General features: G+C 62.0%; 197 protein-coding genes, 7 tRNA genes and 2 pseudogenes (2 of these 206 cut by a window edge). 137 read left to right on the forward strand and 69 right to left on the reverse strand.

All coding sequences use genetic code 11. The features are described 5' to 3' along the window. On the reverse strand, positions 1-453 hold the 5' portion of the coding sequence (locus tag ACN9MU_RS13505) for a transglycosylase SLT domain-containing protein (protein WP_426344724.1). The gene continues 861 nt to the left of window position 1, outside the view; 453 of the gene's 1,314 nt are visible here — the first part of the coding sequence; it begins with the start codon at positions 451-453; its stop codon lies beyond the left edge, outside the window. 172 nt (positions 454-625) lie between these two features. On the opposite strand from ACN9MU_RS13505, the gene ACN9MU_RS13510 reads away from it, so the two are divergent. Beyond that, on the forward strand, positions 626-1,186 hold the full coding sequence (locus tag ACN9MU_RS13510) for a DUF1415 domain-containing protein (protein ID WP_426322950.1): 561 nt from the start codon (positions 626-628) through the stop codon (positions 1,184-1,186). Then, complete coding sequence (locus ACN9MU_RS13515; protein ID WP_426171300.1) at positions 1,186-1,380, forward strand: DUF1289 domain-containing protein; 195 nt, start codon at positions 1,186-1,188, stop codon at positions 1,378-1,380. Before ACN9MU_RS13510 ends, ACN9MU_RS13515 begins: the two co-directional genes overlap by 1 nt. Before the next feature lie 172 nt (positions 1,381-1,552). On the opposite strand, the gene ACN9MU_RS13520 is transcribed toward ACN9MU_RS13515, so the two are convergent. After that, entirely contained in the window at positions 1,553-2,068 is a 516-nt protein-coding gene (locus ACN9MU_RS13520; protein ID WP_426322952.1) for a DUF1993 domain-containing protein, read from the reverse strand. Between the two features lie 87 nt (positions 2,069-2,155). On the opposite strand from ACN9MU_RS13520, the gene ACN9MU_RS13525 reads away from it, so the two are divergent. After that, on the forward strand, positions 2,156-5,272 hold the full coding sequence (locus ACN9MU_RS13525; RefSeq protein WP_426171302.1) for an EAL domain-containing protein: 3,117 nt from the start codon (positions 2,156-2,158) through the stop codon (positions 5,270-5,272). A 10-nt stretch (positions 5,273-5,282) separates the two neighbouring features. After that, positions 5,283-7,550 carry a molybdopterin cofactor-binding domain-containing protein gene (locus tag ACN9MU_RS13530; protein WP_426344725.1) on the forward strand — a complete coding sequence of 756 codons (2,268 nt, stop codon included), beginning with the start codon at positions 5,283-5,285 and terminating at the stop codon, positions 7,548-7,550. Here ACN9MU_RS13530 and ACN9MU_RS13535 read toward each other — a convergent pair. Then, positions 7,536-7,958 (reverse strand): thioredoxin family protein, encoded by a 423-nt coding sequence (locus ACN9MU_RS13535; protein ID WP_426344726.1) that lies wholly within the window; start codon positions 7,956-7,958, stop codon positions 7,536-7,538. The two genes, ACN9MU_RS13530 and ACN9MU_RS13535, sit on opposite strands and share 15 nt — an antisense overlap. A gap of 40 nt (positions 7,959-7,998) precedes the next feature. Between ACN9MU_RS13535 and tsaB the strand changes: the two genes are divergently transcribed. From tsaB to ACN9MU_RS13555, 4 genes are read left to right on the forward strand one after another with little or no spacing between them, the layout of a single operon-like run. Further along, on the forward strand, positions 7,999-8,697 hold the full coding sequence (gene tsaB / locus ACN9MU_RS13540; RefSeq protein WP_426344727.1) for a tRNA (adenosine(37)-N6)-threonylcarbamoyltransferase complex dimerization subunit type 1 TsaB: 699 nt from the start codon (positions 7,999-8,001) through the stop codon (positions 8,695-8,697). Then, positions 8,697-9,167 carry a ribosomal protein S18-alanine N-acetyltransferase gene (rimI, locus tag ACN9MU_RS13545; protein WP_426323748.1) on the forward strand — a complete coding sequence of 157 codons (471 nt, stop codon included), beginning with the start codon at positions 8,697-8,699 and terminating at the stop codon, positions 9,165-9,167. Before tsaB ends, rimI begins: the two co-directional genes overlap by 1 nt. After that, positions 9,164-10,426, forward strand: a complete 1,263-nt coding sequence (locus ACN9MU_RS13550; RefSeq protein WP_426344728.1) for a uracil-DNA glycosylase — start codon at positions 9,164-9,166, stop codon at positions 10,424-10,426. Before rimI ends, ACN9MU_RS13550 begins: the two co-directional genes overlap by 4 nt. Continuing rightward, entirely contained in the window at positions 10,410-11,387 is a 978-nt protein-coding gene (locus ACN9MU_RS13555; RefSeq protein WP_426344729.1) for a DUF1853 family protein, read from the forward strand. Before ACN9MU_RS13550 ends, ACN9MU_RS13555 begins: the two co-directional genes overlap by 17 nt. On the opposite strand, the gene lplT (ACN9MU_RS13560) is transcribed toward ACN9MU_RS13555, so the two are convergent. Beyond that, entirely contained in the window at positions 11,384-12,643 is a 1,260-nt protein-coding gene (gene lplT / locus ACN9MU_RS13560; RefSeq protein WP_426171313.1) for a lysophospholipid transporter LplT, read from the reverse strand. The genes ACN9MU_RS13555 and lplT (ACN9MU_RS13560) overlap by 4 nt on opposite strands. A 4-nt stretch (positions 12,644-12,647) precedes the next feature. Continuing rightward, positions 12,648-13,910, reverse strand: a complete 1,263-nt coding sequence (gene lplT / locus ACN9MU_RS13565; RefSeq protein WP_426322963.1) for a lysophospholipid transporter LplT — start codon at positions 13,908-13,910, stop codon at positions 12,648-12,650. 126 nt (positions 13,911-14,036) lie between these two features. Between lplT (ACN9MU_RS13565) and alr the strand changes: the two genes are divergently transcribed. The 4 genes from alr (at position 14,037) to fliD (ending at position 18,213) form a co-directional block, all read left to right on the forward strand. After that, entirely contained in the window at positions 14,037-15,125 is a 1,089-nt protein-coding gene (gene alr / locus ACN9MU_RS13570; protein WP_426171316.1) for an alanine racemase, read from the forward strand. A gap of 4 nt (positions 15,126-15,129) precedes the next feature. Further along, positions 15,130-16,506: a DNA repair protein RadA gene (gene radA, locus ACN9MU_RS13575; RefSeq protein WP_130313671.1), complete on the forward strand. Its 1,377-nt coding sequence runs from the start codon at positions 15,130-15,132 to the stop codon at positions 16,504-16,506. Positions 16,507-16,572: 66 nt separating this feature from the next. Then, a complete protein-coding gene (locus ACN9MU_RS13580) occupies positions 16,573-16,893 on the forward strand; it encodes a PilZ domain-containing protein (protein ID WP_426171317.1) in 321 nt (106 codons plus the stop codon). Between the two features lie 27 nt (positions 16,894-16,920). Continuing rightward, a complete protein-coding gene (fliD, locus tag ACN9MU_RS13585; protein WP_426322966.1) occupies positions 16,921-18,213 on the forward strand; it encodes a flagellar filament capping protein FliD in 1,293 nt (430 codons plus the stop codon). Positions 18,214-18,503: 290 nt separating this feature from the next. On the opposite strand, the gene sixA is transcribed toward fliD, so the two are convergent. Then, positions 18,504-18,971: a phosphohistidine phosphatase SixA gene (gene sixA / locus ACN9MU_RS13590; RefSeq protein ID WP_426171320.1), complete on the reverse strand. Its 468-nt coding sequence runs from the start codon at positions 18,969-18,971 to the stop codon at positions 18,504-18,506. Positions 18,972-18,992: 21 nt separating this feature from the next. Continuing rightward, positions 18,993-21,059: a polyphosphate kinase 1 gene (ppk1, locus tag ACN9MU_RS13595; RefSeq protein WP_426322968.1), complete on the reverse strand. Its 2,067-nt coding sequence runs from the start codon at positions 21,057-21,059 to the stop codon at positions 18,993-18,995. Positions 21,060-21,194: 135 nt separating this feature from the next. On the opposite strand from ppk1, the gene pstS reads away from it, so the two are divergent. The 15 genes from pstS to ACN9MU_RS13670 all read left to right on the forward strand — a co-directional run bounded on the left by pstS (position 21,195) and on the right by ACN9MU_RS13670 (position 36,226). Further along, on the forward strand, positions 21,195-22,238 hold the full coding sequence (gene pstS, locus ACN9MU_RS13600; RefSeq protein ID WP_426171324.1) for a phosphate ABC transporter substrate-binding protein PstS: 1,044 nt from the start codon (positions 21,195-21,197) through the stop codon (positions 22,236-22,238). A 248-nt stretch (positions 22,239-22,486) separates the two neighbouring features. Further along, positions 22,487-23,452: a phosphate ABC transporter permease subunit PstC gene (gene pstC / locus ACN9MU_RS13605; RefSeq protein ID WP_426171326.1), complete on the forward strand. Its 966-nt coding sequence runs from the start codon at positions 22,487-22,489 to the stop codon at positions 23,450-23,452. Then, positions 23,449-24,306, forward strand: a complete 858-nt coding sequence (gene pstA, locus ACN9MU_RS13610) for a phosphate ABC transporter permease PstA (protein ID WP_426171327.1) — start codon at positions 23,449-23,451, stop codon at positions 24,304-24,306. Before pstC ends, pstA begins: the two co-directional genes overlap by 4 nt. A gap of 12 nt (positions 24,307-24,318) precedes the next feature. Then, positions 24,319-25,083 carry a phosphate ABC transporter ATP-binding protein PstB gene (pstB, locus tag ACN9MU_RS13615; RefSeq protein ID WP_426171328.1) on the forward strand — a complete coding sequence of 255 codons (765 nt, stop codon included), beginning with the start codon at positions 24,319-24,321 and terminating at the stop codon, positions 25,081-25,083. Between the two features lie 24 nt (positions 25,084-25,107). Continuing rightward, entirely contained in the window at positions 25,108-25,806 is a 699-nt protein-coding gene (gene phoU, locus ACN9MU_RS13620; protein WP_426171329.1) for a phosphate signaling complex protein PhoU, read from the forward strand. Continuing rightward, positions 25,807-26,499: a phosphate regulon transcriptional regulator PhoB gene (phoB, locus tag ACN9MU_RS13625; RefSeq protein WP_057263163.1), complete on the forward strand. Its 693-nt coding sequence runs from the start codon at positions 25,807-25,809 to the stop codon at positions 26,497-26,499. Beyond that, the gene (phoR, locus tag ACN9MU_RS13630; protein WP_426344730.1) at positions 26,496-27,809 is read left to right on the forward strand and encodes a phosphate regulon sensor histidine kinase PhoR; all 1,314 of its coding nucleotides are present in this window, start codon (positions 26,496-26,498) and stop codon (positions 27,807-27,809) included. The genes phoB and phoR overlap by 4 nt, the downstream gene beginning before the upstream one ends. Positions 27,810-27,884: 75 nt before the next feature. Then, entirely contained in the window at positions 27,885-28,865 is a 981-nt protein-coding gene (locus ACN9MU_RS13635) for a patatin-like phospholipase family protein (RefSeq protein WP_426171333.1), read from the forward strand. Positions 28,866-28,883: 18 nt separating this feature from the next. Continuing rightward, complete coding sequence (locus ACN9MU_RS13640; RefSeq protein WP_426171335.1) at positions 28,884-29,288, forward strand: heme-binding protein; 405 nt, start codon at positions 28,884-28,886, stop codon at positions 29,286-29,288. A 49-nt stretch (positions 29,289-29,337) separates the two neighbouring features. Further along, complete coding sequence (locus tag ACN9MU_RS13645) at positions 29,338-30,024, forward strand: substrate-binding periplasmic protein (protein ID WP_426344731.1); 687 nt, start codon at positions 29,338-29,340, stop codon at positions 30,022-30,024. 2 nt (positions 30,025-30,026) lie between these two features. Next, positions 30,027-30,668 (forward strand): hypothetical protein, encoded by a 642-nt coding sequence (locus tag ACN9MU_RS13650; RefSeq protein WP_426344732.1) that lies wholly within the window; start codon positions 30,027-30,029, stop codon positions 30,666-30,668. A gap of 187 nt (positions 30,669-30,855) precedes the next feature. Next, positions 30,856-32,019, forward strand: coding sequence for a glutamine-hydrolyzing carbamoyl-phosphate synthase small subunit (gene carA / locus ACN9MU_RS13655; RefSeq protein WP_426322979.1), 1,164 nt, complete (start codon positions 30,856-30,858; stop codon positions 32,017-32,019). Beyond that, positions 32,020-35,238: a carbamoyl-phosphate synthase large subunit gene (gene carB / locus ACN9MU_RS13660; protein WP_426171342.1), complete on the forward strand. Its 3,219-nt coding sequence runs from the start codon at positions 32,020-32,022 to the stop codon at positions 35,236-35,238. A gap of 98 nt (positions 35,239-35,336) precedes the next feature. Continuing rightward, a complete protein-coding gene (gene greA / locus ACN9MU_RS13665) occupies positions 35,337-35,813 on the forward strand; it encodes a transcription elongation factor GreA (RefSeq protein ID WP_426342481.1) in 477 nt (158 codons plus the stop codon). Next, positions 35,813-36,226, forward strand: a complete 414-nt coding sequence (locus ACN9MU_RS13670; protein WP_426171345.1) for a DUF4149 domain-containing protein — start codon at positions 35,813-35,815, stop codon at positions 36,224-36,226. The genes greA and ACN9MU_RS13670 overlap by 1 nt, the downstream gene beginning before the upstream one ends. Positions 36,227-36,328: 102 nt before the next feature. On the opposite strand, the gene yhbY is transcribed toward ACN9MU_RS13670, so the two are convergent. Beyond that, positions 36,329-36,790: a ribosome assembly RNA-binding protein YhbY gene (gene yhbY, locus ACN9MU_RS13675; protein ID WP_426171346.1), complete on the reverse strand. Its 462-nt coding sequence runs from the start codon at positions 36,788-36,790 to the stop codon at positions 36,329-36,331. A 44-nt stretch (positions 36,791-36,834) separates the two neighbouring features. Here yhbY and ACN9MU_RS13680 point away from each other — a divergent pair, with 44 nt between their 5' ends. The 6 genes from ACN9MU_RS13680 to ACN9MU_RS13705 all read left to right on the forward strand — a co-directional run bounded on the left by ACN9MU_RS13680 (position 36,835) and on the right by ACN9MU_RS13705 (position 42,071). Continuing rightward, positions 36,835-37,482, forward strand: a complete 648-nt coding sequence (locus tag ACN9MU_RS13680) for an RlmE family RNA methyltransferase (RefSeq protein ID WP_130313709.1) — start codon at positions 36,835-36,837, stop codon at positions 37,480-37,482. A 154-nt stretch (positions 37,483-37,636) separates the two neighbouring features. After that, positions 37,637-39,526: an ATP-dependent zinc metalloprotease FtsH gene (gene ftsH / locus ACN9MU_RS13685; RefSeq protein ID WP_426171348.1), complete on the forward strand. Its 1,890-nt coding sequence runs from the start codon at positions 37,637-37,639 to the stop codon at positions 39,524-39,526. Positions 39,527-39,642: 116 nt separating this feature from the next. Then, complete coding sequence (gene folP / locus ACN9MU_RS13690) at positions 39,643-40,413, forward strand: dihydropteroate synthase (protein WP_426322983.1); 771 nt, start codon at positions 39,643-39,645, stop codon at positions 40,411-40,413. 20 nt (positions 40,414-40,433) lie between these two features. Beyond that, entirely contained in the window at positions 40,434-41,786 is a 1,353-nt protein-coding gene (gene glmM / locus ACN9MU_RS13695; RefSeq protein WP_426322985.1) for a phosphoglucosamine mutase, read from the forward strand. Between the two features lie 54 nt (positions 41,787-41,840). Further along, positions 41,841-41,917, forward strand: a tRNA-Pro gene (locus tag ACN9MU_RS13700). A 77-nt stretch (positions 41,918-41,994) separates the two neighbouring features. Next, a tRNA-Arg gene (locus ACN9MU_RS13705) sits at positions 41,995-42,071 on the forward strand. Positions 42,072-42,499: 428 nt separating this feature from the next. On the opposite strand, the gene tnpC is transcribed toward ACN9MU_RS13705, so the two are convergent. The 6 genes and pseudogenes from tnpC to ACN9MU_RS13735 all read right to left on the reverse strand — a co-directional run bounded on the left by tnpC (position 42,500) and on the right by ACN9MU_RS13735 (position 46,532). Next, the gene (gene tnpC, locus ACN9MU_RS13710) at positions 42,500-44,047 is read right to left on the reverse strand and encodes an IS66 family transposase (protein ID WP_426317945.1); all 1,548 of its coding nucleotides are present in this window, start codon (positions 44,045-44,047) and stop codon (positions 42,500-42,502) included. A 30-nt stretch (positions 44,048-44,077) separates the two neighbouring features. After that, the gene (gene tnpB / locus ACN9MU_RS13715) at positions 44,078-44,425 is read right to left on the reverse strand and encodes an IS66 family insertion sequence element accessory protein TnpB (RefSeq protein WP_426317946.1); all 348 of its coding nucleotides are present in this window, start codon (positions 44,423-44,425) and stop codon (positions 44,078-44,080) included. After that, positions 44,422-44,721: pseudogene (gene tnpA, locus ACN9MU_RS13720) on the reverse strand (IS66-like element accessory protein TnpA); the annotation flags it as partial. The pseudogene tnpA and the gene tnpB, both read right to left, overlap by 4 nt. 507 nt (positions 44,722-45,228) lie before the next feature. Next, a complete protein-coding gene (locus ACN9MU_RS13725; protein WP_426344885.1) occupies positions 45,229-45,804 on the reverse strand; it encodes a recombinase family protein in 576 nt (191 codons plus the stop codon). A 179-nt stretch (positions 45,805-45,983) separates the two neighbouring features. After that, positions 45,984-46,118, reverse strand: coding sequence for a hypothetical protein (locus ACN9MU_RS13730; RefSeq protein WP_426344733.1), 135 nt, complete (start codon positions 46,116-46,118; stop codon positions 45,984-45,986). A gap of 231 nt (positions 46,119-46,349) precedes the next feature. Then, a complete protein-coding gene (locus ACN9MU_RS13735; RefSeq protein ID WP_426344734.1) occupies positions 46,350-46,532 on the reverse strand; it encodes a DUF3606 domain-containing protein in 183 nt (60 codons plus the stop codon). A 255-nt stretch (positions 46,533-46,787) separates the two neighbouring features. On the opposite strand from ACN9MU_RS13735, the gene ACN9MU_RS13740 reads away from it, so the two are divergent. Next, a complete protein-coding gene (locus ACN9MU_RS13740) occupies positions 46,788-48,701 on the forward strand; it encodes a hypothetical protein (RefSeq protein WP_426344735.1) in 1,914 nt (637 codons plus the stop codon). Positions 48,702-48,715: 14 nt separating this feature from the next. Then, positions 48,716-49,699: a hypothetical protein gene (locus tag ACN9MU_RS13745; RefSeq protein ID WP_426344736.1), complete on the forward strand. Its 984-nt coding sequence runs from the start codon at positions 48,716-48,718 to the stop codon at positions 49,697-49,699. A gap of 522 nt (positions 49,700-50,221) precedes the next feature. Here ACN9MU_RS13745 and ACN9MU_RS13750 read toward each other — a convergent pair. Both ACN9MU_RS13750 and ACN9MU_RS13755 read right to left on the reverse strand, forming a co-directional pair. Then, positions 50,222-51,103 (reverse strand): DUF7305 domain-containing protein, encoded by an 882-nt coding sequence (locus ACN9MU_RS13750; RefSeq protein ID WP_426344737.1) that lies wholly within the window; start codon positions 51,101-51,103, stop codon positions 50,222-50,224. Between the two features lie 142 nt (positions 51,104-51,245). Beyond that, entirely contained in the window at positions 51,246-51,941 is a 696-nt protein-coding gene (locus ACN9MU_RS13755) for an SOS response-associated peptidase (RefSeq protein ID WP_426344738.1), read from the reverse strand. 305 nt (positions 51,942-52,246) lie between these two features. On the opposite strand from ACN9MU_RS13755, the gene ACN9MU_RS13760 reads away from it, so the two are divergent. Continuing rightward, complete coding sequence (locus ACN9MU_RS13760; protein WP_426344739.1) at positions 52,247-52,879, forward strand: NAD-dependent dehydratase; 633 nt, start codon at positions 52,247-52,249, stop codon at positions 52,877-52,879. 3 nt (positions 52,880-52,882) lie between these two features. On the opposite strand, the gene ACN9MU_RS13765 is transcribed toward ACN9MU_RS13760, so the two are convergent. From ACN9MU_RS13765 to ACN9MU_RS13775, 3 genes are read right to left on the reverse strand one after another with little or no spacing between them, the layout of a single operon-like run. Next, the gene (locus ACN9MU_RS13765) at positions 52,883-53,353 is read right to left on the reverse strand and encodes a Dps family protein (protein ID WP_130313738.1); all 471 of its coding nucleotides are present in this window, start codon (positions 53,351-53,353) and stop codon (positions 52,883-52,885) included. 34 nt (positions 53,354-53,387) lie between these two features. Beyond that, a complete protein-coding gene (locus tag ACN9MU_RS13770) occupies positions 53,388-55,403 on the reverse strand; it encodes a spermidine synthase (RefSeq protein ID WP_426344740.1) in 2,016 nt (671 codons plus the stop codon). 8 nt (positions 55,404-55,411) lie between these two features. After that, positions 55,412-56,014, reverse strand: coding sequence for a LysE/ArgO family amino acid transporter (locus ACN9MU_RS13775; protein ID WP_426344741.1), 603 nt, complete (start codon positions 56,012-56,014; stop codon positions 55,412-55,414). Positions 56,015-56,119: 105 nt separating this feature from the next. Here ACN9MU_RS13775 and ACN9MU_RS13780 point away from each other — a divergent pair, with 105 nt between their 5' ends. Beyond that, on the forward strand, positions 56,120-57,010 hold the full coding sequence (locus ACN9MU_RS13780; protein ID WP_426344742.1) for a LysR family transcriptional regulator ArgP: 891 nt from the start codon (positions 56,120-56,122) through the stop codon (positions 57,008-57,010). Positions 57,011-57,086: 76 nt separating this feature from the next. On the opposite strand, the gene ACN9MU_RS13785 is transcribed toward ACN9MU_RS13780, so the two are convergent. Then, positions 57,087-58,154 carry a type II asparaginase gene (locus tag ACN9MU_RS13785; RefSeq protein WP_426344743.1) on the reverse strand — a complete coding sequence of 356 codons (1,068 nt, stop codon included), beginning with the start codon at positions 58,152-58,154 and terminating at the stop codon, positions 57,087-57,089. Between the two features lie 122 nt (positions 58,155-58,276). Here ACN9MU_RS13785 and ACN9MU_RS13790 point away from each other — a divergent pair, with 122 nt between their 5' ends. The 10 genes from ACN9MU_RS13790 (at position 58,277) to ACN9MU_RS13835 (ending at position 67,372) form a co-directional block, all read left to right on the forward strand. Then, on the forward strand, positions 58,277-58,750 hold the full coding sequence (locus tag ACN9MU_RS13790) for a DUF3305 domain-containing protein (protein ID WP_426344886.1): 474 nt from the start codon (positions 58,277-58,279) through the stop codon (positions 58,748-58,750). After that, positions 58,740-59,156 (forward strand): DUF3306 domain-containing protein, encoded by a 417-nt coding sequence (locus ACN9MU_RS13795; protein ID WP_426323004.1) that lies wholly within the window; start codon positions 58,740-58,742, stop codon positions 59,154-59,156. The genes ACN9MU_RS13790 and ACN9MU_RS13795 overlap by 11 nt, the downstream gene beginning before the upstream one ends. Further along, positions 59,131-61,236, forward strand: coding sequence for a 4Fe-4S binding protein (locus ACN9MU_RS13800; RefSeq protein ID WP_426344744.1), 2,106 nt, complete (start codon positions 59,131-59,133; stop codon positions 61,234-61,236). Before ACN9MU_RS13795 ends, ACN9MU_RS13800 begins: the two co-directional genes overlap by 26 nt. Next, complete coding sequence (locus ACN9MU_RS13805) at positions 61,233-61,793, forward strand: TorD/DmsD family molecular chaperone (protein ID WP_426171380.1); 561 nt, start codon at positions 61,233-61,235, stop codon at positions 61,791-61,793. Before ACN9MU_RS13800 ends, ACN9MU_RS13805 begins: the two co-directional genes overlap by 4 nt. Positions 61,794-61,861: 68 nt before the next feature. Next, a complete protein-coding gene (locus ACN9MU_RS13810) occupies positions 61,862-62,059 on the forward strand; it encodes a hypothetical protein (protein ID WP_426171382.1) in 198 nt (65 codons plus the stop codon). 12 nt (positions 62,060-62,071) lie between these two features. Beyond that, positions 62,072-65,038, forward strand: a complete 2,967-nt coding sequence (locus tag ACN9MU_RS13815) for a formate dehydrogenase subunit alpha (protein ID WP_426171384.1) — start codon at positions 62,072-62,074, stop codon at positions 65,036-65,038. A gap of 10 nt (positions 65,039-65,048) precedes the next feature. Then, positions 65,049-65,651: a formate dehydrogenase FDH3 subunit beta gene (gene fdh3B / locus ACN9MU_RS13820; protein WP_426171386.1), complete on the forward strand. Its 603-nt coding sequence runs from the start codon at positions 65,049-65,051 to the stop codon at positions 65,649-65,651. Then, positions 65,648-65,869, forward strand: a complete 222-nt coding sequence (locus ACN9MU_RS13825; RefSeq protein ID WP_426323009.1) for a hypothetical protein — start codon at positions 65,648-65,650, stop codon at positions 65,867-65,869. Before fdh3B ends, ACN9MU_RS13825 begins: the two co-directional genes overlap by 4 nt. A gap of 11 nt (positions 65,870-65,880) precedes the next feature. Then, positions 65,881-67,026, forward strand: a complete 1,146-nt coding sequence (locus ACN9MU_RS13830) for a formate dehydrogenase subunit gamma (RefSeq protein ID WP_426323011.1) — start codon at positions 65,881-65,883, stop codon at positions 67,024-67,026. A gap of 13 nt (positions 67,027-67,039) precedes the next feature. Continuing rightward, positions 67,040-67,372 (forward strand): hypothetical protein, encoded by a 333-nt coding sequence (locus ACN9MU_RS13835; RefSeq protein ID WP_426323013.1) that lies wholly within the window; start codon positions 67,040-67,042, stop codon positions 67,370-67,372. A 43-nt stretch (positions 67,373-67,415) separates the two neighbouring features. Here the strand turns inward: ACN9MU_RS13835 and ACN9MU_RS13840 are convergent, their stop codons facing one another. Continuing rightward, positions 67,416-67,967 carry an FxDxF family PEP-CTERM protein gene (locus ACN9MU_RS13840; RefSeq protein WP_426171391.1) on the reverse strand — a complete coding sequence of 184 codons (552 nt, stop codon included), beginning with the start codon at positions 67,965-67,967 and terminating at the stop codon, positions 67,416-67,418. 477 nt (positions 67,968-68,444) lie between these two features. Here ACN9MU_RS13840 and ACN9MU_RS13845 point away from each other — a divergent pair, with 477 nt between their 5' ends. The 5 genes from ACN9MU_RS13845 (at position 68,445) to ACN9MU_RS13865 (ending at position 71,668) form a co-directional block, all read left to right on the forward strand. After that, complete coding sequence (locus ACN9MU_RS13845) at positions 68,445-68,600, forward strand: hypothetical protein (RefSeq protein WP_426171393.1); 156 nt, start codon at positions 68,445-68,447, stop codon at positions 68,598-68,600. Between the two features lie 163 nt (positions 68,601-68,763). Beyond that, the gene (locus ACN9MU_RS13850) at positions 68,764-69,120 is read left to right on the forward strand and encodes a LiaF transmembrane domain-containing protein (RefSeq protein ID WP_426171395.1); all 357 of its coding nucleotides are present in this window, start codon (positions 68,764-68,766) and stop codon (positions 69,118-69,120) included. Continuing rightward, positions 69,120-69,878 (forward strand): LiaF transmembrane domain-containing protein, encoded by a 759-nt coding sequence (locus ACN9MU_RS13855; protein WP_426171397.1) that lies wholly within the window; start codon positions 69,120-69,122, stop codon positions 69,876-69,878. The genes ACN9MU_RS13850 and ACN9MU_RS13855 overlap by 1 nt, the downstream gene beginning before the upstream one ends. Next, on the forward strand, positions 69,878-70,939 hold the full coding sequence (locus ACN9MU_RS13860; protein WP_426171399.1) for a sensor histidine kinase: 1,062 nt from the start codon (positions 69,878-69,880) through the stop codon (positions 70,937-70,939). The genes ACN9MU_RS13855 and ACN9MU_RS13860 overlap by 1 nt, the downstream gene beginning before the upstream one ends. A 3-nt stretch (positions 70,940-70,942) precedes the next feature. After that, on the forward strand, positions 70,943-71,668 hold the full coding sequence (locus ACN9MU_RS13865; protein ID WP_426171400.1) for a LytR/AlgR family response regulator transcription factor: 726 nt from the start codon (positions 70,943-70,945) through the stop codon (positions 71,666-71,668). 661 nt (positions 71,669-72,329) lie between these two features. On the opposite strand, the gene ACN9MU_RS13870 is transcribed toward ACN9MU_RS13865, so the two are convergent. From ACN9MU_RS13870 to ACN9MU_RS13885, 4 genes are read right to left on the reverse strand one after another with little or no spacing between them, the layout of a single operon-like run. Continuing rightward, positions 72,330-72,833 (reverse strand): hypothetical protein, encoded by a 504-nt coding sequence (locus ACN9MU_RS13870; RefSeq protein WP_426323017.1) that lies wholly within the window; start codon positions 72,831-72,833, stop codon positions 72,330-72,332. Next, positions 72,830-77,932: an RHS repeat-associated core domain-containing protein gene (locus ACN9MU_RS13875; protein ID WP_426344745.1), complete on the reverse strand. Its 5,103-nt coding sequence runs from the start codon at positions 77,930-77,932 to the stop codon at positions 72,830-72,832. Before ACN9MU_RS13875 ends, ACN9MU_RS13870 begins: the two co-directional genes overlap by 4 nt. Positions 77,933-77,938: 6 nt before the next feature. Beyond that, the gene (locus tag ACN9MU_RS13880) at positions 77,939-79,390 is read right to left on the reverse strand and encodes a DUF2169 family type VI secretion system accessory protein (protein ID WP_426344746.1); all 1,452 of its coding nucleotides are present in this window, start codon (positions 79,388-79,390) and stop codon (positions 77,939-77,941) included. 2 nt (positions 79,391-79,392) lie between these two features. Continuing rightward, positions 79,393-81,531: a type VI secretion system Vgr family protein gene (locus ACN9MU_RS13885; RefSeq protein ID WP_426171413.1), complete on the reverse strand. Its 2,139-nt coding sequence runs from the start codon at positions 81,529-81,531 to the stop codon at positions 79,393-79,395. Between the two features lie 159 nt (positions 81,532-81,690). Between ACN9MU_RS13885 and ACN9MU_RS13890 the strand changes: the two genes are divergently transcribed. The 3 genes from ACN9MU_RS13890 (at position 81,691) to ACN9MU_RS13900 (ending at position 83,531) form a co-directional block, all read left to right on the forward strand. Next, entirely contained in the window at positions 81,691-82,257 is a 567-nt protein-coding gene (locus tag ACN9MU_RS13890; protein ID WP_426323024.1) for a dihydrofolate reductase family protein, read from the forward strand. Between the two features lie 64 nt (positions 82,258-82,321). Next, positions 82,322-82,753: a hypothetical protein gene (locus ACN9MU_RS13895; protein WP_426323026.1), complete on the forward strand. Its 432-nt coding sequence runs from the start codon at positions 82,322-82,324 to the stop codon at positions 82,751-82,753. 55 nt (positions 82,754-82,808) lie between these two features. After that, positions 82,809-83,531, forward strand: coding sequence for an immunity protein Imm33 domain-containing protein (locus ACN9MU_RS13900; RefSeq protein WP_426323028.1), 723 nt, complete (start codon positions 82,809-82,811; stop codon positions 83,529-83,531). Between the two features lie 40 nt (positions 83,532-83,571). On the opposite strand, the gene ACN9MU_RS13905 is transcribed toward ACN9MU_RS13900, so the two are convergent. Then, a complete protein-coding gene (locus tag ACN9MU_RS13905; protein ID WP_426171420.1) occupies positions 83,572-84,036 on the reverse strand; it encodes a hypothetical protein in 465 nt (154 codons plus the stop codon). A 46-nt stretch (positions 84,037-84,082) separates the two neighbouring features. Here ACN9MU_RS13905 and ACN9MU_RS13910 point away from each other — a divergent pair, with 46 nt between their 5' ends. Continuing rightward, positions 84,083-84,982, forward strand: a complete 900-nt coding sequence (locus tag ACN9MU_RS13910; protein WP_426323030.1) for a hypothetical protein — start codon at positions 84,083-84,085, stop codon at positions 84,980-84,982. A 48-nt stretch (positions 84,983-85,030) separates the two neighbouring features. After that, entirely contained in the window at positions 85,031-85,522 is a 492-nt protein-coding gene (locus tag ACN9MU_RS13915; protein ID WP_426344747.1) for a DUF4124 domain-containing protein, read from the forward strand. Here ACN9MU_RS13915 and ACN9MU_RS13920 read toward each other — a convergent pair. The 6 genes from ACN9MU_RS13920 to ACN9MU_RS13945 all read right to left on the reverse strand — a co-directional run bounded on the left by ACN9MU_RS13920 (position 85,519) and on the right by ACN9MU_RS13945 (position 92,826). Beyond that, complete coding sequence (locus ACN9MU_RS13920; RefSeq protein ID WP_426171425.1) at positions 85,519-87,792, reverse strand: helicase C-terminal domain-containing protein; 2,274 nt, start codon at positions 87,790-87,792, stop codon at positions 85,519-85,521. The two genes, ACN9MU_RS13915 and ACN9MU_RS13920, sit on opposite strands and share 4 nt — an antisense overlap. After that, positions 87,789-89,429 (reverse strand): VRR-NUC domain-containing protein, encoded by a 1,641-nt coding sequence (locus ACN9MU_RS13925; protein ID WP_426171427.1) that lies wholly within the window; start codon positions 89,427-89,429, stop codon positions 87,789-87,791. The genes ACN9MU_RS13920 and ACN9MU_RS13925 overlap by 4 nt, the downstream gene beginning before the upstream one ends. A gap of 61 nt (positions 89,430-89,490) precedes the next feature. Beyond that, positions 89,491-90,024, reverse strand: a complete 534-nt coding sequence (locus tag ACN9MU_RS13930; RefSeq protein WP_426171429.1) for a phasin family protein — start codon at positions 90,022-90,024, stop codon at positions 89,491-89,493. A 49-nt stretch (positions 90,025-90,073) separates the two neighbouring features. Beyond that, on the reverse strand, positions 90,074-90,274 hold the full coding sequence (locus ACN9MU_RS13935; protein ID WP_426171431.1) for a hypothetical protein: 201 nt from the start codon (positions 90,272-90,274) through the stop codon (positions 90,074-90,076). Further along, a complete protein-coding gene (locus ACN9MU_RS13940) occupies positions 90,271-92,406 on the reverse strand; it encodes an ATP-binding protein (protein ID WP_426323034.1) in 2,136 nt (711 codons plus the stop codon). Before ACN9MU_RS13940 ends, ACN9MU_RS13935 begins: the two co-directional genes overlap by 4 nt. Before the next feature lie 12 nt (positions 92,407-92,418). Next, positions 92,419-92,826, reverse strand: coding sequence for a winged helix-turn-helix transcriptional regulator (locus tag ACN9MU_RS13945; protein ID WP_426171434.1), 408 nt, complete (start codon positions 92,824-92,826; stop codon positions 92,419-92,421). An 82-nt stretch (positions 92,827-92,908) separates the two neighbouring features. On the opposite strand from ACN9MU_RS13945, the gene ACN9MU_RS13950 reads away from it, so the two are divergent. Next, positions 92,909-93,760: an NAD(P)H-binding protein gene (locus tag ACN9MU_RS13950; RefSeq protein ID WP_426337478.1), complete on the forward strand. Its 852-nt coding sequence runs from the start codon at positions 92,909-92,911 to the stop codon at positions 93,758-93,760. 72 nt (positions 93,761-93,832) lie between these two features. On the opposite strand, the gene ACN9MU_RS13955 is transcribed toward ACN9MU_RS13950, so the two are convergent. The 5 genes from ACN9MU_RS13955 to ACN9MU_RS13975 all read right to left on the reverse strand — a co-directional run bounded on the left by ACN9MU_RS13955 (position 93,833) and on the right by ACN9MU_RS13975 (position 95,837). Continuing rightward, positions 93,833-93,917, reverse strand: a tRNA-Leu gene (locus tag ACN9MU_RS13955). A gap of 33 nt (positions 93,918-93,950) precedes the next feature. Next, a tRNA-Leu gene (locus tag ACN9MU_RS13960) sits at positions 93,951-94,035 on the reverse strand. 335 nt (positions 94,036-94,370) lie between these two features. Then, positions 94,371-94,455: transfer RNA gene (locus ACN9MU_RS13965), tRNA-Leu, on the reverse strand. A 64-nt stretch (positions 94,456-94,519) separates the two neighbouring features. Beyond that, complete coding sequence (locus ACN9MU_RS13970) at positions 94,520-95,590, reverse strand: NF038122 family metalloprotease (RefSeq protein ID WP_426171438.1); 1,071 nt, start codon at positions 95,588-95,590, stop codon at positions 94,520-94,522. 162 nt (positions 95,591-95,752) lie between these two features. Next, positions 95,753-95,837 (reverse strand) — tRNA-Leu (locus ACN9MU_RS13975). Positions 95,838-96,050: 213 nt separating this feature from the next. Here ACN9MU_RS13975 and rnr point away from each other — a divergent pair. From rnr to groL, 11 genes are all read left to right on the forward strand, one after another. After that, positions 96,051-98,612 carry a ribonuclease R gene (gene rnr / locus ACN9MU_RS13980; RefSeq protein ID WP_426323038.1) on the forward strand — a complete coding sequence of 854 codons (2,562 nt, stop codon included), beginning with the start codon at positions 96,051-96,053 and terminating at the stop codon, positions 98,610-98,612. A 60-nt stretch (positions 98,613-98,672) separates the two neighbouring features. Next, on the forward strand, positions 98,673-99,404 hold the full coding sequence (rlmB, locus tag ACN9MU_RS13985; protein WP_207232908.1) for a 23S rRNA (guanosine(2251)-2'-O)-methyltransferase RlmB: 732 nt from the start codon (positions 98,673-98,675) through the stop codon (positions 99,402-99,404). Positions 99,405-99,575: 171 nt separating this feature from the next. Then, a complete protein-coding gene (gene cysE, locus ACN9MU_RS13990) occupies positions 99,576-100,316 on the forward strand; it encodes a serine O-acetyltransferase (protein ID WP_426171441.1) in 741 nt (246 codons plus the stop codon). A 9-nt stretch (positions 100,317-100,325) separates the two neighbouring features. Further along, entirely contained in the window at positions 100,326-101,000 is a 675-nt protein-coding gene (locus ACN9MU_RS13995) for a YceH family protein (RefSeq protein WP_426344748.1), read from the forward strand. A gap of 102 nt (positions 101,001-101,102) precedes the next feature. Next, positions 101,103-102,989, forward strand: coding sequence for a methyl-accepting chemotaxis protein (locus ACN9MU_RS14000; RefSeq protein WP_426171445.1), 1,887 nt, complete (start codon positions 101,103-101,105; stop codon positions 102,987-102,989). 11 nt (positions 102,990-103,000) lie between these two features. Then, on the forward strand, positions 103,001-103,819 hold the full coding sequence (locus ACN9MU_RS14005; protein ID WP_426344749.1) for an outer envelope protein: 819 nt from the start codon (positions 103,001-103,003) through the stop codon (positions 103,817-103,819). 67 nt (positions 103,820-103,886) lie between these two features. Next, positions 103,887-104,528 (forward strand): hypothetical protein, encoded by a 642-nt coding sequence (locus tag ACN9MU_RS14010; protein ID WP_426171448.1) that lies wholly within the window; start codon positions 103,887-103,889, stop codon positions 104,526-104,528. A 105-nt stretch (positions 104,529-104,633) separates the two neighbouring features. Beyond that, entirely contained in the window at positions 104,634-104,903 is a 270-nt protein-coding gene (locus tag ACN9MU_RS14015) for a hypothetical protein (RefSeq protein ID WP_426344750.1), read from the forward strand. Between the two features lie 23 nt (positions 104,904-104,926). Then, positions 104,927-105,556 carry a diguanylate cyclase gene (locus tag ACN9MU_RS14020; RefSeq protein WP_426344751.1) on the forward strand — a complete coding sequence of 210 codons (630 nt, stop codon included), beginning with the start codon at positions 104,927-104,929 and terminating at the stop codon, positions 105,554-105,556. Between the two features lie 144 nt (positions 105,557-105,700). Further along, complete coding sequence (locus ACN9MU_RS14025) at positions 105,701-106,015, forward strand: co-chaperone GroES (protein ID WP_426323052.1); 315 nt, start codon at positions 105,701-105,703, stop codon at positions 106,013-106,015. 29 nt (positions 106,016-106,044) lie between these two features. After that, positions 106,045-107,649, forward strand: coding sequence for a chaperonin GroEL (gene groL / locus ACN9MU_RS14030; protein WP_426344752.1), 1,605 nt, complete (start codon positions 106,045-106,047; stop codon positions 107,647-107,649). A 101-nt stretch (positions 107,650-107,750) separates the two neighbouring features. Here the strand turns inward: groL and ACN9MU_RS14035 are convergent, their stop codons facing one another. From ACN9MU_RS14035 to ACN9MU_RS14050, 4 genes are all read right to left on the reverse strand, one after another. Then, complete coding sequence (locus ACN9MU_RS14035; protein WP_426323056.1) at positions 107,751-108,848, reverse strand: extracellular catalytic domain type 1 short-chain-length polyhydroxyalkanoate depolymerase; 1,098 nt, start codon at positions 108,846-108,848, stop codon at positions 107,751-107,753. Between the two features lie 130 nt (positions 108,849-108,978). Next, positions 108,979-109,944 carry a hypothetical protein gene (locus ACN9MU_RS14040; RefSeq protein WP_426337483.1) on the reverse strand — a complete coding sequence of 322 codons (966 nt, stop codon included), beginning with the start codon at positions 109,942-109,944 and terminating at the stop codon, positions 108,979-108,981. Then, positions 109,941-110,798 carry an ABC transporter ATP-binding protein gene (locus ACN9MU_RS14045; RefSeq protein ID WP_426171459.1) on the reverse strand — a complete coding sequence of 286 codons (858 nt, stop codon included), beginning with the start codon at positions 110,796-110,798 and terminating at the stop codon, positions 109,941-109,943. Before ACN9MU_RS14045 ends, ACN9MU_RS14040 begins: the two co-directional genes overlap by 4 nt. Further along, positions 110,795-111,163 (reverse strand): GntR family transcriptional regulator, encoded by a 369-nt coding sequence (locus ACN9MU_RS14050; protein WP_426171461.1) that lies wholly within the window; start codon positions 111,161-111,163, stop codon positions 110,795-110,797. The genes ACN9MU_RS14045 and ACN9MU_RS14050 overlap by 4 nt, the downstream gene beginning before the upstream one ends. A gap of 140 nt (positions 111,164-111,303) precedes the next feature. Here ACN9MU_RS14050 and ACN9MU_RS14055 point away from each other — a divergent pair, with 140 nt between their 5' ends. Continuing rightward, entirely contained in the window at positions 111,304-111,771 is a 468-nt protein-coding gene (locus ACN9MU_RS14055; RefSeq protein ID WP_426171463.1) for a cupin domain-containing protein, read from the forward strand. 218 nt (positions 111,772-111,989) lie between these two features. Here the strand turns inward: ACN9MU_RS14055 and ACN9MU_RS14060 are convergent, their stop codons facing one another. Then, on the reverse strand, positions 111,990-112,766 hold the full coding sequence (locus ACN9MU_RS14060; protein WP_426171465.1) for a DUF72 domain-containing protein: 777 nt from the start codon (positions 112,764-112,766) through the stop codon (positions 111,990-111,992). A gap of 47 nt (positions 112,767-112,813) precedes the next feature. Between ACN9MU_RS14060 and ACN9MU_RS14065 the strand changes: the two genes are divergently transcribed. The 10 genes from ACN9MU_RS14065 (at position 112,814) to ACN9MU_RS14110 (ending at position 122,875) form a co-directional block, all read left to right on the forward strand. Next, positions 112,814-113,404 (forward strand): DUF1439 domain-containing protein, encoded by a 591-nt coding sequence (locus ACN9MU_RS14065; RefSeq protein ID WP_426171467.1) that lies wholly within the window; start codon positions 112,814-112,816, stop codon positions 113,402-113,404. 30 nt (positions 113,405-113,434) lie between these two features. Then, positions 113,435-114,190: a hypothetical protein gene (locus ACN9MU_RS14070; RefSeq protein ID WP_426171468.1), complete on the forward strand. Its 756-nt coding sequence runs from the start codon at positions 113,435-113,437 to the stop codon at positions 114,188-114,190. Between the two features lie 20 nt (positions 114,191-114,210). Further along, the gene (locus ACN9MU_RS14075) at positions 114,211-114,594 is read left to right on the forward strand and encodes a hypothetical protein (RefSeq protein WP_426171470.1); all 384 of its coding nucleotides are present in this window, start codon (positions 114,211-114,213) and stop codon (positions 114,592-114,594) included. Beyond that, on the forward strand, positions 114,591-115,622 hold the full coding sequence (locus ACN9MU_RS14080) for a DinB family protein (protein ID WP_426337484.1): 1,032 nt from the start codon (positions 114,591-114,593) through the stop codon (positions 115,620-115,622). The genes ACN9MU_RS14075 and ACN9MU_RS14080 overlap by 4 nt, the downstream gene beginning before the upstream one ends. A gap of 65 nt (positions 115,623-115,687) precedes the next feature. Further along, positions 115,688-118,159: an adenosylcobalamin-dependent ribonucleoside-diphosphate reductase gene (locus ACN9MU_RS14085; protein ID WP_426171473.1), complete on the forward strand. Its 2,472-nt coding sequence runs from the start codon at positions 115,688-115,690 to the stop codon at positions 118,157-118,159. Positions 118,160-118,364: 205 nt separating this feature from the next. Next, positions 118,365-118,616, forward strand: a complete 252-nt coding sequence (locus tag ACN9MU_RS14090; RefSeq protein ID WP_426171475.1) for a hypothetical protein — start codon at positions 118,365-118,367, stop codon at positions 118,614-118,616. 91 nt (positions 118,617-118,707) lie between these two features. Beyond that, positions 118,708-120,978 (forward strand): nitric-oxide reductase large subunit, encoded by a 2,271-nt coding sequence (locus ACN9MU_RS14095; RefSeq protein WP_426323072.1) that lies wholly within the window; start codon positions 118,708-118,710, stop codon positions 120,976-120,978. Between the two features lie 4 nt (positions 120,979-120,982). Next, positions 120,983-121,378 (forward strand): RrF2 family transcriptional regulator, encoded by a 396-nt coding sequence (locus ACN9MU_RS14100; protein ID WP_426323074.1) that lies wholly within the window; start codon positions 120,983-120,985, stop codon positions 121,376-121,378. Between the two features lie 10 nt (positions 121,379-121,388). Further along, positions 121,389-121,616, forward strand: coding sequence for a DUF2249 domain-containing protein (locus ACN9MU_RS14105; protein ID WP_426323076.1), 228 nt, complete (start codon positions 121,389-121,391; stop codon positions 121,614-121,616). Beyond that, a complete protein-coding gene (locus tag ACN9MU_RS14110) occupies positions 121,616-122,875 on the forward strand; it encodes a permease (RefSeq protein WP_426344753.1) in 1,260 nt (419 codons plus the stop codon). The genes ACN9MU_RS14105 and ACN9MU_RS14110 overlap by 1 nt, the downstream gene beginning before the upstream one ends. Here ACN9MU_RS14110 and ACN9MU_RS14115 read toward each other — a convergent pair. The 6 genes and pseudogenes from ACN9MU_RS14115 to ACN9MU_RS14140 form a co-directional block, all read right to left on the reverse strand. Continuing rightward, positions 122,832-123,512 carry a Crp/Fnr family transcriptional regulator gene (locus ACN9MU_RS14115; RefSeq protein ID WP_426171485.1) on the reverse strand — a complete coding sequence of 227 codons (681 nt, stop codon included), beginning with the start codon at positions 123,510-123,512 and terminating at the stop codon, positions 122,832-122,834. The genes ACN9MU_RS14110 and ACN9MU_RS14115 overlap by 44 nt on opposite strands. A gap of 80 nt (positions 123,513-123,592) precedes the next feature. Further along, on the reverse strand, positions 123,593-124,993 hold the full coding sequence (nirK, locus tag ACN9MU_RS14120) for a copper-containing nitrite reductase (RefSeq protein ID WP_426323080.1): 1,401 nt from the start codon (positions 124,991-124,993) through the stop codon (positions 123,593-123,595). A 177-nt stretch (positions 124,994-125,170) separates the two neighbouring features. Beyond that, positions 125,171-125,905, reverse strand: a complete 735-nt coding sequence (gene blaOXA, locus ACN9MU_RS14125; RefSeq protein WP_426323082.1) for a class D beta-lactamase — start codon at positions 125,903-125,905, stop codon at positions 125,171-125,173. A gap of 10 nt (positions 125,906-125,915) precedes the next feature. Then, complete coding sequence (gene blaOXA, locus ACN9MU_RS14130; RefSeq protein ID WP_426323752.1) at positions 125,916-126,659, reverse strand: class D beta-lactamase; 744 nt, start codon at positions 126,657-126,659, stop codon at positions 125,916-125,918. Positions 126,660-126,803: 144 nt separating this feature from the next. After that, a pseudogene (locus tag ACN9MU_RS14135) lies at positions 126,804-127,664 on the reverse strand (M56 family metallopeptidase); the annotation flags it as partial. 20 nt (positions 127,665-127,684) lie between these two features. Further along, positions 127,685-128,065 (reverse strand): BlaI/MecI/CopY family transcriptional regulator, encoded by a 381-nt coding sequence (locus ACN9MU_RS14140; protein ID WP_426323084.1) that lies wholly within the window; start codon positions 128,063-128,065, stop codon positions 127,685-127,687. A 211-nt stretch (positions 128,066-128,276) separates the two neighbouring features. On the opposite strand from ACN9MU_RS14140, the gene ACN9MU_RS14145 reads away from it, so the two are divergent. The 3 genes from ACN9MU_RS14145 (at position 128,277) to ACN9MU_RS14155 (ending at position 130,434) form a co-directional block, all read left to right on the forward strand. Continuing rightward, complete coding sequence (locus ACN9MU_RS14145; protein ID WP_426171493.1) at positions 128,277-129,743, forward strand: DUF6892 domain-containing protein; 1,467 nt, start codon at positions 128,277-128,279, stop codon at positions 129,741-129,743. Positions 129,744-129,922: 179 nt separating this feature from the next. Next, positions 129,923-130,273, forward strand: a complete 351-nt coding sequence (locus tag ACN9MU_RS14150; RefSeq protein ID WP_426337485.1) for a hypothetical protein — start codon at positions 129,923-129,925, stop codon at positions 130,271-130,273. Continuing rightward, positions 130,270-130,434 (forward strand): hypothetical protein, encoded by a 165-nt coding sequence (locus tag ACN9MU_RS14155; protein WP_426323088.1) that lies wholly within the window; start codon positions 130,270-130,272, stop codon positions 130,432-130,434. The genes ACN9MU_RS14150 and ACN9MU_RS14155 overlap by 4 nt, the downstream gene beginning before the upstream one ends. Before the next feature lie 103 nt (positions 130,435-130,537). Here ACN9MU_RS14155 and ACN9MU_RS14160 read toward each other — a convergent pair whose 3' ends face one another. Genes ACN9MU_RS14160 through ACN9MU_RS14175 form a run of 4 tightly spaced genes read right to left on the reverse strand, consistent with a single transcriptional unit; the run spans position 130,538 to position 133,081 of the window. Continuing rightward, positions 130,538-131,134: a DJ-1/PfpI family protein gene (locus ACN9MU_RS14160; RefSeq protein ID WP_426171497.1), complete on the reverse strand. Its 597-nt coding sequence runs from the start codon at positions 131,132-131,134 to the stop codon at positions 130,538-130,540. A 4-nt stretch (positions 131,135-131,138) separates the two neighbouring features. After that, on the reverse strand, positions 131,139-131,876 hold the full coding sequence (locus ACN9MU_RS14165) for a UDP-2,3-diacylglucosamine diphosphatase (RefSeq protein WP_426323090.1): 738 nt from the start codon (positions 131,874-131,876) through the stop codon (positions 131,139-131,141). 1 nt (position 131,877) lies between these two features. Then, positions 131,878-132,369, reverse strand: a complete 492-nt coding sequence (locus ACN9MU_RS14170) for a peptidylprolyl isomerase (RefSeq protein ID WP_426171501.1) — start codon at positions 132,367-132,369, stop codon at positions 131,878-131,880. 31 nt (positions 132,370-132,400) lie between these two features. Then, positions 132,401-133,081: a peptidylprolyl isomerase gene (locus ACN9MU_RS14175; protein ID WP_426323093.1), complete on the reverse strand. Its 681-nt coding sequence runs from the start codon at positions 133,079-133,081 to the stop codon at positions 132,401-132,403. A 184-nt stretch (positions 133,082-133,265) separates the two neighbouring features. Between ACN9MU_RS14175 and cysS the strand changes: the two genes are divergently transcribed. The 10 genes from cysS to ACN9MU_RS14225 all read left to right on the forward strand — a co-directional run bounded on the left by cysS (position 133,266) and on the right by ACN9MU_RS14225 (position 141,696). Beyond that, positions 133,266-134,663, forward strand: a complete 1,398-nt coding sequence (gene cysS / locus ACN9MU_RS14180) for a cysteine--tRNA ligase (protein WP_426323095.1) — start codon at positions 133,266-133,268, stop codon at positions 134,661-134,663. Beyond that, positions 134,663-135,310 (forward strand): DNA-3-methyladenine glycosylase family protein, encoded by a 648-nt coding sequence (locus ACN9MU_RS14185; protein WP_426171506.1) that lies wholly within the window; start codon positions 134,663-134,665, stop codon positions 135,308-135,310. Before cysS ends, ACN9MU_RS14185 begins: the two co-directional genes overlap by 1 nt. 66 nt (positions 135,311-135,376) lie before the next feature. Beyond that, positions 135,377-136,351, forward strand: a complete 975-nt coding sequence (locus ACN9MU_RS14190; RefSeq protein ID WP_426171507.1) for an acetyl-CoA carboxylase carboxyltransferase subunit alpha — start codon at positions 135,377-135,379, stop codon at positions 136,349-136,351. 108 nt (positions 136,352-136,459) lie between these two features. Next, positions 136,460-137,782 (forward strand): tRNA lysidine(34) synthetase TilS, encoded by a 1,323-nt coding sequence (gene tilS / locus ACN9MU_RS14195; protein WP_426344754.1) that lies wholly within the window; start codon positions 136,460-136,462, stop codon positions 137,780-137,782. Positions 137,783-137,918: 136 nt separating this feature from the next. Further along, on the forward strand, positions 137,919-139,166 hold the full coding sequence (locus tag ACN9MU_RS14200) for an aspartate kinase (protein WP_426323099.1): 1,248 nt from the start codon (positions 137,919-137,921) through the stop codon (positions 139,164-139,166). Between the two features lie 91 nt (positions 139,167-139,257). Next, positions 139,258-139,350: transfer RNA gene (locus ACN9MU_RS14205), tRNA-Ser, on the forward strand. A 72-nt stretch (positions 139,351-139,422) separates the two neighbouring features. Beyond that, positions 139,423-139,923: a hypothetical protein gene (locus ACN9MU_RS14210; RefSeq protein ID WP_426344755.1), complete on the forward strand. Its 501-nt coding sequence runs from the start codon at positions 139,423-139,425 to the stop codon at positions 139,921-139,923. A 76-nt stretch (positions 139,924-139,999) separates the two neighbouring features. After that, on the forward strand, positions 140,000-140,359 hold the full coding sequence (locus ACN9MU_RS14215) for a hypothetical protein (protein ID WP_426171513.1): 360 nt from the start codon (positions 140,000-140,002) through the stop codon (positions 140,357-140,359). A 107-nt stretch (positions 140,360-140,466) separates the two neighbouring features. After that, on the forward strand, positions 140,467-141,123 hold the full coding sequence (locus tag ACN9MU_RS14220; RefSeq protein ID WP_426171515.1) for a substrate-binding periplasmic protein: 657 nt from the start codon (positions 140,467-140,469) through the stop codon (positions 141,121-141,123). A 75-nt stretch (positions 141,124-141,198) separates the two neighbouring features. After that, positions 141,199-141,696: a hypothetical protein gene (locus ACN9MU_RS14225; protein ID WP_426344756.1), complete on the forward strand. Its 498-nt coding sequence runs from the start codon at positions 141,199-141,201 to the stop codon at positions 141,694-141,696. Between the two features lie 32 nt (positions 141,697-141,728). Here ACN9MU_RS14225 and ACN9MU_RS14230 read toward each other — a convergent pair whose 3' ends face one another. Continuing rightward, positions 141,729-141,977, reverse strand: coding sequence for a hypothetical protein (locus ACN9MU_RS14230; RefSeq protein WP_426171517.1), 249 nt, complete (start codon positions 141,975-141,977; stop codon positions 141,729-141,731). A gap of 257 nt (positions 141,978-142,234) precedes the next feature. Between ACN9MU_RS14230 and ACN9MU_RS14235 the strand changes: the two genes are divergently transcribed. The 3 genes from ACN9MU_RS14235 to ACN9MU_RS14245 are packed head-to-tail and all read left to right on the forward strand — an operon-like array spanning position 142,235 to position 144,350. Continuing rightward, positions 142,235-143,314 (forward strand): extracellular catalytic domain type 2 short-chain-length polyhydroxyalkanoate depolymerase, encoded by a 1,080-nt coding sequence (locus tag ACN9MU_RS14235; protein WP_426344757.1) that lies wholly within the window; start codon positions 142,235-142,237, stop codon positions 143,312-143,314. A gap of 18 nt (positions 143,315-143,332) precedes the next feature. Continuing rightward, positions 143,333-143,806, forward strand: coding sequence for a hypothetical protein (locus ACN9MU_RS14240; protein WP_426344758.1), 474 nt, complete (start codon positions 143,333-143,335; stop codon positions 143,804-143,806). Positions 143,807-143,855: 49 nt separating this feature from the next. Next, positions 143,856-144,350, forward strand: coding sequence for a hypothetical protein (locus ACN9MU_RS14245; RefSeq protein WP_426344759.1), 495 nt, complete (start codon positions 143,856-143,858; stop codon positions 144,348-144,350). Here the strand turns inward: ACN9MU_RS14245 and ACN9MU_RS14250 are convergent. After that, complete coding sequence (locus tag ACN9MU_RS14250) at positions 144,347-146,482, reverse strand: TonB-dependent receptor (RefSeq protein WP_426344760.1); 2,136 nt, start codon at positions 146,480-146,482, stop codon at positions 144,347-144,349. The genes ACN9MU_RS14245 and ACN9MU_RS14250 overlap by 4 nt on opposite strands. 220 nt (positions 146,483-146,702) lie before the next feature. Here ACN9MU_RS14250 and ACN9MU_RS14255 point away from each other — a divergent pair, with 220 nt between their 5' ends. The 7 genes from ACN9MU_RS14255 to ACN9MU_RS14285 all read left to right on the forward strand — a co-directional run bounded on the left by ACN9MU_RS14255 (position 146,703) and on the right by ACN9MU_RS14285 (position 157,902). Then, entirely contained in the window at positions 146,703-148,625 is a 1,923-nt protein-coding gene (locus ACN9MU_RS14255; protein ID WP_426344761.1) for a glycoside hydrolase family 97 protein, read from the forward strand. Between the two features lie 176 nt (positions 148,626-148,801). After that, positions 148,802-150,079, forward strand: coding sequence for a hypothetical protein (locus ACN9MU_RS14260; protein WP_426344762.1), 1,278 nt, complete (start codon positions 148,802-148,804; stop codon positions 150,077-150,079). Between the two features lie 37 nt (positions 150,080-150,116). Continuing rightward, the gene (locus ACN9MU_RS14265; RefSeq protein WP_426337493.1) at positions 150,117-153,275 is read left to right on the forward strand and encodes a TonB-dependent receptor; all 3,159 of its coding nucleotides are present in this window, start codon (positions 150,117-150,119) and stop codon (positions 153,273-153,275) included. A gap of 50 nt (positions 153,276-153,325) precedes the next feature. Beyond that, on the forward strand, positions 153,326-153,688 hold the full coding sequence (locus ACN9MU_RS14270; protein ID WP_426337494.1) for a hypothetical protein: 363 nt from the start codon (positions 153,326-153,328) through the stop codon (positions 153,686-153,688). Continuing rightward, positions 153,688-154,818: an FMN-dependent L-lactate dehydrogenase LldD gene (lldD, locus tag ACN9MU_RS14275; protein WP_426344763.1), complete on the forward strand. Its 1,131-nt coding sequence runs from the start codon at positions 153,688-153,690 to the stop codon at positions 154,816-154,818. Before ACN9MU_RS14270 ends, lldD begins: the two co-directional genes overlap by 1 nt. An 81-nt stretch (positions 154,819-154,899) precedes the next feature. Further along, positions 154,900-156,537 carry an alpha-L-fucosidase gene (locus ACN9MU_RS14280; RefSeq protein WP_426344764.1) on the forward strand — a complete coding sequence of 546 codons (1,638 nt, stop codon included), beginning with the start codon at positions 154,900-154,902 and terminating at the stop codon, positions 156,535-156,537. 9 nt (positions 156,538-156,546) lie between these two features. After that, positions 156,547-157,902 carry an alpha-L-fucosidase gene (locus ACN9MU_RS14285; protein WP_426337497.1) on the forward strand — a complete coding sequence of 452 codons (1,356 nt, stop codon included), beginning with the start codon at positions 156,547-156,549 and terminating at the stop codon, positions 157,900-157,902. Between the two features lie 3 nt (positions 157,903-157,905). Here the strand turns inward: ACN9MU_RS14285 and ACN9MU_RS14290 are convergent, their stop codons facing one another. Genes ACN9MU_RS14290 through ACN9MU_RS14310 form a run of 5 tightly spaced genes read right to left on the reverse strand, consistent with a single transcriptional unit; the run spans position 157,906 to position 162,543 of the window. Then, a complete protein-coding gene (locus ACN9MU_RS14290) occupies positions 157,906-158,607 on the reverse strand; it encodes a FadR/GntR family transcriptional regulator (RefSeq protein ID WP_426323126.1) in 702 nt (233 codons plus the stop codon). Then, the gene (locus tag ACN9MU_RS14295) at positions 158,604-159,446 is read right to left on the reverse strand and encodes an amidohydrolase family protein (protein WP_426323128.1); all 843 of its coding nucleotides are present in this window, start codon (positions 159,444-159,446) and stop codon (positions 158,604-158,606) included. Before ACN9MU_RS14295 ends, ACN9MU_RS14290 begins: the two co-directional genes overlap by 4 nt. After that, on the reverse strand, positions 159,443-160,384 hold the full coding sequence (locus ACN9MU_RS14300; protein ID WP_426323130.1) for a sugar kinase: 942 nt from the start codon (positions 160,382-160,384) through the stop codon (positions 159,443-159,445). Before ACN9MU_RS14300 ends, ACN9MU_RS14295 begins: the two co-directional genes overlap by 4 nt. Beyond that, the gene (locus tag ACN9MU_RS14305) at positions 160,381-161,529 is read right to left on the reverse strand and encodes a mannitol dehydrogenase family protein (RefSeq protein WP_426323132.1); all 1,149 of its coding nucleotides are present in this window, start codon (positions 161,527-161,529) and stop codon (positions 160,381-160,383) included. The genes ACN9MU_RS14300 and ACN9MU_RS14305 overlap by 4 nt, the downstream gene beginning before the upstream one ends. Positions 161,530-161,532: 3 nt before the next feature. Then, entirely contained in the window at positions 161,533-162,543 is a 1,011-nt protein-coding gene (locus ACN9MU_RS14310) for a zinc-binding alcohol dehydrogenase family protein (protein ID WP_426323754.1), read from the reverse strand. A 115-nt stretch (positions 162,544-162,658) separates the two neighbouring features. Between ACN9MU_RS14310 and ACN9MU_RS14315 the strand changes: the two genes are divergently transcribed. Genes ACN9MU_RS14315 through ACN9MU_RS14340 form a run of 6 tightly spaced genes read left to right on the forward strand, consistent with a single transcriptional unit; the run spans position 162,659 to position 168,245 of the window. Then, positions 162,659-162,991, forward strand: coding sequence for a UxaA family hydrolase (locus ACN9MU_RS14315; protein WP_426323134.1), 333 nt, complete (start codon positions 162,659-162,661; stop codon positions 162,989-162,991). Next, positions 162,991-164,211, forward strand: a complete 1,221-nt coding sequence (locus ACN9MU_RS14320; protein ID WP_426323136.1) for a UxaA family hydrolase — start codon at positions 162,991-162,993, stop codon at positions 164,209-164,211. Before ACN9MU_RS14315 ends, ACN9MU_RS14320 begins: the two co-directional genes overlap by 1 nt. A gap of 1 nt (position 164,212) precedes the next feature. Further along, complete coding sequence (locus ACN9MU_RS14325) at positions 164,213-165,226, forward strand: aldo/keto reductase (protein WP_426344765.1); 1,014 nt, start codon at positions 164,213-164,215, stop codon at positions 165,224-165,226. Between the two features lie 29 nt (positions 165,227-165,255). Then, positions 165,256-166,122, forward strand: a complete 867-nt coding sequence (locus tag ACN9MU_RS14330; RefSeq protein WP_426344766.1) for a fumarylacetoacetate hydrolase family protein — start codon at positions 165,256-165,258, stop codon at positions 166,120-166,122. A gap of 57 nt (positions 166,123-166,179) precedes the next feature. Then, positions 166,180-167,493 (forward strand): L-fucose:H+ symporter permease, encoded by a 1,314-nt coding sequence (gene fucP, locus ACN9MU_RS14335; protein ID WP_426344767.1) that lies wholly within the window; start codon positions 166,180-166,182, stop codon positions 167,491-167,493. Next, a complete protein-coding gene (locus tag ACN9MU_RS14340; RefSeq protein WP_426323162.1) occupies positions 167,481-168,245 on the forward strand; it encodes an SDR family NAD(P)-dependent oxidoreductase in 765 nt (254 codons plus the stop codon). The genes fucP and ACN9MU_RS14340 overlap by 13 nt, the downstream gene beginning before the upstream one ends. Positions 168,246-168,257: 12 nt before the next feature. Here ACN9MU_RS14340 and ACN9MU_RS14345 read toward each other — a convergent pair whose 3' ends face one another. Further along, positions 168,258-169,172, reverse strand: coding sequence for an FCD domain-containing protein (locus tag ACN9MU_RS14345; RefSeq protein WP_426171551.1), 915 nt, complete (start codon positions 169,170-169,172; stop codon positions 168,258-168,260). A 78-nt stretch (positions 169,173-169,250) separates the two neighbouring features. Between ACN9MU_RS14345 and ACN9MU_RS14350 the strand changes: the two genes are divergently transcribed. Next, positions 169,251-169,580: an L-rhamnose mutarotase gene (locus ACN9MU_RS14350; protein WP_426171552.1), complete on the forward strand. Its 330-nt coding sequence runs from the start codon at positions 169,251-169,253 to the stop codon at positions 169,578-169,580. Between the two features lie 81 nt (positions 169,581-169,661). After that, a complete protein-coding gene (locus ACN9MU_RS14355; protein WP_426171554.1) occupies positions 169,662-170,420 on the forward strand; it encodes a substrate-binding periplasmic protein in 759 nt (252 codons plus the stop codon). Positions 170,421-170,501: 81 nt separating this feature from the next. Here ACN9MU_RS14355 and ACN9MU_RS14360 read toward each other — a convergent pair whose 3' ends face one another. Beyond that, positions 170,502-172,871: a hypothetical protein gene (locus tag ACN9MU_RS14360; protein WP_426323165.1), complete on the reverse strand. Its 2,370-nt coding sequence runs from the start codon at positions 172,869-172,871 to the stop codon at positions 170,502-170,504. Between the two features lie 231 nt (positions 172,872-173,102). On the opposite strand from ACN9MU_RS14360, the gene ACN9MU_RS14365 reads away from it, so the two are divergent. The 4 genes from ACN9MU_RS14365 to ACN9MU_RS14380 all read left to right on the forward strand — a co-directional run bounded on the left by ACN9MU_RS14365 (position 173,103) and on the right by ACN9MU_RS14380 (position 176,871). Then, entirely contained in the window at positions 173,103-174,404 is a 1,302-nt protein-coding gene (locus tag ACN9MU_RS14365) for a GDSL-type esterase/lipase family protein (RefSeq protein WP_426337503.1), read from the forward strand. A gap of 4 nt (positions 174,405-174,408) precedes the next feature. Continuing rightward, the gene (locus ACN9MU_RS14370) at positions 174,409-175,155 is read left to right on the forward strand and encodes a GDSL-type esterase/lipase family protein (RefSeq protein WP_426171559.1); all 747 of its coding nucleotides are present in this window, start codon (positions 174,409-174,411) and stop codon (positions 175,153-175,155) included. After that, entirely contained in the window at positions 175,152-176,075 is a 924-nt protein-coding gene (locus ACN9MU_RS14375) for an alpha/beta hydrolase (RefSeq protein WP_426337504.1), read from the forward strand. The genes ACN9MU_RS14370 and ACN9MU_RS14375 overlap by 4 nt, the downstream gene beginning before the upstream one ends. Positions 176,076-176,190: 115 nt before the next feature. Beyond that, positions 176,191-176,871 carry a DsbA family protein gene (locus ACN9MU_RS14380; RefSeq protein WP_426337505.1) on the forward strand — a complete coding sequence of 227 codons (681 nt, stop codon included), beginning with the start codon at positions 176,191-176,193 and terminating at the stop codon, positions 176,869-176,871. 1 nt (position 176,872) lies between these two features. On the opposite strand, the gene ACN9MU_RS14385 is transcribed toward ACN9MU_RS14380, so the two are convergent. Continuing rightward, a complete protein-coding gene (locus tag ACN9MU_RS14385; protein WP_426323173.1) occupies positions 176,873-179,005 on the reverse strand; it encodes a beta-galactosidase in 2,133 nt (710 codons plus the stop codon). 233 nt (positions 179,006-179,238) lie between these two features. Here ACN9MU_RS14385 and ACN9MU_RS14390 point away from each other — a divergent pair, with 233 nt between their 5' ends. The 7 genes from ACN9MU_RS14390 to ACN9MU_RS14420 all read left to right on the forward strand — a co-directional run bounded on the left by ACN9MU_RS14390 (position 179,239) and on the right by ACN9MU_RS14420 (position 191,862). Next, positions 179,239-180,648, forward strand: a complete 1,410-nt coding sequence (locus ACN9MU_RS14390) for a cellulase family glycosylhydrolase (protein ID WP_426323175.1) — start codon at positions 179,239-179,241, stop codon at positions 180,646-180,648. After that, complete coding sequence (locus ACN9MU_RS14395) at positions 180,645-181,745, forward strand: acyltransferase family protein (protein ID WP_426337506.1); 1,101 nt, start codon at positions 180,645-180,647, stop codon at positions 181,743-181,745. The genes ACN9MU_RS14390 and ACN9MU_RS14395 overlap by 4 nt, the downstream gene beginning before the upstream one ends. Positions 181,746-181,815: 70 nt before the next feature. Further along, positions 181,816-184,065: a glycoside hydrolase family 3 C-terminal domain-containing protein gene (locus ACN9MU_RS14400; RefSeq protein WP_426337507.1), complete on the forward strand. Its 2,250-nt coding sequence runs from the start codon at positions 181,816-181,818 to the stop codon at positions 184,063-184,065. Positions 184,066-184,173: 108 nt separating this feature from the next. Then, positions 184,174-185,382, forward strand: coding sequence for a helix-turn-helix transcriptional regulator (locus ACN9MU_RS14405; protein ID WP_426344768.1), 1,209 nt, complete (start codon positions 184,174-184,176; stop codon positions 185,380-185,382). A 318-nt stretch (positions 185,383-185,700) separates the two neighbouring features. Beyond that, positions 185,701-186,888: a XylR family transcriptional regulator gene (locus ACN9MU_RS14410; protein WP_426323183.1), complete on the forward strand. Its 1,188-nt coding sequence runs from the start codon at positions 185,701-185,703 to the stop codon at positions 186,886-186,888. Positions 186,889-186,939: 51 nt separating this feature from the next. Further along, complete coding sequence (locus tag ACN9MU_RS14415) at positions 186,940-189,321, forward strand: VPS10 domain-containing protein (protein WP_426337509.1); 2,382 nt, start codon at positions 186,940-186,942, stop codon at positions 189,319-189,321. 192 nt (positions 189,322-189,513) lie between these two features. Further along, complete coding sequence (locus tag ACN9MU_RS14420; RefSeq protein ID WP_426344769.1) at positions 189,514-191,862, forward strand: dockerin; 2,349 nt, start codon at positions 189,514-189,516, stop codon at positions 191,860-191,862. A gap of 11 nt (positions 191,863-191,873) precedes the next feature. Here the strand turns inward: ACN9MU_RS14420 and ACN9MU_RS14425 are convergent, their stop codons facing one another. After that, positions 191,874-193,430 (reverse strand): methyl-accepting chemotaxis protein, encoded by a 1,557-nt coding sequence (locus ACN9MU_RS14425; RefSeq protein ID WP_426344770.1) that lies wholly within the window; start codon positions 193,428-193,430, stop codon positions 191,874-191,876. Positions 193,431-193,681: 251 nt separating this feature from the next. Between ACN9MU_RS14425 and ACN9MU_RS14430 the strand changes: the two genes are divergently transcribed. After that, complete coding sequence (locus ACN9MU_RS14430) at positions 193,682-194,623, forward strand: substrate-binding domain-containing protein (RefSeq protein ID WP_426172197.1); 942 nt, start codon at positions 193,682-193,684, stop codon at positions 194,621-194,623. 59 nt (positions 194,624-194,682) lie between these two features. Here ACN9MU_RS14430 and ACN9MU_RS14435 read toward each other — a convergent pair whose 3' ends face one another. Next, positions 194,683-196,362, reverse strand: coding sequence for a sodium:solute symporter family transporter (locus ACN9MU_RS14435; RefSeq protein WP_426171578.1), 1,680 nt, complete (start codon positions 196,360-196,362; stop codon positions 194,683-194,685). 341 nt (positions 196,363-196,703) lie between these two features. Here ACN9MU_RS14435 and ACN9MU_RS14440 point away from each other — a divergent pair, with 341 nt between their 5' ends. After that, on the forward strand, positions 196,704-197,537 hold the full coding sequence (locus ACN9MU_RS14440) for a galactose-1-epimerase (protein WP_426323193.1): 834 nt from the start codon (positions 196,704-196,706) through the stop codon (positions 197,535-197,537). Here ACN9MU_RS14440 and ACN9MU_RS14445 read toward each other — a convergent pair. Genes ACN9MU_RS14445 through ACN9MU_RS14455 form a run of 3 tightly spaced genes read right to left on the reverse strand, consistent with a single transcriptional unit; the run spans position 197,534 to position 202,393 of the window. After that, entirely contained in the window at positions 197,534-199,129 is a 1,596-nt protein-coding gene (locus ACN9MU_RS14445; RefSeq protein ID WP_426337512.1) for a family 43 glycosylhydrolase, read from the reverse strand. The genes ACN9MU_RS14440 and ACN9MU_RS14445 overlap by 4 nt on opposite strands. Then, positions 199,126-201,474 (reverse strand): TIM-barrel domain-containing protein, encoded by a 2,349-nt coding sequence (locus ACN9MU_RS14450; protein ID WP_426344771.1) that lies wholly within the window; start codon positions 201,472-201,474, stop codon positions 199,126-199,128. The genes ACN9MU_RS14445 and ACN9MU_RS14450 overlap by 4 nt, the downstream gene beginning before the upstream one ends. 22 nt (positions 201,475-201,496) lie before the next feature. Further along, on the reverse strand, positions 201,497-202,393 hold the full coding sequence (locus ACN9MU_RS14455; protein ID WP_426323199.1) for an alpha/beta hydrolase: 897 nt from the start codon (positions 202,391-202,393) through the stop codon (positions 201,497-201,499). 182 nt (positions 202,394-202,575) lie between these two features. Between ACN9MU_RS14455 and ACN9MU_RS14460 the strand changes: the two genes are divergently transcribed. Genes ACN9MU_RS14460 through ACN9MU_RS14485 form a run of 6 tightly spaced genes read left to right on the forward strand, consistent with a single transcriptional unit; the run spans position 202,576 to position 213,052 of the window. After that, positions 202,576-204,144 carry a GH39 family glycosyl hydrolase gene (locus tag ACN9MU_RS14460; RefSeq protein ID WP_426344772.1) on the forward strand — a complete coding sequence of 523 codons (1,569 nt, stop codon included), beginning with the start codon at positions 202,576-202,578 and terminating at the stop codon, positions 204,142-204,144. Next, complete coding sequence (locus ACN9MU_RS14465) at positions 204,137-205,501, forward strand: glycoside hydrolase family 27 protein (protein WP_426323203.1); 1,365 nt, start codon at positions 204,137-204,139, stop codon at positions 205,499-205,501. Before ACN9MU_RS14460 ends, ACN9MU_RS14465 begins: the two co-directional genes overlap by 8 nt. Continuing rightward, entirely contained in the window at positions 205,501-207,465 is a 1,965-nt protein-coding gene (locus ACN9MU_RS14470) for a sialate O-acetylesterase (protein WP_426323205.1), read from the forward strand. The genes ACN9MU_RS14465 and ACN9MU_RS14470 overlap by 1 nt, the downstream gene beginning before the upstream one ends. Beyond that, complete coding sequence (locus ACN9MU_RS14475) at positions 207,462-208,211, forward strand: polysaccharide deacetylase family protein (RefSeq protein WP_426323207.1); 750 nt, start codon at positions 207,462-207,464, stop codon at positions 208,209-208,211. The genes ACN9MU_RS14470 and ACN9MU_RS14475 overlap by 4 nt, the downstream gene beginning before the upstream one ends. Positions 208,212-208,220: 9 nt before the next feature. Next, on the forward strand, positions 208,221-210,134 hold the full coding sequence (locus ACN9MU_RS14480) for a glycoside hydrolase family 97 catalytic domain-containing protein (protein ID WP_426344773.1): 1,914 nt from the start codon (positions 208,221-208,223) through the stop codon (positions 210,132-210,134). After that, entirely contained in the window at positions 210,131-213,052 is a 2,922-nt protein-coding gene (locus ACN9MU_RS14485) for a TIM-barrel domain-containing protein (RefSeq protein ID WP_426323211.1), read from the forward strand. The genes ACN9MU_RS14480 and ACN9MU_RS14485 overlap by 4 nt, the downstream gene beginning before the upstream one ends. Here the strand turns inward: ACN9MU_RS14485 and ACN9MU_RS14490 are convergent. Next, positions 213,049-215,031 (reverse strand): glycoside hydrolase family 2 TIM barrel-domain containing protein, encoded by a 1,983-nt coding sequence (locus ACN9MU_RS14490; protein ID WP_426344774.1) that lies wholly within the window; start codon positions 215,029-215,031, stop codon positions 213,049-213,051. The two genes, ACN9MU_RS14485 and ACN9MU_RS14490, sit on opposite strands and share 4 nt — an antisense overlap. A gap of 131 nt (positions 215,032-215,162) precedes the next feature. Between ACN9MU_RS14490 and ACN9MU_RS14495 the strand changes: the two genes are divergently transcribed. The 5 genes from ACN9MU_RS14495 (at position 215,163) to ACN9MU_RS14515 (ending at position 224,825) form a co-directional block, all read left to right on the forward strand. Next, complete coding sequence (locus tag ACN9MU_RS14495; RefSeq protein WP_426344775.1) at positions 215,163-216,650, forward strand: tryptophan halogenase family protein; 1,488 nt, start codon at positions 215,163-215,165, stop codon at positions 216,648-216,650. Between the two features lie 23 nt (positions 216,651-216,673). Next, a complete protein-coding gene (locus ACN9MU_RS14500) occupies positions 216,674-218,302 on the forward strand; it encodes an alpha-L-fucosidase (protein WP_426171591.1) in 1,629 nt (542 codons plus the stop codon). Between the two features lie 314 nt (positions 218,303-218,616). Further along, positions 218,617-221,640: a TonB-dependent receptor gene (locus ACN9MU_RS14505; RefSeq protein ID WP_426323215.1), complete on the forward strand. Its 3,024-nt coding sequence runs from the start codon at positions 218,617-218,619 to the stop codon at positions 221,638-221,640. Positions 221,641-221,698: 58 nt separating this feature from the next. Next, positions 221,699-223,342: a DUF5597 domain-containing protein gene (locus ACN9MU_RS14510; RefSeq protein ID WP_426323217.1), complete on the forward strand. Its 1,644-nt coding sequence runs from the start codon at positions 221,699-221,701 to the stop codon at positions 223,340-223,342. After that, positions 223,332-224,825, forward strand: coding sequence for a tryptophan halogenase family protein (locus ACN9MU_RS14515; protein WP_426323219.1), 1,494 nt, complete (start codon positions 223,332-223,334; stop codon positions 224,823-224,825). The genes ACN9MU_RS14510 and ACN9MU_RS14515 overlap by 11 nt, the downstream gene beginning before the upstream one ends. On the opposite strand, the gene ACN9MU_RS14520 is transcribed toward ACN9MU_RS14515, so the two are convergent. Further along, positions 224,826-226,478 (reverse strand): DUF5597 domain-containing protein, encoded by a 1,653-nt coding sequence (locus ACN9MU_RS14520; protein ID WP_426344776.1) that lies wholly within the window; start codon positions 226,476-226,478, stop codon positions 224,826-224,828. Between the two features lie 105 nt (positions 226,479-226,583). On the opposite strand from ACN9MU_RS14520, the gene ACN9MU_RS14525 reads away from it, so the two are divergent. Continuing rightward, complete coding sequence (locus ACN9MU_RS14525; protein WP_426344777.1) at positions 226,584-229,334, forward strand: glycosyl hydrolase 115 family protein; 2,751 nt, start codon at positions 226,584-226,586, stop codon at positions 229,332-229,334. Between the two features lie 138 nt (positions 229,335-229,472). Next, on the forward strand, positions 229,473-230,686 hold the 5' portion of the coding sequence (locus tag ACN9MU_RS14530) for a sodium:solute symporter family transporter (protein ID WP_426344778.1). Its footprint extends 454 nt past the window's final position; only the first 1,214 of its 1,668 coding nucleotides appear in the window; it begins with the start codon at positions 229,473-229,475; its stop codon lies beyond the right edge, outside the window.

A 230,686-nucleotide genomic window follows, 5' to 3' on the forward strand; every position in this document is an offset into this window, starting at 1 on the left:
ATCCTTGAAGGCGTTCTGCTTCAGGTCGTAGTCGCGGCCGGTGCCCGGCACGAACTGCCACAGGCCGGCGGCATTGGCGGTCGACAGGGCTTGCGGATTGAAGGCGGATTCGATGAAGGGCAGCAGGGCCAGTTCGGTCGGCATGTCGCGCTTTTCCAGCTCTTCCACCACGTGGTAGAGATAGAGCGAGGCGCGGGCGGTAGTGCGGTCGAGGTAATCCTGGCGGTCGGCGTACCACTTCACATGCTTGGCGACCAGCTCGTTGTTCACGTCGGGAATGGCGTAGCCGGAGCGGATGCGGCCCCAGACGTCGGTTTCCTTGTATTCTTCCACGGCAGGCACCTGCATCACCACGGATTTCGCGGCGTCGGTGGAGGCCAGGGAGGAGGCTGCCGGGAGCGCGGCGCTCAGCGCCAAAGCGATCAGGACAGCACTTTTGATTCGTTCTTGCATAGCGTTTCGCAGTTGTCTTGTGGAAACAAAGGGCGGACTATCTAATGGCGGAGTGTAGGGTTGAAACCTTGTCGAGTCAAGGAAAAATTCGCTATGTGCCTGATTTTCTTGGATAATTATGTCGATCAAGCTATATAATTGGTGTCTTGGATAACGACTTTTGGATGTATAAATGAGCAACACCCCAGTGGATTACGAAGCCGTTATCGCGGCAACCGAGCAGTGGCTGGAGAAGGCGGTCATCGGTTTGAACCTGTGCCCCTTCGCCAAGGCCGTGCACGTGAAAAAGCAGGTGCGCTATGTCGTGTCGGAGGCTTCCTCGCCTGAGGAATTGCTGGAAGACCTGATCAAGGAGCTGGAATTCCTGGCTGAGGAAGATCCGGAAGTGGTCGACACGACCTTGCTGATCCACCCGCTGGTGCTGCAGGATTTTGGGGATTACAACGAATTCCTGGATGTGGCGGACGCAGCTTTGGAAGAGCTGAAGCTGGATGGCGAACTGCAGGTGGCGAGCTTCCATCCCGAATACCAGTTCGCGGATACCGACAAGAACGATATTTCGAACTATACGAACCGTTCGCCTTATCCGACCTTGCACCTGCTGCGCGAGGCTTCGATCGACAAGGCGGTGGAGGCTTTCCCGGAGGCGGCCGATATTTTCGAGAAGAATATCGACACCATGGAAAAACTCGGCCATGAGGGTTGGGACAAGCTGGGCTTGCAGGTGAAGTGATGGCGGAAGAGAAATTACCTGAGCGGCCGGATACGCCTTGCGTGGCGGTTTGCTCGACGACCTTTGATGAGATCTGCCGCGGTTGCGGGCGCACTTATATCGAGGTGGCGCACTGGGTGGCCATGAGTGCGGAGGAGAAGGAGAAGGTTTGGCAGCGGATTCTGGCGCAGGGGTATCCGCGGCGGAATTCCTGAAACCGGTAATTCAGGGTCTGACCCGCAGGGTCAGACCCTTAACGGTTTCGCGGCCAGGGGTTAAGGTTGTCCGCCTTTGATCTTCGACGAACGTCAAAGGCCCAGAACCTACGCCCGAGGCCGACAATCTGACAGGGTCTGACCCTGCGGGTCAGACCCGGGTTTGCCGGTTTTACTCAGCCTTCCACGACCCAATAAAATCCTTCTTCCCAATCTCCAGCCCATTATGGCGCAGGATGTTGTACGCAGTGGTCGCATGGAAGGTGAAATGCGGCAACGCATAATGCATCAAATACTCCTGGCCAACCCACTGCTTGGCCTTTTCTCCGCTACCAGTAGTCACTGAACGTTGCGCAGAATCCTCAATCGCCTGGCGCGGCAGCGAGTCCAGGAAAGTCAGCGTGCGCTGGATGCGCAGTTTTAATTCACCAATGGTCTTTTCAGTATCTTCGTAAACCGGCACATCCGCGCCGGCCAGTCTTGCGCCTGCGCCCTTGGCAAAGTCAGTAGCAATCTGGATTTGACGGGTAAAAGGCAGCATGTCCGGGAACAAGCGGAACTGCAGCAGGGCATTCGGATCAATCTTCTTTTCCTCGATGTGGGCCTCGGTCTTGTCCAGGATGGCCAACAGGCTGCCGAGGATCTGGCGGAACACCGGAATCGAAGCGGAATACATGGAAAACGACATGGGTAAACTCCTCTGATATAGAGTAGCGATGATAGCGCGTTACGTGCATAATTGCTGCTGGATAATCTTTTCCACCAGACCCGCTGAATGGCTCGGAATTTTTATAACAAATTAAGGTCCCGCCTGAGCGCTCTGTATGGGCTGTCGATTTATGGCGCCTTGTTACTGGTGGTATTCGGCGGCCTGGTGATTCCTGCCATTATCGGCTCTTACCTGCTGATCGGGGTGCACGAACAGAAGTCCGCCCAGACCGCCCTCAACGAATCGCTGCAGCGCAACGCCGACATCCTGGCCCTGGGCATGCAGGAATCCCTGTGGAACATGAATGCGGAATCGGCTCACTCGCTGGTCGAATCCGTCATGCGCGACCGCTCGGTGCTGCAGGTGCAGGTCACCGGCCAGGCCGACACCCAGTTCATGCACGTCGAAGCGCCCAAGCGCGCCATCGGCAACGTGGTGCGGGCCGAGCGTGAAATCACGGTGCGCGGCGAAAAGATCGGCAAGATCATGGTCGAGATGGACGACGCCCGCAGCCAGCAGGAATTGCGCGAGAAGCAGCTTTCCTATGTCTTCGTGCTGGCGGCCCAGCTCACGGTGTCGCTGTTGCTGATCGTGCTGTTCCTGAACCAGCGCCTGCTGAAGCCCTTGCGCAAGCTGATGCGCTTCTCCGACCGCCTGTCGCATGGCGATTTCGAAACACGCATGGAGTTGAGCGGCAGCGATGAACTGGGGCGCCTGGCAGGCCAGCTGGACCAGATGCGAGTGGCGATCAAGCACCTGTTTGAAGATATTGCCCAGCGCGAGGAGCGCTTCCGCACCATCGTGACCCAGGTGCCGGGCGCCGTGTTCCGCTTCCGTCCCGACGGCCCGATCGATTTCGTATCGGACGCCATCGAGGAGATCTCCGGCTATTCGGCGTCGCAGTTCATGCGCAGCACCACGCACGCCTGGGCCAACCTGATTTGTCCTGAAGACCGCAAACGCCAGCGCCGCGTGGTGGTGCAGGCGATCCAGGACGGCAAGCCCTACGAAATCGAATATCGCATCATGGACTCCACCGGCACCGAGCGCTGGGTGGCCGAGAATGGCCAGCCGCAGGCGGTGGAGGCGGGCGGGGCGCCTTGGGTGGACGGCATCATCTCCGACATCAGCCAGCGCAAGCACAACGAAATGCGCATCGAAGCCCTGCTGGCCGAGCAGAGTGCGATCCTGGATAACGTGATGTTCGGCGTGATGTTCGTGCGCCACCGGACCATCGTCTCGGTCAACCGCCGCTGCGAAGAGCTATTCGGCTATGAGCCCGGCCAGATGATCGGCGCTTCCACCGCCATCGTGTTCCCCACCACCTTCGATTTCGAATCGGCCGGCGCGCGCCAGTATTCCACCCTGGGCAGCGGCGAGTACTTCAGCGAAGAGCGCAACTACCGGCGCCAGGATGGCTCGCTGTTCTGGTGCATGGTGTCCGGCTGCGCCATCGACCAGAACCGCCCGAACGAAGGTTCGATCTGGGTCTATGCCGACATCAGCGCCCGCAAGGAAGCGGAAGAAAAACTGCGCCTGTCGGCCACCGTGCTGGAACACATCGCCGACGGCGTGATGGTGATCGACGACAAGGGCACCATCGTGGCGGTCAACCCGGCCTTCACCCAGATTACGGGCTACACCGAAGCGGAAGCCTTGGGCCACGACGTTGGCCTGACGCGCTCCGGCCGCCACGATGAAGGCTTCCACGCCGAGTTGTGGAAAGAGCTGGTGGAGCATGGCTATTGGCGCGGCGAAATCTGGAGCATGCGCAAGAGCGGCGAGTTGTTCCTGGAGTGGCTGACGCTGACCGCGGTGCGCGATACGCGCGGCGTGACGACCCACTATGTCGGCGTGTTCAGCGACATTACCCTGGTCAAGCAATCGCAGGAAAAGCTGGACCACCTGGCCCACCACGACGCCCTGACCCAGTTGCCGAACCGCCTGCTGTTCCACGACCGCCTGCAGCACGCCATCCAGCGCGCCACGCGTGGCAACGAGCAGCTGGCGCTGCTGTTCATCGACCTGGACCGCTTCAAGAACGTCAACGACACCCTGGGCCACCACATCGGCGACGAGCTGCTGAAGCAGGTGGCGCATGCGCTGTCGGAAAAACTGCGCGAAGGCGACACCCTGGCGCGCCTTGGCGGCGATGAGTTCATCGTGCTGCTCGAGGATGTGGAAGGCCAGTATGGCGCCGGCCAGGTGGCTGAAAAGCTGGTGACGATGTTCGAACATCCTTTCATGGTGGCGGGCCACGAACTGTTCGTGACCTGCTCGATCGGCGTCTCGGTGTTCCCGACCGATGCGAGCGACCTGAATATGCTGATCCGTAATGCCGACGTGGCCATGTACCAGGCCAAGGCGCGCGGCCGCAACGGCTACCGTTTCTACCAGCCTTCCATGTCGGGCGAGGGCGTCGAGCGCCTGCGCCTGGAAACCTATTTGCGCCGCGCCATCGAGAAAGAGGAAGTGTTCCTGAACTTCCAGCCGCAGGTGGAAATCGATACCGGCAAGCTGCTGGGCGTGGAAGCCCTGGTGCGCTGGAACCATCCGGAACTGGGGCTGGTGCCGCCGAATCGATTCATCCCCCTGGCCGAGGATACGGGCTTCATCAGCCAGCTGGGCCAGTGGGTGCTGTACGAAGCTTGCCGGCAGATGGTGCGCTGGCAGGAGGCCGGCCTGCACGTGCCGAAGATCGCGGTCAACCTGTCCGCCAAGCAGTTCGAGCGCGGCAGCATGGTCACCACCGTGGCCGACATCCTGCGTGAAACCGGCCTGGAGCCGCATCGCCTGCAACTTGAAGTGACCGAGTCGGTAATCATGAATACCGGCGATGCGCTGGGCTTCATCAACGACCTGCACGCGGTTGGCGTGTCGCTGGCAATCGACGACTTCGGCACTGGCTACTCGTCCCTGGCTTACCTGAAGCAGATGCCGGTGCAGACCCTGAAGATCGACCGCTCCTTCATCAAGGATATTTCGACCGACGTCAACGACGAGGCGATCGCGATTGCCATTATCCAGCTGGGCCGCAGCATGAACCTGTCCGTGATCGCCGAAGGCGTGGAGACGGAGCAGCAGGCCGCCTTCCTGCTGCGCCACGGCTGCAACCAGGCGCAGGGATTCTATTACAGCCGTCCGGTCATGCCGGAGGATTTGCTGCAGCGCTGGCTGCCTTAACGAGTGTGCCATGCTCAAACCGAAGAAATTTTCCCGTCGCCGTTTCCTGCTGAGCGGCGTTGCCGTCGCCGGTGCAATGGTGGTGGGCTGGGGTGTCATGCCGCCGCGCCAGCGCGTGCGCGGGCAGGCGCCGCTGCCGCTTGAAAACGGCGCCGTCGCCCTGAACGGCTGGATCGCCATTGCCCCCGACGGCAGCGTGCAATTGGCCATGCCGCGCGCGGAAATGGGGCAGGGCGTGCACACGGCGCTGTCCATGCTGGTGGCGGAGGAGCTGGATGTGAGCCTGGACGCGATCAAGGTCATCCAGGCGCCGGCCGACAAGATCTACGCCAACCTGGCGGTGATGCGTGAAACCCTGCCGTTCCATCCGGACGATACCGGCCGCTCGCGCGAGCTGGCGAGCTGGATGCTGGGCAAGGTGGCGCGCGAGATGGGTATCGTGATTACCGGCGGCTCGTCCAGCGTGAAAGATGCCTGGACTTCGATGCGCGAGGCCGGGGCCACTGCGCGTGCCATGCTAGTTGCCGAAGTGTCCCAGCAATGGAAGGTGCCGCCGGAGCAGGTGCGTGCCGAGAACGGCGTGCTGTATCACGACATCAGCAAGAAATCGGTCGGCTACGGCGTGGTCGCCGCGCGCGCTGCGCTTGGCCAGCCGGGCAAGGTGACCCTGAAAGACCCGCACAGCTTCCGCCTGATCGGCACCAGCGTGCCGCGCCGCGATTCGCGCATCAAGTCGGAGGGCACGGCGCTGTATGGCATCGATGTGCGCCCGGAGGGCACGGTGTATGCGGCGGTGCGCATGTCGCCCGTGGTGGGCGGAAAGGTCGCAGGCGTGACGCCGGGCGAGGTGGTGAAGATGCCGGGCGTGCTGTCGGTGATCGACTTTTCCAATGCCATCGAAAAGAACTATGGCGCCGGGGCCGGCGTTGCCGTCCTTGCGCGCAGCTACTGGCAGGCCAGGCAGGCAGCCGCCGCGCTACCGATCCGCTGGGACGAAGGCCCGAACGCCAAGCTCTCCAGCGAGGAAATCTATGCATCGCTGACCAACGCCCTGGAGGCGGAGGACGGCGACAACTACCACAAGCGCGGCGACATGGCGCAGGCATCCAGCGCACTGCGCACCATCAAGTCGGTGTACCGCGTGCCTTACCTGGCGCATGCCTGCATGGAGCCGATCAACTGCACTGCGCAGGTCAAGGACGGCAAGGTCACGGTATGGGTCGGCACGCAGGCGCCGACTTTTGCCCGCGCCGCTGCCGCGCGCGTCGGCGGCGTCAGTGAAGCCAATGTGATCCTGCACGAATACCTGCTGGGAGGCGGCTTTGGCCGCCGCCTGGAAATGGACATGGTGGCGCAGGCGGTTGCCATTGCGCGTGAAGCCAAGGGCCTGCCGGTGCAGGTGATCTGGAGCCGCGAAGACGACACCACGCACGACGTGTACCGTCCGGCCGCGGTGGCGCGCATGACCGCGGGCCTCGATGCGGCCGGCAATATCATTGCATGGGAAGCCAAGACGGCCGGCGGCGCGCTGACCCACCAGTTCACCAGGCGCAACCTGCGCATGCCCGCTGCCGGGCCGGATCGCTCGACTGCCGAGGGCGTGTACGACATGCAGTACGAAATTCCGAACCAGCAGATCAACCACGTCGTGGCCGACAGCGCCGTCCCGCTGGGCAACTGGCGTTCGGTAGGCCATTCGCAAAACGCCTTCTTCAAGGAGAGCTTTGTCGACGAAATGGCCAGTGCGGCCGGCAAGGACCCGGTGGAATTCCGCCGCACCATGCTGCTTGGCCACCCGCGCCACCTGGCGGTGCTGAACGCGGCCATCTCCAAGGCGGGCAAGGCGCCGGAAGGGCGCGCGCATGGCGTGGCGCTGCACCAGTCCTTCGGTACCATCGTCGCGCAGGTGGCCGAGGTGTCGGTGCAGGACAAGCAGATCCGCGTGCATCGCGTGGTGTGCGCGATCGACTGCGGCATCGCTGTCAATCCGAACATCATTGCGCAGCAGGTGGAATCGGGCGTGGTCTACGGACTGTCGGCGGCCCTGGGCGGTGAAATCACCATCAAGGACGGCAAGGTCGTGCAAAGCAATTTCGCCGACTACCCAGTGCTGCGCATGAACGAGGTGCCGCTGGTGGAAACTGTGATCGTGCTGAGCGCCGAGCCGCCGGAAGGCGTCGGCGAACCTGCTACCCCGCCGATCGCGCCGGCCGTGGCAAACGCGGTGTTCGCGCTGACGGGGCAGCGCCTGCGCAGCCTTCCCTTACGTTTGGCCTAACAGGGCGCGCAGGTTGCATTCCTGCTGCCATTGGCGGCGTTCCGGGGTGGACGCCGCCTGGCGTTCCAGTTCTTCGTCGGAGAGTTCGGCCTGGGTTTCGATCAGGCGGTGCGCCACGTTCGGATCGGGCAGCATGGTGCCGAAGAAGGCCACATGCTCGTGGCGCTGGATCAGCAGGGTAGGGAAATTTTCGACATCAAGGTCGCCGACCAGGTCCGCGTGGTCTTCGATATCGACCCACAGGAAGTATTTGTCCGGGTGGCGGCTTGCCAGTTCCTCGAAGACCGCGCGGTAGGATGCGCAGGTGCCGCACCAGGCGGCGCACAGGCAGGCCACGACCAGGTGGTCCTGCGCCAGCGCGGCGGCTACTTCGGCGCGGTTGTCGGCATGTAGGGTAGTGCTGTGCATGGGGTGCTATTGTACATGCCCACAGGGTAAAATACCGGCCATGGCTACCATTCTTGCAATCGAAACATCCTCTGAAATGGCTTCCTGCGCCCTGCTGCGCGGGGAGCGCGTGACTTTCCGCGAATCGTCCGGCGTGCGCACCCACTCGCAGGCAGTGCTGCCCATGATCCAGGAATTGCTCGCCGAGGCAGGCATTGTCCTGCGCGATTGCGATGCCATAGCTTATGGCGCGGGCCCCGGTTCGTTTACCGGGGTGCGTACCGCTTGCGGCATCGCCCAGGGGCTTGGTTTTGGTGCCGGCTTGCCGTTGCTGCACGTCGTCACGCTGGACGCCATGGCGCTGGCTTGCCGCGAACGCCACGGCTCCGGCGAAGTCCTCACGGTGCTCGATGCGCGCATGAACGAGGTCTATTGGGCTCAATACCGTTTTGAAGGCGGCCTGCCGGTTGCGATCCTGCCTCCGGCATTGTCGGCTCCTTCCGGTGTCGCTCCGGCCGGCCCGGCGCGCGCCTGCGGCAATGGCTTCGCCGCCTATGCCGAGGCGTTTGCCGGCCAGGCCTTTGCCGATGGCGCCGACGGCGAAGTGATGCCGCATGCGGTGCAGGTTGCGCAGCTCGGGCGTGCTGCTTTCGCCGCCGGCCACGCCGTGCCTGCGGCACAGGCGCAGCCGCTGTACTTGCGCAATAAGGTTGCCTATACCAAGGCGGAACGTGAAGAGATGAAGGCGTCGCAGGCATGATGCATCAGTTATGGGACCTGGCCCGGCTAATCTACGAGCCAATGCAGGAAAGCGACCTCGATGAGGTGGTGGCGGTGGAGCAGGAGGTTTACCCCTACCCATGGAGCCGCGCCAATTTTTCCGATTCGCTGTCGCAGGGCTATCACGCCTGGATTCTGCGCGCGCAGGATCGCCAGTTGATGGGATATTTCCTGGTGATGGGAATTGTCGACGAGGCGCATCTGCTGAATGTGGCCGTGTCGCGCAATTGGCAAGGCCGCGGCGTGGGACGGCTGCTGGTGAACCAGGCGGTCGCCTTGTCGCGCGGCCTTGGCATGGAGTCGATCTTGCTGGAAGTGCGGCCTTCCAACGTGCGCGCCCTGGAGATCTACCAGCGCTACGGATTTGCCGAAATCGGCCGCCGCAAAGGCTATTATCCCGCTGCCGATTCAACCCGCGAGGACGCTATCGTGATGCGTTTTGGCCTATGAGCGATCGCCGGTCTGCCGTGTTCCTGGAGGAGATGGGCGTGGGGCCGCAGTGGCGCCTGCGCAATCGCCCGGTTGCGGCTGATGCCGCCGGCGCCGGTGAAGTGGATGACGCGTTCGCCGACGCACAACCTGCGCCGGCCGCGGTGCAATTCGCTCCCGCTGCCGGCCAGCAATTGCCTGCCGCACAGCAGGAAGCCGCCGCCCTTGACCCTGCGCCGGCCGCAGGACTCGCTCCCGCCGCGCCACCGCGCCCGCCCGCCAACGCCCAATCGCCGGCCGCCGCCGCTGCCGCTGCCGCGCGCGCAGCTTCCACGGCGCCAGGGGCGGCAACAGGCGCGCGCCAGGCGCCGCCGATCCCGCCTGCGCCTGATGCGCAGGCCGCTCCGGCTCCGGCCGCACCGGTTCGCGTGCCCGGCACGCCAAGCATTGCATCGACAGGCGAGGACATGTCCTGGTTTGACGACGCCCCAACGCCGGAATACAAGCCGCAGCGCAAGAAAGTGGCGGCTCCGGAGCAGCCCGCCGAAACGCCGCCACAGCGTCCTGCGCCGGCAGCAAGGCCCGCGCCAACGCCGCCGCGCACTGCCGGCGTCCCAGCCTACGACGATATCCCGATGGACGAGCCGCCATCCTGGTTCGACGAGGAGCAAACGCCGCGCGGCGCTGCCACGGCCGTCGCCAGCGCCCCGGCGCCCGGCGGTGCAACGGATGAACAAATCGCCCAGATGGACTGGCCTGCACTGCGAGCAGCAATCGCCTCCTGCACCCGCTGCGGCCGCTGCCAGACCCGCCAGCAAGCCGTCCCGGGCCGCGGCGACGAGCAGGCGACCTGGATCGCCCTCGACACCGCGCCAGGCCAGGCTGAGGATGCGGAAGGTTACCAGTTCGCCGGCGATCCCGGCTACCTGCTCGACAACATGCTGAAGGCCGTCGGCCAGGTAGCGGAAAAGGGCGCCTACCTCACCAGCCTGGTGAAATGCCACGCCCCGCACGCGCCAGGCGCCGAAGAGTTGCAGGCCTGCCGCCCATACCTCCAGCGCGAACTGGAACTGACGCAGGCAAAAGTCATTGTCGCCTTCGGCCACAGCACCGGCAAAGGCCTGCTTGGCGGCGCCGCGCGCGGCCGCATCATGCTGCACGGCGCCGTGCCGGTCGTCGCTACTTACCACCCGGCCGACCTGCTGAAAAAGCCGGAAGAGAAGGCCAAGGCATGGCAGGACCTGTGTCTGGCCAAAGCCGCGCATGCCGGCCGACGCTAGGACATTCCACCGCAAATGGGGCCATCTCGCGCGGCCCCACGTCCGCGCGCTGGCTTGGCTGCTCGACTCGCCCGACCTGCTCGACCCGAACAGCCCGCACTGGCAGGGCAAGATCGCCACGCTCGGCCCCATGACGGCCGCGGTGGCAAACTGGCTGGACGACCTTGACGCCGATCCTGCGCCGCTCGAGGACGCCCTTGGCAACCGTTTTTACTCGCGCCTTGGCCTGTATGCCGAGAAGCTGATGGCCTTCTACTTCGCCCAGCACGGCGCACTGGCTGCCCACGGCCTGCAAGTCCGCGACGGCAGGAACGGCACCATTGGCGAATTCGATTTCCTCCTGCGCGAGAAGGGCAGCGCCAACCTGCGCCATATCGAGTTCGCCACCAAGTTCTACCTGCTGGACGGCGATCCCGATACGGGCAACTACAACCGCCTGGTCGGCCCCAACCTGGCCGACACGCTGGGCCTGAAGATGCGCAAGATCTTCAACGCCCAGTTGCAGCTATCACAGCACCCAATCGCGCAAAAAGTCGCACCCGCGCCCGTCACCCAGGCCCAGGCCCTGGTCAAGGGCTGGCTGTTCTACCATGCCACCGAAGCTGCGCCGCAGATCGAAGGCATTTCGCCTGAACACTGCCGCGGCTATTGGCGCACCCACAGCGAACAAGCCGCCGCGCAAGGCGAGCAATTCATCGTCATGCCGCGCCTGCAATGGCTGGCGCCGCTGCGCACGCCAGTCCAGCGCAACGCAAGCACGCCCACGCCGGCTCCGCTCACGCGCGCTGCGTTGCTGGACGTCCTGGCGGAAAAGTTCGTCGCCGATCCAGGCCCCGTGCTGGTGGCAACGGTGCGGGAAGAGGGCGGTTGGCTGGAAGAAGTGGAGCGCGGCTTTGTGGTGCCGGATGATTGGCGCGCCCGTGCCCAGGCGCGCCGCAGCGACGGAGGCCTGCCGTCCTAGTGGTGCTCGCCGATCAGGCCGAGCGAATCTTTCTTGCGCTGGTTGGCGGCATGCAGCGCCATGATGGCCAGCATCGATCCCGCCAGGAACAAGCCAAACAGTACGATGATGGTGTTCAGGCCCAGGCCAAGCTTCACCATCGTGGCATACACGGCCAGCATGGTAAGGATGGACAGGTTCTCATTGAAGTTCTGCACCGCGATCGAGTGGCCGGCGCTCATCAGCACGTGGCCCCGGTGCTGCAGCAAGGCATTCATCGGCACCACGAAGAAGCCCGACAAAGCGCCGACCACCAGCAGCAATACATAGGCGATGCGCAAGTCGTGCACGAAAATCATCGACATCACGATCACACCCATCGCGATCCCGAGCGGAATCACCGAAAGCGCCTTGCGCAAGGTAATGAAGCGCGCAGACAGCACGGCGCCCAGCGCCACGCCGACCACCACGATGGCAACGGTGGTGGTGGCCTTGTTCAGCGGCATGCCCAGCGATTGCTTGGCCCATTCCAGAACGATGAACTGCAAGGTCGCGCCGGCGCCCCAGAACAGGGTGGTAACCGCCAGGGAAATCTGGCCCAGCTTGTCGCGCCACAGGATGCCGCAGCAGTCCGCGAAATCGCGCACCAGGCGGAACGGGTTGCGCTCTTGCCGCTCATAGACATAACCGGTGTCCGGTATGCGCAAGTTGAAAACGGTCGCCAGCAGGTAGACCACGCCCACCCAGGCCAGCGCTATCTCGCCGACCGTGTCGAAGCCGGTGTCGATGCCAGGCACGTCGAAGGCCAGCAGGCCCGCCGAGACCGGGCCGCCGATCAGGGCGCCGCCCAGCGCGGTGCCAAGGATGATCGAGCTGACGGTCAAGCCTTCGATCCAGCCGTTGGCTGCGACCAGCTTTTCGGGCGGCAGCAGTTCCGTGAGGATGCCGTACTTGGCCGGCGAATAGATCGCAGCGCCCAGGCCTGCGACAGCATAGGCGGCCAATGGGTGCACGTTGTAGAAGAACAGGGCGCAGCCGAAAATCTTTATCATGTTCCCGATCAGCATGACGCGGCCCTTGGGCAGGGCATCGGCAAAGGCACCGACAAAAGCAGCCAGCAGCACGTAGAACAGGACGAAGGTCTCCTTCAGCATCGGCGTCATCCACGCAGGCGCTTTCATGGCTCCCAACATATAGATTGCGATGATCAGCAACGCCGAATCGGCCAGCGACGAGAAGAACTGCGCCGCCATGATGGTATAGAAACCTCGTTTCATCGCCTTAGTGCTTATGCTCTCCGATCAGGCTGAGCGAGTCGTGCTCACGCTGGTTAGCCGCATGCAGCCGCATGATGCCAAGCATGGAGCCGGCGACGAACAGGCCAAACAGCACGATGATGGTATTCAGGCTCAGGTGCAGCTTCACCATCAGCGAGTACACCGCAAGCATGGTCAGGATCGACAGGTTCTCGTTGAAGTTCTGGACCGCGATGGAGTGGCCTGCGCTCATCAGCACATGGCCGCGATGCTGCAGCAGCGCATTCATCGGCACCACGAAGAAGCCCGACAGCAGTCCGACGACCAGCAGCAGGGGATAGGCCAGGCGCACGTCATGCACGAAGATCATGCCCATCACGATGATGCCCATGGCAATTCCCAGCGGGATCACCGTCAGCGATTTGCGCAGCGTGATGAAGCGCGCCGACATGCCGGCGCCCACTGCCACGCCCACGGCAACGATGGCGATGGTGCTGGTCGCCTTGTTCAAAGGCATGCCCAGCGATTGCTTGGCCCATTCCAGCACGATGAATTGGAGGGTCGCGCCGGCGCCCCAGAACAGGGTGGTCACGGCCAGCGAAATCTGGCCCAGCTTGTCGCGCCACAGGATGCTGCAGCAGCCGGCGAACTCGGTGATCAGGCGCAGCGGGTGGCGCTCCTGGTGCTCGTAGACATAGCCCGTATCCGGAATGCGCAGGTTGAACAGCGCCGCCAGCAGGTAAGTGACGCCGACCACTGCCAGCGCGATTTCGGCCGTCGTGTCCAGGCCCGTTTCGATGCCCGGCAAATCGAAGTGGAGCAGCGCCGCAGCAACGGGCCCGCCGATCAGGGCGCCGCCCATTGCAATGCCGAAGATGATGGAGCTCACGGTCAGGCCCTCGATCCAGCCATTGGCTACCACCAGCTTTTCCGGCGGCAGCAGTTCGGTCAGGATGCCGTATTTGGCCGGCGAGTACACAGCCGCGCCAAAACCGACCACCGCATAGGCGGCCAGCGGGTGCACATGATAGAAAATCAGTGCGCAGCCGAAGATCTTGATCAGGTTGGAAATGAACATGACCCGGCCCTTCGGCAAGGCATCAGCGAAAGCGCCTACAAATGCTGCCAACAGCACGTAAAACAGCACAAAAGTCAGCTTCAGCAATGGGGTGACCCACGCCGGAGCTTGCATGGTCACCAGCAGGTCGATTGCCACGATGAGCAGCGCATTGTCTGCCAGCGACGAAAAGAACTGCGCGGCCATGATGGTATAGAAACCACGATTCATTCAGGACGCCAGATAATAATCTCGGCATGCTTTATACCATGGAAAGTAAGGTTTCCCAAGAATTCGGCCAGCATCCGGCAGGTACAAAAGGTAGAATGCTGCTTTCTTATTCTGCCGGTTTTAGACATGCCAAGGCCCATCGTCGCGCACATCCATCTCGCTGCAATGCAACATAACCTGGAGCGCGCCAAGGCCTGTGCGCCGGGCGCCAAGGCCTGGGGAGTGGTCAAGGCCAACGCCTACGGGCATGGGCTTGAGCGTGGCATGCGCGGTTTCGCCGCCGCAGACGGCCTGGCGCTGATCGAACCGGACAACGCGGTGCGACTGCGCGAGATGGGCTGGAGCAAGCCTGTTCTTCTTTTAGAGGGATGGTTCGACACCGCGGACTTGCTGGCAATGGCGGAACATAGTATCGAAGGCGCCGTTCACTGCATCGAACAGCTTGAAATGCTCGAGCGCACACCGCTGGGGCGCCCGCTCAATGTGCACCTGAAAATGAACACCGGCATGAACCGCCTCGGCTTCAAGCCAGGCGAATATGCCGCCGCCCACGCCCGCCTGCGCGCCATCCCGCACGTTGGCACCATTACCCTGATGACCCACTTCGCCAACGCCGACGAACTGCACCACCCGTGCATGCCGCTGGCGGAACAGGTGCGCCGCTTCAATGAGGGCACTGCCGGCTTGCCGGGCCCGCGCAGTTTGTGCAATTCGGCCGGCATCCTGCATATGCCGGAGCTGGGCGCCAGCCTGGCGACCGACTGGATCCGTCCGGGCATCATGCTGTACGGCGGCACCCCCGGCGGCCAGACGGCGGAAGAATTCGGCCTGCAGCCGACCATGACCCTCTCCAGCGAATTGATCGGCGTGCAGGAAATCGGCCCCGGCGACTATGTCGGCTACGGCAGCCGCTTCAAGGCCGAGCGCGCCATGCGCATCGGCGTGGTGGCCTGCGGCTATGCCGATGGCTACCCGCGCCACGCGCCGGTCGATACGCCGGTCCTGGTGGACGGCGTGCGCACCCGTCTCGTAGGCCGCGTCTCGATGGACATGCTGACGGTCGACCTGGGCAATATTCCAGATGCGCGCGTCGGCAGCAAGGTGGTGCTGTGGGGCGAAGGCATGCCGATCGATGACGTGGCGACGGCTGCCGGCACCATCGGCTATGAGTTGATGTGCGCCCTGGCGCAACGCGTGCGTGTGATCGAGGCGTAAGCAGATGGCCAAGGCAAAGACCAACTACACCTGCAGCGAATGCGGTGGCATCAGCAGCAAGTGGACCGGCCAGTGCTCGTCCTGCCAGCAGTGGAACACCATGGTGGAGACGGTGATCGAAGCCGCCGGCGCCAACCGCTTCTCGCAGGCCCAGCACCAGTCGCTGGCGCAGACCGCGCCCGTGCTGTCGCTGCAGGATATCGAAGCGCTGGACGTGCCGCGCTTTGGCACCGGCATTGAAGAATTCGACCGCGTGCTGGGCGGCGGCCTGGTGGCGGGCGGCGTGGTGCTGATCGGCGGCGACCCCGGCATCGGCAAATCGACACTGCTGCTGCAGGCGCTGGCCAATATGTCCAAGGTTAAGAGCGTGCTGTATGTCAGCGGCGAGGAATCCGGCGCCCAGATCGCGCTGCGCGCCAAGCGCCTGGCGGTCGATGCCAAGGACCTCAAGCTGCAAGCCGAAATCCAGCTGGAGAAAATCCTCGGCACGCTGGCCGACCTGAAGCCGCAGGTGGCGGTGATCGACTCGATCCAGACCCTGTATTCGGATGCGCTGGCCTCGGCGCCCGGCTCGGTGGCCCAGGTGCGCGAATGTGCGGCCCAGCTGACCCGCGTGGCCAAGATGAGCGGCACCACCATCATCCTGGTCGGCCACGTCACCAAGGAGGGCTCGCTGGCCGGTCCGCGCGTGCTGGAACACATTGTGGACTGCGTGCTGTATTTCGAGGGCGACAACCACTCCAGCTTCCGCCTGGTGCGCGCCATCAAGAACCGCTTTGGAGCGGTCAATGAACTGGGCGTGTTTGCGATGACGGAAAAGGGCCTGAAGGGCGTATCGAATCCTTCTGCGCTGTTCCTGTCCTCGCATGAAAACCAGGTGCCCGGTTCCTGCGTCATGGTGACGCAAGAGGGCACGCGCCCGCTGCTGGTGGAAGTGCAGGCCCTGGTCGATACCAGCCACCTGCCCAACGCACGCCGGCTGTCGGTCGGCCTGGAGCAGAACCGCCTGGCCATGCTGCTGGCCGTGCTGCACCGGCACGCCGGCATTGCGGCCTTCGACCAGGACGTATTCATCAACGCCGTGGGCGGGGTAAAGATCACCGAACCGGCCGCCGACCTGGCGGTCCTGATGGCGATCAATTCTTCGATGCGCAACAAGGCGCTGCCGAATGGCTTCGTGGTATTCGGCGAGGTGGGCCTGGCCGGCGAGATCCGGCCGGCGCCGCGCGGGCAGGAGCGCTTGCGCGAGGCGGCCAAGCTCGGCTTCTCGATCGCCATGATTCCCAAGGCGAATGCGCCCAAGCAGCCGATCGAAGGCATGACCATCATTGCGGTCGAGCGCATCGACGACGCATTCAATCGCTTGCGCGAGCTGCAGTAATGTAGATTTTTACGAAATATTGGCTACAATAACAGGCTCGATTCCAACCAGAAACCGGACAAGAAATTGTTAGTAGATTCAAGGCAAGGCGCCCGTAAAATCCTGCGCGTACGGGCAATGATCGTGATGGACGGCGGCGCGCCGATGGCGGCACGTACCTTCGACCTCGGCCTGGCGGGCATTTCCCTAACTTCCGAACATAAGGTGCAAGTCGGGGCCAGCGGCCAGATCGTGTTCGAAATGCTGGTCGATGGCAAGCCGCAAATCGTCAATACGCGTGGCAAGGTCAACAATTGCATTTTCAGCGGCGACGAATTCAAGATCGGTTTCACTTTTGCGCCACTCGACAACGAAGCAGCCGGAGCAATAACCAAGTTCATGCGCTAATATTAGGTTATGGACTATGTGAGCAGCTTGCTAAGCACAATGTACGGGACCTCGCTGGGCTTGGGGAATGCCAGCGTCATTGGTACGCCGTCGGAGGCAGTGCTAGCCCGGGTCGAACAGACGCTGGCGCCGCAGCGCAGTGCCGCGGCCAAGCTCAACGCAAGCATCAGCCTGACCCAGGCGCGTTTTTCCGGCCTGGGACAGCTGCAATCGGCTCTGTCGGTGTTCCAGGATATTGCAGAAAGCCTCGCCGGTACCGGCCTTAGCACGCGCGGCAGCAGTTCGGCCAGCGGCGTGCTGGGCGTGACGACTAGCGCCTCGGCGGCGGCCGGTTCGCATGATGTCAAGGTCAGCCAACTGGCCCAGCAGCAAATCCTCATCAGCCCCGAAGCGCAGACCGCTGATACGCGGCTCGGTACCGGCTCGCCGGCCGTGATCCGGATCGGCACCGGCGACAGCAGCAAGACCATCACGATTGATAGCCGCAACAACACCTTGCAGGGCATCGCCGATGCGCTCAAGGAGGCGGGCGTCGATGCCAGCCTGGTGCGCTCCAGCACCGGCACGGCGCTGCAATTGCGCAGTGCCAGCGGTGAAGCGAGCAAGCTCAGCATTTCAGTAGCAGGCGACACCACGATCCGCAGCCTGTTCAGCCAGGCGACCCAGACCCAGGCGGCGCAGGACGCCGTCCTGACCGTTGACGGCAAGACCATCAAGAGCGCCGACAACACTGTGGAGTCGGCCATCGAGGGCGTCACGTTCAAGCTGACCGACGAAGGCGACACCACGGTCACCATCGCGCGCGACAACAGCCAGGTTGCCAAGAACGTGGAAGCTTTCGTCAAGGGCTTCAACGCGCTGCAGGACCGGCTGGACAACCTGGGCAGAGGCGCGCTGCGCGGCAATCCGGCGCTGGGCCAGGTACGCACCCAGCTCGATCAGTTGCTGCGTTCAGCGGGCGGCAGCAGCGAGGCGCTGGCCAATGTCGGCCTGTCGGTCGACACGAATGGCCGCCTCAAGCTGGATAATGGAATCCTGAATGCCGCGATGAACGCCAACCCAGATGCGGTGACCAAGGTCTTCACCAACGAGGGCAGGGGCTTGGCCGATGCCCTTGGTTCGCGCCTTGAAAGCCTCGGTGGCGAACGCAGCGTGGTATCGCGAGCCCTGGCGCAGGCCGACCGCGAAGTCGATACCCTGCAAAGCCGCAAATCCTCCATGGCCCAAATGCTCACGGTGCAAGCACAGGCACTGGTGCGCCTCTATACGCAGGACGAGCAACTGGGCGGCGCCTCGTCGCTCTTCGACCTGTTTGCCTGACCCCATAAAGACTGAAGGCCCCGACACCAGAATCCCGGAGGATCTGTTGCGGAGCCTCGCTTCTGCAGAAGCGCAAAGCTACTCGTGGTAGCGGTCGACCAACCTATGATGTCCGCCGCGATATTCAGCGACAATTTCGAACGCGATTAACGCGATCATGGCGCCGAAGATGCCCATGGTGAACAATACCCACATAACAAACCAGCCGACGTTTCCGGAGGCTGCTCCCTAGAGTTGATACAATTAAACTCTAGCATCCATTTAAGCAATTACAAGCCCAGCAGAAAGATCTATTTCGTCACGAGGTCAGGCTGCATCACTGCCTTGAGGTAAAAGCTCGATGGATCGCCCGCTTCACGCTGCACAAACCACCACGCAGCGCCTTTTTTCATCTCCCAATCGCTATCGTCGCCTGTCATCAACAGGGCTGCAGCCTGGCCAAGCGTAGGCTGGTGGCCAACAATGAGCACCGATTCCTTCGACGACGGCCAGTTGGCCGCCTTCAGGATATCGCCGGCGTCCGCCCCCGGCGCCAGGTCGGGGTGGACCTTGTACTTGCGTCCCAATCCCGCCACAGTCTGCACCGTGCGCGTGGCCGGGCTGACCAGGATGCGGCAATTTTCCGGCAATACGGAATCCAGCCACTGGCCCATGCGCCGCGCCTGCTTATGTCCTTTGGGCGTGAGCGTGCGTTCCAGGTCTTCCAGGCCAGGCTGGGATGGTTCGGCTTCTGCGTGGCGCCACAAGATCAAGTCCATGCTTCCTCCCGTGACCAGGCTTCAATCCGCCGGCGCATCGGCCGGCGTACCTAGTAACTCCATCAAATGCTGCTGGGCGCTGAAGGCCTTCTGCTTGCCGCGTGCTTTGCGGCGGTGATACTGGCCGTGCGAATCCAGCTCCCATGCGTTGGAGTTGTCCTTCAGGTAAGGCGTCAAACCTTCCGCAATGACACGCCGTTTCAGGCCCCGGTCCAGCACCGGGAACGCCACTTCAATGCGGCGCAGCAGGTTGCGGTTCATCCAGTCCGCGCTGGCCAGCATGACGTCATGGGCCAGGTCGTTGCGGAAGTAATAGATGCGGCTATGTTCAAGGAAGCGGCCGATGATGGAGCGCACCCGGATGTTTTCGGACAATCCCGGCACGCCCGGCATCAGGGTGCAGGCGCCGCGCACGATCAGGTCGATCTTGACCCCGTCCTTCGAGGCGGCATACAGCGCCCGGATGACCGGTTCATCGGTTAATGCATTGATTTTAGCGATAATCCGGCCCGGACGCCCGGATTTCGCGATTTTGGCTTCGTTCCGTATCGCTTTGATGATCTGGTCTTGCAGCGAGAACGGCGCCAGCCAGATGTGGTTCATGCGCTGCGGCTTGGTCAGGCTGGTCAGGTGCATGAAGACTTCGTTGACGTCGCGGCCCAGTTGCGGCCCGCAGGTCAGGATGCCGAAGTCGGTATAGAACTTGGTCGTGGTGGGGTGGTAGTTGCCGGTGCCGAGGTGGGCGTAGTAGCCGAGGCCGCCTTCATCGCGGCGGATCACCAGGGCGATCTTGGCGTGGGTCTTCAGGCCCACCACGCCGTACACCACCTGGGCGCCGGCCTGTTCCAGCTTGTCGGCCCAGTTGATATTGGCTTCTTCGTCGAAACGCGCCATCAGTTCCACCACTACCGTGACTTCCTTGCCGCTGCGGGCGGCTGCAATCAGCGCTTCCATCAGGTCGGAGTTCATGCCTGTGCGGTAGACGGTCTGCTTGATCGCCACCACCGCCGGATCGAAGGCCGCGCTGCGGATGAAGTCGATCACGGTCTGGAAGCTCTGGTATGGGTGGTGCAGCAGGATGTCATGCTTGCGGATGGTGGCGAAGATGTCATTGTTGACGGTCTTTGCTTGCACGCCCGCGATGAAAGGCGGGAAGCGCAGCTCGGGGCGGCGCGCCTGTTCCACGATTTCGTTCAGGCGCACCATATTCACCGGGCCGTCGACGCGGTACAGGCGGCTCTGGTCCAGGCTGAACTGGTCGAGCAGGAATTGCGACAGTTCGGGCGGACAGTTCTTGGCCACCTCGATCCGCACCGAGCGGCCATAGGCGCGACCTTGCAGCTCGCCTTTCAGCGCCTGGCGCAGGTTTTTCACTTCATCTTCATCCACCCACAAGTCGGAGTCGCGCGTGACCCGGAACTGGGAATACGCCATCACATCGCGCCCGGCGAACATTTCGGAAATATGGGCGTGGATGACGGAGGACAGCAGGCAGAATGACACGCCGCCCTCTTTAGATAGATGGTCGGGCAGGCGGATCACGCGCGGCAGCACGCGCGGCGCCTTGACAATAGCAATGGCGGTGCCGCGCCCGAAGGCATCCTTGCCGCTCAGCGCGACGATGAAATTGAGGCTCTTGTTTACTACTTGCGGGAAAGGGTGGGCCGGGTCGAGGCCGATCGGGGTCAGCAGGGGGCGTACTTCGCGGTCAAAATAATCCTTGACCCAGGCCCGTTGGGCTTCGTTGCGCTGGCTGTGGCGCACGATGTGGATGCCCTGGGCTTTCATTTCTGGCAACACTGCCGTATTAAATATTTCGTACTGGCGCTTGACCAGTTCATGACACTCGTGGCTGACCCGTTCCAGCGTGGCCGCGAGGGCAGGGTGATCGCCCAGGTCGCCATCGACGCTGGCGGCGGCCAGCAGGCTGGCGACCCTTACTTCAAAGAACTCGTCCAGGTTGCTGCTGACAATGCACAGGTAGCGCAATCGTTCGAGCACAGGGATGGTGGCGTCTTCTGCCTGGGCCATCACGCGGCGGTTGAACGCCAGCTGTGACAGCTCCCGATCAAGGAATGCTGTTTTCATAACTAATAGTATATTTGAGAAATATGACAAGTTTGTGACCTTGTCCTAGACTTAATTTTGACGTGTCATAAAGCTGTCATATTGACGTCATACACTGCGCAGCATTCAACCCAACCCCTGAAAAGGACCTTTGATATGCGCATGAAACAGTTGTTGACCTCCTTCGTTGTTGGCGCTTCGGCGGCAATGGCATTCTCGACCGCTTTCGCAGCGGACATGACCGGTGCAGGCGCAACTTTCCCTTATCCGATCTACGCCAAGTGGGCTGAAGCCTACAAAGCATCCACCGGCAATGGCCTGAACTATCAGTCCGTCGGTTCCGGCGCAGGTATCAAGCAGATCAAAGCCAAGACCGTCGATTTCGGCGCTTCCGACATGCCGCTGAAAGCGGAAGAGCTGGACGCTGACGGCCTGATGCAGTTCCCGGCCATCATGGGTGGCGTGGTGACCGTGGTGAACCTGGACGGCATCGCTCCAGGTCAGCTGAAACTGACCGGCCCGGTTGTGGCTGACATCTACCTGGGCAAGATCACCCAGTGGAACGACGCAGCGATCGCTGCCCTGAACCCAGGCGTGAAGCTGCCAGCTGCTGAAATCACCGTGGTGCACCGCGCTGACGGCTCCGGCACCTCCTTCCTGTTCACCGACTACCTGTCGAAAGTGAACCCAGAGTTCAAGACCAAGATCGGTGCCGGCACCGCCGTGAAATGGGTAACCGGCGTGGGCGGCAAGGGCAACGACGGTGTTGCCGCCAACGTGCAGCGTATCAAGGGCGCCATCGGCTACGTGGAATGGGCCTACGCCAAGAAAAACAAGATCGCTCACACCCAGCTGAAGAACAAGGACGGCAACTTCCTGCAGCCTGACGACGACAACTTCAAGGCCGCTGCCGCCAACGCAGAATGGACCAAGACCCCAGGCTTCGGCGTGGTGCTGACCGACCAGGCTGGCAAAACCTCCTGGCCAATCACCGGCGTGTCCTACATCCTGATGCACAAGCAGCAGGCTGACGCGAACAAGGGCAAGGAAGTCATCAAGTTCTTCGACTGGGCTTTCAAGAACGGCGATGCGGCTGCTGTCGAACTGGACTATGTGCCGCTGCCTGACACTGTTGTGAAGCTGGTGCAGGGTTCGTGGAAGGCTAACCTGAGGGATGCTTCGGGCAAGCCGCTGAACTGATCTTCTGAAACCGGCACCCCGGTGTCAGACCCGCAGGGTCTGACACCTAGGCCCGCGGCAGCCGCAGGCCAGGTGTCTGACCCTGTGGGTCAGACGGGGCGGCCATCCGATCGGGGTGCCGGTTTAAAGAGGAAGCTAAGCGGGGTGGCTTGAACAGAAGGCCTCCCCGGTTAGCTAAACCAAAAAACTAAATCATGAGTGCAGAAATCACCTCACCAGCTCCCCTCCAGTTATCGGAACCCGCCACCATGAGTGCCTCCGTTGCTGCCATGCAGTCCGTGGTGCGCAAGCAGCGCATCCAGGATTGGTTCTTCCACAAGATCACGATGGTCTTTGCGCTGACCGTACTGTTTGTACTGGTCGGCATTATCATTTCCCTGATCAATGGCGCCTTGCCTGCCCTGAAAGAGTTCGGGCCTGGCTTCATCACCACCGTTGAATGGGACCCGGTCAACGACCAGTTCGGCGCCGCGATTGCCATCGTCGGCACGCTGGCCAGCGCCGGTATCGCCTTGCTGATCGCCTTCCCGGTCAGCTTCGGCATCGCGCTGTTCCTGACCGAGGTATGCCCGGTCTGGCTGCGCCGCCCGCTAGGCACCGCCATCGAGCTACTGGCTGGCGTGCCATCGATTATCTACGGCATGTGGGGCCTGTTCGTGTTCGCCCCGATGTTCAGCGAATACGTGCAGCCGCTGCTGAAGTCCACCCTCGGCGCCTTGCCTTTTATCGGTGCGCTGTTCAAAGGCCCGACCATGGGCATCGGCATCCTGACCGCAGGCCTGATCCTGGCCGTGATGATCATTCCGTTCATCGCTTCCGTGATGCGCGATGTCTTCGAGATCGTGCCTGCCGTGCTGAAGGAATCGGCTTACGGCCTGGGTTGCACCCGTTGGGAAGTGGTGCGCAAGGTTGTGCTGCCGTACACCAAGACTGGCGTAGTGGGCGGCGTCATGCTGGGCCTGGGCCGCGCCCTGGGCGAAACCATGGCGGTCACCTTCGTGATCGGTAACGCGGCCAAGCTGCCTACCTCCCTGTTCTCGCCGGGCAGCTCGATCGCTTCGACGCTGGCCAATGAATTCGCCGAAGCGTCCAGCAAGCTGCACGTGTCCTCGCTGTTCGCGCTGGGCCTGCTGCTGTTCATCATTACCTTTATTGTCCTGTCCGGCGCCAAGCTGATGCTGATGGGCCTGTCGCGCAAGGAGGGCGTCAAATGATCCAGACCAAGAATCCTGTCTACCGCAAGCGCCTGTTCTTCCATCGCGTCGGCATGGCGCTGTCGGTCGGCGCCATGTCGGTCGGCCTGGTCGCACTGCTGTGGATCCTGGCGACGCTGCTGATCAACGGCTTCTCCGCCCTGAACGTGCTGATCTTCACCGGCGACACGCCTGCTCCAGGCAGTGATGGCGGCGGCCTGCGTAATGCGATCGTCGGCTCGCTGATGATGGTGGGCCTGTCGACGGCCGTGTCGACCCCGATCGGCATCCTGGCCGGCATCTACCTGGCTGAATACGGCGAAGAGAACAAGGTGGCGCAGTTGACCCGCTTCGTGACCGACATCATGCTGTCGGCGCCGTCGATCGTGATCGGCCTGTTCGTGTATGCGCTGTACGTGGCGAACGTGCAGCACTTCTCGGGCTACGCCGGCTCCATCGCGCTGTCGCTGATCGCGATCCCGGTGGTGGTGCGCACGACCGACAATATGTTGAAACTGGTGCCGAACTCGCTGCTGGAAGCGGCCTACGCCCTTGGCGCACCGCGCTGGAAAGTGTCCGTGATGGTGCGCCTGCGCGCCGTCAAGGCCGGCGTGATGACCGGCGTGCTGCTGGCCGTGGCCCGTGTCGCCGGCGAAACCGCGCCGCTGCTGTTCACCGCCTTGAACAACCAGTTCTTCAGCGCCGACATGAACCAGCCGCTGGCGAACCTGCCGGTCGTGATCTACCAGTTCGCCATGAGCCCATACGACAACTGGCGCGAGCTGGCCTGGGGCGGCGCGCTGATCGTGACCTTCAGCGTCCTGGCACTGAACATCCTGTCGCGCACCGTGTTTGCGCAAAAAGCACCAAAATAACGAGTACAGATCATGACCCAAGCTAGCAAAATCATTGAAATCTCCGGCCTGAACTTCTACTACGGTAAGACGCGCAGCCTGCACAACGTCAACCTCGACATCCACGAGAAGAAGGTGACCGCCTTCATCGGCCCGTCCGGCTGCGGCAAATCGACCCTGCTGCGCACCCTGAACCGCATGTACGACCTGTACCCGGGCCAGCGCGCCGAAGGCGCCATCCGCTACCGCGGCCACAACATCCTGGAAGCGGGCCTGGACGTGAACATGCTGCGCGCCAAAGTGGGCATGGTGTTCCAGAAGCCGACCCCGTTCCCGATGTCGATCTACGACAATATCGCTTTCGGCGTGCGCCTGTACGAAGACCTGTCGAAAGGCGAGATGGACGAGCGCGTCGAATGGGCGCTGAAAAAAGCCGCCCTGTGGGGCGAAGTGAAGGACAAGCTGGCCAAGAGCGGCCTGTCGCTGTCCGGCGGCCAGCAGCAGCGCCTGTGCATCGCGCGTGGCGTGGCGGTGAAGCCGGATGTCCTGCTGCTGGACGAACCGACTTCCGCGCTGGACCCGATTTCCACCTCCAAGATCGAAGAACTGATCTCCGAGCTGAAAGAGGACTACACGATCGCCATCGTGACCCACAATATGCAGCAGGCGGCGCGCTGCTCCGACTACACCGCCTATATGTACCTGGGCGAGCTGGTGGAATTCGGCGAAACCGACCAGATTTTCATGAATCCTGTGCGCAAAGAGACCCAGGACTACATCACCGGCCGTTTTGGCTAACCAGAAGAAGAGAGAGAAGAGATTATGATGGGCGAACATTCCTCCAAAGCTTACGACACCGAACTCGAAGGCATCCGCTCCAAAGTGCTGCTGATGGGCGGCATGGTCGAGACCATGTTCCTGGACGCGATGACCTGCTTCCGCATCGGCAACCTGGAGCGCGCCGAACGCGTGGTGGCCGAAGACGCCAACGTCAACCAGCTGGAAGTGCAGCTGGATGACCAGTGCAGCCACCTGATCGTCAAACGCCAGCCAACCGCAAACGACCTGCGCACCGTGATGGCCACCCTGAAGGTGATCACCGACCTGGAACGCATCGGCGACGAAGCCGCCAAGATCGCGCGCATCGCCAAAGCCCTGCACGGGCGCGGCGCCGTGACCCTGAACCACTATGAAATGGTGCGCACCATCGCCACCGCCACCAGCGACCTGCTGCACGATGCGCTGGACGCCTTTGCGCGCAGCGACGAAAAGGCCGCGCTGGACCTGATCGCCCAGGATGCCGTGATCGACCACGAATACCGCTCCATCATGCGCAACCTGATCACCTTCATGATGGAAGATCCGCGTACAATCTCGGCAGCGCTGGACACGATGTGGGTGGCCAAGGCCATCGAGCGCATCGGCGACCACGCCAAGAATATCGCCGAATACGTGATCTACGTGGTGGAAGGCAGGGATATCCGCCATTCCCACGGAGCGACCCAAGAAGCAAGCAAATAAATGGCATCCGACAAAACGACTGTACTGATTGTTGAAGATGAACCGGCGATCGTGGAGCTGGTGAGGTTCTCGCTGCGCGAAGCTGGCTGGAACTGCGTGGTGGCACAATCCACGCAGGAAGCCTGGGAAGTCATGCAGACCCGCACGCCGCAACTGGTGTTGCTGGACTGGATGCTGCCGGACCAGAGCGGCCTGCGCCTGCTGGCCCGCATCCGCGGCGACCGCCACTTCGCCGCCGTTCCTGTGATCATGCTGACGGCCAAGAGCATGGAAGAGGACAAGCTGGCAGGCCTGAATGGCGGCGCCGACGACTACATCACCAAGCCGTTTTCACCGCGCGAGCTGCTGGCCCGTGCTCGCGCACTGTTGCGGCGCAAGAGCCCCGAACTGGCCGAAACCCAGCTCAAGGCCGGTCCGGTGGTGCTCGATCCGGTCAGCTGCACCGTGTCGATGAACGACAACAAGATCGACATCGGGCACGCCGAATACAAGCTGCTCAAGTTCTTCATGGCCCACCCGGAGCGCGTGTTCTCACGCAGCCAGCTGCTGGACAAGGTGTGGGGCGACCATGTGGTGATCGAGGAGCGCACGGTGGACGTCCACGTGCTGCGACTGCGCAAGGCGCTGAAGGATGCCGAGCACCTGATCAAGACCGTGCGCAGCGTGGGATATATGCTGACCGAGAAGCCATGAATCCAAAAGTCGTGTTCTGGGTACCTGTCGCCATCCGGCTTGGCTTCCTGCTGGCAGGCGCGGGCCTGATGTGGTGGTGGTTTGGCCTGGCGGCCGGCATTGTCACCGCCTTTGCCGGCGTGCTGGCTGCCGTGTTCATCCAGCTCAAGTACCTCTATCAGCTGAGCGAATGGCTGGACAAGCCCGAGTCGGGCCGCCTGCCTGATGGCTGGGGCGAGTGGACCAATATTTTCTCGCGCCTGTACCGCCTGCGCCGCGACGACGAAAAGAACCAGGCCGAGTTGACCGAATGGCTGGCGCGCTTCCGCCAGGCCATGCACCTGCTGCCGGACGGCGTCGTGATCATGGACGACGTGCTGTTCCTCGAATGGTGCAATCCGGCGGCGGAAGAGCACCTGGGCCTGCAGCAAGCGCGCGACAAGGGCATGCGCGTGACCAACCTGGTGCGCAGCCCGGACTTCATGGATTACCTGATCCTGGGCCGCTACGACCAGCCGCTGACGCTGAACTTCCGCGGCCGCAAGCTGGTCGTGCACATCATCCCGTTTGAAAACCGGCGCCAGATCCTGGTCACGCACGACATCACCGAGACCCAGCGCGCGGAAATGATGCGCCGCGACTTCATCGCCAATGCCTCGCACGAGCTGCGCACCCCGCTGACCGTGATCGCCGGTTTCCTGGAAATCGCCGCTTCGATGGAGCTGGACGCGGAGACCCGCGCCGCCCACCTCAAGCTGATGACCGAGCAAAGCCACCGCATGCAGCACCTGATCGAGGACATGCTGACCTTGTCGCGCCTGGAATCGGTCGACCACCCGATGCGCCCGGAGCACGTCAACATCCCGGCCCTGCTGGAGCAGGTGCTGCACGAAGCGCGCGCGCTGTCCGGCGGCAAGCATGAAATTTCGCTGGAACTGCATGGCGGCGATGTCATGGGCAATATGGACGAATTGCACAGCGCCTTCGGCAACCTGGCCTCCAATGCCGTGCGCTACACGCCTGCGGGCGGCACCATCAAGCTGCGTTGGGAAGACACGCCGACCGGCGTGCAGTTCCAGGTGCAGGACACCGGCATCGGCATCAATCCGGAGCATATTTCCCGCCTGACCGAGCGCTTCTACCGCGTCGACAAGAGCCGCTCGCGAGAGACGCAGGGCACCGGCCTGGGCCTGGCCATCGTCAAGCACGTACTGCTGCGCCACAGCGGCAAGCTGAATATCAGCTCCGAGGCAGGGCAGGGCAGCACCTTCACGGTCAGCCTGCCGAAATCGCTCGCCTCAACCACCGTCGAGCCCGCGCAAGCTGCCTGAGAAGAAAAATGGGGACGTACCCCATTTATTAGGTAAAATCTGCTCGCCTAAAAAAACGAGCAGATTAACCACTACATGCACTTGAAACGTTTCGCTTTTGCCATCCTGGCCGCCGCAGCGCTGGCCGGGTGCCAGACTAATCCCAATACCGTTACCACCGAACTCGATCCGCCGATCAAATCGACCGACGTGCCGCTGGTTTCCGTTGAACCGCCGGTACAGCCCCCTGTGGTACCGCCGGTTGCGCCAGTGCAGCGCAAGGTGAAGATCGGCCTCGCCCTCGGTGGCGGCGCCGCCCGCGGCTTTGCCCACATCGGCGTGATCAAGGCGCTGGAAGCGCAGGGCATCGTGCCGGATATCGTGGTCGGCACCAGTGCCGGTTCCGTGGTCGGCGCCCTGTATGCGGCCGGCAACGATGCCAAAGCCCTGCAGAAGATGGCCGTCGACCTCGATGAATCGGCCATTTCCGACTGGGCGCTGCCCTTGTTCGGCAAGTCTTCCGGCGTGCTGAAGGGCGAGGCCCTGCAATCCTTCGTCAACAAGGCTGTCGGCAACCGCGTCATCGAGAAGCTGAAAATGCCGTTCGGCGCCGTGGCGTCGGACCTGAAAACTGGCCAGCCCATCCTGTTCCAGCGCGGGAATACCGGCATGGCTGTGCGCGCCAGCTCGGCTGTGCCGGGCGTGTTCCAGCCGGTGAAGATCGGCGACCACACCTACGTGGATGGCGGCCTGGTGGCGCCGGTGCCGGTGCGCTTTGCGCGTGAAATGGGCGCGGAATTCATCATCGCGGTGAATATTTCGACCCAGGCCGAGGCGCAGGCCACCAATTCTTCGCTGGAGGTCATCATGCAGACCTTCTCCATCATGGGCCAGCGCATCAACCAGCTTGAACTGCGCGATGCCGACATCGTAATCCAGCCGCCGCTGGGCAAGATGGGTTCCGCGGAATTCACCAACCGCTCGGGCGCCATGCAGGCGGGCGAGCGTGCAACCCTGGCCGTCATGCCGCAACTGAAGCAAAAGCTGAAGGCGCGCCGCGAAACGCCGGCCCCATAATTATCAGGAAACGAGAGAATGATCACCAAGCCAGTGCTGTCCCTGGACGACATCAAGAAAATCGCCGCTGCCGCCGAGGCGGAAGCAAGCAAGAACAACTGGGCCGTCACCATCGCCATCGTCGACGACGGCGGCCACCTGCTGTGGCTCCAGCGCCTGGATGGCGCGGCGCCACTGTCGTCGCACATCGCGCCTGCCAAGGCACGCCTGTCGGCCCTGGGCCGCCGCGAAACCAAGATCTACGAAGACATGATCAACGGCGGCCGAACTTCCTTCGTCGGCGTGCCGATGGTGGAAGCGCCGCTGGAAGGCGGCGTCAATATCGTGGTCGATGGCCACACCATCGGCGCGGTGGGTGTGTCGGGCGTGAAGTCCAGCGAAGATGCACAAATCGCCAAGGCGGGTATTGCTGCACTGGCTTAAATCTTGCAATTGAAGCAATGACTTCCTAGAATACAGGCAAGGGGGAGTTATGAGACTGCCGTTTGCCTTGCTGCTTGGTCCAATCATCCTGTCGGTGCCGCTGCACGCTGAAGAGCTGCAGCTGTCCGTCATCTCGCGCAGCACCACCCATGCCGACTTGTGGAAAGCGGCGGAAGTCGCTTTCCAGCGCGCCGGCATCAATGCGGTGGTGCGCGAGGTGTCGCCCGAGCGCTCGGCCGTGCTGGCTAATGAAGGCACGACCGATGGCGACGTCGGACGTTCCTCCGGCCTCGAAAAAAACTACCCCAACCTGGTCCAGGTACCTGAGCCGATCTACCAATACGCACCAACGGCGTTCTCTTATAAACGCTTCGACGTGACGGGCGGCTGGGAATCCCTGCGCTCGCACACGGTGTGCATTCGCCGCGGCCTGCGCCAGACCGACCAGCGCACCAAGGACCTGGCGCGCCAGGTGCTGGCCGACGAGGCGACCATGCTGCGCATGCTGGCAGCCGGCGGTTGCGATGTCGCTGTCATGGAGCGCAATAATGCGCTGGCGCGCGCCGCCATGACCGCGGACCCGCCGCTCCAGCGCCTGCTGCCGCCGATGGAAATCATGCCCCTCTATATCTACCTGCACAAGAGCCATGCGGCGCTGGTGCCCAAGGTTGCCGCCGCCCTGAAGCAGATGCGGGCCGACGGCACCATGCATAAGCTGCTTGGCGAAGGGGAGTAGCGATGAAAGTCCTGGTCGCCTTGCTGTGCGCGCTGGCTTCAGCGCCCGTGCCAGGCCAGGACCTGCAGCTCTTCGTGATCCCGGATACGCCAGCCCATCTCGAGGCGTGGAAAACCGTTGAAGCCGCAGCTCACCGTGCCGGGCTGGGCGTCAAGGTGAGTGCCTTGTCCGCTGAACGCGGCATGGTGCTTGTCAATGAAGGCAAGCTGGATGGCGCGATCGGACGCACCATGCTGGCCGCCAGCAGCTATCCACAACTGGTGGCAGTTCCGGAGCCGATCTATATGTACGCGCCAACTGCCTATTCCTATAAGAAGATCGACGTGTCGCGCGGCTGGAAGTCGCTGCGCGGCCACACACTCTGCATGCGGCGGGGCTATAACTTCACGGAAGAGCGCACGGCCGGCATGCCGCGCCATCGCCTGGACAACGATGCGTCCTTATTGCGCATGCTGAAGGCCGGCGGTTGCGATATCGCCATCATGGGCCGCAGCAACAAGGAGGTGCTGGCGATGCAGGGGCACGACCCGGACCTGTTGCAATTGCTGCCGCCACTGGAAGAAGTGCCGCTTTACCTGTTCCTGCACAAACGCCATGCGGCGCTGGTGCCGCGCCTGGCCGAGGCCCTCCGCCAAGGCCGGTGATGCTCCGGCAGGGGCTTGCCGTTGAAGGAACTTTGGGTTATAATTCAAAGGTTTAGCCAATTACCATTCGACCGTAGCGCCTACCTCACACATCCATCATCATCTGACCCGCGAGCCCGGCATTGCGCCCGTACACCCGTGGGTTGTCTGAGTGGCGTCGCTACGGTAACTTAATCAGGAGTTGCCCTTGCCGCCATTTTTTTCTGGCCCAGCCGTTCCAGCCATCCTGGCACTAGCCGACGGAACAATCTTTAAAGGTATTTCCATTGGCGCTGCCGGTCACACGACGGGCGAAGTCGTTTTCAATACCTCCATGACGGGTTATCAGGAAATCCTGACCGATCCATCGTATTCCCGCCAGATCGTCACCCTGACTTACCCCCACATCGGCAACTACGGTATCAATACCGAAGACGTCGAAGCTTCCAAAGTCCACGCCGCAGGCCTGATCATCCGCGACCTGCCGCTGATCCACTCGAATTTCCGCTCCAGCCAATCGCTGACCGATTACCTGAAGGCCGAGAACATCGTCGCCATCGCCGGTATCGACACCCGCAAGCTGACCCGCGTGCTGCGCGAGAAGGGCGCCCAGGCCGGCGCCATCGTGACCGGCGTGCAGGGCAACGAGCCGTCCGTGCAGCAGGCACTGGAACTGGCACGCAGCTTCCCTGGCCTGGCGGGCATGGACCTGGCAAAAGTCGTGACCGTGCCGGAAGTGTACGAGTGGACCGAGACCGAATGGGAACTGGGCAAAGGCTATGGCAAGGTAGCTGACCCTAAATTCCACGTTGTCGCCTACGACTTCGGCGTCAAGCGCAACATCTTGCGCATGCTCGCTTCGCGCGGCTGCAAGGTGACCGTGGTGCCGGCGCAGACTTCCGCCGCCTACGTGCTGTCGCTGAACCCGGACGGCGTGTTCCTGTCCAACGGTCCCGGCGACCCTGAGCCATGCGACTACGCGATCGAAGCGACCAAAGTCTTCATGGAGAAGAAGATCCCGGTGTTCGGCATCTGCCTGGGCCATCAGATCATGGCACTGGCGTCCGGCGCCAAGACCCTGAAGATGAAGTTCGGCCACCACGGCGCCAACCACCCGGTGCAGGACCTGGACAGCAAGAAGGTGATGATCACCTCGCAGAACCACGGTTTCGCCGTGGATGCGGACACGCTGCCGGCCAACTGCCGCGTGACCCACGTGTCGCTGTTCGACGGTTCGCTGCAGGGCTTCGCCCGCACCGACGTGCCGGCCTTCTGCTTCCAGGGCCACCCTGAAGCATCGCCTGGCCCGACCGACGTCGCCTACCTGTTTGACCGCTTCATCAACATGATGAATGCCGCGGAGAAGAAATAAATGCCAAAACGTTCTGACATTAAAAGCATCCTGATTATTGGCGCCGGCCCGATCATCATCGGCCAGGCCTGCGAATTCGACTACTCCGGCGCGCAAGCCTGCAAAGCGCTGCGCGAAGAGGGCTACAAGGTCATCCTGGTGAACTCCAACCCGGCGACCATCATGACCGACCCGGAAATGGCCGACGTGACCTACATCGAGCCGATCACCTGGCAGGTTGTGGAGCGCATCATCGACAAGGAGCGTCCTGACGCGATCCTGCCGACCATGGGCGGCCAGACCGCGCTGAACTGCGCGCTGGACCTGCACCGCAACGGCGTGCTGGACAAGTACAAGGTCGAACTGATCGGCGCGACCCCGGAAGCCATCGACAAGGCCGAAGACCGCGCCAAGTTCAAGGATGCGATGACCAAGATCGGCCTGGGTTCGGCACGTTCCGGCGTGGCGCACTCGATGGAAGAATCGTGGGCGGTGCAGAAGGAAGTCGGCTTCCCGACCATCATCCGTCCATCGTTCACCATGGGCGGTTCCGGCGGCGGCATCGCTTACAACGAAGAAGAATTCGAAGCGATCTGCAAACGCGGCCTGGAAGCATCGCCAACCAATGAGCTGCTGATCGAAGAATCGCTGCTGGGCTGGAAAGAGTACGAGATGGAAGTGGTGCGCGACAAGGCGGACAACTGCATCATCGTGTGCTCGATCGAAAACCTGGACCCGATGGGCGTGCACACCGGCGACTCGATCACCGTCGCTCCAGCGCAGACCCTGACCGACAAGGAATACCAGATCATGCGCAATGCCTCGCTGGCAGTGCTGCGCGAGATCGGCGTGGATACCGGCGGCTCCAACGTGCAGTTCTCGATCAACCCGAAAGACGGCCGCATGATCGTCATCGAGATGAACCCGCGCGTGTCCCGTTCCTCGGCACTGGCATCGAAGGCCACGGGCTTCCCGATCGCCAAGGTGGCGGCGAAACTGGCCGTGGGTTTCACCCTGGATGAACTGCGCAACGAGATCACCGGCGGCGCAACCCCGGCTTCGTTCGAGCCTTCGATCGACTACGTCGTGACCAAGGTGCCGCGTTTCACCTTCGAGAAATTCCCGACCGCCGACCACCACCTGACCACCCAGATGAAATCGGTGGGCGAAGTGATGGCGATTGGCCGCACCTTCCAGGAATCGTTCCAGAAAGCCCTGCGCGGCCTGGAAGTTGGCGTGGATGGCATGAACCAGAAGACCGTCGACCGCGAGAAGCTGGAAGAGGAGCTGGGCGAGCCAGGCCCGGACCGCATCTGGTATGTCGGCGACGCTTTCGCCCAGGGCTTCACCCTGGAAGAGGTGTACCAGCTGACCAAGATCGACATGTGGTTCCTGGTGCAGATCAAGGAAATCATCGACCTGGAACTGTGGCTCGACACCCAGAAGCTGGAAAACCTGGACAAGAACACCCTGTACAAGCTGAAACAGAAGGGCTTCTCGGACCGCCGCCTGGGCTACCTGCTGCAATGCGGCGACACCGCCGTGCGCAACAAGCGCCGCGAACTGGGCATCCGTCCGGTGTACAAGCGCGTCGACACCTGCGCCGCCGAGTTCTCGACCGACACCGCCTACATGTACTCGACCTACGATGAAGAGTGCGAGTCCAACCCGACCGACAAGAAAAAAATCATGGTGCTGGGCGGTGGCCCGAACCGTATCGGCCAGGGTATCGAATTCGACTACTGCTGCGTGCACGCCGCACTGGCCATGCGCGAAGACGGCTACGAGACCATCATGGTCAACTGCAACCCGGAAACCGTGTCGACCGACTATGACACCTCCGACCGCCTGTACTTCGAATCGCTGACCCTGGAAGACGTGCTGGAAATCGTCGACCTGGAAAAACCGGTTGGCGTGATCGTGCAGTATGGCGGCCAGACCCCGCTGAAGCTGGCGCTGGACCTGGAAGCCAACGGCGTGCCGATCATCGGCACCTCGCCGGACATGATCGACGCCGCGGAAGACCGCGAGCGCTTCCAGAAGCTGCTGCAGGACCTGGGCCTGCGCCAGCCGCCTAACCGCACCGCGCGCACCGAAGAAGAAGCGCTGGCGCTGGCACAGGAAATCGGCTACCCGCTGGTGGTGCGTCCTTCCTACGTGCTGGGCGGCCGTGCGATGGAAATCGTGCACGAGCAGCGCGACCTGGAGCGCTACATGCGCGAAGCGGTCAAGGTGTCGAACGACTCGCCAGTGCTGCTGGACCGCTTCCTGAACGACGCCATCGAGTGCGACGTGGACTGCATCTCCGACGGCGACACCACCTTCATCGGCGGCGTGATGGAGCACATCGAACAGGCCGGCGTGCACTCGGGCGACTCCGCCTGCTCGCTGCCGCCGTACTCGCTGTCGCAGGAAACCATCGATGAACTGAAGCGCCAGACCTCGCTGATGGCCAAGGGCCTGAACGTGGTTGGCCTGATGAACGTGCAGTTCGCGATCCAGAAGCAGGATGGCAAGGACGTCGTCTTCGTGCTGGAAGTGAACCCGCGCGCCTCGCGTACCGTGCCTTACGTTTCCAAGGCGACCGGCCTGCAGCTGGCCAAGATCGCCGCACGCTGCATGGTCGGCCAGAAGCTGGCAGAGCAGGGCATCACGAAAGAAGTCGTGCCGCCTTACTTCAGCGTCAAGGAAGCCGTGTTCCCGTTCGTGAAATTCCCTGGCGTGGACACCATCCTCGGGCCGGAGATGAAATCGACCGGTGAAGTGATGGGCGTTGGCACCACCTTCGCGGAAGCCTTCGTGAAGTCGCAGCTGGGCGCCGGTGTCAAGCTGCCGACCTCGGGCAAGGTATTCCTGTCGGTGAAAGCGTCGGACAAGCCGCGCGCCGTGAAAGTGGCGAAGGACCTGGTCGATGCAGGCTTCACCCTGTGCGCCACCAAGGGCACCGCCGCCGTGATCGAGGCAGCCGGCATTCCTGTCACCCCGGTGAACAAGAAGTCCGAAGGCCGTCCGCACGTGGTCGACATGATCAAGAACCACGAAATCGTCCTGGTGATCAACACCGTGGAAGAGAAGCGTACCGCGATCAACGACTCGCGCAGCATCCGTACTTCCTCGCTGGCGGCCCGCGTGACCACCTACACCACCATCGCCGGTGCTGAGGCCGCCGTGGCCGGTATCCGCCACCTGGACGAATTGCGTGTGTACGATTTACAAGGCCTGCATAAGTCTTTAAACTAAGACCCGGTAAAGTAGTACGCTTGACAATATAACCACAGAGCCCGCGCTGAAGCATGGCGCGGGCTCTGTGCTTTTTAGCAATTTGACTAGAGACAGATATGAATTCCGTTCCACTCACCAAATTCGGCGCTGAACTCCTGAAAGAAGAGCTGCACCAGCTCAAGACCAAGGAACGCCGCATTGTCATCGATGCCATCGCCGAAGCGCGTTCGCACGGCGACCTGTCCGAAAACGCCGAATACGATGCCGCCAAGGAGCGCCAGGCCTTCGTCGAAGGCCGTATCGCGGAACTGGAAGGCAAGCTGAGCTCGGCCCAGATCATCGACCCATCCACCCTGGACGCGGAAGGCCGCGTGGTGTTCGCCTCCACCGTGGACCTGGAAGACCTGGAATCAGGCCAGAAGGTGAGCTACCAGATCGTCGGCACCGATGAAGCCGACCTGAAGATGAGCAAGGTGTCGGTGACTTCGCCGATCGCCCGCGCCCTGATCGGCAAATACGCCGGCGACGTGGTGGAAGTGCAGGCCCCGTCCGGCCCGCGCGAATACGAGATCATCGACGTACGCTACGTTTGATGCTGCTGGCGAAAGTACGCCTGCTGGTGGCCGCCCTGTGGGCTGGCAGCCTGTGGGCGGTCGGCTACCTGGTGGCGCCGGCCCTGTTCGCATCGCTGGACCGCGTACTGGCCGGATCGATTGCCGGCCTGATGTTCCATGCCCAGGCCATGCTATCGCTGGGTTGCGGCGCCGCCATGGGCGTGCTGCTGTTCTTTGGCACCCGCGACTGGACGCCAAAGCGCCGCCGCTCGGTGCTGCTGATCGTGGTGGCGATGGTGATGTGTACGGTGGTTTCGCACTTTGGCCTGCAGCCGATGATGGCTGCGGCGAAGGCTTCGGGCGACGGCAGCTTCGGCAAGCTGCATGGGATTTCGAGCAGTATCTACCTGGCGCAGAGCCTGCTGGCTGGCTGGCTGGTCTGGAAGCAGTAAAACCGGCAAGTCAATGTCTGACCCGCAGGGTCAGACACTTGGCCAGCGATCGTCGCGTGTCGGGGTGTCTGACCCTGCGGGTCAGGCACCGGGCTACCGGCTTTAGGCAGCCGACTTCTTGGTGCCAACCTTCTTCTTGACCCGCTTGATAGTACCGCCAGCGGTAACGCGTTCGTTCCCCTTCAGCAGGACCTTGCTCACGGATGGCTTCTTGGTGCCGGAGGCGCTTGGCTTGACGATCGTTACCATGCGCATGCCTTTGCCGGCCTTGCCGGTCGAGGCCTTCTCGGCTTCCACGCGCGGGCGGTACAGCACGAGCAGCTTGCCGATATGCTGGACCGGCGCGGCGCCGGTCTTTTCGCAAATGGTTTCGTACATTTCGATGCGGGCTTCGCGGTCATCGCCGAAAACGCGCACCTTGATCAAGCCGTGGGAATCCAGGCCCAGCTCGATCTCCTTCATCACGGAAGGGGTCAGGCCGGATTCGCCAACGAGGACGATAGGCTTCAGGCCATGGGCTTCGGCGCGCAGGACGCTGCGTTCGGCAGGAGTAAGGTTCAGCATAGTTATTTTTGGATAGGTTCTCTTAAAGGCAGTATTCTACGCTAATGGCTAAGAACAAAATAAACAAAAACTGGTTGCACGACCATATTAACGATCCGTACGTGAAGGCCGCCCAGAAGGACGGATACCGTGCCCGGGCAGCCTATAAGCTGAAAGAGATCGACGAAGATGCCAAGTTGATCAAGCCCGGCCAGGTGATCGTGGACCTGGGCTGCACGCCCGGCTCCTGGGGCCAGTACACCCGCCGCAAGCTGGCGGGCAAGGAGGGCGGGGGCATCAATGGCACCATGATTGGCCTGGATATCCTGCCGATGGAGCCGATTGCCGACATGCACTTCATCCAGGGCGACTTCCGCGAGCAGGCAATCCTCGACCAGCTGGCCGAAGTGCTGCAAGGCCGCAAGGCGGACCTTGTGCTATCCGATATGGCGCCCAATTTATCCGGTATTGCGGTAGCCGATGCTGCCCGTATGGAAGACCTTATCGATATCGCCATCGATTTCAGCCAGCACCATATGAAACCGGGTGGCGCTTTATTGGTGAAATGCTTCAAGGACCTGGGATTCAGCCAGATCGTCGAGAAATTCCGGCGCGAATTCAAGACCGTGGTGCAGAAAAAGCCGAAAGCCAGCCGCGATAAATCGTCGGAAATCTTCTTGCTGGGCCGCGGGCTGAAAAATCCGGTGGAATAATGCCATTTTCGCTCTTGATTTAGCTGGAAAAACCCACATATCCGGCGCAGGAGTGTGCACCATAGGGCCGGTTTGTAGCACGGCCCGGGTTTAACGAGTAAAATCGAATTTCTGCTACAGGTAACTGGTGCGCTTTCGCATCCAAGGAGTTTTCGTGAATAACATGTTTTCCAAATCGGCTATCTGGGTCGTTGTAGCCTTGCTGTTATTTATGCTGTTTAAGCAATTTGACAGCCACAGCATCGCCGGCGGCGCAAAGCCTATCGCTTATTCCGATCTGCTGGATGAGGTCAAAGCGAAGCGCGTGAAAGATGTCCTGATTGAAGGGCAGACCATTACTGCCACCCGTGTTGACGATTCCAAAGTCCGCACCACCTCCACCTTCCTCGACCGCGGCCTGATCGGCGACCTGCGCGACAATGGCGTGCGCTTCGATGTGAAGCCGCCGGAAGAGCCGGGCATCCTGCAACAGGTCTTCGTGTCCTGGTTCCCGATGCTGCTGCTGATCGGCGTGTGGGTATTCTTCATGCGCCAGATGCAGGGCGGCGGCAAGGGCGGCGCGTTCTCCTTCGGCAAGTCGAAGGCGCGCATGCTGGACGAAACGAATAACACCGTGACCTTCGCCGACGTGGCAGGTTGCGATGAAGCCAAAGAGGAAGTGACCGAGATCGTCGACTTCCTGAAAGATCCGACCAAGTTCCAGAAACTGGGCGGCCGCATTCCACGCGGCGTGCTGATGGTTGGTCCTCCAGGTACTGGTAAGACCCTGCTGGCGCGCGCCATTGCTGGCGAAGCCAAGGTGCCGTTCTTCTCGATTTCCGGTTCGGACTTCGTTGAAATGTTCGTCGGCGTGGGTGCATCCCGTGTCCGCGACATGTTCGAGAACGCCAAGAAGCATTCGCCTTGCATCATCTTCATCGACGAGATCGACGCTGTGGGCCGCCATCGTGGCGCCGGCATGGGCGGCGGCAACGACGAGCGCGAACAGACCCTGAACCAGTTGCTGGTTGAGATGGACGGCTTTGAAGCATCGTCCGGCGTGATCGTGATTGCCGCAACCAACCGTGCCGACGTGCTGGACAAGGCGCTGCTGCGTCCAGGCCGTTTCGATCGTCAGGTTTCCGTTGGCCTGCCGGATATCCGCGGCCGCGAACAGATCCTGAACGTCCACATGCGCAAGGTGCCGATCAGCACCGACGTGAAAGCCGACATCCTGGCACGCGGCACCCCGGGCTTCTCCGGCGCCGACCTGGCCAACCTGGTTAACGAAGCCGCACTGTTTGCCGCGCGCCGCAACAAGCGCCTGGTCGACATGATCGACTTTGAAGATGCGAAGGACAAGATCTTCATGGGCCCGGAACGCAAGTCCATGGTAATCCGCGAAGAAGAGCGCCGCAACACCGCTTACCACGAGTCCGGCCACGCCGTGGTGGCCAAGCTGCTGCCGAAGGCTGACCCGGTCCACAAAGTAACCATCATGCCGCGCGGCTGGGCCCTGGGCCTGACCTGGCAGCTGCCTGAGCACGACAATATTTCGGGCTACAAGGACAAGATGCTGGAAGAGATTTCCATCCTGTTCGGCGGCCGTATCGCGGAAGAGATCTTCGTCGGCCAGATGTCGACCGGCGCCTCCAACGACTTCGCCCGCGCCACCAAGCTGGCCCGTGCCATGGTCACCAAGTACGGCATGTCCGATGCGCTGGGTGTGATGGTATATGAAGACAGCCAGAACGACGGCTGGCTGGGCGGCGCCAACAAGACCATCTCGGAAGCGACCCAGCAGAAAGTGGATGCGGAAATCCGCACCATCCTCGACACGCAATACGCCCTGGCGCGCAAGCTGCTGGAAGAGAACCGGGAAAAGGTCGAAGTGATGACCAAGGCCCTGCTGGAATGGGAAACCATTGATGCGGACCAGGTGAACGACATCATGGCTGGCCAGGAGCCGCGCCCGCCGAAGGCTGGCACCACCATCCGCAAACAGCCAGGCGCTGACGGCGGCTCGGGTTCCAACCCGAACCCGAACGCCACCGCCCCAGCTTAATCGCTTTTCAAAAAAGGGGACGTAACACATTTAAATGTGTTACGTCCCCTTTTTCCGCCACTATGCCTCAACACAAGTTCGGCCGATTCAACTTCCCGACCAGCCGCGCGCTGGTAATGGGCATCCTCAACGCTACTCCCGACTCCTTCAGCGACGGCGGCCAATTCGCCAGCCTGGACTATGCGATCACCCACGCCGAGCAAATGATCCGCGATGGCGTCGACATCATCGACATCGGTGGCGAAAGCAGCCGCCCCGGCGCACCAGCCGTTCCCCTGGATGAAGAACTGCGCCGTGTCATGCCCCTGATTTTTGCGCTGCGCGATTGCGGCAAGGCGATCAGTGTCGACACCTATAAACCGGAAGTCATGTGTGAAGCAGTACTGGCAGGGGTCGACATGATCAACGATATAAACGGTTTCCGCTCCCTAGGCGCAATCGAAGCCGTCAAGGATAGCGATTGTGCGTTGTGCATAATGCACATGATTGGTAATCCGACAACAATGCAATCCAACCCCGAGTACAATGATGTTGTGCGTGAAGTCACGGATTTCCTGGCTGAGCGCATTACTGCCCTGACCGGGGCAGGCATCGACAGGGAGCGCCTGTGGATCGACCCGGGCTTTGGGTTTGGCAAAACGGTAGAACATAATTACGCACTGCTGAAGGCCGGCAAACAGATGGTTGCCGAGCTCGGCGTACCGCTGCTGGCCGGCCTGTCGCGCAAATCGATGATCGGGGCGATCACGGGCAAGCCGGTCGAGCAGCGCCTGGCCGGCAGTATCGGCGGCGCGTTGGCAGCGGTCGCGCATGGCGCCCAGATCGTCAGGGTGCATGATGTAGCTGAGACCGTCGACGCACTTCGTGTGTGGCAGGCGGCGCATTAAGAAAAGGAAGAGAAGACAATATGGCACGCAAATATTTCGGTACTGATGGCGTACGCGGCCTCGTCGGCCAGGCGCCGATAACCCCCGATTTCGTCATGCGCCTGGGCTATGCCGCAGGCAAGGTGCTGGCCAAGACTGCCGCGACTGGCACGGCGCGCCCAGCCGTCCTGATCGGCAAGGACACCCGTATTTCCGGCTACATGCTGGAAGCTGCGCTGGAAGCAGGCTTTTCGGCTGCGGGCGTGGACGTCAAGCTGGCCGGTCCAATGCCGACCCCGGCAATTGCCTACCTGACGCGCGCGCTGCGTCTGCAAGCCGGCGTGGTGATCTCTGCGTCGCACAACCCGTTCCAGGACAACGGCATCAAATTCTTCTCCGACCAGGGCACCAAGCTGCCCGACGCAGTCGAGCTCGACATCGAAGCGATGCTGGAGCAGCCGATGGAATGCGTGTCGCCGGAAAAGCTGGGCCGCGCCCGCCGCCTGGATGACGCTCAGGGCCGCTACATCGAATTCTGCAAGAGCACCTTCCCGTACGAGCTGGACCTGCGCGGCCTGAAGGTCGTGGTCGACTGCGCCCACGGCGCCGCCTACAACATCGCCCCGCACGTATTCCACGAACTGGGTGCGGAAGTTGTCGCCATCGGCAACAAGCCTGACGGCCTGAACATCAACGACGGTGTCGGCGCCACGGCCCCGAAAGCCATGGCTGCCGCCGTGCTCGAGCACAAAGCCGACCTCGGCATCGCGCTGGACGGCGATGCTGACCGCCTGATCATGTGCGACGCAAGCGGCCGCCTGTACAACGGCGATGAGCTGCTGTATGTCATGGTGATGGATCGCGTGGCCAATGGCGGCGTAGCTGGTGCCGTTGGCACCTTGATGACCAATATGGCCGTCGAGGTGGCGCTGAAACAGAAGGGCATCGGCTTCGCGCGCGCCAAGGTTGGCGACCGCTACGTGCTGGAAGTGATGCAGGAAAAGGGCTGGATCCTGGGCGGCGAGGGCAGTGGCCACCTGCTGGCGCTGGACAAGCACAGCACCGGCGACGGCATCATCTCCGCGCTGCAAGTGCTGTCCGCGCTGAAGCGCAATGGCAAGACCCTGGCCGAAATCGCCGGCGAAGTCACGCTGTTCCCGCAAACCCTGATCAACGTGCGCGTGCCGGCCGGTTTCGACTGGCAGAAGAACGCAGCCATGGTCGCGGAAAAAGAGAAGGTGGAAGCCGAGCTGGGCGACACCGGCCGCGTGCTGATCCGTGCTTCCGGTACCGAGCCGCTGATCCGTGTGATGGTTGAAGCACGCGACGCCGACAAGGCCCAGAGCATGGCGCGCCGCATCGCGGACAAGGTTGAAACGGCCCTGGCGGCATAAAGTTGCCGCCGCGACATTGACGGATGATGCCTCGCCGGGGTATTATTCGTTTATCGGAGTGTAGCGCAGCCCGGTAGCGCACCTGCTTTGGGAGCAGGGGGTCCAAGGTTCGAATCCTTGTACTCCGACCAGGAAATTCTCGAGCGGGTTGTCTTCGGACAACCCGCTTTTCATTTGCGGCATGGCTTTTTTTGCTTCGCCCGCGACTCTGCCCTTAGCTCAGTTGGATAGAGCATCGGCCTTCTAAGCCGAGGGTCGCAGGTTCGATTCCTGCAGGGCAGGCCAATAACCACGGGCGTTATCTGAAATCCCGTGTATGTCTCCCAATCCCATCAGTATGTCATGTAAGCCCAATGTAAGCCCAATGTAAGCCATTGGAGGCTCGCTGTGCTGTCGTGGTCTCAATTCTGACTAGTAATCTTTTCCTGATGAGCTAACTTGATGATAGCGATATCGCCATGTACTTCACTGCGAAGGAGGGGAAGATGAACTGTCGCAACTATTGTCCAAAAGTCGATGTCGATCAAACCGTGCATGGGAATTCATATGCGACGTGTGATCATCGCTATACTGTGCTTTACTCAGGTAGTTTTGAGGAGCGCGTCAAGCTTCGTAAAGTGCTGGCTTCAAGGTAAGCGTCCGTTCAATACCGTATTGAATGAAGCGCCTACTTCCCTGATGATGTGAACACACCGCTGGGAAGCGGCGTGTAGTTAATTGGAAGGTGCGAGCTGCGCCGCGCAGTTCCAAGGCAGGAACTCGTTAACGCGGTTGACGGGGTGGTCGGCGATGTGGGCCAGCACATAGCGCAGCCAAGCTTCGGGGTCGACACCGTTTAGCTTGGCCGTGCCGATCAGCGCATAGATGGCGGCTGCGCGTTCGCCGCCGCTGTCTGCACCGGCAAACAGGTAGTTGCGGCGACCCAGGGCAACGCCGCGCAGGGCGCGCTCTGCGGCCGAGTTGTCGATCTCGATCTGGCCATCATCGCAATAGCGGGTCAGCGCTGGCCACAGCTTGAGCGAGTACGTGATGGCAGCGGCCGTGTCGGACTTGTTCGACAAGGTGGTGAGCGTGGCGCGCAGCCAGCGTTCAAGATCGTCCAGCAAGGGGCGTGCGCGCAGCAATCGAGCGTCGCGCCGCAGATCCGGTGGCTGGCCCTGGATCTCGGCTTCAATGGCATAGAGCGCGCCGATACGCCGCAACGCCTCGGTGGTCACGGTCGATGGCCGTGCCACATGCAGGTCATGGAATTTGCGTCGCGCGTGCGCCCAGCACGCGGCTTCGCGTACCTGGCCGCTGTCGAAGATGGCATCGAAGCCGGCATACGCATCGGCCTGAAGGATGCCTTTAAATTGGGCCAGGTGGGTTTGCGGGTGGATGCCTTTGCGATCTGGGCTATAGGCAAACCAGACAGCCGGCGGCACCGCCGATGCGCTGGCACGATCATCGCGCACATAGGTCCACAGGCGTGCCGTGCGCGTTGTACCGTTTCCAGGTGCAAGCACCGGAATTGGGGTGTCATCAGCATGCAGCTTGGTGGCGGCAAATACGTGGCACCGAACCGCATCAACCAAGGGGCGCAGCAAGCTGCTAGCGGCGCCAACCCAATTGGCCAGCAGCGAACGATCCAACTCGATGCCTTCGCGCGCATAGATCACGCTCTGGCGATACAGCGGCAGGTGGTCAGCGTACTTTGCCACCAGCACGTGAGCCAGCAGGCCAGGGCCAGCAATCCCTCGTTGCACCGGCCGACTTGGCGCAGGTGCCTGCACGATGACGTCGCAGCAGCTGCAGGCCAGCTTCGGACGCACGTGGCGGACCACGCGGAAGCTGGCTGGCACATATTCCAACTGCTCCGATACATCCTCGCCAAGGTGGCGCAAGCCGCCGCCGCATGCCGGGCAGGCATCTACCTCCGGGGTATGCACGCATTCATCGCGTGGCAGATGATCTGGCAACGGCTTGCGCGCCGCCTTGCGGCGCGCTGGCGGGTTGGACTCTGGTTCGGCCTCTTCGGCGGCGCCCGTTTCAGCCTCCAGGTCTTCCAACTTCAACTCCAGCTGCTCGATCTGGCGTTCCAACTTTTCGGAACGGCGGCCAAACTGCATGCGCTGCAGTTTGGCGATCAACAGCTTTAGGTGTTCAATCTCTGCCGCGCGGGTGTCGAGCTGCGCCGTCAGGCGCTGCACTTGCTCGTCGCGCGCCAACAGCATTGCCTTCAGGGCGGCAATGTCGTCAGGGAGATCGGTGGCGGTCAGCATGCGTCTCAGTTTACGAGAATGCTGTCATGTTTACAAGGCCGACTGTGGGCGCCAAGTTCGCTCGGGCCGGCGCCAGTCAATGCCTTCCAGTAGCATCGACAACTGCGCCTGCGTCAGTGCCACACTGCCGCTGCTGGCCTGTGGCCAGATGAAGCGGCCATGCTCAAGCCGTTTGGCCAACAGGCACAAGCCGTCGCCGGTCCACCACAACAATTTGATCAAATCACCGCGCCGGCCACGGAACACAAACACGTGGCCGCTAAATGGATCTTCCGCCAGCGCGGTCTCTACCTTCGCAGCCAGGCCGTTGAATCCGCTGCGCATGTCGGTGGTGCCGGCCGCCAGCCAGACTTTGGTTCCCGCCGGTAGGCCGATCATCGCAGCACCCGATCCAGTATTTGCGCCAACGTAGAGGGATCTGCTTGACCGTCAATGCGCAATCTCACACGCCCAATCTCCAGCGTGATGGCACCGGTGTTGGGCTGTTCCGGCACTGGCGCTGTTGTTGGCGCCGCCAACATCACCGGCAGCAACGCAGCCTCCTGCGTTGACCCATCGGGCACCGGCAGTTCCGCCTCGAACAACTTGCGCCAACTGAATACCTGGTTTGCGTTCACGCCGTGTTCGCGCGCTATGCGAGCGACCGAGGCGCCAGGCTCCAAGGTCAACGCGACGAGCCTGCGCTTAAACTCCAGGGAGTGGCGCCGGTAATTACCTCTCGGCGCGCGCTGAATGACTGGTTGAAAATTCGTGTCCATAATCAAATTTGTGGGCACAACTGCTGTGCCAAAATTCAATCATGGCTGGGACCTGCTAGACGGTCCAGACGGTGGTGACTGTACGCTTACGATCAATCCTCATTGCGGCAACCGGCTCAAGCGATTGGGGGCTCTGTCCGAGCTTTAAGGCTTAAGTCAAATCGGTTCCGTTGGCTAAGGGGGAAGGCCGATCTGCGTAGGTAAAAAATTTTCTGAAATTTTTTTGCAAAACTTAAAGCTGAACCTTCACTTAGTTTGACGCCGGGAATTTATCAGCGGGGTCTCATGCGTTACCAAGCACTAACGGGTCATGGCGTGAGTGGCTGTTGGACGCAAACAAAATATCGCTGGCGACATTTTGTCGGGGTCTGCAATGTAAATCTGGGCCTTGGTCAAAGTCGCTTTGGCGTACCGAGAAACCGCTTAGGAAGCGCAATAGCGTTTGACGGTAGATTCAGACAGCTTGAAGTGCTTCGCTGTCTCGCTGATTGACTTGATCTTCTCAAACTCCATACGCCAGGCTTTTACTGTAGGGGCGTCTGCTTTCGTGGGGCGACCTAGGCTTGCTCTCCCTCGATGGGTCCTGCCAGTTGCGGCAAGGGTGGCCTTGGCAAGATTGCGTCCCGCCGCAGTGCGTTCGCTAATGCGGGCACGTTCCATGTCGGCCACCTGTGCCAGTACAGCAACCACCAGTTCACCAGCGCCTCTGCCTATCTGGCCGAGGCCGTTGATCTCCAGCGTTACGCCTTTCTCAAGCAAAGCCCGAATCGTTGCTTGCACATCAATGGCATCGCGACCCAAACGGTCAACGGCATAGACGTGGATCGTGTCGCCTTCCCGGACATAGTTCAGCATGGCTGCAAAGCCAGGTCGGGAGGCGGCGGCAATAGGGCCTGAGACACCTTCGTCACAAAACTCTCGCTCAATCAACTTGGCCTTAGTCAAAGATGCCTTCTGGGTCTCGATTCCGTAAAGGGAAGCGCTTTTACGATGATCCAGCGCTCAGTACGGTCAAGCCAAACGAGAGCCCAGCGCGCGGGCACCGCTTTTTCGGTGCGCTCCTGGTGTCGGACCGCTAAGCGCTTCTGCCTGCCAATGCGACAGGGGAATTGTGCTTCATACGGGGGGCAGATTCAGATGCAAATTAATGGGGAGAGTGGGTCAATTTTCAGCGCAATTCAACACAACAGGTCGAACATGCAGTAGGTCACTGGAATTGAACCTTCGGCATAGCGGCGCAGGCGCGCGCGCAGTTGCAAAGCTTCGAAATCGCTTCGGCCGAGTTCGTCGAGGACGCACATTTCGCCGTCCACGATCGTCTGACCTCATTTTGGCTCAGCCAACGCGTCGCTGACCTTCTGGAACCATGTGGTGCAGTCGGCGCCGTCCCGTGAGCGCAGCTGGCACTGTCCATTGCCGAACTGTGCGAGAACACGGTAACCGTCAAATTTTGGCTCGGCACGTACGCATTCTCATCAGGAGGGGCGCGTTCCCGCTCATCGAGCAGCATGGGCTTCAGGCTCTCAATAGGGAGCATGTCTAAGTTACCCCTGGCGGTTACCGAGTTGAGCCCTAACGGCGTCGACGCTTGGGCCGACTTCCTTTACCAATTCGCGCCAGCGCTGTTCACTGATGCCCAGAGCGTCGGTCCAGTATCGAACCTCATGTTCTTCATTGACGTTGATGCGTGCGCGGTCCTGCGCACCCTTGTTTTTGAGATCGTCCATTTTATGGTCCTCCTGGACAAATTCTCCTGCACCCGCATGTACGTATCAGTTCGGGTCGAACGAAGCGAATTCCGAAATGTCTACTTCAGCGGACTGTCGTGCGACCCAACGGAACAAAAACCAACAAATGCCCCTGACTGTTTTAGTGATCCGTTGATTTGACGCAGATTCAGTGCAATGATTGCAGTCGTGAAATGGCATTTTGACAATTAATTGCGTTTTGCAACCCTGCTTGTTACCTAAAGGGAACAGAACATGTTATCGCGTCTTTATCCATCTGCGGTCCTGATTGCGTTTGCCATTGTCGTAACTGGGTGTAACTCGCTATCTATAAAAGGGGATGAGGAACTGAGGGTGGTCGTTACAGGATCAAGTTATACCCCGCCAGTTCCGGTTCCGGTATGGAACGTTTGGAAGCAAATTGGAACACCTTACGATTTCAGCGTAAAAACTGACGCCTTAGTCGAAAACGTGCCGCCGAACGAAAAATTTGCGCTTGTTGTTGATTTAGCCCTTTGGGTCCCGATGGCTGGGCAAAGAGAAACCGAAGTCAGCGAGTTGCTTCACGAAATAATCAAGAATAGTAAAAAGGATACGCTTGAACTAAAGGTGGTTGCAATACCAGATTCCGACTCCATCACGACATTAAAAGGAGGGCCATATTTTACAAATATTTCAATTGACGTAAAGAAATACCGCGATATATTGCGTGATTTTAAACCCGATAACGTGGGAGAAGAATTAAGTAGCGAGGAACGATCTAAGATTCGAGAGACTAGAATATTTAACCCGGCATTGAATTTGGGGCGAGGTGTGATTTTTTTTGAAACGGGACCGAACGAAACCGATGGAAGAATAGGATTGTCGTTTTGGATCGACGACCGCCCCGTCGATGAGCTCTCGATAAATGTTTGTATCAAGAGTTCACACTATTCTTGTAAACGGAAGCAAAGTGACACTCACCTAGGACTTTTGGGCCAGGAATCCCAAGTAAAGCCTGACGCTTCATTACATATTTTTGAGTTCGATGACAAAAATTTTGTTGGGGTGTTCTATTGTGGGACTTGCGGTTCCGGTATGACTCCGGGATACCAGACTTGGAAGAGCAATAGTTCATTCGAGAAATTTCAGGAGCTCTTCGACCAGCAATTCGTTCCCGCTTACACAGCGTCGGCATTGTATGATAGGCGTGCCACCGCTGCAGATTTACAGCATCAATATGAAATCGCTGGCGAAATTTTATTCAAAATGCTCTTTAAAAGCGAACGCCACGACGGTGAGTCGGTTGCAGCGCAGGCTGCGTTCGTATCGTTCGTGAACCAGGCTGGAAAAGCTGCGAAGAGTTCATCTCGACCGCCTCTTCTTTATACGCGAATATTCGCTAGAAATCGGTTCCCAAAATTGATCCCGCTCAATGTAATGTCGATTCCGTCCGGCGAAGGGCTAAGGTTCGTAGGTTTCGATGTGAATATAGAATCGTACTTTGATCTAGATGGGTCCTCTCAATCCAGCCAATGTATTCAAAAATTTGCATCACTATTGCCGATGAGCTCTGAAGATGACATGAGCTTAAAGAATGCTAGAGCAGCGTTAGGCGACTGGGCGCTGCGATTGGACCAGCCGGCTCACAACAGTAAGGTTTATGAATCTAAAGATATTGCCGCATTTGCGCGATGGTTAGCGCAAGGAGAGGAGAAGGACGCAGTAGGGATAATTACGCTAAGCCATAACTATGAGGAAAAACTTTGCTTCAATAGTGAGAAATGTGATGATTCAAATACAGTATATGGAGGAAATATCGGAAAGAATTTTTTGCTGCCTTCAGTAGCGATCCTTGATGGGTGCGGGACACTCAAAAGTGACGCCTCATGGTTCGGCGACTACCTAGCTTCTCAAGGGATATCGACCGTTATCGGAACAGCTGCGAATATTCGCGGCGAAATTGGTGGCCACTTCTTACGAATTTTTCTGGATATATTGGCGGAACACCGTGACGATCCGGCCTTTACGATTTCCGATGCCCGGTTCCTAGCGGTTAGAAAGCTCAGCTCGCTGATCGACGAGAGCAGTAACCATCGTAATCCTTTTGGACCAGCGGCGTTGAGCTACATGCTCGTTGGAAACGGGGCGCTCAAAATGTGCCCACCACCTGAAGTAATGCCACATTGACCTAAGAGGAAGCCATGAATGCAAGCCGACAGACTTTGGTTGTGATTTCAATGCTTTGCAGTTTTCCCGCTTTTGCAGAATTTGGAGGGGCGAAGGTCGTCCGAGTTCCTGAAGATGGGGTAGTAGAGAGATGTATTGATCCGTATAAAGACAAAGTCTGGTTGACGTTAAGAGCGCTTACCGTAAACAAAAACAAAGGCTGGTTTACGGAAGATAAGGATGTCTCAGTGCTAATTAATGCGCGCGTCCAGACCGATCCCATGCCATCGACTCCAATCTCGTTTCCTCTAATGTCCGTGGCGAAATTTGGTCCGGCCCAAGCGGGCCAAATATCTGTACCCATAGAATACGCGGTAGTCAGTGGGCTCAATTTGACGCAGGATAAGATTGTCTATACTGGTCTCGGCGTTGAAATTACACTGATTAACCTCAAAGACAGGAATAAGCTTGGAAATTCCCTGCAGGCACTAGACACGATTACTTCTAGCGCAAAATTGCCAATTCCATCGTCGCCATACATTCAGGCTGCTACCTATCTGACCAGTTTTGCGAACTCAGCAGTTCAGAAAGACATTGATGCACAAAAGGAGGACAAGGCTGTGGCGGGTGCCATGCAGTTCAACTTCGATCCTAATGGAGAGTGCAAAGCTGGAGATTTCGAAAAAACAGGCACTAAAGCGATCGTATCTTCGGAGGGCAATAAGAACGACGCTGGTTACGTCGATATATCGAATATGGGAGGTTATTGTTTTAAGGCAAAACTTAGTCCCAGCTTCACATTATCAGCTGCACAGAGCGGGGGCTCGGACTGTTCCCAAGTTGGTGCTGATAAATTCAGGGCGGTAAGTAATAACTATATTGGTTTGTATCTGAATAAACAGGTTGTGGGGCGGGTCCTTGGGCCATCTTCAGTGTCGGAGCGCGATCGTTCCGAGTCAATCAATCGATGCAGAGCCCACGGAAGCCCTGAACAAGTGTGTCGTTCCATTTATCAATGACGACAGAAGCAATATTGTTCCGATGGAATGGGGCTGTATTAGGAGGACTTGTTCCATTGGAAGATCAATTTGGTCGTTCATTTGTTTTAGCTCAAGTTTGACTCCTAGTAGTGAGGGAAATGGCGAACTCCGCCGACCTGCTTAACTGCCGTGCGTGGCACGCGATCAGCTACGAAGTCATCGTGCAAAAGGCGAACCGTGAGCAATCGGCTTCGATCAACTTCGCTGCCTACTTGAACCTTCCGTATACATAGCCAAGTACTCCAAGTCGTTTGCCAAACATTAGAACGCCCGCTTCTGAGGACCCTTAGCACTCGAACGATTCGTCTGATAGCACATTCATCGGATCGTGCTTTGAGCGTATGATGGGCGCATGCAAGGCAAATAGCCGCGAGCGCATCAGGAGCGCTATCTCCTAGCGATTGTTTGGCTCAATCGCATCTTGCCGAAGGCGTTGGTTAGCTCAACGTTTGGTCCTTGGCGAACCCAGTGGGCTGATCGGAAGCGAATTGAATGGGGAACTCAGCCGACGTTACGGCGGCGCAGGAGCGCCAGTGAAGCCAGGCCAATTGCCAGCAAGGGCAGTGAGCCTGGAACCGGCACTTTCGAGTTTTCCTCCGGCATGGCGGTCACGATGGTATCCAGGTCCAGCTGAATGTTCTTGCCTGCCATGAAGATGCCGCCCAGCTTGTTGCCCTGGTTGAAGTGCATATTGCTGTTGGCGCCGGAAGCGAACAGGGTGCCGAACCATTCACCCCAGGCGCCCTGCGTCCAGTTGCCAGTCGTTTCAGTGTAGATGTCGTTGGCGGTACCGTTCAGCATTTCGAAGTCGAAATTCGAGCCGATGTTCACGTGGTTTTTGATGAACAGCTTGATGGCGCCACCGGACAAGTCGAAGATGAACGCGCTCTCGGCACCGACAGTCAAGGAATCAAAGTAATACGTGCCTGCAGTCAGCTTCAGGGTGGAGTCGTACTCAAGGTTGACGTTGCCGTACTGGCCGCCCGCCAACACGGCCGTTGCGCCGGATTTGAGGCCGTATGCGTTTCCGCCCGACTTGAAATCGGTTGCAGGCGGCAAGGTATTCAGCGTTGGCGAATTCGTCTTGCCGGACACGTTGCCAGTCACATTGGCTTGATATTTCACTTCCACCTGGTTGCCGGCGGTGGCATTGCCTTTGATTTGCGAGTTCTGCTCAAGGGTGATGTTCCTGCCAGCTGCAACGTTGCCGGTTACCTGGGAGCCATACTTTACGGTGACGTTGCCTTTGGCGCCCACATCGCCAGTCACTTTGCTGCCTTGTTCCAGGGTGACGTTGTTGCCAGCGAAAAGGGTGAGTGGGGTGGCGTTAGCGAAAGCCGGGACCGTGAGAATGCCTGCGAGAGCGAGGAACTTTGGTTTCATGGATGGCATCTGAAATTTGCTTTTGGAAATTTTTAATAATCATAAGCAATTTTTAGGCCATGCATTTGTAAATCATTGATTTGTAGAGAAATGGCGTGGGTCAGGCATTCAGAAAGAATGCCGACTGTAAAGTTTCTCGACATTAAAAATCCAACAAAGATTGCTGTTTCTTTAATGTTGGCTTTTTCTTGGCAGCCGGGCGCGGATCTTCCCATGCCTGCATTAGTTCGTGCGGGTAGGGGCTGAGGAAGGCGCGGGCAACTTCAGGATCGCGGCAGGAGAGCCAGTCGCGGTAGGCTTCCGGTGGCACCACCACCAGGGTGCGCTTTTCGTCATCCGGCTTGTGGAAGCGGTTCAGTAAAGGGTGCTCATCGGCATTGATGGTCAGTTGCGTGAATGCGTGGCTAATGCTCCCGTCAGCTTCTTCCCAGCTGCGCCACATGCCGGCAACGGCAAAGGGCCTCTGGTCCGCCATGCTGATCTGCCAACGCACCGCCTTGCCGGACTCGTAATTTGGCTCGTAAAAACCGGTCATTGGAACCAGGCAAAGCTGGCTTGCACGCCAGTACTTGCTGTAGGAGCGCAGTTGGCCGATGGTTTCGCTGCGGGCGTTCATGGTGGTCAGCGATGGCATTGCGGCCGGAGCATGCCGACGCGGCACAAAGCCGAAAGACGCGACCAGGCATTCCGGCTGGCCGTCGAGGCCAAGACGGATGATGGGGGCGTCGTAGTCCTTCCAGGTTTCATCGGGCCATTCCATGCCGGCGAGCGTGGAGAGGTCGAGATCCATCATCTCCTGCAGGAGGTCGCGTGAAGTCGGGCGGTAATTAGTGCACATCGGCCTATGCTAACCGGAACGGGCTTGCTAAACTACTGTATATGCATACAGTTACACGAAAGCCGCTGACAGCCGCGCAACTTCGCGAAATCTGGCTTCGAAACCAGAATGAAGACATGCTCGCCGTGCTGTGGGAAGTCAAGCGCTTGCGTGGGCTGGTAGTGCGAGCGAGCCATCTGCATTGGACATTTCGCGATGAACTGAAGGACGAGCCGTGCTTGGAAGAGGATCGTCCGTTTGCCACGGAGAGGGAACTGCGGCGGCGGGCTAATGCAATCCGGAATGCGGACTGATAAGATCCCTGCATGAAAAAACTGCTCCTGGTGGGATCAACCGGCCTTGTCGGCCGTGAAGTGTTGAAGCTGGCGCTCGGCTCGCCGGAGGTTGGCCAGGTTGTCGCGCCTACGCGTCGCAGGCTGGCGCCGCATGCCAAACTGGTGGCGCCGATCGTGGACTTCGACCGGCTTCCGGCGCTGGAGCCCTGGTGGCAGGCCGATGCCGTGATCTGCACCCTGGGCACGACCATCAAGGTCGCGGGCTCGCAGGATGCCTTCCGCCAGGTGGACTACAGTTATCCGATGGCGGTGGCGCGATTGGCGCGCCAGCATGGCACGCCAACGTTTGTGCTGAATTCAGCACTGGGTGCGGACGCGGGATCGAGCGTTTTCTATAACCGCGTAAAGGGCGAGGCAGAGCATGGCGTGCGCTCGCTTGGCTTTGAAACGCTGGTGATTGCGCGGCCCGGTTTGATTGGTGGCATGAGGGAAGAATTCCGCCTCGGCGAAAAAATCCTGGTGCCGATCCTGTCGGCGCTTGGGCCGGTGCTGCCGCGCGCATGGCGCATCAACCCGGCCGGGAATATTGCCCGCGCCATGTTCGACGCGGCAATGCACCCGCAACCGGGTGAGCACATCATTACTTCGGACAGGATGGCCTGAGGCTCATTCTTCCAGCAGGCTGCGCAGCATCCACGCAGTTTTTTCATGCACGTCCAGGCGCTGGGTCAGCAGGTCGGCGGTCGGCTGGTCGTTGGCTTCGTCGACCACTGGCAGCAGCGAACGGGCTGTGCGGGCGGTTGCTTCCTGGGCGGTGACCAGGTGGCGCACCATGTCCATCGCCTTCGGCACGCCGGCCACTTCCTTGACGGTGCTTAGCTTGCCGAATTCGGCATAGGTGCCCGGCGCTGGATAGCCCAGCGCGCGGATGCGTTCTGCGATCAGGTCCAGCGCGGTCCACTGTTCGGTGTACTGCGTCATGAACATCTGGTGCAGGGAATTGAACATCGGGCCCTTGACGTTCCAGTGGAAGTTGTGGGTCATCAGGTAGAGCGAGTAGCTGTCGGCCAAGAGGCGGGACAGGCCATCGGCAATGCGTGCGCGGCTGTCGTCGGACAAGCCAATATCAATCTTCATTGCGTGTTCCTTTCGGTCAGTATTTGCCTGACGATTATTTCATGATTTCAAGCAGGCTGCTGTAATCGTCCGTCCATGGCCGCACATCCGGGGCGGGCGGCAGTTCGTGCAGGCCGGCGTATTGCAACAGCTTGTCGCGCTGGCCTATCAGCACCCAGGTGGCGGCGGTCGTGCCGCGCACGGGATCGGATTTGTTCTGTGACAGGAAGGCCGTGCGGTGGAAGGTCTCCGCGGCACGCCTCACAACGGGCGCCATGTCCAGGTAGCGGTTAGAGATATGAATGGCCAGCACTCCGTCCCGCTTCAGGTGGCGGAAGTAGATATTGAAGGCTTCCGTGGTCAACAGGTGTACCGGTACCGAGTCGCCCGAAAAAGCATCTACTGCCAGCACATCGAACTGCTGCGGCGCTTCGGCGTCCAGTACCAGGCGCGCATCGCCGAGGGCGATGTCTTTCCTGGCGGGGCAGTCGCGCAGGAAGCTGAAATAGCTTTCGGCGAAGTCGAGCACCAACGGATTGATTTCGTAGAAGCGGTACACATCGCCAGGCCGGCAATAGGCGGCCATGGTGCCGGCTCCAAGGCCGATCACGCCCACGTGTTGGGCGGCGCCATTGCGGCTGGCTGCGATGGCAATGCCGGCGCCGCTGTTGTTGCCGTAATAGCTTGTTGGCCAGCGCCGTTTCTGCGCTTCGAGAAACTGGCGTCCATGCACGATGGTGCCGTGGGTGAGCTGGCGGACCTGGCTTGGACCGGGTTCCGTATCCTTGATCTTGACCGTCCCATAGAAATTGCGGGCCTTGATGGTCGGTATCGCCGGCCAGATCGCGTTGGCGCCCCACAAGACGCCGACCAGGGTGGTGAAAAACACTGCCGCCTTGACGCGCGCGCCGCGCTTCATCGGCTCAGCGGGGCGGTGGTGGCATGCGGCTCCGACGATGCAAACGGCGGCAATGCAGGAAAGGGTCAGTTCGTAGTCGTCGTTGAACATGCGCGGCGCGAGCAGGCCGGTGAAGATGCCGCCGATTGCACCGCCTGTTGCGATCACCAGGTAGTAGCCGGTTAGCTGCGCGGGTTGCGGCTTGAGGCGCGCCAGCTCGCCGTGGCATGCCATGCAGAAGGTGAAAATGCTGGTGCTGAAGAGCAGGGTAGGCCACACAATCCCGCGTGGCATCAGGCTGGGGAACGTGGTGCAGGCAATCAGCAGCGGTGTCAGTAGTGCCATCAAGGGCAGGAACAGCCAGCGCCTGTACCAGCGCGCGCTTTCAAAGCAGAGGATGAACGTCAGGAGATAGATCACCAGCGGCAGTACCCAAAGCATCGGCACCGGAGCGATATTGGCAGTCAGGTGGCTGGTGGCTGCCATCAGGACCACCGTAGGCACGGCGGCCAGGCCACACCACAACAGGCTGTCGCGCAAGGTCGGCTTGCCCGCTATCCCATCTTCGCGCAGGGTATGGGGCATTGCGCTGCGGCCGCGCCCACTCAAGGCGAGGGCGGCGCAAAACAGGGCAAACAAGCCAAAGCCCGCCGACCAGAAAATGGACATTTCCTTGACTGTAAAGCGTGGCTCGAACAGCAACGGGTAGCTCAGCAAGCCAAGCAGCGAAGCGAAGTTCGATAGTGCAAACAGCCGGTAAGGCACGCTGCCCGGGCGTTCCTGGGCGAACCAGTGCTGGACCAATGGTCCCGTGGTCGAAAGCACGAAATATGGCAGGCCGATTGTTGCTGCCAGCAGGCCAAGCAGCAGGAAAGCCGGGTCGCTGCCGGTCGACGGCTTCCAGCTATCGCTCGGCATGATGGGAAGCGTGAGCGCTGCGGCCAGCAGCAAGCCTGCATGCAACCAGGCTTGCCGGCGCGGCGGCAGGTAGCGGCTGGTGAGGTGCGAGTAAAGGTAGCCCAGCAGCAGCGTGAACTGGAAGAACAGCATGCAAATCGTCCACGCAGCCGCGGATCCTCCGAACCATGGCAGGACCATTTTGCCGATAATGGGCTGCACCTGGAACAGCAGGAAAGCGCTGAGGACAATCGTTCCGGCGTAGAGAATGGGCATGCAAAATATTAACGCATGACGAGCCCCGCGGCGATGGTGAGCATGACCGCACCTGTCAGTCCTTCAATGCACTTCCAGGCCAGCGGGCGGCCGAACACGCCGGCCAGGCGCGTGGCGCCCCAGCCCAGTGCCGTGAACCACAGCAGGGAAGCTGTCATGGCGCCGGCCGAAAAGCCCACGCGCTGGCCGTCCGGGTAGCTGCCGCCGACGGACCCCAGCAGCACGACCGTATCGAGATAGACGTGCGGGTTCAGCAGCGAAAGCGCGACGACGCTGGCCAGCGCCTGCCGGGCGCCCGGTGCCGGCGCACTGACGTCGACAGCCAGCGATTTCGGCGTCAACATCGAACGCCAGCTGCGCAGGCCATACCACAGCAGGAAGGCTGCGCCGCCCCAGCGCGCGGCCGCCAGCAAGAATGGAGAATCCTGGATCATTGCCCCGGCGCCAGCGACACCCAGCGCGATCAGTATCACGTCAATCACGATGCAAGCTGCCACCGTCAACGCCACGTGCTGGCGCTTGATGCCCATGCGCAGCACGTGGGCATTCTGGGCGCCAATTGCCATGATCAGGCTCGCTCCGAGCCCCAAACCGTTCACATAACTCTGCATTTTTAACTCCTGTTGTGGAGCCGGAATTTTGCCGCCGCTAGCCACGCAAATGAAGCTGAATTAAGATGTTTCAGTGTTCATTAATTTTGCTAAAGGAGTGGTGCAATGATTCCGGACGCGCGACAGGGCGAAGCTTTGCTGGCTGTGATCGATTCCGGCAGCTTCGAGCAAGCTGCCGCGGCCCTGCATTTGACGCCGTCGGCGGTGTCGCAGCGGGTCAGCGGGCTGGAGTCGGTAGTTGGCGCTCCACTGCTGATCCGCAGCCGCCCGATCCGCCTGACCAGCGCCGGGCAGCGCCTGGTGCAATACCTGCGCCGCAGCCGTTTGATGGAGCAGGAATTCCTGGCCGAATTAAAAGCCGATGAGGCCATGCCGCCGCGCATTCCGGTTGCGGTGAATAATGACACGCTCGGCACCTGGTTCCTGCCGGAATTGAGCGCTTTCCTGAATCGCGAAAACATCCTGCTGGAGATAATCCTGGACGATCAGGATCACACTTATTCGCTTTTTGAAAAGGGCTTGGTGCTGGCAGGGGTTTCCAGCGAGCCCCAACCAATGCGTGGTTGCCGCTCGCAGCACCTGGGTTTCATGCGTTATCGATTATTGGCGCAACCGGAATTCGTGAAGCGCTGGTTTCCGGAGGGGTTTACCCGAGAAGCAGCGCGTAAAGCGCCGGTCATGTTTTTCGATCGTAAAGATTCGCTGCAGGCGATATTCATCGAGCGTGAACTAGGGCTGCCGCTTGGGGCATACCCGGTCCATTACGTTCCTTCCAGCGACCCTTTCGTTGAATCCATCCGGCTGGGAATGGGCTATGGCATGCTGCCGCGCCAGCAATATAAAGATCTTCTGGAATCGGGAGAGCTGGTGGATTTGGTTCCAGGCAAAAGTCTCGACATCCAGCTGTATTGGCATTCATGGCGCATTCAGTCGCCGAAGCTGGAGATGCTCACTGAACAGGTGCTTGCCGCCGCTGGGCGGGCACTGGATCGTTAGACTCGAAGTTGGTGCGAACGCGCCAATTACTGGCGCGCGGCGGGCGTAAAAAAGCCCGCACTCGGCGGGCTATCGATTAATACGTGTAGAACATGCGCTGCAGTTCTTTGGTATTGCTGGTTTTGGTCATCCCCAGCATCAGCAGGATGCGGGCCTTTTGCGGGCTCAGGGTATCGGAGACCACGAAGTCCAGTTCGTCGTCATTTGCTTCGCCATTACGAGCCAGGATGCCATTGCCAACGCGGCTGGCGCGAACAATAACAGTGCCGTTCTTGCGCGCTGCAATCAGTTCCGGTTTTACTTTGGCGGCCAGGCTGCCATCGCCAACGCCTGCGTGGACAATGCCTTTGGCCCCTGCGGCGATAAAGGCGTTCAGCGCAACCGCATTCATATTCGCATAGCCGTACACGATATCGACTTGCGGCAGGACGCTCAGGTTCGAAATATCAAATTCGGTGTCGACGGTATTTTTGCGAGTCGAGGTGCGATAGAAGAATGCCTTTGGACCTTGCACATAACCGAGCATGCCCAATTCCGGGGTCTTGAAAGAGTCCGGGGTGGAGGTATTGGTTTTCGTTACTTCGCGCGCGGCATGGATTTGATCGCCCAGGGCCACCATGACGCCTTTGCCAATTGCATCCTGGCTACCGGCAATCAATACCGCGTTGTACAGATTGATCGGGCCGTCTGCCGACAGCGCGGTACCCGGGCGCATGGCGCCAACCAGCACAACCGGCTTGCGCGACTTGACCACCAGGTTCAGGAAGTAGGCGGTCTCTTCCATGGTATCGGTGCCGTGGGTGATGACGATGCCATCCACGTTCGGTTGCGCCAGCAGCGTGTTGACGCGCTTGCCCAGGGTGAGCCAGTGATCGTTGGTCATGCTTTCGGAAGCAATCTGGAACACTTGTTCGCCGGTCACGTTTGCAATCTTGGACAGTTCCGGTACCGCGTTTATCAATTGTTGGACGCCGACAGTCGCGGCAGTGTAGCCGACCGTTGTGGTGGAAGTGGCGCCCGAGCCGGCAATGGTGCCGCCGGTGGCAAGAATCGTGACGTTCGGCAGCTTCTCCGCGTGAACGCTGAAGGCAAGCAAGAAGGCAAACAGGGCAAAAATGAACTGCTTGGCTGTGTTACGTTGCATAAGTTCTCCTGTACTTAGTTTTAAGAATGTTGCGCATGTTACTAGATTTGGTGCAGTATGGCTGTAATTCCTAAGCAAGGACAATGCCAGTGGAAACAGACGAACTCAGTCTCGCTGTCGTTATGCAGCGCAAACCATTGAAGAGCACTTGGCAGCCATTCCAGTGGCTGCCCGCTGAGGTGGTGTTGTCTCCCTTGCCCGGTGGTGCTGCGCGCTGCCTGCGCGACGATCCTTCCGAGACGCTGTGGCTTTATCCGGGCATGTCGATGCGCCTGTATTCCGACGAGGCGGAAGGCTACTTCCTTAACCTGGATTCCGGCTCGCCGTGCTGGTTCATCATGTGGCGGCTGGAAGGCGAGGTCGGCGTGCCCCAGTGCGTGACCTTGTCGTATAACGAGGCTGCGCGCCTGATGGATGGGGGCGAGCAGGTCGATACGCTGCCTTTGCCGCCTTCGGTGGTGGAACGGCTTGGCGCGTTCGTGGCGGAGTATTACCGGCCGGAGCCGAAAGGAAAGCGGCGCAGGCCGTCGTTCGAAGGCGGCGCCGCCGTTCAGCAAATGGCGCGCGAGGAGGGGGAGGGACGCCGTGGCCGCTGAAACCTTCTTCGCACGCTGGTCGCGCGTCAAGACCGAAGCCCAGGAGCAAACGGTGCGCGAAGCGGACGCCATCGTGCCAGGCGCCGAGGAGCAGCCCGCCGAGGCGCCCGCCGCACCGGTACCGGCTCCAACGCTTGAGCAGGTGGAGAGCCTGACCCCGGAGTCCGACTTCACGCCATTTATCGCGCGCGGCGTCGACGAAACGGTGCGCCGGGCAGCGCTGAAAAAACTCTTCGCCGACCCTCGTTTCAATGTGATGGACGGCCTGGACACCTACGTTGGCGACTACAACAAGTTCGAACCACTGACGCCCTTGATGGTGGCAGCCCTCAACCACGCCAAGAACCTGATTGCGCGCGAATTCGCGGCGGAAGAAGACGATGAGCCAAAAGACGAGGATCTGTAACTGCAACAACACCATTCCGCTGGACGGTGCTGCCATCGGCAGTGCTTTGGGCGAAGCGCCACTGCCGATGGCCAGCCAGCTTTGCCGCCGCGAAGTCAACGACTACTTGCAAACGCTGGAGGGCGGCGAGCGCATCGTCATCGGCTGCACGCAGGAGGAGCCGCTGTTCCGCGAGCTGGCCGAAATGAAGTCCAGCGTGGCGCCGCTGCGTTTCGTAAACCTGCGCGAGACCGGCGGCTGGAGCGACGAGGCGCGCCACACCACGCCCAAGATGGCGGCCTTGCTGGCTGCTGCCCGCCTGCCGGACCCCGAACCGGTGCCCGAGGTCGAATACCAGTCCGAAGGCCGCGTCCTGCTGCTTGGTCCGGCGCGCCGTGTGCTGGCATGGGCGCGCAAGCTGGAGCGCCAGCTTCAGGTGAGCGTACTGCTCACCGATGGCGACGATGCGGCAATCGCAGGCCACTCCTGGCCCACCTTCAGTGGCAGCGCGCCCCGCGTGCAAGGCTGGCTTGGCGCATTCAAGGCCAGCTGGCAACAATCCAACCCGATCGACCTGGAGTTGTGCACGCGCTGCAATGCCTGCGTCAAAGCGTGCCCGGAAGGCGCCATCAGCATGGCATACCAGGTTGACCTGGACGCTTGCCGTTCGCATCGCGAGTGCGTCGCAGCGTGCGGTGCGGTTGCCGCTATCGACTTCGATCGCGCCGACAGGGATCGCGGCGGTGAGTTCGACCTGGTGTTCGATTTGGGAGATGCGCCGCTGCTGCGCATGCACCAGCTGCCGCAGGGTTATTTCGCACCCGGTGCCGACGAAGCGGCAACGGCCCTGGCAGCTATGCAGATGCTGGAGCTGGTCGGCACGTTCAGCAAGCCGCGTTTCTTCCAGTATAAGGAGAATATTTGTGCGCATAGCCGCAGCAGGCAACCGGGATGCAATGCCTGTATCGATATCTGCTCGGCGGAGGCGATATCGAGCGCAGGCGATCATATCAAGGTGTCGCCGCAGTTATGTGCGGGCTGCGGGGCTTGCACGACCGTGTGCCCTTCCGGCGCCCTGACGTACGCCTGGCCGCGCGCTCCTGACTTTGGCGAACAGATTCGGGCGATGCTGGCTACTTATGCGCGCGCCGGCGGCGCGCGGCCCGTGCTGCTCGTGCATGGCGACGAGGAGGGCGGTGCGCTCGTACATGAACTGGGGCAGCTTGCGGCTGCTGGCGCTGCGCGCGGCGTGCCGGCGCGCGTGCTGCCTTTGCCTGTCCATCACGTGGCTTCGGTCGGGATGGATTTGTGGCTTGCCGGGGTTGCGTATGGCGCGGTTGGGGTGGCCGTGTTGGCCACTGGCTGCGAGGCGCCGCAATACCTGGATGCGATCGCGGAACAAATGACGTTTGCTCAGGCGATCCTCGATGGCCTGGGCTACAGCGACATCCAGCTCCACCTGCTGCGCGCACGCGACGCCGCTGAACTTGACTGCGAACTGCAACGTTTCGCCGCCAGCGCTGGCGGCGTGGCGGGGCGGGGGGCGATGCTGCCGGCAGCCACTTTCCACGTTGCGGCGTCCAAGCGCGAGACGTTGGAATTCTCGATCACGCACCTGGCAAGGCATGCGCCAACTCCGCAAGACTGCATAGCCCTCCCACGAGGCGCACCGTTCGGGGCGATCGACATCGACACAGGCAAATGCACGCTCTGCATGGCTTGTGTTGGCGCCTGCCCGGAGTCTGCGCTATCCGATAATCCAACATTGCCGCAATTGCGTTTCACCGAGTCGAACTGCGTGCAATGCGGCTTGTGTGTGCGGACCTGCCCGGAGCGGGCGTTAAGCCTGCAGCCGCGCCTCGCGCTGGGCGCAGCAGCGAAGCAGGCGCGCGTTATCAACGAGGCTCAACCCTACCACTGCATCAAGTGTCAAAAGCCGTTCGGTACCTTGCAAATGGTGGAGAATATGGTCAGTAAGCTCGCGGGCCACGGAGCCTTCAGCGGCAATCTCGACCGCCTGCGCATGTGCCCCGACTGCCGCGTTATCGACATGATGCAGCCGGAGAAAGAAGTTTCCATCTTTGAGGTGAAACGCCAATGACCGAAGACGAAGAATATGCGCGTTCCGAACTGTACGGTGTGTTGTCCATGCTGTTCTACGGCCCGCCATCCCAGGCGGTGCTGGACTTGATCGAAGGCGCAGCCATCGAAGGCGACGGCGTGCTGGCCGACGCCTGGCGCGGCCTGCAAACGGCCAGCAGCAAGACCGATGCCGAGCGCGCGCGCGAAGAGTATGAAACGTTGTTCATCGGCGTCGGCAAGCCCGAGATCATGCTGTACGGGTCCTACTACCTGTCCGGTTTCCTGATGGAGAAGCCATTGGCCGCGCTGCGTGAAGACCTGGCGCGCCTGGGCCTGGAGCGCTCCGAGCACCTGTCCGAAAGCGAGGATCATTTCGCTGCCCTATGCGATGCAATGCGCCTGCTGCATGGCAGCATTGCAACACAGAAGGAATTTTTTAGCGCTCACATCCGGCCGTGGGCGCACCAGCTTTTTGACGCTATCGATGCGCATCCCGGGGCGGCTTACTATCGTGCAGTCGCAGGGCTGGCACGCAGCTTCGTCGAGGTGGAAAGCCAGGCGTTCGATATGGACTAGGCATTAGTGCATTGTTAAAACATTTGTGCTAGTGTTAAAAGAGAAACTGTTGTTGGTTATGGGAGACCATGATGTCAACGCAATCCAAGCCTGGAAGACGATCCTTTTTCGCTGGCATGGGGGCCGTGGCCGCCGCCGGCATCGCGGCAAAAATTGCCAGCAGTCCGCCTGACACGACGCCGCCTGCGGAACCGGAACCACCGCCGGGTTCCGGCTACCGCCTCACAGAACATATCCAGAAGTACTACCGCACCACCAAGATCTGAGTGGAGGGCAACATGACGCTCCTTACACGTAAAGGGCCTGCCGGCCCTCGCGCGTCTGGCCGTTTCGCATCCAGCCTGGAAGGCAGCCTGGCGCGGGCCTTGCCAACGATGGACCGGCGCGCGTTCCTGAAACGCTCCGGCATCGGCGTCGGCGTCGGGCTGGCGGCATCGCAGCTTTCGCTGATGCGCAAGGCGCAGGCAAAAGATCCTGCCGCTGGTGATAGCGGTAGCAAGCAGGTTGTGCGGCGCACGGTCTGCAGCCACTGCTCGGTGGGCTGCGCGGTCGATGCGGTGGTGGAGAACGGCATCTGGATTCGGCAGGAGCCAGTGTTCGACTCGCCGATCAACCTGGGTGCGCATTGCGCCAAGGGCGCCGCGTTGCGCGAACATGGCCACGGCGAGTACCGCCTGAAATATCCGATGAAGCTGGTCAACGGCAAATACCAGCGCATCAGCTGGGACCAGGCCTTGCAGGAAATCTCAGCCAAGCTTCTGGACATGAAAAAGAAGGATGGCCCGGATTCCGTATTCTTCGTCGGCTCGTCGAAACACAATAACGAGCAGTCAGCTTTGCTGCGCAAATTCGTCTCCTTCTTCGGCACCAATAACTGTGACCACCAGGCGCGCATCTGCCACTCGACTACCGTGGCAGGCGTCGCGAATACCTGGGGCTACGGCGCCATGACCAACAGCTACAACGACATGCAGAACGCCAGGGCGGCCATGTATATCGGCTCCAACGCGGCGGAAGCGCACCCGGTGTCGATGCTGCACATGCTGCACTCGAAGGAAAACGGCTGCAAGATGATCGTGGTCGACCCGCGCTACACGCGCACGGCGGCCAAGTCGGACCAGTACATCCGCATCCGTTCCGGCTCCGACATTCCCTTCCTGTACGGGATGCTGTGGCATATTTTCAAGAACGGCTGGGAAGACAAGGAATACATTGCCGCCCGCGTCTACGGCATGGACAAGGTGCGCGAAGAAGTCACCAAGTGGACGCCGGACAAGGTGGAGGAAGCCTGCGGCGTACCGGAAGCACAGGTATTGCAGGCAGCGGAGACGATGGCAAAAAATCGTCCTTCCACCGTGGTCTGGTGCATGGGCCAGACCCAGCACTCGATTGGCAACGCGATCGTGCGCGCTTCCTGCATCCTTCAGCTCGCGCTGGGGAATGTCGGCAAGAGCGGCGGCGGGACCAATATCTTCCGTGGCCACGATAACGTGCAAGGCGCGACAGACGTGGGCCCGAATCCCGATTCGCTGCCCGCGTACTACGGCCTCGCAGCAGGCGCATGGAAGCATTGGTGCGCCGTCTGGGGCGTGGATTACGAATGGGTCAAGAGCCAATTCGCCTCGCAGGCCATGATGGAAAAATCCGGCACGACCGTATCGCGCTGGGTCGACGCGGTGCTCGAGAAAAACGAGCTGATCGACCAGGACAGCAATGTAAAGGCGGTCTTCTTCTGGGGCCACGCGCCGAACTCGCAAACGCGCGGGCTGGAAATGAAGAAGGCGATGGACAAGCTGGAAATGCTGGTGGTGATCGATCCGTATCCGTCCGCCACGGCTGCCATGGCCGCGATGAAAGTGGAAGGGCAGGAGGTCAACCCGAACCGCGCCGTCTACCTGCTGCCGGCGGCCACGCAGTTTGAAACCTCCGGCTCCGTCACTGCATCCAACCGTTCGGTGCAGTGGCGCGAAAAGGTGATCGAACCGCTGTTCGAATCGCGCACCGACCACATGATCATGTACCAGCTGGCCGAAAAGCTCGGCTTCGGCAAGCAATTGGTGGCGAAGCTGAAGCTTGTGCCGGGCAAGGGCAATCTGATGGAACCCGAGCCGGAATCGATGCTGAGGGAAATCAATCGCGGCAGCTGGACCATAGGCTACACCGGCCAGTCGCCGGAACGCCTGAAGGCACACATGCGCAATATGCACATGTTCGACGTGAAGACCTTGCGCTGCAAAGGCGGCAAGGATGCGGAGACAGGCTACGACCTGACGGGCGACTATTTCGGCCTGCCATGGCCGTGCTACGGCACGCCGGAACTCAAGCATCCTGGTTCGGCCAACCTGTATGACAACAGCCAGCATGTGATGGATGGCGGCGGCAACTTCCGCGCCAATTTCGGCGTGGAGCGCGACGGCGTCAACCTGCTGGCGGAGGATGGCTCGTTCTCCAAGGGAGCCGACATTACGACCGGCTATCCCGAATTCGACCACGTGCTGATGAAAAAACTGGGCTGGTGGGACGAGCTGACCGATGCCGAAAAGCTGGCGGCGGAGGGGAAAAACTGGAAGACCGACCTGTCCGGCGGCATCCAGCGCGTATGCCTGAAGGTACATGGCGTGCACCCCTTCGGCAATGCCAAGGCGCGTGCCGTGGTGTGGAACTTCCCCGATCCGGTGCCCTTGCATCGCGAACCGCTGTTCGGCACCCGGCCGGACCTGGTCGCCAAATATCCGACACACGACGACAAGAAAGCCTTCTGGCGCATGCCGACGCTGTACAAGACCGTGCAGCAGAAGGCTGTCGACGATGGCCTGGCGAAGAGATTCCCGATCATCCTGACCTCCGGACGGCTGGTGGAATACGAGGGCGGTGGCGAAGAAACGCGTTCCAATCCCTGGCTGGCCGAACTGCAGCAGGAGAACTTCGTCGAAATCAATCCGAATGCTGCGTCGGACCGCGGCATTCGCAATGGCGACTACGTGATCGTGTCGACGCCGACTGGTGCGCGCATCAAGGTGCGGGCGCTGGTGACGCAGCGCGTGGGCGTGGATACGGCCTTCATTCCCTTCCATTTCTCGGGCTGGTGGCAGGGCAAGGACATGCTGGAATACTACCCGGAAGGCGCAGCGCCGATCGTGCGCGGGGAGGCGGTCAACACGGCCACGACTTACGGCTACGACTCGGTCACCATGATGCAGGAGACCAAGACGACGATCTGCAATATCGAACGCTTCGCGGGCTGAGGAGATTGCCATGGCACGGATGAAATTCATTTGCGACACGGAGCGCTGCATCGAATGCAACGCCTGTGCGACGGCGTGCAAGAACGAGCACGAGGTGCCCTGGGGCGTAAACCGGCGCCGGGTAGTGACCATCAACGACGGCATCATCGGGCAGGAAAAGTCGGTATCGGTGGCGTGCATGCATTGCTCGGACGCGCCTTGCATGGCGGTGTGCCCGGTCGATTGCTTCTACCGTACCGAGGAAGGCGTGGTCCTGCATAACAAGGATGCCTGCATCGGCTGCGGCTACTGCTCCTATGCCTGCCCGTTCGGGGCGCCGCAGTTCCCCTCCAACGGGACCTTCGGCCTGCGCGGCAAGATGGACAAGTGCACCTTCTGCGCGGGCGGCCCGGAGGAGAACGGCTCGCAAGCGGAATTCGAGAAGTACGGCCGCAACAGGCTGGCCGAGGGTAAGCTGCCGGCCTGCGCGGAGATGTGTTCGACCAAGGCGCTGCTGGGTGGCGATGGCGATGTGGTGGCGGACATCTTCCGTACCCGCGTTGTCACGCGCGGCAAGGGCAGCGAGGTCTGGGGCTGGGGCACGGCTTACGGCAAACCGGAGGCGAAACCATGAAGCTCTATCTGGTAGCGCTGCTGGCGCTGGCGGCCTGCGGCGAGGTCTCGCAGTCGAAGCAGGGCAGTGCGGTGAACCGCGGCGACGAGCCTGGATACAAAGGCGCCCGCACTGCGCAGGTGGCCAAGGGCTGGACCCCGGGCGACAAGGCTTCCTGGGACAAGCAGGTGCGCGAACGCGGGCAGCTGCAGAATGAGTATGTGAAGACCAACCGTTAGGGAGGTTCGCCATGAAACGATGGTTGGCAATGCTGGCCGTGGCACTCGCCGCCGGCACGTCCCTTGCGGCGGATGCCCCCGCGAATCGCCAGCAGGGCGCCGCCGCAAATGCGGCCAGCGCCCCCAACGCGGCGCCGCGCGTCGAATCGCTGGACATCCTCAAGCAGAACCAGGCCGAACGCACGCGCGACCAGCCTGGCAACAACGCGCCGGTGTGGCGCAAGGTAGTGGCCGGCGAAGCGCATTACAGCAGCCTGCCTTATCCCGAATCCGGCGTACTGATCCAACCCAAGGCCCAGCTCCCCGGCCAGCCCGTGGCAACGACGGCCGGCGAGGCCTGGCGCCGCTTCCGCAATGGGCCGATGATCAGCATTGGCGGCTGGCTGATTTTGGGTGTGCTCGCCGCGATCGCCGTGATGTACTTCGCCAAAGGCCCGATCAAGGTGCATGCGCCGCCAACCGGCCGCAAGATCCAGCGCTTTACGCCAACCGAGCGCTTCGTGCACTGGACCACCGCCATCACCTTCGTCGTGCTGGCTGTCTCCGGCCTGTGCATGATGTTCGGGAAATTCGTGCTGATGCCCATCATCGGCCACAGCCTGTTCGGCTACCTGACCTACGCCCTGAAAACCATCCACAACTTCGTCGGCCCGCTATTCACGGTCGCGATCATCGTCACCTTCATCCTGTTCGTGAAGGACAATTTCCCTATCGTGGCGGACCTCAAATGGCTGGCCCGGCTGGGCGGCATGTTCGGACAAGGGCATGCTCCCGCCGGACGCTTCAACGCCGGCGAAAAGCTCTGGTTCTGGGGCGGCGTCACCTTGCTCGGCCTGGCTGCCAGCGGCTCCGGCTTCGTGCTCGACAAACTAGTGCCCAACCTCGAATACACGCGCTTCATGATGCAGGGCGCAAACCTGCTGCACATCACAGCCACGGTGCTGATGATGGGCTTGGCGCTCGGCCATATTTACCTGGGCACCGTCGGGATGGAAGGGGCATACAAAGCCATGCGCGAGGGCTATGTGGACGATGCGTGGGCGCGCGAACACCACGACATCTGGTACCAGGAAGTAGTGGACGGCAAGGTGCCGCGCGTACGCGCCCCCGAACACGACGGCGAAGCGGTGCCGCCGCCTGCCCCCAAGACCATCTGAGGAGGAACCAGCCATGAACAAGCCCATATACGCACTGGTCCTGCTGGCCGCCTGCACTGCCGTGCAAGCCAAGCTCGCCGCGCCCACTGAAGAGCAGAAGGCCGCCGCTGCTGCGGCCAAGGACAAGCAAGCCTGGACCGACAAGGTAGCCGCCTTCAAGCTTTGCCAGGCGCAGGATCGCGTTGCTGCCTATTATTTCAAAACCAAAGGCAGCGGCGGCAAGCCAACGGCAGCGTTGCCCGCATGCGTCGATCCCGGGCCATATGTGGCACAGGTGGCGGCCACCAGGGAAGTTGGCGTCGCCGATTCGAAACCGGTGCCAGAAGCCGGGAAGAAGAAGCAATGAAAAACCCGCCGCAGCGGGTTTCCACGGGGGGAGTGGTTGCGGCTTAGCCCAGCTTGTCGTTGGACTTGCGACGGGAAGCCAGGCCCAGCAGGCCAACGCCTACCAGCAGCATCGCATAGGTAGCAGGTTCCGGAATTGGAGCTGCCAGGCCCAGGTTACCGGCATAGGAACCGCCCAGACCTGCGATGGCGGTGCTGCCAGTGACCGTGAAGCCATAATTGCCCGACATCAGGGCATCGATCGGGAAGAACTCGATACCGGACGAAGTGTCGAAGGTCGTTGCCAGGGCGGTTTGGCTGCTGTCGGCTTCCACTTTGAAGAACTGGATACCCGTGATGCCATAGTTTGCCAGGCGGGAACCATCGATCCAGGTCTTGCCGACCACCACGTTACCGCTGGCATACGTGGCGTTGGTGTCGACTGAGAACAGATAGGTGTCGATATAGTCCCCGGCTGTTGCGTGCAGTGCGCCAAAGATGGCATTGCCCGCAGCATCAAAGGTCAACGTTGTCTGTGCCATGGCGCCCGAGCTGGCAAACAGCCCGGCCGATAGCATCAGTGTTCCGGCTACCTTGCTAAGAAACGCTTTCTTCATGTTAATACCCCTTGAGATAGTGTTGTTGTGAAGGTGAAGCGGTTTGTCAGCGCGCAAGAGATTGCCTGGTTATATCGTCAGTGGCCTGCTGAAAACATAACCTTTCCTGCTTGCCAACGACGATCAATATAGCCCACCCCCTCCGCCAATTAGTTCATTAGTGAAGTGTGTATGTTTTCAAGCGCACAGAGCTCGACGACGTTCGCGGGGCACGGGAAAAGCGCCGTAAAACGTCAAGGGAAAAATTTTTGCGTGCTCGAGGCCGCATGACTTGCAAACCACATTTCGTAGGCCGATTCCGACAGCAACAAGAGCCGAACTGACGGGGGAATTGTGAGCAAACGCACCGTATGCTAGCGGGGCGGGAAATAAGATGGAAGCGTGATCGAAGCGCCCAGCGCTCATCTACCAGACATCCTGGCCGGTTCCTTCCATAGCAAGGCACCCCGGCCCACAAACAGAATACGGAGGCCTATCATGACCCAGACCAACCACCCATCCAAGTACGTGGTAAGGGAGTACCTCGAACGCCGTTCTCAAGCCGTCAAGCCACCTCCATCGCCAGAGGAGATTCGCCGCCAGCTGGGCTGGGGCTTGATGCTGTTCGAGCCGAAGATGGAAACAGGGCGCTAGACCCCCGTACTGCCATATGACCCGCCGACTGGCGGGTTTTTTTTTCGCCGTTCGCTGAAATTTTCGCCATTCACCGAGCCGCCGCCGCCGTTCGCCGAAAAGCCGTTTCGCCGCCATTCGCTCCCCGGTATCGTTCATCCATCCAATCAACGGGGAGCAAGAAATGAGCAAAGAAATGCAATCGCGCAGCCAGCTGCTTTGGGGCCTGATCGTGATCGCCGTCGGCGTGCTGTTCCTGACCGATATCGACATTCCGCCAATTGGCCAGCTGTGGCGTTACTGGCCTTTCCTGGCCATGGCTTTCGGCGCCGTCAAACTGATCCCGCCGACCACGCCGAAGCATGTGGTGGATGGCCTGTGCCATATCGCCTTCGCCGGCTGGTTCTACATGTCGTTCGAGCATATCTGGGGCCTGACTTTCCACAACAGCTGGCCCATCCTGGTCATCATTGCAGGAATCTGCCTGCTGGTGCAGCCAGTTGTGATTAAATACAGCGCCAATAAAGAGGAGAACCAATAATGCGCAACCGCAGCCATCGCGAACGTAATACCGCATCCCAGATGCTGATCGGCGCCGCCGTCATCCTGGCCGGCTTCCTGTTCCTGATCGATAACTTGGGCTGGATCGACCTCGACATGCGGGTGCACTTCTGGCCCTTCATCCTGATGGTGGTCGGCGCCTCGACCCTGGCGCAAGCGCCGCGGCGCGGCAGCGGGGCAGCAGTGGCAGGGATCTTCATGATCGGCTTCGGCGCGCTGTCGCTGCTGAAAGGCCTCGGCCTGATCTACATCAGCTGGAAGGTCATCTTCCCGATCGGAATTATCGGCCTGGGCCTGATGATGGTGTTCCGTGCCAGCAAGCGCCGCAGGCAGCCGGACAGTGAAAGCTCTGTCGCCAGCGGCTTTGCCGACGATACGTCGCTGTTCGGCGTGTCGGAAGGCGAAACCAGTGAGCGCGTACTGGAATTGACGGCCGTTCTCGGCGGGTTCCAGCGCAAGGTGACCACCCAGGACTTCCGTGGCGGCGACCTGACCAGCATCATGGGCGGCATCGACCTCGATATGCGCACTGCGTCGCTGAACGGCGTTGCCGTACTCAATGTGTTCGCCTTGATGGGGGGCATCTCGATCAAGGTGCCGGCCGACTGGACGGTGGAGCTGGAAGGCACGCCGATCCTGGGCGGCTTTGAGGAAAAGACCATGGAGCCGAAGGACAACAGCAAGCGCCTGGTCATCCGCGGCACCGTGATCATGGGCGGCCTGGAAATCCGCAACTGATGCCGCGCGTGTTGACCAGTCGCAGCGGCGTGCTGCTGTACCTGACGGTATGGCTGCTGCTGGGGATCGGACTAGGCGGGGCTGTGGCCCAACTGGGCGACGAACCATGGCTGCGCGCCATGTTGTTTGCGGTGCCGGTGACCCTGCTGTTTTCGGTTGGCGCCGGGTTTTCGGCCTACTACATGTGCAAGGCCAATCCGTTGCGCGAGCGCAGCCCGTCGGTGATCCTGGTGTCGATGCTGACCGCAGCCGTCTGGGCCGGCTTCCTGTGGGTGTTCCTGATGCGCCTCTGGAACGTTGGGGCGGAATCGTTCGGCGCCGAAGGCATTGCGATCCGGCCCCAGTTGACGGCCTTGCTGTTTTCGCTCGGTGTCCTGATGTACGGCCTGCTGGCGAGCCTGAATTACCTGGTCAGCGAGTTTGTCCGGGCCCGCCAGGCTGAGCAGCGCGAACTGGAATCAAAGCTGCTGGCGCGCGATGCGGAATTGCGCATGCTGCGCACCCAGATCGACCCGCACTTCCTGTTCAACAGCCTGAACTCGATCAGCGCGTTGACCTCGATCGACGCCAAGCGGGCCCGCGACATGACGCAGCGACTGTCGGACTTCTTCCGCCAGAGCCTGGGGATTGAGGCGCAGGGCAAGATCACGCTGGAAGAGGAGGTGCGCCTGATCGGCCACTTCCTGGCGATCGAAAAAGTGCGCTTCGGCGCGCGTCTTGGCGTGCAGCAGGAAGTGGATGAAGCTGCGCTGCCATGCCTGCTGCCGCCGATGATCCTGCAGCCGCTGGTGGAAAACGCGGTCAAGCACGGCATCGGCGGCATGCCGGAAGGCGGCACAGTGCGCATCGACGCCCGCCGCGAAGGCTCGCTGTTGAAGGTTGAAGTCGAAAACGATACTGACCCGGACACGCCGCCCCGCAAGGGCAATGGCATTGGCCTGGTCAACGTGCGGGAGCGGTTGGCGGCGGCCTATGGCCACCAGGCCAGCCTGCACTGCAGGCACGAAAACAATAAATACCGGGTAGCCCTGACGCTGCCCGCCGAGACGAAGGAGTCCTGAACCATGCGCGTCATCATTGTCGATGATGAAGAATTAGCCCGCGGCGTCATGCGGGAATACCTGCGGGCCCACGCTGACGTGGAAGTGGTCGCCGAATGCGGCAACGGCTTCGAAGCCGTCAAGGCGATTGCCGAACTGGAGCCGGATGTCGTGTTCCTCGATATCCAGATGCCAAAGCTCGATGGCTTTGAAGTGGTGGAACTAGCGGGCAGCAAACCGCACTATGTGTTCGCCACGGCCTATGACCAGTACGCGCTGAAGGCGTTTGAGGTCCATGCGATCGATTACCTGCTCAAGCCCTATCCGCAGGAAAGGCTGGACCAGGCCGTGGCGCATGTGCGCACTCGCCTCGGTAGCGAGCGTCCGCCAGTGGCGCAGATGGCGACCGAGGCGGCGACCCGCAACGGCCCGCTGGAACGTGTGCTGATTCGTGACGGCTCTCGCGTGCACGTGATTGCCGCCGAGCGCATCGACACCATCGAAGCGCAGGACGATTACGTCGAGATCCTGGCCGAGGGCAAGCCATACCTGAAGAACCAGCGGCTGTCCGAGCTCGAGGAACAACTCGACCAGACCCGTTTCGTGCGGCTACATCGTTCGTGGATCGTCAATGTCGAGCGCATCGAGCGCATCGAGCAGGCCACCAAGGATAGCCATTGCGCCGTGCTGAAAGACGGGCGAAAGATTCCTGTGAGCCGCACCGGTTACCAGAAGGTGAAAGGGCTATAGCGAAGAATGTGCTTTTGCGCAAGCCTGTACAGGAAGTTGGCGAACGACTCGGCGGCAAAGAAAATGTTGCCTTAGTAAGGCTGGATTTCTACCCAAAGTATAGCTCTTCCGTAATATGGTGGATGGACATTACTATCACGACTGGCGCATAAAGTGCCCCTTGATTGTTCTGCCTCAGGATATTGCCTGCATCTTTTCCCCTCAGTTGCGCCGAAAGAGGAAGTTCCAAAGCTTACTCAAAAGCTGCGGGATCTGTACTGTCAAAATACCATGCGAGGAAACTGTTGAAAGACTCCCATCGTGCTGGAATTTCTCCGCTCATAACGTCAATGCTAAGAACTTTTCCGGCAGTTGATATCGATCCTGCGAATAGTCGGTTTGATCGGGGATTGCGGGAATTGCAGAGTCGTCTATGTCCAACAACTCGGCAATAGGACGCGGACTGATGAATGCACCTTGATATTCCAAGTAGAATTCTCCGAATTCGGAATTTGGATCGACGCCTAACTGGCTGAGCGTACGAAGTGCTCCTTGCTTGTTCTGCCTCAGAACATCACCCCCATCTTTTGCCAAATAGTCTTTTACTTTCTGGAATCATAAAGAACGTTTCCTCTCCGTTACGCTAAACAGAGGGCGATCCAAGGCGGAAATAGGTGATGCTTCAACTATTTGAAAATACTACCAAATCGCCTGATGGGTACCTGCCATTCCAACCGCAGGGGAAACCATCGTTTAGATAAACCTCCAATATCTCAGACCAGATTTTTGGGAAAAAGTCATTTGCATAACAGTTCAGCAAAATTTTGACGTCCCGGTGCATCAATTCATTAATTAAGCAAACTCCAGAATCGGTTAACTTTACATCCGCGCCGTTGAAATTTTTCTTTGATAGATCGAAATAATTGTTTTTCCTTAAATTGTGAACAATCCAACTCTTCCACTCGAAATATTCGGAAAATTCCTCGGAGCCATCGGTAACAGATTCCCAATCATCGAAACGGTCCCCAGAATCGTCCGAAATAAAATCGATCGCAACTGCCGGATCCTTCACAATAAGTTTTCCAACGCTGGGCCCGGAATAAGCAGCTTGATAAAAATTATCGCGAGATAAAAAATCAAATAGCGGCTTTGCAATTATCGTAAGTTCATTCCAGCCAATGTTCATTTGGACCTCACATGGTTTCGAATACTATTTACCCAATCCATCATTACTCCAGGTACTCCATTTGGATGCTGATTCCCGTACATTGTTTGGCCACCGCTCTCCAACTGGGACCGTAAAGCTGATTGGATAACTCGCAATTTTTCACAATTGGTTACTCCACTCTTCTTAAAGCGGGCCGCAACTGCCATAGCTTTCTCGGCGGCCTCACTATAGCCGGAATGATAACCTTTGTGGGTGGTCTTTCCGAATCCCCTTCCCGGCGGCACCGTGATCGAGGAATCTGTGGGCAGCGCAATTAAGTTGGATTCACTATGAACGTCAAAATTCGGACATAGTTTCTTCACCGCTGCAACGGAGGATTTGCTCTTCGGAATAATGTGGTGGACTTGGAACCCGTTAGGAAGCGGTCCATGCACTGCTTCCCAATTCGTCTGCCATTCCGATTTTAAACCGAGAGGATCGGTCCAACTCACCGGATTTAATCCATAAGCATAGGGATTAAGCCCGCCCGCCAATCGAATTGGATCTTGGCTAATGAAGCGCCCGATGGCTGGATCGTAATAGCGATGTCTTGTGTAAAACAGTCCGGTCTCAGAGTCCTCATATTGGCCTTGGAAGCGCAGCGGTTGAATTGCAGCGCCCCTTGATTGCCGGAATATGCTCCCAAACGCACGATGGCGCGCCGCCCATACAATTTCTCCAAGCTCATTACGCAGCTCAAGCGGCATTCCGACATGGTCGCATTGGTAGTACAGTATGTGATCCTTTAACGCGTGTTCTTCAGCGAGCGCAAGCCGCTGCGTCCACTGTGTTCTGTGGTGCTGGTCGAAGACCGCTTGCCGTTGGGAGTGCCAAGACTCGACATGGGCACCTGCGTCGTGCGTGAGGGATAATTGCTCCCAGAAATTCCCCTGCCACAAAATCATTTCGTTCGCTGGACACGTTTCGATTCCGCCGCTGGATTCGATTTGGGCGATGGGTAAAAAGGTGTCTGGTTCGTAAAGATAGGTGATCGTATTGTCCGCAGAGATTTCTTGTGCCAATGTGTCGCCATCCCATACGAAGAGCGTTAATTTGCCCTTATGTTCGAGCCCGACGGAAGGCGAGGCGTGTCCAACTGGCCACTGCTGCTCTTGGATCCGTTTGGCTATGCGTCGTCCAAAGGCGTCGTAGCTGTAGCGCGCGACCTGCCGCGAGTTTGCAAACGTGCGCGTAGCGGTGGTCAGACGATTTGCCGAGTCATATTCGAACTCGAGGTTGCCCTCGTCATTTGCAACTTTAGCTAAGCGGGCGCGTTTGGCGATGGTGTTACCCTGCACATCATAGTCATAGGCATAACCCATGTACTGGCACAGCAGGTTATGCGTGACTTTTGCCAGGCGCGGTGCGTTTGTGCTGGGGGCGGGTTGATCGTCCAGATCACGCAGAATCTGTCGGGTGCTGATGGACTTTGCCGCAGCTTCGGGATCGAGAAGGTTGCCAGCCGGGTCGAAGGCGAATATTTCTGTCAAGTCGGGCTGGACTGCGGACAGCAATTGGCCCAGCGGATCGTAGGTGTAGCGAATGTTGCCACCGAACGTGTCATTGATTTGTACGAGGTTGCTTGCTGCATCATATTCGTAGCGGCGTTCGCGCAGGCGCTGCGCTCCTTTGTCGAGAGTGAAGGAATTCAGTCGCGACTGCGGATCGTAACTGCGGCGTTCGGTGAGGCGTTCCTTACCTCCACCTAGCTGGCGCTGCGTCTCGCGGTGCAAATGATCCCGCTCCAGATCGACCAGTGATTTGCCTTGCCACAGGGTGCCGTGCCAGTGGCCGCTGCCATACCTTAGGGTGTCAACCCGTCGGCCGTTGGGCAGGACGGTCTGGATATGGTTGCCTAGTTCGTCATAGGCATGGGTCATTGTGAATGCAGCGACGTATTCTTGGGGTTCGCCAGGCAGACGTACCGGACCTGGCGAGTAGGCCATGCGCTCTTCTACGAGCTGGCCTGCTGCGTCGTAGCCGAACCGATGTTCGGCTTGAGATGTGGCCGTAGCGGTCAGGCGGCCAAGTGCGTCGTAAGCGTAACGTACGGCGCCGTCTGGGCTGCTTTTTGCGAGCAATCGGCCTAGTGCGTCGCGAGCGAAATCGGTGGCGATGCCTGCGCAGTTTGTGGCCACGAGATTGCCCGCGGCGCTGTATGTAAAGGTGGTGACCTTGCCGTCGAAACCACTTTCGCTGGCGAGTCGGCTCTCAACGTCATAGCTGAACATGTACGAGTCGCCATTGCCGTTGATAAGCTCAACGAGCCTCAGCGCCTTGTCGTACTTGTAGCGCAGAACCTGTTCTTTCGCATCGATCTTCTGGACCAGCGCGCCGTGTCCGTCGAAGTGGTAGCGCGTGCGCTGTCCTTTTGCATCGGTATGAGTAACCAGGTTGCCGTCTGCATCGTAAGCGAAGCTTTCAGTTGTGCCGTCGGGGTAGATGATCGACGTCATCTGACCGACTTGGTTGTATTGGTAACGGGTGGTGTTGCCAATGGCGTCGATGTATTCGCTCAGGCGTCCATTCGAGTCGTAGTTGTAGCGAGTAGTGAAGTTCGAACAGTCGGTGTATGAAGCAAGGCGGCCAGCAGCGTCGTACGACAGGCGCTTGTTGCCGCCGCGTGCATCTGTCACGATGGACAGGCGGCCTTTCGCGTCATAGTCATAGGCGGTGCGGCGGCCCAAGGCATCGGTGCGGTCGGCAATTCGGCCTGCGCCGTCATAAGCGGTGCGCGTGGTGTAGCCCAGCGCGTCCGTTACGGCGATCGGCTGGTTGTGCGCATCGTATTCGATTCTGGTTACATTCTGCTGCGCGTCAGTGATCGAAATGAGGTTGCCTGCGCTGTCGTAGCTATAGCGGCTGTCGTTGCCGTCGGCATCGATGTCGGCCAACAGCATGCCGTCGCGGTCCCATTCGCGCCTTCCCAGTGAGCGGGGGCTGCCGTCCGGGCCGATGCGGTGCACGCTGGTGGCCAGCCATTGTGAGTTGAACTGGTATTCCAGCACACCGCCATCGGGCTCGGTGACGCGGGTGGTGTCGGCGTCGATGTACGCGATCTGGACTTCATCGCGGCCGTCGGCCGTCGTGGTGCGGACGGCGCGGGCCTGGTAGCTGTTGCCAACTGTGATAGCGCAACGCTCGGACAGTTGCGCGTCGTCGAGGGCATTGTCGGCCCAGCGCTCGCGCAGGAAGGCGAGGCTGACCCATTCCAGGCCATGGGCGAAGCCGGAGTAGGTGGTGTAATGCACCAGCAAATGATGTTTGTACGTATAGCTGCGCGACTGGTCGGCGATATTGCTTTGCTCAACCAGGTTGCAGCGTAGCGGCAGCGCTTCGAAGGAGCCCGCTGGCGCAGTTGCCGTGACCAGGTCGGGCAGGTCGGCTTCGTAGCGGTAGCGCACGTGGCATAGACGGGTGCCATCCGGCAGCACTTGTTCGATGCTGCCGATGCGCGGCGCGGCGAACTGTGGCTCGGGGCCTGATTCAACCGGCAGGTAAGTGTCCCGCAGTGCTTCGATCGTCAGGCCGTCGTCGGTGCGCACGCGGAGAAGGACTTCGCCCGGCCGGGCCGCATGATTGCGCTCGATGGTGATGCCGCTGCCATCGCGTTCGGCGCGGCGAGCGAGGTAGTAGCGTTGCGTGCGAATGGGTGAGCGGGGCGCGAGCATGGCGTTGACGCCATCGTAGCCGTGCGGCAGCCATCCGTCAGGACCTGCGCTGAAGGTATCGGTGGCGCCGTCGCGCCAGGTCAGGGTGACTTGCTGGTCGCTGTCGCGCCGCAGGGTGAAGCCTTCGCCGCGGTGGTCGTGTTCCTGGCCGATGTCCAGCGTTGGCAGCCTTATTGCTCGGCCGCTGGCCTCGTGGTAGACGATGCCTTTCGCGCAAATGGAGATGCTGCTGGTGTAGGGCGTGCCCCAGCGTGCGCCCAGCAGGCCCCAATCTTCGGTCTCCGAGCTGGAACGGTAAGTGCGGGTCCAGGCCAGTGGCTTCGGTCCTTCCAGGACGAAGTCCGTTTGCGGCAGGATTTCCTCCCCGGTGCCGAAGTGTACGGGGTGGCTGCTCTTGACGGATTTGCCGCCAGGCGCGCCATCCTTGGGACAGCAGTCGGACGGCTTGTCGGACTTGGGTTCCTTGACCTGCTTGGTCTTGCCGCCGTCGTGACCGTCCTTGCCGTCGCCGCCGGTTGCCTTGGGCTGGGGTTTGGGCTGCGCCGGTGGTGTCGAGCCAGGCTTGGCTTTCTTCGTCGGCATGAGCTTCTTCAGGAAACTGCCGACCTTGGCGACCTTCTTGAATACCAGGTTTTCTGCCGCGCTGTAGGCCATGCCGGTTGCGGCGGTCACGATATCCGGCGTTTTGCCGGTGAGGATATAGTCGGCCGCCTGGTCCAGTACCGTGGCCGAGGTGTCGGCAGCATAGCCAGTCGCTGTCATTGCGCCGGCGGTTACGCCGCCGGCTGCCGCCGTCGTTTCCATCGCCGCGGCGACGGGCAGCCCGACGCCGGTGGCGCCGACTGCAAGTCCGCCTATACCCACGGCGGCACTGCCCATGGCGATGTCGCCGCCTTTGTCCATCGCGTCCTTGCCGAACTGGTGCAGGCTGTCCGATACGTTGTCCTTGTAGCCTTGGGCCGCGTCGTGCAGTGTTTCGCTTGCCGCTCTTCCAAGGTTTTGCAAGCGCGTGCGCGCCGCTTGCACACCGCGTTCGTAGATCCGGCCGATGGTGTTGCGGTTGTTCATCCAGACAATGCGCGACTCCTGGATGGTCTGCGTGCCGTTGGCGCCTTTGGTGGAGCTGTAGTCTTTCGATTCAACCGTTTTGAGGTAGGTGCCGCTTTTGACGCCACCCAGCGTACCGCGTTCGTCGCCTTTGACGCTGGGGATCACGCTTTTGTTATGCAGGAAGACCGGGGCGCTTTGCGTCTTCACCGAGCGGGATACGTCCTTGGCGTCCTTGAACTCCCCGGTAATCGTGTATGGGATGGGTACGACGGAATTGCCTACCGGAGTTTTGCAGATATCCGGAGTGAGGCTGACGCAGTAAAAGCGTTTGGACTTGGTGACGGTTTCGTGAGCCATGGAATCTTAGACGCTTTGCGTTTCGGTTTCGGCGTGCCAGGCATTCAGGCGCTCCAGCGCTTGCGGCGTGTTGGCATGGTGCAGTCGTACTTCCTGGAAGTCGTCGGCGGCGGAGATGGCGATGCGCCAGGTCAATTCAACTTGGCCGGCGTCGAGGTCGACCACCACCGTGTCGATGAGCATCGGCATGGCGGCGATGGCCGAATCGGCGTCGACCCCAAGCAGGAACAGGGATTCTTTCGGCATCGTGAAGGAGAGTGTGCTGTTGCCTTGGTCGTCAACGCGGGCGTAGGGAGCATTTGCAGCGCACAGGTTGGTGAGATGGAACTGCTCGCCGCCTTCGATGTATGGGCATTGCTGGTCGGCCGGGGCGCCGTTCCAGTAGCGGAAATCGAAATCCTTGGGCAGCAGGGGAACCTCGTCGTCTTTCCAGCTGGTTTTCATGTCGACCTGGCCTATCAGCTCCCGGCGCGGAAGCCAACCCCGGCCAACATAGCCCATTCCAGCCGGCGCTTGCGGCTTGCCGCCGCCCGCCATTTGCCAGAACCCGCTGGCGGTAAAAGCCTGGTCAGAATATTCGATGCGCGGCGCAGGCAAGGATTCGGTGCGGCTGGCCTCCAGGTACCAGTTGGGGGCGAAGCCACGGCCAAGTGGATTTTGCTGGCAGCTGTCATGCGCCTCCGGAGCCATTGCCGGGTCCGGATACGCTTGGCGTTGTTCTGTTGAGAGCCTGTGCTTGGCGGGAACCCGGCCGGCGTCAACGCTGCCGGCTTCAATCCGGCAATCGCCGCCATAGGCTAATTCGTAGCGCAACGGGGTGCGTGCGGGGGCGCTGGCCGTGCTCAGGCGCCAGGGAACAGCATCCGCCATGCCGAGCGAGCACGCGCGCAAGGCGGATTTCAGCCAGCGCTCCGGAGCGGCGTTGCGGTATACGCGGCGTTCGCCGGTAACCCGCAGGGTCTTGTCGACCAGGACCTCGCCGGGCGTGACGGCGTTCTGCGCGGCGGCCACGCGCTGCAGCCAGTCCTGCTCGACGTCGTGCGACAGGCGCATCATCGGATTGAGCGGCTGCGGGCGTTCCGGCAGCGGCGACGGCTGGCCAGGGCGCTGGACTCGCAGCGATACCTCGAAGGCGCACGCTTCAGCGCCGGCTGGCGCGTGCGCGTCGCCAACCACGACGATGTCGCACAGCGGCTTGAATGGCGCCAGGTCGCTTTCGTAACGAACGCTCTGCTCGATATCGTCCTCGTGATGAACATCGGTCACGTGCAAGGGCGCCGGCTCCTCAAGGGCGATCAGTTGAGCGCGGCCTTGCTCATCGCAGGGGCCAAGCGCGTAAGCCGTCTTGGCGGCGATCACATGGAAGAGCGCGCCATTCTGGTCGAGAGTATCGAAATGCAGCGCGTCGAACCCGGTGCGGTTGTCGAAGCGCAGGCTCGGGATTGCCGGGAGCTCCACGTTCAACCTACCGGATTGGTGTCGACGTCGTCGCCATGCAATTCGACTTTCTTCGAGCCGCGAATGATGATTTCCTTGCCCGAAATCTCGATGCGACCGTCCTTTTTCATGACGAAGGTGCTGGCGCCAACCTCAATACGGAACTCGTCGCCTGCGGTGTAGGAGATCTTCTGGCCGACCATCACCGTTTTCGACAAGCCCACTTCCTCGGCCTGCATCAGGGCCACGGTGGTGTTCATGGCCGCTCCGACCGAAGTCTGGTATGCGCCGCCGATGGTGACGATCTTTGCCAATCCCACGGTTTCAATTTTCATGTGGCCGATGGTGACATTGCGCGTGCCGCCGATGTCGATGGTCTCGTTCTTTCCAACGTCCTCGGTACGGTTGTCGCCGATGCTGATTGTTTCGTTATGATCGACGCGTTCCTTGCGGTCGTTGTGCACGGTGATGGTTTCGTTGTTGTCAACGGTTTCCGTGCGGTCGTGCTTGATGTGGCTGGTCTCGTCGTGGTCGATGGTTTTGCGGCGGTCGTTGCCGACCCACTTGTCCTCATCGTGTTCGACTTCGGTCAACTGGTCCTTTTCGGCGTGCAGCCAAAGCTGTTCGGCGCCTTTCTTGTCCTCGAAGCGGATCGCGTTCGCATTGTCGTAGCCACCGCCCGGCGTGGAGCGCGACAGGATGCCGCTTTGCGTCTTGTTGTCCGGCAGTGTCCACGGCGGCATGGTTTGCGCGTTGGGCACCATGCCTGTAATCAGGGGACGGTCGGGGTTCCCATCGAGGAACTGGACGATCACCTCGGTACCAATGCGCGGGATCGACGTCATGCCGAAATTCGGGCCGGACCATGCAGTGGCGACCCGCACCCAGGCGGAACTCTTTTCGTCATACTGGCCCACTCGGTCCCAATGGAACTGCACGCGCACGCGGCCATACTCGTCGGTATGGATTTCGTCGCCGGCCGGGCCAACCACGGTAGCTGTCTGCAGGCCATAGAGCTTGGGAGCTTCGCTGTTGAAGCCGCGTCCCGGGCGCCATGGAACGTTCCTGCCGATGCAGGTCAGCGAGTTGCTGTAGTGCGCTGGGGCGAGGGCGCCGGTCTGGTAGTTATTGCTGGCACTGTGCCGCACTTCCAGGATCATGAACTCGCTGTCCTGGCTGTCGAAGTGCCCGGTCAGGCGGAACCAGCGGCCGGGTTGCGCAGTGCGGTCGTTGCCGCCGGCTTCGAAATGCTTGGCACCGGCTTCGATTTCTTCGGTGCGCCTGCGGGCTTGTGCGTCGCCGTCGTCGCCGGCCATGAATCCATACGCGCCCGTGTAGTCGTAAGTTTCGACCTGGTGCACCTTGCCTTGGTCGTTGAGCACGGGCAGGTTGGTCATCTCAGGGCGGGGGTTCTTGAAGTCGAAGCTGGCCAGCGCGACTTTGCCGGGCACGATGCGTCGCACTGGCGACCAGTCGCCGATGGCGTCGTCTTCCTGCGCCCCGGCTTCGCGCTGGAAAGGAATCTCTGGCGATTCGCCATCGATGGCGTCGGCGCGGGTCGTGTCGTCGGCCAGCACCAGGGTATGGCCGTCTGCACGGTGCTCATACCAGTAGTGCCAACCGCGTTCTTCCCAGCGGCGGTGAAGGTAGTTGTAATCGCTTTCCGCTGCCTGGCAGGCATCGGTCATCCCGGCGTCTTCGCCATGGATGCGCGCTTGCCAGTCCGCGACCGGGTAATCATTGAAGATGTCGGTGGTCTGTTGCTGGACCGTCTTGCTGTGGAAAAGGTAATAGTCGCGCCGGAGCCGCAGGTAGGATATCCATGGCGCCAATTGCATGCGGTAGAAAGCGTGGCCGCCGTCGGTCTTCACGAACTGGAATTCGAATACGTAGCCGTTGAAGTAGCGCAGGCTGCCGTCTTCGCGCACCAGCGATATGGTTACCATGCGTCCTTGTACGTCCGTGAGGGGTATGCTGGCGTCGTTCGACAGCACTTCTACGGTGAAGCGGAAGTCGCGCGACAAGCCTTCCTCGGCATCCAGCCGGTTGGCCAGCATGAGCGCGCGCGGACCATCCTCATGCGGGAAGGAAAGGCGTAACAGCCGGTTGGTTTGGGCCGTGCCGAGCAGGGCCTCTGGAACGGCGGCATTGAGGTAAGTCATGCTAGTTATCGATTTGATATCATTGGCGCAGAATTTAACATAGACCGGAAATGCATGGATCAGTTTCAATTCAACGGTGTGCGCCTTGTAGAGATTGGACGTACGCCCATTTCGAAAGTAGCGATTTGATTGTTAGTGTTTTGATGAGAGGAGGGCGCCATGGGGCTCTTGACCTTCAGTATCAACGTCACGCTTGACGGCTGCATCGACCATCAGGAAGGCATCGCCGACGATGAGACACACGCCTTCTTCACGCGGCTCATGGATGAGGCCGGAGCGATGCTCTGGGGCCGCGTCACCTACGAGATGATGGAGAGCTATTGGCCAGCGGTCGCCGGCGGCGACGTGGAGGCGGCACCGGCGATGCGCGAGTGGGCGGTCAAGCTGGAGGCCAAGCCGAAATACGTGGTGTCGTCGACGCGCAGGGATTACCCTTGGACCAATAGCCACCATATTCCGGGCGACCTGCGTGCAGGTGTTCAGAAGCTCAAAGACGGGACCCCGGGCGGAGTACTCCTTGGCAGCGGCAAGCTCGCGACCGAATTGGATCGGCTGGACCTGATCGATGAATACAAATTCCTCGTCCATCCCAGGATCGCCGGCCACGGCCCGACCCTGTACCAAGGCGGGCTGCCCAGCACGCGGCGGCTTGAGTTGATTTCAGCGGAGCCCTTGCGCAACGGTGCAATCGCCATGCACTATCGACGCGCGCAGCTTTCGTCGTGATGCGGTAAACTGCGTGGATTGCTAATTAACCAAACGCATAGGCTGGCCCTCTGCGACCGCCAACGTGATCCGAACCGATCGCATTCTCTTCGATTCTTTGGAGCCAGTTCCCGAAGGCTTCCTGGCATGCTCAGAGCTCGTTGAGGCTGATGTATCTGGCTTTTCCGTTCCTTATGGTCTGGTGCATATGAGGAAAGCCGCCTGGCCTGAACATGTGGAGCCTGATCCATTTTGGTCATGGAGCATGTCCCAGGACAGAAATCTTGATCATGGCGCCGGTAGGATAAGAGCGGTCGGGCCATCGGTACTGCAACGTATTCTGGGGACGATCGCGACTGGCCTCGCGCGAGCAAAGAAGTCGATGGATCTGCCGGAGCCGGCCAACGTTACTGAAGGATTTGTGCTTGAAGATGGATGTGAATACTGCTTCGGTCAGGTCTTGTTGGTGCGGGGGCGTGAGCATGCGTACTATTTCCACTACCACTGCGAGTCGTGATTGACTCGAATTCGCTCGTCGACGCGGCTCGTTTTCCCTTCAAACCACCACCCAAATGCTGAAGAATCTTTTACGCTTTATTTTCATCGCGGCCTTCATCGGGAGCGCTGCCGCCGCTCAAGACTATTCGACGACCCAGTGCACAAAGTACGGCCAGCCTGAATTTGTCTTCTCCGTGGATGATGGATCTTTAGGCGAAAAGGACGCGCAGTGGTTCCGTGAGACCTTGGAAGAGATGGTCGCAGCTGGCGAGAAGTTCAAGGCCGGCGAAACACTGCTCGTCGGCCCTGTGCCCCTGAAGCTTGAAGCTGCGGAGGATGGCAAGCTTCGGGTCCTGGAGCCTGACATGAAAACGATCCCGTTCAAGTTCGTGCCAAGCGTTACCAGGACGCTCAAGATCGTGCGGCGGCAGCGCTATGCAGCCGATAGCCTGGGCGCTACGAAGGCGATCCGGTTCGCGCCATTTCATCATCCCCTGATGGTGACCCCGGGAGCATTGCAATCGCCTTCGATCATCATGATCCGGGCAAAGAAGCAGGACGGCGTCACCGGCTGGGTCCTGACGGAATTGGAGACCAAGAGCAAGTCGAAGGACGATCTAGAGGTGATGTCCGTCTACGAGGCGATGCTCAAGCGGCCGGACATCATGGATTTCCTGGCACTCCCGGAGCAATTCTCGGTCGTCGTTTCAGGCCGCAAGAAGTTTGAAATATTCAAAGACGGCACTCCAGTCGAACCGCGCAAGGGCAGCTATCTCGACATGCGCTCAAAGCAATAACGAATCCGTTGCCGGGGACGCTGGTCTCCTCGGCTCTGGCCTACCTTGTCCCGCGTTCACGGCGGCATTGGGTTTCCAGCGTTTCGGTGCCGGATACCACGAGTCCCCGATAAACGCCGCAAGGCCAGACGAAGCCGCCGTATTGTTCCATGTACCAGTAGGGTGGCTCAGAGGCGCAAGGGTCCAGATGCTTGACGTGCCAGCCATCGTTCTTCTTTCTCAGCACAACCCACAACATACGGTCGAGATCCGCCCGGCAGGTGACGCTCTTGTCCCAATCGATGTACTTGCCAGGCGGTCCCACCAGGTTTCCAACCAGGACGGCCCAGCCGGAGTCGATATTTAAGGTGTTGACCTTGATCCTGACAGGTTGGTTGAGTTCTTCAGCAGCCAGCGGCCGGATGGCGTCCAGGATTTGTTGCCTGTCGCTTGGCCCCTTGGCATGTGCCGCGCCAATGATGGCAAACGCGACCAGCGTGCCGATGAGTGCTTTCAGGTAGTTCATTGTGTCGTGATAAAATTTGCAAGTAAGCAATTTTAAGGCAGATTCAATGAAGATGGGCCCGTTGGACCAGGACAGCCTGGAGGATATTCGCTATAACGCCGAGTTCGTGGAATCGGTCATCAATAAGGCGCTTGGCAAGAAGGCCGGCTACAGCATGGAGGGCGTGACCTGGCTCGACGATTTCCTGCAGCGGCAACACGAGCAAGGGGACAAGAGCTATGTCGATCGTGTCGTCAGCGTCTACGGTTCCTATCTGGGCGAGTGCATCACACGGAACGTTGGCGGCCAGTGGGTGGAACTTGACGGCACCCATGCGATTGCGTTTGACGAAACGAATGGGACGTTCCCGTTCAATAAAGTGCACAAGCATCTCAAGAATGGGCGGGAAGGGGGCGATTCTGTGCTGGGCTACTACGACAGCGTTTCGGTGCTGTTCCAGTCATTCGCCCCGCCAGCAAAGATGGACATGAATGACCAAGCCCAGATGTACCTGAACGCATTCTTCACGAAGGCTGAAATCCCGGGCGGGCTCTCGTTCAGTACTGCGCTGGGCCAGTCGAACCTGGATGGCAGCCTGGAGAGCCTGGACCGCGTCGACCATTTGCTGGACCAGATCCGCATCAAGTTCAAGCCGGACTTCGACTCGTTCCTGGACAAGCACGCCAACCAGAATTTCCTGTACCTGCTGGCCTTCTACATGGGGCACGTGATTACCAGGTCCACCGGCGGCGCGGTCAAATGGCTGTCGTACGAAGACATGTTGAGGGAAATTCCGGACAACCGGGCGATGTTCCCCGAGTGCTTCCAGACGTCGGTCACGTGCATTACGCCGGCGATGTTTTTTGTTCCACTTTATTCCATCACCAGTCGCCTGTTTGATGAGGTGACGACCAAGAGCGTGAGAATGAGCGCGGAGCTGAACATTCGAGGCGGTGACAATGTGTGAGACACGGCAGGAACTGTTTTTCATATACTTCGCGTTATGAAAATCTTCTTGCTACTGATCCTCGCCCTGGCCGCCTTGCCGGCGCACGCACAACTCTATAAGTGGACCGATGCCGACGGCAAAGTCCATTATTCCGACCGTCCGCAGGACGGCGTCAAGAGCAAAGAGATTGCAGTGCAGCGCCCTGTGGCGAAGCCGGCTGCGGCGCCTGCCGGCGACTGGCAAAGGCAGGAACTGGAATCGCGCGAACGTCGTATCCAGCGTGAGGCTGCGAATCAGGAGGCAGCCGACACTTCGGCGCGCACCGCAGGGAAGGCGCCTTATAACCCCAGCCAGCACCGCAGCAACAAGCCGATGACTGACGATGAAGTCTGCAAGCGCGATGCACAGCAGATCGAATTTTCCGAGAAGGTCCCCAAGCTGGCCTTCGGCAATTCGAACGGATCGGTCAGTGTCAGTGAAGAAGAGCGCCAGGCCATCGTGCGCCAGCGCAAGGAGAATCACGCTTTACTGTGTGGCTCGGGCCAGCGTACGCGCTAGGACGCGCCGAGTTGCCACCAGGCGGGCAGCAGGGCCTGGACTTCAGGGCGGCCGAAGCGGTCGTCGATAAGGTGCACGGTGCCGCGGTCGCTGGTGGTGCGAATCACGCGGCCGGCGGCCTGCACCACTTTCTGCAGGCCGGGGTAGAGATAGGTATAGTCATAGCCGGCCCCAAATGCAGTTTCCATGCGGGCCTTGATTTGTTCGTTGACCGGATTGATCTGCGGCAGGCCGAGCGTGGCGATGAAGGCGCCGATCAGGCGGTCGCCAGGCAGGTCGATGCCTTCACCAAAAGAGCCGCCCAGCACGGCGAAGCCGATGCCTTCGCCGTCTTCCCTGAAGCGGGCAAGGAAGGCGTCGCGCGCGGTTTCATCCATGCGGCGCTCCTGGCGCCATAGCGGCACGTTCGGGTGGCGGGCGGCGAAAAGCTGGGCCACTTTTTCCATGTAATCGAAACTGCTGAAGAAAGCCAGGTAGTTGCCGGGCTGGCGCTGGTACTGCTCGCCCATCAGCGCGGCGATTGGCGCCAGCGAGCGCTCGCGGTGCTGGTAGCGGGTGGAGATGTGGCTGGCGATATGTACCTGCAGCTGCTGCGCGTCGAAGGGCGAGGCAACATCGATCCACGCCGTGTCGGCCGGCATGCCGAGCGTGTCGGCGTAGTAGTTCCACGGACTGAGCGTGGCGGAAAACAGGGCCACCACATGCGCGGCCTCGAAGCGTTGCTTGAGGAAGGGCGCGGGCAGGATGTTGCGGACGCAAAGCACCGAGTTTGCGCGTCCAGCCGCCGCGCCACGGCCCACGTCGGATTTTTCAATGTCGAACAGCGAGTGCTCGCCGAAGTTTTCCGCCAGGCGCCCGAACAGCAGGGCGTTGAAATAGAAGTCCAGCACGTCGGCGTCGAACCAGGCGGGGTGCTCGGCCATGTAGTCGCCGATCTCGGTGCAGGCTGTTTGCAGCGCGGCCATGAACTTTTCCGGCAGCTCGGCATGGCTGGCATATTCGGCTTCCTGCGCTTTTTCCAGGGCGCTCCATTGGCGATGTACGCGGTCGAGTGGCTTGCGCAGGGCTTCGGGCGCGGTCTTGCGCAGCACGCGCAGGCGCACGTGGTCCATTTCGGCGGAGTACATCTTGCGGGCGCGCGAGACCATATTGTGGGCTTCATCTGCCAGCACGCCGACCTTCCAGCCGTTCATCTGCGTCAGGCTGTACAGCATGGCGCTGATGTCGAAGTAGTAGTTGTAGTCGCCCACCACCACGTCGGCCCAGCGCACCAGTTCCGATTGCAGGTAGTAGGGGCAAACCTGATGGGCCAGGGCCACTTCGCGCACCGAGGCGCGGTCCAGCATGGGCTGCTGCAAGGCAGCTTCCCGGGCGGCCGGCAGGCGGTCATAGAAGCCTTGCGCCAGCGGGCAGGATTCGCCGTGGCAGGCTTTGTCCGGGTTCTCGCAGGCTGTGGTCTTGGCCGCCAGCTCGAGTGCGCGCAGCGGCAGCAAAGGCGCGCTGCGCTTGATGGTTTCGACGGCGCCAAGCGCCATGCTGCGGCCGCTGGTTTTCGCGGCGAGGAAGAACACCTTGTCCAGGCCATGCTCGGCGCTGGCTTTCAGCATCGGGAAAATGCTGCCGATGCTTTTGCCGATGCCGGTCGGGGCCTGCGCCAGCAGCGAGCAGCCGCGCGCGCTGGCCTTGAACATCGCTTCCGCAAGCTGGCGCTGGCCAGGACGGAAGTCGGCATGCGGGAAGCGCAGCGCGCGCAATTGCTCGTCGCGCGCAATGCGGTGCGCCAGTTCCTGTTCGGCCCAGGCGACGAAGCGGCCGCATTGCTCTTCGAAGAAGACGCGCAGGGTGGGGGCGTCCGCCTCTTCGGTCAATACGGTTTCTTTTTGCGTGCCAATGTCGAAGTAAACCAGCGCCAGGCGCAAGGCTGGCAGATTACGCGCGGCGCACAGCAGGTGGCCGTACACCTTGAGCTGGGCCCAGTGCAGGAGGCGGTGGTTGGCGGGCTGGCGCGACAGGTCGCCGCGGTAAGTCTTGATTTCTTCGAGCTGGTTCTGGCGCGGGTCGTAGCCGTCGGCACGGCCGCGCACGTGCAGCGGGCCGAAGTCGCCGGACAAGCCGAGCTCGCGTTCGTAGTCTTCGCCACGGCGGCTCGCGACGATGGCGTGGCCTTCGATGCCTTCCTGTGCGGTCGGCGTTGGGGTGAAGCGCAGGTCAAGGTCGCCTTGCTTGGCGGTGAACTCGCACAGTGCGCGAACGGCAATGGTGTAGCTCATTCTTGCCACGCCAGGTAGCACACGGACACCGGCATGCCATGCTCGGCGCAATAGTCGATCCAGCGCAGCTGGTTGTCCTGCAGGCGGTCGCCCGGGCCTTTGACTTCCACCATCTGGTAGCGTTGTTCCGCAGGCCAGAAGCGGATCAGGTCGGGAAAACCGCTGCGGTTGGCCTTAATGTCGAGCAGGATGCGCTCGAACCACAGCTTCAAATGCGCGGCGGGGATGCAGTCCAGCGCGAGGCCGAGCAGTTCCTCATCGATCGCGTCCCAGTAGACGAAGGGCGATTGCAGCCCGGCCTTGGCGGCGAAGTTGAGGCAGATCGCGTCGCGGTAGCTGCCGTCTTCCAGCCGCGCGAAGCAGGCCTGGAACAGGGCGGCGCGGCGGCGCTGGAAGTCGGCACTGTGCAAATCCGCCGGGCCGTGGTGGAAGGGGTGGAAGAAGGCGCCGGGAATGGCGGCGAATACCGCGTCCCAGCACAGCAGCCCAAACAAGGAGTTGGCCAGCGCGTTCTCCACGTAGAAGCAGGGCGCTTCGTCCCGCCACAGGTGGTCGCGCACCACGCCTTCCACCCACCAATCCTCGGCCGGCATCGGCAGCACCAGGTCGATGCGTTCGACCGGCGTCAGCTTGTGCGCCGGCTCGCGCATGTGGCCAAGCTTGCGGCGCAGCCGCGGCGCCATGCGCAGCAGCTGCTGGCGTTCGGCTTCGCTTTCGGGCGCGGCTTGTGCGCGCTGCAGCCATTCGTAGGCCAACCCGATACGCTCGTCTTTCTCCAGCACGCGGATGGCGCGCGCGCGGGCGCCGGGATAGGCGCATTGTTCGTACAGTTCGAAGGCGGCAGCCCAATTGCCCAGTTTTTCCAGCTGCTGGCCGAACTGGAACAGCATTTTCTGGCGGCGGCTATGCAGCCATTCGTTGTCATCGGCCGGCGCCGGCAGCTCGCGCGCCAACTGCAGCGGGTCTTCGCCTGCCGCGAATCGCTCGCGGCAGGCGTGCAGGGCGAGGTAGTCGTCGATGTCGCGGCGCGAACGGAAACCGCGTGCGGCGGGCGAGAATTCGACTTTTTCGTAGCGGTAGATGCCCAGGTTGGACAATACGAATTCCGACCAGTCCTGGTGGAAGTTACCGAAGAAGATCAGGCGCAGGCGGTCGCACAGGGGCTTCGACACAATGTGATAGACCTGGTCACCGGCGTCGGCATACCAGGACGTGAAGCGGTGGCTGCCTTCGTGGCGCTCGCGCAGGGCGGCCAATTGGTCGGCCTTGCGTGCGCTGCGTTCGGCGCCGCTGAGGGCGAACACACGGGTGATCTCGGGCTTTTGCAACAAGTCGAACAGCTCGTCCAGCGTCAGCTCGGGGTCTTGCACCACCCAGCCTTGCTCGACCAGTGGGCCGGCGGCGGCGATGGAACAGCCAATCTCGGGGTAGTTCAGCCTGGAGGCGCGGAACAGTTCCCCCTTGCGCATCACCATGCGCACGAACAGGGCGCGCGATGGCTGGGGCACGGTGGGGAAGCTGGCGAGGAACTGCGCTTCCTCGTCCGTCAACAGGTCGCTATAGCGCTCGCCAATCCAATGCAGGACCTGGTGGAAGTTTTCCAGGTAGTAGAACGGATTTTCAAGGACTGGGTTCATGCAGGCGAGGCGACGCGAAAACTGTATTTATATACAGTATAACGCGCCGCAGCCTGGATTGTCAGCCCTTCTTGCTGGCCGCGTTGGCTTTCTCGACCTGCTGCTCAAAGGCGGTGACGGCGTCGCGCGTGGCCTGCGTCACCTGTTCATAGCCTTTGAAGGCGTTTTCAATGGCGTTTTTGACAATCTCCACCGCGTTGTCCGAGCCGGGGCGCACGTTCTTGGTCACGTCGTAAATCAGGGCGCTCAGGTTGGATTTGGCCTCGGCCAGGTGGGCATCGGCCGCCTTGTGGAAGTCGTTCGACATTTCGGTCAGCAGGGCGCCCAGTTGCTGGTTATAGGCGTTGGTGGCGGCCATGCCGGGCTGCAGGCGGGCGTTGATCACATCCAGCGCTTCCTGGGGCGTGGCCGAGGCATTGACTTTGCGGCCCGCCTCGATCTGGTCATCCAGTGCTTTTTTCGCCGTGGCGATGTTCAGCGCCACCGCCTGTTCCACCCCTTGCATGGCGCGGTTGGTCAGGGTGTTGAAGGTCTCCAGCTGGAACTCAAACAGCGTCTTGGTGGCGTTGGCGAACTGCTCGGGATTTTGAAACATACGGTCTCCTTGTCGAGGTGGGATGGCGTTGCTTCTTGCTTTGACTTCATTATTTATTACGCACCAACTTTTCGCAATGGGCATCTTTAAACGGCCCGGCCATTTGCACCCAGCCTTCGCCCAGCGGGGTCTGCGAGCAGGCGCGCTGGCCGTCGATCCGGCTTTGGTACAGGTACCACCAGGCCGGGCGGGCGCTGGCGATGCCGGCTGCGGTGACGGCGATCAAGAGGATGGCGAGGTGTCGTTTCATAGCGGAGCAGTCGCCGGAAGGCGCATGGTGAAGGTGGCGCCCTGGCCGGGCGTGCTGGCCACGTCGATATGGCCCGCCAGGACGCCGGTCACGATATTGTGCGTGATGTACAGCCCCAGGCCCGACTGCCCGGCGCCAAGCCGCGTGGTGTAGAAGGGATCGAATACGCGGTGCAGGTGATCGGGCGCAATGCCGACGCCGTTGTCAGCTACCGACAGCAGCACGTCGCAGCCCTCGGCGCTGCCGGTAATGGTGACTGTTGGCTCGCCGCTTGCCGGGGCGCCAAAGGCGTGCACGATGCAGTTGTCGACCAGGTGCCCGATGGCCTGGGCCAGCGGAATCGGATAGCTGTCCAGCTGCAGGCCGGGCACCACGTCCAGCACCAGGTGGGGGCGCGGTTGCGGTAGGCTGGCCCACAGGGGCGCGAGCATTTCCTGCAGCAGCTGGTCGAGGAAGAAATGGCGGCGCTGGGCGTCGGTGGTTTCGACGGCGATCTGCTTGAAGCTGCCCACCAGGTTGGCGGCGCGCTGCAGGTTGCGCTGGATAATGTCGCCCGCCTCGCGTGCGCGCTCCAGGTAGGCGTCCAGTTCCGAGCGGCGAATGCCGGCGTCGACCTGGCTGCTCAAGGCTGCCGTGAGGTCGGCCAGCGTGGAGGCGGTGATCAGGCTGTTGCCGATCGGTGTGTTCAGTTCATGCGCCACGCCCGCCACCAGCGAGCCGAGGGCGGCCAGCTTGTCACGCCGTACCAGTTCATCCTGCGTCATGCTGAGGTTTTCCAGCGCAGCTTGCAGTTCTTCGCTGGTCAGCTCCGCATGCTGCTTGGCGCGTGTCAGTTCGGCGGTGCGGGCTTCCACCAGTTCTTCCAGGTGGCTGCGGTGGCGTGCCAGTTCCGCCTCGCGGCGCGCGCGCTCGATGGCGATGCTGGCCAGGTGGCTGGCGACGCCGATCAGGCGCTGTTCTTCCGCGTCCGGATGGCGCACGGTGCGGTAGTACATGGCAAAAGAGCCCAGCACGGTGTTCTCGTCCTGCATGATCGGCATGGACCAGCAGGCGCGCAGGCCGTAGTCCCGGATCAGATCCAGGTATGGCGCCCATAGCGGGTCGTGTTCGATGTCCGACACTACCACGGCCTCGCGGCGGTGCATGGCAGTCCCGCAGGAACCCACGCCGGGGCCGATTGCCATGCCTTCCAGCAGGGCGGCATACGAGGCGGGCAGGCTGGGACAGCAGGCGCAGCGCATGTGCACGCCGTCTTCGTCGAGCAGCATGACGGAGCACAGCACGCCCGGCGATTGCGACTCGACCAGCTGCACCAGCTTGTGCAGCGTGTCTTGCAGCGGCACGCCGCGCGCCATCATCTCCAGCAGCTGTTCCTGGCCGATGCGCAGTTCGTCTGCGCGCTGCGTGCCGGTGACGTCCACCAGGCGGATGTGGAACAGGCGCCGGCCCGGCTTGGCGATCCGCACGCCCCGCGCGTTGCATTCGACCGCGCGCCCGCTGCTGTGGCGGAAGGTGATGCGGTGCACGCGCAGCTCGCCGGCCAGCACGCTTTGCATCATCGCGTTCATTTCCAGCGGGTCGCAGAAGGCGGAAAACGGGGCGGTCAGCAGTTCCAGTGCGCTGCGGCCAAGCAGTTGTTCGGCGCGATGATTCAGGTCGACCGGGCGGCCGCTGTCCATGTCGATCAGCACCACCGCATCCGGCGAGGCGGCCGCCATCATGTGGTAGTTCACTTCGAGGTCGAAGCCGCCGATGCGCTGGCCCTGCAGCGCGAACAGCACATGGTCAACCACGCTGGTGGTGGCCAGGGGCAGGGTGAAGTAGCCGTCGGCGCCGGCGCGGGCGGCGCGCTCCTTTTCGTCGTTCGACGGGCGATGCGACATGAGCAGCACCGGAATGCGGCGGTTGGCGTCGGCCTGGGTCAGCCGGCCGGTCAATTCCAGTGCGGCGCCGCCGGCCAGCGCGGTATCCAGCAGCACCAACACCACGCCACCGGCGGAAGCCACCTCCAGGGCGTGCTGGCCGCTGGTGACTGATTCGACGCGGTAGTCGTGCCGGGCGAGCGCCAACTCCAGCGCCGCCACGTCGAGACTGGCGCCGGTTGCCACGAGGACGGTTTTGTTCGGTTCCACGCCGCCAGTGTATTACAAGCTGGATTCGGCCTCGACCTGCGGAACGAGGATGCGTGGCAGGTTGTCCTCAATCCAGTCGACCAGGACTTCCAGCCGCTCAGCGACTTCGCGGCCCAGCGGCGTCAGGCTGTACTCGACATGGGGCGGAATCACCGGCAGGGCAGTGCGCAGCACGAAGCCGTCACCCTCGAGCGCAACCAGGGTTTGGGCCAGCATTTTCTCGCTGACGCCGCCTACTTCCTTGCGCAACTGGCTGAAGCGGTGCATGCCGCCCAGGAGTACCACCAGCACCAGGACGCCCCAGCGGCTGGTGACGTGGCTCAATACCGCCCGTGACGGACACGCTGGCGCCAGCACATTGCCCGGTCTTGCCGAGCGGCGGGACAGCGAAGCCCGCAAGGATTTTGAAGTTTTTTCCATACTTACCAAAAAGTACGTACTTACGAAAAGTTAGTGTTGAGCCTATTATAGCCCTACATCGTTTTCAACCAAGGAGAAAAACATGATCGTCGTAACTGGCGCCTCGGGCGCATTGGGGCAATTGGTGGTGGAAGGTTTGCTGGAGAAAGTGCCGGCAGCGCAAATCGTGGCGGCTGTGCGTGATCCGGCCAAGGTGGCGCACCTGGCGGCGCGCGGCGTGCAGGTGCGCCGTGCGGACTATGAAGATCCGGCCAGCCTGGATGTTGCCCTGGCTGGCGCGGATCGCGTGCTGCTGGTTTCGGCCAACGAAGTGGGCAAGCGCACGGCGCAGCACCGCGCTGTCATCGACGCGGCAAAACGTGCTGGCGTGAAACTGCTGGCTTACACCAGCATCCTGCACGCAGACAGCTCGCCGCTGCGCCTGACCGAGGAGCACGTCGCCACGGAAGCAGCGATCCGCGCTAGCGGCCTGGCGTATTCTTTCTTGCGCAATGGCTGGTACGTCGAGAATTTCAATAGCCGGATCCAGGGCGCCGTCCAATGGGGCGAGCTGGTAGGGAGCGCAGGCGAGGGCCGCATTTCGGCAGCCGCGCGCGCCGACTATGCGGCTGCCGCGGTGGCTGTGCTGACGACGGAAGCCCCGCAGCCGGTGTATGAACTGGCCGGCAGCACCTCGTTCACGCTGGCGGAACTGGCCGCAGAGGCAGCGCGCCAGTCCGGCAAGGCTGCCGTGTACCGCGATGTCCCGCCGGCGGAATTTGCCAACGTGCTGGCTGGCGTCGGCGTACCTGCACCTTGGCCTGAATTGCTGGCCGATTCGGATGCCGGCTCGGCACGCGGCGGTTTGTTCGATGACGGGAAAGCGCTGGAGAAGCTGATCGGCCGCCCAACCCGCAGCCTGTCGCAAGCAGTGGAAGCGGCGCTGAACGCGTAAATGAAAAAAGCCCTTCAGCCTGAACGCGCTCTAGATCGCGCTCAGTGCAGAAGGGCTTTTTTGCGGAATTCTTGGTGCCCACGGAGGGACTCGAACCCCCACACCTCGCGGCACATGGACCTGAACCATGCGCGTCTACCAATTCCGCCACGTGGGCACTGGTACTGCATTTGTCTCAGAAGGTAGCGTTTGGTGCCCACGGAGGGACTCGAACCCCCACACCTCGCGGCACATGGACCTGAACCATGCGCGTCTACCAATTCCGCCACGTGGGCGCTAACTTCTTCAACTCTCTGTTGCGGTGTTGTGTGCAACAGAGGCACGCATATTAATGGTCGAGACCGAATCGGTCAAGCCTTAATTAATAATTTCGTGCAACTTTTTCCAATTCGGGGTCAGGTCTGTCATTTGGACAGCCGTGGCGCACCTTTGACATGTCTCAAGAAGTGGCGGAAAAGTCATGCTGCGGGTAGATTATTCGACTGCAGAAACTTGCAGATATGATTTGATGAAGATCAAATGCCTGGTCTCTGTGTCCAAATGACAGACCTGACCCCGAATTTGGCGGAAACAAAAAAGCCGCTTTTCAGCGGCTTTTCTGCGGAATTTTTGGTGCCCACGGAGGGACTCGAACCCCCACACCTCGCGGCACATGGACCTGAACCATGCGCGTCTACCAATTCCGCCACGTGGGCATTGTCGCGTTGTTCTGCAACGAGGCACGCATAGTAAAGGCCGGATCCACGCCCGTCAAGACATTTATGAAAGCTTGTTGGAGCGGCCACGCTGGCGCACCGCGAGCAGCATCAGTCCGGCGCCCAGCATGGCCCAGCCCGACGGCTCGGGAATCGCGGCCACGTTCCAGCCGATGGCGTCCATGGCCAGCACGTCATTGCCGGTAATCTGCAGCGTTTCGCCGAGGCCGGCGGTCGGGTCCATCAGGCCGATGAACAGGTTGTCCTTCCAGTGGCTGGCCTGGCGGCCGTCGCCAAAGTTGTCGCCAGTGGAGAACTGCGGCCCTACTGTCGTGCCGTCGAGCGAGAAGTATTTGCTGCGGTTGTCGGCGGTCCAGTCGATCACGCCATGCGCTGCGCTCATGGCGGAGTAGCGGAACAGGTCGAGCGCGGAGACGTAGGTGAACAGGTTGTCGTTGAACGGGCCGTTGTAGGGTGGTGAATTGCCGTCCAGGATGTCGACGCCGCTGATAAAGCCCAGCACGTGGCCGATCTCGTGCGCGGCAACGCCGACAAAGTCGAAGGCGTTGGCGTCCGTGCCGTTATTCGGATTGAAGTCGAAATTGAAATCGCTGTTGAACTGGATGAAGCCATCGCAGTTGCCGATGCAGCCGGACAGGGTTTGCGGCGTGACGGCCAAACCGATGGCTTTGGCTTCGGCATTGGTGATGGAAAGGATCTGGTTGTTGGCGTCGCCGTCATTGTCGACATAGGGCAGGGCGCTGCCGGAGCCGTTGGGATTGTTGGCGGTGCGGTTGATCAGCATGCCGAAGCTTGAGCCGCCTGGGAGGTGGGCCACTGCCGTGGCATCAGCGGCGGAGGTGGCGTCGGCCGCCAGCGCATTGCGAACTGAGGCATAGGTGTGGAAGTCTTCGGCAGAGGCTGCCTGTCCAAGAATGCCGCCGCCGAGGGAGTTAAAGCCGACCGTCAAATTTATCGTCACATTATCATTGAGCAAATTTGACCAGCGCGCGGCCGCGGCCTGGAATCCCTGCTGCGCCTGGAGCGAGGTGCCGGCGACGTAGTTGAAGTTGAAAACCGGGGCTGCAGATGCGGTGCTGGCAGCCAGCAAAAGGCTGGCGAGCAATGTTTTCATGGCGGTCTCCTACGGATTGGTGGGGTAGGGAGGATGCCGCAAGAAGTATGCGCGCCGCCGCTAGCGCGTGGCGCGCGACAGCCGGGAAGGCGGGAGCGTCAAGAAACTCGACGCCGGAAAACAAAAAAGCCGCTGAAATCAGCGGCTTCTCTGCGGAATTTTTGGTGCCCACGGAGGGACTCGAACCCCCACACCTCGCGGCACATGGACCTGAACCATGCGCGTCTACCAATTCCGCCACGTGGGCATTAGCAACAACATCTGCTATCATACTGCTTTGGAGAGTTTTGCGCCAGATGAACTTTCATTCCACGCTGCACATCGACTCGCCATTCCCGCATCGCTGCGAGAGCCAGAATTATAGAGGAAACTCTGCCGATGTCAAAGGGCCTGCGAAAGATTTTTGTGCACGGTCCTTCCTGTTACACTAACCACCAATAATAAGATTACTGAAGAACTTTTGAACTCCACTCATACCATTCCTAGCCGCGAAGAGATTCTCGGCATCTTCCGCAGCGCCAAAGCGCCGCTCGACCTGCGCACGTTGGCGCTGTCGCTCAAAGTCAAAGCCGATTCCCAAGCCGTCCTGACGCGCCGCCTGAATGCGATGGAGCGCGACGGCCAGATCCGTTCCGATACCAGTGGCTTCTATGTGCTGGCGGACCATTCCGAATTCATTGCCGGCCGCGTGTCCAGCCACCGCGACGGCTACGGCTTCCTGATTCCTGACGAACCGGGCGAAGACCTGTTCCTGGCCGAGCGCGAGATGCAGAAGGTGCTGCACGGCGACAAGGTACTGGGCCGCATCATCGGCTACGACCGCCGTGGCCGTCCGGAAGGCACTATTGTCGAAGTGGTACAGCGCGGCACCACCCACATCATCGGCCGCCTGCTGAAGGAAAACGGCGTGTGGGTCGTGGCGCCGGAAGACAAGCGCATCAGCCAGGACATCCTGGTGCAGGGCGCCGTCGGCAAGGCCAAGTCGGGCCAGATCGTCAGCGTGGAGCTGACCGAGCAGCCGGGCCGCTTCAAGCAGCCGTCGGGCAAGATCGTCGAAGTGCTGGGCGACATGGATGACCCTGGCATGGAAATCGAAATCGCCGTACGCAAGTTCGGCGTGCCGCACATTTTCTCGGACGCCGCGCTGAAGCAGGCTTCCAAGCTGCCGGACGTGGTGCATGAAGCCGATTGGGGCGAGCGTGTCGACCTGCGCGACGTGCCGCTGGTGACCATCGATGGCGAAGATGCTCGCGACTTCGACGATGCCGTGTATTGCGAGCCGGTGAAAGTCGGCCGCAGCACGGCCTTCCGCCTGATCGTGGCGATCGCCGACGTGTCGCATTACGTGAAGCCGAACGACGGCCTGGATGGCGACGCCATCGAGCGTTCGACCTCGGTTTATTTCCCGCGCCGCGTGATCCCGATGCTGCCGGAGAAGCTGTCCAACGGCCTGTGTTCGCTGAACCCGCGCGTCGACCGTCTGACCCTGGTGTGCGACGCCGTGATCACCGCACAAGGTGAACTCAAGGCCTACCAGTTCTACCCGGCCGTGATCCACTCGGCCGCGCGCCTCACCTATACCGAAGTGGCGGCCATCCTCGGCAACACCAAGGGCCCGGAAGCGGCGCGCCGCGCGGAAATCGTGCCGCACCTGCAGAACCTGTACGACGTCTACCACGCGCTGCAGAAGTCGCGCCAGGAACGCGGTGCGATCGATTTCGAAACCACCGAGACCTACATCGTCTGCAACCCTGCCGGCAAGATCGAGAAGATCATCCCGCGCACCCGCAACGATGCGCACAAGCTGATCGAAGAGTGCATGCTGGCGGCGAACGTGTGCGCGGCGGACCTGCTGTTGCGCCACAAGCACCCAGGCACCTACCGTATCCACGCCGGGCCGACCAAGGAAAAACTGACCCAGGTCCGCGACTTCCTGAAGCAGCTTGGCCTGTCGCTGGGCGGCGGCGATACACCGGTAGCGCGCGACTACGCCGATTTGATGAAGAAGATCAAGGAGCGCCCGGATGCACAGCTGCTGCAAACCATGCTGCTGCGCTCCATGCAGCAGGCGGTCTACAGCCCGGATAATATCGGCCACTTCGGCCTGGCGTATGAGGCCTATGCCCACTTCACCAGCCCGATCCGCCGCTATCCGGATTTGCTGACCCACCGCGCCATCAAGGCGATTTTGGCGGGCAAGAAGTACGAGCCGAAGCTGGCCGACAAGTCGGTGCTGAACACCACGATCTCGAATGCCCAGCGCCGACAGGCCCTGAAAGACAAGCAGGAAGGCAAGGAGCCGAAATCCAAGGGCGACCAGACCATCTGGGACGCGCTGGGCGTGCACTGCTCGGCCAACGAGCGCCGCGCCGACGAAGCTTCGCGCGATGTGGAGGCCTGGCTCAAGTGCTACTTCATGCAGGACAAGCTGGGCGAAGAGTTCAGCGGAATCATCACAGGCGTGACCAACTTCGGCATCTTCGTGCAACTGGACCAGCTGTTCGTGGAAGGCCTGGTGCACATCACCGACCTCGGCGCGGACTTCTTCGAATACGACGATGCGCGCCACGAGCTGCGCGGCGAGCGCACCGGCAAGCGTTACCAACTGACTGGCCGCGTGAACGTGCAGGTTGTCCGCGTCGACCTCGAGTCGCGCAAGATCGACCTGCGCCTGGCCGACAGCGAAATCTCGACCCTGCCGCCGCAAGGCAAGAAGGGCTCCCGCAAGGGCGGCGGCCTGGTTGGCTCGCTCGGCGATTTCGACAGCTTCGATGATGAAGACGAGAATCCAGCGGTAGCGCGCAAGCGCAAGGCCGCCCGCACTGCGCCGTCGATCTCGACGCGCGACGAAGCGCCGACCCGCACTCCTGGCCGGGCACCGGCCAAGCGTGGCGCGGCATCTTCTGCTTATGCCCCCCCGGCTCCAGCTGCGCGCAAGGCAGCCAAGCCGAAGCCAAAGGCCAAGCCGAAAACCACCGCCAAGCGCGTGACCAAGGCTGCAAAGCCCAAGAAAAAACGATAAGCACCCGTCCGGCGCTTCGGCGCCGGACTTATTTTGAGAACTACGATGTCCAAGAACAAAATGATTTTCGGCTTCCACGCCGTTACCTCGCGCCTGCGCCACGAAGCATCCAGCGTTGAAGAGATCTTCTTTGACCAGGCCCGCGACGACCGCCGCATGAAAGACCTGATCGCCCACGCCAAGGCGGCCGGCGTGCGCGTGATGCCTGTGGAATCCGAACGCCTCGACAAGATCGTCGGCACCCGCCGCCACCAGGGCGTGATCGCGTTTGCCTCGCAGCTGGCGCTGGCGCGCAACCTGGACGAACTGCTGGATGCGGTGGAAGGCCCGCCGCTGCTGCTGGTCCTGGACGGCATTACCGATCCGCACAACCTGGGCGCCTGCCTGCGTGTGGCCGATGGCGCCGGTGCGCATGCGGTGATCGCACCGAAGGACCGCTCGGTTGGCCTGAATGCGACTGCGGCCAAGGTGGCTTCGGGCGCGGCGGAATCGGTGCCGTTCATTACAGTGACCAACCTGGCGCGCACCCTGCGCGAGCTGAAGGAACGCGACATCTGGCTGATCGGCACCTCCGACGACGGCGACAAGACCTTGTACGAAGGCGATTACACCGGCCCGACCGCGATCGTGATGGGTTCGGAAGGCGAGGGCATGCGCCGCCTGACGCGCGAGACCTGCGATGTGCTGGTGTCGATTCCGATGTTTGGCTCGGTTGAGTCGCTGAACGTATCGGTCGCCTCCGGCGTCTGCCTGTACGAAGCGCGCCGCCAGCGTATCGCGCGCGAAGCCTGAAACCGGTAAACCGTTGCCTGCCCCGCAGGGTCAGGCACCATGGCCTGCGGCCGCCGCGTATCAGTGTCTGACCCTGCGGGTCAGACACTGGGGTACCGGTTTGACGGCCAGCAAACCACAGGCATATGCGCTATGATATTTGCCTGAACAACAGCATCCCAAAGCACCACCATGTTTGACCACCTCCGCGACGACATCCGCAGCATCATCGAGCGCGACCCCGCAGCTCGCAATGGCTGGGAGGTGCTGACCTGTTACCCCGGCCTGCAAGCCATCGTCATGCACCGCTGGGCGCACTGGTGCTGGACCCACGGCCTGAAATGGCCAGGCCGCTTCATCTCCTACCTGGCCCGCATCATCACCGGCATTGAAATCCACCCCGGCGCCACCATTGGCCGCCGCGTCTTCATCGACCACGGCTTCGGCGTAGTGATCGGCGAAACCGCGGAAGTCGGCGACGACTGCACCATCTACCAGGGTGTTACGCTCGGCGGCACCTCGCTGCATGCCGGCGCCAAGCGCCACCCCACGCTGGAACGCGGCGTCATCATCGGCGCCGGCGCGAAGATCCTGGGCGGCTTCACGGTGGGCGAATACGCCAAGGTCGGCTCCAACGCCGTCGTGCTGAAACCAGTACCGGCCGGCGCCACCGCCGTCGGCAACCCTGCCCACCTGGTACAGAAAGAGCACGCGCCATCGCCATCCTCGCGCTTCTTCTCCGCATACGGCGTGACCGCCAACGGCGACGACCCGCTGTCGAAGGCCCTGCATAGCCTGATCACCCACGCGGTGGCGCAGGAAGAACAGATTGAACGCCTGTCGGCAGCCATGAAGGCGGCGGGCTTGACCTGTCCAGACCTCAAGCCTTGCGACAAGCTGGATCAGGAAGAACTCAACAAACTGGTCGAATAAGGAAAAACCATGGACGACATTCTGGACCCGTTTGAAATCCGCGTACTCGCGGTACTGGCCGAAAAAGAAGGCCTGACGCCGGATAACTATCCGCTATCGCTCAACGCGCTGACCAACGGCTGCAACCAGCTCTCCAGCCGCGAGCCGGTCATGCAGATCTGCGAAGAAACCGTAGCCGACGTGCTGGCCCGCCTGGGCGAGCGCAAGCTGGTGGGCACCGTCAGCCAGTCCGGCGCGCGCGTGGTCAAGTACGAGCATCGCATGCGCATGAAGTGGACGCTGGAGCAGGACAAGCTGGCAATCCTGACCATCCTGATGCTGCGCGGCCCGCAAACGGCCGGCGAGATCCGCACCCGCACCGGCCGCCTGCACGAATTCAAATCAGTGGCCGAAGTTGAAACAGGCCTGCAATTCCTGATTGATAAGTATCCACCGCTGGTGCAGAAACTGCCGTTGGCGCCTGGTTCGCGCGAACCGCGTTACGGCCAACTTCTGGGAGGCGAAGAAGCACTGGCGCGCGATGCCACGGCAGGCGCCTACGGAGGCAGCGCCAGCAGTGCAGGCGAGAGCGGCGGCAGCCGTGCCGACCGCGTGACGCAACTGGAACAGGAAGTGGCCGCGCTGCGTGAAGAGGTGGCGGCCCTGGCAGCGCAAGTCGCCGAATTGAGGGCTGTAATCGAGTAGCAGTAGCTGTTGTGAGAATCCGCCATATTCGTTTGGATTGATTGTGGCGGCTCCCGGGCGTTGATATGCTGGACGCACAATATCAATACCCCGGGAGATCGAATGGAATTGCTGCACCGCTTGTCCATCCGGCACAAGCTTCTTCTCAGCATGGGCTTGACCCTCCTGCTGTTCATCATCATTTCCTCCACCCTCAGCATCATGAAGACCAGCCAGGCAGCGCGCGAACGCGTGCTGCGGCAGGAGCTTCCGGCGCAGGTAGCGGCCATCCGTAACGACGTGCTGCGCCAGATTGCAACTCCGCTGGCGGTCTCGCAAACGCTGGCCAACAACACCTTCCTGCATGCCTGGGAGGAAGCGGGCGTGCCGGACGAGGGCTTAAGCGCGTGGACGACCGAGGCGAAGAACCTCAAGGCCAAGAACAATGCCGCCACCGTCTTCTGGGTCTCGCGCTCCACCGGCAAGTACTTCACCGACAAGGGGTACGATCGCACGCTAAGCGAGAAAGCTGCCAGCGACCAGTGGTTCTATGGCTTCCTGTCCGGCAGTTCGCCCTACGCGCTCGACATCGACAAGGACGTCAGCGCCGACACTTATATGTTGTTCATCAATACCCGCGTGCAGACGGCTGGCGGCAAGCAGGCGGTGGCCGGCCTTGGCCTGTCCGTCAATGCGCTGGCGGAAGCGGTGCGCAACTACAAGCTGGGCCAGTCCGGCTACGTCTACCTGGTGCGCGCCAATGGCCTGATCCTGATCCACCGCGACCCGAAACTGGTCGACGGCAAGCATGCGCTGGCCGAGATGCCGGGCATGAACCCAGCGCTGGCCAAGCGCCTGCTGGGTGGGGAAGCCTTTGTCGCCGACAGCTTTAAAGCGACCGATGGCGAACACCTGGTGGCGTCGTCCTTCATCCCCGAGCTGAATGCCTACCTGGTCGCGCAGGTGCCGGAAGCTGAGGTGCTGGCCGGTATCGCGCGCGGCGCCGCCATGACTTCATTGATTGCTGCCATCATTGGCGGCGGCATCGGCATGCTGGCGATCTTCGTCATTGCCCGTGCAATCGCATCGCCGGTCGCGCAGGCGGCCGAACTGCTGGAAGACATTGCCAGCGGCGGCGGCGACCTGACGCGGCGCATGCCGGTGCAGTCGCGAGACGAACTGGGCGCGCTGGCGGCGGCCTTCAACAAGTTTGTCGAATCGCTCAACGTCACCATCCTGCGCGTGCGCGACAGCAGCCGCGCCATCGGCGCCGCGACAGGCGATATCGCCAGCGGCAATATGGACCTGTCGGCCCGCACTGAAGCGCAAGCCTCCAACTTGGAGGAAACCGCAGCGGCAATGGAAGAACTGACATCGACCGTCCATAACAACACGGCCAACGCGGAACAGGCCAACAAACTGGTCGCCGGTACCGCCGATTCCGCCAAGCGCGGCGGCGTGGTGGTGGGGCAGGTGGTGGAGAAGATGGCCTCGATCACGGCCAGCTCGAACAAGATCTCCGACATCATCGGCGTCATCGACGGCATCGCGTTCCAGACCAATATCCTGGCGCTGAATGCGGCCGTCGAGGCGGCGCGCGCCGGTGAGCAGGGGCGCGGCTTCGCCGTCGTCGCCAGCGAGGTGCGCAACCTCGCCCAGCGCAGTGCCGCAGCGGCAAGAGAGATCAAGGAGCTGATCACCGAATCCGTACAACAGGTGGCCGACGGCGGCAAACTGGCAGATTCTGCCGGCGAAGCGATGCAGGACATCGTCAAGTCGGTGCAGAACGTGGCGAGCCTGATGCAGGAAATCGCCAGCGCGAGCCAGGAGCAAAGCCTCGGCATCGACCAGGTCAACCAGGCCGTCACGCAGATGGACAACACCACGCAGCAGAATGCCGCGCTGGTGGAGGAAGCCGCCGCCGCCGCGCAATCGCTCAGCGAACAGGCCGCACGATTGGAAGAAGTGGTCGGGCTCTTCAAGCTCGACGCCACCCCGAAATTACGCTAACAGGAGGACGCATGACCCGATTCGCACCGCTGGCGCGCACTGCCGCCGTTGTCTCCCTGGCGCTCGGCGCCGCCCAGCCGGCCCTGGCGCTGGACTGGATGGACAACTCCATCGGCTACCGCTTCGGCACCAGGTTCGCTGAACCGTACAACCCGCAGGACATCCGCAAGAACGTGATCAACCTGACCCACGCCAGCGGCTACCAGTACGGCAGCAATTACATGAACCTGGACATCCTGAAGTCCGACCGCAAGGACGACAGCGCAACCGAAACCTACCTGCTGTACCGACACACGCTCGATATCGGCAAGCTGTCCGGGAAGGAGTTCAAGGGCGCCGGCATGCGCGGTTTTGGCTTCACAGCGGGCGTTGACTGGAACCACAAGAACGACAAAGGCTACGCCTCGCGCAAGCAAATGCTGGTGGCCGGGCCGACCTTGATGGTCGACGTGCCGGGCTTCCTGAATATCAGCCTGCTGGCGCTGTGGGAAAGCAATGAACCGATCGGCGTATCCAAGCGCTATCACTACGACACGCACGCCATGCTGAACGCGGCCTGGGGCATCCCGCTGGGGAGCGGCTGGTCTTTCGAAGGGTATATGAACTACATCGGCGAGAAGGGCCGTAATGAATTCGGCGGGCCTACCTCGCCGGAGACCAACATCGATATGCAGGTGATGTATGACTTCAGCGCCGCAGCGGGACTGAAGCCGGGCAAGCTGAAGGCCGGCTTCGAGTATCAGTACTGGCGCAACAAGTTCGGAAATCCGTCGAATGTCCCGGGCAGCCTGGCGCAGACACCGATGGTCCGCGCCGAGTATCATTTCTAAAAGCTTCAGTGAATGGAAACCGATGGCGTGAAGTGGTCCTGCTTGAAATATTGCCATGTAGTTTCCCATGATGATTCTGTGCCAATATGGAATGGAAATGCAGAGACAAATACGAAATGCCATTCACTGCGCAATGCTATCCGCGCTTTGTGTGGGTACAGTGAATGCGACGGAAAGTCTGAACGTCGTCACACGTCACAATGCTCCCGAAGAGGTGGCGCTGAAGGCGCGGGTAGAAGCGGTCGTCGTTCGGTACCAGCTGGGGAAATGGCTGTATACGAAGGACATCAGGATAGATAAAGATGCGTGGCCCCCACATAGTCATCCTGTTCTGACGCTGGGCGTCCGCAAAGCGATGCCTGATGATGATCTCTATCTTGTCGGTAGTTTATTGCACGAGCAGTTCCATTGGCACATGGTATTGAACTCAAAGTTCATGCCCGACGAGACCAGAGCGCTTGTGCAAGCGAAATTTCCAGGGCTCGATCCCCGGCAGCCGAAAGGATCGGGCGACGAGTCGTCGACATACAACCACGTGCTGGTTTGCTATATGGAGTACAAGGCCCTGGCAGGGATTTTTGGCGAAGCAGCAGCGTTGAGTGCGATCAAGAGCCATCCGTTCTATACCGGCATCTATGCGCTCATAGCCGACAAACAAAATCAGGAAGTGATCGAAGACTTGTTGCGCCAGGAAGAGCTTAGCTTTTGACGCCTGGTGCGGAGGGAGCGCCGAATTTCGGTTCTTTCCGGCCTTGAAATTTCCGGAGCCGACCCAGAATTAATTTGCCTTGTTATGTGTTCTTAAGGAGCGACTATGGAACATAAAGAGGCATTGCTGGAAAGCCTGGCGGAATTGCGGACCGCGCATGACAAGGCCAGCCGGGCAATGGCGGAAATCACCGCCACGGGAGCGCGCGCACTGAAGGGCAGCGACAGCTTGCCGTCGCTGCACCAGCTGCGAAGTTATGCGCAGGCTCTGGCGCAGGCGCAGCGCCACCTTATTCATTGCCAGGAGCTGTTGCAGGGCGGGCCTCCCGTAGGCGCAGGCGCTGAACCGGCAACTGGGCGGTCTTACGTGCACTGACATGGCAGTTGGAGGACGTTGCCATGCATGTATTCGATGCTGTGTCTGCGCAAATTTCCGCCATGGGCTTGCCGCTGTTTGCCGTCAGCGCCACGCGCGCCAACTGGCCCGATGCACCTTTGCTGTTGTTCCTCCACTGGCATGGCTTCCGGCGTGCTACGCCGCTGCAACTGCAAGGCGTGAACCTGCCGGCACGCGCGGTGGCCAGTTCGGCCCTGCAGTTTGACGGTCCCTGGGCCAGCAGTGCGGCGGCAGAGGATGCCTTGCTGGATGCGGCCTGGCGGCTTGGCGCCTGGCAGCTGGAGCGATTGCAACAGCGTGCCTGCAACACGGCGGGGGCTCCGGCCAGCGAGGCCTTCGCCTGCCGCCTGGCGTTTGGCGACAACGCTGCGGGCTACCCTGATGAACCGGTGCTGGGTGCAGACCAGGTTGCTCGCCTGGAGCAGATGGAACTGGCGGCCCGCAAGGGCTATCAGCAGTGGCTATTCCAGCCCATCAAAGGCGGCGTATGGCAGGGCGTCGGTCCAGCGGATGACAGCCTGGCGGGGGACGGCGGGCGCCTTTCCGACTGCCCGGTGCGGCCCGTTCCGCCAAGTGCGGAGAAGCGTGTGGTCTACCAGCTGGGCCACCATGACCGCCTGATCCTGCCTTGAAACATTTTGTTACAAACTTGGCTGCGGCACCCATCTTGAAAATGAAAAAGCGAAAACATACTTTCGACGACGCTGAAGTCTGGCTCTAGCTTTGTCTGGACCGATTCACTTGTTAAATGATCTGACACCATTTGGAGATAAGAGATGAAAATTCGTCCCCTCTATGACCGGGTTATTGTTAAGCGAATTGAAAAACAACGCCAAACCGCGTCCGGCATCGTGATCCCCGATTCCGCTACCGAGAAGCCCGAGCAGGGCGAGGTGCTGGCGGTCGGTCATGGCCGCGCCCTGCCCGATGGCAGCGTGCGCCCGCTGGCTGTAAAAGTCGGCGACGAGGTCCTGTTCGGCAAATACGCCGGGCAGACCGTCAAGCTTGATGGCGAAGAACTGCTGGTCATGCGCGAGGAAGACATCCTTGGCGTGATCGACCACGCTGCCGCCACTGCCAAAGCCGCTTGATTCCAGAACGTTCTAGGGAGATAAAAATCATGACTGCTAAAGACGTACAGTTCAACGAAGATGCCCGCGTCCGCATCGTCAAGGGCGTGAATGTGCTGGCCAACGCTGTGAAGGTCACGCTGGGTCCGAAAGGCCGGAATGTGGTGATTGACCGCAGCTTCGGCGCGCCGACCATCACCAAGGATGGCGTTTCGGTTGCAAAGGAAATCGAGCTGAAGGACCGCCTGGAAAACATGGGCGCGCAAGTGGTCAAGCAGGTGGCTTCGAAGACCGCCGATGTGGCCGGCGATGGCACCACCACGGCTACCGTGCTGGCCCAGGCCATCGTCCAGGAAGGCATGAAGTATGTGGCCGCCGGCATGAACCCGATGGACCTGAAGCGCGGCATCGACCAGGCCGTGGCCGCTGCCATCGCGGAACTGAAGGCCATCTCGCGCCCCATCGCCACCAGCAAGGAGATCGCGCAAGTTGGCTCCATCTCGGCCAACTCCGACAGCGCCATCGGCGACATCATCGCCCAGGCCATGGAGAAGGTGGGCAAGGAAGGGGTGATTACCGTCGAAGACGGCAAGTCGCTGGAGAACGAGCTGGATGTGGTGGAAGGCATGCAGTTCGACCGCGGCTACCTGAGCCCATATTTCATCAACGATCCGGACAAGCAGCTGGCGCGCCTGGATGATCCGCTGGTGCTGCTCTACGACAAAAAGATCAGCAATATCCGCGAACTGCTGCCGGTGCTGGAGCAGTCGGCCAAGGCCGGCAACCCGCTGTTCATTGTGGCGGAAGACGTGGAAGGCGAGGCATTGGCGACGCTGGTGGTGAACTCGGTGCGCGGCATCCTGAAAGTGGCTGCGGTGAAGGCGCCGGGCTTTGGCGACCGCCGCAAGGCCATGCTGGAAGATATCGCCGTGCTGACCGGCGCCACCGTCATCTCGGAAGAGACCGGCCACACGCTGGAGAAGGCCACGCTGGAGCATCTGGGCAGCGCCAAGCGTATCGAAGTGCAGAAGGAAGCCACCACCATCATCGACGGCGCCGGCGAGCAGCGGCGCATCGATGATCGCGTGGCCACCATCCGCGCGCAGATCGAGCAGGCTACCAGCGACTACGACAAGGAGAAGCTGCAGGAGCGCGTGGCCAAGCTGGCGGGCGGCGTGGCTGTGATCAAGGTTGGCGCAGCCACCGAAGTGGAAATGAAAGAGAAGCGCGACCGCGTGGATGATGCGCTGCACGCGACCCGCGCCGCCGTCGAGGAAGGCATTGTGCCAGGCGGCGGAGTGGCATTGCTGCGCGCCCGCGCCGCCATCACCCAGCTGAAGGGCGCCAATGCCGACCAGCATGCAGGCGTGCAGATCGTGCTGCGCGCACTCGAGGCGCCGCTGCGCGTGATCGTTTCCAATGCCGGCGAAGAGCCTTCGGTGGTGGTGGCCAAGGTTGCCGAAGGCAAGGGTAACTTTGGCTATAACGCTGCCACCGGCGAGTATGTCGACATGGTGGAAAACGGCGTCATCGACCCGACCAAGGTGACCCGTACCGCGCTGCAGAACGCTGCCTCCATCGCTGGCCTGCTGCTGACCACCGAGGCGACCGTGTCGGACGCGGCGCCAGAGGAAAAGAACGCGTTGCCGGCCTGATGCCTGCTGGCGTATCCTGATGAGGGGGCGGTCGTGCCTGGTGGGCGACCGCCCTTGTGTTAAGAAGTCATCCGCGACCAGGACCTGGCTGTGAGGGAAAACTAGCGCCGGTGCTTCGCAAAGAAGTCCAGCATCATGCGGCTGGCATCCGGGCCTGCCGCTTCATTGAATTTGTAAGACGGGTCGCCGCCGCTCCAGGCATGCCCCAGGCCCGCAATGCTTGCAACGCGCAGCAGAATCTTGCGGCCGACGTGAAAATCGCGGATCTCGCAGGCATTCCGGCGAACGGTTTTCCCCTCGGGTTTGAGCGTTACTTGCGACGGCGTGTCGGCGCCCAGGCCGTTTAGCGCCAGCCATTGGCGCGCAAGATGCGCCTGGTTGACTGGCCGGACCACCTTGTCGGCTTCGCCCTGGATCAGGATTGCCGGCATCAGTTGATCCGCGCTACGGGCACCCGGCTTGGTTTGCAATGCGCGCTGGTGCAGCAGTTCGTGAATCACTCCCTCCGCGTTGAGGCTTGCCCCGTGGCGCATCACGTGCAACGCTTCGGCCGAGGACCTGGCAACGCCGGCCACCGGGCCGGAATGCAGGCCGATCGCGGCAAAAAGCTCCGGGTGCTGCAGCGCCATTACGGCGGTCATTCCTGCCCCGGCTGAGATGCCGCATGCATAGATTCGACTGCGATCGATGTGATGCTGCTCGCAAATGTGGGCGATGAGTGAAGCAAGCTTGGCAGCGTCCCCGCTGCCTTCCTGGGTGGCCTGGCTATACCAATGCCAGCAGCGCTGGGCATGCGCGCTTACCGGCTGCTGCGGGTAGAGCACGGCATAACCCTTGTGCTCCGCCAGCAAATTCATGCGGGTGCCTTGTGCGAACTGGGTTGCGCTCTGGTGGCATCCGTGGAGCATGACAATCAGAGGCCAGCCATTTCGCGTGACGCTTTCAGGAACACGATCAGGCAGGTAGAGCCAGTAGGCGAGAGAAGGGACGCCCGACAGGGCCGGGTAGCGCGCTGCCATCCATTTGCCGGGCGCCGCAGCCAGGCTGATTTGTGTTCGCCGTGCCGTGCGCCGGGGCTTTTTGGGCTTCGCTGTCTTCGGTGTCGAAGCGGTCAGGAAAGCGGTCAGCAATTTTTGCTGCGCCTTTCCTGCACGGGCCAGGCTGCGCAACAGGCGTACTCCTGGGGGCGACTTGGCCATCGGCAGCTCCTGTGTCGTGCGATCCCGGCACTATAGCGGTGAACCGATGGGATTTCAGTGCGCTGCCGAACGGGTGGCATGAGCGGCAGCTCGACGAGCATCGAGCTGCCGCGAACAACCGCCTGGCCGATCAGTTTTCTTCGCGCCAGCGGCGCAGCCAGATCGCGGCGGCAATCATCGCCACGCCTGCCGCGACACCAACCCACAGGGTCGGGCTGGCCAGCGAGCCGTATGCCTCGTTGAAGAAGGAAACAACCTTGGCTCCCTGCATGCCATCCATGTTTTCGGCATGGCGTATCGACTCCTGGGCCGAGCGGTCGAATATGAACCAGGCGCCCGGCAGCACGCTGCCCAGCAGGCGCAGCACCACTTGCGAGAAGAACCATTCGATGTTGAGGCCCATCTTGAATGCGTAGTTGCCCCAGGCCAGCAACGCACCGGTCATCAGCGGGGTGCCGACCGCCCACAGGAACGCCTTGCTGCGCGCCCAGCTCGACACCATCAGCAGCCAGCCCACGGTCGGCAGCGCCCACAGCAAGTACACTGGGATCAGCGACAGCACGCGGAACGGAGAAAGCCACAGGTTGGTGGAAGAGAGCAGGTCGCCAAACACGTTCACGCCGTGGAAGCTGAGGGCGATGGACGTCATCAGCATGATCGCGAGCGAAGCCACGAAGCCGATGGTTGCCACGATCAGCGGCGCGGCCACGGTTGCTACGGCCACTTTGGACAGCACGGTGGTAGTGTCCGACACCGGCAGCGATTTCCAGAACAGGATGCTGCGGTCGCGGCGGTCGTCGTACAGCGCGCCCAGGCAGTAGAAGAAGATCACGAAGCCCATCAGGATGTACAGGGGCGCGGCCATCATAGGGAAGGCGGCGCCAACGGCGCTGGCCAGTTCATGCCGCTGCACGACGCTCATTTCATGGAAGCGCGACAGGCCTTCGCCGTCAAAGTGCAGTTCCATATTGTTGCCGATGATGAGCATCACGGCGAAGAAGGCGACCATCAGGCCGGCGACAATGGCAGGGGCCCAGAACAGCATGCCCTTGTTCTCCCAGTACTCGCGCTGCATCAGCCATTTCATCGTATTCATTGATATTCTCCTTGCATGCTGGCCACGAACAGGTCGGCCACGCTAGGGGTACGGGTTTCGCCAAACGTTTCCAGCTGCTTGCGCGAGACGCCGTCGAACAGCATCACTGCCTTGCCGAACACCGTGCGCTGGTGCAGCGGCTGCAGGGCGCTGGCCGCGGTCATGTATTCCGGCTGCACCATCACTTCGGTGTAGCGGTCGCCGATTTCGTCCATCGAGGCGGCGAGGGTGATCTTGCCGTCGCGGATGAACATCAGGTCGGTCAGGATGTTTTCGACTTCCTCGATCTGGTGCGTGGTGATCAGGATGGTCTTGTTCTCGTCGAAGTAGTCTTCCAGCAGCTGGTGGTAGAACTGCTTGCGGTACAGGATGTCCAGGCCCAGGGTCGGCTCATCCAGTACCAGCAGCTTGGCGTCGATCGCCATCACTAGCGCCAGGTGCAGTTGCACGATCATGCCCTTGGACATGGCCTTGACCTTCATGTCCGGCGACAGCTTGGTGTTGGCGATGTATTTCTCGGCGCGCTCGCGGTTGAAGCGCGGGTGAATGCCTTCGCAGAAGCTGATGGCATCCTTCACTTTCAGCCAGCGCGGCAGGATGGCGACGTCGGCGATAAAGCACACGTCCTTCATCAGTTCATCGCGCTGCTGGCGCGGGTCCAGGCCCAGTACATTGAGCTCGCCTTCGAAGCGGGACAGGCCGAGGATGGCTTTCAGGGTAGTGGTCTTGCCGGAACCGTTGGGGCCGATCAGGCCGACGATGCGGCCGGCGTTGATCTGGAAGCTGGCGTCATCCAGGGCCTTGGTGGCGCCGTAACGCTTGCTCAGGTTTTTCGCGGTGATGATCGCTGTCATGCCGGGGCTCCTTGTGGCGGCACATTCGTGCTGCGCAGCAGTTGTTCAATGTCCAGGCCCAGGCGGCGGATGCGTTCGACCATTGCGGGCCATTCTTCGCGGATGAAGCGTTCGCGTTCAGTGGACAGCAGTTTATCAACGGCGCCTTCGGTAACGTACATTCCTAATCCCCTTCTTTTTTCCACCAAGGTTTCGTCGACCAGCTCCTGATAGGCGCGGGAGACGGTAATCGGGTTCAATTGATAATCGGCCGCGACCTGGCGCACCGAGGGCAGGGCATCGCCGGGCTTGAGCAAGCCATCCAGCATCATGCCGACGACCCGCTCCTTCAACTGCAGGTAGATCGGGCGGTTTTCATTCCACATACATCGTTTCCTCCAGTGTTGGTGAATTAATGAACTGGTGTTGTAGTGAACTATAACACTGAATCTGTCCGCGGCAAGTGGTTTTTTTGCAAATGCGGACTATGATCAAACCTGGAGTACCCGTTTAAAAGGAGATTGCCATGTCCAGAATTACACCTCGCGCCCTGGCTGCTGTCTTTGCCGCTGCTGCTTTTGGGTGCCTGATTCCCGTTTCCGCTATGCATCTCGCCGATGAGATGAAATGGGGCGATGGCCCACCCACCTTGCCTAAAGGCGCCAAAGCGGCTGTGTTGCAGGGCGATCCCGGCAAGGCAGGTCCGTTTGTCATGCGCTTGCACGCCCAGTCGGGCTACAAGGTGCCGCCGCATATGCATTCGATGATGGAAAACGTCACCGTGATCAAGGGCACGCTGATGCTGGGCATGGGGGATAAGCTTGATGAAAAGGCGGCCAAGGCCCATCATGCGGGGGACTTTGTGGCGATTCCGGCCAAGACCAACCATTACGCGATCATGAAGGGCGACACCATCGTCCAGATCCATGGCGAGGGGCCGTTTGATATCACGTATGTGAACCCGGATGATGACCCGATGAAGGGGAAAAAATAGTATGTGGCATCAGGCTGGCGCGCATTTCAGCAGGAATTGGCCGATCTATCGGCAGGGGCTGACAGGGATGGCCTGCCTCCTGGCGCTTTGGGGAGCTTTCGAACTGTTTCGGCAAAATCTGGATGTGTTCGGCCTGGGTGGAACCGATCCGGCGATCATCACGATGGCTTGGCTGGTTCTTTTGTGTGCCTGCTATGGCCACTTTGCGGGCAGGATCCTCAAGGAGGTAAAGAGGAACCCGGCGCGCGATGGGTGAGCAGGGCGTGAAGCTGCCTTGCCTGCCTGACCTGCGTGCCTGACATTGTGTTATCGAAGATGACCAGTGCGTTGCCGCGCTGGTTACGCAGCCAGGCGGCGACTTGCTCCAGCCGCTCGGGTTCGTAGCTTGAGCGATAGATCAGCGGGCTGCCGTGCAGGCGCACGTAACTGGCGTCATCGCGTGTCGGTATGAAAGGTCCTGGTTCTCCGGCGGGCGGATCGGCTACTGCCCGGATCACTTCCATGTCGCGCAGCAGCGCCGTGGCCTCGGCGCTAAACCATGTGCCGTGGCGGGCCTCGCAGGCCAGAAATACTGGCTTCTTGCCGCGGTCCTTGCCGCCAAAGCGCTCGCCGAGGGCCGTGAAGAGGGCTGCGGCCGCCGCTGGGTCGAAGCGCAGGCTGGGCGGCGTCTGCACCAATATCCATCCGAGCTTTTCGCCCAGCGCCCCGGCTTCGTCTGCGAAGCGGTCGAGGTCAGCACCGACATCCTGCAAGCGCTTTTCATGCGTGATGGAGCGCGGGAGTTTGACGGCAAAGCGGAAGCCGGCCGGCACGCTATCGGCCCAGCGCGCATAGGTTTCTGGCCGGTGAGGGCGATAGAACGAAGAATTGATTTCGACGGCGTCAAACACAGCGGCGTAGCGTGCCAGGTTGCTGCCAAAACTCGCCGGCGGAAACAAGTCCGCGTCAGCGCGCGGCAAAGCCCATCCAGCGATACCAATGGTTACAGGTTGCATATGCGATCCCCGTTATCATTGCTGCGACTATGACACAGGAGCCTGAAATGACCCCACACAGACGACTTGCCACGCGCGCCATCGCCGCTGCTGCGTTAGCCGCAGGAGGTGGCGCTGCCGTGCTGTTGTCCGGCTGCGCAAGCTTTGCCGGACCGCGCGATTACGAAGTCCCGCTGGCGCGCCTGCAACGCAATATCGACCAGCGCTTCCCGCTCGAGCACCGTGCGCTGGCAGTCTTTGAACTGCGGCTGGAGCAGCCGCGGCTTTCCACCTTGCCGAACGACCGGATCGCGCTTGGCGCCATGCTGTCTGTTTCGTCGCCGCTGATGCGGCAGCAAATTACCGGCAGCCTTTCGCTGTCGGGGCGCCTGAATATCGACCCTTCGCGCAATGCGGTCATGCTGGCCGATGCGCGCGTGGAGGACTTCACCCTGGACGGCCTGGATGAACGCACGCAGCGCCAGGTGGCCGGTGCTGCGCGCTTGCTTGCCGATAGCCTGGCGCGTGACACGCCGATCTACACCTGGCGTCCGGATGAGTTGCGTTATGCCGGCGTGCAGTTTGTGCCCACCGCTATCCGCACTTCAGCAAGCGGACTGAGCATTCATCTGGAACCCTTGCGGGACGGTCGTCTATAATCGAAACTTCAACTAATAGGAGAAAGAGAAATGCCGTTTTTCGGTCTGGGTCTGCATATTCTGGTTGCCATCTTTTTTGCCGTGCATGCGGTGCGCCGCGGGCGGGAATTGTATTGGCTGCTGATCCTGTTCTCCTTCCCACTGCTGGGTAGTCTGGTGTATTTCTTTGCCGTGTACCTGCCGAGTTCGCGCCTGGAAGTCGGTGCGCGCAAAGCCGTTGTGGCTGCCGGCCGCATGCTCGATCCGGGGCGTGAGTTGCGTGAAGCACGCGATGCGTTCAACTTCACCCCGACTGCGCAGAACCAGATGCGCCTTGCCTCGGCCTTGCTGGAAGCGGGCGAGGCTGCCGAAGCTGCTACCACGTACGAAGCTTGCCTGCAGGGTGCGTTTGGCTCGGACCTGGAAATTCGCCTTGGTGCGGCGCGCGCTAACCTGGCGATTGGCGCCCACGGCAAGACCATTGAGCACCTCGAGTTTATCCGCCGCGCGGATGCGAATTATCGTGCTGAGCAGTGCAGCCTGCTGTTGGCGAAAGCGTTGGGCGCGGCCGGTCGCCGTGAGGAGGCGCGCGCCGAGTTCGAAAACGCCGTCAACCGCTTCGGCAGTTTTGATGCGCGTGCCGAGTATGCGATCTGGGCCGCGGGCATGCGCGAGTACCAGCTTGCCCAGCGACTGCAGAGCGAGCTGCAACATACGATGGACCGCTGGAACCGGCACACGGCCTCGATGAATAACGATATGGTGCGGCGTCTGAATGCCGCTTTCGCGCAAGTGCCGCGTAGCTGAACAATGAAAGGAACATCAGAATGCATAGCCCGGTCCTGATGTTCCAGTCTTCCCGCTTCGAAATCGTCGCGGATGAAGACAAACTGACCAATCCCGGCATTTATGGCTTGCGCCTGGCCGAGTGGATGGCCCATGAACTGCCCACGCACGGCTTTCGCGCGCTCGGCGAGGTGATTCCCGAGGATTTCGCCTGGTGCGTGCCGGTGGAGGCTGAGGATTGCGAGCTGTACGTGGCTTGCACCAGAGCGGAAGAGGGCTGGCAGGCCTACGTCTTCGCTGACTGCGGCTTGATGGAGCGGCTTGCCGGCCGCGATCCGCGGGCGACGGTGGTGGCGCAGCTGTACACGGCGGTGCGCTCGATTCTTGAAGAAGCACCGGGCATCACTTATTTGCATATCCAATGACTTATCCAGTTTCAGTGAAGGGCGTGTTTTGCGCTCCTGACGGCAGGGTAGTGCTCTTGAAGAACGAGCGCGAGGAATGGGAACTGCCGGGCGGGCGCATAGAGGATGGCGAAACGCCGGCAGGCTGCCTGGTGCGAGAGGTCGAGGAAGAACTCGGCGTGCGCGTCCGCGTAGGGGCGCCGCTGGATAGTTACTTATTCGAAGTCGTGCCAGGGAAGACAGTGTTTATCGTCGCCCATGCGTGCACGCTGGAGGGTGGTTTCGTGCCGGTGCTGAGCCACGAACACAAGGAAGTCGGCTTGTTTGCTGCCGACGCGCTGCCAGGCCGGCTGCCGGAAGGCTATCGCGCCTCGATCGCCGCGTGGGCTGCGGCAGAGGCCGTGTCACCCTTCGCCCCTAGGGGCAACCCCAAGGTGGGACACGGGCTCGAGCGTAATCGGCTGTCGCGGCATTTATTGACTGAAGCGTATAACAATGGCTGGGCTAACCATCGGCTGCTGAGGGCTTGCGCGCGCTTGCCGCAGGCGGAGTTTGTGGCGCCGCGGTCGGGGTTTTTTCCGTCGATTAAGGCGACGTTGAATCACATCCTTACCGTGGACTGGTTTTATATCGATGCACTGGAGCGTGAGGCGCGCGGGGCGCCGCCGCATCCTGATTATTGCAGCGAGTTTTTCGCGGTGGAGGAGCCTTTTGATACCTGTGCGGCGCTTTGGGGGGCTCAGCGTGCCGCCGATCGCCGCCTGATCGCTTACTGCAAGGCTTTGCGCGACGAAGACCTGCGCCGGATCGTGGTCATTGACCGCGGCGAGGGTGAATTCCAGCGCGATACGCGACAGCGTCTGCTAGCCCACCTTTTCGGGCACCAGATCCATCATCGCGGGCAGGTGCATGCCATGCTGTCGTCGACGCCCGTCGCGCCGCCGCAACTGGATGAATTCTTTTCTGTAGGCGAGGCGCCGCTGCGGGCCCAGGATTTCAGGGAACTGGGCTGGTCGGAAGAGGTGATCTGGCCGCCAAACTTATCCTGAATCAAGGAATTTACCCGGGCATTCGTGGATAGTCGGGCTCAGTTTTAACCTGAGCAGGACTATCCATGAATGCAAACGAAAAAATGTTCGGCAACCCCATGCCGCCCCAGGAAATCTCGCTGGACGTGCTGCGCGAAAAATACGCGAAAGGGGATGAGCAGGACATCATCGACGTCCGCCGCCGCGTAGCGCGCGCGCTCGCCGCGCTGGAGGCGCCGGAACTGCGCACCGAACTTGAAGAAAAATTCCTGTGGGCGCAGGAGAATGGCTTCGTGCCCGCGGGACGCATCAATTCTGCCGTTGGCCTGGGGCTGAAGGCGACCCTGATGAACTGCTTCGTGCAGCCGGTGGGCGATTCGGTGACCGGCGAGGACGATGGCCTGCCCGGCATCTACACCGCGGTGGCGGAAGCGGCGGAGACGATGCGCCGCGGCGGCGGCGTGGGCTACGATTTCAGCGCCATCCGTCCGGCCGGGGCCAAGGTGAAGGGCACCCAATCGCGTGCTTCCGGCCCGGTGTCGTACATGGACGTGTTCGACGCTTCCTGCAAGACAGTGGAATCGGCTGGCGCGCGGCGCGGCGCCCAAATGGGCGTGCTGCGCATCGACCATCCGGATATCGAGCGCTTTATCGCCGCAAAGGATGATGGGGGCTTCCGCAACTTCAACCTGTCGATCGGCGTGACGGACGCCTTCATGCGGGCGTTGGCTGCCGATTCCGGGTTCGAACTGGTGCACAAGGTCGAACCGGGCGATGAAGACCTGGCTGCCGGGGCATACCGGCGCGAGGATGGCCTTTGGGTGTATCGCCGCGTGCCGGCGCGCGAACTGTGGGACAAGGTGATGAGTTCCACCTACGACCACGCCGAGCCGGGCGTTCTGTTCGTGGACCGCATCAACGCCGAGAACAACCTGTATTACTGCGAGACCCTGCGCGCCACCAATCCTTGCGGCGAACAGCCGCTGCCTGGCTATGGCTGCTGCGACCTGGGTTCGCTCAACCTGACCTGCTTTGTGCAGCATCCTTTCACCGATCGCGCGAGCTTCGATTACGAGGCGATGCGCCAGGTGGCTGGCATCGCGGTGCGCATGCTGGACCTGGCCCTGGATGCGACCCAGTGGCCGCTGCCGCAGCAAGCGGACGAGGGGGCGGCCAAGCGCCGCATCGGCCTGGGCTTCCTTGGCCTTGGCAGCGCATTGGTGATGCTGGGCATGCGCTATGACTCCGAAAGCGGCCGCGCAATGGCGGCCAGCATTGCCGAGGCCTTGCGCGACGCAGCTTATACGGCCTCGGTGGCGTTGGCGCAGGAGAAGGGCGCTTTCCCGTTCTTCGACAAGGAGCAGTACCTTGAGGGCGCGTTCGTGCGCCGCTTGCCGGGCGCCTTGCGGGAGGCGATTGCAAGGCATGGCATCCGCAACTCGCACCTGCTGTCGATTGCGCCGACCGGCACCATTACGCTGGCCTTTGCGGACAATGCTTCCAACGGCATCGAGCCGGCGTTCTCCTGGGTTTACCAGCGCCGCAAGCGCATGCCGGATGGTTCGTCGCGCTCCTACGAGGTGGCGGACCATGCGTGGCGACTGTACCGCCACATGGGCTTCGACATGGGGCAGTTGCCGCCGCAGTTCGTCACCGCGCTGGATATGGCGGCGCTGGACCACGTGAGCATGATGGAGGCGGTGCAGCCTTTCGTCGATACGGCGATTTCGAAGACGGTGAATGTGCCGGAAGATTATCCGTATGAGGATTTCAAGGAGCTGTACACCGAGGCGTGGGTGGCGGGGTTGAAAGGGCTTGCGACTTTCCGTCCGAATACGGTGACGGGCAGCGTGCTGAGCGTGGCGCCGGAACCGGCGGCGGCTTCTGCGGCCGTTGCACCTGTGCTGCTTGATGACGATCCGCTGCGCAAGCGCTTCGATGGGCGTCCGTTGGGGGAACTGGAGTCGGTGACCTCCAAGGTCGAATACTGGACGCAGGAGGGCAAGAAGTCGGCCTACCTTACCGTGAGCTTCATCACCGTGGACGGCATGCTGGATGGGGCGCCGGTACGGATTGAGCGGCCGTTTGAGTTCTTCATGCCGGCGAACCAGCGTAGCGATGGCCAGCAGTGGATTACGTCGTCCATGCGCTTGCTGTCGATGGCGGCGCGGGCGGGAAGTTCGATCGCGAAGGCGCTGGCGGATATGCGCGAGGTGGCCTGGGAAAAGGGGCCGGTGCGCTGCGGCTTGCTGACGCGGGAGGATGGGGTGCAGGTGCCGGTTTATCACGATTCGGAGGTGGCGGCGATTGCGTTTACCTTGCAGCGGATTTTGATACGGCGCGGGTTCCTGGATGCTTTTGGCAACCAGGTGCCGGTGCCGCAACTGGCCTTGCGGTGCGCGTCGACGGGGCATGTGGCGCCCGAGGCGATGACGGCGGCGGGAGCGGCGCCGACGAAATCGGCGGGCAAGTGCCCGGAGTGCGGGGCGCGGGCGCTGCATAAGGTGGATGGGTGTACGCGGTGTGTTGAGTGCCACTATATGGGCGGGTGTGGGTGAAAACCGGTAAACCAGTGTCTGACCCGCAGGGTCAGACACTGTCTGCGGCGCGGCTGGTGGCGTAGGCCTCAGCCGTCAGACCGTTGGGTGTCTGACCCTGCGGGTCAGACACCGATTTACCGGTTTTTGCTTAAGGTGCGTCAAGGACATCCCCTTCGCCACTCCATAAACTTCCTCCCACACTAACCCCGAGGAGGACTTACAAATGCATCATTCTTTCCAACTTGCTTCCGCCCTGGACGCCGCCAACGTCACCCGCGTGCTTGACCTGCTGCGTACCGTCCCCGGCATCCGCGGCGTGCACGCCCCAGCCGGCGCGGCCCACGTTGAAGTCGCCTTCGACGACTCCCTGACCAGCGTCCCCCAGCTCGGCAAACTGCTGGAAGAACACGGCTACCCGCCTGTGGCGCCGCAACAGCGCAGCCACACTTGCTGCGGCGGTTGCGGCGGCCATTGACCAAGACTTGACCTGGATCATGTGAGCTGCCCGAGTGGCGGCTGTATTCTGGCTAAAAACATACATTTGAAACACCACAAAAGGAGCTATCATGCACGCCACTAAGAAGTTATGGACGTGGCTCGCCATTATCTGCCTGCTATCGTTTACGGTACTGGGCTGGGTGGGCCGCGAAATTTACCTGAAAGCGCCTCCAATAGCGCAAGTCGTTGACGACACCGGTGCGGTGCTGTACACGCCTGACCAGGTCAAATACGGCCAGAGCGCCTGGCTGTCCGCTGGCGGCCAGCAACTGGGCACCGTCTGGGGCCATGGTTCCTACCTGGCGCCTGACTGGTCGGCCGATTGGCTGCACCGCGAAGCCGTCGCGCTGCAAGACCTGTTCGCACGCAAGAACTTCAACAAGGACTACGCCCAGCTCGAAGCCGGCGCCAAAGCCCACGTTGACGCCCTGGTGAAGACAGAGCTGCGCACCAACACCTACAACGCCGACACCAATGAAGTGAAGCTGTCGGCCATCCGTGCCGAAGCGGTGCGCACCGTGGCAAACCACTACGCTGGCCTGTTCGGCAACGCCGAGCAATACGACAAGCTGCGCGAACAGTACGCCATGGCGCCGAATTCGCTGCCTGAAGCTAGCGACCGCACTGCGCTGACCGGCTTCTTCTTCTGGTCGTCGTGGGCCGCCGCCGCCGACCGTCCAGGCGAAGTTGGCCTGAGCTACACCAGCAACTGGCCGCACGAACCGTTGATCGACAACACTCCGACCGCCGGCGCCGGCATCTGGTCGATTGCCTCGATCATCCTGATGATCGGCGCCATCGCCGGCATGCTGTTCTACCACGGTATGCACAAGGAGGAAGAAGATCCTGTGCCGCCGAAGAACGATCCGCTGTTCTCGCTGAAAGCCACGCCTTCGATGAAGGCCACCAAGAAGTACTTCCTGGTCGTGATCGGCCTGATCCTGGCGCAAGTCGGCATGGGCGTGATCACCGCGCACTTTGCGGTGGAAGGCTCGAGCTTCTTCGGTATTCCGCTGGCCAACGTGCTGCCGTTCACCGTCAGCCGCACCATCCACACCCAGTTCGCCGTGCTGTGGATCGCCACCGCCTGGCTGGCTACCGGCCTGTATATCGCTCCTGCGATTTCCGGCGCCGAGCCGAAATTCCAGAAGCTGGGCACCGATGTACTGTTCTACGCGCTGCTGTTCATCGTGGTCGGTTCGACCGCCACCGGCTGGCTGGGCACCCTGCAACACAAGGGCGTCGACTTCTCGTTCTGGCTGGGTAACCAGGGCCTCGAGTTCACCTCGATGGGCCGTGTGTGGCAGATCCTGCTGTTCGTCGGCCTGCTGTTCTGGGCCTTCCTGCTCGGTCGCGGCCTGTGGCCGGCTCTGAAGAAACCATCGGAAAGCCGCGGCATCATCGCCATGGTGTTCCTGGCTGCACTGTGTATCGGCGGCTTCTACGCTACGTCCCTGACCTGGGGCAAGGGCACGCACTACTCGATGATCGAGTACTGGCGCTGGTGGCTGGTCCACCTGTGGGTGGAAGGCTTCTTCGAAGTATTCGCAACCGCTGTTATCGCGCTGCTGTTCACCCGCCTGGGCCTGATCCGCGCTGCTTCGGCCAATAGCGCCATCATCCTGGAAACCATCGTGTTCCTGTTCGGCGGCATCCTGGGTACCTTGCACCACCTGTACTTCACCGGCACGCCTACTTCGGTGATCGCTATCGGCGCCATGTTCTCGGCCCTGGAAGTGGTTCCGCTGTCGCTGATCGGCATGGAAGCGTATCGCAACTACAAGCGCTCGAAATCGGCGCCCTGGATCGGCGCCTACAAATGGGCCATCCTGTGCTTCATCGCCGTCGGCTTCTGGAATACCGTGGGCGCCGGCCTGCTGGGCTTCTCGATCAACACCCCGATCGCGCTGTACTACATGCAAGGCCTGAACATGACCGCCGCCCACGGCCACGCTGCACTGTTCGGTGTGTACGGCATGCTGGGTATCGGCCTGATGCTGTTCTGCCTGCGCGGCCTGGTTGACCGCTTTGCATGGTCGGACAAGCTGCTGGCTTCGATGTTCTGGACCATGAACATCGGCCTGGCCATGATGGTGTTCATGTCGCTCGTCCCTGCCGGTATCTACCAGGCCGTGGCTGCGATCACCAAGGGCATGTGGTTTGCCCGTTCGCCGGAAGTCGTTCACTCGACCTTCATGGAAACCGCAGTATGGCTGCGCGTCCCTGGCGACATCGTGTTCGCGGTTGGCTGCCTGTTCCTCGCCCTGTTCGCCCTGCGCCTGATCGGCAAGGCGAAGAAGGAAGAGACCGTGGCAGAAGGCGTGGCGCTGGAGAACTAAGCAAATGCGCCTCACGGGCCACACCGACTACGCCTTGCGCCTGCTGATGTACCTGGGTCGGCAGCAGGGCAGGTTGGTGACCGTGCAGGAGATCGCCAAGGCACACGGCATCTCCGAACATCACCTGCGCAAGGTGGCTCACCGGCTCGGCCAGGCCGGGCTGGTGGCCACCTGGCGCGGACGGGCCGGTGGCCTGCGCCTGGCGCAGCCGCCGGCTTCGATTTCGGTGGGCGCCGTGGTGCGCCTGGCCGAAGCCGACTTTACGATCGTCGAATGTTTCAATGTCACGCGCAATACCTGCCAGTTGGCCGGCGCCTGCCGCCTGCAGGAGGGGTTGCACAGGGCGACCGAGGCTTACCTCGGTCATCTCGACCGCCAGACCCTGGCGGACCTTATCTGAAGGAACCATCATGAGTGCGCCTGAAATTTTGTTAGAGCTGTGCGGCATGGTGCCGCCTGAACCGATGGAGCGCGTACTGGAAGCGCTCGACCTGCTGCAGCCCGGCCAGCACATCCGCATGGTCATCGACCGCGAACCGGTCCCCCTTTACCGCATCCTCGAGAAGAACGGTTACCGCTACCGCACGACGATGCGCGACGACTATATCTACGAAATCCTGATTTCCCAGAACGACTGATGCAACGCAAGCTGGCTTTCGAGCATGCGCCCGGGCTGGCGCTGCCGCTGCGCTTCCTGCTGGCGGCGCCATGGTTCGGCGCCTTGGCTGGCCTGCTGCTGCTGTGGCAGGGCGCCGACGCAATGAGCACACGCTGGGCTCCGGCCACGCTGGCCGTGACCCATTTGCTGACGCTCGGTTTCCTTGGCATGGCCATGGCCGGTTCGCTGTTGCAGATGGTGCCGGTGGTTGCCGGCGTCGAGCTGCACTGGGCGCGCCGGCTTGGTCCCGTGATCTGGGGCGCCCTGGCCGGCGGCGCGCTGCTGCTGGCGGCAGGATTCCTGCATGGGTTGCCGTGGTGCCTGCGCGCGGCTGGTATCCTGCTCGCGGGCGCCTTCATTCTTCTTATTGCCGTCCTGGCGAGGGCGCTGTCGCAGCGCTCGGCGCCGAACGCATTGCCGGTCGTGGCGGGCATGCGCCAGGCCGTGGTGGCACTGGCCTGCGCCGTGACGATTGGCGTGGCGCTGGCGGCCTTCCTGGTGGGCGCGGTGCGCCTGCGCGTGATGGAATGGACCAATGTGCATGCTGCCTGGGCCCTGGTGGGCTGGGTCGGTGTGCTGGTCGTATCCGTGGTGTTCCAGGTGGTGCCGATGTTCCAGTCCACCCAGCTGTTTCCGCGCCAGCTTGCCTTCACGCTGCCGCCGCTATGCCTTGGCGGCTTGGCGCTGTGGACCGCCGGCTACCTTCTCAACGCGCCATGGCAATGGATCGGGGCGGGGCTGGTGAGCGTCTGCCTGGGGCTGTTCGCGGTGTACACCCTGGGGCTGCTGTTTCGCCGCGAGCGCGCGGCCGACGTATCGACCTGGTATTGGTGGCTCTCGCTTGGCTCGCTGCTGGCCAGCGTCGCCGTCTTCCTTTGCCCGCGCGGCGTGGACAAGGCGCTGGTGCTTGGCGTGCTGTTTATCGGTGGCTTTGCCATGTCGGCAGTGAACGGCATGCTGTACAAGATCGTGCCGTTCCTGTTGTGGTACCACGGGCAGCATGCAGGCTGCGATGTGCCGGGCGTGCGCCAGTTGATGCCGGAGAGCGAACCGCGCGTGCAGTTTGCCTGGCATGCCGCCAGCGTGGTGATGCTGCTTGCTGCTGCCATCGCACCTGGCTGGCTTGCCCAGGCGGCAGGTGCGGTACTGGCAGTTTCCTGCATGCGCCTGGGTTTCGACCTGGCGCTGGCTGCGATCAGCCTTCGTAAGCTCGCAAACGAGCAGAATCAAGAATCTTGATCTGGCGGCCGTTCACGGCAATCATGCCCTGGTCGGCCAGCTCGTGCAGCACGCGCGAGAAGTATTCCGGGGTCAGGTTCAGGCGCGAGGCCAGCAGCTTCTTGCTGACGGCCAGCGTAATCTCCGAACCGTCGGTCGCATCGTCATCCTTCAACAGATAGCCAATGATCCGCTGGCTGCCGGAGCGCAGCGAATAGGCTTCCACATCTGAAATCAGGCCGTGCAGGCGGCGGCTCATGCCGGCCAGCATGCGGCGTGCAAACTGCGGGTTGCGCGCCAGTTCGGCAAATACGGTGTGCTTGGAAATGTGCAGCAGCATGCAGTCGCTGACTGCGTGGGCGGTGACGATGTAAGGCTTTTCCATGAACATCAGCGCTTCGCCGAAGCTGTGGCCCGGGCCGATGATCTCGACGATTTTTTCGTTGCCCTGGGCGGACAGGAAGCTGAGCTTCACCTGGCCGAAGATGACCATGTGGAAGCCGACGCATGGATCGCCGCGCTGGAAGACGGCGCTGCCGCGCGGGATGTGGTGTTCGGTAGTGCCGGCAGCCACCAGCGTCAGCTCCTCCGGCGACAGGTCTGCGAACAGGGGCAGTCGCTTGAGGAACTCGCGGGGGTCGATTTTGGGGCTAGGCATCTGGTTCTCCTGAAATGGCAAAAGGACCCGCTGGGCGGGTCCTGTCCTGGTTAAGGTAATGTCGGTGTTAATCCTGTGGATCAGTGGCCCGAATCACCGTCAGGCTTGCTGGTGGTCCGGAAGATTTCCGGATTCTCCTTGCCGGTCACGTAGAGGAAGCCGACCAGGCCTTTCTCCATCCGCGACAGCGCGTGGTCGACCAGGATGAAGCGTCCCGGCACCTCGGTCTTGAACTCGACCATCGTTGCACCGCCTGGCGCCACGGTGGTGGTCTGCACGTTCTGCAGAGGAGGCGAGGTCAGGTCGCCCATGCTGTAGACGCGGTCGAACACTTCGCCGATCACGTGGAAGCTGGAGGTTGCGTTAGGACCGCCGACGCCGAAGAAGATACGGACGGTTTCGCCAACCTTGGCTTCCATGCGGTGGGTCTTGGTCAGCGCGTCATGGGTGCCGTTGAACATCAGGTGTTCCGGCTGTTCGGCCAGCAGTTTGTCCAGCGAGAACTCGGCTTCGCCTGGGGTGCCGTGCTTCTGCGCGGTGTACAGCTCGCCCTGCATCACGTAGAACTCGCGGTCCACTTTCGGCAGGCCGCCTTCAGGTTCGACCAGGATCATGCCGTACATGCCGTTGGAGATGTGCTGGGCCACCATCGGGGTAGCGCAGTGGTACACGTACAGGCCTGGATTGATGGCCTTGAAGGTAAAGCTCTTGGTGCTGCCGGGAGCTGCCTGGGTCACGGCCGCACCGCCGCCAGGGCCGGTCACGGCGTGGAAGTCAACCGAGTGGATCATGTGGCTGTCCTTGGCGTTGGACATGTCCACGTTCACGGTATCGCCCACGCGAACGCGGATGAACGGGCCTGGAACCTTGCTGTTGAAGGTCCAGTATTTGTAGGTGGTGCCGTCCATCATCTGGCCGAGCACCTCGGTGGTATCCAGCTTCACGTTGACGGTTTGCGGGCCGCGTTTGCCGACCGGCGTGCCTACTTCCAGTGGGCTGCGCGAAACATCGGCGCCTTTTGGCGCGGCTTTGAGTTCGCCTTCGCCCACGATAATCTTGCCGATCATGCCTGCCGCCACGTGGCCGGGCAGGGAGCAGATGTAGGTGAATTCGCCTTTCTTGTCAGCCTTGAACACGACGGCGGTCGATGCGCCTTTGTCTTTCAGCTGGTTCGATTTGACTTTGAAGTCGGGCACCGAAATGTCGTGGGTTGCGCCATCGCCGTTGACCAGGTTGATCTGCACCACAGCACCTTCCGGCACGCGCAAGGTCGGGTTAACCTTGCCCTTGGACTCGCCGGCGTCGCTGATGAAGACCAGCTTACCGTCTGCGATATCGGTATGCAGGGTAAAGGTCACGTCAGGACGATACTGGACGGCTGTGCTGCCGCCGTGCTGGCCATGTTGTGCATAAGCTGGCGCTAGTGTAGCGGCGCCGATCACCAGTGCTGCAATGGCTTTGGACATCAAGGTCGGTTTCATTTTCTTCTCACAGGTTTGTCCGGCACGGGATTGCGCCGTTTGACAACTAAATCTTATGTTTTACATGCATGTTATTGAATTGACGCAGGTCAAAAATTTGGAAAGAACTGCGTATTCTCAATGCAAGTCAGATATTTTTGATCTAGGTCAAGCGAGGAGAAGACCCGGCGCAACGCGCTAGGGGACCAACTGCGGCAAGCGTGCCAAAAAGTTATCGCGTTCGTCCATGCCGCTGGCGCTGCCGGCTTGGGCGAAGACGATGCGCTTGCCATCGCGTTCAATCCAGCCGACGTACCAGCCAACGTCTTTGCCACTGCCGGTCTTGCCGAAGACCTGCCAGCCCCCGGCAGGTTCAGGGCGCCGTACCAGAGCGGCGGACATGGCATAGGCTTGCGGCTTGACGCCGAGTTCACGATTCAGCACGCGGCGCAGGAAGCCGATTTGTTCGTCCGGGGAGATGCGCAACGAAGAGCCTAGCCACGATTCGGACAGACCGTTGTTCTTGCCCGGATCGCCGCTGACATCTGCATTGCCGTAGCCAAATTGCTTGACGTAGCTGGCGAAGCGCTCTTCGCCCAGTTGCAGCGTAAGCTGCTGGGAGTACCAGACGACGGATTCCTTCATCCACGAGCTGGGATCATGTGCTTGCCGCCACACGGTACGCCAGTCCACGTAGCCTTGCTTGAAGGGGAGAACGGGCGAATGCTCGTCCCGCAGCACGCCCGAGTCATAGCCCATCAGCGCTATGGGTAGCTTGAAGGTCGACATCGGCGGCAGGCGCTTATCGCACACGCCCTCGTGCACCAGCCACTTGCCGGTGGCCGCATCGGCCATCGCCAGGCAGTGTTCTGCAGAAAGCGCGAGCAAAGGGAGGCCCAGCCCTGCAAGCAGGGCGAAGATTTTGCGTTTCATTTTGTAGTCCTTAGAGTGCTTTGAGTTGTGCCGGCAGCTGGTTCAGGAAGGCTTCCTTGAGCCGCGGTCCGGCAGCGCCTTCCTCAACTTTCTCGTCTTGCAGGAGGCGGGCGAACACGATGGTGCGTTCGCCATTGGTGGCCCAGCCTACGAACCAGCCGTAGGAGCGCGAGTAATCGTCCTTGCCGTCCGGGCCGAGAGGGGCGCCAGTGCCGGTCTTGCCAAAGACTTGCCAGCCGCCCGGCAGGTCCTTCACCTTCAACAGGCCGGCTGTCTGCTCATAGGCGAGCGGCGAGAGGCCCAGCTCGCGCCGCACCAGACGACGCAGGAAAGTGGTCTGCTCGTCGGCCGAAATCTGCAGCGAGGAGCCGATCCATGACCAGGTCAGGCCGTTGTCCTTGCCCGCATCGCCGCTGGTATCGCCGTTACCATAGCCAAAGGCCTGTACGTAGCGGTTGAATCGCTCTCGGCCGAGATGTGTCGTGACTTGCTGTGCATACCAGGAAGCCGAGACGCGAATCCATTCTTGCGGATCGAGATCGCGCCGCCATTCGGGCCGGCCGGCATGGTAGCTGGCGAGGTAAGGCAGGGTCGGCGCGTGCTGGTCGCGCAGGAAGCCGCTGTCATAGCCCATCAGGCTGACGGCGATATTGAAGGTTGAAACAGGCGTGATGCGCGTCGAGCAATCGCCCTTGCGCAGCAGCGCCTTCCCGGTGGCGGCATCGACAAAGCTGGTGCAATCGAGGGCTGCCATCGACTGCGCGGAAGGCGAGACGCTCCAGGCCAGCGCCGGCTGCAAGGCGAAATTGCCGGCCCCGATGGCAAGCAGTAGCGTGACGGTCGCAGCTCGGGCCCACATGGCACGGCGCGCGTTGCCTGGCGTGCGGATCAGCGATACGCGCTCGGTCAGCGTGTTGGCATCGATACTGCCGAATGCCAGGGCGCCGTGTGTAGGCACGTGCTGCAGTTTGAGCTGGGCTACGAGGGCGGCGGCATACGCCTTGCGCTGTGACGCTGGGCGACCGCGCAACACGTCACGGTCGCAGCCCAGCTCCTGGGCCCAAGTGAGGTTTGCGCGCAGAAGCCGCATGAAAGGGTTAAACCACAACAGCGTCTGCAGCAAGACACCGGCAGCCATCCACTGCAGGTCATGCCGCCGCAAGTGGGTCATCTCGTGTTCGACGATCAGCTCGCGCTGTAGCTGGTCGAAGCCACCGAGATGGCGCGGCAGCAGCAAGCGAGGGCGCAACAGCCCAAGCAGCATTGGCGAAATCGGAGCGTCGATCTCAATGATGTCGGCATGTTCTGGCGCTTCCCCGGCGGCGCGCCTGGTGCCGCTGTCGGCAAGGCGTTCCAGCCAGCGCTGCGCACGGCGTAGATTGATGACCGCCCGCGCCAGCCCAATCAAGTAAATGGCCAGCCAGAACTGCGCGCCATGCAAAAGCCAGCCGCGCGCGTGAGTCGTGCCGCCTTCATTCTGTTCCGGCGCCGCTGCCGCATCGGTTGGCCGTGGCGCTTTGGGTGGCGTGATGTAATGCGTCACGGTTTCCGTTGCTATTTCGAGCGGTGGAATCAAGCGCACGCGCTCACTATGCGGCAGCAATAGCAGGGCGAAGGTCGCCAGCACGGTGAGTTGACCGAGCAGCCACAAGGACCGCTGCGCCGCCAGCGCCGGCAGGAAGCGCCGAAGCAGGGCGCTCAGCGCCCACACGCTGAAGCCTGCCGCAAGGCAGCCCAGGCTCGCGAGCAGGAAGCGCATCAACAGTAGGTCGAAGTCGCTCACTTTGCTTCATCCTCATCGGGCCAGTCGGACAGCATCTGCTCAAGCTGTGCCAGTTCGCTGGCATCAACGAGCTTACTGCCCGAGAACATGTTGACTGGCAGCGGTGACTCCAGTTCCATGATGCGGGTGCCGAAATCATGGGCATAAGCGGCCAGGGTTTCCACCTTGTCGAGCAAGGCTTCGTAGACCTGCACGCCGTGGCGGACGTGCTGCGCAACCATCTGTTTCTCCATCATCCGTTCCACCGTCTTACGCGTGGATGAGAACGACCAGCCCAGATCTTCTTCCACAGCCTCGTGGATTTCGCGCGCACTCAAAGGCGTTTGACGCCAGAGTGCTTTGAGTACGCATAATTCGGGGGTAGAAGGGATAAGCATGACAAAACGAGTCTGTGACGATTGATGTTAGTATGTGACATATGTCGCAAACATGTCAAGCATCTGGCAAAGTAACTGCATTGCAAAAAAACCATTGAAAATTGGCAACAGATAGCCCTTCAGTGCTACCATCGATTGCACGCGCAAGTTTGCTGCTCTTGTTCTACGCGAGCTGTGCAACGATATTCAGTCGATGGCGAAGTAAGTAAACATGATTAACAAAGACCTGATGTACGCGCTGCAGACCCGCAGCAAACAAATGATCCGGGTGTTGGACGATTTCGTGCAGGAATTGAAAAGCTACTCTCCTGAAGAGGGTTGGTCGGTGGTTGCCGAAACCATCAAGCTGGTAAAGGAGATTTCGCCGACCGAAGGCAAATACGGTCATTTGGTCAAAGCCGTCAATCGGGCATGGTTGGCGTTTGGCGAGACTTCCCCGGTTGCCGCTAATCGTCTGTACGACGACATCATCGGAAGACTGGAGGGCATCGATTGGACGAAGGCAGGTGATGCGCAAGTCGGGTACCAACTGGTCTTTTCATTCCACAAGAACCATCTCCGCTTTCCAGGGACGAATAACTGTTTGCATATCGCGCTATGGCAGCACTCGCCCAGGATCCTGGCTTTGATCAGGAAGATCGCTGCATATTCGACAGAAAAACTCTTCACCTCGCCAGTAAAGCCAGGCACCGGCACCGGTGCCGACGCGATTGAAATGCTGCTCGAGATTTACTTCTACCATGGCGGCCTTGGGCAAAGCGAAGAACTGCGGGCGGAAGCGGCCGAATTGATCTTGCCACTCGTTCGGGCGAATCCTGATATCGGCAACAACATTACGCTTTCCCTACTGGAGCATTGCGCCGAGCGTGCAACGATCCTGAGCCAGTTGATTAACCACTATCTATTCGCTGGCGTGCATGAGAAGCACGAGGGCATGTTCTTCGACATCATGCTGGCCCTGCTGGATAACGACGGCGGCAGTTTCATCTATGATGACCTGGACAAGATTGCGGCACAGCTTGAAGTAAGTTCGAGACAGTGGAATGCCAGCCAGTTCGACATATTTGCCGACCATGCCTTCTTCTATCGTTTGGATTCCGATGAGGACAGGCGCCTCCTGTTGACCAAATCGAAGAAAGCAAAGCGGCTGGCCAAGATGATCGTGGATAGCGGGCATTCTGGAGAGTACATCGACGAATTGAGGTCCTTGTATCAGTTAATTGGATTGCCTGAATCGGGTAAGGCTCCGGCCAATGCAGCAAGTCAGTTATTTAGTGACCTGAACTTCAAGCTGCTCGTCATCCAGGAGCTGATGTACGTGCAGGGTAAGCTCCTGCCGAAGTTTGAGGTCGAGGAATTCGTCCGCCGGTACACGGATCGTGAGATCCAGGTTAAGAAGGAAGGCTACGAAGTCATTCCCGAAGTGCTTGCCCACTTTAAGGAGTTACCGATTCCTCCATCGCTTTTGGCGCAAGTAGAGAAGCTTGACTTCGATGGCGGCAATGAGATCTATCGTCAAGTCTTCCCATACTGGGATGGGGAGTGCGACACGTTTGACGTGATATCTCCAGAGGACGTCAAGCTTGTTCCGAACTTGAAGCGCATGTCGTCCATGCCTACCGTGTTTGTCGCGCGACATGATGCAGAGTTGAACAAGAAATCGATCGAAGTGAGTTAATGGGAATAATGGAGCTCTGCCATACGTCCTTGGTGTCTATGTTTTCTTTGGATGCAATTCGAAAATCAACGGACCCACACTGCCTATATTCGGATGTGTCGAACATCGTAGCGGGATAGCTGGGGAGCGGCGATGCACCTTGCCGGCCCCTGTTACACCTGTACACCTCGGACGTACGGTTGCAGAACCGGATCGACACGAAAACTCCGCGCACCATCCAGTTAGGGCTGCTGGTCGAGGTACTGACGTTCCTGAAGTACGTGCGCGCGTTCCGGGCGGACTTTATCCCGGGACTCGAGGCATTGAACAAGGAACTCAATTCGTCTCTAATGCATCTTGGCGTTGAGGGATATATCCAAATGGCCGATTTGGCCGTGCGCAGCGAGCGATTAATCGGAGAGAGCAATGATTTCCAATGCGCGTTGACGCCGGAAGCGTTGACCTATACGTGCAGGAGATATGCGGCATACCAACGGCAACCCTCACCAGCAACGGCGATCCGGGCGGACAAGGCATCCTGGGAATCATGAGCAGAGCAGACAAATTGGTGCACTGGGTCTACCGCGATAGCGGAGGGAATGTGTATAACTGGGGGAAGGTGATGTCTCCCCTCGAATGGCCTATCGATGGCAATTATGGATTGCGTGCGGAAGGGCTCGACCATGTTGGCTGCCACGTCTCGCTGTCCTGAGCGGGCGGTACATGGCGGCATTGACTTCTACCTTGATGCGGATAGGTGCAGCTTGGCTGTGCGCTTTTTGGCGGATTGCCAGACCTGACCCCGACTTTCGAATTTATAGGTAGGGGGTGATGTGGCTTAGGGCGCGGTCGGCGTAGCTGTCTTTTTCGCCGATGGGGGCGACATAGTGCAGGGCTGCGCGGGCTGACTCTGGGCCGTCAAGGCGTGCCAAAACCCAGGCTGCGAGATATTGGGAGGCGAGGCAGCCGCCGGCCGTGGCGATGTTGCCGCTGGCGTGGAAGGCTTGTGGCAGTACCTGCACACCTGCTTCGGACAGCCACGGGGCGGTTGTCGAGTCGGTGCAGGCGGGGAGGCCGGTCAGCAGGCCAAGGCGGGCCAGCAGCAGGGCGCCGGAGCATTGCGCGCCAATTAATTGGCGGCTTGGATCGAGTTGGAGCAGCGCCATCATCGCGGGATCGGCGGCGATGTCGCGGGTACGGATGCCGCTGCCAACCAGTACCGCGTCAGCCTGGCATGCGTCGGCCAGGCTGCACTGGCCGTGCAGCGTGACGCCATTCATTGAGGTCACCTGTTCGCTTGGCGTTGCCAGCGATACTTTCCAGCCCGGTTTCTTGTGCCGGTTCAGGATGCCAAGCGCCACCAGCGAGTCGATTTCGTTGAAGCCGTCGAAGGTGAGGATGGCGACGTGCATGGCGTCAGAGTATGGTGCCGTCGAGAGCGTGGCGGACGATGATGCCGTCGGTGGCGATGGAGATCCAGCCGCCGCGCGGGGGCGTGGATTCTGGCTCCCAGTCCGGCAGCACGTAGCGCCGGGTGCCGGCGACTTCGTGCAGGGCGGGGCGGTGGGTGTGGCCGTGGATCATGATCGCGGTGCCGGTTTGGGCGAACACGTCGGCAATCGCTTCGGGCGTCACATCCATGATTTCGTAGGATTTCTCGGCGTGGCCTTGCTTGCTCTGCTCGCGCAGGCCGGCAATGATCTGCTTGCGCTGGGCCAAAGGCATGGACAGGAACTGCCGCTGCCATTCCGGCTGGCGCACTTGCGCGCGGAAGGCCATGTATTTCACATCTTGCGTGCACTGGGCGTCGCCATGTACCAGCACGATGCGCTGGCCGTAGGCGTCGATGACCCAGGTTTCGGGCAGCAGGGTCAGGCCCGCTGCGGCGGCGAAGGCTTCGCCGACCAGGAAGTCGCGGTTGCCCGCGATCCAGAATAGCTGCACGCCCGCGTCGCTTACGCGGCGCAGGGCGGACACGATCTGCTGGTGGAACGGATCGGGCAGGTCGTCATCGCCTGCCCAATATTCAAAAATATCGCCCAGCAGGTAGAGCTGCTTTGCACCCAGCGCATGTTCGTCGAGGAAGCGCAGGAACGCTTCCGTCAGCACCGGCCGCGCCGGCTGCAAATGCAGGTCTGATACGAGGAGAATCAAATTACGCCGCTTCGATCTTTTCGATGATGATGTCTTCCGCTGGAACGTCGGAGAACATGCCGGAACGGGTGGTTTTCACGCCCTTGATCGCGTCCACGACTTCGGTGCCCTGGGTGACTTTGCCGAATACGGCGTAGCCCCAGCCGTCCTGGCCTGGGTAATCCAGGAAGCCGTTGTTCTTCACGTTGATGAAGAACTGTGCGGAGGCGGAGTGCGGTGCCGAGGTGCGTGCCATGGCCAGGGTGTATGGCTCGTTCTTCAGGCCGTTCTTGGCTTCGTTTTCCACGGTCTGGTCGGTTGGCTTTTGCTTCATGCCTGGCTCGAAACCGCCGCCCTGGATCATGAAGCCATCGATTACGCGGTGGAAGATGGTGTTGTTGTAGTGGCCAGCGTTCACGTAGTGCAGGAAGTTCTCAACGGTCTTCGGTGCCTTCTCTGCGTCCAGCTCGGCAACGATGGTGCCTTTGTTGGTGGTGATGGTGATGGTGGTCATCTTGTTGTCCTTTTGTGTTACTGAAAAAGAGTTATTTTACAGGCTCTGGCTGCGGAACAGGAGTGGGTTCCTGAACCGGTGCAGGTTCCTGGGCTGGTGCAGGCTCGGCAACTGGCGGCGGTGCCGGTGGGGCTGGCGGTACGATGCGGTTTTTGAGGACGGTGGCCGATTTGATCACGATCGGGTTGACCGGGATGTTCTGGAAGCCTGGCTTGTCGTCCACCAGCACGCCCTTGATCTTGTCGACGGTCTCTTTGCCCTGGATGACTTTACCGAAGACGGCATAGCCGTGGCCTTTCATGTTCGGGTAATCCAGGCCGATGTTGTCCACTACGTTGATGAACCATTGCGCATTGGCGGAGTTCGGCGAGTCGTGGCGCGCCATCGAGATGGTGTAGGCCAGGTTGGACAGGCCGTTCTTTTCTTCGCTCTTGATGTCGGGGCGCAGCGGTTGCTTGGTCTTCAGGTCGGCCGTGTAGCCGCCGCCCTGGATCATGAAGCCGTCGATCACGCGGTGGAAAATCGTATCCTTGTAAAAGCCGCTCTTGACGTAGGCGAGGAAGTTGGCGGTCGTAATCGGGGCCTTTTCCTGGTCCAGTTCAACGATGATTTCGCCAACATTGGTCTTGATCGATACTTGAGGGTTGTCGGCAGCTGCCGCGGCGCTGCCAATCAGCAGGCCGGCCAGCAGGGCAATCCATTTCTTCTGCATTCTTGTTTCCTTTATAAGAATTGCGACTCGCGTGCGCGAATTTTTCAGTGCTATACTTCGCCAGACGTTCCATTCTAACAAAGTAGAACTATAACAAAGGGACCAAACATCCCCCTGGTACACACCGAGCACCGGTGCGACGCCCCAGGCGCTTCGCACCAGTGACCCGTTTACTTCTAGTCCGATGAGCAATTTAAAGATCTTCAACACGCTGGCACGCGAAAAGCAGTCGTTCAAACCCATTGAGGCGGGCAAGGTCCGGATGTATGTCTGTGGCATGACCGTTTACGACTACTGCCACGTGGGCCACGGCCGCATGCTGATGGCGTTCGACGTCATTTACCGCTGGTTGAAGGCATCGGGCTATGACGTGCGCTATGCGCGCAATATCACCGACATCGATGACAAGATCATCAAGCGTGCGGTCGAGAATAACGAGACGATTGGCCAACTGACTGGCCGCTTCATCAAGTACATGGATGAAGATTGCGAAGCCCTGGGCATCCTGAATCCGACCGACGTGCCGAAGGCGACCGAATACGTGCCGCAGATGCTGGGCATTATCGAGAAGCTGGAAGCCAAGGACCTGGCCTACAAGGCTGCCGATGGCGACGTTAACTACGCTGTGCGCCAGTTCGAAGGCTACGGCAAGCTGTCGGGCAAGTCGCTGGACGACCTGCGCGCGGGTGAACGCGTGGACGTCAACACCGGCAAGCGCGATCCGCTGGATTTCGTGCTGTGGAAGGCCGCCAAGGAATCCGAGCCGGAAGAGGTGAAGTGGGATTCCAAGTGGGGCAAGGGCCGTCCGGGCTGGCACATCGAGTGCTCGGCCATGTCGTGCTCCCTGCTGGGCGAGACTTTCGACATCCATGGCGGCGGCGCTGACTTGCAGTTCCCGCACCACGAAAACGAAATCGCGCAGTCGGAAGGCGCTTCCGGCAAGACGCTGGCCAACTATTGGGTCCATAACGGCTTCGTGCGCGTGGATGGCGAGAAGATGTCCAAATCGCTGGGCAATTTCTTCACCATCCGCGAAGTGCTGAAGCAGTTCGATGCGGAAGTTGTGCGCTTCTTCATCCTGCGAGCCCACTACCGCAGCCCGCTGAACTATTCGGACGTGCACCTGGAAGACGCGCGCGGCGCGCTGACCCGGCTGTACACTGCGCTGGACGGCGTGGAGGGCGACGGCCAGCCGCTGGACTGGAACGAAGACAACGCCAAGCGCTTCGCCGAGGCGATGGACGACGACTTCAACACCCCGATCGCGGTGTCGGTGCTGTTCGACCTGGCTTCGGAAGTGAACAAGACCAAGTCGCCGGCCGCGGTGCGCCAGCTGAAAGGCCTGGCCGCGGTACTGGGCCTGCTGGAACGCAGTCCTGAGGAATACCGCAAGGCCGCACCGAAAGGCGCGGAAGGCGAGGGCATGGACGAAGCGGCCATCGAAGCTGCCATCGCGACCCGTGCCACAGCGAAGAAGTCGCGCGACTTCGCCACCGCCGACAAGGTGCGTGCCGACCTGCTGGCGGCCGGCATCGTCCTCGAAGACAAGCCTGACGGCACCACGAACTGGCGCCGCGCGTAATGGTTCTATCCAGGGATAACGGGGATCAGGCCCCGGTGCCGCCGTATTGGGAGGAAGCCAAGGCAGAGCTCATGAAGCGAGATCGCATCATGAACCGCCTGATTCCGCAATTCGGCGATTTGCACCTGGTCGGCCATGACGACCCGTTCATCACCCTGGCGCGCGCCATCGTCAACCAGCAGGTCACGACCCAGGTCGCCAATGCGGCGTGGGCCAAGCTGCTGGAAATCTGTCCCAAATTCACCCCGGCGGCCGTGCAAAAGGCCGGCGCCGCTGCGCTGGCAGGCTGCGGCCTCTCAAAGCGCAAGGCCGAGTACATCCTGGACCTGGCCGACCATTTCAAGAACAAGAAGGTCCATGCCGCCCAATGGGCGCAGATGGATGACGAAGCGGTGATCGCTGAGCTGGTTCAAATTCGCGGCATTACGCGCTGGACAGCGGAGATGTTTTTGATATTTAATTTGCTCCGACCCAACGTGCTGCCGCTTGATGACAGCCGGCTGATCAGTGGGATCAGCCAGAATTATTTTTCCGGGGAGCCCGTGTCGCGTAGCGATGCGCGCGAGGTTTCGGCCAACTGGGAACCCTTCCGGACGGTCGCTACCTGGTATTTATGGCGTAGCCTTGATCCGGTTCCGGTAAAATAGCGCAAATTCTCACCGGCAACCGCCAAAAGCAGTGTTGTCGGAGAAGCAAAAAACCTTGGAGGTACAATGATTAAAACGACTTTCCTCAATTTTGAGCAACCGATCGCGGAACTGGATTCCAAGATTGAAGAGCTGCGTTTCGTACAAGACGATTCGGCCGTCGACATTTCCGAAGAAATCGACCGCCTGGCCAAGAAGAGCCAACAGCTGACCAAAGACATTTACGCCAAGTTGACTCCTTGGCAAGTTTCCCAGATTGCCCGCCACCCACAACGTCCATACACCATGGACTATGTGAACGAAATCTTCACCGACTTCCACGAACTGCACGGCGACCGCACGTATGCGGACGACCAGTCCATCGTGGGCGGCTTCGCCCGTTTCAACGGCCAGCCATGCATGGTGATCGGCCACCAGAAGGGCCGCGATACCAAAGAACGCGCCATGCGCAACTTCGGCATGCCGAAACCGGAAGGCTACCGCAAGGCCATGCGCCTGATGAAGCTGGCCGAGAAGTTCAACCTGCCTATTTTCACCTTCGTTGACACCCCTGGCGCATTCCCTGGTATTGACGCGGAAGAACGCGGCCAGTCGGAAGCGATCGGCCATAACCTGTATGTGATGGCGGAACTGAAAGTGCCGCTGATCGCCACCATCATCGGCGAAGGCGGTTCCGGCGGCGCGCTGGCGATTGCCGTTGGCGATTCCGTGCTGATGCTGCAGTACGCGACTTACTCGGTGATTTCGCCTGAGGGTTGCGCTTCGATCCTGTGGAAGACTTCCGAGCGCGCATCCGATGCGGCTGAAGCGCTGGGCTTGACCGCGCACCGCCTGAAGGCCATGGGCCTGGTCGACAAGATCATCAACGAGCCATTGGGTGGCGCTCACCGCGATCCGAAGGAAATGGCCAAGCTGCTGAAGCGCGCGCTGGCGGATTCGCTGCGCCAGTTCCAGGGCGTGAAGACCAAGGACCTGCTGGCTGCTCGTCACGAAAAGCTGATGAGCTACGGCAAGTTCAAGGAAACTACTGCTTCCGAATAAAACCTGTAAAGCGGTGTCTGACCCGCAGGGTCAGACACCGGACACGCGGCCGCCGCGTCTTAGGTGCCTGACCCTGCGGGTCAGGCACCGGTTTACCGGTTTTGAATTATGCGCGCCCAACAAATCCTCCTGCAATCCCTCGCCGAACTCCCGCAAGGCCCTACAGCCATCGCCTACAGCGGAGGCCTGGACAGCAGCGCCTTGCTGCACCTTGCCGCAGCGAGCGGCCGCAAACTGTACGCCTTCCACATCCACCACGGCCTGAGTCCCAACGCCGATGCCTGGGAAGCCCATGCCCGCGCCGAATGCGAACGCCTGAACATCGCCTTCGCCAGCCGCCGCGTCACCCTCGACGACCGCAGCGAAGCCTCCGCCCGCAAGGCCCGTTACGCAGCCTTGGGAGCACTCTGCACTGAGCACAGCGTGCACCTGCTCCTGACCGCCCACCACCTGGACGACCAGGCAGAAACCATCCTGCTGCAACTGCTGCGCGGCGCCGGTCCGGCCGGCATGTCCGGCATGGATGCCTTCAATCGCGCCCCAACGTTGCTCGGCACCCCTGACGTGCTACTGGCCCGCCCGCTGCTGCAAGCCAGCCGTGCCGAACTCGAAGACTACGTACGCGAAAACGCCATTGCCTACATCGAAGACGAGTCCAACGCCGACACGCGCTACGCCCGCAACGCCTTGCGCCATGAAGTCATGCCGCGCCTGGCCGAAGCCTTCCCCGGGTACCAGGAGCGCTTCGCCCGCAGCGCGCGCCACGCGCAATCCGCGCAGCGCCTGCTGACCGAGCAGGCCGCCGAAGACCTGCGCGCCTGCCTGGCCGGCGAGGACAGCCTCGACATGGCCAAGGTCCGTACGCTCAGCGCCGACCGCACCTCCAACCTGCTGCGCCATTGGTTCGCCGAGCGCGGCATCCGCCTGCCATCGGCCAGCTGGCTGGCCGAAATGCAGGAGCAGGCCCTGACCGCGCGCGACGACGCCAACCTCAAGGTTACCCATCCCGACTGCGAAGTGCGGCGCCACCGCGACCGCCTCTACCTCGTGCCGCGCAAACCCGAGGCCGACGCCGGGCAGCGCGCAAGCTTCCGCTGGAACGGAGAGGGCAGCATCGACTTCCCGGCCTTTGGCGGCACGCTGCATGTTGAGCTGGCGCCGGTCGGCCTCGACCCCGACTGGCTGCGCCAGCAAATGCTGACGATCGAACTGCGCAAGGGCGGCGAAAAGCTCAAGCCCGCCCGCAACCGCCCCACGCGCACACTCAAGCAGCACTACCAGACCTTGGGCATCCCAGCCTGGGAGCGCGAGCGCCTGCCCATGGTATCGATTCCCGGCGATATCCTGTATGCCGCCGGTATCGGCATGGATTGCCGCAAACTGAGCTCGGGCGCCGGGCATCGTTTGGTGTTTCGCTGGGAAACCAAATAATTTTTGCCGACACCTGTCTAGACATATGAACTTATGCCAATTAGGTATGAGTGTATGAGCTTTTTGACTTGAGATTTTGCAACGCAGCATGTAGAGTAAAGGGCTCCCTTTATCACATCAATGCGGAAAAATCAGCATGGCTTTAATCGTTCACAAGTACGGCGGCACGTCGATGGGCTCGACGGAACGCATCAAGAACGTCGCGCGTCGCGTCGCCAAATGGCACGACGCGGGACACCAGGTGGTCGTAGTGCCGTCGGCAATGTCCGGCGAAACCAACCGCCTGATTGCCCTGGCCAAGGAAATCCAGAACCCGCCCGACCCACGTGAACTGGACATGATTGCCTCCACCGGCGAACAAGTGTCCGTGGGCCTGCTGTCGATGGCGCTGCAAGCGATCGGCAAGGACGCCATTTCCTACACCGGCTGGCAAGTAGCGATTAAAACCGACTCCGCCTTCACCAAAGCCCGCATCCAGTCGATCGAAGACGGCCGCGTGCGCGAAGACCTGGACAAGGGCCGCATTGTGATCATTACCGGCTTCCAGGGCGTGGACGAGAACGACAACATCGCCACCCTGGGCCGCGGCGGTTCCGATACTTCGGCCGTGGCGATTGCCGCCGCGCTGAAGGCTGACGAATGCCTGATCTACACCGACGTCGACGGCGTCTACACCACCGATCCGCGCGTGGTGTCCGAAGCGCGCCGCCTGAAGGCGATCACGTTTGAAGAGATGCTGGAACTGGCTTCGCTGGGCTCCAAAGTCCTGCAAACCCGCTCGGTGGAATTCGCCGGCAACTACCGCGTACCGACCCGCGTGCTGTCCTCGCTGACCGATCCGCTGATGGATCTGGCAGAAGAAGCCAACTCGGGCACCCTGATTTCGTTTGAGGAAGACCAAAACATGGAACAAGCAGTCATCTCCGGCATCGCCTTCAACCGCGACGAAGCCAAAATCACCGTCCTGGGCGTGCCAGACCGTCCAGGCATCGCTTACCACATCCTGGGCCCGGTGGCCGAAGCCAATGTCGAAGTCGACATGATCATCCAGAACCAGGCAGTGGACGGCAAGACCGACTTCACCTTCACCGTGTCGCGCAACGACTACCAGAAGGCGATGGACGTGCTGCACAACGAAAAGGGCGAGATCGGCCACCACACCCTGGTGGGCGACGCCAAAGTGTCCAAGATCTCCGTGGTCGGCGTGGGCATGCGTTCGCACGTCGGCGTGGCTTCCCAGATGTTCAAGACCCTGGCGGAAGAGGGCATCAACATCATGATGATCTCCACCTCCGAGATCAAGATTTCCGTCCTGATCGACGAGAAGTACATGGAGCTGGCCGTGCGTGCACTGCACAAGGCATTTGAACTGGAAAAAGAATAAATATTTCCAAAAAAACTTCCGTATTATCCTTGACCAAAGCGGTATCGGTCTTTAATATTGCGGTCGCGTTGACGCAGTAACAGTTCAACGAGGAGGCGTGGCCGAGTGGCCGAAGGCACTTCCCTGCTAAGGAAGCATACGGGCAAAACCTGTATCGTGGGTTCGAATCCCACCGCCTCCGCCAGATTCAAGCAAAAAGCCCCGAGGAAACTCGGGGCTTTTTGTTTTCATACTCAACAAAAGGAATGATATGAAGATGATCTCTGCAATCTTGCTTGCCGCCTCGCTTGCAGTGAGCGCCCATGCAGCCAACCCGAATCCCGATGCCAGGCAGGTCAAGGCCACGCACGACCTCCTGGCGGCGATGCAAGCCGAGAAAATGATGCGCATGACCGCAGGCATGAGCCGCTACGCATCGGACGCTGAGCGCAACCGGGTGATGGACAAAGTGATGGCAACGCCGGCGGAAACCATCTACGCTGGACTGGCAACGCCGGTGGCCCGCCTCCTTAGCCCGGAGACGGTGACCGAGATGACGCGCTTCTACGAGTCCAGCTACGGCAAGAAGTCGCTGGACAGCATCTACAACAGCGGCGCCCAGCTTTACCCAGCCGTCCCCAAGGCAACGCCCGCCGAACAGGCCGCGATGAAGAAACCTGCCTACATCAAGGCCGATCGCGAATTCAAGGAGAACGAGCAGGCGATTCGCCACGAAGTGTTCGTGCTGCTGAAACAAATCATCAACCCGAAGAAGTAGGCCCTTGATGGGGCGCTTGCCGGGTGCGAAAATCGCGCGGCGCAGCGTCCCTTTTCAAATATTCGTGAGATTCTAAATGGCAGTTTCCAAAACCCGTCTCGATGCATCCCGCTTCTTCCTCCGCCTCGCCATTGGCGGCATGGCCATCCTCATGGGCTTCCAGGCCCTGCGGCATTCCGGCTTCCCATCCAGCCTTAACGGTGCCGGCTATTGGGCCTTGCACCTGACCGAGATGCTGTGCGGCGCACTGATCATGATCGGCCTCCTGATGCCTTACGCCAGTGCTGTCCTGACCCTGGTGGTGGGCTTGCCGATCGTGCTTGGCTGGATTCACGGCGCGCCCGTCCTGGGCAACCTGCATGCCCTGTTCCTCTTGCTCGTCGTGACTGCAACCGCGCTTGGCGGTGCAGGGCAGTGGTCGCTCGGCAAAGACTGAGGATTCTGCGCTATGCTGGAGTGATGCATTGGAAGTCACTCCTGGTTTGCTTACTCGCCGCACCGTGGGCGCGGGCGGAGACTATTACGCTCAGTAACGGCGAGTGGTTGCCTTACCTGTCCGAGACTTTGCCGCATTACGGCGCCGTGTCGCGCATCGTGTCCGAAGCGTTCGCGCTGGAAGGCATTACCGTCAAATATGTGTTCCGCCCCTGGCCGCGCGCTTATGCTGAAGCGCAGCGTGGGCTGGTCAACGGCTCGGTGGTCTGGAGCGTGGGGCCGTTGACGACTGAGCGGGCACGCGAATTCCTGTCCAGCGACACCGTGCTGGAAGCCCAGTCGGTGTTTTTCCTTCGCAAAGGCTACAACTTTACCTGGACCAAGGATGCCGACCTGGCCGGCCTGCGTATCGGCGGCGTGGCCGGCTACGAATACCGCTTCGAGGAAGTGCCGGGTGTTCGCCTGGACCGCGCCTCCACCGAAGAACTCAACTTGCGCAAACTGCTGGCCGGGCGCGTGGATGTCGTTCCTGCCAGCCTTGATGTGGGCCGCTACATCCTGCGCACGAAATTCAAACCGGAAGAAGCCGCCGGCATTACCGTGGCGCCGGGACGCTACAACAGCACCCAATACCGCCTGATCATGCGGCGGGCCGACGCCGAAAATGCCGGCTACATCGAGCGTTTCAACCGTGGGTTGCGTAAGCTGAAGGAATCGGGCAAGTACGACCAACACATGGCCGACCTGGCCGCCGGGCGATACTGATCGTGGCGCTACTTGCTGGAAATAAATAACTGTATATAATCACAGTATTTTCAGCAAGCTAACACTGGAGCCGCGATGATCGATGAATTGATGGAAGAGGAAGTGCTGGTGCAGGAAGACCGCGTCTGGCAGGACAACGGCTGGACTGCGCGCGTCATCAAGAATGAAGATGACGATGGCTGGGCGGTGGCGATGATCAAGGATGGCGAGGCGGAACCGGCGCTGGTCGGTCCCTGGACCATGGGCCGCGACAAGAAGAACCCGAAGCCGCTGGATGTGAATGCCTTCAACACCCTGGTGAAGACCGCCAGTGAAGTGATCCGCCGCCACGAGCAGCAACTGCACGCCCAACTGCACCGCAGCGTGCGCGTCCACACCGAGGGCGCCGCCTACATCACCGTCAACCTCGACATCACTCCGGATGAAGACGATCCCTTCGCAACCCTGACCGCCTTCGATCCATTCGGCGAAGAACAGGCACAAGTGCGGGAAGCGCCGAATTTCAAGCTGAGTGTCGCAAGTGCGACGGCGTGGATGGAATCGGGATACCGCAAGCCTTCCGGTTCGCAATAACTTCTCGCTTAGGAAATGAAATGCCCCGGCGGTCAATACAGGCCGAACAATTTGCCGCCGAGGCCAAGAATCATTGTCGTGTTGGCGAGCGTCAGCCCGATCATCCAGCGCTGGTTAATACTGATCTCGCGACGTATTTCTTTGAACCCATCCTCCAGGCGATCGGTTCGTTCAAGGATCAGCTTTCGCAGTTCAGTTATGGCAGCATACAGGCGATCAATGTCTTGTCGGTTGGTTTCCATAATTGCTTCAGTTCTCGCAATGCGTCCTTCGAAGTCCATGTCTTCCCCCATATATGAGTCTTAACTCTGACTCACCCATGAGCAACAGGATTTGAGATTAGACAGTACGCCGCGAAAAAAGTTCACGAGCTTAGCGCCCTGTTCGCAACAATGCGTGAACTTTCCAGTCGAATCCGCTGCTAATCTGGTTTGCGCAAGCTCAATTGTCGACGAGCCGCGCGACGATATAGTCGCTAGACGCCATTGCGGCGATTCCCATTCGCTCCATCAACCAACTGCTTATCAGGAGGCTCAGCATGGTCGCAAGCTCCAGCAGCAAGGTCGTCCAACTCGGTTCTTACAAGGCATCCAGGCGAAACAACTCGATCTCCGGCTTATCGTCAGGGGCATTCATGACGGTGCAGCTTCACCTGGCCCATTCGTCAAGCTTCGCTGGCGCGGGCATCATTGCAGGCGGGCCGTTCCGGTGTGCGGAGGTGTTCCGGCCGGACGACATGATGACTGCCGAAGATGCTTGCATCGAAAACTCGCTGTACATCTGCATGAATCCTCTGATCCCGCAGGTGTCGCCGGATGCGCATAAGCTCGCGGACATGGCCCGGCAGACGGCAAAGGCAGGGATGATCGATGCGGTGGCCAATCTTGCCGACGATCGCCTCTATATCTTCACTGGCAGCGCGGACGACGTGGTCGATTCGGACGTGGTGGCGCGGACCCGCAAGTTCTATGAGCTGCTGGGCGTGAAGCCGGCAAATATCCGTTACGTCGACAATGTGCCCGCAGGGCACAGCATCATCACCGACAACCCGGAGGATTCGGGCCTGTCCACCAACCAGCCGCCCTACATCAATAATGGCGGCTTCATGCAATCGCACGACATCCTGCGCCATATCTACAGCGACCTGCAGCCCGCGGCGGAAAGCCTGGCTGGGCAGTTGCTGCGCTTCGACCAGACCGAATTCTTTGCCGACGCGACTGACCGGGCCAGCATGAGCCAGTTCGGCTATATCTACATCCCGTCCAACGTCGCGGCAGGGGAGGTGAAAGAGCCGCGCGTGCACATTGCGCTGCATGGGTGCAAGCAGGGCTACAACTACACCGATTACGTCAACGGCCGCGCCGACATCGCCAACCAGCCGCCTTACGGCAACCGCTATTTCACTACCACCGGCTATAACCACATCGCGGAGAGTAACGACATCATCGTGCTGTATCCACAGGCCGAGGGCACGGACAACGACGCCGTGCAGAACCCGGATGGCTGCTGGGATTGGTGGGGCTATACCAGCGCCAATCCGCAAGCTCCCGACTACTATTCGCGCAATGCGGTCCAGATCAAGGCGATCCACGCCATGCTCGACCGTCTTTGCGCCTGAGCGACACTGGAGAATGACATGAGCAAACTTCCCGTTTCCGTCGGTTTGAAATCGATCGATAAGCCAGGCGTGCCAGCCTTGCGCGACTCAAGGGCCATCGCGCCGCTGGCAGTCTCAATCAAGGCCGGTACGCTGGCGCAGCGGCAGGCATCGCGCATGCTGCACAACAGCGTATTGTCGGCGGGGCTGGCGAGCCGCTTCGGTGATCCGCAGGTCTGGAGCGAATGGCTGCAGCTGCAGGCGGCGGTCATGCAGCGACTGCACCAGCAAAACCTCGATTGGCGCCAGGGCTGCGCCATCCTGGCCGAGGACTATGCCCTGATCCGCCATGCCAACACCATGTCTAAGATGGTGGAAAAGCAGGGCAACTTCTTTTCGCAATGGACGCTGCTGTTGACCAACCAGGCGACCAGCTTGTTTGAGCTAATGGAGAACATCCACGTCGATTACGGATATTGGGCGAGCCAGAAGACTTCAATCGAAGCAAGCTAGGCGTTATTGACATGCCAATATCCGGCGACTTTCAGTTTCCGGATTTTAGATGCGTTACTTGTTCCTAGCCCTGATGGCAGCCTCAGTCCCCGCGCTCGCTGCGGAGCCTTTACCGTTCTGGTTTGAAGGCGACGTTTCGCGAGTCGCGGGCTACCAGTCCGTCGAAGACCATCCCTGCGGCGTGATTGCGATCGTGAAGGTGGACAAGCTTCCACCGTTCGGCAAGGGCCGGCTCACATCCGAAAAGGCCGTTGAAATGGACGCCTCCGGAAAGGCGATCCGGCGCTGGCCGATTCCGGTCGACGCCACGCCGGTCGCTGTGCGCGACAATCAGCTGATGTTCGAATATGGCGATAAGCGCTATTGGGTTGAGCCGGACGGAAAAGTCCAGCGCGCAGGCAAGCTTTCGCTGCCTGCGGTGAAGGAAGCTCAGTGCAAGACAGCCATCGAGTTCAAGGATGCCGACTACGTTCATTGCGAGGCGTTTCCCGATATGGGAACGCGCGTGCCGCGGACAATCGCTTATGAAGGCGCCTGCGCCTAGAAGCCCAGCGAATAGCCTAGTATTACGCTGCGTCCACGTCCTGCGAAATAGCGGGCCGGTTCAACCAGGGCGCTTTGCGAATAGTAGGTGATGTAGTCCTTGTCGAACAGGTTGGCGATGCCGACGCGCAGCGCACCTTTACCCAGCTTGTAGCCGAGGGATGCGTCGGCCAGCGTATAGCCGCTGAATTCCTTGGCCGGATCGTCGAAGCTCTGGTTGAAGGCGTGCTGCACCTGGACGAAGGTGGACAGCTTGTCGCTCCAGTCGGAGCTCCAGCTTGCGATCAGGCGGTTGGGAGCCACGTTCAGACCGTCCAGCTTCGCATCCAGGCTGCCGTCGCTGTTGCTGTCGTAGCGGCCCTTGGTGTAGGCGTAGGCAATGCTGGCGCGGTGCGCTTTGCTGAAGCGGTAGGTTGCGCTGGCATCATAGCCCTCCAGGCGCGTCTTCTCGCGCGCCATGTTGAAGACACCATTGACCGAAATCACGCGCGCGCCGAAATCGGAGTCGGAGCGGTAGTACGCGGCGTCCAGGTCCCAGTCGCCATTGCGCACGCGGGTGCCAAGCTCGATGCCCTCGGTCAGGATCGGCTCCAGGTTGCGCATACTGCTGATCTTCTGTCCGGGCGTGTTGATGGAACGCAGGGTGCGGCCGATGTCCGGCAGGCCGAAGCCTTCGGAATAGCTGGCATAGATGGTGACGTCCTTGGCGGGCGTGAGCACCAGGCCCGCGTTGGCCAGCGTTTCATTGAACTTGATCTTGCCGCCTTCGACGAAGGTATTGTTGTATGCGGCGAGCGTGCGGTAGCTGTCCACCTTCAGGTCGGCGTTTTCGCGGCGTACGCCGGCATGCAGGGTGAGGGTGTCGAACACCTTGTATTCGCCCTGGAGGAACAGCGAAAGATTGGTGTACTTCGATTCGGGCACGAAGGTGCGGCCGGTCAGGTACATGTCCTGTTTGCCTTTGTCGGACAGGGTATCGAAGCCTACGGTCAGCTTCATGCGGCCGTCAAGCAGGCCAGCCTTGGTCAGGCCGGTCTTGCTGCCGAACTTGGAAGCGACGGCGCGCGACTGATCGTATAAAGTGCCGCGCGGTGCGATCTTCACGTCCTGGAACGTAGCGGATCTGTCGGCGCCGAACAAGCCCACGAATTCCTGGTTGAAGAGCATTGCGGACAATTCCATGCCGGCCAGGTCGTAATGGTTGTAGCTGGCGCTGCTTGTCCACACATCGTTCCAGGCCGGCACACCCGGCGGCGTGCCTTCTACCGAAGTGGAAGGAATGCCGCGCGTGCGGTCGCCTGCCACGCCGAGGTAGCTGGCCTTGGACTTGATGCGGTAGCGGTTGATGGAGAACTGCAGCTTTTGCTGGTCGTCCGGACGGTAGCCGATCTTGGCCAGCACGTCGTAGCTGCGCGAGTCCATCAGGTCACCCTGGGTGACGTCGACGCCGATGCTGCGGCCTTTGCTGTCCAGGTACAGGCCCTGGTCTTCATAGGACACGGCGAACAGATAGTCCAGCTTGTCCAGGCGGCCGTCGATGCGGTAGCTGGTCTTGTAGTTCAGGGTGTCGCCTTCGACATCCTCGGTCGGCGCGGTGACCTGTACGTCGACATGCTGGTTCATCGTTCCTTTTTCCGGGCGGCGCGTGATGATGTTGATGGTGCCGCCGGTTGCACCGAGGCCGTTGATGGCGTTCGGGCCCTGTACGATTTCGATGCGCTCCACCATGGAATAGTCGATGGTGTGGGCTTCGCGGCCGGTCGGACGCACCGGGTTCGATTGCGGCACGCCGTCGACCAGGATCAGCGGCGTGCGGCCTCGCAGCGTTTCGCCGGAGCCGTTCATCTTGCCGCGACTGGGCGTGTACGAGGGCAGGATGCTGCTCAATACATCGGACGAATTGCCCGAAATGGCCAACTGCCGTTCGATCTCCTTGCGGGTAATGACCACCACCGTTTGCGGCGCCTTGTCCGCTGCGACATTCGAGCGGGAAGCCTGAATGACGACGGTTTCGATAACGGGATCCTGCTGGTCCTGGCCCTTGGTTTGCGCCTGCGCTTGTGCGGACAGGCCAAACAGGACGGCTGCGGCCAGCGGGCGGTATTTGAACGGGAATGGCTGGTACGACTGCACTGGGAGCTCCTTGACGGCTTGCGATGACCAAGGGCTGGCAGGTTGCTGGCTGAGGTGAGAATGTTTCTCATTATCATTCGCGCAAGCTGCTGCTGTCAACGCCGAGTGCGCGGGCCGCCAGTCTGAAATATCGTTGTACGGCTCGGTGAATTTCGCAATTGTTTGGCGTGTGCCGTTGCTTGCACAATCCAGCTTACCGCCAATCTTCCCCCGAATCGACATGATAAAAACATCCTTGCCTGTAGCGCTGATCGCGTCCGCATTCTTGCCGCTGGCTTGCGCCGCGGCTGCACCGTTAGTCGTTTCGTCGCCGGATGGGCGAACGGCAATCCGGATCGAACGGGATGCCAGCCGCTTCAGCGTTTCACGCGGCGGACAGGCGGTGATTGCGCCGTCGCCGATCGGACTGGAGTTCGATGGCGTCCCTGAACTGGGCGCGCTCGTGCTGGAAAAGCGCAAGGACGTCAAAGTCGACCAGGTCATTCCGCTGATCGCTACCAAGTCGGCGCAAGCGGCGGACCGTTATCGCGGTGCGACGCTGGTGTTCCGCGAGCGGGGAGCTGCAGGGCGCCGCTTGTCGATCGACCTGCGGGCTTATAACGACGGCGTGGCCTTCCGATACCGTATCGATAGTACTGAGCCGGTGCGGCTGCGCGGGGAAAAGACGGCCTTCGTTCCGGCAGGCGATCCGGAATGCCTGGTGACTGTAGCGGACCGGGCACACGAAGCATCGTTCGAGCGCATGCAGCTGTCGCAACTGCGCGCCGGGCAGGCGTACGACGTGCCGGTAGTGTGCACCGCGCCTTCCAGCGGAACCGCCTACGCCATCACGCAGTCGAACCTGGGCGGCTACACCGGCGCATCGCTTGTCCGCGAGGGCAATGCCCTGAAGCTGCGGCTGTCGGCGCCTCCGGAGCGCAGCGCGCCGGCCTTCGTCTCGCCGGCAGGACTGGCCACCGCCTGGCGCGTCGTGATGATGGGAGACCGCGTCGGCGACTTGATCGGCTCGCACCTGGTCGGCAACCTGAATCCGGCGCCGGCAGGGGACTTCAGCTGGGTCAAGCCGGGCAAGGCAGCCTGGGACTGGTATTCGGGCCCATTGGCCGGCATGAAGCCGGACATGGCGAGCTATAAGCGCTTCATCGATTTCGCCGCCGCCGCAGGATTGCCGTACTACCTGATCGATGCCGGCTGGGCGATGGGCAGCGGCCCGGAATGCTGGATAGCGCTGCCGGGCACCGATATCACCCGCGCGGCGGATGGCATCGATATGCCGGAACTGGTGCGCTATGCGGCCGCCAAAGGCGTGGGCCTGATTTTGTGGGCCCACTGGGAGCACGTGGCGCAGCGCATGGATGAAGTGCTGGACACCTATGCCCGCTGGGGCATCAAGGGCGTCAAGATTGATTTCATGAACCGGGACGACCAGGATATTGTGGCGTACTACTACCGGGTCGCGGAGGCGACGGCCAGGCGCAAGCTGCTACTGGACCTGCACGGCGCCTATGTCCCGGCCGGCTTGCAGCGCACCTATCCGAATTTCATTACCCAGGAAGGCGTGCGCGGCGCCGAGTGGAACAAGATGGACAAGAGCATCACGCCCCGTCATAACCTGATGCTGCCCTATACCCGCATGCTGGCCGGGCCGATGGATTACACGCCGGGCGGCTTCCGCAACGGCACGCCTGCCAGCTTCGCCGTGCGCGAGGTGAACCCGCAGGCGCAAACCACGCGGGGCCAGGCGCTGGCCATGTACGTGGTGTACGACAGCCCTCTGCAGATGGTGTCGGACGATCCCGGCGCATACCAGGATGCCGACGGCTTCGATTTCGTGCAGCGCGTGCCGACCGCCTGGGACGACACGCGCTTCCTGTCCGGCACGCCGGGCCAGGACATCGTGCTGGCGCGGCGCAAAGGCGACAGCTGGTACCTGGGGGCGATGAGCGCGGAAGAGGGCGAGCGGGTCGAGCGCGTGGCGCTCGGCTTCCTGCCAGAAGGCCGCTACCGCGCCACCGTGTGGCAAGACGGCGACGCGCCGAACGCGGTGCATCGCGTTGTGCGCGAGGTGACTTCACGCGATGTGCTGTCGCTGCGGCTGGCAGGGGCTGGCGGCGCGGTTGCGATCATCGAGCGCTTGCCTTGAGCAAAGGCAGCACGCCGGTCGCATGGCCGGGGGTGTTGAATTTCATCCATCGTTTTGCGAATTATCGCAATTGCGGCCGAGTACCAATGTTTGCAATATATAGTGAACCCGCGAATGGCTGCGGCCGTCGCGGGGGACGCACAATTTAAACAAAAGCAGCAAACAGGGGATATTCCATGAGGAGACAAACGATGTGGTACCAGAATTCAGCATTCGCCATTGCCTGTGCCGCGATGCTGGCCGCCTGCGGCGGCGGTGGCGGCGGTAGCGATGGCGGAGCAGTGCAGACAATGGCTTTCAGCTTCCCGGGCGGCACCGAAGTCGCCATTCCACCTGAAGTGGCAAGTACTACCTTGAAGGCGACCGCCAGTTCCGGCGGTCCGGTCACGTTCACTTCGAACACGCCGGACGTTTGTTCGGTGAGCGGCGACAAGCTGTCGCTGCTGAAAGCGGGCGAGTGCTCGGTGACCGCCACCCAGGCCGGGTTCGAAGGCTACGCCCCGGTTTCGCAACGCCAGCTTTTCGTGATTCCCAAGCGGCCGCATATGGTCTCCTTCCGCAATCCGGGAGCGCAGGCGCTTGATTCGCAGCCGGTGGCACTGGCTGCAGTGTCCGACCTAGGCCGGCCCGTCACCTTCTCATCGAGCACGCCAACCGTGTGCACCGTCAGCGGCAGCACGATGACCAAGGTTGGCAATGGCCTGTGCACCATCACCGCCCAGTCGGACGGCGGCGATATCTATGCGACGGCGACCATGGTCAAGAATATTCCGATCGGTACCGAAAAGGCGCCGGTACTGACGCACTTCAGCGGCTTCAAGGACGCCTCGACCACCAAGGAAGGCGGAACCATCAACGGCTACGCGGGCGTGAACCTGAACGGCTGGTGGTGCAATGGCTGGTGCGACCAGGTCCTGTCGGAAGACGGCAACAATCTCAGGTTCACCTTCAACGTCAAGCTGGACAAGCCGAACGACGGCAGCTGGATTGGCGGCTACTACGGCTTGCATGTCCTGGGCGCCGGCCTGAAGGAAATCTCCAAAGTCGGCCCGATGATCAGCGGCGTGCGAATCGACTCGCAGGCGTCCATGAAGTTCCGGATCGCTCAGAACGCCGAATGGATCAACACCGGCAACAACACTGTCAACGTCGACCTGGTCCTCGGCCACTTTGCGCTAAAGAACGGCAAGGACGCCTGCAACGTGACGCTGCGCTCGAAAGTCAGGCCCGCCACCACCGACGCCACCGACTACACGGTCTCCTTGCGCGATGTGACGGTCGCCGAGTCGTGCGGCCTGAGCGACATCAACACCTGGAATGAGCTGCAGGACTACCCGATCGTCCAGGTCTCGTTCAACGCCGACAGCATGAACGTTTCGGTTTCCAGTACTCCGCTGGACAGGCCTACCTACCCGACCCGGATTACGTTGACCGGCCCGATTACCTTCCAGTGATGCGCCAGCAAGCAAAGCAGATAACAGGATAAATATAATGAAGAGAATAGAGACAACGAACGCCAGGCAGCCACTCAAGATGACCGCGCTGGCTTTCGCCGCAGCGCAGCTTGCAATGCTGTGCAGCAGCGCCGCGCAGGCCCAGGCCCAAGCAACGGAGCCGGCGGCCAAGGACACTCCGGCAGTGGTGGTGGTGACCGGCCAGCGCCGCCAGGTCGAAACCGCACAGCGCATCAAGCAGGAGTCTGAACTGATCGTCGACTCGGTGGTGGCCGACGAAGCCGGCAAGCTGCCCGACAAATCGATTACCGAAGTGCTGCAGCGCGTGGTGGGCGTCACCATGGACCGCAACCGCACGCGTACCGGCGCCAACCTGGCGGCCAATGGGCTGGGGTTCGACGTGGAAGGCTCGGGCATCCAGGTGCGCGGCCTGTCCTGGGGTTCCTCCACGCTGAACGGACGCGAAACCTTTTCGGCGGGCTGGCCCGGCCGTGAGCTGAGCTGGGGCGACGTGCCGCCGGAACTGATGGCGGGCGTGGACGTGTACAAGAACCCTTCCGCCGACCTGATTGAAGGCGGCATCAGCGGCCAGGTCAACCTGCGCACGCGGCTGCCGTTCGACACCAAGGGCCAGAGCGGCGCGCTGACCGTATCGGACAACTACGCGGTGCTGGGCAAGAAAAACTCGCCGGCTTATTCCGGCCTGTACTCGAACCGCTGGCAAACCGATATGGGCGAGTTCGGCGCGCTGGTGGATCTGTCGTACGGCAAGACCACCAGCCGTTACGACTCGATCGACCAATCCGTCTATTACCCGAGGAGCAACCTGGTTCCCGGCCGGACTGTGTGGGTGCCGGTGGGCGCGTCCTGGGGCACCAGCACAGGCGAGACTGAACGCAAGGGCTTCTACGGCGCCCTGCAGTGGAAAAAGAACGGCAAGGAATCGTCGCTGACCTATTTCGACTCTGCGTTTCGTTCCACGAACTTCGGCAACAATATTTTTACCGGGGGCGAAGATCCCTACCTGACGAAATATGCGGACGCCAAGTACGACAGCAATGGCGTCTTCCAGTCCGGCATCCTGAGCTATCCGATCGGCGGCAAGGGCGCAAACCAGTTCGCCGAGGGCGGCCTGCGCATGGGCACTACCCGCAATTACAGCGACGTGAAAGGGCGCACGCGCGAGCTGGCCTGGAACTTCAAGTGGCAGGCCAACGAGCGCTGGTCGTTCCAGAACGACCTGCAGTGGGTCCACTCCACCAATTCGGGCGATTTCGGCATGATCAATCTTGGCACCTTCGTGCCGAGCATGGGTGTGGACGTTTCCGGTGCGCGGCCTGCGTTCAATTTCGATGAGAAGGCGCGCAACTTCCTGGCCGATCCCGCCAATTATTACTGGGACATTTCGCAGCCTGACGTCAACAAGGCCAAGGCGGACCTGTATGCGTGGAAGGTGGACGGCAAATATGTCTTCGACCACCCGGTCCTGCGCGACGTGCGCTTCGGCATGCGCCTGACCAAGCGCTCTTCCAGGAAAGACAAGAACGCCGGGACCGGCTGGAAGTCCTTCTCCGAGGAATGGGGCGTAGCGACCACCAAGGTGGCGGGGCAATTGCCCAACCCGGCCGACCTGGGCTGGCAGCGCAGCAACTTCGGCTACCTGAGCGACCCGCGCTATGCGGCGCTCGGCAGCGTCGAAACCTTCGCTTTCCCGAACTTCTTCAATGGCCGCATGAGCTCACCGCCGACGATCGTGGTGCCGACCCGGGCCCTGATCCAGGACAAGCCGGCCGCCTACCAGAAATTGTTGACCGCCCTGCGCTATAACTGCGAGGACGCCAATGCGATCAAGGGCACCAGCACCGATTGCTCGCAGATGGGCAGCGATTGGGTACGCGATAGCTTCAGCGACGAGCCGAAGTACGTCAGTGAGCACAGCGAAGGCACGCAAGCGCTGTATGGCAGCCTGCGCTTCGGCTTCGACGACTGGAAATATCCGGTGGAAGGCAATGCCGGCGTGCGCGTGATCCGTACCAACACGGTGGCGCATGGCTATACGGTGTTCAAGCCTAGTTATAGCGATTCGACCCCGCCAAGCCTGCCGCGCTTCGGCACGATCGACGAGCCGATGGACCTCAAGTCGAATCACATCGACGTGGTGCCGAGCCTGAACCTGAAAGCCAACCTGACGGACAAGCTGCAATCGCGCTTGGCGCTGTCGCGCGGTATCTACCGCCCCGGCTTCGACCAGCTGCAGGAGTACATCACCCTGAGCCAGAACGTCACCATGGACAGCGGCGGCAAGAACATCAGCATGGTCACCTACACCGGCAAGAACGATGGCAACGTGAAGCTGAAGCCGCTCAAGGCGAACAACGTCGACCTTTCGCTGGAATGGTACCCTCAGAACGGGCAGGCGCTGACCGGCGTGGTGTTCTACAAGAACGTCAGGGACATCATCATGTCCGAGACTTACACCCGGACGATCAAGGATACGGCCGGCAACGAGCAGGACTTCGAGATCACGGGACCGGCCAATGCCGCCAAGCTCTGGCTTGCCGGCGTCGAGATCGCGGGCCTGACCTACCTGGACAAGCTTCCCGTCCTGGCCGAGCGCTTGCCGGAGTGGGCGAAAGGGTTTGGCGTATCTGCCAACTTCACCTACACGCACGGCAAGCAGGAGCTGTATCACCCCTTCAATATGCCTTATTGCAATGCAGGCAGCCTGTCGATCGGCGGCAACCTGTATGGCTGCGACACCAACGGCTTGCCGTTCAAGGACTTGCCGGTGCCATACATGTCGAAGCGCGCCTTCAACGCGGCATTCATGTACGACCGCGGGCCGATCTCGGCGCGCCTGGCGTACAGCTGGCGTGACCGCACGCTGCTGGCAACCGGTGTGTACGGCGCTTCGGGCGACAAGGGCACCAGCGCCGATCCGGTGCGCATTGCCGCCAACGGCGGTGTCGCGCCGACGGACGTGGGCTGGGGCCTGCCGGTCTGGCAGGAGGCCGTGGGCCAGTGGGATGCCGGTATCAACTACCGCTTCGGCGAGCACTTGTGGGCCAGCTTCAACGTCAGCAACCTGACCAATGTCGTGACGCGGCAGACCAACCAGCAGGCCCCGGGCAACATGGGCCGCTCCTGGTACGACCCGGGCCGCAGCTATCGGGTGTCGGCAGGTTATACTTTCTGACGCTGATCGCCGCGCCGCCCTGGGCCGGCGCGGCTTCGAAAGGACACCTCATGAAAATTCGCACCTCGATGATCGCATTGGCCGCTGGTATTGGAGCGCTGGCCTGCAATGCCCAGGCAGCAGAAAAGGCGGGCAAGCAGGTTGCCGCTGCCGATAGCCAGGCATATTGCTTCTACCAGGACCAGAAGTTCTCGGAGGGTGCGGTGTTCAACGGGCGTGTGTGCAGCCGTTCGAGTGGCGGTAAAACAGCGGATCTCGTGTGGTTGCCGCAGGAGGGGACTGAATTGTCCGGCATGCTGCGCGAGCTTGATCAGGCCCGGTTGCAGACGCAGCTGCTGCAGTCCCGGACCATCCTGGCCGAGACAGAGGCGCGGTATAACGAAGCGGTCGTCAAACTGTCCGGCAAGAAGTGATGATCATTTCTTCTGCTACCGATTACCGGGAAGCGGCGCGGCGCAAACTGCCGCCGTTCCTTTTCCACTACCTTGACGGCGGCGCCGGCACCGAAACCACGTTGCGGGCGAACGTCGGCGACCTGCAGCAGGTGAACCTGCGCCAGCGCGTGCTGAAAGGCTCGGAGGAACTTGACCTGTCCACCGAATGGTTCGGCGTGAAGCAGGACTTGCCTCTGGCGCTGGCGCCGGTCGGCCTCACCGGCATGTATGCCCGGCGCGGGGAAGTGCAGGCGGCCCGGGTGGCGGCGGAACGCAATATTCCCTTTATCCAGTCCACGGTTTCGGTCTGTCCCTTGAAGGAAGTGGCGGAACAGTCTTCCAGGCCGCTGTGGTGCCAGTTGTACGTGCTGAAAGACCGCGGCTTCATGCGCGATTACCTGCAACGGGCGCGTGACCTGGGCATCAAGACCCTGGTGTTCACCGTCGACATGCCGGTGCCCGGTGCGCGCTACCGCGATGCGCATTCCGGCATGAGCGGCCGCAACGGCCCGCTGCGCCAGGTGCTGCAGGCCATGCTGCATCCGCGCTGGGCGCTGGACGTGGGCCTGCTGGGCAAGCCGCATGACCTGGGCAATATTTCGGCCTATCGCGGCAATCCCACCGGCCTCGCCGATTACCTGGGCTGGCTGGCCGCAAACTTCGATCCGGGCATCGACTGGAATGACCTGCAATGGATCCGCGACGAGTGGCAGGGGCCGATGGTCATCAAGGGCATTCTCGACGCGCAGGATGCGCGCGACGCCAGGTCCTTCGGCGCCGATGGCATCGTCGTCTCGAACCATGGGGGGCGGCAGCTCGATGGCGCCCTCTCGACGGCGCGGGCGTTGACGGCCATCGCCGAAGCGGTAAAAGGGGACCTGACCATCTTCGCCGATTCCGGGGTGCGCACCGGCCTTGATGTGGTGCGCCTGCTTGCGCTCGGGGCGGACGGGGTACTCATTGGCCGTGCTTTCGTCTACGCGCTGGCGACCAGCGGTGCAGCGGGCGTGCGCAACCTGCTTGCCATCCTCGAGAAAGACATCCGTACCAGCATGGTGCTCACCGGCGTGAAGTCGGTGCGCGATATCGGCGCCGACATTCTCGCCTGAAGCGAAGCTGATTTGGCCGGCGTTGCTTTTTCACGAGTTGCGTTGTACAGTATATATGCAAAACATAATCCAGGAGGAATAGTGAAGAGACGGGAAATACTGAAACACCTGGGCGCGGCCATTCCCGCATTGGCCGTGGCGCGCTACGGCCAGGCGGCGGCTGGCAGTGCACCGCAACATGAAGCCATGGCGCGCGGACCCTTCAAGCCCGACTGGGATTCGCTGGCTGCCTACCGCACGCCGGACTGGTTCAGGAACGCGAAGTTCGGTATCTGGGCGCACTGGGGGCCGCAATGCGAGCCCGAATTCGGCGACTGGTATGCGCGCGGCATGTACGAAGAAGGCAGCGATGCCTACAAATATCACCTGAAGAAGTACGGTCATCCATCGCAGTTCGGCTTCAAGGACGTCATCCACCAGTGGAAGGCGGAGCGCTGGGACCCGGACGCGCTGGTTTCCCTTTACAAGCAGGCCGGCGCCAGATATTTTGTGGCGCTGGCTAACCATCACGACAATTTCGACCTGTATGCCAGCAAGCACCAGCCGCAGTGGAATTCGACCCGGCTGGGTCCGAAGAAGGACCTGATCGCGGGCTGGGGCGCGGCTGCCAGGCGCCACGGCTTGCGCTTCGGCGTCAGTGTGCACGCGGCGCATGCCTGGACCTGGTACGAAACTGCGCAGGGCGCCGATAAAACCGGCCCATATGCCGGCGTCCCCTACGACGGCAAATTGGCTAAAGCGGACGGCAAGGGCAAGTGGTGGCAGGGACTGGACCCGCAAGCCTTGTACGCGCAGAACCATGCTTTGAGCAAGACCCGCCATACCCACGAACTGTGGGATTGGGGGAACGGCGCCTCGGTTCCCGACCAGGCTTACTGCGAGAAACTGTATGACCGCACCGTTGAACTGATCAACAACTACGACCCCGACCTGGTGTACTACGACGACAGCAAGCTGCCGCTCTGGCCGGTCAGCGACGTCGGCCTGCGCATGGCGGCGCATATGTATAACCGCAGCATCGCCAGGAAGGGCAAGCTGGACGCCGTCGTCAACGGCAAGATACTCGATGAACAGCAGCGCAAGACCATGGTGTGGGACATCGAACGGGGCCAGAGCAATGTGATCGAGCCGTTGCCCTGGCAGACCTGCACCTGCATCGGTAGCTGGCATTACGATCGGCGCGTGTACGACAACAAGGCTTACAAGAGCGCGCAAACCGTGGTGCATACCCTGATCGATGTGGTCAGCAAGAACGGCAATTTGCTGCTGAGCGTTCCGGTGCGCGGCGACGGCACGATCGACGAACTGGAACGCGCCATCGTCGAGGAGATCGGCCGCTGGCTCGCAGTCAATGGCGAGGCGATCTACGACACGCGGCCATGGTCGGTGTTTGGCGAAGGGCCGTCGCTGGCCGAGTCGTCGCCGCTCAGCGGGCCTGGCTTCAATGAAGGCAAGAACAAGCCGTTCACTTCGGACGATATCCGCTTCACGACCAAGGGCGATGCGGTGTATGCCATCGTTATGGGCTGGCCGGCCAGCGGCAAGGTCGCCATCAAAGGCATGCAAAGCGGCAGCCCGCAGATGACGAAGGCGGTATCGCAGGTTGAACTGGTGGGCGGGAGCGCGCTGGCCTTCACGCAAGGGCCGGATGGTTTGCAGGTAGCCTTGCCGGCCAATGCGCCGGCGCTGCCATATGCCTTCGCGCTGAAAATTACCTGAAGGGGATGTATGAAGAAAGGTCTATTGGCTGCGGCTTGCCTGCTGTCGCTGCATTGTGCGCAGGGCTTGGCCCAGCAGGCGCCTGCGAACGCCACGGATGAAGAGCGCTCGGCGCTGAAGTCGAAGTCCGATTCGGGCAAGTTGGCTCCGGAATTGCGGCTGCCTGCGGAAGACATGCGCTGGTGGCAGGATGCGAAGTTCGGCATCTTCATTCACTGGGGGCTGTACGCCATTCCGGCCAAAGGGGAATGGCATATGCACAACGACAAGGTCGATCCCCAGGAATATGCCAGGCTGGCGAATCAATTCAAGCCAAAGCATTTCAATGCGGACAGCTGGGCACAGCTGGCCAAGGATGCGGGCGCGCAGTACATGGTGATGACGGCGCGGCACCACGACGGCTTCGCCATGTTCGCCAGCAAAACGAGCTACCGGAATTACGACTCCGGCCACTCGGCAGCGCACAAGGACTTCATCGCCGACTATGTCGCAGCGGTGCGGCGGCGGGGCATGCGTGTCGGCATCTATTATTCGCCCATGGACTGGCGCTTCCCCGGCTATTTCGATCCCAAGGGATTGCCGGACAACGCGGCCCTGATGAAGAAGCAGGGGTATGGCCAGGTGCGCGAATTGATGTCCAACTACGGCAAGATCGACATCCTCTGGTACGACGGGGGCTGGCTGGCGCATCGCGGCAGCGATGCCGATGCGGCCTGGTTCTGGCAGCCGGAGATCCTGAATGCGCAAGTGCGCAAGCTGCAGCCCAAGGTCGTGATCAATCCGCGTTCGGGGTGGCAGGGCGACTTCGATACCGAAGAAGGCGGCCAGCCGGTCACCGGACCGATACGCAAGAAACCCTGGGAGAAGACATTCTCGATCGGGCCGGCATGGGGTTACGTGCCGGGCGATGCAATGGAGCCGGGCCAGGTGATCCGCCTGGTGGTAGACGCCGTGGTAAGGAATGGCAATGCCCTGGTCAATATCGGGCCTGATGCGGACGGCCGGATTCCGGACAACCAGGCGCGGACGCTGCAAGGCATCGGCGTCTGGATGCGCGTCAACGGGGAGAGCATCTACAACACGCGGCCGGGACCTTTCCAGCCTGTTGACGGCGTCTATGGCTCGACCATGCGCGGCAAGAACGTCTATGTCCACGTGCTGTCCTGGCCTGGCGAGAGCCTGAAGCTTCCTCCTTTGCCAGGAAAGGTGGTTTCGGCCAGCACCCTGGCTGGTGCGCCGGTTCGCTTCAGCCAGAGCGGCAGCGGCATCGTCGTCAGCATGGACGCCGCCAGGCGCGATGCTGTCGATACCGTCATCAAGCTGGAAACCGATGCCGAGCCTGGCATGGTCGCCGGCGCCGACTGACGATCAGGCGCTGCTGCCGGCGAAGGTGCGGCTCACCCGTTGCAGGTGCGTGCGCATGGCCTTGCGCGCATCTGCGGCATCGCGCGCGGCGATGGCGTCGAAGATGGCGCGGTGGTCGAGCAGGGTGGCTTTGCGCAGTTCTTCGGTTCGGTAGTGTTCCTTGAGGCGATGCCACAGGTTGCTGCGCTGGCGCCAAAGATAATCGATGACGCCGACCAGCGCTGCATTGCCGCTGGCGCGCGCAATCGCAAGGTGGAAGTTGCGGTCCGCCTGTTCGTTGGTGGCGCGGTCTTCGTGGCTGCGCTCCATCTCCAGCATGGCGGCCAGGATGGCATCGAGCGCCGCCGCGCTGGCGTTCTTCGCCGCCATGGCGGCCACTTCGGTTTCGATGACGCTGCGGGCGGACAGCACCTCGAATGGTCCCGGGCCGGCTTCCGGTACGGCGGCCGGCGATGCCGCATCCTGGTTGACGTAGACGCCCGAGCCGCCGCGCACTTCGACTACGCCGCCCAGTTCCAGGGCAATCAGCGCCTCGCGCAGGGACGCGCGGCTGACTAGCAGCATGGCGGCCAGCTCGCGCTCGGGAGGCAGGCGTGCTCCGGCGGCGATACCCTGTTGCCGGATCAGTTCCTGGATGCGTTCGGCGACCACCCGATACATGCGGGTTTCCGGCTGGCGCGACGTCGATGGCTGCATGTCGGTCATGTCTTCATTCCTTCGATTCGGTAGAAGCGGCGGGCGTTGTTGCCGAACACCGCTGCCCGCTGCCGTTCATCCAGGCCGGACAGCAAGGTTTCGCTGGCGTCGACCCAGGCCGCATAGTCGGTTGCCAGCCGCAGCACCGGCCAGTCGCTGCCCCACATCACGCGCTCCGCGCCGAACACCTGCAGCGCGTGGTTCGCATAGGGTTGCAGCTGCTGCACGGTCCAGCCCGGGCCGGCTTCGGTGACCATGCCGGACAGTTTGCACTCGACTTGCGCCAGGACGGCCAGGCGGGCCAGGTCGCGCAGCCATTGCGCATCCGGCATGCCGTCCATGGCCGGCTTGGCCAGGTGGTCGATCACGATTGGCAGCGCGGGGTAGCGCCGTGCGAAAGCGTATAGCGCAGGCAGCTGGCGCGGCAGCACCAGCGCATCGAAACCGAGGCCGTGGCGCAGCATGGCTTCCACCGCGGGCGCCAGGGCAGGATCGTCGATCCAGTTGTCGTCGGCCAGGTCCTGCAGCATGGGACGCAGGCCGCGCAGCCTGGGGTGGGCCGCCAGGGCGGCAATGCGCTGCGGCGCATCGGGCGCTTTCAGGTCGGTCCAGCCGACCACGGCCTGCACGAAATTGTGGCGGTCGGCCAGGTCCAGCATGTAGCGCGTGTCGGCCTCGTTGGGCATGGACTGCACCAGCACTGTGCCGGCAATGCCGCTTTCGCGCAGCAGGGCGGACAGGTCTCCGGGATGGAAGTCGCGGTGGATGGGCGCAAGCCCGGGCGGCGGCCAGGCGCCGTTGCGGGCGGCCAGTTGCCAGAAATGCTGGTGGGCGTCGATGCGTGTCATGATCCGGAGTTTAATGGGTCGGGGAGGAACGGCATGGCGTGCGCCGGAATGATGGCGCCGTGGTGCATGACGACGGTGGCGGCAAGGGCGCAGGCGAATTCCGCAGCCTGGATGTGATTTGCGCCAGCCAGCCGCCGCGCGAGATAGCCGGCATTGAAGCTGTCGCCGGCGGCGGTGGTGTCCAGCGCCTGGACTTGAACTGCAGGGACGTGCGCAGCACGGCCACAGCAACCGCCAAGCAGGCAGCCGCCGGCGCCGAGCTTGAGCACTACCTCCGGCACGCCCAGCGATTCGATGCGCTGCAACGCCCGCGCCGGATCGGCTGCTCCGTGCAGGACCACTTCGTCGTCAAGGCTGAACAGGGCGTGGGTGCTGAGGCGTGCGGCGCGGTCCATCCATTTGGCGGCGGTGGCGGCGTCCCACAGGGCGGCGCGGTAATTGTTGTCGAGAGCAACCCAGCCGCCAGCGGAGCGCACTGTTTCGGCCAGGGCCAGCAAGGCCGTGCGGCGGTCATCGTCCAGGATCGCCAGCGTGATGCCTGTTACCAGCAGGACGCGGCATTGGGCCAGCGCCGCGCCAAGTTGCGCCAGGTGCGCGGCGGACAGCATGGAGCGTGCCGCCGACTGGGCGCGCCAATAGGCGAAACGGCGCTCGCCGCCGGCGTCGGTCTCGATCGCATACAGCCCGGGCGTGCCGCCTGGCCGGGTTTCGACCAGGCTGTCGTCGATGCGCTCGGCGTGCATGTGGTTGCGGATCAGGATGCTCATCGCGTCGTCGCCCAGTGCGCTGACATAGCGCACCGGCAGGGCAGGGACCAGCCGCTTCATGTAGACCGCCGTGTTGTAGCTGTCGCCGGCGGCCGCGTGGAGGATCGTACCGTTCGGCTGTGGGCGCAGCTCGAGCATGCATTCGCCGGCCGACCAGAGTTCGCCGTTCACGCTGCGTAATCCGTCACAGGCCGCGCAGCGGCAATGCGCAACGCTGCTCGCAGGCGCGGCTGGGCCAGCGGCAATTGCATCCGGTTGGCCAGCGCGAGCACGGGCAGCAGGCGGCGCCGCTTCTTCTCCTCGTGGTTCTGCGCGATATCGGCAAGGCGGTGGGCCAGGAAGGGATTGTTGAAGCGGTCGCGCACCTGCGCCAGGTAGGCGCGGGCGATATTGCCTTCGCCCCGCGCCTGGAACACGGGCAGCACTTCCTCTTCCCAGAGCGCCTCCAGTTCCGCACGCAATTTTGGATCGGACATGGCCTGCAGCACGGTTTCATCGTCGGGGCGGCCCCATTGCAGCCACTGTTCGGCCAGGAAGGTGTGGCCCAGGTTCAGCAGGAAGAGCTTACGCCGTTCATGCGGTTCCAGCTTGTCGGTCAGCACGATCTGGGGATGAGTGCAGGGCAGCACCATGTTTTCCTGCGCTTCGATGACCCAAATGGCATAGGGTTCGGCCACCGCACCGGCCGGCTCGATCGGCTCGGAGACAATGCGGTCGACCAGCGAATTGACCCACACGCAAGTGTCCTCCAGGTAGGCCAGGAAGGCGTCGCCAAGCTGCCACTCGCGCGCCAGCTTGCAGACCAGGCCGCGCAGCACGCTGCCGTTATTGGCCACCAGTTCGCAAGGATACAGCGTGAGCGGCGCCGCGCCGTGGCGGTAGCGGTGGTACAGCAAGTCCAGCAGCTTGGCGGGGTAGCTGCGAGGCGGCTTTTCAGCGCCGAGCATTGCCGGGACATCCTGCCCGGACAGCTCGTAGCCACGGTCGCCCGTGTTGGAGATGATGACCTGCACCGGTCCAGCAGCCAGCGCCCGGACTGCCGCCCAGTCGCGGTCCGCGTGCAGGCCTGCTGCGATGGAAGTGACGCGGTGCTCCTGGTCGACCACGGCGCCGCCTTCGAGGCCGCGAATGCGCACCGGGTAGCCGCCGGGCGCGTTGAACGCCGACAGCCGCTGCGCGCTTTGGACGCTGCCGGTGGTCTGCACTACGGTGATCTTGCCAAGCGCCCGCTGCTGGTCCAGCGCCTGGTGCACGAACAGGTCGACGTGCGCCTGGAGGAAGCGGCTGGTGCCGAATTGCAGGATTGGAGTCGACATGGCTTATACCTCGACGATGGCCTTGATCACGCCGGCGGCGGGATCCATCCATTGCGGCAGCACGTCCACGAAATCGTCCAGGGTGGTGCGGTGGGTATTCATCAAGCCGGTCGGAATCAGTCCTGCCTTCATTGCCGCCAGCACCGTGCGGAAGTCGTCCGCAGTGGCGTTGCGGCTGCCCAGCAAGCTGGTTTCGCGCTTGTGGAATTCGGGATCGGCAAAGGAGATCCGGTCCAGCACGATCGACACCAGCACATAGGTGCCGCCGTGGGCGACGAACTCGAGGCCGCGTTCCATCGCCTTTACATTGCCGGTGGCGTCGAACACGACGTCATAGAAATCGCCCTTGGTAAGGTCCGACAAACGGGCCTTGTCTTTCTCGCCGACGGTGACCGTGTGCGGCACGTCGAGGGCCTTGCTGCAGAACGCCAGGCGGTCTTCGCGCGCATCCAGTACGGTCACCTTGCCGCCCTGGAGCTGGGCGAACAGGGCGGCGGCAATGCCGATCGGACCCGCACCCACCACCAGCACATTCTGTCCGGTACGGATATTGGCGCGGCGCACGGCGTGCGCCCCGATCGCCAGGAATTCCAGCATGGCGGCGTCGTCGAGGGAGATGCCGTCGGTCTTGAACACGAAGCGCTCCGGCAGCGCCAGGTACTCGGCCATGCCGCCGTCCCGGTGCACGCCCAGCACCTGGATATTGGTGCAGCAATTGGTCTTGCCCTGGCGGCAGGCGACACAGGCGCCGCAGGACAGGTAAGGCATCACATAGACCTGGTCGCCGGGCGCCATTTCGCTGCCGGCGGGCGCGCTGACCACTTCGCCCGACAGTTCGTGCCCCATGACCCGCGGGTACTGGAGGAAGGGCTGGGTGCCGCGGAAGATATGCATGTCGGTGCCGCACAGGCCAATGCGGCGCACGCGCAGCAGCACCTCGCCTTCGGCGGGCTGGGGCAAGGGACGCTCGACCAGTTCCAGTTCGCCCGGCGACTGGCATACGACGGTTTTCATCATGGTTCTTTTTTCCGTATCGAAGTTTGGATGTGCTTGCATTGTACGGCATATATGCCATACAATCGAGTCGTCAATGCAGCGATTTTGCCTATTTCTCCCGTAAGGAATTCTTATGCCTGACCCGACGCCCGCGGCGCCGCGCCTGCTGTTGATGGCTCCCGAAGACAACTGCCTGATTGCGCGCATGCCGCTGGCTGCCGGCGAGGCGCTGGAGATCGATGGCGCGCCCGTCACCCTGCCGGAAGCTATTCCGCTTGGCTACAAGGTGGCGCGCCGCGCGCTCAAGGCCGGCGAGAAGGTGTTGCGCTATGGCGCCATCATCGGCACCGTGTCGGCCGACGTTGCGCAGGGCGCCATGCTCCACACGCATAATGTGGCCAGCGATTACATTCCAACCTATACACTGGCGTCGGACGCCCATTCTTTCATCGGGAGCACCCACTGATGCCGAACGCTTCACCGCCAGCATTGTCCGGATACCTGCGCGCCGACGGCCGCAAAGGCATCCGCAACGTCGTCGCCGTTGCCTACACCGTCGAATGCGCGCACCACGTGGCGCGCCTGGTCGTCAATGCATTCCCGGGTCAGGAAGTGCACCTGATCGGCTTCCCGGGCTGCTATCCGAACGACTACGCCGACCGCATGATGAAGCGCCTGGCGACCCACCCCAACGTCGGCGCCGCGCTGATCGTGTCGCTGGGCTGCGAGAGCTTCAACCGGCGCGGCCTGGAAGAGGAGGTTGCCGCCAGCGGCCGCCCGGTGCATACCATCACCATCCAGCAGAACAGCGGCACCCGCACCAGCGTTGCCGACGGTATCGAGTGGGTGCGGTGGGCGCGCCAATCGCTGGATGCGCAGGAACGCGTGCCGATGGGACTTGATGAACTGGTGGTGGCCACCATCTGCGGCGGCTCGGACAGCACCAGCGGCATCACCGCCAACCCCGCTGTCGGCGTGGCCTTCGACCAGTTGGTGGCCGGCGGCGCAGCCTGCATCTTCGAAGAGACAGGGGAATTGGTGGGTTGCGAATTCCATATGAAGCGGCGTGCCGCCACGCCTGCACTGGGCGACGCCATCGTCGCCTGCGTAAACAAGGCAGCCCGCTACTACACTGTTCTCGGGCACGGCAGTTTCGCCCCTGGCAATGCCGATGGCGGCCTGACGACGCAGGAAGAAAAATCGCTCGGCGCCTACGCCAAGAGCGGCGCATCGCCGATCAGCGGCATCCTGAAACCGGGCGACCAGCCCGGCGGCGGCGGCCTGTACCTGCTGGACGTGGTGCCTGATGGCGAGGTGCGTTTCGGCTTCCCGAATATTTCCGACAATGCCGAAATCGTCGAACTGATCGCCTGCGGCGCCCACCTCACGCTGTTCACCACCGGGCGCGGCTCGGTGGTCGGCTCGGCGATCGCACCTGTGATCAAGGTGTGCGCCAATCCCGATACTTACCAGCGCCTGTCTGAAGACATGGACGTCAATGCCGGCCGCATCCTGAGCGGCGAGGCATCGCTGGAGCAGGTCGGCACGGAAATCGTGCAACTGGTGGCCGAGGTGGCCGGCGGTGCGCAAAGCTGTTCGGAAGCGCTGGGGCACCAGGAGTTCATCCTCACCTATAAGCAGTTCGAGCCGTCCGGCCCCGGATGCTTTCCGTTGAAAGCGGCATGAGATGCAGGCGTACGACAAGCGCAGCCTGCCGCGCAGCGGCCTTTCGCTGAGCAGCCTGGGACTGGGCTGCGCCCAACTGGGAGGCCTGTACCAGGCGATGGACGACGCCGAGGCGCGCGCCATCGTCGATACCGCCTGGGACCTTGGCATCCGCTATTTCGATACCGCACCATACTATGGCTACACGCTGTCCGAACGCCGGCTGGGCGCCGCGCTGCGCGAGCGGCCGCGTGACAGTTACGTGGTCAGTACCAAGGTGGGCCGGCTGCTGCTGCCCGACGCCGGCGTACAGCCCGGCGAAAACGGCTGGGCAGAACCGTTGCCGTTCCGTCCCCATTTCGACTACTCCTACGATGGCGTCATGCGTTCGCACGCTGATAGCTTGCAACGCCTCGGCATGGACCGGATCGACATCCTGTACGTGCACGATATCGGCCGGGTCACGCATGGCGAAAAACATGCCCATTACTGGGACCAGTTGACGCATGGCGGCGGCTTCCGCGCACTGGCCAGGTTGCGCGAGGAAGGCAGCGTCGCCGCCATCGGCCTGGGCGTCAACGAATGGGAAGTGGTAGTGGACGCGATGCGGGCCTGCGATATCGATTGCGCATTGCTGGCGGGACGCTACACCCTGCTCGAACAGGCTTCGCTGGCGCCGCTGCTGGACCGCTGCGTCGAGCGCGGTATCGGTATCGTGATCGGCGGGCCGTTCAACTCCGGCATCCTGGCCGGGACCAGGAAATTCAATTACGAGGACGCGCCAGCGCACATCGTTGCGCGCGTCGAGGCCATTGCCGCTGCCTGCGCCCGGGCGGGGGCGTCGATCCAGGCGGCCGCGCTGCAATTCCCGATGGCGCATCCGGCTGTCGTGGCCTGCGTTCCAGGCGCGCAAAGTCCGGCGCAACTGCGCCAGAACGCGGAATGGTTCGCGCAGCCTCTGCCTGCCGCATTGTGGGAAGCCCTGTCGCAGGCAGGCCTGATCGACAGCCGCGCGCCGACGCCGCACGGCGCCTGACAATTTTGATAGACGTGTGAAGGAATGAAATGAAGCTGTTACGTTTCGGCCCCAAGGGCCAGGAAAAACCCGGCCTGCTCGATGCACAGGGCGTAGTACGCGATTTGTCCGGCCTGCTGCCGGACCTGACTTCGGCCCATCTCGGCAAGGAGTGGCTGGACCGCCTGGCTTCCGTTGACCCGGCGCAGCTGCCGCGCGTAGAGCAGCCGGTGCGTTTCGCGCCTGTCGTGGCCGACATCGGCAAGCTGATTTGCGTGGGCCTGAACTACTCCGACCACGCCGCGGAATCGGGGATGGCGGTGCCGTCCGAACCTGTGCTGTTTGCCAAGGCGACCAGTTCGATCATTGGCTGCAACGACCCGGTCGTACTGCCGCGCGACTCGGTCAAGAGCGACTGGGAAGTAGAGCTGGGCGTGGTGATCGGCACCCGGGCACGCTATGTCGACATCGACAACGCGCTCGATCACGTGGCCGGCTATTGCGTGGTCAACGACCTGTCCGAGCGCGAATACCAGCTCGAACGCGGCGGCCAATGGGACAAGGGCAAGGGCTGCGACACCTTCGGCCCGGTCGGCCCCTGGCTCGTCACCGCCGACGAAGTGCCCGATCCGCAAAATCTCGACATGTGGCTGGACGTGAACGGCAAGCGCTACCAGGCAGGCAATACGCGCACCATGGTGTTCACGGTAGCGCACCTGGTCAACTACATCAGCCGCTTCATGACGCTCAATCCGGGCGACGTGATCAGCACTGGCACCCCGCCTGGCGTCGGGCTGGGGCAAAAGCCGGAACCGGTCTACCTGAAGCCGGGCGACCGCATGGCGCTGGGCATTGGAGGCCTGGGCAGGCAGGACCAGACCGTGCATGCCTGGGATCCTGCCCTGATCGACGGTTGAACGGCTGCTGGACCGATAAAATACCAAGGCGCGCAAAGCGCCGCACATGGAGACACCATGGCACCGACCGAACAAGCTGGCGGGCAATCCTGCAGGTTTGCCTTTGCGATGATCACCACGCTGTTTTTCATGTGGGGCTTCGTCCATAATCTCGACCCGATACTGATTCCCCACCTGAGGAAGGCATTCAGCCTGACCGTGCTGCAGTCGGCGCTGGTCGATTCGGCGGTGTTCATTGCCTACTTCGTGATGGCGCTGCCGGCCGGCCTGCTGATCGGCAAGGCCGGCTACAAGAATGCCATGCTGTGCGGCCTGGGCCTGTTTGCGTTCGGCGCGCTGCTGTTCGTGCCTGCCGCCCAGACGCAGCGCTATGCCTTCTTCCTCGGCGCGCTGTTTATCATCGCTTGCGGCCTGACTGTCCTGGAAACGGCCGCCAATCCCTATATCACGCTGCTCGGACCAGCTGAAAAAGCTACGCAGCGTCTCAACCTGGCGCAATCGTTCAATGGCCTGGCCGCCACGCTGGCGCCGATTGTCGGCGCTCGTGTCATCCTGACAGGCGGCAGCAGCGAAGAGCAGCTGCAGGCCATGTCCGCTTCCGCACGCCAGGCTGCGCTGGCGGCGGAAGCGGCCAGCGTCAAGGCCCCCTACATCTGCATCGCGCTGGTCATCATGGCGATCGCGCTGGTATTCTATTTCCTCAAGCTGCCGGCTGCCGGCGCAGGCGAGCGCGCGCAGGCGGCTCCTGGCAACGGCGCCATCCTGCGCGCCTTGCAGCGGTCATCGATCCGGCGCGCCGTGCTTGCCCAGTTCTTTTATGTCGGCGCCCAGGTCTGCGTATTCAGCTTCTTTATCCTGTACGCGGTGAAGTCGGCCGGCATTACCCAGATCCAGGCGGCAGACTACCTGGGCTGGGGTTGCGGCGCGGCCTTCGTGGTCGGCCGCTTCGCCGGCACCTGGCTGATGCGGTTCTTCGCACCGGCGCGCCTGCTGCTGGCCTATGCGCTGGCCAGCATGGCGCTATCGGCCGTGGCGATGTTCGCCGGCGGGCTGGCCAGCCTGGGCGCGGTGATCGGCATTGCGTTCTTCATGTCCATCATGTTCCCCACCATTTTCTCGCTCGGCATCCGTAACGCCGGCGCCGACACCGAAATGGGCAGCAGCCTGATTATCATGGCCATCGTCGGGGGCGCGGTACTGCCGCTGCTGTTCGGCTTTATCAGCGACGCCACGCAAAACCTGCAATACGGCTATGCCGCACCGTTGCTGTGCTTCATGGTGATCGCCTGGTTTGCACGTGCCGAACTGAAGGAAGCACGCGCGGCAGCCACCATCACATCCACAGGGAGTGTAGAAGCATGTTTGAATTGACCGGCAAGAAGGCAGTCATCACTGGCGGCGGCAGCGGGATCGGCAAAGCCATTGCCATGCTGTTCGCGCAGCGCGGCGCGGAAGTTCACCTCCTTGATATCAGCGAAGCCGCCTGCGCGCAGGTGGCGCGCGAAATCCAGGAAGAGGGCGGCCGGGCTACGGCGCACGCCTGCGATGTGACGCGCCAGGCCGACGTGCATGCCTGCCTGGGCGCGATCGGCCCGCTTGGCATCCTGGTCAACAATGCCGGCATCGCGCACGTGGGCAAGGCCGACAACACCGCCGAGGAAGACTTCGACCGGGTGATGAGCGTCAACGTGAAGGGCGCCTACAACTGCCTGCATGCCGCCATCCCGCTGCTGAAGGAAAACGGCGGCGGCGTGATCCTCAACATGGCGTCGGTAGCGGCCTGGGTGGCGGTGCCGGAGCGGTTTGCCTATTCGGCAGCCAAGGGCGCGCTGATGGCAATGACGCTGTCGGTGGCCAAGGACTACCTGCAGGACGGCATCCGTTGCAACTCGATTTCGCCGGGGCGTGTGCATACGCCCTTCGTCGACGGTTTCCTGGCGAAGAATTATCCTGGCAGGGAAGCGGAAATGTTCGAACGGCTGTCGCAAACCCAGCCGATCGGGCGCATGGCGCGTCCCGACGAGGTGGCGGCCCTTGCCTTGTACCTGTGCAGCGAGCAAGCCTTGTTCATCACCGGCAGCGACTATCCGATCGACGGCGGTTTCATCAAGCTGAACGCCTGACGCGCCGCGCGCTCAATCCTGCTGCGCCATGTTTTCCCGGTAGTGCAGGGCGTTGAGCATGGTGGAGCGGGAAGAGTGCAGGTGGGTGCGCATGGCCGCCAGCGCCGCCGTTACGTCGCCTTTGACCAGCGGCCGCAGGATGGCCAGGTGCTCCTGCACTGCGTACTGGTTGCGCGGCAGCTCGTCGCGCTTGTCCCACTGGTAGTGGTAGTGGTACACCATTGACACCGCTTCGTTCAGGCCTTCCGCGAAGCGGTTGTCCAGGAGGCTGATCAGGAAGGTATGGAACTCGCGGTCGAGCGCGGGGAATTCAGCGTGGCTCTCGGCTGATCCCTTGCCCAGGGCTTCGTGACGCGCCAGCAGCTCTTTCAGGCGGCCGAATGCCGGATCGCCCGGCGGCAGGGCGGCAATGCGTTCAATGGCCTTCAGCTCGAACATTTCGCGCACTTCGCCCAGTTCTTCGGCGTACTTGGTGTCGAAGGCGCATAGGCGCCAGCTGCCGCGCGGGGTTTTTTCGATCAGGCCATTGCGTGAAAAACCGATCAGGAACTCGCGCACGGCGATCGTGCTGACGCCGGCTGCGCGCGACAACTCGACCTCGGTGAACTCGGCACCAGGCGGCAGGTCGCGCTCGTAAATGCGCTCCATCAGGATTTGCTGCAGTTGCTCGGTGGCGCTGTGCAATTCCGCCACGTCGAAGTAGTCGGCAGCCTTTGGCTTGCGCAACAGGTGCCGTTCCTTCATGCCGGCGATCAACCCATGCTCCGCGAAATAAGCCAGGGCGCTGCGCACTACGGTGCGGCTGCTCTCGACGATTTCTGTCATGCGCATTTCAGTGGGCAGGGCGTCGCCGACCTTCAGGTTCCTGGAAACGTGGTCCAGCAGGAGGTTGATGCTGCGCCGGGTAGTGATTGGAAGTTTGGCCATGAAGCTATTTTACCTGCTCATTGAAGGTATTGAATATATACGATACACTGGGTTTTTCAAAAGAGTTGGGGATGGACAATGGAACGCATGGGCATGGTAATCGGGATCAAAGCCGGGAAGATCGATGAGTACAGGGCCTTGCATGCCGCTGTGTGGCCGGCCGTGCTGGCGAAGCTATCTGCCGCCAATGTGCGCAATTACACAATTTTCCTGCGGGAGCCGGAGAACCTGCTGTTCGGCTACTGGGAGTACCACGGCACTGACTTTGAGGCGGATATGCGCACTATCGCGGCCGACCCCGAAACCCGGCGCTGGTGGACGTTCTGCGGGCCTTGCCAGGAGCCGCTTGCCAGCCGCGCCGATGGCGAACACTGGGCGATGATGCGTCCCGTATTCCACATGGATTGAGCGCTTGCAGGGGATGCGTCCCGCTTCCTGCCAACTGCCTATAATTATGGGATTGGCACGAATAGCGATACGGGAGGGGACATGCGTCTGGCGGCACTGGGCATTTTTCTTGCCGGTTGCCTTTTCTCGTCCGGATGGGCTCAGGCAGAAGCGATCACCATTGCCACTGGTGAGTTTCCGCCCTGGACCTCTGAAAAAGAGAAGCATGGAGGCTTCGTCAATCGCGTCGTGGCCGAAGCGTTTGCGCGCGAGGGCATCCAGGTCAATTTCGTCTACCTGCCCTGGAAGCGCGTCGAAGCCGAAACAAGGCTGGGACGCTATGCCGCCAGCTCGTTCTGGTTTACCGGGCTCGGGCCGGAAGCCGATTTCCTGGTCAGCGATCCAATTTCCAACCATCGCGAGCTTCTGTTTCGCCTGAAGGAGCGGCCGCTTCCCAAATGGCGAACGCTGGCCGACCTGCGCGGCCGGAAGTTCGGTGCCACGCTGGGTTACACCTATACCAGTGAGTTCTGGAAAATGGCGAGGTCAGGGAAAATCAATGTCGAAGTGGCGTCGCACGACGAACTGAATTTCAAGAAGGTGCTGGCCGGGCGGATCGATGCCTTTCCGATGGAAGAAGTGTCGGGATGGATGCTGCTTGCAAACCCGGAGGCCTTCCCGCCCGGTACCAGGGAGCTGTTCGTCACCGAACAGCGGCCGTTGCGCGTGACCGAAGGGCACCTGCGCTTTCCCCGTCGCCTGGCCGGCTCGGCCACGCTTGCCGCCAGGTTCAACGCCGGCCTGGCCGAAATGAAAAAAGACGGAACCTACGACCGGTACCTGCAGGACTTGGTCAAATAACCCCTGGCCCGGATATCCTTGATGCGCGTTGCGCTGTATATCAAGCCGGTCGCATGGTACCTCAAGGGCGCGAGCCCGTTGCTATTGCAGGTCGCCGACGATCACGCCGCCGCGGTTGGCGCCGATGTAGACCCGGCCGAAGATGCGCATATCGCCGGTTACATAGTTGACGCCGCCCCACTGGTGCTTGTCGTCGTTGATCCTGGCCCACGTGGCGCCGCCGTCGAGCGACTGGTAGATGCCGTACACATTGTTGATTTTGGCGGAGATGTAGACGGCTGGATAAGTCTTGCCGGCTGCAGCCTTGCCGAAACCTACACCGTACGCCGCCTGCACGTTGGCGATCTTCGCCGGCGCGGCGCTCGCACCATTGATGTGCCACAGGCCGTTCGGCGTCGCCAGCCACAGGTCTCGGCGCACGCTGCCCGGGACGGAGGCCAACTGGTGCTGGGAGGAATACGACGGCAGGATATCCAGGCCCTGGAAAATGGCCGTGAAGTCCTTGCCATTGTTGGCGCTCTCCAGGATGGTTCCCTTGGAGAAGTCATAGGTATAGAAGTAGCCGTTGGCGACCTTGTCGGCAACCGGATTGAAGAAGCTGCCGGAATCGACCGCGCCCGTTACCGGATAGCCGGTCGAGCCGTTCCAGCTTGCACCGCCATCGGTCGAATAGAGGGCCGAAAGCCCACCCGGAACCCATAGCAGGGCGCTGCCGGCAGCCGATACCGCAACGCGGCCGGCATCGTAACCGGCGACGCTGGCCGCCTGGCGCCAGGTAACGCCATTATCCGATGAGAGCATGAGCGCACGGTTGTTGGCGGTTGTGCGCGCCACCACATTGGTGTTGAGGTCCGCTACATCGACGCTGTAATTGGAGTTATTCGGGCTGCTGTAGTAGCCGCTGATGCCGTTGAAGTTGGTGTCGTAGCGAGCCCCGGCCATGTCGCCAAGCGCGGTGAACAGGTGCGCGCCGCTGCTCGGGGAAACCAGCGGAGAATACAGGCCGCTTTCTTCGATGCCGTTGACATTGAAGCCCCATGCCACGCTTGCGCTGCCCAGGTTGTTGCTCTCCCACAGGCCGTAGCCGGTGTTGTACATGATGTTGTTGGAGTTGAACGGGTCGATGTCGACGTCGCTGATCCAGTGTCCCATCTTGCCCGCCAGCGAGCCGCCGTAATACGCCGTCATCCAGGGATATCCGGGCGCCGCGTGCGTGCTGATGGCGTTAAGCCCGGTCCAGGTGGCGCCGCCGTCGGTGGACTTGTACAGGTCATCGCCGGTAGACCAGCGGTCGATGGTCGAGACCACGATGGTATTGGGATTGCGGACATCGAGCGCCAGGCCGCCATAGCCGAACTGCCAGGAAGCGGTCGGCGCAGCAGGCGTGATATTGGCCCAGGTATTGTTCGCCGTCGTCAATTTGTAGACGGCACCGGCAGTGATGCCGTTCGGGCCCAGGCCATTGGCGTAGGTCAGCACCAGGCGACCGCTGCCATCCAAGGCGCCTTGCACCGGCATCAGGCCGGCCGGGCCGCCAGGTACCGGCGCCCAGGTCGTGCCGCCGTCGGTCGAGCGGTACAGCGTCTCGCCGCTGGTCGCTGCGACGCCGACGTACAGGGTCTTGCTGGCGATGCCGTTGCTGCCGCTGGCCTTGTCGAACAGGACGAAAGTGGTGCCGGCAGTGGTCGGGAAGCCGGGGACCTGCGACCAGGTCACGCCGGAATCTGTCGATTTGTACAGGCCATCCTGGTTGGTGCCGAGGAACAGGATCGAGCCTTTGTTCGGGTCCACCTGCAGCCGTTCGCCGGTGCCACGGCCGTCGGAGTTGCCGCCCAGGCGGATCGGCAGTTCGGTGCGCGACCATGTGGCGCCGCGGTCGCTGGAGCGCAGGATGGCGGCATTTCTGCCCCACGACGGCAGGTACATGCCGGCGGCCACATAGAGTTGTTGCGGGTTGTTCGGATCGAGGGCGATCGATTCGCCGCCATTTAGCTGGTTGTCGTCGCGATTCAGGTCGTCATTGAGCGGGATCCATGTCGAACTGCCTGGGTCGCGCCGATATACGCCGCCAACGTCGGTGCGGATGTAGGCCAGTCCCTGGACTGACGGATGATAGACGATGCCGGTAATGTAGCCGCCGGCGCCGAACAGCGCCGTCGACCAGGCATAGGCGCCGGTATTGGGCGAGGATGGCGTGGTTGTGCCGCCGGAGGCTGGCGGAGCGGTATTGCCGTCAGTGGGCGGCGCCGTCGTATCCGCTGTGGGCGGGGCGGTATTCCCGGTGGACGGCGTGGCGGGATTTCCGTTGGGCGGTGTTACCGTGACCGCGTTGGATGGCACTGCCGCATCATTGGCCGGATTGCCTGGCACACCCCTCCCACCACCGCATGCTGCCAGGGCAAGCGGCAGCATGATGATGCCGAGGAGGGCGGGATTGCTTGGCTTGTTCATTTCGTTGTCCTGCGCAATTCTAAAGGTCGGCATCTTGCCTGATATGTTTCCATGTGGCAATTATGAAATTTGCTAAACGCCGTTATATTTCCGCCTATTCGAAAGGGGTCCTGGTGACGTGGGACGAAGAAAACAGCGGACCTGGCCTACTGAATTTCGTTCACCAGCCTGGCGGATTTCGTAATTGCCCGGCCTGTACCACGGCTGCAAAATCAGGTGATGAGGAATTTCATGCACCTATTCGCAGGCCTCACCCTGGCCGCGGCATCCGGGGCGACGCTTGCCGCTGAGCGCGAACTTATCCTCCACGGCGCCAGCACCTTGCCGTCCTGGCGTGTCACCATCGCGGGGTTCGAGGGGCCCGGGCAGGTACTGCAAGGTGATGCCGTCACGATTCCCAAGCCAGCGAATTCGCAGGTGCCCGGCGGTTCGGTGGGGGCGCACTCAGGCGAAGTGGCAGGCGTGCCCCAGGCACTCACCTTGCTATGGAAGGACGCCTGGTTTGCAGGCCTGCGGTTCGATGGCGCGTCGGCGCTGGATTTGCGGGCCTACGCAGCAGGCGGTACGCTGGAATTCGACCTCAACGTGCTGGACCTGGACCAGGGCGGCATCTATTTCAGCATGCGCTGCGGCCAGGAGTGCTACCGCAAGCTGCCTTTCGTAGCGGCGGCGCGCAGCATGCAGGGCAAGGGCTGGCAGCATCTGTCGTTCTCGCTGGCCTGCTTTGCGCGGGCCAACGATGACTTTGGCAAGGTGCCGGTTCCGTTTGCGCTGGAGGCGAACGGCAGCGGCCAGGTCGCCGTGGCCAACGTCAAATTCGTCAAGGGAGGCGAGCCGAATGCGGCCTGCCCGGATTACCGAACGCAGGCTGTGACACCGGAGCCGCTGTCCCATGCCTGGGCCTTGCCCCACTGGCTGCCGCGTCACCAGTTGAAACTCGAAGAAAACCACAAACTGAAAGAGGCCGGGAAGAATCCGCAAGTGGTCTTCATCGGCGACTCGATCACGGAAGGCTGGGAAAAGGCCGGCAAGCGGGTGTGGCAGCGCTACTATGCGAACTACGATGCGGTGGCCCTCGGCTTCGGCGGCGACCACACGGAGAACGTGCTGTGGCGCTTGCAGCACGGCGAAGTAGACGGCCTGGCGCCGAAGGTGGCAGTGCTGATGATCGGCACCAATAATGCCGGCGACCGCAATGACGAGCCCGAGGCGGTTGCGGCCGGCATCAAAGCCATCATCGATGATTTGCGCAAGCGTTTGCCTGAGTCGAAGGTACTTCTGCTTGCGGTGTTCCCGCGCGAAGAGCAACCGGCTGCGTTCCTGCGGCGGCTGAACGACAAAGTGAACACCCGTATCGCCGGATTTGCCGATGGACGCCACGTATTCTTTGCCAACCTCAATGCATCCTTCCTGAATCCCGACGGCACGCTGTCGCGCGAGGTGATGCCGGACCTGTTGCATCCAGAGGAGAAGGGATACGAAATATGGGCGCGCAGCATGGAACCGATCCTGCAAAAACTGCTAACGGAGTAGGCACGTGAACAAATCAAAGACGATGGCATGCTTCGCCGGGGCGCTTGTGTTGTGCGCCAGCGCTTCGCAAGCCGCCTTCGCGGCCGCATGCGCCACCACGGCGGCGCCGCGCGCGGTCGAGTATCCCTGGATGTCTGTTGAGCGCTGGCGCCAGATGCATGCCGAGCAGGTGGTGCGGGCGGCGAAGGGCGACATCGACGTGATGTTCCTTGGCGATTCATTGACGGAGATGTGGCCCAAGCCGCTGTGGGAACGCAATTTCGGCAGCCTGAAAGCCGCCAACTTCGGCATCGGTGGTGACCACACCGGCAATGTGCTGTGGCGCTTGCAGGAGCCTGCAATCGCCGGCATCAAGCCCAAGCTGGTGGTCCTGATGATCGGCGTGAACAACATCAACCTTTGCAAGGAGCGCGCCGACGACGTGTTCAGCGGCATCCTGCTTGTCGTGGCAAGGCTGCGCGCGCAGTACCCGGCGGCGCGTATCCTGCTCAACGCCGTGCTGCCGGAAGGTGCACCGGATTCGGACGAACGCCGCCGCATCCTGGCGCTGAACCAGAAAATCAGGACAATGGACGATGGCAAGACGATCTTCTTCCATGATTACGGATCGCGATTCATGGATGCCGATGGCGTCTTGTCGAGGGAACTGCAGCCGGACCTGTTGCATTTTTCCGAGAAGGGCTACGGCATCCTGGCCGATGCGATCCGCCCCGATATCGAACGCTTGCTTGGGAAGGCGGCGCGCCCATGAAGCGCCGGTTCTTCCTTGCCTCCGCAGTGGGCGCCCTGGCAGGCGAGGCGGCGGTGCGCACGCTGCATGCAGCGCAGGCCTCCGACGATCCGGAACTGCGCGGTACAGCCAAGCCAGGCATCGCACTGGCGACGGACGACGTTGCCGCTTTCCCGGCCCCGCCAGCTGGATTCGATGACGAGCGCTCAGGCATTGCGCGCGGGGACGTCGTGGAGTTCAGCTACGCGTCGGCGGTGACTGGCACGCGGCGCAAGGCGCGCGTCTACCTGCCGCCCGGTTATTCCGGGAAACAGCGTTACCCCGTGCTCTATCTGTTGCACGGGATCGGCGGCAACCAGGACGAATGGCGTGGGTACGTGCGCGCCAATGTCATCCTCGACAACCTGCTGGCCGATGGTGCCGTGGTGCCGATGATCGTGGTGATGCCGAATGGCCGTGCGCTGGCGGATGACCGCGTGCCGCCTGCGGAGAAAACCTTCACGCCGGAGCATCTCGCCGGCTTTGCGCAGTTCGAGCGCGACCTGCTTGAATCCTTGATTCCTGCCATCGATGGCGCCTATCCGACCATGGCGGAACGCGGCAAGCGCGCAATTGCCGGACTGTCGATGGGCGGTGGCCAGGCCCTGAATTTCGGCCTTGGCCATCTCGATACGTTCGCCTGGGTTGGCGGTTTTTCTTCGGCGCCGAACACGCGGGCCGGCACTGAATTGCTGCCCGATCCCGCCGCGGTGGCGCGCCGCCTTCAACTGCTCTACCTCTCGTGCGGCAAGAAGGACGGCCTGATCGGGACCTCGCAGGGCTTGCACCGCTACCTGCGGCAGCACGGGGTCAGGCACGTCTGGCATGTGGACGAGTTTGCGCACGTGAGGGAAAGCTGGGCAGAGAACCTGGCCCACTTTTCCAAACTGCTTTTCCGTTAGCAGCTGGGACCGGGCGATTCGCCCGCCCTGTGCAACAGACTGTGTACCAGAAGTTCATATATCCGCGCGCCTTGCGCGAATAGAATCGGTGCTCCATCTTCAAGGAAGCACCGCAATGCAATCTGCCAGGTTGAAATACATATTTGATCCGCTCTGCGGCTGGTGCTATGCCAGCGCGCTTGCGTTGGAAGCCCTGTCCGAAGCGTATCCGGACCTGCTGGAGCTGATGCCCAGCGGCCTGTTTTCCGATGCGGGCGCACGCGTCATGACGCCGGAATGGGCGCACCATGCCTGGAGCAACGACCAGCGCATCGAGGCCATGACCGGCCAACCGTTCAGCGCCGCCTACCAGCGCAACATCCTGCAAGGCCCGGGCACGCGCTTCGACTCCGGCGCAATGAACCGCGCCCTGACGGCAATCCATGCGCTTGACCCGCTGCTTGAACCCTGGGTGCTGCGCCGTTTGCAGTGGGCGCGCTACGTTGACGGCCTGGACACTTCGAACGCCATGGTTGTGGCGGCGGAATGCGCCCGCCAGGTCGCAGGTCTCGACGCCATCGAACTTGCCGGCCGCCTTGAGCATGACGCCGAACTGGCGCTACAGGCCACGGCCCGCATCAATGCAACACGGGACCTGATGCGTCGTGCGGGCGTGAACGGCGTGCCTGTCTTGCTGCTGCAAGGCGGGGAGGGCGAATACATCGTGAGCGGGGCGGCACTGTATGGGGACGGGGCGGAGCTGGTGAGCGGGATTGCACGGCTGCTGGCCGCGCCGTCCCCGGCCCGGGCCCGCTAGGTCAGCGGCCTTCTTCCACGATCGCCAGGTCCCATGGACCGAGATACAGTGTGTCGTCCGCCTTCACCTGGCGCGACGTCAGCAGGTCGGCGCCGGGCTTGTACTGGTACTTGAAGTTGACCGGCGCTGCGGAATAATTGAAGTAGTAGCGCACGTTGCGGCCGAAATCGTTGACGCCCTTGCGCGTGTGGACCTGCGGCGGCAACTGCTGGTCGGGACCGGCCAGGCCGGCCTCCCGCACCGCCGCCTGCAGCACTGCCTTCTGCAGCTTGTCAGACAGGTAGGTGCCTTCATAGGTCACCTTGCCGGCGCCGTACTGGTTCTGCGTGATGGCCGGCCAGCGGCCGAAGAAGTGGTGGTCGTAGTAGGCCAGGGCTTTGGCGGTATCAAGTTGCAGGAACTCGGCCCAGTACTGCACCTTGTTGTCGCCGCCGGCATTGTATGGATCGCCTTTCAGCGTCAGCGGTTGCGCGAGATTGGAGAACTCCTGGTAGTGGAAACCCAGCGCTTCGCGCAGCGGCCCGGGCGCCATGGTCCAGCGCACCGCCGTATTCTCGTTGGTGAAACCGCTCTTGAAAGTCATCACCACATGGCCGCCTTTGCGGATGTACTCCGAAATGCGCTTCAGCAGCGCATCGTCGGCCACGTACAGGGCCGGGACGATCAGCAGCTTGTATTGCGAGAAGTCCTGCACTTCAGGGAAGACGAAATCGGTGCCGACGTTCATGTCGTACAGTGCGCGGTGCATCTGCCTTACCAGGCTGCCGTAATCAGCCTTGCTGCCGTCGCCGCCCCATTGCGAATTCTTCGCGAACGGCATGTCGTTCAGCGCATTCAGCGAGTCGCGGCTCCAAAGGATGGCAACGTCGTTCTGCAGCTTCAGGTTCACCAGGCGCGGGCCGATCTTCTGCAGCTCGCGTCCCGTGTGGCTGATTTCGGCGTAGGCGCGGTTGGGTTCGAGGTCATGCGAGAGCACCCCTTTCCAGTAGGTCTCCTGGTTGGCATGGATCGAGGACCAGTGCCAGTATTCGACCATGTTGGAGCCGTTGGACAGGTGGGTGTAGACGTCTTCACGGAACTGTCCGTCATACGGCGGGTACTGGAATGAGGAGCTCCAGTCGGTCGACTGGGCATTGGTTTCCGTGACCAGGAAGTTGTTGCGCTTGAGCGAGCGGGTGAAATCAGCCTGCAAGGTCTGCTCGGCGCCATTATAGTACTCGCGCTGGCCCCAGTGATAGATGTTCACGGCCGGCATGTCGAGGGCGGCCGACACGGCTTCCTCGTTGACGTCGGCGTGCATCGAGCCGGCAAAATCGTGCGTGACGAACTGGCGCGGCGAAGCGTTCTCGCGCACCAGCCTGGCTTGCCAGTGCAGGAAGTTGGTTACGCGCATCTGGCCCCAGCGCGACCATTCCAGCTTGTAGCCCGTGCTCTGGGCGCCGTCCGGGCGCGGCAAGTCGGTCCAGGAATGCAGGTCCTGGCCCCAGTAGTTCAGGAACCAGGCTTTGCTCAGGTTCTCCGGCGTGCCGAATTTCTTCTCAAGGTGGTGCTGGAAGCGTACAAAGACATCCTCATTGGCCGCGCCATAGCTGCCGGTCTCGTTGTCGACTTGCCAACCGATGACGTTCGGGTTGTCCTTGTAGCGGCTGACGATCTTGCGGATCAGGCGCTCCGCGTAGAAGCGGTAGGCGGCCGAATCGGTGTTCATGTTCTGGCGCATGCCGTACATATTCTGTGCGCCATTGAACTTGCGGGCCAGGATTTCGGGGTTCTGCCTGGCCATCCAGGCTGGAATGGAGTAGGTGGGCGTGCCCATGATGACCTTGATGCCGGCCTTGCCCATGGCGTCGACCACGCGGTCCATCCAGGCGTATTCGAAGCGGCCATCCTCGGGCTCCCACAGGCTCCAGGTCGATTCACCCAGGCGCACCACGTTGAAGCCCGCGGCCTTCATCATTTGCACGTCCTTTTCCAGGCGCTCCGAAGGCATGTATTCATGGTAGTAGGCGGCGCCGTACAGGATGGTCTGCAGTGGCGGAACGGCCGTGGCGGGCGCTCTGTCGGCCGCCATGGCGCCGGTGGCAGCAGCGAGGGCGCAGGATAGTGCGCTCGCGAGCAGGGTGCGTTTCAGCATCGATTATTCCTTGGTTTTTTGACAGTGCCCCATTGTGCATAGCGACTGGCTGTGCGGGCAATGGCTTGCATGGAGGCTGTGCAATTTCATATTCCGCATTGGCGGTTTTTGCAATTGCGGCGCCGGGTTGCAGCTTCCACAATGCGTCCTATAAGAAAGCTGGTTGCCAACACTCCCAACCGCCCACCCACGGAGGAGACGCCGTGCGGGCACCTTCAAGGAAAGGTAGAACAATGAAGCCTGTGTTGATCAAGACCGTTCTGTCATTGGCGCTGTGTGCGGCGCCGTTTGCGCAGGCGCAGAATTGCGGCAGCGGCGGCGGCGCCACCGTCTGCCTGAGCGCCAGCGGTACCGGTAGCGACGTGCGTTTGAGCTGGACTGTCAGCGGCAGCGTGAGCGGCCTGCAGGTGTATCGCGACACCGACAGCGATCCGAATGGGCGCAGCCGGCTGGCGGTGCTGGGCAAGACCGCAACCAGCTACACCGACAGCAGTGCAAGCCCGGGGACGGTCTATTGGTACTGGGTCAAGTTCAGCGCAGGCGGCGGCAGCTTCAACTCGGGTACGGCGCACGCGGTGCGCGTAGGCGTGATGCGCAATATGACGAGCATGCAGATGTCGGGGCAGATGGCGCCGGGATGGAACCTGGGCAACTCGCTGGAAGCGACCGGTTCCTACGTCTGGGGCAGCACCAATTTCAACGAAACGGCATGGGGCAACCCGAAGGCCAGCCAGGCCCTGTTCAACAGCATCAAGGCGGCAGGTTTCAAGAGCGTGCGTATTCCGGTTGCGTGGAAACAGTATGCCGACGCCAACGACAACATCAGCCCGCAATGGATGGAACGCGTGACGGAAGTGGTCAACTATGCCCATAACGCGGGGCTGGTCACCATGATCAATATCCACTGGGACGGCGGCTGGATGCAGCCGACCTATGCCCAGCAAGGCGTGGCCAATGCGCGGCTGACCAAGTTCTGGACCCAGATCGCCAACAACTTCAAAAACCACGACGACACCCTGCTGTTCGCCGGCACCAATGAAGTCATGGTTGACGGTAACTACAACCCTCCGACTACCGAATACTGCGACGTGCAGAAGGGTTTCAACCAGGCCTTCATTTCCGCAGTGCGGGCTACCGGCGGCAACAACAGCAACCGCCACCTCGTGGTGCAGGCATTCAACACCAACATCGATAACTCCATCAGCTGCAATGCGACCATGCCAAGCGACTGGGTGGCCAACCGCATGATGATGGAGATCCATTACTACGATCCGTACGACTTCACGCTGGACGCCAACAGCTCTTCGTGGAAGTGGGGCCAGGCCGCCAACCCGTCGGGATGGGCCAACGAATCCTACACCGATGGCCAGTTCCAGAAGATGAAAACCGGCTTTATCGACAAGGGCGTGCCGGTGCTGATGGGCGAGTATGCCGCCATCCTGCGCACCGAATACGATCCGGCCGGAACTTACCGCAAGCTGTGGGACCAGTACATTACCCGTGCATCCTTTACGCGCGGCATCGTGCCGATGTACTGGGATAACGGCTACGCCGACAACCATCAGATGGGCCTTTTCAACCGCAGCACCGGTGCGCAAGCCTTTCCTGACGTGATCAGCACCATTGTGAACGCCGCAAGATGAAATCGCACTACCACGTACTGGACGGCTTGCGCGGTACCGCTGCTTTCAGCGTGTTCGCCTTCCACATCCTGGAGATGCTGGTGCCAAGCCTGGAGCGGAATCCGATGCGGCATACGCATCTTGCAGTGGACTTCTTCTTCGCGTTGTCCGGTTTCGTGTTGGGCCATGCCTACGATGGCCGCGGCTTGGCGCCGGCGCAATTCTTTGCGCGGCGCCTGGTCCGGCTGCATCCGATGGTGGTGGTGGCGATGGCGGTGGGCCTGCTTGGCTACCTGCTGGACCCGTTCGTCGGCGATGCCCAACAGGTGGGCGTGGCGCTGTCGCCGGGCCGCCTGGCGCTGACGTTCTTGCTTGGCCTGCTGCTGTTGCCAGCGGCGACCCTGCCCAATTATTTCGGCGAGACGCACCCGGTCAACGGCCCGTCTTGGACCCTGTTCCAGGAGTACATCGCGAATATCCTGTTCGGGCTGTTTGCGGCACGCCTGGGGCGCCGCCTGCACATTGTCCTGTGCGTGGCCAGTGCGGGGGCACTGCTGTGGACCGCGAAAAAATTCGGGAACCTGGGCTTTGGCTGGGGCTGGGACCACTTCTGGGTGGCGCCGGTGCGCCTGGCTTGCTCCTTCCTGCTTGGCTTGCTGGTCTACCGCATGCGGCTGCGCATGGCGCTGCCAAGCCCGTTCATTGCATTGTCGCTGCTGCTGTTGCTGGTGTTTGCGGCGCCCGGCTTCGGCGCGGCCAACTGGCTGTTTGAGGCGCTGGCCGTGATCGTGGTCTTTCCCCTGGTGCTGGCGGCCGGCGCCGGCTCGCGTCAACCGGAAGGCCGTGCCGGGATGGTGACGCGCCTGGTGGGCGAGCTGTCCTACCCTGTCTACATTGTGCATTACCCGTTTATTTATGTTTTTGCGCACTGGAACTGGTCGACGCACCCGTCCAGGCCCGAGCTGTCGATAGCCATCGTTGCGATCTACTGCGGCGTGCCCCTGTTTGCACTGGCGCTATCGCGCTGGTACGACAGGCCGCTGCGCGCCTGGCTGTCGCGAACCTTGTTTGAACGTCCGGCAGGCCAAGGCCAGGCGAGCGTTCAGCCGATGCTGTAACCTGTAGTCTCCTCTACCTTTTCCGGTAGTTTTCGGGGCGGCCAAAGCCGCCCCTTTTTTCGAGGAAGCGATGAAATTGAAGAAAACGATCAGTCTCCTGTCCGCCGCAGTGGCAATGTGCTGCGGGACCGCGCTGGCCGCGCCTGATGGCAAACCCTGGATGAATACGCAGCTGGGCGCGGCGGAACGCGCCAGCCTGGCTGTGAAGGAAATGACGCTGGATGAAAAACTGAAGCTGGTCTTCGGTTACATGGGCGCGGACATGGAGCACAAGAAGTACAAGCGCCCCGAGGAATCCCACGTGCAATCGGCCGGCTTCGTGTACGGCGTGCCGCGCCTGGGCATTCCCAACCTGTGGGAGACCGATGCCGGCATCGGCGTGGCGAGCCAGGCCGGCCCGCACGCGCGTCCGGGTACCGCGCTGCCGTCTGGCCTGAATACTGCCGCCACCTGGGATGTGCAGACCGCCTACGCCGGCGGCGCCATGATCGGGGCCGAGGCGCGCGGCTACGGCTTCAACGTATTGCTGGCCGGCGGTGTGAACCTGATGCGCGACCCGCGCAACGGCCGCAATTTCGAGTATGGCGGCGAAGATCCGCTCCTGGCCGGCAAGATGGTCGGCGCCCAGATCAAGGGCATCCAGTCGCAGCGCGTGGTTTCCACCCTGAAGCACTTCGCCCTGAACGACCAGGAAACCGGCCGCACCACGCTGGACGTGAAGATCGACGACCAGTCGGCCCGCATGTCGGACCTGCTGGCCCTGCAGATCGCCAAGGAGGAGGGCAATCCCGGCGCCGTCATGTGCTCCTACAACCGCGTCAACGGTGTGTATGCCTGCGAAAACACCTACCTGCTGACCGAAGTGCTGAAAAAGGACTGGGGCTTCAAGGGCTGGGTGATGTCGGACTGGGGCGCGACCCACAGCACGATCCCGGCCGCCAATGCGGGCCTGGACCAGCAATCCGGCATGCCGTTCGACCTGGCCGACTATTTTGGCCCGCCGCTGAAAGAAGCCGTGATGAACGGCTGGGTGCCGCAAGCCCGCCTGGACGACATGGCGCGCCGCGTGCTGCACGCCATGTTCGAGCACGGCGTGGTGGACCACCCGGTGAAGGCTGAACCGGACAAGATCGAGTTCAATGCCCATGCCGCGGTGTCGCTCAAGGACTCGCAGGAGGGCATGGTACTGCTGAAAAACAGCGGGGCGGTGCTGCCGCTGGATAAATCCGTCAAGCGCGTAGCGGTGATCGGCGGCTATGCCGACAAGGGCGTGCTGGCGGGCGGCGGCTCGTCGCTGGTGTACCCGGCCGGCGGCAATGCGGTGCCGGGCATGGAACCGAAGACCTGGCCGGGCCCGGTCATGGTCTACCCGTCCTCGCCGCTGAAAGCGATCCAGAAACGCCTGCCGTCGGCGACCGTTTCCTTCAACGACGGCGCCGACAAGGCCGCAGCCGCCAGGCTGGCGCAGGAAAGCGACGTGGTGCTGCTGTTCGCCACCCAGTGGACCGGCGAAGCCTTCGACGTGCCGAACCTGTCGCTGCCGAACAAGCAGGATGAACTGATTGCGGCGGTGGCCGCGGCCAATCCGAAAACCGTGGTGGTGCTGGAGACCGGCGGTCCGGTGACCATGCCGTGGCTGCCGAAGGTGCCGGCGGTGCTGGAAGCCTGGTATCCCGGCACCAGCGGCGGCGAAGCGATTGCCAGCGTGCTGTTCGGCGAAGCCAATCCTTCCGGCCACCTGCCGGCTACTTTCCCGGCTTCGGAGGCGCAGTTGCCGCGTCCTGCGCTGGACGGCTATCCGGAAGTGGAGAACAGGCGTTTCGAGGTCAGCTACCGCGAAGGCGCAGCAGTCGGCTACAAATGGTTCGACCAGAAAGGCCTGAAACCGCTGTTCCCGTTCGGCCACGGCCTCTCCTACACCGAGTTCGGCTTTTCCGGCCTGTCCGCCGGCGTGAAGGGCGGGATGCTGCAGGTCTCGTTCACGGTGAAGAACACCGGCCGGCGCGCCGGCAAGGAAGTGGCCCAGGTCTATGTCGCGCCGCTGAAGGCAAAGTGGGAAGCGCCCAAGCGCCTGGCCGGTTTCCAGAAGGTCGACCTGCAGCCGGGCGCCGAGGCCAGCGCTTCGGTCACGGTCGATCCGCGCCTGCTGGCCATGTACGACTCGGCCAGCAAGACCTGGAAGGTCGCCAAGGGCGACTATAAGCTGATCCTGGCGGCCGACGCGGCCGAGGCGGCCGACAACAAGGCGCTCAGCACGGTCGTGCACCTGGAGGCCGCCGCCTATGATGTGAACGGCAAGCCACTGCACCCGGCACGCTAGGGCGGGGCGGGGCGAACGTGCCCCCCTTTCACTGGTTGAACTGTTATGATGCAACGAGCAAGCCCGGCAAGAGGTGTTGCAGAGAGACAGTTCAACCATCCTTAGACAATGCAACAGTTTTTCAAAAAAGCGCTTCTGGCGCTGATCGGCCTGGTCATTGCGGACGCATTGCTGGCCTTTTTCATGATCTACAAGAGCTACCTGTCCGTCCCGCTGCTGGCAACGTCCAGGCCCGGGGCTGGCTGGCACTACATAACGAATTCGGATGTGGAAATTGGCGGCACGTCGACCGTTCGTATTCCCGACCGCCAGCGCGAGCAATTGCGCGTCGAGTTCAAGCTGACCGAAGTCGGCAAATACCCCTTCGCTTCCGCCGGCATGGCGATGCACGATGCGAAAAGCCGGCCGGCCCTGGTCGACTGGTCCAAGTACTCCGACGTCACTTTTCTTGCCAAGTGCAAGCCGGCGAATTCCATGGTGTTCGGCATTTCGACCTTCGATCCCAAGATTTCCAAGGTCGGGGATTACCTGACTTACCGCTCTCCCGTCACTTATTTTTCGTGCAATGAACGCGGCGTCCCGGTCTCGCTGGACCTGACCAGGCTGGCCATCCCCGATTGGTGGTTCTACCAGGTCAAGCTGGACCTGTCGCACCAGGGTTACGACCTGAGCAAGGTTTCGAAGTTCGTGTTCGGGTCCAGCAGCCAAAGCCCGCTGAATCTCGACTCCTACCTGGAGGTCAGCGAACTGATGCTCAATGGCCGCGACTATCGCTACATCGCGGCGCTGGTGCTGCTCCTGCTGGCGAGCTGGGTGGCATTTGCCTGGGCCTTCTTCCGCGCCCACGCGCGAGCGCTGACCGCCAGCCTGAATTCGAGGATGAAAAAAGACCTGCCCCTGGTCGCTTATCGCCAATTAACCCTGGAGCCATATAAAGATAAGGAAAAGGCAACGGTGCTGCGTTATATCGCCACCAATTACACCGATACTGAAATCGACCTGGAATCGGTGGTTTCTGCCACCGGAACCAATCGAAACAAGGTCAACGAAGTTTTAAAAACAGAGCTCGGCATGACATTTACGAGTTACCTGAATAAACTGCGGCTGACGGAGGCGGCAAGGTTATTGGCGGAGAAAAGCGGCGCCGCCATCGCTGAAATTGCCTATTCGGTGGGATATTCAAACGTTTCCTATTTTAATAAGCTGTTCAAGGAAGAATACGGCTGCACGCCCAAATCCTTCCGTTCCCTCGCGACCCAGCAGGATTCCCCCGCCGAGCCGGTCCCGGCCGAGATTTCCGGTAGCGAAGCCGGCTGATCCACTTGCACTCCCAGCAGAACTAATCGCAATTTCTGCATTTTGCTAGAAATTTCCCGCCTCGCGCTACCGTGCGGTTGCGCGCTCTCCCTATCCTAGTGCCCATGGTAGCTTAGCTTCCGCTAGCCACTGCGCTGCGGCAAATTTTGAAGTGACCCAGACCAGGGGGCGTATCGCGCCACCCCGGCAAGACGGAGACAAAATGATGAAAACCATGTTTGGTATTATTGCCTGCAGCGCAATGCTGCAGGCGCGTGCAATTCGGTTCGATTTCGAAACGCCGGCTGGCATTTTGAATACTGCCTGGTGAGCCGGTTTATGAATACTTCAAAAGCGCACCGTATTGCCCTGTTATTCAACGCTAACAAGAGTTTTGACCGCGAGGTTATTTCCGGGGTCGCCGCATATCTTGGCAGCACGCGGGCGGCCTGGGATTTATTTCTGGAAGAAGATTTCCGCCTGCGCCTGGCCGGCATTGAGAATTGGCAGGGCGATGGCATTATTGCCGACTTCGACGATCCGGCAGTGGCGGCCGCACTGTCGCGCTGCAACGTGCCGGTGGTGGCGGTCGGCGGCTCCTACGCCGACGAGGCGGAGTACCCGCGCGGCATTCCCTACGTGGCGACCGATAACTTCAAGCTGATCAAATTGGCGCGCGACCACCTGATCGACGTCGGCCTGCACCGTTTTGCGTTGTTCAGCCTGCCCAAGGCCAGGGAAAACCGCTGGGCCCAGGAGCGCGAGACTGCGTTCCGCAGCCTGATGCAAGCCGATAGCATGGAGCCCGAAATCTTCCGCGGCTGCGAGACCAGCGCCTCGGCGTGGGACGAGTCGGTGGAGGGGCAGATCGCCTGGCTGCGCAGCCTGCCGAAGCCGGTCGGCATCATTGCCGTGACGGACGCGCGTGCGCGCCAGCTGCTGCAGGCTTGCGTCATCGCCGGCATTGCGGTGCCGGAGCAGGTGGCCATCATCGGCATCGACAACGACCCGCTGGTGCGCATGCTGACCCGCATCCCGCTCAGTTCCGTGATCCAGGGCGCGCAGGAAATGGGGCGCACGGCCGCCCACCTGCTGGACCAGATGCTGCATGGCGTGCGCCTGTCCAATACCCGCATCCTGATGCCGCCGGCCGGAATCAATGTGTTCGCATCCAGCCAGCACCAGGCGGTGCGGCACCCCCATGTCGCCCGGGCGCGGCATTTCATCCGCCAATACGCCTGCCAGGGCATCAAGACGCACCAGGTGGCCGAGTATGTCGGCGTCTCGCGTTCCTCGCTGGAAGCCTATTTCCGGCAGGAGCTGGGCTGCAGCGTGCATGACGTGATCCTGCAGTTCAAGCTCGATGCCGCCAAGGCCGGGCTGGAATGCGGCGAACGCAGTATTGCCGATGTGGCGCTGGAGTGCGGCTTTACGTCGACCCAGTACATGCACCTGGTGTTCAAGCGCGAACTTGGCTGTACGCCGAGGGCTTACCGCGACAGGGCGCTCGCGGTGGAGCCGCAGTAAGCCAAGGGCCTTCGGGCCCTTTTTTCAGGAAGTCCATTTTTTGAGATAGACATGAAACAGAAGAATATCTTTGCATTGACTGCAATTGCAGCTAGCCTGCTGGCCGCGTGTGGCGGCGGCGGATCGGCAGGGACGGCGCCCGCGTCCGCGCCGCAAACCACGGCACCGGCACAGCAGCCGCCGGCGAACCCGCCGGTGAATCCACCAGTGAACCCGCCGGCAGATCCTCCGGTGAATCCGCCGGAAGCGCCGGCCACTGGCGCAACCACCTGGTCGAGCGTCAAGTTCGGCGGTGGCGGCTACGTCACCGGCCTGGTCTTCCACCCGACGACTGCCAACCTGCTGTACGCCAGGACAGACATCGGCGGCGCCTATCGCTGGAACCAGGCTACGTCGTCCTGGACCCCGATCACCGACGGCCTGGGCTTCGGCGCGACCGAGAGCCGCTTCCATGGCATTGAAAGCATCGCCCTCGATCCGAACAACGACCAGCTGGTCTACATGGCCACCGGCATGTACACGTTTGAAGGCAACGGCCGCCTGTACATCTCCAGCGACCGCGGCGCCACCTGGACCCATGTCGACCTGCCATTCCCGCTGGGCGGCAACAATCCCGGCCGGGCCATGGGCGAACGCCTGATGGTTGATCCGAACAAGCCGTCCACGCTGTTCTTCGGCTCGCGCACGGCCGGCCTGTGGACGAGTGTCGATTCCGGCAAGACATGGGCGCAGGTCACCTCGCTGTCGCCGGTCAAAATGACCGCCGACCAGATCAGCGCAGCCGGCGGCGGAATGGGCGTTGAACTGGTGGTCTACGATACCGGGACCAAGGGCACCGGCACGGCGACCCAGACCATCTACACCGCCATCGCTCCGGACTATGCCAGCGTGGCGGGCCTGGGTTCGAACATGTACAAATCCATCAATGGCGGCGCGACGTGGACGCCGGTGGCAACGCCGGTATCCGGCTACCACATCCCGCACATGGTGCGCGCCGATGACGGCATGTTCTACGTGGTGTTCACCAAGGATACGGGCCCGGGCGCGGGCGGTCCCGGGCGCCTGTACAAATTCGACGGCTCCAACTGGACCCTGCTCAAGAGCGTCGATCCGCAAACCGGCACCAACTTCGGCCTGGGCGGCGTGTCCGTCCAGGGCAGCGGCGCCACGACCCGCATCGCACTGGGCGTGACCAACTCCTGGGGCAACTGGAACGGCCAGCAGATCGTCCAGCTGTCGGACGACGCGGGCAAGAACTGGCGCGAAATCGAAGCGACCATGCCGGGCGAAGTCGCATCGGGCTGGGTCGACGACGTCGAGATCGACCCGGCCAACCGCGACCACATCCTGCACGTGCACGGCGGCGGCATCGTCGAGACCAGGAACGCATCCTCGTCCACGCCAAGCTGGCAAGGCGTCATTGGCGGAATCGAGGAGACCGCCACGCTGTCGCTCGCGACACCGCCGGCCGGCGCGCCGTACATCCTGATCAACAGTGCAGGCGACGTCGGCACCTGGGTCGACACGAACCTCGCGGCCACGCCAACGCTCAATCCTGGCCTGGGCTGGAGCAACGGCAACGCGGCCGACATGGCGTGGGCCGATCCGCTGTACATCGCCGGCATCGGCGTGGTCAATTCGACCAGCACGGCTGCCGGCTTCTGGTCGGGCGATGGCGGCAAGACCTGGTCCAGGTTTGCGAGCCTGCCCGCTGGCGCCGCGCAGAACACCAGCAGCGAAGCGAGCGTCGCGGTCACCGTGCGCAACAAGGCGGTCGTGTCACCGGCCAATTCGGTGCCGTCCTACACCACGGATAACGGCGCAAGCTGGAATGCGACCAACCTGCCGCCGCTGCCCAATGTGGCGCCAGGCTGGAACCGCGGCTACCACCTGGCTGCGGACCGCAAAAACCCGAACAAGGTCTATGCCTACGATTCGGGCGGCGCAACCTGGGGCACGGCGGGCAAGGTCTACGTCTCGACCGACGGTGGCCACAGCTTCACGCTGAGCCAGGGCTCGGTGGATGCCAAGCTTGGTCCTAACAGCTGGGGGGCAACGTCGTTGGCGGTGAACCCCAACGCAGAGGGCGATATCTGGCTGGCGGACGGCAGTGCCCTGTACCACTCGCTGGATTCCGGGGCCACCTGGACCAAGCTGGCGGCCTTCACGCCCGCAGCGGGTGCACAAGGCGCCACCCTGGTTGCGCTGGGCAAGGCAGCGAGCGGCGCCAGATATTCGGCGGCGGTATACGTGGTCGGCGTGGTCGGCGGCGTATGGGGCGTGTACCGCTCCGACGACGGCGGCGCCAGCTGGAAACGCTTTAACGATGACGCGCACCAGTTCGGCGGCATCGGCGTGATGGCGGCCGACCAGAACATCTACGGCCGGATCTACGTCAGCGGCACCGGGCGTGGCCTGATCTACAGTAACTGAAGGAGCCGGGCCGGCGGCTGGCAGCTGCCGCCGCCCGCCCGGAATAACACTGGCACGCCGACTTCTTCAAATTTCAGCAGAACACAAGCGCTCGACACGAAACTTCTATTCGAAAAAAACTGCTCTCAGTAGTCTGGGTTGGCCGCTATCGGCCACATTCAACCACAAATCCATTTCTTGGAGGAGCAGACAATGAAAGTGCATTGCAAGAAGTATTACGCCGGGCTCGCGCTGCCGGCCTTGTTGGCGACGCTGCTGGCCGGCTGCGGCGGCAGTCAGGAAAGCGGGACGCCTGCGGTCAGCACCGCGGCCACCAGCCAGGTCTCGGCAGCCGGCCTGGCTGCCGCCAGCTGGACCAGCGTCAAATGGGCCGGCGGCGGCTACGTCACCGGCCTGGTCTACCATCCGGTCAACTCAAGCCTGCTGTACGCCCGCACCGACGTTGGCGGCATCTACCGCTGGAACGCCAGCGATTCGCGCTGGATACCGCTGACCGACGGCATCGGGTTCGGCGGCGGCGACAGCCGCTTCCATTGCGTGGAGAGCCTGGCCCTCGACCCGAGCAACGACCAGCGCATCTACATTGCCACCGGCGACACCACCAGGCAGGGCGCCAATGGCCGCCTGTACATTTCCAGTGACCGCGGCAACAGCTGGACCTGGGTCAGCCTGCCGTTCATGGTGGGCGGCAACGATACCGGCCGGGCGATGGGCGAGCGCCTGAAAGTCGATCCGACCAATCCATCGATTCTGTTCTACGGCACCCGCACTGCGGGACTGTGGCAGAGCAGGGACGCGGGCCGGACATGGGCCCAGGTCACGGGGCTGTCGTCCACCACGATCAGCGGCAGCAACCCGCCGATCGGGGTCGAGCACCTGATGTTCGACAACTCGAAAGTGGGCGGCGGCGAGACGACCTGGATCATGTACGCCGCCATCGCGCCCGATTATGCCAACGCGGCGGGCCTGACCTCGGTCCTGTACAAGTCCGTCAACGGCGGCTTCTCGTGGACGCCGGTCCCGGTCCCGGCCCCGGTGGCCGGCTACCACATCCCGCACGTGGTGCGCGCCGCCGACGGCAACTACTATATGGTGTTCAACAAGAACGCCGGCGAAGGCCCCGGCGGGCCGGGCTACCTTTACCGGTTTGGCGGCGTGGTCTTCAACGAGAACTGGACCCTGCTCAGCAGCAGCACCACAGGCGGCTATAGCGGCGTCTCGGTCCATGGCACGGGGCCGAACGCCCGTATTGTGCTGGGTGTGACCGGCACCTGGGGCGACAATCCCGGCCAGGTCACCCAGCTGTCCGACAACGGCGGCAGCACCTGGCGCGAAATCGAGGCAAACATGCCGCATCTGGGCTCCACCGGCAACGGCTACTCGGGCTGGAACGATACCACCGTGATCGACCCTGCCAACCGCGACCACATCATGCACGTGCACGGTGGCGGCATCTGGGAAACCACCAACGCTTCCTCGGCAACGCCAAGCTGGAGCGCCAAGGACAATAACCTGGAGGAGACCGCGACCCTGGCCCTCGTCACGCCGCCGGCCGGCGCGTCCTATAAGTTCATCAACAGCGCGGGCGATATCGGCACCTGGATCAATACCGACCTGGCGGCGCGGCCGACCAGGGGGCCCATGAACTGGTGGAGCAATGGCAACTCGGCCGACATGGCCTGGTCCGATCCGCAATACATCGCAGCGAACGGTGTCGACAATGCGAACAACCACGTCGGCGTTGGCCACTGGTCCGGCGACGGCGGCAATACCTGGGCGAAGTTTGCAACCTTGCCTGCCGGCGCTACGACCGGTACCGACAGTTCGTCCAACCTCGCCGTCACCACGCGCAACAACGTGGTCTGGGCGCCCAACGACGCGGTACCTTCCTACACTACCAATAACGGCGCAAGCTGGACTGCGACCAACCTGCCGGCGAAACCGGCAGTCGGGGTCCCGCGCAGCTACCTGCTGAAGGCCGATCGCAAGAACCCGAACAAGGTCTACGCCTATGATTCGGGCGGCGCCTGGTGGAACCAGTGGTCGGATAGCGCGCACTTCTGGTATTCAAGCGACGGCGGCAAGACGTTCACCGAACGCGCCGCGTTCAAGGCGGCCAGCCCAATGCTGACGTCCTTCAACAATACGTCGATGGCAGTGAACCCGAACGCGGAAGGCGATGTCTGGCTGGCCGACGGCAATACGGTGTACCACTCGCTCGACGCGGGCGCCAGCTGGACCAAGCTGACCGCCTTCTCTTCGATCTGGGGCAGCAACCAATGGCCCGACGTGCAGGGCGCCACCGTGGTAACCCTGGGCAAGGCGGCTCCCGGTGCGTCGTATTCGGCCGCGGTCTACGTGGTGGGCGTGATCAATGGCGTGTGGGGCGTGTACCGCTCCGACGACGCCGGCGCCACCTGGTCGCGCTTCAACGACGACGCGCACCAGTATGCCGGCATCTTCCACATGGCGGGCGACTGGAACACTTACGGGCGCGTCTACGCATCCGGCAACGGCCGCGGCGTGTTGTACACCAACTAAGCTGCCAGGCCCTAGTGGCCGGACGCCGAACGGTAGCCGATGCGGAACCCGCCCCAATGCCTGCCGTTGACGTAGATCGGGGCGGACAAGTCGTGCATCACCTCGCCGGTGTCGCGCTTGTAGGTCTGCAGCAGGTAAGGCTTGGTGTTGGCCCCGCAGCGCGAGCCGGTGCGGTCGTTGAAGATGCGCTTGGTGCGGTTGTTGACAAGGTCGGTGGCGTAGTCGCCGGTCAGGGGCTGCGAAAACTTCTTGTTGTGAGTCGGGAAGTAGCCGTTGTTGTCGACCGCGCCGGCAAAGGCCAGCTGCGGCATGGCCTTTAATAGCGCCTCCTGCAAAGCGGGCAAGACGCGGTCGGTGAACTTGTCGAAGGCGCTATGGTGCTTGGGCGGGTTGGTATCCGGGATTGGAACGTAGCGGCGGTCGAACAGCGCAGCCTCGCTGATCTCGCCGCTGGCGATGGCTTTTTCGAACAGTTTGCCGACATCCCTGGCAGCTTGCTGCGCGACGGCGCGGATCGCGTCATGCGCGGTGGCGGCGTTGCTTTCCGTGGTGGCTTCGAACAAGGACTCGGCGCGTTCGGCCAAGGCCTGCGCGGAGCTGGCCGCGCGCGGCAACTCGGCCTGCATGCCCAGCATGCCGTCGCGGATCTGGCCGATGGCCTCGGCAATGTGGCGCGTCGATGCGGCATGCTCGCGCGAGGCCAGCGCGATCTTGTGGATTTCGCCGTGCGATTCGGCGGCGCAGCGTTCGATCGTGCTGAAGCTGGCGTGCACGCGTTCCACTTCCACCGCTGCTTGGGCGACCTTGCCTGTGAGCGAGGCCATGCCGGACGAGGCCCGCTCGGCCTCCGCCAGGATCGCGGTCACCTTGTGGCCGATGTCGGCCGTGGCTTCGGCCGTGCGCTGGGCCAGCTGGCGCACTTCGCCGGCTACCACCGCGAAGCCGCGGCCATGCTCGCCGGCGCGCGCTGCTTCGATGGCCGCATTGAGCGCCAGCAGGTTGGTGCGCGTCGCGATTTCGGTGATCACCGCCGTGATGCCGTGGATGCTGCGCGATTTTTCCTGCAGGGCATCCATCAATTGTGAGGCAGCCTGCGCGTTGCCGCGCGCATCGCTGATCTGTTGCAACCCCTGGTCCACCGCGCCGCGCCCGGCCACGCTCTCGCGCCGCACCATGGTGGCGACCTCGGATGCCCGCTCGGCGTTGGCTGCGATTTCCTCCATTTCGCTGGCGCTGGACGCGGACCGGGCGGCGATCTGGTTGGTCGACTCGACGTCTCCGGAAATCCGCTTCCTGATCGAATCGACGAAGTAGGAGGTCTCTGCCGCACCGATCATGATGGTGTCGATTTCGCCCGCCACCTTTCCTGCCAGCGCATTCTGCTGCGTGCTGCCGTTGCGCAGCAGCAGCACGCTGGCGCCGGCACTGCCCAATGCCGCCAGGCTGGCCAGGGGGAGGGGCGCCAGTGCGGCGCCGGCCGCCCAAAAGCAGGCCATGGCGGCGGCAACGCCTGCAAGGGTTGCCACGGCGGGTGCGCCGATGCGGTGAAGCGGGAGGGGATTGTTCATGGCTATGCCGCGCTATCGGTTGTGGTTTTTATGGACGGACCTGTCTCTATCTTCATTTTCGGGACGAAACTTACGGTGTCCTTACATCATTGAAATTTGTATTGCCGTAAATACATGAGCGACCGGGGAAACGGTCTGTTTGCTCGCTCGACGGCTGGCTATGGCGCCCGCCAATGTATAGACTTCAAGAGTACGCAACGTGAACGGCAGGATGTATGGGATTGCCAATGCGGAGACGGTGCTTGTCGCTTGTGCTTGGGATGGCGGTTGCGGCCGCTTGCCTGGCCGAAGGCGCCTGGGCGGCTGGCGCGGAAGTCAACGTCGTGTTCATTCCCAAGTCGCGCGACCAGGAATTCTGGACCTTCATGCGGGACGGCGTGGACCGGGCCATCCGCGAGGCGGACGGCGTCAAGGTTGCGTTGACCTGGCGCGGGCCAGCCTACAACGACCAGGTCGATGTGCAGATCAAGCTGCTGCAGATGTACACCTCGCCGACGGTCGATGCGATCGTCCTGGCGCCGACCGATCGTGTTCGGCTGGTGGAGCCGGTCAGGCGGGCGGCAGCCATGGGAATCAAGGTGATTGTGGTCGATTCGGCGCTCGATGGCCGCGACTACCAGAATTTCATCGCGACCGACAATCACGCGGCCGGCGCACTGGCTGCGCAGCGCCTGGCGGCATTGCTTGACGCGCAAGGCGAGGTACTGATATTGCGAACGGTCGCCGGCAGCGCGTCGACCGACCAGCGCGCCGATGGTTTTGTGGAGTATCTGAGGAAGCATGCGCCGAAGGTCAGGATTGTCGCGGACGAATATGTCGGCGCCAGCCGCGGCAAGGTGTTCCACGAAGCAGGGCAGCTGTTGCAGCGCTTTCCGGCGGTGGACGGCATCTTTGCCGTGAACGAATCGTCGAGCGACGGCATGCTGCGTGCGTTGCGCCAGGCGGGCCTGGCCGGCAAGAAGAAGTTCGTAGGCTTTGACTCGACCACCTTCCTGCTGGATGGCCTGGAGCAGCAGGAAATCCACGGCCTGGTGGTCCAGGACCCGCGCCGGATGGGATATATGGGGCTCAAGGCGGCGCTGGCTGCGGTGAATAAAACCCCCATGGAGCCGCGCACCATTCTCATCGACGGGGTCATGGTGACCCTGGAAAATTACCGGAAGCCGGAAATTCGCGCGCTGCTGGTGCCGTGACTGCCAGTAGGCCGAGACCCAGGGTGTGCACCCAAGGGGTGCGCACCCCGGAGCCGGTGTTACCACCAGGCGCCGTAGATGGTTGCCAGTGCCACGCAGATGACGGCGGAGCCGAGCGTGAATGCACCGTCAACGCGGAACAGGGACGTATCGACATGCAGGTGGTGCTGGTGCGCGCCATCGCGCTTGGCTTCGGCCATCTTGCTGATCACCACCATGCCGGCGATCACGAACCAGAACACGATGAACATGCGGTCCAGGAACGGGATTTCAGGAATGCCGGCTGCGTTGGCCTTGGCAAAGCCGATCGGCACCAGGAAGGACAGGTTCATCATCTCCGGCAGGAACTTGAGGATGATCGAGCCCACCAGGCCGCCCAGGGTGGCAAACATCGCCGCACCGGAGGTGGTTTTCTTCCAGAAGAAGCCCATCAGGAACATGGCCAGGATGCCAGGCGAGACGAAACCGGTGTATTCCTGGATGTACTGGAAGCCGCCTTTCTTGTCGATGCCCAGCAGCGGGGCGATCAGCACGGCCAGGGCCATGGCCACCACCACGCTGACGCGGCCGATCCACACCATGCGCTGCTCGGTGGCCTGCTTGTTGAAGGTCTTGTTGTAGATATCCAGGGTGAAGATGGTGGCGATGCTGTTTGCCTTGCCGGCCAGCGAAGCCACGACAGCGGCGGTCAGGGCGGCAAACGCCACGCCTTTCAGGCCGGGCGGCAGCAGGTTAAGCAGCACAGGATAGGCGCGGTCCGGATTCAGCTCGCCGCCCTGGCGCATGGCGTCGCCCAGGGCGCCGGACTTGTCCAGCGCATAAGCGGCAATACCTGGCAGCACCACGATCACCGGCATCAGCAGCTTGAGGAAGGCGGCAAACAGCAGGCCTTTGCGGGCCGTCGGCAGGTCGGCGCCCAGGGCGCGCTGGGTGATGTACTGGTTGCAGCCCCAGTAGTTCAGGTTGACGATCCACATGCCGCCCAGCAGCACGGACAGGCCCGGCAGGTCCATGTAGTTCGGGTCATCGCGCTTGAGCACCATGTTGAAGTGCTCGCCGGCCCGCACGAACAGGTCGGAGAAGCCCGCCATGGCGCCTTGCTTGCCGCCCAGTGCCGCCACCAGGTCGAGCGCCAGCCAGGTGGTCACCAGGCCGCCGACCACCAGGCAGGCCACCTGCACCACGTCGGTGTAGCCGATCACCTTCATGCCGCCCAGGGTGATGATGGCGGCGAATACGGCGAGGAACAGCATGCAGGGCAGCAGGGCGATGCCGGACAGGCTGGAGATCGCCAGGGCGCCGAGGTAGAGGATGGAGGTCAGGTTGACCACCACGTACAGGCCAAGCCAGAACAGGGCCATGGTGGTGGCGACCGCCTTGCCGTAGCGCTGTTCGAGGAACTGCGGCATGGTGTAGATGCGGTTTTTCAGGTACACCGGCATGAAGAACACGGCCACGATCACCAGGGTGGCGGCCGCCATCAGCTCGTAGACCGCGATGGCCATGCCGATCTTGTAGCCGGAGCCGCTCATGCCGATGAACTGCTCGGCCGAGATGTTGGAGGCAATCAGCGAAGCGCCGATCGCCCACCAGGTCAGCGAGCCTTCCGCCAGGAAGTAGTCATGCGAAGCCTGGCCGGAACTGTTTTGCTTGCGGCGGTAGATCCAGATGCCGTAGCCGGCAACGGCAATGAAGTAAATCAGGAAGACGATCAAGTCTACGGTTGAAAAGGTACTCATGCGGTGCTCACAAAGTAGGTTGTCTCTGGCCTGGCGCGCGTGGGCGGCGCACCGGCCTGTTTTTGGAATCGGTATCGGAAGATCGTAGGCGAAGGGGCCTTGCCATTTCCAATAACACTTTTGCGTTCAGCTATATCAAATTTGACATATGACGGCGGATCTTGCCCGTCTCCCCGAGGCTGCGCTGGCATTATTGCCGATTCCGGGGCGCCGGAAACCCCCTTGCAGCGCTCTTGGCCAGAATCGTTCGATGGCTTGGTGATTTTAGTAATTGAATCGCCATGCGCCGGATTGCAGAATGGCATGGTGCCAATGGTGTGCACAGGAAGCCCGATCTTTTAATGATGACCAAACGTTTTTCAGGCACCGCGCCCGAGGCGGACGAATACCGCTTGTTTACACTCAGGAACGCCAGCGACATGGTGGCGACGATTACCGAACGCGATGCCGCCTTGTGGTCCTGGCGGGCGCCAGACCGCTATGGCCGCATGGCCGACGTGCTGCTGGCGCCCAAGGGCGCTGCCAACCCGGTGCTGTGGCAGGGACGCCACGCAGACGGCGGCGTGACGCTGTTGCGCACGGGAGGCGGCGGCGCGGTGGCCCAACTGGCGAAATACCGGCTGGACGATGACGGCTGCCTGAGCGTGGAGCATGAAGTGGTGGCCATGGCGCCCACGCCGCTCGACCTGGCAGCCTGGCCGACCTTCAACCTGAACGGCGGCATCGCCGATGTCGGCGACCATATGGTGCAGATCGATGCCGACTACTACGTGGAGGTGGACGCGGACGGCATGCCTTCCGGCGTGGCGGCGGTGGCCGGGACGGCGTTCGACTTCCGCCAGCCGGCGCCGATCGGGGCGCGCCTGCGCTGGCCCGACAGCCAGATCTGCGGGCGGGGCGGTTTCAACCATAGCCTGTTCGTGCGCAGCCATTTTGCCGGCGGCCAGGGGCCGCTGCGCACCGTGGCCCGCATCGTCGATCCGGGATCGGGGCGCTGCCTGCAGGTCCAGACCACCGAGGCTGCCGTGCAGTTCCGCGCCGGCCACCAGGGCGGTTTCAGCGTCGAGGCGCAAGCCCGTCCCGAGCTTGCCAGCGCGGCCTGGCCGCACGTGATCGTGTCGCCAGGGCAGGTCTACCGGCAGACCACGGTCTACCGGCTCACGCTGCAGGCCTAGGCCGGTTTCAGGCCGCGGTAGGTGAACTGCCGCGCCCTGACTTCGCCGGCGCCGGCGCTGTAAATGCCGACCTTGAGACTCATGAAGCCGCCGAACACATTGTGGTGGAAGCCCGACACTTCCATTTGCCATGGATGCCGGGTCCAGGCCACGCCGTCGCTGGAGTAGTGGAAGGTGATGATATTGGCGCGGTTCGCCAGCCGGATGTGGATGGTCCGCGCCGCGATTTTCTGCCGCATCCAGCGTTGCTCTTCGCTGTAGTGGTGGGTGAACATCTCGGTGGGGCTGAAGCCGATGCCGCAGTAGCCGCGCTGGCTGTAGTACAGCAGCAGGCCGCCTTGCCCGCCTTCCGCAATATCGAGCACCACCGACACTTCGTAATCGCGGTCGCCGACGATGCAGGTGAGGGGCGAGCAATCGGCCGGCGAACTGCCCTTGCCCTTGATGACCAGCCCCTTGCCGTCGTACCGGGCGCGCCGCATTTCCTCGGGGCCGGGCGCGAAGAAGCTCCACTGGACGCCGAACCTGTTGCTGGAAAAGTCGTCGGACAGCGCCTGGCCGGCCGGCGAGGCGCTGCCGCCTTTCGGCTTGTGCAAGGGCTTGTCCAGCGAGCCGCCGCGTGCACGGAACCAGCCGTCGCCGGTCCATTCAATGGGTTCGAGGATGGCCTGCCGGCCCAGCGTGCGGAAGCCGTTTTCGTAGGCGTGGTAAATCATCCACCAGTCGCCGCCAGGTCCTTCGACAATGCTGGCATGGCCGCGCGACCACCAGGGTTCGTCGGCGCTGCGGGTGCGGACGATGGGGTTGCCGGGGCAGTCCTGCCAGGGACCGTGGATGGAACGCGAGCGCGCCACCGTGACCATATGGCTGGTGGGCGGGCCTGAGGTGCCGCCGACGGCGGCCACCAGGTAAAACCATTCGCCGCGCCGGAACAGCTTGGGCCCCTCGGGAGCGAACATCTCCACCACCCAGTTTTCCGGATAGCGCCAGGGATGGTAGACGTGTTCCAGCGCGCCGACTGTGGACAGGCCGTCGTCCGCCAGCGCGATGCGGCGCACGCCGTTGAAGAACAGGTAGCGCTTGCCGTCTTCGCCGACCGCGTGGCCGGGGTCGATGCAGCCTTGCAGCCTGAGGTCGACGGGGTCGCTCCAGGGGCCGCGGATATTGTCGGCATGGATCACGAAGATCCTGTCGTCGGCCGGGATGTACAGGAAGTAGCGGCCGCCATGCTTGACCAGGTCCATTGCCCACACCGAGCCGATCGGCCTGGTCAGCGCGGCGCAGATGGGCGCCCAGTTGACCAGGTCGCGCGAATGCCAGATCACGGCGCCGGGGTAGGAGTAGAAGGACGAAAACGTCATGTAGTAATCGTGGCCGTCCTTCAGGATGGTGGGATCGGGGTGGTCGCCGGGCACGATCGGGTTGATGAACAGGCCGTTGCCAAGGTCCGCCTTGCGCTGGCCTTCGGTGCCGTAGGCGGGCTGCAGGGCCGAGCCGGGGCGGCCGCACGGCGCCGCGCCGGCCAGGGGCGCGGTTGCCGCGCCGGCCCCGGCCAGGGCCAGCTTGAGCAGGCTGCGGCGGTCCCGGCTCATTTGCCCACTACTTTGGTGATGGCCGGCGACTTGCGCGACAGCTCGCTGTCGCCGCTCACGGCCAGGCGGCCGGCCGCGTCGTTCCATGCCAGTTTCGCCAGCATGCCCTTGCCTTTTTCGTAGTCGTACGAGACGCCATCGTCGTCATACAGGGCGAACTGGCCATCCTTGCCGGGGTATACCCGGATTTCGGCGATCGCCTGCTTGCTGGCGGTGGACTGGATGTCGGAGCCCAGCGGCACGATGGAGCCGGCGCGCACAAAGACCGGGATCTGGTCGATCGGCGCGGCGACGCGCACCCAGCGCCCGCCGGCCAGCTTCTCGTTGGTCCAGAAGTTGTACCAGTCGCTGCCGGCCGGCAGGTAAACGTCTTTCTCGGTCTGCCCCTGCTCGGTCACCGGGGCGACCAGGAAGGCGGGACCGAACATGTACTGGGTGCCGATATTGGCCACCTGCGGGTCGCTCGGGAAGTCCATCCACAAAGGGCGCATGAACGGCGCGCCGTTGTCCCAGGTGGCTTTGGCCTGGCTGTAGATGTAGGGGATCAACTGGTAGCGCAGGCGGTCGTAGCGCGCCATGATGGTTTCGGCCTGCTGGCCGAACTCCCAGATTTCCGCGTGCTTGCGGTCGCCGTGCAGGCGCAGCGTGGGCAGGAAGGTGCCGTACTGGAACCAGCGGGTGAGCAGTTCCGGATAGTCGTGGTTCTGGCCGATGGTTGCTTCCGCGCCGCGCGGATCGACCAGCGGCGCCCTGGTGGCCTTGGTCGATTGCGGCAGCCATTGCCAGCCGCCGATGTCGTTGCCCCAGTAGGCGATGCCGGAGGCGGTCATGTTCAGGCCCGTTGGCACCTGGCGCGCCAGCGCTTCCCACGAAGGGTGGACGTCGGAAGACCAGAACAGGGCGCCGGTGCGCTGCGAGCCGAGGTAGGCCGCGCGCGACAGGATCATGGCGCGCTTGTTCGGCTTCCAGGCGCGCATGCCTTGCTGTACGCCTTCCACGTGCAGCAGCGGGAACAGATTGCGATAGCGGTCGCCGCTGCCGATCGAGTAGAAGAAGCCATCCGGCACCAGGTCCGGTTCGGTCTCGTCCAGCCATGGGTAGTCGAAGCCTTGCGACAGGATGTTGTCGCGCACGCGCTCCCAGAACCACTGGCGCGCGGCCGGGTTGGTGGCGTCGATCAGGGCGCCAGTGCGGTCGGAGCGGAAGGGCAGGCCGTCGACGGTCTTGCCGTCCTTGTCCTTCAGGAAGTAACCCTTGGCATCGAGTTCATTGAAGTAGCGGCCTGAGGATTCGAAGCGCGGCCACACCGAGACGATGGACTGCATGCCCAGGTCGTGCAACTCCTTGTTCATGGCGGCAGGGGCCGGGTACTGCGCCGGGTCGATGTCGAGCTGGCCCATGCGGGTCCAGTAGAACCAGTCGACCACCATGATATCGAGCGGGTATCTCTTCTGGCGATAGGTGTTCGCCACGCGCAGCACTTCCTGCTGGCTGTCGTAGCGGGCCTTGGACTGGATCAGGCCGAAAGCCGCCTTGGGCGGGATCGGGGTCTTGCCGGTGACGCGGGCGTAGCCGGAATAGATTTCCTCCGGCGTGCTGCCGGTGATGACGAAGAAGCTGACACGTTCGCCGACGTTGGACTGGAAGGAGGTGCGGCCGTTGACGCCGGCGACGAAGCGGGTGGCCGAGGGGTTGTCCCAGACGATGCCGTAGCCCTTGGACGAGACCATGAACGGCACGCACACGGTTTCGCCGGCAGGGGCGTCATACCAGTGCTTGCAGTCGAGGACGCGGCCGCGCAGGTCCAGCGGGCCGGTCGACTCCTGGTTTTGGCCCATGCCGTAGTAATGCTCGTCGGCCGGGGCGCTGAAGCTGGCGCCGGCCTGGTAGGTCTTTTCGGTGTTGACGGTCTGCGGCGACAGCTCCCAGCCAGTCATGTCGAGCACCAACTCGCCCTTTGCGTTGCGGACCTGCAGCGCCACCGGCGCCAGTTGCGGCGCGAAGTATTTTTCCGACTGGGACGGCACGCGCGGCGGCGGCGCCGGGGCGATGCGCAGGTTCAGCGCCGGGGAGGTGAAGCTGTCGCCGTCCTTGCCGCTGGTATGGCGAAAGGCTGCATTGTCCGCATTCCTGGGCAGGATGCCGAAGCCGGGGCCTTTCAGCGCCTCGGCCTTGTCGGCGGCGATGGTGATATGGACGACGTTCGGGCCGTAGGCTTCTACCGAGACCCAGGCGCCATTGCGGTCGAGGGTGGTGATCGGCGCTGCGGCGGCCATGCCGGCGGCGCCGAGTGCGGCGGCGGAAACTGCGGCCGCCATGGTCCGGCGCTTGTAATGCACGTTCATTGATGCTCCTGTGTTGTCGATGTTATGGAATCAGTTTCCGGTCGCGCAGCCATTCTTCGGCGCGGCGCGTCCAGTTGGTGGCAGTCCCGTTCCCGGTGCGCATGGCCATGCCGTGGCCGCCGTGTTCGAAGATGAACATTTCGGCCGGCACCTTGGCGCGTGTCAGGGCCTGGAAGTACAGGATGCTGTTGTCGGCCGGGACCAGGCCGTCATCCTGCGAGTGAATCAGCAGGGTGGGCGGGGTCGCGGCGCTGACCTGTTTTTCCACCGACATGAGCTGGACCATGGCTGCGGATGGCTTGGCGCCCAGCAGGGCGTCGCGCGAGCCGGCGTGGACAGCCGGCGCTTCCATCGTGATCACGGGGTACATCAGGATGGCGAAATCGGGACGGGCGCTGACGGCATCGAGGGGGCCGCCGGTACGGCCGGCAGGGTGGTTGAACAGGGTGGAAGCGCTGGCGGCGAGGTGTCCGCCGGCCGAACTGCCCATCACGCCGATGCGGTCCGGCGCGATGCCGTACTTCGCCGCCTGCGAGCGCACCAGGCGGATCGCGCGCAGCACGTCCTGCAAGGGGGCGGGGTGGCCGTAGTCGGCCAGGCGGTACTTCAGGACGAATGCGGTGATGCCAAGGCTGGACAGCCACTGGGCATACTGCTGCCCTTCGCGCGTATTGGACAGGAACTGGTAGCCGCCGCCGGGGCAGATGATGACGGCGGTGCCTGAAGGGCGGTCGAAGGCGGCCGGGTAGACCGCCAGCGTCGGCTGGCTGACGTTGCTGATGCGCTCTCCGTCGACCTTCTCGGGGCCGGCCTGCGCGTGCGCGTTGGGCACGCCTTCAGGCCAGACTGGGATGACGCTGGTTTGCGCGAGCGCGCCGTTTGCGGCCACGAAGAACACGGCCAGGATCCAGGATCGCATGGTCTTTTTATCCTACGTTGTGATAAACCAGGCCATCTTTGCAGACTGCCCGAGGCGCTGCAATTATGAAAATCACCGAGCCGCTGAATGATTTACCGCAAGAGGCGTGCCAGCTGTTCCCGCGACGATTTTGCAGTGCTAGCATCGCCCGGTCTATCAGTCGAAATGAGGAGCATGGAAGGATGAATCACCTGCAACGTATAGGTCTCGCAGCACTGGGCGCGGCCTGCTTTGTCACCACCGCTGCCAGCGCGGCGCCGCGCAAGGTGGTGCTCGATGCGGCGAGGGCGGAGCAGCCGCTTGACCGCTTCTTCGACCTGTCGGTCGGTTCCGATTACCCGGGCACGCTGCGGCGCGACGACAGCATGGCGCAGCTGAAGACCCTGGTGGACGAAACCGGCTTCCGCTACATCCGCTTCCATGCCATCTTCCACGACGTGCTGCAGACCGTGAAAAAGGAGAATGGAAAGCTGGTCTACGACTGGAGCGGCATCGACAAGCTGTACGACGACCTGTTGGCGCGCAAGATCAAGCCTTTCGTCGAACTGGGGTTCACGCCCAAGGCGCTGGCCACATCGAACGCGAAGATCTTCTACTGGGAAGGCAATACCTCGCATCCCGAGCTGAAAGGCTGGCGCGACCTGGTGACGGCGTTCGTCAAGCATTGCCAGCAGCGCTACGGCGAAGCGGAAGTGCGCAGCTGGTTCTTCGAAGTGTGGAATGAGCCGAACCTGGACGGCTTCTGGGAGCACGCCGACCAGAAAGCATACTTCGAGCTGTACGACGTGACCGCAAAGGCGATCAAGGCGATCGATCCGGCCCTGCGTGTGGGCGGCCCTTCCACCGCAGGGGCGGCCTGGGTGCCCGAGTTCCTCGACCATGTTTCGAAGAGCGGCGCAGCAGTCGATTTCGTGACCACGCACACCTATGGCGTGGACAGCGGCTTCCTGGACGAGAAGGGCGTGGAGGATACCAAGCTGTCGCCGTCGCCCGACGCCATCATCGGCGACGTGCGCCGCGTGCGCGGGCAGATCGCCGGGTCGAAGTATCCGCAGCTGCCGCTGTATTTCACCGAATGGAGCACCAGCTACAACCCGCGCGACAAGGTGCATGATTCCTACATCGGCGCCGCCTACATCCTGAGCAAGCTGAAAGGAACCAAGGGCCTGGTGCAGGGCATGAGCTACTGGACCTACACCGACCTGTTCGAGGAACCGGGGCCGCAGAACAAGCCCTTCGACGGCGGCTTCGGCCTGATGAATCCACAAGGCGTGCGCAAGGCGCCGTACTTCTCGTACAAATACCTGCATGCCTTGAGCGGCAAGGAGATTCCGGTCAAGGATGGCCAGGTGATGGCGGCCACCGACGGCAAGGCAATGCGCGCCGTTGTCTGGGACTTCCAGCAGCCGAAGCAGGACTTGAGCAACCGCTCCTTCTACAGCCGCGTGCAGCCGGCCAAGCCATCGGAACCCGCCGAGGTGCAGTTCCGCCATGCGCAGTCTGGCAAGTACCGCCTGCAGGTGCGCCGTACCGGCTTCAAGGCCAACGATGCCTATACCGCCTACCTGGAAATGGGCGCGCCCGACAAGCTGACAGCGGCGCAGCTCGAACAACTTAACACCCTGACCAAAGACGCGCCCGAGACAGACCGAGTGGTCACGGTCGGCAAGTCAGGTTCTTTCAATTTCAAGGTACCGATGCGCAGCAATGACGTGGTACTGGTGACACTGGAGCCTATTCCCCATGATTGACCTGTCCCGCCGCACACTGCTGGCCACTTCCGTTGCCGCAGCAGCTTCGGCTGCACTCCCTGCCGTGGCGTTCGCGGCTGTTCCCCAGGCCGTGCGCCGCAAACCGCTGGCGCCGACGCCGCCGATGGGCTGGAACAGCTGGAACTCTTTTGCCACCACCATCACCGAAGCCCAGGCCCTGGAAAACGCTCGCATCATGGTGCAGAAACTGCTGCCGTCGGGCTACGACATCTTCACGGTCGATATCCAGTGGTATGAACCGAACGCCAACAGCTATGAATACCGCAAGGACGCCGAGCTGACCATGGACGAATACGGGCGTCTGCTGCCTGCTCCCAACCGCTTCCCGTCGGCGGCGCAGGGCAGGGGCTTCAAGGCCCTGGCCGACCAGATGCACCGCATGGGGCTCAAATTCGGCATCCACGTCATGCGCGGCATCCCGCGCCAGGCGGTGCGCAGGAATACCCCGATCCTCGGCACGCGCTGGCACGCGCAGGATATAGCCGACACCAAGGCTGTCTGCGAATGGAATGGCGACATGTACGGTATCGACATGAGCAAGCCTGGCGCGCAGGAATACTACGACTCGATCTTCAAGCTGTATGCCTCGTGGGGCGTGGATTTCGTGAAGATGGACGACATGTCGCGGCCCTATGACCGCAACTGGCCCGAAGTCGAAGCCGCGCACAAAGCCATCCAGGCTTCCGGGCGCGCCATCACGCTCAGCCTGTCGCCCGGCGAGATGGACCTGCGCTGGGCCGCCCACGTTCCGCACTACGCGCAGATGTGGCGCATTTCGGACGACTTCTGGGATGAATGGAAGCTGCTGAAAGAGCAGTTCCAGCGCCTTGAAAACTGGAATCCGACCATGGCGGAAAATTCCTGGCCCGATGCGGACATGCTGCCCCTCGGCCGGCTGGCGATGAATACGCGCGACACGAAATTCACGCCGGACGAGCAGCAGACGCTGATGACACTCTGGAGTATCGCGCGCTCACCGCTCATCATGGGCGGCGACCTGCGGCACCTGGACGCGCCGACCCTGGCCTTGCTGACCAACCCGGAAGTGCTGGCCGTGAACCAGAAGAGCCGCGACAATCGCCCGCATCGCGCCGACGCCGGCACCCGCATCTGGACCGCCCGGCCGAATGGCTCCGACCGCGCTTGGTACCTGGCCCTGTTCAATACGGAAGATGCCCCGGTGGAGATTGACTTCGACCTGTCCCGCCTGGACCTCGGCGGCAAGAGCGTCGCAGTGCGCGACCTGTGGCGGCGCGCCGATCTCGGGCAGGTGCGGGGTCGTATCCGCCAGGCCTTGGCTCCGCATGCGTCGGTATTCCTGCGCGTGGGTGCCTGATGAAAGCTCCCAGCTTCAAGCTGCTTGCAAGCATAGGTGCAATGGCGCTCGCAGCAGGCGCTCCAGCGCTTGCGGAGGCCGCGGCGCCGGCTTTTGCCGGGATATTCAGCGACCACGCGGTCCTGCAGCGCGGCCAACCGGTTACGGTGTGGGGTAAAGCCGACCCCGGGGCCGTGCTGACGGTACGGCTGGGCAGCCAGGCGGTGCAAGCCAGCGCGGACAGCGCCGGCAAATGGCGCGCCGAAATGCCGGGCATGGAAGCCGGCGGCCCCCATACGCTGAGCGTGAGCTCGAACGGCGGCGGCAGCACCCTGGACGACATCATGATCGGCGATGTCTTCCTGTGCGGCGGCCAGTCGAACATGGAACTGGCGGTGGCCAATGCCACCAATGCGCCGATGGACATTGCGTACTCCGCCAATCCGAACATTCGCTTCGCCAATATCGTGCGCCACAGTTCCGCCGTCCGCGTCGACGATTTCAGTGAAGCCCCGAAGTGGCAGGTGGCGGGACCGCAAAGCACCGGCCAGGCCTCCGCGGTATGTTATTACATGGCGCGCGCGCTGCAGCGCCAGTACAGCGTGCCGGTGGGCTTCGTCAACGCCAGTTGGGGCGGCAGTTCGATCCAGAGCTGGATCAGTGGCCCGTCGATGGGCAAGTTGCCCGCATACCGCCAGGCGCTCGATGTGGTCGCCGCTTACGGAACCGATGTGGCGGCGGGAATGAAGGCCGAGGAGCAGCGCCAGGAGGCGTGGTGGGACAAGGCAGATCCGGCTGCGCGAGCACAGCGCGCGTGGTCCCGGCCCGGCTTTGACGACAGCCGTTGGCCGGCCATGGAAGTGGGGCGGCGCTGGAGCGAGTCCGGCATCGACGCGATCAGCAAGCATCGCGGCGTGGCCTGGTTCCGCACCACGGTCGAACTGGATGCGCGGCAGGCCGGCGCAGTCACGCAGCTGCTGCTTGGGCAGATCGCCACGGCCGACACGACCTGGGTCAACGGCGTGCGGGTCGGCGGATTGACCAACTGGTGGGCGGGGCGCGAATACGCCGTGCCGAAGGGCGTGCTCAAACCCGGCAAGAACGTCATCGCGGTACGGGTGTTGGACGACGATAATGGCGGTGGCCTGGTCAGCCCGCCGGACCAGCGCATGCTGCGCACGGCGGACGGCGCACGGATTCCCCTGCCTTTGCGCTGGAAGTACCAGCTTGGCTCCCACGTGAACGCATCGCAGCCGCCAACGCCGTGGGAGCCGCCGACCAGCCTGACAACCCTGTACAACGGCATGATCGCACCGCTGCAAGGCTACAGGTTCAAGCTGGTGGCGTGGTACCAGGGCGAGGCGAACGCCGGAGCAGCCCAGGAGTACCGCACTTTGCTGCCGCTGCTGTTTGAGGACTGGCGCCGGACGTTTTCCCAGCCGGAGTTGCCATTCCTGGTCGCCCAGCTGACTGCATTCGGATCGGTGTCAACCAGGCCGGGCAATTCGGGGTGGGCCGAGCTGCGTGAAGCGCAATCGGTGGTGGTACGGAACGACCATCACGCAGGGCTGGCAGTCACGTTCGATTATGGCGACCGCTCCGATATTCACCCGGCGCAGAAAAAGATCGTCGGGGAGCGCCTGGCGCGGGCCGCCCGGGCCGTTGCCTATGGCGAGAAGGTTTCGCCAGGCGGACCGGAGGCGGTGTCGGCCAGCCGCAGCGGAGCCGACATCCTGGTGCGCTTCGTCAACACCAATGGCGGCTTGAGGACATACTCCTCCGACACCGCAATCGGCTTTGAAGTGTGCGGGCCGGCGGCGTGCCGGTATGCGCAGGCGACGGCAGAGGGCGACACGGTGCGGCTGAAGGACGCCGCGACCGCTGCCGTGAACAAGGTGCGCTACGCCTGGGCTGATGCGCCTTTCGTCAACCTGTTCAGCGCTGACGATATCCCCGCCAACGCCTTTGAAATGGAGCTCCAATGATGCGCGCCGCACTTCGGGCCGTCCTGCTGCTGTGGGCCGCCGCCGGGACGGCGTCCGCCTGCGCACCGGATGCCCTGGGCACTGCGCGCGTCCTGACGCTCAAGCGCGAACATGCGCGCTACGGGACGGCCCAGTACGGTCCCTTGCCTTTGCAGAAGGGCGAAGTGGTCCTGACCTTCGACGACGGCCCGGTGCCTGGGGCAACCGACAAGGTACTGCAGGCGCTTGCGCAGCAATGTACCCAGGCGACCTTTTTCATGACCGGCGCCAACCTGTCGAAGTATCCGGAACTGGGTTTGCGCGTCGAGCGTGCCGGCCATGCCGTGGCGCTGCACAGCTTTGCCCACCCGTCGCTGAAATCGATGGCCGGCGCCGAACAACTGGCGGATCTTGAATTGGGGACGCAGGCTTTCACGCGCGTATTCGGCCATGTACCTGCGGCATACCGGTTTCCATACCTGGAAGAGACGCCGCCTATCCTGGCTGCCCTCAAGGATCGGGGTGTGACGGTGGCATCGGTCGACCTGGGCATTGATGACTGGGCGCCCAATGACATGCGCGTCGATTCCATGGTGGCGCGGCTGCTGGACCGCCTCAAACAGGCCGGCGGCGGCATCATCCTGATGCATGACGCGAACGGCCCAACGGGCGATGCGCTGCCGGCGATGCTAAAGGCAATCCGTGACAACGGCTACAAGGTCGTGTCGCTGCGCTGGGAAGACAGCGCAGGCTTATCTACTCCTTAAAAAGTGTTCATGAAGATGAAGAAAATGAGTATCCTGGCAGCCCTGGCGGTAACCAGCGGCGCCGCGTTCGCGCTCGAGAGCCCGAACAAGCAACTGGATGTGTCGGTGACCGTCAATCCTGACCAGACCCTGTCGTATACCGTCAAGCGCAACGGCCAGGCAGTGCTGCTGCCATCGCCGCTGGGCCTGACCCTGGCCGGCGAGGATTTTTCGCGCGGCCTCAAGCTGGTGGCGACGTCGCCGGTCAAGCCGGTATCGGAACAATACACGATGGCGGTCGGCAAGCGCGCCGCGATCCGTTACCAGGCCAACGAGCAGGTGTTCTCGCTCGCCAACGCCGCCGGGCGCAAGATGGACGTGGCATTCCGCGTTTCCGACGATGGTTTGGCGTTCCGCTACGTCGTCGCCGATCCGAAAATCGGCGCCAAGCGCTTTGTCAGCGAAGCGACCGGCTTTGCGTTCAGCTCCAAGGCCCGCGCCTTCCTGCAGCCGATGGCGGTGGCCAAGTCCGGATGGGGCAAGACCAATCCGTCGTATGAAGAGCATTACCAGGTCGATATTCCGGTCGGCCAGCCGGCGCCCCTGAAGGCAGGCTGGGTGTTCCCGGCGCTGTTCAGGAGCGGCGATACCTGGGTGGCGCTGACGGAAGCGAACATGGACGGCAGCTTCCACGCCTCGCGCCTGGCCACCGATTCGCCCGGTGGCGTGTACCGCATCGCCGGGCCGACCGCGCCGGAAGTGTTCACCAACGGCCGCCTGCTGGCGGAAACGGGCGGCACCCTGGCTACACCCTGGCGCGTGGTGGCCGTCGGAACGCTCAACACCGTGATGGATTCCACCCTCGGCACCGACCTGGCGGCGCCTGCCGTCCAGCTTGACGCGAAGCTGGTACAGCCCGGGCACGCATCGTGGAGCTGGCCGCTGCTGAAGGACGAAGCTACCGTGTTCGACGTGCAGAAGAAGTTCGTCGACTATGCAGTCGACATGAAGTGGGACTACACCCTGGTCGACGCGGAATGGGACAAGCAGATCGGCTATGACAAGATGGCCGAACTGGTGCGCTACGCCGCCGGCAAGGGAGTGGGTGTGCTGGTCTGGTACAACTCGGCCGGCGCCTGGAACGACGCTCCGCAGACACCGCGCAACAAGCTGCTGACGCCGGAGGCACGAGCCAGAGAGTTTGCCCGCCTGCGCGAAATGGGCATCAAGGGCGTGAAGATCGATTTCTTCGGCGGCGACGGTGTGTCGATGATCCAGTACTACGTCGATATCCTGAAGGATGCGGCCAAGGCGGGCCTGCTGGTGAACTTCCACGGCGCGACCCTGCCGCGCGGCCTGGAGCGCACTTATCCCAACCTGATGACGGCCGAGGCGATCCGCGGCTTCGAGTTCACCACCTTTGACCAGCGCGACGAAGACGCGGTACCGGCCCACGCCGTGAATGCGGCCATGATCCGCAACCTGTTCGACCCGATGGATTTCACGCCGATGGTGTTTGGCGACAAGGCGCAGATCAAGCGGGTCACCCGCAACGGTTTCGAGCTGGCTGAATCGGTGCTGTTCCTGTCGGGTATCCAGCATTTTGCGGAGATCCCGCAAGGCATGGCCGGCGTGCCGGAGTATGTGCGGTCCTTCCTGCGCGACCTGCCGCGCCGCTGGGACGACAGCCGCTTCCTCGCCGGCTATCCCGGTTCGCATGTCGCCGTTGCGCGCAAGTCCGGCGACACCTGGTATGTGGCGGGCATCAATGCCGGCAAGGGTGAACGCAGCGTGGAGCTGGACCTGTCCTTTATCGGGGACCGCAAGGGCGTCATGATTACCGACGGCTTGGGCCAGCGCGAATTCAGCAAGGCCGAACTCAAGGCGGGCAAGGTGCGCGTGACGATCAAACCGCGTGGCGGCTTCGTGGCGGTGTTCCAATGAAACGACGTCTCCTCAGCGTTGCGCTGGCAGGCGCGTTTGCCTTCTCAGCGAATCCGGCCTTGGCTGCCGCACTGCCGCAAAGTGGCCTGGACAAGAACGGCCACCTGCAGGCGGCGCCTGTCGCCGCCCGGGATGGTTTCGCTTATGTGCGCCTGTCGGATGGCGTGCAGTTCAGGGTCGGGGGCGTGACCAAGAACGTGATCTTCTATGGCCCTGCCACGGTGCGCGTGAACGCAAACCTGGGCAGCAACCACTGGACCAGCCCAAGCCTGGTCGTGGTGGGCAAGCCGGGTGGGGCGAGCTTCAAGCTGGAGGAAAGCCCCTCCGCCCTGAGCATCCGGAGCGCCATGCTGCGCATCGACATCGACCGCAAGACCGGCGCCATGAGTTTCATGGACAGCGCCGGGCGGCTCTACACGCGCGAATCGTCACAGCCGCAGTCGATCAAGCCGGTCGAGATCTCCGGCGCGCCGTCGTACGAAGTGGAGAACCGGCTGGTGCTCAAGCCTGACGAGGCGATCTTCGGCTTCGGCTACACCGACAGCGAAAAGGTCAACCGTCGCAACCAGGACCTGCTGCTGGTGCAGACCAACCTCGGCATCATCATTCCGGTCATGATGTCGTCAGAACGCTACGGCATCCTGTGGGACACCTATTCGAAGATGCGTTTCCAGGACGGGCCGGAAGGCGCGCGCCTGTGGGCCGAAAGCGCGCCGGGCGGCGTCGATTACTACTTCATGGGCGGAAGCTCGATGGACGACGTGGTGGGCGAGTACCGGCGGTTGACGGGGGAGGCGCCAATGTATCCCAAACAGGCGTTCGGCCTGTTCATGAGCAAGGAGCGTTACCCCACACAGTCCCGTATCGTCGAAGTCGCGGAGAAGTTCCGCCAGGAGCAGTTCCCCCTCGACTACATCGTGCAGGACTGGCAATACTGGGGCGGCGACAAGGACGGCACCTGGAGCGGCATGGCCTGGGACCCGGTGCGCTTCCCCGACCCGCGCGGCATGACCGACAGCCTGCACAAGCTGCACATGAAGCTGATGGTCTCTATCTGGCCGTCGATCGGCAACGATACGGCGCTGGCGAAGGAACTGGACCAGCACGGCCTGCGCTTCGAGCCGCTGCACTGGATTTCGCGCAAGGCGCGCGTGTACGACGCCTATAGCCCGCTGGGCCGGAAAATCTATTTCAAGCATGCGAAATCCGGCCTGTTCGACAAGGGCGTGGATGCGCTGTGGATGGATGGTACCGAGGTGGAAGTGGGCTCCGCCGCCTGGGACGCGGCGCAGAACGAGGCCGACATCAAATCGCTGGGCAGGAATACCCTGGGCGACTTTTCCCGCTACCTGAACCCGTATACGCTGCTGACCACGCAGGGCACCTATGACGGACAGCGCGCGACCAGCGACAAGCGCGTCTTTACGCTGACGCGGTCGGCATGGGCCGGCGCACAGCGCACGGCCGCGGCCTCCTGGTCGGGCGACATCTTCGCCAATTGGGAAACCTTGCGCAAGCAGGTCAGCGGCGGCCTCAATGTGACCATTACCGGCAATCCTTACTGGACGCAGGATACCGGCGGCTTCTTCGTCAGCCGTGACTATCCGCTCGGCGAAAAAGACCCGGCCTACCGCGAACTGTTCGCGCGCTGGTTCCAGTATGCCGCCTTCAATCCCATCATGCGGGTGCATGGTACCGACATCGAGCGCGAGCCTTATGTGTTCAAGGGCCTCGACCCCGAAGTGTACAAGTCGCTGCTCGATGCGGCGCACCTGCGCTACCGGCTCCTGCCTTATACCTATGGACTGAGTGCAAAGGTCAGCAGCGAACATTACACCCTGATGCGCGCCTTGCCGATGGACTTTGCGGACGACAAGGCGACGTACGGCATCAACGATGCGTTCATGTTCGGACCTTCGCTGCTGGTGCATCCGGTGACGCGGCCGATGTACCGCATCCAGCCGCCGCCGCCGGCAACCATTCCCGCCGAATTCCTGCACACCCCGGATGGACGGCCTGGCCTGGCGGGCCAGTACTTCGAAGGGCGCAACTTCGAGGTGCCGAAAGGGCAGGTGATCGACAAGACCATTGACCACTCGTGGCCCGCGCCGCCGCTGGCCACGATTCCGGCCGGCCTGGCCGGGCTGGACGACTTCTCCGCGCGCTGGAACGGCACGCTGGAAGCCCCGGAGGATGGCGAATACGAGATCGGCGTGGAGGGCGACGACGGCTACCGCCTCTATCTCGACGGCGCGGCTGTGATCGAGCGCTGGGAGAATGGCGGCAAGCGGCTGGCCACCACGCGCGTGGCGCTGCGCAAGGGCCAGCGCGTGAAGCTGGCACTCGAGTATTACCAGGCCACTTCGGACCGCAGCCTGCGCCTCGCGTGGCGCACGCCGAGCGCCATGCGCGCCTTGGCGGCGGACAAGCCGGCAATGGACACGCAGATGCGCACCTACCTGCCGCAGGGGACCGCATGGTATGACTTCTGGACCAACCAGCGCTTAGAAGGCGGCCAGGCGGTGCAGCGGGACACGCCGCTGGACATCCTGCCCCTGTACGTACGCGCCGGCAGCATCGTGCCACTGGGACCGGTCATGCAATACGCCACCGAACAGCCGGCCGCGCCCTACGAAGTCCGGATCTATCCGGGCGCCGACGGCGGCTTTACGCTGTATGAGGACGATAACGAGACCTATGCGTATGAAAAGGGGCAGGCCGCCCGCGTCCCGCTGCGCTGGAACGACAAGGCGAAGACCCTTACCATTGGCGCGCGTATCGGCAGCTATCCGGGCATGGCCCGGCAACGCATCCTGAACCTGGTACTGGCCGGCCCGGATAACGGCAAGGGCATTGCAGCGGCCAAGGCCAGCCGCATGGTGCGCTACACCGGTAAGCCGGTGGTGGTGAAGTTCTAGCGGGGCTGGTAGTGCCACTCGACGCTGTCGGTGGCGCTGCCGGCGGTGACATCGATGCGGTTGCTTCCTTCGGCCAGCCGCAGCTGCCATGTCGCGATGCGGCCGGTCACCGGCTGCGTGCCCATGTCGGCGCCGTTGAGGCGCAGGCTGGCCTTGTCCTGGTTGCTGTACACCTTGACTTCCACGCTGGCCTGCTGGCGTTGCGTGTGGCGCCGGGAAGTGATGTGCGCCATCGGAGCCGCGCTCCAGTTGGCCTGGTACCAGAAATAGGCATCCTTTTTCACGCTGCGGTCGAAGCTGACCAGTCCCTTGTCGTTGAAGCCTGGCGTATCGCCTTCATTGCGGCCCGCCGAGGGGAAGTCGAAGCCGACCCAGATGAAGTTCGCCCACAGCCATGGCCGGGCCTCCAGCTGGCGCCAGGCAGCTTCGTGGTACAGGGCCTGGTACTGCTCCGGGTGCCAGCGCCCACCAGGCTTGGGCCGCTGTGGCGGGTCCTCCTGCTGCAGTGCGCTGGCCCCGGCGCCGTACTCGCTGACCGACAGCGCGGTGGCGGGCCGTTTGGCGTGATTCCCGTCCAGGAAGGGGCCAAGGTCGGCGAACTCGCCATCGTACCAGCCGAAATAGACGTTCGAGCCCACGGCGTCGGTATGCGAGGCTTGCGGACCATCGATCGGGCCGCAGCAGTTGGCGTAGACAGTCGGGCGGCTCGCGTCTTCCTCGTGGGCCAGGCGCTGCAGCGACGACAGCACGCGGGCGCTGTGCTCGTCGGACTGGTAGATCTCGTTGCCGAGCCCCCACACCATGACCGATGGATGATTGCTGTTCTGCCGCACCAGTTCGCGCAGCTGCTGCTCGCTGCTGGCCAGGAATTCCTTCGAACCGTTGACCGCTGCCGTCAGCGGCAGCTCGGTCCAGACCAGCCATCCGGCACGGTCGGCATGGTCGTAGGCGCGTTGCGGATGCTGGTAATGCGCGTAGCGCAGGCCTGTCACGCCGAGATCGGACAGGATGCGGTAGTCGGCATCGATGTCTTCGTCGCTGGCCGCGATACCCTTGCCGGGCAGGGAAGTCTGGTGCACGTTGACCCCGTGCACGCGGTAGCTGGCGCCGTTCAGCAGCAGGCCGCGCTGCGGGTCGAGCCGGATGTCGCGGATCCCGGCCGGGAACGAGAGCCGGTCGCGCGTGCCGGAGCCGCCTTCCGCTTCGGCCAACTCGGCTTCGCTGGTGTAAAGGTAGGGATCGCGCACGCCTTGCCAGAGATGCGGGGACGGCAGCGCCGCCTGCAGCGCGACCTGCACCGTGCTGTGCGGGGGCAGCAGCACCGGCTGGCGCGCCGAGGCCACTTCCTGCTGGCCGGCGTCGCGCAGGCGTGCGGTGATGACAGCATGCACGGCACGGCCGCTGTCGTTGCGGGCGCGTGCCGTCCACGACAGCGCGGCGCGCTGCCGCGACACGTCGGAAGCCTTGAAATACACGCCGGGGCCGCCGTAGTCGAGCATGTCGAAATGGATAGCGCTGGTCGAGACCAGCCGCACGTTGCGGTACAAGCCGCCGTATAGCGTGTAATCGCCCGCCAGCGGTGCCACGCTGCTGCCGGGTGCGTTGTCGACCCGTACCACGATCTCGTTGCCGCCATCCTGCAGCAGGTCAGTGATATCAAAACGGAAACGCGCGAAGCCGCCGGCATGGCGCCCTGCGGGGCGGCCGTTGACCCAAGCTTCGGTCACCAGCAGGGCGCCGTCGAACTCGAGGTAGTGCCGCTGTTTGTCGCGTGCATGCGACAGTTGCAGCGTGCGGCGGTACCATGCCGGTCCGCGGTAGCCGTCGAAACTGTGCGGCACGGTGACTGCTTGCCAGCCATGGTCGCCGGTCTTGTGGAAAAGCCACTCGCCGTCGAGCGGGATCGTTTGCCGCGCCTGGGCGCTGGCGGCCATTGGCGCCAGCAGCGCTATGCAAAGGCATGTATGGATCGGATTCATAGCGGGGCATTGTCCATGCTGCAGCCGCACACTTCAACTACCCTGCTAGATTTCATTGAACGCGTTGGTATTTTTCACAATTGCGTGCCGCCATGGCGCCTTGCAAAATCCGATGCCATAACGGAGACAAAATGATGACAACCGCATACAAACGCATCGTGGTCGTCGGTGGCGGTTCGGCGGGCTGGATGGCTGCCACGGCGCTGGCGACGGCGCTGCCCGGCAGCAGCGTGGAGCTGGTCGAATCGGAGGAGATCGGCATCGTCGGCGTCGGCGAGGCGACGTTCCCTTCGATCCGCGCCTTCCACCGCATCCTCGGCATCGATGAAGCGCAATTCCTGCGCGCCACCAACGGCACCTTCAAGCTGGGCATCCAATTCTGCGAGTGGCGCGCGGCCGGCGAGCAGTATTTCCACACATTCGGCGATATCGGTGGCCTGGGCGGCCCTCAGTCGCTGTGGGGCCAGTTCCGCCGGGTCGCCGATGCCGGCCTCGGCACGCTCGGCGAACAATGCCTTCCGAGCGTGATGGCCCGCGAAGGCAGGTTCCAGGGCGCTGCGTCGGAACAGGAGCGCCAGTTCAACTACGCCTACCATTTCGATGCCGTGCTGTATGCCAAGTTCCTGCGCAGCCTTGCAATGAAGCGCGGCGTGCACCGCACCGAGGGGCGGATCGTGCACGTCAGCCGGCGCGTCGACGGTGGCATAGAACAGCTCACGCTCGCCGATGGCCGCACGGTGGAAGGCGACCTGTTCATCGATTGCTCCGGCTTCGCCTCGCTGCTGCTTGGGCGTACGCTGGAAGAACCGTTTGTTGACTTCAGCAGCTGGTTGCCGGTGGACCGGGCCTGGGCCTGTCCCTGCGAACGCAGCAGCGGCGCGCTGATGCCCTACACGCGCGCCACCGCGCTGGAAGCCGGCTGGGCGTGGCGCATCCCGCTCAGCAATCGCACGGGGCACGGCCACGTTTTCGCGAGCCGCTACATCGACGAAGAGCGTGCCCGCGAACAGTTGCTGCAGCAGCTCGACGGCGCTGCTGTTGCCGAGCCGCGCCTGTTGCGCTTCACCACCGGCCACCGCGCGCGCTTCTGGTCGCACAATGTGGTGGCGCTGGGCCTTTCCTCGGGCTTCCTGGAGCCGCTGGAATCGACCAGCATCTTCCTGGTGCAGAGCGGTCTCGGTCGCCTGATCGAACTGTTGCTGAAAGGCGGACGCCCGGCCGAAGCGGCTGTCGCTGCCTACAACACCGGCATGGTGCGCCAGTTCGAGCGCGTGCGCGACTTCATCATCCTGCATTACTGCCTGACAGGACGCCGCGACAGCCAGTTGTGGCGCGACATGGCGAACATGGAGCTGCCCGAAACGCTGGCTTTCAAGGTCCACGCCTGGCGCCAGGCCGGCGTGCTGCACCAGTACGACGAAGAAGGCTTCGACGCCACCAGCTGGCTGGCGATCCATGCCGGCATGGACCATTGGCCGCAGCGCGCCGATCCATCGCTGGGCGACATGCCGCTGGAGGACGCACAGCGCGCCCTGCGCCTGCGGCGCGACAGCATTGCGGCCGCGGTGGCGGCCATGCCAAGCCACGAGGAATATCTCGCCAGCGTGCTGGCGCGCTGAAGGAAAACCCTAAAGGAATCTTGATGAAACGCCGAGACCTGCTGAAACACCTGGGCGCAGCCATGCCTGCGGTCGCGCTGTCGGGAACGGCGCGCGCCGCGGCCGACGCCATTGCGCCGGAGGCCAGCCTGCCGATCGCTGCGGGCCCGTTCAAGCCGGAATGGGATTCGCTCGACAAATACCAGGTACCCGACTGGTTCCGTAATGCCAAATTCGGCATCTGGGCCCACTGGGGACCGCAATGCCAGCCGGAATTCGGCGACTGGTATGGCCGCCTGATGTACGAAAAAGATTCCGACGCCCACAAGCACCATGTGCAGCAATACGGCGACCCGGCGCAAGTTGGCTTCAAGGACATCATCAGGCAGTGGAAAGCCGACAAATGGAATCCCGATGAACTGGTGGCCCTGTACAAGAAGGCCGGCGCCAGGTACTTCGTGGCGCTGGCCAACCATCACGACAACTTCGACCTGTACAGCAGCCGCTACCAGCCGGAGTGGAACTCCACCAGCATCGGTCCGCAGAAAGACCTGATTGCCGGCTGGAGCAAGGCCGCGCGCGCCAACGGGTTGCGTTTCGGCGTCAGCGTGCACGCGGCCCACGCCTGGACATGGTACGAGCCGGCACAGAAATACGACGGCAACCTGACCCGGCTCGACGGCGCGGGCAAGTGGTGGGAGGGGCTGGACCCGCAAGGCCTGTATGCGCAGCGCCATCCGTTGAGCAAAGGCGGCGGCGAAGGCGGCGTATCGGACCAGCAGTGGCATTGGGGCGGCGGGGCCTCGGTACCCGACAAGGCTTATGGTGAAAAGCTCTTCAACCGCACGCGCGACCTGATCGACTCCTACGATCCGGACCTGGTGTATTACGACGATACCGTGCTGCCGCTGTGGCCAGTCAGCGATATCGGACTGCGCCTGGCCGCCCACATGTACAACCGCAGCATCGCCACCAAAGGCAAGTTGGAAGCAGTCGTCAACGGCAAGATCCTCAATGAACAGCAGCGCCGCAGCATGGTGTGGGATATTGAGCGCGGGCAGAGCAACCGCATTGAGGAACTGCCATGGCAGACCTGCACCTGCATCGGCAGCTGGCACTACGACCGCCGCGTCTACGATAACCGTGCTTACAAGAGTGCAAAGTCAGTGCTGCATACCCTGATCGACGTGGTCAGCAAGAACGGCAACCTGCTTCTCAGCGTGCCGGTGCGCGGCGACGGCACCATCGACAGCCGGGAGCGTGCCATCGTCGAGGAAGTAGGGCGCTGGATGGCAAAGAATGGCGAAGCGATTTACGACACCCGTCCCTGGGCCGTGTTTGGCGAAGGCCCGGTGATGGAGGAAGCGGCGGCGCCGATGTCGGGCGCCGGCTTCAACGAGGGCAAAGGCAAGCCGTTTTCCGCCGCCGATATCCGCTTTACCGCGAAAGGCGATGCGGTGTACGCGTTTGTCATGGGCTGGCCGCAGGATGGCAAGCTGACCATCAAATCCTTGCGCAGCGCCACGCCGCACCTGACCAGACGTATCGCGCGCGTCGAGCTGGTAAGCAGCGGACGGCCGCTGGCGTTTCGCCAGTCTGCGGACGGCCTGCATGTGACGCTGCCCGCGCACCAGCCGGCGCTTGGCTACGCCAATGCGCTGAAAATTACCTGAGCGTGCGGCCTTGCGTTTTTTTCGTTTGTTGTATTGGTGATTTTCGCAATTGCCGCTGCTTAGGACGAAAGGCAGAATGGTTTCATCGCAGAAGCGAGACAAAAAAATCAGATAGAGAGACAGTCCATGACCATCAAAATTCTTGCCGCGCACAGCGGCGAAATCGCAAGCGCCGCTTAGGCGCAGCGCGGGCGCCGGGCCAATCCCGCCTGGCATCCCACAGCAAAGCGCAGTCCACGGACAGACACGGTCGCGTGCTCGCGCAAATGAGCAAGCCGTCATTACACTTATAAGTTAGAACGAGAGGATTCAGAGTGAAACACTTGAAGAAGACAGCGATCGCCGTGGGGGCGGCACAAATCGCCTTGCTGGCAGCCGGTGGCGCCTTCGCGCAGACCGCATCGGAAAGCAAGGATAGTTCGAACACCGTGGTGGTGGTCGGCCAACGCGCAGCACTGGAGTCGGCACAGAAACGCAAGCAGGACGCCGAGGAGATCGTCGACTCGATCGTGGCCGACGACATGGGCAAGCTGCCGGACAAGTCGGTAACCGAGGTGCTGCAGCGCATGCCGGGCGTCACCATCGACCGCACCATGAACCGCCAGGACCCGCAGCAGGGCGTGGGCGACGGCATCATGCGCTTCGCCGCCGAAGGCACCGGCGTGTCGATCCGCGGCATGAGCTATGTGCGGTCCGAGCTGAACGGCCGCGACTCCTTCTCCGCCAACGGCGGCCGTTCGCTGAGCTTCGAAGACGTGCCGCCGGAACTGATGGCCGGCGTGGACGTCTACAAGAGCCCTTCCGCAGAGCAGATCGAAGGCGCCGTGGGCGGCCTGGTCAACCTGCGTACGGCCATGCCTTTCGACTTCAAGGGCTTCAAGGGCGCCGTCTCGGCGGAAGCCTCGCGTTCCAAGCTGCGCGGCGAGACCGCGCCATCGTACTCCGGCATGGTGTCGAACCGCTGGGATACCAGCTTCGGCCAGTTCGGCGCCCTGATCGACGTGGCGCGTTCGCAGATCAAGACCCGCAGCGACGGCATGTCCGTCTCGCCATTCATCCCTCGCACCGATGCCGTCTCGGGCGACAACAGCGGCGCGCTGCGCTGGATTCCGAACGGCGGTTCCTGGAACCGCGGTAACTTCGACCGCGACCGCGAGGGCTTGTATGGCGCCTTGCAGTGGAAAAAGGATACCCTGTCTTCTTCCCTGACGTACTTCCGTTCGAAGTATGAGCTGGACTCCACGGAAGCATCGCTGTTCCAGACTGCCAATCCGGCGACCATCGTGCTCGACCCTGGCGCAACCTTCGACGACAGGGGCGCCCTGTTGACCGGCACCCTGCGCGCACCGACCGAACCTGGCGTAGGATTCGGCACCAACACCCGTGCCGTCGGCCGTGCAGCCGATACCCGCGACGTGGCCTGGAACCTGACCTGGCGCGCCAGCGACCGCTGGGTGTTCAAGACCGACCTGCAGCACATCAAGGCAAAGACCGACGGCTTCGACAACACCGTCGGCCTGGGCGGCTACATGCCGAAGGAAACGCTGGACCTGCGCAGCTCGCCGCCGCAGTTCGGCTTCGACGCCGCGGATCGTGCCCACCTTGCCAATCCGGCCAACTACTACTGGGGCTTCGCCCAGGAGCACCGCGATGAGGCCGAGGCGACCCAGACCGCAGGCCGCCTGGACGCCAAATTCATCTTCGACAGCCCGGTGCTGCAGGACCTGCGCTTCGGCGTACGCTTCACCGACCGCGAGGCGGAAACCCGTTCGACGCACGATTCCGAATGGGCGCAGATCACGCAGCCCTGGGCAGTCGGCGATTCGTGGCAGCCACTGAGCCAGCTGGCCTACCTGAGCGACCCGCGTTTCGCCGGCGGCACCACGCCTGTCTCGTTCGGCAATTTCTTTGGCGGCAAAATGCCGACGCCACCGCAGTTCGTAGCGCCTGACCTGTCCTGGTCCTTGGGCTCGCCGCCCGGCGGCTTTGCCAAGCTGCATAGCTACACCGACATGGTCTGCAAATCTTCCCCTTGCTCGCAACACTGGACGCCTGCCAAGTTCGGTGACGACAAAGGCCTGAACGTACAGCGCGAACGCACCAAGTCGGCATATGGCCAGCTGCGCTTCGGCTCGGATAGCTGGCTGCCGTACCCGGTAGACGGCAACGTCGGCGTGCGCGTGGTGCGCACCGATATGTCTGCCGATGGCTATACGCTGTTCACCCCGCCGACCAATCCGATGCCGGGCGTGCCGATCATTCCGGCGCAGGCCGACAAGCAGACGTTCAACAACAGCTACACCAACGTGCTGCCAAGCCTGAACCTGCGCCTGAAGCCAAGCAATGAACTGCAGTTCCGCGCCGCCTTCTCGAAAGGGATCACGCGTCCGGACTTCTACCAGATGCAGGCCTACACGACCCTGAGCCAGGACGTGAAGACGCACCAGGATCCGGTGACCAATCAGGCGGTGCTCGATTCGATCAGTTATAAGGGCGATGCGCGCGGCAACCCGAACCTGCGCCCGGTGCGCGCGAACAATTTCGACCTGACCGGCGAGTACTACTTCGGCAAGAGCAGCTCGCTCACGGTGGCGCTGTTCAACAAGAAGCTGAAAGACGTCATCATCGGCCGCACTTCGACCTATACGCTGACCGACACCGCCGGCCAGCCGCACGACTTCCTGATCCGTTCGCAGGTCAACGACGCATCGGGACGTGCACGCGGCGTGGAAATCGGCTACCAGCAGTACTTCGACAAGCTGCCTGGCCTGCTGTCCGGCTTCGGCATCTCGGGCAACTACACGTACATCGACAGCGTCATGAAACTGGGGCACCCGGTGACCAGCACCTGGTGTACGCCGAAAGACACGCTGGACGCCAACCTGGCGCGCGACCTGGCCGGTTGCGATACGGACGGCCACGTATTGGGCGGCCTGCCGATGGTGGGCATGTCGAAGAATGCGTACAACCTGGCTTTGCTGTATGACCACGGCCCGCTGTCGGCGCGTCTCGCATACTCCTGGCGCGGCAAATACCTGCAGGCGGCCAACGCCTACGGTACGGCCGACGGTTCCGGTATCGACCGCAATCCGGACAGCCCGAACAAGGGCCAGGCCTACTCGGTGAACTTTGCGCTGCCAACCTGGGGCGGTGCTTACGGCCAGCTTGACATGGGCCTGCACTACAAAGTGACGGAGAACCTGAGCTTTGCGTTCGAGGCGCAGAACCTGAACAACGCGCTGTACAAGCAGTATATGCAGCAAGGCATTGGCCTGATGGACCGCTCCGCGTTCTACACCGGCCGCCGCTACACGCTGCAGGCGCGCTACTCGTTCTAAGAAGTACCGGCAGCACACCCGCACGACGTGCTGCCGTTTTCACCTCATGGACAACCGCATGAAGAATTCCCCAAGCCGCCACCTGGCGGCGTTTTGCCTGTCGGCCCTGCTGGTGGCGCACGCCGTTGCCGGCCCGGCGCCGATTCCCCAGCTGCTGCACAACGACGGTCGCTATGCGCTGATGGTTGACGGCAAGCCGTTCACCGTGCTGGGTGTCCAGGCGCACAACTCCAGCAATTATCCCGCGGCGCTAGGCCAGGTCTGGGCCGCAGTCAAGGACGCTAACGCCAATACGCTGGAAATCCCGGTGGCCTGGGAGCAGTTGGAGCCGGTCGAAGGCAAGTTCGACTTCAGCTTTGTCGACACGCTGGTGGCGCAGGCGCGCCAACACAAGGTCCGCCTGGTGCTGCTGTGGTTTGGCACCTGGAAGAACACCGGGCCGCAGTACACGCCGGAATGGGTGAAGTTCGACAATCAGCGCTTTCCGCGCATGCTCGGCAAGGATGGCAAAGGCATCTACTGCCTTTCGCCGTTCGGCGAACAGACACTGAAGGCCGACGCCAAGGCGTTCACCGCGCTGATGGCGCACCTGAAGAAAATCGACTCCGCACAGCGCACGGTGATCATGGTGCAGGTCGAGAACGAGGTGGGAACCTACGGCACGGTGCGCGACTTCGGAGCGAAGGCCGAAGCGGCGTTCCACCAGGCGGTGCCGGCCGCAGTCCTGGCCCGCAAGAAGCCCCCGGTTGCCGGTGCGGCCAGCGGCAGCTGGGCGGAAGTCTACGGGCCGTATGCGGACGAATACTTCCATGCGTACGCGGTAGCCAGCTATATCGAAACGGTCGCCAGGGCAGGGCGCGCGGTGTATGACTTGCCGATGTACGTCAACAATGCCTTGCGCGACCCGCTGGAGCCGATGGCGCCCTGGAAGGGGAATTTCGCCAGTGGTGGCCCAACCCATGACGTGATCGATATCTACAAGGCGGCCGCGCCGCACATCGACATTGCGGCGCCTGATATTTACCTGCCGGAGTCGGGCAAGGTCGATGCTACGCTGCAGCAGTTCCAGCGCCCGGACAACGCCCTGTTCGTGCCGGAGATGGGCAATGCGGCGGGCTATGCGCGCTACGTGTACCAGATTCTTGGGCGCGGCGCGATAGGCGTTGCACCGTTTGGCATCGATTACGCGGATTACAGCAACTACCCCCTGGGGTCAAAGCTGAAAGACAAGGCGATGGCGGAGCCCTTTGGCAAGATCTATGCTGCTTTCCGCCCTGTGGCGCGCCAGTGGGCGCAATGGTCGCTGGAGGGCCGCACTTACGGCATCGCGGAAGGGGACGACCGCAAGCCGCAATCGATCGTGGCCGGCGCCTGGAAGATCACCGCAAAGTTCCGCGAATGGCAATTCGGCAATGCCAACAAGGACGACCTGCCGCCCGGCACGGAGGCGCCCAATGGCGGCGCTGCGTTGGCCCAGGTGGGCGACGATGAATTTATCGTGGTCGGGCAGAACATCCGCCTGGGTTTCGAGCACAACGCGGGCAAGCCGTCGATGTACGCACGCGTGGAAGAAGGTCACTTCGACGCCGATGGAAAATGGGTCATGGAGCGCAACTGGAACGGCGACCAGACCGACTGGGGCATCAACCTGACGGCCCGCCCGACCGTCATGAAGATCAGGATGGGAACCTATGTCCAATAACGCAATCCGCAAGATCGTGATCGTCGGCGGCGGCACCGCCGGCTGGATGACGGCCGCGCCGCTGGCGCTCAAGCTGGGCAAGTCGTGCGAGGTGGTGCTGGTGGAGTCGCCCGAGATCGGCACGGTCGGCGTCGGCGAAGCGACCTTGCCGACCATCCGCTACTTCAACCAGGCGCTTGGCCTGGACAACGCCGATTTCGTCAGGAAAACGCAGGCGACCTTCAAGCTTGGCATCGAATTCAAGGACTGGGGCCATGTGGGCAACCGCTTCTTCCACGGCTTTGGCGATTTCGGCCCGGCGATCGAAAATCGCTCGCCGGTGCAATACTGGTTGCGGCTGGCGCGCGAAAACAAGGACATGCCTTCCTATGAGGAGTGGTCGACGTCGACGGCCATGGCACGCAACAACCGTTTCATGCTGCCGTACGGCGACCAGCCCGCGGTCACCAATGCCTTCTCCTACGCATTCCATTTTGACGCCAGTCTGTATGCGGCCTACCTGCGCGACTATGCGACGCAGCGCGGCGTGCGCCGCATCGAAGGCATGATCACGGAAGTCGAACAGCACCCGGAGTCCGGTTTCATCACTGCGGTGAAACTGAAGGACGGGCAACGGGTGGAGGGCGACCTGTTCATCGACTGTTCGGGCTTCCGCGGCCTGCTGATCGAAGGCGTCTACAAGGCAGGCTACGACGACTGGAGCGCCATGCTGCCGTGTAACAGCGCGCAAGCCGTGCCGTGCGAAAGGTCCGATCCGCTGGTGGCTTACACCCTGTCGACCGCGCGCAGCGCCGGCTGGACCTGGCGCATTCCGCTGCAGCACCGCACCGGCAATGGCCATGTGTACTGCAGCGGCTTCACCAGCGACGAAGAAGCCGGCCAGGTACTAATGGATGGACTGGACGGCCGCGTGCTGGATACGCCTCGCCAGCTGCGCTTTACCACCGGCCGCCGCCGCAAATCATGGATCAAGAACTGCGTGGCGATCGGTTTGTCGAGCGGCTTCCTTGAGCCGCTTGAGTCGACCAGCATCAACATCATCGAAAACTCGGTCGGCTGGCTGCTGCAGTACTTCCCCGACCGCGACTTTAGCCCGGCCCTGGCCAATGAGTTCAACCGGCTTGTGTCGCAGCGCTACGAGTTCGTGCGCGACTTCATCATCCTGCATTACAAGGTCACGGACCGCAACGACTCCGAATTCTGGCGCTATTGTGCCGGCATGCCGATCCCCGATACGCTGCAGCACCAGATCGAGCTGTTCCGCGAGACGGGCCGCATCGTCATATTTGATCCGGAGGGATTCTCGGTGCCATCGCACGTTTCCATCTTGATGGGACTTGGCGTCGTGCCCAAAAAGATCGATCCGCTGATCGACCTGATGGACCTGGGGCAGCTACAGGAGCATTTCTCCAGGGTGCGCGAAACCATCGGGCGCGCCGTCGGCGCAATGCCGGAACACGCCCGGTTCTTCGAGACCCCGTAGTCAGTAGGTGCCCAGCCTGGCCTTGAGGATTGTGACGCGGTCGGTCAGGTTCAAGCCATAGTCGGTCTGGTCACCGTTCCAGTTGCGCTCCATGATCCATTTGCCGTTGGCATCGAAACGTCCTTCCTCGACGCGGGCCCACAGCGACGGCTTGCCTTCGTTGCTGCCGGTGCCTTCGATCTTCACGCGCGCGTGCTGGCCGACGATGATGAATTCGTTATCGCCGATCTGGGCAATGGAGACGCCGCCGCTCGATGTTTCGGTGCCGGCCGGGTAATCCTTCATGTCCGGCTTCCATGAGCGATCGCCGAGTTGCCATTCGCGGAACGATACCGTCGCCTTCCAATTTTTCATATTCACGGTCTGGGACTTGCGGTCGTCTCCTTCGGCAACGCCGTAGGTGCGGCCCTCAAATGCCCATTTTGCCCATTGGCGCTCCATCGGCCGGAACGCCGCGTAGACCTTGCCGAAAGGTTCGGCCATCGACTTGTCGGTATCCTTCGATCCAAGCGGGAAATTGGTGTAGTCGAAGTAGTCGACGCCAAATGGCGCGATGCCCAGCGCGCCGCGGCCCAGCACCTGGTAGACATAGCGCGCAAAGGGTTTTGCGTTGCCCATCTCCGGCACCAGCAGGGCATTGTCGGGGCGCTGGAACAGTTCGAGATTGGCGCTGAACTTGTTCGACTCCGACATGTAGATATCCGGCGCGGCGAGATCGATATGCGGCGCCGCAGCCTTGTAGATGTCGATCACGTCGAACGCTGGACCGCCGGAGATGAAATTGTTCTGCCATGGCGCCATCAGCGCGAGCGGGTCGCGCAGCGCGCTGTTGACGTACATCGGCAAGTTGTAGACGGCGCGGCCGGCCTTCGCGACTTCCTCGATATAGCTGGCGATGGCCCATGCATGGAAGTATTCCTCGGCATAGGGGCCGTAGACCTCGGTCCAGGTGCCGCTGGCGGCGCCAGGCACTGGCGACTTCTTGTGGGCCAGCACCGCAGGCGGCACTGCCTGATGGAAGGCTGCTTCGGCTTTTGCGCCGAAGTCGCGTACCGCGCCGATGGTGCCGACTTCGTTTTGTACCTGCACCATGATCACGGTGCGCTGTTCCTCGTCGACGGCTTTCAGGTGCTTCATCAGGGCGGTGAAAGCCTTCTTGTCGGCCTTCAGTGTTTCCTCCCCAAAGGGCGACATGCAATAGATGGATTTGCCGTCCTTGCCGACCATGCGCGGGAAACGTTGGTTGTTGAACTTCACCCATTCGGGGGCGTAGTTCGGATTGGTGTTCTTCCAGGTCGCGAACCACAGCAGCACCACACGCACCTTGTTTTCGCGCGCCTGCTTCAGCAGCGTGTCGACGTAGCTGAAATCGAACTTGCCTTCCTCGGGCTCGACCTGTTCCCATGCGACCGGGATTTCCAGCGTATTGGCGTGGACGTCCTTGACCGCGGCCCACACTTGCTTGAGCGCGTCCGGGTAGTTGCTGGAGTTGTGCGCCTGTACGCCAAGCAGGAGGTAGGGAGCTCCATCGACCATCAAGGCGTGCCGGCCGTCCTTCTTCACCAGTTCGGGAATCGGTGCGGCGGCCGTAGCGGCGCCTGCCCAAGCGGCAATGCAAAGTGCCGCGAGCGCGCGGCGGGTAGTCTTCTTCATTCAGTCTCCACTTTTGTTTGCAAGATTGTTAGCGGTACCATATGCTAGCGAATCGGTTCCGCCTCCTGTATGCCAATTGTCGCTTCAGCTATCCCGAATCGCTATATGACCAAGCAATTGCTCACGTTGTTGATTGTTTTTGCCGCCATAACCAGCCCGGGCAAGGCCGCTGCAGAAGGGCGGATCACGCTGAATCCCGATGGCCGTCTGCCCTTGATCGTGCATGAGGAGCAGGCCGCAATGAGGCTCGCCGGCGACCTGCTGGCGCGCGACCTGGCAGCGCTGGCGGGCGGCGACGCGGCGCGGGGCACGGGCATCGAAGCGTGTACGCGTGTATGCGTAGTGATCGGCCGCCACGATTCGCCGCTGGTGCGGACAGTGCTTGCGGAAGAGGGCATTGAGCTGCCGCGCCTGGAATGGGAAAGTTATGAACGCATTGCTATCGTTTCGCGCCGCCATCCAGGAGCGCAAATCCTGCTGATTGCCGGCGCCGACCTGCGCGGTACGGTGTGGGGCGTGATCGACCTGACGCGGGAACTGGGCGTCTCTGCCTGGGAGTGGTGGGCGGACGTTCGCCCGGCCCGGCGCGAGCGACTGGAAGTGTCGGCGGCCCGAGTCCGTTCGGCCTCGCCGCATGTGCAGTATCGTGGGATTTTCCTGAACGATGAGGACTGGGGACTGCAGCCGTGGGCCGCAAGGCATGATCCGGCCCGGGATATCGGTCCTTCCACTTATGCGCGCATCTTCGAGTTGATGTGGCGCCTGAAGGCCAACATCATCTGGCCGGCGATGCACGACTCCACCAGGCCGTTCTACCAGATCGCGGGCAATGCGGAGGCAGCGCGCGATTACGCCATCGTGGTCGGCACCTCCCATGCGGAGCCCATGATGCGCAATAACGTGCGCGAGTGGGACCATCAGCAGCGCGGCGCCTTCAATTTCTTCAGCAACCGCGCGTCGCTGGTTCGTTACTGGGACGAGCGCCTGAAAGAAGTGAAGGACTTCGAAAACATGTACTCGGTGGGCATCCGCGGCGTGCACGATTCGGCCATGGAAGGCGCGCATAACGTGGATGAGGCTCGGCGGGGAGTGAGCGAGGCCATAGCGGTCCAGCGCGAACTGCTTGCCAGGAGCGCGCCGAAGGCGCCGCAGGCGCTGACGCTGTACAAGGAAGTGCTGGATATTTACAAGGCAGGGTTGCAGGTGCCGGAAGATATCACCCTTATCTGGCCGGATGATAATTACGGTTACCTGCACCAATTGAGCACGCCGCAGGAAGCGCAGCGGCCGGGCGGGGCGGGCATCTACTATCACATCTCCTATTGGGGCCGCCCGCACGATTACCTGTGGCTTGGGACGACGCATCCCGCCCTGATCCGCGACCAGTTGCAGCGCGCGACGGCGACTGGCGCGCGCAAGGTCTGGATCGTCAACGTCGGCGACATCAAGCCAGCCGAATACCTCACGCAATACTTCCTTGACCTGGCTTTTGACGGCAATACGCTGGAACGCCCCGCACGCGAGCACCTCGCCGGCTGGATGCGCGCGCAATTTGGCGCGTACGAGGCCGACGAACTCGCGGACATCATGATCGGCTACTATGACCTGGCATGGGAGCGCAGGCCGGAGTTCATGGGTTTCAGCCAGACCGAGCCCACCACGCCGGTGAGGGCAACAGACTATCTTCGCTCAGGCAGCGGAGAAGCGGAACGGAGACTGGCGCGTTACGAGGCTTTGGCAAGTCGCGCCGATGCCGTTGCGCAGCGGCTTCCGCCGTCGCTGGCCGACGCTTTCTTTCAATTGGTGCAGTACCCCGTGCGTTCCAGTGCCAACCTGAATACGCGGATATTGAGGCTGGAACTGGCGGCGCAGCATGCCCGCGAAGGCAGGCCTGACGCGAACTTCCAGGCAGCGCGTGCCCGGTCGGCGCAGGCAGCAATCGTGGCCGACACCGCGCATTACAACGCGCTGGGAAACGACAAATGGCAAGGAATGATGGACCCGGCACCGCGCCGCCTGCCAGTATTCAGTGCGCAGGCAATACCCACTTACGCGGAAGCTCCCCAGCGGAGCGGCTGCAGCATCGCATATCCGTTCCCGTTTTCGGGCGACGGCGCGCAGCTCAATTTCAATTCGGGCCGGCCGGCAGTACGCACGGTGACGCTGGTCGGCAGCAGCGGGCAGGCACTGGACTGGCAGGCAGCCGGAGTTGGCGCCTCTCTCACACTGTCTGCGCCAAGCGGCCGGCTGGACGCCGGGAATGGCTTTGAGCAGCGCATTGAAATCCGCTACGACGGCCGCGCTGCAGCGCCTTCCATTGCACTGCATTGCGGGGGGAAACCGCTCCCGCTCCGGTTGCAGGTACAACCTGATCCTGCGCCAGGACTGCCGCTGGAGAGCGAAAGGATCGTGACCATTTCGGCGGTGCAGGCGGCACCGGCGCGCGGCTGGACCCTGGTCCCTGGCCTGGGGAGTTTTGGCGCCAGCATGCGCTCGTCCCTGGCAGCAGGCGAGGGCAGCACGCTGGCTTACGAATTTGCGACCCTGTCGCAAGGCCCGGCCCAGTTGAAAGTGGTGGCCCTGCCGGTGCACCCCCTGACGTCCCGCGACAAGCTTCGCATTGCCGTCAGCTTCGACAACGAACCGTTCAGGGAACTCGATTTCACCACACATGGCCGCAGCGACGAATGGAAGGCCAACGTGCTGTCAAATACCGCGCTGCGCACCCTGTCGCTGGAAAACGTCGCTGCGGGCCGGCACGTACTGCGGGTACGCGCCCTCGATCCCGGCTTCATCCTGGACCGGCTGGAACTGGCATTCGACGGTGCACCGCAGTTTTACGGCAGGCCGGAATGATCAGGTCCTTGCGAGCTATTCCAGAAAGTCATAGCTCAATGCGTATTCCGCATAACTAGGGAATAGCCAATTCGTTAAGCTAAGCGTCTTAATGATAAGCAAATGTTGTCAACGCATTTGCAAACAGAGACGCTAGCCATGAAAATCACATCCCTCGATTCGGTTGTATTCCTGATCTATTTTGCGGTCGTTGCCGCATACGGCATCTGGGTCTATCGCCGCAAGAACAGCAGCTCCGGCTCGGCTTCGCGCGATTACTTCCTGGCCGAAGGTTCCCTGACCTGGTGGGCCATTGGCGCCTCGCTGATCGCCTCCAATATCTCCGCCGAACAGTTCATCGGCATGAGCGGGTCCGGCTTCAAGATCGGCATGGCGATTGCGGTGTATGAGCTGATGGCGGCGGCAACGCTGGTCATCGTGGCCGTGTTCTTCATGCCGGTGTATCTGAAAAACCACATCTACACCATGCCGCAGTTCCTCGAACAGCGTTATGGCAGGGGCGTGGCGACGACCATGGCGCTGTTCTGGCTTGGCCTCTACATCGTGGTCAACCTGACCTCCATCCTCTACCTCGGCGCCATCGCCATCAGCAGCATCTCCGGCTTGAGCGTGGGCGCCTGCATGCTGTTCCTGGCCGTGTTTGCGACGATCATCACGCTGGGCGGCATGAAGGTGATCGGCTACACCGACGTGATCCAGGTGGTGTGCCTGGTGATCGGCGGCCTGGTGACGACCTGGATCGCGCTGGACCTGGTGGCCGGCCTGGGCGGCGGCAAAGGCGCGCTGCACGGCACGGCCGAACTGTTCTCGCGTGCCCGCGGCCACTTCGACATGGTGCTGACGCGCGACCATCCAAGCTATATGGATTTGCCTGGCCTGAGCATCCTGCTGGGCGGCATCTGGATCGCCAACCTGAATTACTGGGGCTGCAACCAGTACATCACGCAGCGCGCGCTGGGCGCGGACCTGCCTACCGCACGCAAAGGCCTGCTGTTTGCGGCATTCCTGAAATTGCTGATGCCCGTTATCGTGGTGCTGCCTGGTATCGCGGCCTTTGCGCTGGACCAGGCGGGCGCGCTGGGCGGCGCCCTGCGCCAGGGCGGCGAGCTGAATCCGGATCGCGCCTATCCGACGCTGCTGGCATTGCTGCCGGACGGCTTGCGCGGCGTGGCGTTCGCCGCCCTGACCGCCGCTGTGGTGGCCTCGCTGGCCGGCAAGGCAAACAGCATCGCCACCATTTTCACGCTGGATATCTATCGTAAGAAATTTGTACCCGCAGCGAGCGAAGAGCGCATGGTGTGGGTCGGCCGCCTTACCGTGGTGGCGTCGATGGCAATTGCGGTGCTGATCGC

Source organism: Pseudoduganella sp. R-32, assembly GCF_049913245.1.
Classification (GTDB): domain Bacteria; phylum Pseudomonadota; class Gammaproteobacteria; order Burkholderiales; family Burkholderiaceae_D; genus Rugamonas.

Coding starts and splice junctions, on each gene's coding strand:
- ACN9MU_RS13510 (WP_426322950.1), top strand. CDS start 626: ATGAGCAACACCCCAGTGGATTACGAAGCCGTTATCGCGGCAACCGAG.
- ACN9MU_RS13515 (WP_426171300.1), top strand. CDS start 1,186: ATGGCGGAAGAGAAATTACCTGAGCGGCCGGATACGCCTTGCGTGGCG.
- ACN9MU_RS13520 (WP_426322952.1), bottom strand. CDS start 2,068: ATGTCGTTTTCCATGTATTCCGCTTCGATTCCGGTGTTCCGCCAGATC.
- ACN9MU_RS13525 (WP_426171302.1), top strand. CDS start 2,156: ATGGCTCGGAATTTTTATAACAAATTAAGGTCCCGCCTGAGCGCTCTG.
- ACN9MU_RS13530 (WP_426344725.1), top strand. CDS start 5,283: ATGCTCAAACCGAAGAAATTTTCCCGTCGCCGTTTCCTGCTGAGCGGC.
- ACN9MU_RS13535 (WP_426344726.1), bottom strand. CDS start 7,958: ATGCACAGCACTACCCTACATGCCGACAACCGCGCCGAAGTAGCCGCC.
- tsaB (WP_426344727.1), top strand. CDS start 7,999: ATGGCTACCATTCTTGCAATCGAAACATCCTCTGAAATGGCTTCCTGC.
- rimI (WP_426323748.1), top strand. CDS start 8,697: ATGCATCAGTTATGGGACCTGGCCCGGCTAATCTACGAGCCAATGCAG.
- ACN9MU_RS13550 (WP_426344728.1), top strand. CDS start 9,164: ATGAGCGATCGCCGGTCTGCCGTGTTCCTGGAGGAGATGGGCGTGGGG.
- ACN9MU_RS13555 (WP_426344729.1), top strand. CDS start 10,410: ATGCCGGCCGACGCTAGGACATTCCACCGCAAATGGGGCCATCTCGCG.
- lplT (WP_426171313.1), bottom strand. CDS start 12,643: ATGAAACGAGGTTTCTATACCATCATGGCGGCGCAGTTCTTCTCGTCG.
- lplT (WP_426322963.1), bottom strand. CDS start 13,910: ATGAATCGTGGTTTCTATACCATCATGGCCGCGCAGTTCTTTTCGTCG.
- alr (WP_426171316.1), top strand. CDS start 14,037: ATGCCAAGGCCCATCGTCGCGCACATCCATCTCGCTGCAATGCAACAT.
- radA (WP_130313671.1), top strand. CDS start 15,130: ATGGCCAAGGCAAAGACCAACTACACCTGCAGCGAATGCGGTGGCATC.
- sixA (WP_426171320.1), bottom strand. CDS start 18,971: ATGGACTTGATCTTGTGGCGCCACGCAGAAGCCGAACCATCCCAGCCT.
- ppk1 (WP_426322968.1), bottom strand. CDS start 21,059: ATGAAAACAGCATTCCTTGATCGGGAGCTGTCACAGCTGGCGTTCAAC.
- pstS (WP_426171324.1), top strand. CDS start 21,195: ATGCGCATGAAACAGTTGTTGACCTCCTTCGTTGTTGGCGCTTCGGCG.
- pstC (WP_426171326.1), top strand. CDS start 22,487: ATGAGTGCCTCCGTTGCTGCCATGCAGTCCGTGGTGCGCAAGCAGCGC.
- pstA (WP_426171327.1), top strand. CDS start 23,449: ATGATCCAGACCAAGAATCCTGTCTACCGCAAGCGCCTGTTCTTCCAT.
- pstB (WP_426171328.1), top strand. CDS start 24,319: ATGACCCAAGCTAGCAAAATCATTGAAATCTCCGGCCTGAACTTCTAC.
- phoU (WP_426171329.1), top strand. CDS start 25,108: ATGATGGGCGAACATTCCTCCAAAGCTTACGACACCGAACTCGAAGGC.
- phoB (WP_057263163.1), top strand. CDS start 25,807: ATGGCATCCGACAAAACGACTGTACTGATTGTTGAAGATGAACCGGCG.
- phoR (WP_426344730.1), top strand. CDS start 26,496: ATGAATCCAAAAGTCGTGTTCTGGGTACCTGTCGCCATCCGGCTTGGC.
- ACN9MU_RS13635 (WP_426171333.1), top strand. CDS start 27,885: ATGCACTTGAAACGTTTCGCTTTTGCCATCCTGGCCGCCGCAGCGCTG.
- ACN9MU_RS13640 (WP_426171335.1), top strand. CDS start 28,884: ATGATCACCAAGCCAGTGCTGTCCCTGGACGACATCAAGAAAATCGCC.
- ACN9MU_RS13645 (WP_426344731.1), top strand. CDS start 29,338: ATGAGACTGCCGTTTGCCTTGCTGCTTGGTCCAATCATCCTGTCGGTG.
- ACN9MU_RS13650 (WP_426344732.1), top strand. CDS start 30,027: ATGAAAGTCCTGGTCGCCTTGCTGTGCGCGCTGGCTTCAGCGCCCGTG.
- carB (WP_426171342.1), top strand. CDS start 32,020: ATGCCAAAACGTTCTGACATTAAAAGCATCCTGATTATTGGCGCCGGC.
- greA (WP_426342481.1), top strand. CDS start 35,337: ATGAATTCCGTTCCACTCACCAAATTCGGCGCTGAACTCCTGAAAGAA.
- ACN9MU_RS13670 (WP_426171345.1), top strand. CDS start 35,813: ATGCTGCTGGCGAAAGTACGCCTGCTGGTGGCCGCCCTGTGGGCTGGC.
- yhbY (WP_426171346.1), bottom strand. CDS start 36,790: ATGCTGAACCTTACTCCTGCCGAACGCAGCGTCCTGCGCGCCGAAGCC.
- ACN9MU_RS13680 (WP_130313709.1), top strand. CDS start 36,835: ATGGCTAAGAACAAAATAAACAAAAACTGGTTGCACGACCATATTAAC.
- folP (WP_426322983.1), top strand. CDS start 39,643: ATGGGCATCCTCAACGCTACTCCCGACTCCTTCAGCGACGGCGGCCAA.
- glmM (WP_426322985.1), top strand. CDS start 40,434: ATGGCACGCAAATATTTCGGTACTGATGGCGTACGCGGCCTCGTCGGC.
- tnpC (WP_426317945.1), bottom strand. CDS start 44,047: ATGCTGACCGCCACCGATCTCCCTGACGACATTGCCGCCCTGAAGGCA.
- tnpB (WP_426317946.1), bottom strand. CDS start 44,425: ATGATCGGCCTACCGGCGGGAACCAAAGTCTGGCTGGCGGCCGGCACC.
- ACN9MU_RS13735 (WP_426344734.1), bottom strand. CDS start 46,532: ATGGACGATCTCAAAAACAAGGGTGCGCAGGACCGCGCACGCATCAAC.
- ACN9MU_RS13740 (WP_426344735.1), top strand. CDS start 46,788: ATGTTATCGCGTCTTTATCCATCTGCGGTCCTGATTGCGTTTGCCATT.
- ACN9MU_RS13745 (WP_426344736.1), top strand. CDS start 48,716: ATGAATGCAAGCCGACAGACTTTGGTTGTGATTTCAATGCTTTGCAGT.
- ACN9MU_RS13750 (WP_426344737.1), bottom strand. CDS start 51,103: ATGAAACCAAAGTTCCTCGCTCTCGCAGGCATTCTCACGGTCCCGGCT.
- ACN9MU_RS13755 (WP_426344738.1), bottom strand. CDS start 51,941: ATGTGCACTAATTACCGCCCGACTTCACGCGACCTCCTGCAGGAGATG.
- ACN9MU_RS13760 (WP_426344739.1), top strand. CDS start 52,247: ATGAAAAAACTGCTCCTGGTGGGATCAACCGGCCTTGTCGGCCGTGAA.
- ACN9MU_RS13765 (WP_130313738.1), bottom strand. CDS start 53,353: ATGAAGATTGATATTGGCTTGTCCGACGACAGCCGCGCACGCATTGCC.
- ACN9MU_RS13770 (WP_426344740.1), bottom strand. CDS start 55,403: ATGCCCATTCTCTACGCCGGAACGATTGTCCTCAGCGCTTTCCTGCTG.
- ACN9MU_RS13775 (WP_426344741.1), bottom strand. CDS start 56,014: ATGCAGAGTTATGTGAACGGTTTGGGGCTCGGAGCGAGCCTGATCATG.
- ACN9MU_RS13780 (WP_426344742.1), top strand. CDS start 56,120: ATGATTCCGGACGCGCGACAGGGCGAAGCTTTGCTGGCTGTGATCGAT.
- ACN9MU_RS13785 (WP_426344743.1), bottom strand. CDS start 58,154: ATGCAACGTAACACAGCCAAGCAGTTCATTTTTGCCCTGTTTGCCTTC.
- ACN9MU_RS13790 (WP_426344886.1), top strand. CDS start 58,277: ATGCAGCGCAAACCATTGAAGAGCACTTGGCAGCCATTCCAGTGGCTG.
- ACN9MU_RS13800 (WP_426344744.1), top strand. CDS start 59,131: ATGAGCCAAAAGACGAGGATCTGTAACTGCAACAACACCATTCCGCTG.
- ACN9MU_RS13805 (WP_426171380.1), top strand. CDS start 61,233: ATGACCGAAGACGAAGAATATGCGCGTTCCGAACTGTACGGTGTGTTG.
- ACN9MU_RS13810 (WP_426171382.1), top strand. CDS start 61,862: ATGATGTCAACGCAATCCAAGCCTGGAAGACGATCCTTTTTCGCTGGC.
- ACN9MU_RS13815 (WP_426171384.1), top strand. CDS start 62,072: ATGACGCTCCTTACACGTAAAGGGCCTGCCGGCCCTCGCGCGTCTGGC.
- fdh3B (WP_426171386.1), top strand. CDS start 65,049: ATGGCACGGATGAAATTCATTTGCGACACGGAGCGCTGCATCGAATGC.
- ACN9MU_RS13825 (WP_426323009.1), top strand. CDS start 65,648: ATGAAGCTCTATCTGGTAGCGCTGCTGGCGCTGGCGGCCTGCGGCGAG.
- ACN9MU_RS13830 (WP_426323011.1), top strand. CDS start 65,881: ATGAAACGATGGTTGGCAATGCTGGCCGTGGCACTCGCCGCCGGCACG.
- ACN9MU_RS13835 (WP_426323013.1), top strand. CDS start 67,040: ATGAACAAGCCCATATACGCACTGGTCCTGCTGGCCGCCTGCACTGCC.
- ACN9MU_RS13840 (WP_426171391.1), bottom strand. CDS start 67,967: ATGAAGAAAGCGTTTCTTAGCAAGGTAGCCGGAACACTGATGCTATCG.
- ACN9MU_RS13845 (WP_426171393.1), top strand. CDS start 68,445: ATGACCCAGACCAACCACCCATCCAAGTACGTGGTAAGGGAGTACCTC.
- ACN9MU_RS13850 (WP_426171395.1), top strand. CDS start 68,764: ATGAGCAAAGAAATGCAATCGCGCAGCCAGCTGCTTTGGGGCCTGATC.
- ACN9MU_RS13855 (WP_426171397.1), top strand. CDS start 69,120: ATGCGCAACCGCAGCCATCGCGAACGTAATACCGCATCCCAGATGCTG.
- ACN9MU_RS13860 (WP_426171399.1), top strand. CDS start 69,878: ATGCCGCGCGTGTTGACCAGTCGCAGCGGCGTGCTGCTGTACCTGACG.
- ACN9MU_RS13865 (WP_426171400.1), top strand. CDS start 70,943: ATGCGCGTCATCATTGTCGATGATGAAGAATTAGCCCGCGGCGTCATG.
- ACN9MU_RS13870 (WP_426323017.1), bottom strand. CDS start 72,833: ATGAACATTGGCTGGAATGAACTTACGATAATTGCAAAGCCGCTATTT.
- ACN9MU_RS13875 (WP_426344745.1), bottom strand. CDS start 77,932: ATGGCTCACGAAACCGTCACCAAGTCCAAACGCTTTTACTGCGTCAGC.
- ACN9MU_RS13885 (WP_426171413.1), bottom strand. CDS start 81,531: ATGACTTACCTCAATGCCGCCGTTCCAGAGGCCCTGCTCGGCACGGCC.
- ACN9MU_RS13890 (WP_426323024.1), top strand. CDS start 81,691: ATGGGGCTCTTGACCTTCAGTATCAACGTCACGCTTGACGGCTGCATC.
- ACN9MU_RS13900 (WP_426323028.1), top strand. CDS start 82,809: ATGCTGAAGAATCTTTTACGCTTTATTTTCATCGCGGCCTTCATCGGG.
- ACN9MU_RS13905 (WP_426171420.1), bottom strand. CDS start 84,036: ATGAACTACCTGAAAGCACTCATCGGCACGCTGGTCGCGTTTGCCATC.
- ACN9MU_RS13910 (WP_426323030.1), top strand. CDS start 84,083: ATGAAGATGGGCCCGTTGGACCAGGACAGCCTGGAGGATATTCGCTAT.
- ACN9MU_RS13920 (WP_426171425.1), bottom strand. CDS start 87,792: ATGAGCTACACCATTGCCGTTCGCGCACTGTGCGAGTTCACCGCCAAG.
- ACN9MU_RS13925 (WP_426171427.1), bottom strand. CDS start 89,429: ATGAACCCAGTCCTTGAAAATCCGTTCTACTACCTGGAAAACTTCCAC.
- ACN9MU_RS13930 (WP_426171429.1), bottom strand. CDS start 90,024: ATGTTTCAAAATCCCGAGCAGTTCGCCAACGCCACCAAGACGCTGTTT.
- ACN9MU_RS13935 (WP_426171431.1), bottom strand. CDS start 90,274: ATGAAACGACACCTCGCCATCCTCTTGATCGCCGTCACCGCAGCCGGC.
- ACN9MU_RS13945 (WP_426171434.1), bottom strand. CDS start 92,826: ATGGAAAAAACTTCAAAATCCTTGCGGGCTTCGCTGTCCCGCCGCTCG.
- ACN9MU_RS13950 (WP_426337478.1), top strand. CDS start 92,909: ATGATCGTCGTAACTGGCGCCTCGGGCGCATTGGGGCAATTGGTGGTG.
- ACN9MU_RS13970 (WP_426171438.1), bottom strand. CDS start 95,590: ATGAAAACATTGCTCGCCAGCCTTTTGCTGGCTGCCAGCACCGCATCT.
- rlmB (WP_207232908.1), top strand. CDS start 98,673: ATGATTTTCGGCTTCCACGCCGTTACCTCGCGCCTGCGCCACGAAGCA.
- cysE (WP_426171441.1), top strand. CDS start 99,576: ATGTTTGACCACCTCCGCGACGACATCCGCAGCATCATCGAGCGCGAC.
- ACN9MU_RS13995 (WP_426344748.1), top strand. CDS start 100,326: ATGGACGACATTCTGGACCCGTTTGAAATCCGCGTACTCGCGGTACTG.
- ACN9MU_RS14000 (WP_426171445.1), top strand. CDS start 101,103: ATGGAATTGCTGCACCGCTTGTCCATCCGGCACAAGCTTCTTCTCAGC.
- ACN9MU_RS14005 (WP_426344749.1), top strand. CDS start 103,001: ATGACCCGATTCGCACCGCTGGCGCGCACTGCCGCCGTTGTCTCCCTG.
- ACN9MU_RS14010 (WP_426171448.1), top strand. CDS start 103,887: ATGATGATTCTGTGCCAATATGGAATGGAAATGCAGAGACAAATACGA.
- ACN9MU_RS14015 (WP_426344750.1), top strand. CDS start 104,634: ATGGAACATAAAGAGGCATTGCTGGAAAGCCTGGCGGAATTGCGGACC.
- ACN9MU_RS14020 (WP_426344751.1), top strand. CDS start 104,927: ATGCATGTATTCGATGCTGTGTCTGCGCAAATTTCCGCCATGGGCTTG.
- ACN9MU_RS14025 (WP_426323052.1), top strand. CDS start 105,701: ATGAAAATTCGTCCCCTCTATGACCGGGTTATTGTTAAGCGAATTGAA.
- groL (WP_426344752.1), top strand. CDS start 106,045: ATGACTGCTAAAGACGTACAGTTCAACGAAGATGCCCGCGTCCGCATC.
- ACN9MU_RS14035 (WP_426323056.1), bottom strand. CDS start 108,848: ATGGCCAAGTCGCCCCCAGGAGTACGCCTGTTGCGCAGCCTGGCCCGT.
- ACN9MU_RS14040 (WP_426337483.1), bottom strand. CDS start 109,944: ATGAATACGATGAAATGGCTGATGCAGCGCGAGTACTGGGAGAACAAG.
- ACN9MU_RS14045 (WP_426171459.1), bottom strand. CDS start 110,798: ATGACAGCGATCATCACCGCGAAAAACCTGAGCAAGCGTTACGGCGCC.
- ACN9MU_RS14050 (WP_426171461.1), bottom strand. CDS start 111,163: ATGTGGAATGAAAACCGCCCGATCTACCTGCAGTTGAAGGAGCGGGTC.
- ACN9MU_RS14055 (WP_426171463.1), top strand. CDS start 111,304: ATGTCCAGAATTACACCTCGCGCCCTGGCTGCTGTCTTTGCCGCTGCT.
- ACN9MU_RS14060 (WP_426171465.1), bottom strand. CDS start 112,766: ATGCAACCTGTAACCATTGGTATCGCTGGATGGGCTTTGCCGCGCGCT.
- ACN9MU_RS14065 (WP_426171467.1), top strand. CDS start 112,814: ATGACCCCACACAGACGACTTGCCACGCGCGCCATCGCCGCTGCTGCG.
- ACN9MU_RS14070 (WP_426171468.1), top strand. CDS start 113,435: ATGCCGTTTTTCGGTCTGGGTCTGCATATTCTGGTTGCCATCTTTTTT.
- ACN9MU_RS14075 (WP_426171470.1), top strand. CDS start 114,211: ATGCATAGCCCGGTCCTGATGTTCCAGTCTTCCCGCTTCGAAATCGTC.
- ACN9MU_RS14080 (WP_426337484.1), top strand. CDS start 114,591: ATGACTTATCCAGTTTCAGTGAAGGGCGTGTTTTGCGCTCCTGACGGC.
- ACN9MU_RS14085 (WP_426171473.1), top strand. CDS start 115,688: ATGAATGCAAACGAAAAAATGTTCGGCAACCCCATGCCGCCCCAGGAA.
- ACN9MU_RS14090 (WP_426171475.1), top strand. CDS start 118,365: ATGCATCATTCTTTCCAACTTGCTTCCGCCCTGGACGCCGCCAACGTC.
- ACN9MU_RS14095 (WP_426323072.1), top strand. CDS start 118,708: ATGCACGCCACTAAGAAGTTATGGACGTGGCTCGCCATTATCTGCCTG.
- ACN9MU_RS14100 (WP_426323074.1), top strand. CDS start 120,983: ATGCGCCTCACGGGCCACACCGACTACGCCTTGCGCCTGCTGATGTAC.
- ACN9MU_RS14105 (WP_426323076.1), top strand. CDS start 121,389: ATGAGTGCGCCTGAAATTTTGTTAGAGCTGTGCGGCATGGTGCCGCCT.
- ACN9MU_RS14110 (WP_426344753.1), top strand. CDS start 121,616: ATGCAACGCAAGCTGGCTTTCGAGCATGCGCCCGGGCTGGCGCTGCCG.
- ACN9MU_RS14115 (WP_426171485.1), bottom strand. CDS start 123,512: ATGCCTAGCCCCAAAATCGACCCCCGCGAGTTCCTCAAGCGACTGCCC.
- nirK (WP_426323080.1), bottom strand. CDS start 124,993: ATGAAACCGACCTTGATGTCCAAAGCCATTGCAGCACTGGTGATCGGC.
- blaOXA (WP_426323082.1), bottom strand. CDS start 125,905: ATGAAACGCAAAATCTTCGCCCTGCTTGCAGGGCTGGGCCTCCCTTTG.
- blaOXA (WP_426323752.1), bottom strand. CDS start 126,659: ATGGCAGCCCTCGATTGCACCAGCTTTGTCGATGCCGCCACCGGGAAG.
- ACN9MU_RS14140 (WP_426323084.1), bottom strand. CDS start 128,065: ATGCTTATCCCTTCTACCCCCGAATTATGCGTACTCAAAGCACTCTGG.
- ACN9MU_RS14145 (WP_426171493.1), top strand. CDS start 128,277: ATGATTAACAAAGACCTGATGTACGCGCTGCAGACCCGCAGCAAACAA.
- ACN9MU_RS14155 (WP_426323088.1), top strand. CDS start 130,270: ATGAGCAGAGCAGACAAATTGGTGCACTGGGTCTACCGCGATAGCGGA.
- ACN9MU_RS14160 (WP_426171497.1), bottom strand. CDS start 131,134: ATGCACGTCGCCATCCTCACCTTCGACGGCTTCAACGAAATCGACTCG.
- ACN9MU_RS14170 (WP_426171501.1), bottom strand. CDS start 132,369: ATGACCACCATCACCATCACCACCAACAAAGGCACCATCGTTGCCGAG.
- ACN9MU_RS14175 (WP_426323093.1), bottom strand. CDS start 133,081: ATGCAGAAGAAATGGATTGCCCTGCTGGCCGGCCTGCTGATTGGCAGC.
- cysS (WP_426323095.1), top strand. CDS start 133,266: ATGAGCAATTTAAAGATCTTCAACACGCTGGCACGCGAAAAGCAGTCG.
- ACN9MU_RS14185 (WP_426171506.1), top strand. CDS start 134,663: ATGGTTCTATCCAGGGATAACGGGGATCAGGCCCCGGTGCCGCCGTAT.
- ACN9MU_RS14190 (WP_426171507.1), top strand. CDS start 135,377: ATGATTAAAACGACTTTCCTCAATTTTGAGCAACCGATCGCGGAACTG.
- tilS (WP_426344754.1), top strand. CDS start 136,460: ATGCGCGCCCAACAAATCCTCCTGCAATCCCTCGCCGAACTCCCGCAA.
- ACN9MU_RS14200 (WP_426323099.1), top strand. CDS start 137,919: ATGGCTTTAATCGTTCACAAGTACGGCGGCACGTCGATGGGCTCGACG.
- ACN9MU_RS14210 (WP_426344755.1), top strand. CDS start 139,423: ATGATCTCTGCAATCTTGCTTGCCGCCTCGCTTGCAGTGAGCGCCCAT.
- ACN9MU_RS14215 (WP_426171513.1), top strand. CDS start 140,000: ATGGCAGTTTCCAAAACCCGTCTCGATGCATCCCGCTTCTTCCTCCGC.
- ACN9MU_RS14225 (WP_426344756.1), top strand. CDS start 141,199: ATGATCGATGAATTGATGGAAGAGGAAGTGCTGGTGCAGGAAGACCGC.
- ACN9MU_RS14230 (WP_426171517.1), bottom strand. CDS start 141,977: ATGGACTTCGAAGGACGCATTGCGAGAACTGAAGCAATTATGGAAACC.
- ACN9MU_RS14235 (WP_426344757.1), top strand. CDS start 142,235: ATGGTCGCAAGCTCCAGCAGCAAGGTCGTCCAACTCGGTTCTTACAAG.
- ACN9MU_RS14240 (WP_426344758.1), top strand. CDS start 143,333: ATGAGCAAACTTCCCGTTTCCGTCGGTTTGAAATCGATCGATAAGCCA.
- ACN9MU_RS14245 (WP_426344759.1), top strand. CDS start 143,856: ATGCGTTACTTGTTCCTAGCCCTGATGGCAGCCTCAGTCCCCGCGCTC.
- ACN9MU_RS14255 (WP_426344761.1), top strand. CDS start 146,703: ATGATAAAAACATCCTTGCCTGTAGCGCTGATCGCGTCCGCATTCTTG.
- ACN9MU_RS14260 (WP_426344762.1), top strand. CDS start 148,802: ATGAGGAGACAAACGATGTGGTACCAGAATTCAGCATTCGCCATTGCC.
- ACN9MU_RS14265 (WP_426337493.1), top strand. CDS start 150,117: ATGAAGAGAATAGAGACAACGAACGCCAGGCAGCCACTCAAGATGACC.
- ACN9MU_RS14270 (WP_426337494.1), top strand. CDS start 153,326: ATGAAAATTCGCACCTCGATGATCGCATTGGCCGCTGGTATTGGAGCG.
- lldD (WP_426344763.1), top strand. CDS start 153,688: ATGATCATTTCTTCTGCTACCGATTACCGGGAAGCGGCGCGGCGCAAA.
- ACN9MU_RS14285 (WP_426337497.1), top strand. CDS start 156,547: ATGAAGAAAGGTCTATTGGCTGCGGCTTGCCTGCTGTCGCTGCATTGT.
- ACN9MU_RS14290 (WP_426323126.1), bottom strand. CDS start 158,607: ATGACCGACATGCAGCCATCGACGTCGCGCCAGCCGGAAACCCGCATG.
- ACN9MU_RS14295 (WP_426323128.1), bottom strand. CDS start 159,446: ATGACACGCATCGACGCCCACCAGCATTTCTGGCAACTGGCCGCCCGC.
- ACN9MU_RS14305 (WP_426323132.1), bottom strand. CDS start 161,529: ATGTCGACTCCAATCCTGCAATTCGGCACCAGCCGCTTCCTCCAGGCG.
- ACN9MU_RS14310 (WP_426323754.1), bottom strand. CDS start 162,543: ATGAAAACCGTCGTATGCCAGTCGCCGGGCGAACTGGAACTGGTCGAG.
- ACN9MU_RS14315 (WP_426323134.1), top strand. CDS start 162,659: ATGCCTGACCCGACGCCCGCGGCGCCGCGCCTGCTGTTGATGGCTCCC.
- ACN9MU_RS14320 (WP_426323136.1), top strand. CDS start 162,991: ATGCCGAACGCTTCACCGCCAGCATTGTCCGGATACCTGCGCGCCGAC.
- ACN9MU_RS14325 (WP_426344765.1), top strand. CDS start 164,213: ATGCAGGCGTACGACAAGCGCAGCCTGCCGCGCAGCGGCCTTTCGCTG.
- ACN9MU_RS14330 (WP_426344766.1), top strand. CDS start 165,256: ATGAAGCTGTTACGTTTCGGCCCCAAGGGCCAGGAAAAACCCGGCCTG.
- fucP (WP_426344767.1), top strand. CDS start 166,180: ATGGCACCGACCGAACAAGCTGGCGGGCAATCCTGCAGGTTTGCCTTT.
- ACN9MU_RS14340 (WP_426323162.1), top strand. CDS start 167,481: ATGTTTGAATTGACCGGCAAGAAGGCAGTCATCACTGGCGGCGGCAGC.
- ACN9MU_RS14345 (WP_426171551.1), bottom strand. CDS start 169,172: ATGGCCAAACTTCCAATCACTACCCGGCGCAGCATCAACCTCCTGCTG.
- ACN9MU_RS14350 (WP_426171552.1), top strand. CDS start 169,251: ATGGAACGCATGGGCATGGTAATCGGGATCAAAGCCGGGAAGATCGAT.
- ACN9MU_RS14355 (WP_426171554.1), top strand. CDS start 169,662: ATGCGTCTGGCGGCACTGGGCATTTTTCTTGCCGGTTGCCTTTTCTCG.
- ACN9MU_RS14360 (WP_426323165.1), bottom strand. CDS start 172,871: ATGAACAAGCCAAGCAATCCCGCCCTCCTCGGCATCATCATGCTGCCG.
- ACN9MU_RS14365 (WP_426337503.1), top strand. CDS start 173,103: ATGCACCTATTCGCAGGCCTCACCCTGGCCGCGGCATCCGGGGCGACG.
- ACN9MU_RS14375 (WP_426337504.1), top strand. CDS start 175,152: ATGAAGCGCCGGTTCTTCCTTGCCTCCGCAGTGGGCGCCCTGGCAGGC.
- ACN9MU_RS14380 (WP_426337505.1), top strand. CDS start 176,191: ATGCAATCTGCCAGGTTGAAATACATATTTGATCCGCTCTGCGGCTGG.
- ACN9MU_RS14385 (WP_426323173.1), bottom strand. CDS start 179,005: ATGCTGAAACGCACCCTGCTCGCGAGCGCACTATCCTGCGCCCTCGCT.
- ACN9MU_RS14390 (WP_426323175.1), top strand. CDS start 179,239: ATGAAGCCTGTGTTGATCAAGACCGTTCTGTCATTGGCGCTGTGTGCG.
- ACN9MU_RS14395 (WP_426337506.1), top strand. CDS start 180,645: ATGAAATCGCACTACCACGTACTGGACGGCTTGCGCGGTACCGCTGCT.
- ACN9MU_RS14400 (WP_426337507.1), top strand. CDS start 181,816: ATGAAATTGAAGAAAACGATCAGTCTCCTGTCCGCCGCAGTGGCAATG.
- ACN9MU_RS14405 (WP_426344768.1), top strand. CDS start 184,174: ATGCAACAGTTTTTCAAAAAAGCGCTTCTGGCGCTGATCGGCCTGGTC.
- ACN9MU_RS14410 (WP_426323183.1), top strand. CDS start 185,701: ATGAATACTTCAAAAGCGCACCGTATTGCCCTGTTATTCAACGCTAAC.
- ACN9MU_RS14415 (WP_426337509.1), top strand. CDS start 186,940: ATGAAACAGAAGAATATCTTTGCATTGACTGCAATTGCAGCTAGCCTG.
- ACN9MU_RS14420 (WP_426344769.1), top strand. CDS start 189,514: ATGAAAGTGCATTGCAAGAAGTATTACGCCGGGCTCGCGCTGCCGGCC.
- ACN9MU_RS14425 (WP_426344770.1), bottom strand. CDS start 193,430: ATGAACAATCCCCTCCCGCTTCACCGCATCGGCGCACCCGCCGTGGCA.
- ACN9MU_RS14435 (WP_426171578.1), bottom strand. CDS start 196,362: ATGAGTACCTTTTCAACCGTAGACTTGATCGTCTTCCTGATTTACTTC.
- ACN9MU_RS14440 (WP_426323193.1), top strand. CDS start 196,704: ATGATGACCAAACGTTTTTCAGGCACCGCGCCCGAGGCGGACGAATAC.
- ACN9MU_RS14445 (WP_426337512.1), bottom strand. CDS start 199,129: ATGAGCCGGGACCGCCGCAGCCTGCTCAAGCTGGCCCTGGCCGGGGCC.
- ACN9MU_RS14450 (WP_426344771.1), bottom strand. CDS start 201,474: ATGAACGTGCATTACAAGCGCCGGACCATGGCGGCCGCAGTTTCCGCC.
- ACN9MU_RS14455 (WP_426323199.1), bottom strand. CDS start 202,393: ATGCGATCCTGGATCCTGGCCGTGTTCTTCGTGGCCGCAAACGGCGCG.
- ACN9MU_RS14460 (WP_426344772.1), top strand. CDS start 202,576: ATGAATCACCTGCAACGTATAGGTCTCGCAGCACTGGGCGCGGCCTGC.
- ACN9MU_RS14465 (WP_426323203.1), top strand. CDS start 204,137: ATGATTGACCTGTCCCGCCGCACACTGCTGGCCACTTCCGTTGCCGCA.
- ACN9MU_RS14470 (WP_426323205.1), top strand. CDS start 205,501: ATGAAAGCTCCCAGCTTCAAGCTGCTTGCAAGCATAGGTGCAATGGCG.
- ACN9MU_RS14475 (WP_426323207.1), top strand. CDS start 207,462: ATGATGCGCGCCGCACTTCGGGCCGTCCTGCTGCTGTGGGCCGCCGCC.
- ACN9MU_RS14480 (WP_426344773.1), top strand. CDS start 208,221: ATGAAGATGAAGAAAATGAGTATCCTGGCAGCCCTGGCGGTAACCAGC.
- ACN9MU_RS14485 (WP_426323211.1), top strand. CDS start 210,131: ATGAAACGACGTCTCCTCAGCGTTGCGCTGGCAGGCGCGTTTGCCTTC.
- ACN9MU_RS14490 (WP_426344774.1), bottom strand. CDS start 215,031: ATGAATCCGATCCATACATGCCTTTGCATAGCGCTGCTGGCGCCAATG.
- ACN9MU_RS14495 (WP_426344775.1), top strand. CDS start 215,163: ATGATGACAACCGCATACAAACGCATCGTGGTCGTCGGTGGCGGTTCG.
- ACN9MU_RS14500 (WP_426171591.1), top strand. CDS start 216,674: ATGAAACGCCGAGACCTGCTGAAACACCTGGGCGCAGCCATGCCTGCG.
- ACN9MU_RS14510 (WP_426323217.1), top strand. CDS start 221,699: ATGAAGAATTCCCCAAGCCGCCACCTGGCGGCGTTTTGCCTGTCGGCC.
- ACN9MU_RS14515 (WP_426323219.1), top strand. CDS start 223,332: ATGTCCAATAACGCAATCCGCAAGATCGTGATCGTCGGCGGCGGCACC.
- ACN9MU_RS14520 (WP_426344776.1), bottom strand. CDS start 226,478: ATGAAGAAGACTACCCGCCGCGCGCTCGCGGCACTTTGCATTGCCGCT.
- ACN9MU_RS14525 (WP_426344777.1), top strand. CDS start 226,584: ATGACCAAGCAATTGCTCACGTTGTTGATTGTTTTTGCCGCCATAACC.